This window comes from Stenotrophomonas maltophilia (assembly GCF_039555535.1).
GTDB classification, from domain to species: Bacteria; Pseudomonadota; Gammaproteobacteria; order Xanthomonadales; family Xanthomonadaceae; genus Stenotrophomonas; species Stenotrophomonas maltophilia_Q.
Genome location: NZ_CP154630.1, coordinates 4,058,519 through 4,286,702 on the forward strand (window position 1 = coordinate 4,058,519; position 228,184 = coordinate 4,286,702).

Below are 228,184 nucleotides of genomic sequence, written 5' to 3' on the forward strand. Positions count from 1 at the left end.
CACGCTGACCGCCAGGGAATCGGTGCTGCCGCAGGTAGGCCTGGGCTTCAAGCTCAACGCCAACAACGAGTTGTTCGCCTCGTACGCCGAGAACATCGCCGCCTTCGTCGGTGGCGGCAGCGGTGGCCCGCTGCAGGTGTCGCCGGAATCGTTCGCGGCCAGCGCCGGCCTGGAGCCGGAGAAGTCCAAGAGCCTTGAAGCCGGCTTCCGTACCTTTGGCGAGAAGTACCAGGCCTCGATCGCCGCCTACAACGTGAAGTTCGACAACCGCCTGCTGTCGCTGAATCCGTGTTCCAGCATCGAAGTCGGTACGCGTCCGGAGTGCGTGACGCGCTTCATCAACGTCGGTTCGGTGAAGAGCCACGGTGCGGAGCTGACCTTCATCCTCAAGCCGATCGACGGCCTGCAGTGGTACAACGCGCTGTCCTGGAACAAGACCACCTACGAGGATGACTACACCTCGGGCGGCGCCATCGTGCCGGTAGCCGGCAAGATCACGGTGGATACGCCGCAGCGCATGGCCTCCAGTGAAATCAGCTGGAACCGCGACGGCTTCTTCGCCAGCCTGCGTGCCAAGTACACCGGCAAGCGCTACTACACCTACACCAACGACCAGTCTGTGCCGGGCGTGACCACCTTCGACGCCGGTGCGGGCTACGACTTCGGCCCGGGCCTGGGCCTGCGCAACGTGCGGGTGTCGTTGAATGCGACCAACCTGACCAACAAGCGCTATGCGGGCCAGCTGAGTTCGTTCGCACCGACCGATCCGAAGGGCACGCGGTATGCGATCCATGCGAGCGCGCCGCGGCAGCTGTTCATGACGGTGGCGGCGGAGTTCTAAGTCAGAAGCGGGCGCTGCGGCGCATTGCGTATTTCTGCATGGCGCGGGTAGGCAGGCCCATGCAGGACACGCCGTAAACCCGTCCTTGGGGGCTCGATGGCGCCATCCATGGCGCCAACGGTCCTGCATGGGCCTGCCTACCCGCGCCCGACAATTTCCTGCGCCGGCGCGGAGGCAATGGAAAGCAAGAGCAAAAGCAAAAGCAGAGAGCCGGGCATTGCCCGGCTCTCTGCTTTTCAAGCTCTTCAAGCGCAATCCCTCTGGTGGACTGCTGGCCGTCTCGCGGGAAATTGTCTGGAGCGGGAGGCTTGCGCTGGCCAGGACCGTCCACGGCATGGATGCCGTGGCCGAGCCTACAGGGACGTACTTGCGGCGTGTCCTGGCCAGCGCAAGCCTCCCGCTCTCCCCGATATCAATCAAGACGCCACAATCCGCCAACGCATTTCATTCCGGCGCCAGCTGGTCCATCCGTATCCGGTTGGCAAACAGCGAAAACGCCAGCATCCCGGCCAGGCCGTTCGCCCGGCTCACCCAGTGCGGCAGCCAGCGCGGCGGCTTCAGCACACCCGCTTCGAACAGTGGCGCGAAGGCAATCGCATCGGCCAGGCTCATCTTGCCGGCAAACAACCAGCGGCAGACCTGCAGGCGGTCCTCGGCCAGCATGTGGCGGAAGAAGGTGTGCACCGACACCAGGCCGCGCAGGTACACCGTGTCCTTGGTGAAGGCCAGGCCGCCATTCGGCGGCACCCCACGGAACACGCGCTGTGCCGACGCAAAGCTCTCTTCGGCGTTCTGCCCGGCATTGCAGAAGTAGCGGAACACCTCGATGAAATCGGCACCTTCGCGCGCCATTGCAATCGCTTCGGTACGCAGGCTGATGCGCTTGAGGCGCTCGATGTCGATGCTGCCGGTGATCTGTTCGGCGAAAGTAGCCAGTCCTTCCTGGGTTGCCGTCACCCGTGGCGACGACAGCGCCAGGCTGGGCAGCACCGGCTGCTCGCGGCCGTTCAAAGCGGTCAGCGAATGCACCAGTGCTTCGTGGTGGAACAGCTGCGCACGGTCGTAGGCACTGAAGCGCGCACTGGTGCGCAGGCGGATACGGGTCGGACCGGCGGCGGCCTTGGAGACCAGTTCCGGGTCCAGCTGCACCTGGATGATGCGCGATTCAAAGAACGCATCGAGGTCGTTCTGCAGTTGCAGTTGCAGGGCGATGGCCGAGACCGGCACCTGCTCTTCCGGCGCCAGCAGTTCGTGGTCCAGTTCGGCGGCGATCTGGATGAAGTGCCGCGCCGCTTCGCGCGTACTCGGGCCATTGCCTGGCAGCGGCTGCTCGGGCGCACCAAACAGCTGCACCGAACAGGTATCGACGACGGCGGTGCCCAGCCCTTCCAAGAGCTGCGCGGCCAGGTCCCAGCTCTGCGCCGACTGCTGCACGTAGTGGCCCAGCGGGTGGCTGTCGTCGCAGTCGGCAGAGATCGCCGCCAGCGCGCGGCGCTCCTCGCTGAAATCCAGCCTCGGGTAGTCCACCTTCGGCAGCACCGGTTGCCCACGAGCCACGCTTTCCAGGAACGGCGCCTGCAGCGTTGCCGGCCAGCTGGTCAGGCCCAGCAGGCGGATGCCTCCCACGGCCTCGACCAGGCGCGCATCGAGCGCTGCATGGTGGGCCACGTCACGGTCCAGCGTCGCGGTCGGTTCCATGGGCGGACTATAGCGCCCTGCCGTATCCGGCGCTGTGCGCCGCCGCCCGAGCATCGGCTCGGGCGCTACAGGGTGTCCCAGGATGCAACCGTTGTAGAGCCGAGCCCATGCTCGGCTGCCTTGCTACCGCCTACGCGGCTTTCCGGCCGGGCGGAACTGCTGGCCCTTGCCCTTCCTGCCACCGCGCTCCTGCGCGGTCTCGGCCTGTCGAACGGCCAGCTTGGCGGCGGCGGCGGCCACTTCTTCCTTCAGCTTGAAGTAGTTCAGCAGCCGGCTCTCTTCGATCTCACCGGCCTCGATCGCCGCACGCACCGCGCAGCCCGGTTCCTGCTGGTGCTTGCAGTCGTTGAAGCGGCACTGTGCCGCCAGCGCTTCGATATCGGCGAAGCCACCTTCGGACAGTGTTTCTTCGCCGGTCGGCTTCAACTCGCGCATGCCAGGGGTATCGATCAGGCAGGCGCCCATCGGCAGCGGCATCAGCGCACGATGGGTGGTGGTGTGGCGGCCGCGCGAATCGTTGGCGCGCACCGCGTTGGTCTTCATCCGCTGCTCGCCGAGCAGCGTGTTTGTCAACGTGGACTTGCCGGCACCGGAGGAACCGACCAGCACCACGGTGCGGCCCGGGCCCAGCCACGGTTGCAGCACGGCAACGCTTCCGGCATCCAGGCCGTTGATCGCATGCAGGGCAATGCCCTGCATCTCCAGCTCTTCCAGCACCGCCAGTGCGTCCTCGCTGTACTCGGTCTGGTCGGCCTTGGTCAGCACCACCACCGGTTCGGCACCACCACCACCGACCAGCAGCAGGTAGCGCTCGATGCGGCGCGGATTGAAGTCGGCATCCAGCCCGCAGACGATGAACACCGTATCGATGTTGGCCGCGATCACCTGCTGGTGGTAATGCTCGCCGGCCGCGCCGCGCTTGATCGCGGTACGCCGCGGCAGCAGGGCGACGATGCGGATGCCGTCGAGCAGCACCCAGTCGCCCACCGCCGGCCGTTCATGGCTGGGGAAACGCGGGCGCTGCCATTCGGGCAGCGACTCGGCCTTGATCGAGGCGTACGGGCCATCGGCCACCACGTAGTGGGTGCGGTGCTGTTCGATCACCCGTGCCGGGCGGGCCTGCGGGTGCGCGGCCATCGCGGCCTGCCAGTCGGCCTGCTGCGCCGGGCCCGGCCAGGGCCAGCCGATGGTCTGCAGGGCGATGAAATCGGGGGTCTGGGTCATCGCCGCCATTCTACCTGTGCCGGCGCCCTGCCAGCCCAGCAGTGACGGGCCCGGAGCCCTTGCCATGCATTGCAGCAATTCCGGTAGGATGGAAGCCCCATGCCTTTTGACGGCCCATACCCCATGTCCACCTCCTCGCCCAAGCCCCTGGCCATCCGCGAGCGCCTTTCCGAAGTGCGCTACGAAATCCGCGGAGAACTGGCGCGGCGAGCCCGGGAGCTGGAGGCGCAGGGCCGCAAGCTGATCAAGCTCAACATCGGCAACCCGGGCAACTTCGGTTTCCGCGCGCCCGAGCACCTGCAGCGCGCGATCGCCGACGACATGGGCCGCACCGACCCGTACACCCACCAGCAGGGCCTGCCGGTGGCGCGCGAAGCGATCGCGTCGTACTACGCCCGCCGCGGTGCACCCGATGCGCACCCGGACCGCATGTTCGTCGGCAACGGCGTCAGCGAACTGATCGACCTGTCGCTGCGCGCACTGCTCAACCCGGGCGACGAAGTGCTGGTGCCCTCGCCGGACTACCCGCTGTGGTCGGCCTCGACCATCCTCAACGATGGCCGCCCGGTGTACTACCGCTGCGCCGCCGAAAACGGCTTCCAGCCGGACCCGAGCGAGATCGAGGCCCTGGTCTCTTCGCGCACGCGCGCCATCGTGCTGATCAACCCGAACAACCCCAGCGGCGCCAGCTACCCCCGCGAACTGCTGGAGCGCGTGGTGGAGATCGCGCGCCGCCACAACCTGCTGTTGCTGGTCGATGAGATCTACGACCAGATCCTGTACGACGATGCGGTGTTCCAGCCGGTCGCGCCGCTGGCCGGCGACCACCCGTGCCTGACCTTCAGCGGCCTGAGCAAGGTGCACCGCGCCTGCGGCTGGCGCGTGGGCTGGGCCCACCTCAGCGGCGGCGACGCGCGCCTGGGCGATTTCCGCGCCGCGCTGGACCTGCTCGGTGCGCTGCGCCTGTGCGCCAACGTGCCGGGGCAGTACGCCATCGAGGCGGCGGTGAATGGCCCGGACACCATTTCCGAGCTGTGCGCCCCCGGTGGCCGCCTGTATGAAACCCGCCGCGCGGTGATCGAAGCGTGCGAAGCCAGCGAGCACCTGTCACTGGTCGCGCCGGCTGGCGCGCTGTACGCGTTCCCGGCCGTGGTCGGCGCCGCCGCCAAGGGCTTCGACGACCATAATTTCGCACTGGACCTGATGAACAACGAAGGCGTGCTGGTGGTGCCGGGCTCGAGCTTCAACGTGCCCTACCGCCATCATTTCCGCGTGACCCTGCTGCCGGAAGCCTCAGTGATGCGCGATGTGTTCGCCCGCATCAACCGCGTGCTGGCGCGCCGTGCCGAGGACGCGACCAAGGTCGTGCCGATGAAGCCACGCCGCTCGGTGGCCTGAGCCGTGGCGTTGTCCTACCTGGCGCTGGGCGATTCGTACACCATCGGTGAAGCGGTTGCAGTCGAAGGCCGTTGGCCGCACCAGCTGGCCGCTGCGCTGCGTGCGCAGGGCATCGACTTGTCCAACCCGCAGACCATTGCGACCACCGGCTGGACGACCGACGAGCTCGACGCGGGTATCGACGCGACCGCACCGCAGGGTCCGTTCGATTTCGTCAGCCTGCTGATCGGCGTCAACAACCAGTATCGCGGGCGTCCGCTGGACGAGTACCGCAACCAGTTCCAGGCCTTGCTGCAGCGGGCGATCGGCTTCGCCGGCGGTGATACCGGCCGCGTGCTGGTGCTGTCCTTCCCCGATTGGGGTGCCACCCCGTTCGGTGCCGGCAGTGGCCGCGACCTGGCCGCGATCGAGATCGAAACCGACGAGTTCAATGCCGCCGCCGAAGTGATCAGCACCCGGCACGGCGTGGCCTTCGTCGACATCACCGACATCAGCCGCGCACAGGGCGACCAACCGACGATGATCGCCGAAGACGGGCTGCACCCCTCGGCGAGGATGTACGCGCTGTGGAGCGCGCGCGCGCTGCCGGTTGCCGCGCATCTGCTTGGCGGCACGGACTGAGGCGATGGACGGCACGCCACGGAACGGCCCGCCCCTGCCCTGTACTCCCCTGACGGCCCCGCAGGCCCGCTTGATCGCCGAAGCGTTCCGCCCGGCGCAGGCCTGGGGCAACCGCCGCGACTACTACTACACCCGCAGCAAGCTCGGCAGCGATCCGCTGTACGACGGCGTGCTGCAGCATCTGCCTGACGACGGGCAGCCGGTGCTGGACCTGGGCTGCGGGCTGGGCCTGTTCGCCCATGTACTGCGCCAGCGTGGCGGTACCCAGCCCTACCTGGGCGTGGACGTGGATGCCGGCAAGATCGCCCGCGCGCAACGTGCCGCCGCCGGGCTGCATGACGTGCACTTCGACTGCGTGGACGTGCAGGCGCCACTGCCGGCGCAGGCCGGGCACGTCCTGCTGCTGGACGTGCTGCAGTACCTGGACGCGGGCCCGCAACAGGCGCTGCTGCGCGCCGCCAGCGAGCAGGTGGCACCCGGCGGCCGCCTGCTGCTGCGCACACCGCTTGCCACCGGCGATGGCCGCGACCGCACCACGCGGATGGCGGACCGGCTGGCCTGGCTGGTCGGCTGGATGGGCACGCGCCCGCGCCACTACCCCGATCCACGGGTACTGCAGACGACGCTTGCCGAAGCGGGATTGCAGGTGACCGCCCCCCGGCCGCTGCATGGGCGTACGCCCTTCAACAGCTGGCTGCTGGTGGCCGAACGCCCTGAGGTGTAGAGCCGAGCCCACGCTCGGCTGTGCTGTTGCGGTAGATCCACGCCATGCGTGGATGGCATACATGGCGGAGTCGAGCATGGCTCGACTCTACAATGTGTTTCTCGCGACCATTCCTGTAGAGCCGAGCCCACGCTCGGCTGCTCCACGCGGCCAGAACCCGGTGCTACGAGTCAGGCAGCTGCACCTTCAAGCCGCGCTCTTCCAGCGCCTGCAGCACGCGCTCGATGATCACCAGATTGTGGCCGTGGGCGGCGCCCTCGTGCAGCAGCACGATGGCCCCTGGGCGCAGGTCCGGCAGCAACCGCGCCAGCACGCTGTCCGGGGTGCAGCCGACGCCGTCGTAACCGCGCGCGCTCCAGCCCACGCGCGTCAGGCCCAGCGCCTTCAGCACCGGCGCCACGAACGGGTTGGTCATGCCCACCACCGAGCGATACCAGCGCACCGGATGCCCGCTCAGCGCCTGCAGCGCATGCTGGCAGCCTTCGATCTCGGCACGCATCGCCGCTGGGCCCAACCGCCAGAAGCGGGCCTGCGGGTGGCTGAGACTGTGATTGCCCAGATCGTGGCCACGGCGCAGGATCTCGGCCACCAGTTCCGGCTGTGCCAGCGCACGGTCCCCCACCAGGAAGAAGGTCGCACGCGCCTGGTGGCGGTCCAGCAGATCGAGCACGGCACGGGTTTCCGGGCCGGGGCCGTCATCGATCGTCAGCCAGACACTGTTGCCAGCGTCCGGCACCCGGCTGAGTACCGGTGCGTAGAAACGGCTGTTGGGCAGGAACACCGGCACCATGAACAGCGCATGGCTGGCCACCATCAGCGGCAGCCCCCAGTGCCACCCAGCCTGTACCCAGACCAGGATCACGGCCAGCTGCGACGCCACCAGCCAGGGCAGCCAGCGCCAGGGGCGGGCCGGGATGCGATGCAATGTTCCTGCGTTGCTCATCCCCCATGATGCCATGGGGGTTAGAATTGATGATTCGAATTCCCGGAACCCCGACGTCCATGTCCCTCGATCCCGCCCTGCGTTCGCGCATCGAATCCATCCTCAACGCCAACCGCGTCGTGCTGTTCATGAAGGGCCAGCCGTCGATGCCGCAGTGTGGTTTCTCGGCCAAGGCCGTGGGCGCGCTGCAGGACCTCGGTGTCGAGTTCGCCCACGTCAACGTGCTGGCCGACCAGGAAATCCGTGAAGGCATCAAGGCCTACGGCGACTGGCCGACCATCCCGCAGCTGTACATCGACGGCGAACTGGTCGGCGGCAGCGACATCGTGCTGCAGATGGCCGCCAGCGGCGAGCTGAGCAGCGTGCTGGGCCTGGCCGCACCGGACCGCACCCCGCCGAGCATCACCGTCACCCCGGCCGCCGTGGAAATGCTCAAGGGCGCGCTGGCCGACGCTCCGGGCGCTGCCCTGCAGCTGAGCATCGACGCCGGCTTCCAGCCGAACTTCCAGCTGGCCCCGCATGACGAAGGCGCGATCGCTGCCGAGTCCAACGGCCTGCGCGTGCAGTTCGACCTGTCCAGCGCCCGTCGCGCCAACGGCATCACCATCGACTGGGTGGACGACATCCGCGGCAAGGGCCTGGCGATCGACAACCCGAACGCACCGAAGCCGGTACAGGAAATCAGCGTGCGTGATGCCGACGACCTGGTGCGTGCCGGCAACATCACCCTGGTGGACGTGCGTCCGGCCGACGAGCGCGCCATCGCCGCCGTCGGCGTGCCGTTCAGGAGCTTCGACGGCAACGGCCGTGCGGAGCTGGAAGCCCTGCCGAAGGACACCGCACTGGCCTTCCTGTGCCACCACGGTGGCCGCAGCGCGCAGGCCGCCGAGCAGTTCCGTGCACTGGGCTTCACCAAGGTGTTCAACGTCACCGGCGGCATCAATGCCTGGTCCGAAGACGTGGACAACGGCGTGCCGAAGTACTGACCGGTCCCGGCATGGGGTCGACTTGGGGTCGGATCCCTTTCCGCAGGAAAGGGCTCTGACCCCAGCACAGAAAACGCCGGCATTCGCCGGCGTTTTCTGCATCCACGCATGGCGTGGACCTACCCGGCAAACCCGCCTTCGGCCAGGTAATCCAGCTCTTCCGCCGTGGGCAAGCGACCGAGCACGGCATTGCGATGCGGGAAACGACCGAAGCGGCGGATGATGTCGCGGTGCAATTCGGCGTACTGCAGGTATTCCTTGTCACCCAGCACGTCGAACATCGCCACCGAACGGTCCTGGTCCAGCGGATCCTCGGAGTGCTCGAACGGCAGGTAGATGAAGGCGCGCAGCTTCGGGACCAGCTGCAGGTCCAGACCTTCCTCGATGGCGCGCATGGCGTAGTGCCGGGCCAGGCCATCGGTGGCGTAGGAATGGGCGGTTCCACGGAAGCAGTTGCGCGGGAACTGGTCCAGCAGCAGCATCAGCGCCAGCGCCCCTTCGGCGCTGCCCAGCCAATGCTCGCGCGCGCGCGCGGCCGCGGCGAAATGCTCATCCAGAAACAACTGGCGGAACTGCGCGTCGAACGCATCGTCGCGGGCGAACCACTTCGCAGGGCCCGCTTCTTTCCAGAATTCCACCACTTGCGCGGCAACGTCCATCACCTACTCCCCAGGGCCGGCGCGCCGCGCCAGGCCATCATCATCATTCGTCGAAGCGCAGGTGGCGGACCGACTTGCCGTTGCGCCGGATAAGCTTAAGCGCCTCGATACCGATCTGGATATGGTTTTCCACGAACTGGGAGCTGACCTTGGCATCGGACGCCTCGGTCTTGACCCCGTCGGGGATCATCGGCTGGTCCGAGACCAGCAGCAGCGCGCCGCTGGGGATGTGGTTGGCGAAGCCGGCGGCGAACACCGTGGCCGTTTCCATGTCGATGGCCATGCAGCGCATCGCCCGCAGCCGCTCCTTGAAGGCCTCGTCGTGCTCCCAGACCCGGCGATTGGTGGTGTAGACGGTACCCGTCCAGTAGTCGTGGCCGAGGTCGCGGATCATGGTCGAGACCGCACGCTGCAGCGCGAATGCCGGCAACGCCGGTACTTCCGGCGGCAGGTAATCGCCCGAGGTGCCCTCGCCACGGATCGCGGCGATCGGCAGCACCAGGTCACCCAGCTGGTTCTTGCGCTTGAGGCCACCGCACTTGCCCAGGAACAGCACCGCCTTGGGCATCACTGCCGACAGCAGGTCCATGATGATCGCGGCATTGGGGCTGCCCATGCCGAAGTTGATCATGGTGATGCCGTCGATCGTGGCGCTGGCCATCGGCCGGTCCAGGCCGATGACGGGCGCACCGGTCAGCTCGGAAAAGGTGTGCAGGTAGCCACCGAAGTTGGTCAGCAGGATGTGCTGGCCGAACTGGTCCAGGGGCACGCCGGTATACCGGGGCAGCCAGTTGTCGACGATTTCCTGCTTGCTCTTCATGGGCGGTCCGGTACGGCGGGGGACCTGGTATTTTCAGCCACCCGGCCGGTGCAGTCGAGCCGCCGTCGACCGCCCTGTGAAGAAGGTCACTTGGCAAGCCCGCCACCACCGGGCTAGCGTCGGCGGTTGGACCACGCTGCAAGGGGAACTGCATGGCATCGACGTTGTTGCGCGCCGGGGTGGCCCTGGCACTGCTTTCATCGAGTACGGCTCCGGCGATGGGCGCCTCGCGCTTCGTCGCCGATCCCTACCCCAGCACCTACCAGGCCCATCCTGATGCGCCGGTGCTGATCCAGAACGCCACGGTGCTGACCGGTACCGGCCAGCGCCTGGACAACGCCGACGTACTGCTGCGCGACGGCCGCATTGTCGCCGTTGGCCGCCAGCTGCAGGCCGATGCGGGCGTCACCCGCATTGATGCACAGGGCAAGTGGGTCACCCCCGGCCTGATCGACGTGCATTCGCACCTGGGTGTCTACCCCAGCCCGGGCGTTGGCGCGCACAGCGACGGCAACGAGATCACCGCGCCAGTCACCGCCAACGTCTGGGCCGAGCACTCTGTGTGGCCGCAGGATCCGGGCTTCGCCACGGCGCTGGCCGGCGGCGTGACCAGCATGCAGGTGCTGCCCGGCTCGGCCAACCTGGTCGGCGGGCGCGGCGTGACCCTGAAGAACGTCCCGGCCATCACCTACCAGGCGATGAAGTTCCCCGGCGCACCGTGGGGCCTGAAGATGGCCTGCGGCGAGAACCCCAAGCGGGTCTACGGCGAAGGCAAGGGCGTAGCCCCGGCCACGCGCATGGGCAACGTGGCCAGCTACCGTGCTGCCTTCATCGATGCCGCCGACTACATCGCCAAGAACAAGCCCAAGCCGGCCAAGCGCAAGGGCTGGTTCGGCAGCGACAAGGGCGACAGCGCCGGTGATGCCGGCGGCAAGCGCGATCTCAAGCTGGACACGCTGGCCGGCGCCATCGAAGGCGACATCCGCGTGCACATCCACTGCTACCGCGCCGACGAAATGGCCACCATGCTCGACCTGGCCAAGGAATTCGGCTTCAAGGTGGCCGCCTTCCACCACGGCGTGGAGGCCTACAAGCTGGCCGACCGGCTGGCCGCCGACGGCGTCTGCGGCGCACTATGGGCCGACTGGTGGGGCTTCAAGATGGAAGCCTTCGACGGCATCCAGGAGAACATCGCGCTGGTCGACCGCCCGAAGAACAGCTGCGCCATCGTCCATTCCGATTCTCCCGAGGGCATCCAGCGCCTGAACCAGGAAGCGGCCAAGGTGATGGCGTCCGCGCGCCGCGCGCGCATGCCGGAGATCACGCCCGAACACGCCATCACCTGGATGACCGCCAACGCCGCCAAGGCACTGGGCATCGAAGGCCAGACCGGCACCCTGGAGGCCGGCAAGATGGCCGACGTGGTGGTGTGGAACGGCAACCCCTTCAGTTCCTACGCGCTGGCCGAGCAGGTCTTCATTGATGGCCGCCGGCTGTACGACCGTGGCGCGCCAGCGAGCACGCCGCGTTCCGATTTCCAGCTTGGCCAGGAGGTGCGCTGATGGGCGCGTTGAACAAGCGTCGTCGGGCATGGCCCGGCGCGACCGTGGTGGCATTGCTGTTGCTGGCAACCACGGCATCGGCACAGGACCTGCTGGTGCGCAACGCAACGGTGCACACGGCCAGCGCACGCGGCAGCCTGCAGAACACCGATGTGCTGGTCCAGGGTGGCATCATCCGTGCGGTCGGCCCCGGCCTGTCCGCGCCGGCCGGGGCGATCGTTGTCGAAGCCAATGAGCGGCCGCTGACCCCCGCCCTGTTCGGTGGCATCACCGAGACCGGCATCGAAGAGGTCTCGGGTGAATCGAGCACGGTGGACAGTTCGCTGAAGCTCGGCGAGCAGCCGCTGCGCCCGGAATTCGACGTCACCCTGGCCTACAACCCGGCCTCGGTGTTGATCCCGGTGACGCGGCTGGAGGGCTTCGGCTTCACCGCACTCGGCGCCGCCACCGGTGGCGGCTTCGTGGCCGGCCAGGGCGGCGTGATGCGGCTGGATGGCAGCGTCGACCCGATCGGTCCGCGCGCGCTGTTCCTGCGCCTGGGCTCGGCGGCATCGGAGCTGACCGGGCATTCGCGCGCCGCGCAATGGATGCTGCTGCAGCAGATGGTCGACGAAGCACGCGGCCAGGTGGCTGCGGATTCGCCGCACGCGCTGTTGACCCCGGCCGGCCGCCGCACGCTCAGCCGCTACCTGGCCGGCCAGGGCCGCATCGTGGTGGAGGTCGATCGTGCCTCGGACATCCGCCAGCTGCTGCGCTGGGCCGCGCGCGAGAAGGTGAAGATCGCGATCGCCGGTGCCGGCGAAGCCTGGCAGGTCGCGCCGGAGCTGGCCGCCGCACAGGTGCCGGTGTTCGTTGACGTGCTGGCCAACCTGCCGGCCAGCTTCGACCAGATCGGCGCCACCCTGGAAAACGCCGCGCGCCTGCAACGTGCCGGCGTGCCGGTGTCGTTCGTGCAGCGCGGCGACGCCACCCACAACGCGCGCAAGATGCGCCAGCTGGCCGGCAATGCAGTGGCCAACGGCCTGCCCTGGGCCGACGGCCTGGCCGGGCTGACCCGGGTGCCGGCACAGGCGTTCGGCGTGGCCGATCAGATCGGCAGCATCGAGCCGGGCAAGCGCGCCGACCTGGTGCTGTGGGAGGGCGACCCGCTGGACGTGGCGCACTATGCCGAACAGGTCTGGCTGGGCGGCCGTGCAATGCCGATGCGCTCGCGCCAGACTGACCTGCGTGACCGCTACCTGCAGCGCAACGCGCAGCCCTGACCGCCTTCAAGGAAACCCTCATGGCCACGCTGCGCTGGTATTTCGACTTCGTCTCACCCTATTCCTACCTGCACTGGCAGAAGCTGAAGCGGCTGCCGCAGGTCGGCCAAATCCAGCCGGTGCCGATCGCCTTCGGTGCGGTGCTGCATCACCTGGGCAACCTGGGCCCGGCGGAAATCCCCGCCAAGCGCCGCTTCGCCTACCGCCACCTGCAGTGGACCGCGCAGGCCGAGGGCACCCCGATGCGCTTCCCGCCCGGCCATCCGTTCAATCCGTTGTCGGCGCTGCGCCTGTGCCTGGCCGTCGGAGCCAGCGCACAGGCGGTGGACGTGCTGTTCGACTGGATCTGGCGCGACGGCCATGCCGGTGACAGCGCCGAGGCCCTGCGCGAACCGGGTGCGCAGCTGGGCATCGAGGATGTCGCCAGCGCCATCACCGCCCCGGCGGTCAAGGAACAGTTGCGGCGCAACACGGAGGCCGCGATCGCGGCCGGCGTGTTCGGGGTACCCACCCTGGCCATCGGCGACGAACTGTTCTGGGGCAACGACGCACATCCGCTGATGGCCGCGGTGCTGGCCGATCCCACCCTGCTGCAGCAGCCTGAATGGCAACGCCTCGACAGCCTGCCGATGGCGGTACAACGCAATCGCTGAACAGGGGTGACGCCTTTCCCTCGGGCGCGGGCTCTGGTTTTGAGATAGATTTCACGTTTCCGAATCTACAACCGCCCTGGAGGGGGAGCCGCGGATGCGCATCGGAATCGTCGTCGACTCGGCCTGCGACCTGCCGCAGGACTTCATTGCCGAGCACAACATCGTGCTGCTGCCGATCACCGTCCGCATCGGCGAAGCCGTGCTGGCCGATCACCGCGATGAGCAGGCCACGCTGAGCTTCCTGCACGCGCACGTGGCCGAACACGGCGCCGAGGCGGAAACCATTCCCTTCAGTGTCAACCAGATCCGCGACCTGTTCCTGCAGCAGCTGGTGATCGATTACGACCACGTGTTCTGCATGACCATCACCAAGACCCGCAGCCCGATCCATGACAACGCGCTGCAGGCCAGCTTCGCCATCCTCAACGACTACAAGCCGGTGCGCCAGGCGGCAGGCTACAACTCACCGTTCGCGCTGCGCGTGCTCGATACCCAGAACCTGTTCGCTGCCCAGGCGGTGACCGCGGTGGAAGCGGTGCGCCTGCGCGAGAGCAACGCCAGCGTGCAGCAGATCCGCGAACGGCTGGAGGAACTGGCTGGCAACGTGCACGGCTACATGGTGACCCGTGACCTGTATTACATGCGTGCGCGTGCACGGCACAAGGGCGACCGCAGTGTCGGCCTGCTCAGCGCGGCGCTGGGCAGCGCACTGGACATCAAGCCGGTGCTGCACGGCTATCGCGGCGAAACCGGGCCGGTCGCCAAGATCAAGGGCTTCGACAACGCGGTGCAGAAGCTGTTCGCGGTGGTCGGCCAGCGCGTGCGTGCCGGGCTGATGACACCAACGGTGTGCGTCAGTTACGGCGGTGAGCTGGACGAGCTGCGTACCCTGCCCGGCTACGCCCAGTTGAAGGAGGTCTGCGCCACCCATGGCGTGGCCGTGTACGAATCGGTGATGAGCCTGACCGGCATGGTCAATGTCGGCAAGGGCGCGGTCACCGTGGGCTTTGCCGATGGGCCACATCGGTTTGAATGAAGGTCGACCGTGGCGGGAATCTGCACATCGATTCCACCGCGACTGTGCCAGCCTTGCCGCACTTCAAGGAGAACTCCATGCCTGCGCAGTACCACATCAGCCTGCCCGACCCGTCCAAGGCCCGTGGCAATGACCCTGACCTGTCCTTCCACTCGCAGGGCGCCGCCGGTTTCGCCGAAGAGCTGCAGGATGCCCTGCGCAGCGGCACGCTGTTCGAGCGCTGGAAGGCCAAGCAGCCCGACCCGGACGCGGTGGAACCGCAGTGGGGCGTGACCGATCCGGACGCCACCGTGACCGGCGAGCAGAAGGACCTGCGCATCAACCTGGTGGCCACCACCCGCATCGACAGCGATGTGTTCAAGCAGCGCCTGCGCCTGCTGGCCGGCAGCCACTGGGAACTACGCGACGTGCGTTGAGGCACCCGCCCGCCGGGCATGGCCCGGCGCTGACCATGCTCTGGTAGACGCCAACCTTGGTTGGCGCTTGCACAAACGGCTGCCAACCAAGGTTGGCCACTACTGACGCGCCGCCGAACATGGCCCGGCGCTTCCGAGGCATGCTCCGGTAGATGCCAACCTTGGTTGGCGCTTTCCAACGCGCCGCGCATGTGGCTGGCACACTGTGGGAATGAGAAACAGAGATGCGATCACCCGGCTGGGTACGCGCGGCGAGAAGAAGCTGCGCGATGCCCCACGCCGACTACGCGACCTGCAGCATTGGGCTGACTGCTTCAGTGGTGCGTTCCCCTCGTCAGAGGAGTTGGGCAGTCAAGCTCGCTACTGGAACTACAAGGTTCCAACCCGAGCCGGTCTGATCGAAGGCCCGGCCACCACCCTGAGAATCCAGCGTGCCTGCGCCCAATCGCTCATCAGCGCCTGCGCAAATCTGATCCAGTCGCGGCCCGCTTCACAGGCTACTGTGCGGGTAACCTGCTGCATCGCCCAGCCGGGGATGTTCTCCAGCGAGATTTGCCTTTACCTGGACGAAACGTACTTCCAGGGCCACGTCGCCTCGACAGCGGATGGTCAGGTCACCGCCATCACCTCGCGCAGCCTTTCCGCCGAATGGCAGCTCGTCCTACCCCAGGGCGTTGAGGAGCGAGGTGTGCAGGTCAGCATTCCTCCCACCGACCACGATGACGGTCTGGAACAGGAATACTGGTTCTACGGCGAGGTCGCCGACAGGCGTTGGTGAACGAGGACGCAAGCTCGGTCGGCGCTTCCGGGAAGCGCTGCCAACCAAGGTTGGCAACTACCGAACCGCCGGGTAGTGGCGGCCGCTACCCAGCGCGCGGTACAGCGCTATGCGCACGATCGCAGCCCCGGTCTGACTGTACAGCGCGATGTCCTTGGATGGCCGGAACCCCAAACAGGCTGGTTCTGTACGACCAGCGGCGAGCCGGATTGGCCTGGCCGAACAGGATGAGGCGGTTTGGCGGCAACGGGCAGCAGCGCGTGACGGGCTGGCCTGCTCAGCAATCCATGGTTCCGTGCGCGTTGCCCTCGTCATCCAGCACGTGCGCATGCAGGACCACCTGGTTGCGGCCGGCCCGCTTGGCGGCATACAGGCCGGCATCGGCATCGGCCAGCAGTTGGTCGGCGCTGGCCATCGCTGGCGGATGCAAATAGCCCACGCCGATGCTGATGCTGACCGACCCTTCCGGCAGCGGCAGCGCCGCCACCGCCTCGCGCAGGCGTTCGGCCAGTGCCAGCACGCCCGACAGCGCACTTCCGGGCACGATCACCGCGAATTCCTCGCCGCCGTAGCGCGCAACACGGTCACCGGCGCGGCCAGCACTCGCCTTCAGGACCGCTGCCACGGCCTGCAGGCAGCGGTCGCCGGCGGGATGGCCGTGGCGGTCGTTGAAGGCCTTGAAATGATCGATATCCAGCAGCAACAGGCCCAGTTCGGTGCCACTGCGCCGTGCGCGGTTCCACTCGGCCAGCAGCAGCGCGTCGAACTCGCGCCGGTTGGCCACGCCGGTCAGGCCATCCTGGCGCGCCAACTGATCCAGCGAGGCCTGCCGTTCCATCAGGTCCACCTGCAGCAGGATGCTGCGCAGGCCGAACCCCAGCGTCGCCACCACGAACCCGCTCACGGCCAGGGGCCGGGCGTGGTCGACCACCAGCGTGCCTACCACCAGCAGCAGCAGCGGCAGGATCATCGGACCCGCCGCCTGCACCGTGCGCGCCATCCGCGGATGCGGCGCCAGGACCCGCGCCGGTGCCTGGCTGAGCGCGAGCAGCGCCAGCAGCAGGAACGGCAGATCGATCAGCAGGTCGGCATAGGCACCGAACGCATCGCCGGAGGTGTAGTGGTTGATGTAGTACGCCACCAACAGGTAGGTCACCGCATACATCGCCAGCGCGCGGAAAAAGGTGCGCCGCTCGGGAACGTCGCCGGCCAGCCAGCGCACCACCGCGAACACAGCGATGCACAGGTTCTGGATATCGAACATGCGTTGCATGTTGGACAGCGCGTGGTCGTCGATGTCAACGCGGGCGGCAAACGACTGCGCGTGCACGAAGAACAGCACGCCCAGCAGCGCCGCCATCGCCGCATCGATCAGGCTGATGCTGACCCGTTCCCGGCGCGCCCGGGCCAGGATGAACACCAGGGGCACACCGTAAAGCACGTAAAGGAACAGGCTTGCGCGCGGGGTGAAATCGGCACGCCCGGCGCCCAGGGCGTCGATCATGTTGAAGGCCATGCCGCCGGCCCACAGCAGCAGCGCCGCTGCCGTGGCGCGCCAGCCGAGCGCCGCCTTGTCGCGGCGCGCCCGCCACAGGCAGGCGGCGGCTGCCAGCAGCGGGGCGGCGGTCAGGAACACGAAGGAACCCGCACCGACCGGCCCCGGCCACATGGCCAGGACCAGGCCATGGCACAGCACATACAGCAGCGCCAGCACTACCGGCATGCATCCCCCGATCGGCAAGGCCGTATGGGTGCACGATAGCCCGGGGCGGCGCCACGATGGTGTGATCCACCACCGGAAAAGCGGCGCGCAACCGTAGAGCCGAGCCCATGCTCGGCTGCCATCCGGTCGGAGGCCCAAGGTAGAGCCGAGCGTGGGCTCGGCTCTACAGGGGGTCAGCACTTCAGCGCGCGGGCGTGGTGGGCGATGTGCTCCCCAATGAAGCTGGCAATGAAGTAGTAACTGTGGTCGTAGCCCGGCTGCAGGCGCAGGGTCAGCGGATGGCCGGCGGCCGCGCAGGCCTCCTGCAGGCGCTGCGGCTGCAGCTGGGCCTGCAGGAACTCGTCCGCCTCGCCCTGGTCGACCAGCAACGGCAGGCGCTCGCAGGCCGTCGCCAGCAGCGCACACGCGTCCCACTGCGCCCAGTCGGCCGGGTTGTCGCCCAGGTAGGCGGTGAACGCCTTCTGCCCCCACGGCACGTGGCTGGGCGCGACGATCGGCGAGAACGCCGACACACTGCGGTAGCGCCCCGGGTTGCGCAGCGCGGTCACCAGCGCACCATGGCCACCCATCGAGTGGCCGCTGATGCCACGCGCATCGGTGGCCGGGAAGTTCGCCTCGATAAGCGCCGGCAGCTCCTGAGCCACATAGTCGTGCATGCGGTAGTGCTTCGCCCACGGTGCACGGGTGGCGTTGAGGTAGAACCCCGCCCCCTTGCCCAGGTCATAGCCCTCGGCATCGGCCACGTCATCACCGCGCGGGCTGGTATCCGGCGCGACGATGATTACGCCGTGCTCGGCTGCATAGTTCTGCGCGCCGGCCTTGGTGATGAAATTCTGCTCGGTGCAGGTCAGCCCGCTCAGCCAGTACAGCACCGGCAGCTTCTGAGTGGCCGCCTGCGGCGGCAGGTACACGGCGAACTGCATGTCGCAGCCCAGCGTGGACGAACGATGGCGGTAGACGTCCTGCCAGCCGCCGAAACAGGCGCGATGTTCAATGCGTTCCATGGAACCCTCCTGCGTGCCGGCTTCAGCCGCCACGTGTGTTGATCAATTCATCCAGCTGCGACAGCAGGCGCAGCAGCGGTTCGACACCAGGCTGGCCGCCCAGGTTGCGGTACGCCGCGACCGCTACGTCACTGCGCGGTGGCCATTGGCCATCGGCGCGGGCTTCGTGCAGGCGCGGCAGGAACACCTGCGCCAGCCAGTGCTCGAACGACATGCCATCGTCGCTGCCGAAGGCCGAAGTCACCGCACGCGGTGGCCCCACGACGCCTTCGACCCAACCCAGCGCGCGCAGCGCCTGCTCGATCGGATCAACCAGGGCCGCGCGCGGGTCTTCCGCACGCGGCCGGCGCAGGGCATCCAGCCAGCCCACGCCGCGGCTCAGTAGTGGACCACCGAACGGATCGACTTGCCTTCATGCATCAGGTCGAAGGCGTCGTTGATCTTGTCCAGGTCCATGGTGTGGGTGACGAACGGGGCCAGTTCGATGTCGCCCTTCATCGCGTCCTCGACCATGCCCGGCAGCTGGCTGCGGCCCTTCACGCCACCGAAGGCGGTGCCCATCCACTTGCGGCCGGTCACCAGCTGGAACGGACGGGTGGAGATCTCCTGGCCCGAACCGGCCACGCCGATCACCACGCTCTGGCCCCAGCCACGGTGCGCGCATTCCAACGCCGCGCGCATCACGTTGACGTTGCCGATGCACTCGAAGCTGTGGTCCACGCCCCAGGTGGTCATTTCAACGATGACCTGCTGGATCGGCTTGTCGAAGTCCTTCGGGTTGATGCAGTCGGTGGCACCGAACTCGCGCGCCAGCTCGAACTTGGACGGGTTGGTGTCCACCGCGATGATGCGGCCGGCCTTGGCCTGGCGCGCGCCCTGGATCACCGCCAGGCCGATGCCACCGAGGCCGAACACCGCCACGCTGTCGCCTTCCTGCACCTTGGCGGTGTTGTGCACCGCGCCGATGCCGGTGGTGACACCGCAGCCAAGCAGGCACACGTGTTCCGGGTTGGCGTCCGGGTTGATCTTCGCCAGCGATACTTCAGCCACCACGGTGTACTCGCTGAAGGTCGAGCAGCCCATGTAGTGGTACAGCGGCTCACCGTTGTAGCTGAAGCGGCTGGTGCCATCGGGCATCACGCCCTTGCCCTGGGTCGCGCGCACCGACACGCAGAGGTTGGTCTTGCCGCTCTTGCAGAACAGGCACTCGCCGCACTCGGCGGTGTACAACGGAATCACGTGGTCGCCCGGCTTGACGCTGGTCACGCCCTCGCCCACGTCCACCACGATGCCGGCGCCTTCATGGCCCAATACCACCGGGAACAGGCCTTCCGGGTCATCGCCGGACAGGGTGAACGCATCGGTGTGGCAGACACCGGTGTGGGTGATCTTCACCAGCACTTCGCCCTTCTTCGGCGGGGCGACGTCGATCTCGACGATCTGCAGCGGCTGGCCGGGACCAAAGGCGACGGCGGCACGGGACTTCATGGTGGTTTCTCCAAAGACAGGCAATGACAGGATGGGCGGCGCCATGTTGCGCCGTCGTTTATTTCAAGTACGAGCGGATCAACGCGCTCATGTCGCGCACGCGTTCGGCGCGTTGTTCATCGGAGGCCGCGGGCTGGCCGAACTCCTCGCGCAGATGGGCCTCCATTACCTCGGACATCAGGCCGTTGACGGCGCCACGGATGGCAGCGATCTGCTGCAACACCGGCCCGCAGTCGGCGCCGGCTTCCAGCGCGCGGTCCAGCGCATCGCACTGGCCACGGATGCGGCGCACGCGGGCCAGGACCTTCTTCTTCTCTTCGGGGGAGTGCGGCATGGCCAGGCTACCCAGGAACTATACTGGGGGATAGTATACAAGCCGGAACCACGAACTCAATCCCGGCCTGCTCAATCGAACAACCCCTCACCCGCCAACCGGGTCAGCTCATCCACCACGTAGCGCACCTTTGGCCGCAGATGACGCGTCGGTGGCCACAGCGCGTGGATGTCGATATGCCGCTGCATGTGCGCATCCAGCACCGACTGCAGCGCGCCGGATTCCAGGTGGCGGCGCACCAGTGAAACCGGCATCTGGCAGATACCGAGACTGGCGATGGCCGCTTCAATCACCGCGTCGCCGTCATTGAGCTGATACGGCGCATTCGGGATGAACGTCCCTTCGTCATCCTCGCTGCCGATCCGCCACCAGACCGGCTGGCCATGACGGAAGCCAACGATGCTGCGATGCTGCGCCAGTTCCTCCACGGTCGCAGGCACGCCATGCGCCTGCAGGTACTCCGGCGATGCGCAGGTGACCAGGCGCTGGCGCCCGAGCCGTCGCGCCACGAGGCGCTCGGCATGGTGCAATCCACCGAAACGGATCAGCAGGTCGATGCCCTCTTCGACCGGATCGACGAAGTGATCGGTGAAGGTCACCGTCAGCTGCAGGTCCGGGTACTGCCGGCACAGGCGCAACAGCACCGGCAGCACCACCAGCCGCCCAAACGAGGACGGCATGTCGACGCGCAGCCGCCCGCTGGGCAGTCCGGCCGACCCCAGGCAGGCCTCGGCGGCAGAGATTTCTTCCAGCGCCGCCGCACACGATGCGTAGTACGCCTCACCGTCGGTCGTCAGCGCGATGCGCCGCGTGGTGCGGTGGAACAGGCGCACCCCCAGCCGCGTTTCCAGCCGGGCGATGGCCTTGCCCACCGCCGAACGCGAGATGCCCAGCGCGTCGGCGGCTTCGGTGAAGCTGCCCGAGCGGGCCGTGGTGACGAAGGTCACCAGGCCATTCAAGGATTCCAGTGGCAACATCCCTCACGCTCCATTGGGGACAATTAGTCCCGTTCAATGGGAAATCGAAGCGCTTTATGCACCTGCATGTCAACTCCATCCTGTGTGCATCGCGCCGCTGGCGCCTCCCCCACACCGAGATGACCGACATGACCGCCGCCCTCTTCCACCCCTTCGACCTGTCAGGTACCGCCCTGCGCAACCGCATCGCGATGGCCCCGATGACCCGTGCCCGCAACCCCGGTTCGGTCGCCAATGAGCTCACCGCGCAGTACTACCGGCAGCGTGCCAGCGCCGGCCTGATCATCAGCGAAGGCACCCCGGTCTCGCCACAGGGCCAGGGCTACATCGACGTGCCGGGTATCTGGTCAGCCGAGCAGGTGGCCGGTTGGACGCTGGTCACCGAGGCGGTGCATGCCGCTCAGGGCACGATCTTTGCCCAGCTCTGGCACGTCGGCCGCATGTCGCATTCCTCACTGCAGCCCAATGGTGGGCAACCGGTCAGCGCCGGCACGCGCCCGGTGGCCAGCGCACTGAAGAACACCTCGTTCGTCTATCTGGAAGACGGCAGCCGCGGCCATGCCGATCCCACCCCGGCACGTGCACTGGCCACCGACGAGATCCCCGGCATCATTGCCGACTTCGCACGGGGCGCCGACAACGCGATCGCCGCCGGCTTCGACGGCATCGAGCTGCATGCCGCCAATGGCTACCTGTTCGAACAGTTCCTCAACCCGCTCATCAACCAGCGCGACGACCGCTACGGCGGCTCGCTGCCCAACCGCGCGCGGTTGATCCTGGACACCGTCGATGCGATGGCTCAGCGCATCGGTGGTCACCGCATCGGCGTGCGCCTGGCACCGAACAACCTCACCTTCGACATGCCGTTCTACCCCGACAACGAGGCCACCTATCTGTACCTGGCCGAAGAACTGGGCAAGCGCGGGCTGGCCTACGTGCACCTCAACGACAACCTGCAGCAGGGTGAATCGGTGCTGGGCAGCGCGTTCCTGAAGCAGTTCAAACAGGCCTACGGCGGCACCCTGATCCTGGCCGGTGGCATGACACGCACGCGCGCCCTACAGCTGGTCGAGGACGGCACCATCGATCTGGCCGCGTTCGGCCAGCCGTTCATCGCCAACCCGGATCTGGTCGAACGCCTGCGCCACGACATCGCGCTGGCCACGCCCGACCGCAGCACCTATTACGGTGGCGGCGAGGCGGGCTACCTTGATTACCCACGCGCACAGTAGATCCACGCCATGCGTGGATGGGGGCATACACTGCCCACCCACATCCACTGGATCTGACCATGGATACGCCCACCGCAGCGTTCATCGTCAACCTCGACGTCCCCGACCTCGCCGCTGCCGAAGACTTCTACATGCGAGCCTTCGGCCTGCGCGTCGGCCGCCGTCTCGGGCCCGGTGCGGTGGAACTGCTGGGCGGCCCCACCCCGCTGTACCTACTGCAGAACGACCACGGCAGCCCTGCCACCGAGGACGGCGATGTGCGCGATTACGAGCGCCACTGGACGCCGCTGCACCTGGACTGGGTCGTGGATGACATCGAGGCCGCACTGACGCGTGCGGTTGCGGCCGGGGCGACACTCGAGCAGTCCGTGCGCGAGCGTCGCTGGGGCCGCATCGCCGTGCTGGCCGACCCGTTCGGCCACGGCTTCTGCCTCATCCAGTTCAGTGGCGAAGGCTACGACGCGCTGGTCGAATGACCGGCGCGTCGTTCACCATGGCAGTGGCACGGCCTCGCCATTGGCGCGTTCGCCGTAGTACAGCGATGGCAGCAGACGCGAAAGGAAGCTGAACTCCGTATAGCAGTGCTTGAGCAGGCCAAGGCCGACCGCATCGCTGGCATCGCGGTGCGGATCGGCGCTGTCCAGGCCGAGCACGAAGCGGCTGCGCAGCACGCAGCCAAACGGCGTATCGCGCGCCACGTGCAGCATCTGCCCATCGCAGGGATCACCGTTTGCATCCAGGCGCACGTGGTCACCGAAGCCGATGCGCGCGGCGATCAGCGCCGACACGTCACCTGCATCCTGCGCCGCCTGCAGGCGCTCGGGCACCAGCAGCGTGCGCGGGTCGTGGAACTTCAGGCGTGCCGCCACCGGCGGAATATCGGCCAGCGATTCCACCGCGTGGATGCTGGCACCGTGGTAGCTGCGCCCTCGCTGCCAGGCCTCGTCCCAGCCGCGGTGCTCGACATGATCGACCGGGTGCCACCAGCGGATGTGCTGGCTTGTTTCAAAGAAGGTAAACCACCAGTCCAGCATGCGGCCCTTGCAACCGTGCAGATCGGTGCGCACTGCGACCAGCAGAGTGCCGTCTTCGCGGCGCTGGACGCCGGTCTCAAGGTGCATCGGTGCCGGGTCAAGCAGATCGTGGTGGTCCAGCCAGGCGCGGGCGTTCACAGCGGTATCCATGGGGGTCTCCTGGGGTTGGGAGATCCGACAATACGGAAACGTTCATCGTTTCGCAATTACTCGGGTGCGGTAAGATGGGTGTAATGAACAGCACCGCCCTGCCCGATCCCGTCGCCCCCGCCCGCCGCCGTGGACGCCCCGCGCGACCGGAAGCCGAAGTCCGCCACGCCGTGCTGCAGGCTACGCTGGAGCTGCTGCTGGCACAGGGTTACGAGGCCACCACGATCGAAGCGGTGGCGGCGCATGCCGGGGTGGCAAAGAAGACCGTGTACCGCCATGCCAGCAACCGCGAGGAACTGGTCGGGTTGGCGGTGCGTGAGTGGACCGACGGCTTCGCGCCACAGTTGCAGCGCGATGCGCGCGATGCCGACGAGGTGGTGCCGTTGCTGCAGGACATCCTGCAGGCGGTGTGCGCGCAGGCGCTATCGGCGCAGGCGGTGCAGGTGTTCCGGCTGCTGGCCACCGATTTTCCCGGCAAAGACGCGCTGCTGCAGGCCTATCTGGACAACGGCATCGAGCGCGGCCGAGCGCTGCTGGCCGACTGGCTGGCGCGGCAGCAGCAGCGTGGGCTGCTGCGTGAGGGGGATTCGGCGCGCATGGCGCGGCTGATCCTGGCGATGACGGTGGCCGAACCGCTACGCGAACGCGTGATCGGGGTGGCGGCCGAGGATGCGCCGGTGGATGCGCACCTGCGTGAGTGCCTGGCGTTGTTGGCGCCGGTGTTGCAGGGGCCGTAGGGTTGCCCCATCCACGATTCACTCGCGCAGCATGTCCACGAACGCGCGCAGCGCGCCGGGCATCTGCCGCTGCTTCGGGTAGTACAACGCGAATCCCGCGAACGGTTCGCTCCAGTCTTCCAGCACCGCCACCATCTGCCCCGATTCGATGTAGGGCCGTGCGGTGTCTTCCAGCACATAGGCCAGGCCGATGCCATCGAGCACCGCGCCGACCACGGTGCCCTGCTCGCCCAGCGTCAACCGCCCCGGCACGTCGATTTCCAGCGCCTGCCCAGCGCGCTCGAACTGCCACTTGTACAGATGGCCACTGGCAAAGCGGAAACGGATGCACTCGTGTGCAGCCAGGTCACGCGGATGCTGCGGTGCCGGGTGCCGGCGCAGGTAGTCCGGCGCACCGACAATCAGCCCACGCAGCGGCGGCCCCATCGGCACCGCCACCATGTCCTCGGGCACGAACTCGTGCAGGCGCACGCCGGCGTCGTAGCCCTCGGCGACGATGTCGACCAGGCCATCGTTCTCGGTCAGTTCCACCCGCACGTCAGGATGGGCGTGCAGGAAGCGCGCCAGCCTCGGACCCAACTGGGTCGCCACGGCAGCGCGCGTCGCATTGATCCGCAGCAGGCCGGCCGGGGCGGCACGGAACTGGTTCATCTCCTCCAGCGCGTCATGCACCTGCCCCAGCGCCGGCTGCAACCGCTCCAGCAGGCGCTGCCCGGCCTCGGTCAGGGCCACGCTGCGGGTGGTGCGATGGAACAGGCCCACGCCCAACCGTTCCTCCAGCGCGCGGATCGCATAGCTCACCGCCGAGGTCGACAGAGCCAGTTCGGCACCGGCACGGCGGAAACTGCGATGACGGGCCACCGCGGCGAACGCGGCCAGATGGGTGAGGTTGTCAGTGGCCATGATTGTGCAGTTTCACTTGATGAATCATGCCGATATCCGCGCTTCTTGCCGCTGGGAACGGGGCGTATTGTAAAACGCCTTTCGACAAACCCTGCCAAGGATTCCCCATGTCCCTCGCCCGTGGTTACGCCGCCCATTCACATACCGACCCGCTGGTTCCGTACGAGTTCGAACGCCGCGCGGTCGGCCCGGACGATGTGCGCATCGAGATCCTCTACAGCGGCATCTGCCACTCCGACCTGCACCAGGCCCGCGACGACTGGGGTGGCTCGATCTACCCGATGGTGCCGGGCCACGAGATCATCGGCCGCGTGACCGAGGTCGGCAGCAACGTCACCCGCTTCAAGGTCGGCGACCACGCCGGCGTGGGCTGCATGGTCGACTCGTGCCGCCACTGCGACGCCTGCGAGCACGACCTGGAGCAGTACTGCGCCGAAGGCGCGACCTGGACCTACAACGGCCGTGAACGCGAAAGCGGCGCACCGACCTACGGCGGCTATTCCGACCACGTGGTGGTCGAGCAGCGCTTCGTGGTGAAGGTATCCGACACCCTCGACCTGAAGGCGGCCGCCCCGCTGCTGTGCGCCGGCATCACCACCTGGTCGCCGCTGCGCCACTGGAAGGTCGGCCCGGGCCAGAAGGTTGGCGTGATCGGCCTCGGTGGCCTCGGCCACATGGGCGTGAAGTTCGCCAAGGCACTCGGCGCGCACGTGGTGATGATCACCACCACCCCGGAAAAGGGTGCCGACGCCAAGCGCCTGGGCGCCGATGAGGTGCTGGTCTCGCGCGATGCCGCGCAGATGAAGGCGCACGCCGGCAGCTTCGACTTCCTGCTCAACACCATCCCGGTTGGCCATGACACCAACCCGTACATGGGCCTGCTCAAGCGCGAGGCCACCATGTGCCTGGTCGGCGTGCTGACCGAACTGGACCCGCCGCTGACCGGCGGCAGTGTGATCTTCGGCCGCAAGCACCTGACCGGCTCGGCGATCGGCGGCATGGCCGAGACCCAGGAAATGATGGACTTCTGTGCCGAGCACGGCATCGTCAGCGACGTCGAGATGATCGACATCAAGAACGTCAACGAAGCCTGGGAACGCATGGCGAAGAACGATGTGCGCTACCGCTTCGTGATCGACATGGCGACGATGAAGAACGCAGCCTGATCCAAGGCAGATGTGAAAAAGAAAAACCCCGGCAATGCCGGGGTTTTTCTTCTGGCAGTGCCAGCCGCTGGCCGGTAACCCCGCATGGTGGTCAGTACGCGAACTCGCGGAACACCGGATCCACATCGCCGTGCCAGCGGCCATGGAACAGCGCCAGCTTGCGCTCGGCCGGGGTCAGCCCCGATTCGACGATCTCCTGCAGCACGTCCAGGAACTTGCTCTCGTCCTGGCCATCGGCATTGCGCGCTGCCCGGCGCTTGAGGCCTTCCACCGAAATCTTCACCGCCTCGCGGGCCAAGTCGCGCACCGTGCCGTTGCGGAACGGCAGGTTCATCGCATGCTTCGGTACACCGTCGCGCAGCGCATGGCGCTCGGCCAGGGTGAAGTCGCGCACCAGGTCCCAGGCGGCATCCAGCGCGGTGTCGTCGTACAGCAGGCCCACCCAGAACGCCGGCAGCGCACACAGGCGGCTCCACGGGCCACCATCGGCGCCGCGCATTTCCAGGTATTTCTTCAGGCGCACTTCCGGGAACGCGGTGGTCATGTGGTCCGACCAGTCGCGCAGCGTCGGCAGCGCACCCGGCAGCACCGGCAGCTTGCCCTGCATGAAATCGCGGAAGCTCTGCCCGCTGGCGTCGTGGTAGATGCCATCGCGGTAGGAGAAGTACATCGGCACGTCGAGCAGGTAATCGACATAGCGCTCGTAACCGAAGCCCTCCTCGAACACGAAGTCGAGCATGCCGGTGCGATCGGCGTCGGTGTCGGTCCAGATGTGCGAGCGATAGCTCAGGTAGCCGTTCGGCTTGCCTTCGGTGAACGGCGAATCGGCAAACAGCGCGGTGGCGATCGGCTGCAGCGCCAGCGACACGCGGAACTTCTTCACCATGTCCGCTTCGGTGGCGTAGTCCAGGTTCACCTGTACCGTGCAGGTGCGGGTCATCATGTCCAGGCCGAGCGAGCCGACCTTGGGCATGTACGAGCGCATGATCTTGTAGCGGCCCTTCGGCATCCACGGCATCTCGTCGCGCTTCCACTTCGGCTGGAAACCCATGCCGAGGAAACCCAGCTGCAATTCGCCTGCCACCTGCGCCACTTCATTGAGGTGGGTGCCGGTCTCCACGCAGGTCTGGTGGATGGTCTCCAGCGCTGCGCCGGACAGTTCCAGCTGACCGGCCGGTTCCAGCGTCACCGACGCACCATCGCGCAGCAGGGCGATGGTGTTGCCGTTCTCCTGCACCGGCTCCCAGCCGAAGCGGACCAGGCCATTGAGCAGCGCTTCGATGCCACGCTCGCCCTCGAAGGTCGGCGGCCGCAGGTCGTCCAGGCGGAATCCGAACTTCTCGTGCTCGGTACCAATGCGCCACTGCGCACGGGGCTTCTCGCCGGAGGCGATCACCTCCACCAGCTGCGAGCGGTCGGTAATGGGGGTATCGGCGACGTGGCTGGGGCTCGACAAGGGGAAGGCTCGCTGGACAGTGGCAGGGGATGTGGGGCCCGGGGCCTTCCATCGCAAGGGCGCACTATAGCGTGGCACCCCGTTGCGTCATGCGACGGTGACGGGTTTCAGCATCCTACCGACGCCCTCTTGACCCTCGTACACTCAGGGTCATGAGCCGCCATTCACGACACCCCGAACTGCACCGCTCCGAGCGCGTCGGCTGGCTGCGTGCCGCCGTGCTGGGGGCCAACGATGGCATTGTCTCGGTGGCTGGCCTGGTGGTTGGTGTGGCCGCCAGCGGCGCTTCGGCCAGCACGATCCTGGCCACCGGTGTGGCCGGCACCGTGGCCGGCGCGATGTCGATGGCCGCCGGCGAATACGTCTCGGTGCAGACCCAGGCCGACACCGAAGACGCCGACCTGGCGATGGAAAAGCGCGAGCTGCACGAAGACCCGCACAGCGAACTGGAAGAGCTGGCCGGAATCTACCGCCACCGCGGCCTGGACCCGGCGCTGGCACGGCAGGTGGCTGAGCAGCTCACCGCACACGATGCACTGGGGGCGCACGCCCGCGACGAACTGGGCATCACCGATACCCTGCGCGCGCGCCCGTTGCAGGCGGCGTTGGCTTCGGCTGGAGCCTTCACCTGCGGCGCCGCGCTGCCGGTGCTGACGTCCCTGCTCGCCCCGGTGGACAAGGTTGCGATGATCACCACCGGCAGCACCCTGCTGGGCCTGTGCCTGACCGGTGCGATGGCGGCCCGCGCCGGCGGCGCACCGCCTGTCCGCGGGGCGATCCGGGTGATGTTCTGGGGTGCACTGGCAATGGCCGCCGCTGCAGGCGTCGGACGCCTGTTCGGCGCCCACGTGGCATGACCGGCATGCTGCCGCCAGTTGCCGCGCTGCTGGCCGAGATGGCCAGCCTGGCCGGCTGCGAACGCGCCGAAGGCTATGCCTGCATCACCGCACGCCGCGAGCACGGCGCCAGTTCGGTGGAGATTCCGCAACCCCAGTTCGCGATCCTGCTGGAAGGCCGCAAGCAGGTACGCACCGCGCACCAGTCACTGGAGTTCGTGCCCGGCGACATCCTGCTGCTCACCCAGCGTTGCCGCATCGATGTGGTCAACACCCCCGACCCGCGCAGCGGCCGCTACCTCAGTGCCATCGTGCCGCTGTGTGCTGAAGTGCTGGCGGCGGCGCGCACGCTGTGGAGCGAAGCACTGCCCAGCGCAGGCACGGCGATGGCGCGCCTGCCGTTGATCGAACATGGCGTGGTGCTGCGGCAGTGGCGGCAATCGCTGCAGGACGGGCGTTACAGCGAAGCACGATTGGCGCTGGCGTCGTTGGTACTGACGCTGTGCCGGCAGGGGCATGGCAGCCTGCTGCTGCCGCAGGCCCCGAGCCTGGGCGAACAGATCCGCGACCGCATCGCTGCCGAACCCGCACGCGACTGGCAATCGCGCGATGTCGAGGAACAGTTCGCGCTGAGCGGTGCAACCCTGCGCCGCCGTCTTGCCGCCGAGGACACCAGCCTGCGCCAGCTGCTCACCGAGGCGCGGCTGGCGCATGGCATGCAGCTGCTCTACACCACCGACCTGCCGCTGAAGACCGTGGCAGCGCGCGCGGGCTACCGCTCTGCGGCCAGTTTCAGCAGGCGCTTCGCCGAGCAGTACGGGCTGGCTCCCACAGACATCTGAGGGGGTTCGGCAGGGCTTGCAGCCCTGCAGACACCCCCTTCCCTGAGCATTCCGCGCAGTGGTTTGAGCGCCGCGCACACGCCCGCCACGGCACTCTGGGCACAACGGAACCGCCCGTCATCCACCGAGAACCGCCATGACCCTGCGTCCCCTGCCGCTGCGCACCGCCCTGCTGCTGGCACTGTCCTCCCTGCCGCTGGCCGCGCTGGCCGAGGCCACCTCGCCCGCCCCCACCCAGCAGGTGCCCGGCGTCTACCACCAGCGCGTCGGTGCGCTGCAGGTCACCGCCCTGTTCGACGGCGTGGTCGCACTCGGCAGGCAGGAAGTGGTGGACGTGCCGCCGACGCTGGTCAGCCGCCTGCTGGAAGGCCGTTACGTGCCGGAAGACAAGAAGGGCCTGCAGACCGCGATCAATGCGTTCCTGATCCGCCAGGGCAACCACCTGACCCTGGTCGACACCGGCACCGCGCAGTGCTTTGGCCCCGGCCTGGGCCAGGTGCTGGGCAATCTGCGCGCCTCCGGCGTGGACCCGGCCGAGGTGGATGAGGTGCTGCTGACCCACGCCCATCCGGACCACCTGTGCGGCGTACTCGACGCGCAGGGCAAGCCGGCCTATCCCAATGCCACGGTGTGGCTGTCCAAGGCGGATGCCGATTACTGGCTCAACCCAGCCAGCGAGGCCACCGCGCCGAAGGGCGTGCGCTTCGCCTTCCCGCTGGCACGCAATGCGGTCGCGCCATACCAGGCCAGCGGCCACCTGCGCACCTTCAGCCCCGGCGACGCCCTGCCCGGCGGCGCGGTGGCGATGGACACCCATGGCCATACGCCCGGCCATGTCTCTTACCGGTTCGACAGCCAGGGCCAGTCACTGCTGGTATGGGGTGATGTGCTGCACTTCCATGCGGTGCAGTTCGCGCACCCGGAGGCGGCATTCGAGGCCGATTCGGACCGCACAGCGGCGATCGCCAGCCGTCGCGGGCTGCTGCAGCAGGCCACCGCCCACGGTTGGTGGGTGGCCGGCGCGCACCTGCCGTTCCCCGGCCTGGGCCACGTGCGCAGCGAAGGCCAGGCATATGCCTGGGTGCCGGCGGAGTATTCGCCGTTGAAATGAGCCAATGAGCCCTTGTAGAGCCGAGCCCATGCTCGGCTACCGGGGCCTGGCCGCGCTGCGCGCGGCAGCCGAGCGTGGGCTCGGCTCTACAGGAAAACCGGAAGCCTTACTCCAGCCCCAGCCAGCCGCCGATCACGCCACGGGCTTCGTCCACGCCGGTGCGGTCCTCGCCGGAGAACACCTGCACGCTGACGCTGTCGCCGTAGGCCGAGTGCAGTTCCTTGCGCACCTTCTGCAGGGTCTGCATCTGCTGGCTGCGGCTGAGCTTGTCGGCCTTGGTCAGCAGGGCGTGCGCCGGCAGGCCGCGCTGCACGGCGTAGGACAGCATCTGCCGGTCGTAGTCCTTCAGCGGATGGCGGATGTCCATCACCACCACCAGCCCCTTCAGGGCTTCGCGGGTGCGGAAATACCTGTCGATGAAGGCCTGCCAGTGCGCCTGCAGGTCCAGCGGCACCTTTGCATAGCCATAACCTGGCAGGTCGACCAGATGCGCTTCCGGGGTGACCTGGAAGAACACCAGCTGCTGGGTACGGCCAGGGGTCTTGGAGACACGGGCCAGGGCGTTCTGGCGGGTCAGCGCGTTGAGCGCACTGGACTTGCCGGCGTTGGAGCGGCCGGCGAAGGCCACTTCGGCCCCTTCGTCGGGCGGCAGCTGCCGCACGTTGTGGGCCGAAAGGTGGTAACGGGCGCGTTCGATGAGCAATGACATGTGCCTAGGATCGCATGTTGCGGCGCCGCGCGCCCGTGCCGGCGGCCCCTGCGGGCATTTTGCTGCACTGCTGCGTTGACCGTGCGCGGAAACGGCGTTGATAATCCGGGCGATGCCGGCGGCCACCGCCCGGCCCGGTCCATACGGAGCTTCAGCATGCGCCACGCTCGCGTTCTTGCCGTATCCGCCCTTGCCACTGCTGTAGTCGTTGCCGCTGCTGCGTTCGCGCAGACCACGTTGACCCCGCTGCCCGACAACGGGCCGATCAACACCGCCTCGCTGGAGGTGGACTTCAGCAAGACCCACTGGGGCGATGCCAAGGCTGGCCAGACCAAGGCTTCGGCCTGTGCGGCCTGTCATGGCGCCGACGGAAATGCCACGGTCGAGATGTATCCGTCCATCGCCGGCCAGAGCGAACGCTACGTGGCCCAGCAGATGGCCCTGATCGCCAACGGCCAGCGCAGTTCCGGCGCGGCGGTGGCGATGGTCCCGTTCGTGCAGAACCTCACGCCGCAGGACATGCGCGACATCGGCGCGTTCTTCGCCACGCAGAAGGCCACCGCCGGTATCGCCGACGACACGGCGGTCACCGACGGCCCGTACAAGGGCATGAAGTTCTACGAGATCGGCCAGCAGCTGTACCGCGGCGGAGACGCCAAGCGCGGCCTGCCGGCCTGCATGGCGTGCCACGGCCCCAGCGGTGCCGGTAATCCAGGTCCGGCCTATCCGCACATCGGTGGTCAGCACGCCAGCTATGTCGCGCGCCGCCTGCAGGAATACCAGGCCGGCCAGACCAACGAGACCGACAAGGCCCACTTCCAGATCATGGCGACAGTCGCGCAGAAGCTGAGCGAGCAGGAGGTGCAGGCGCTGTCGAGCTACCTGCAGGGTCTGCACAACAAGGCCGACGATGTGGCCACTGCCCCCCCGTCGGCGCAACCGGCTGCCGCCCCCTGACCACCACTGGTCGGCCCGGGCCGCCACCACGGCCCGCGCCTGCGGTATGTTTCCTTCACGCCGGCGACTGCGCCGGCGTTGCTTTTTTCAACGGAGATGCGTGTCGATGAGGTTGATTTCCCGCCTGCTGTTGTCCGTGCTGGTGCTGCTGCCGCTGGCAGCCTGCGCCGCTACCCCCGCCAATGCCCCGCTGGTCGAGGGCAAAGACTACGAGCGCATCGCCCAGCCGGGCCCGTTCCAGCCGCTGGCCGGCAAGATCGAGGTGGTCGAGGTCTTCGGCTACACCTGCCCGCATTGCGCCCACTTCGAACCGCAGCTGGAAGCCTGGGCGGCCAAGCTGCCGGCCGACGTGCGCTTCACCCCGGTCCCGGCAGCCTTCGGTGGCGCCTGGGATGCCTGGGCACTGGCCTACTACGCCGCCGACGAGGTCGGCGTGGCCAAGCGCAGCCACGCTGCCGTGTTCAAGGCCCTGCACGAGCAGGGATCGCTGCCGATGCAGAACGTCTCGGCCGATGAGCTCGCCACCTTCTACAAGGCGTATGGCGTGACCCCGGACCGTTACCTGCAGGCCCTGCGCGGCGACGCCGTACAGAAGAAGGTCGATGCCGCGCGCGCGTTCGCCCAGCGCACCAGGATCCCGGGGACCCCGGCGCTGATCATCAACGGCCAGTACCTGGTGCGTGGCAACAGCTTCGACGACCAGCTGCGCATCGCCTCGGCGCTGATCGCCCAGGCCCGCGCTGCCCGCGGCCGCTGAACCAACACCCACCACCGACACGGCGCTGTCGCCGCCGCATGTCATCATTTCCCTCTGGCCGGCGCCTGGCGCCGGCCCCACCATTCCAGATGCTGGAGACGTTTCCATGAAGATCCGTTACGCCCTCGCCCTCGCAGCGCTGCTGCCGATCCTGGCTGCCTGCAAGGCTGATGACGGCAGCACCAACACCACCGCGGCCCCGGCCGAACCGGCTGCAGCCCCGGCAGCCACCACCGAACCGGCTGCTGCGCCGGCGGCGGGCAGCGAAGGCGCCGCGCCGGCTGCCGCTGAAGGCGAGAAGGCCCCGGCCGAAGCGGCTCCGGCCACCGCACCGGCCCCGACCACCGCCGCACTGACCGGCCCGGCCCCGGTGGAAGGTGCCGACTACCAGGTGATCCCGAACGGCCAGCCGTTCCAGCCGGCCACCGGCAAGATCGAAGTGACCGAGATCTTCGGCTACGTCTGCCCGGCCTGCGCCGCATTCCAGCCGCTGGTCGGCCCGTGGAAGGCCGGCCTGCCGAGCGACGTGAACTTCGTCTACGTGCCGGCCATGTTCGGCGGCACCTGGGATGACTACGCCCGTGCCTTCTACGCCGCGCAGACCCTGGGCGTGCAGGAGAAGACCCACGAAGCGCTGTACGCCGCCATCCACTCGCAGAAGACCCTGAAGGGCGAGCGCGGCCGTGATTCGGTGGAAGACATCGCCAAGTTCTACGGTGCCTACGGCGTGGATCCGAAGCAGTTCGCCGCCACCATGGGCAGCTTCGCGGTGAATGCCAAGACCAACTCGGCCAAGCAGTTCGCGCAGCGCAGCCAGATCAGCGGCACCCCGTCGATCATCGTCAACGGCAAGTACCTGGTGAAGGGCAAGAGCTTCCCGGACATGCTGCGCATCGCCGACCACCTGATCGCCCGCGAACGCGGTGCGGCCCAGGCTCACTGATCCAAGAGAAGCATTTCCCGGCCGTGAATTCCCCCCGTACACGGACCCTGCGCTTGCTGACGGCCAACATCCAGGCCGGCTCAAGTACCCGCCGCTACAGCGACTATGTGACCCGCAGCTGGTCACATGCGCTGCCGGCGGGTCGCAAGCGCAGCAGCCTTGACGCGATCGCCACCCTGGCGCGCGAACATGACATCGTCGGCCTGCAGGAGGCCGATCCGGGCAGCCTGCGCTCGGGCTTCACCAACCAGACCCACTACCTGGCCCAGCGCGCCGGCTTCAATTACTGGAGCCACCAGCCCAACCGGCGCATGGGCGGGGTCGCCTCCAGCGCCAACGGCCTGTTGAGCAAGCTGGAACCGGTTGAAGTGCAGGATCACGCCCTGCCCGGCCGCATCGGCGGGCGCGGCGTGCTGCTGGCCAAGTTCGGCGACGGCGCCGACGGCCTGGCAGTCGCAGTGGCGCATCTGTCGCTGGGCGCGGGCTCGCGGATGTCGCAGCTGGGCTTCATCGCCGAGCTGCTGTCCGACCACCCGAACGCGGTGCTGATGGGCGACTTCAACTGCCTGGCCGAGCGCCCGGAAATGCAGGTGCTGTACCAGAAGACCCGGCTGCAGCCGCCAGGTTGCATCGTGCCGACCTTCCCCAGCTGGCGCCCGGACCGCGCCATCGACCACATCCTGGTCAGCAGCGGCCTGCAGACCCGCACCGTGGAAGCCGTACCGGCCGCGTTCTCCGATCACCTCGCCCTGGCGATGCAGATCGACGTCCCGGCCGACGCCCTGCGCTGACCGCACCCGGCAGGCGCCAACCTTGGTTGGCTTGTTGCCCAAGAGCTGCGGACAGCCGCTCTTGTGGGTGCGGACCGTTGGTCCGCACGCTCTCCGCCGGGCATGGCCCGGCGCTACCCGGCCTGCGCGATCGGCCCCTTCAAGCGCCTTGCCGTCATCGTGCTGCCCACCGAGGCGAGCACCGTGCAGCCGATCGCCAGCCACTGCAGCCCGTGCAGGTGCTCGTGCAGCAGCAGCATCGCCCACAGCGCGGCCACCGCCGGTTCCATGCTGATCAGGATGCCGAAGGTCTCCTTCGGCAGGCGCTTGAGCGCCATCATCTCCAGCGACATCGGGATCGCACTGGACACCAGTGCCACCAGCAGGCCCGTCGCGAGGATCTTCGGATCGAGCAGCGCGGCACCGGCATGCACCACGCCCACCGGCACCACCACCAGCGACGCGGCCAGCAGCCCCAGCGACACCGAATGCCCGGCATGCAGATGGCCGGCACGCTTGCCGAACACGATGTACAGGCCCCAGCAGGCCGCCGCGCCCATCGCGTACAGCACACCGGCCGGGTCCAGCGCCGGCCCGCCGCCGATCGGCAGCAGCAACAGCAGCCCCAGCGCCGCGCACCCCACCCAGAGGAAATCGATCGGACGTCGTGATGACAGCATCGCCACCGTCAACGGCCCGGTGAATTCGATGGCCACCGCGATGCCGAAGGGAATGGTGCGCAGGGCCATGTAGAACAGCAGGTTCATCAGGCCCAGAGTGAGCCCGTAGCGCAGGATGGTGACGGCATCCGGGCGGCTGGTCTTCCAGCGCCATGGTCGCCAGAACAGCAGCAGCAACAACGCGGAAAAGCCCACGCGCAGCGCGCTGGTGCCTTGCGCACCGATCAGCGGGAACAGGTGTTTTGCGTAGGAAGTGCCGATGGCCAGCGAGGTGACCGAGCCGAGCACCGCCAGCGCCGGCAACATCGGCGCGAGTCGTGAGGTCTGCATGCGCAAAGTCTATTGCGTCACCGCCGAGCACTTGGCTCAATTGACAGCCTGTTCGTGCAACTTCTGCTCGCCATGGCCACCGCTCCCGTGTTCGACAGTTTCGACCGCGCCATCCTCGACCTCCTGCAGCGGAACAACACCCTGCCGCAGCGCGAAATCGCCGAGGCCGTGCACCTGTCCACCCCGGCCGTGCAACGCCGCATCAAGCGCCTGCAGGACAGTGGCGTGATCGCCGCCAACGTGGCGGTGGTCGCCGCAGCCAAGGTCGGGCGGCCGCTGACCATCATCGTCGAGGTGCGCGTGGTCAGCGAGCAGCGCGAACGCGTGGCGCCGTTCAAGCGACGCGTGCAGAACGACCCGGCGGTACAGCAGTGCTATTCGATCACCGGCGACGGCGATTTCCTGCTGCTGCTTTCGGCCGCGTCGATGGAAGAATACGAGGCGATCACCGAGCGGTTGTTCGGCGGCGATGACAACATCGAGCGCTTCCGCACATCGGTAGCACTGGGCACGCTGAAGCGGAGTTTCGAGGTGCCGCTGCTGCGGGTGCCGTAGCGTCGAGCCATGCTCGACGGCTTTGGGGCCGCAAGGCAACAGCAGTCGAGCATGGCTCGACTCTACAATCGAAAACCATGAGCACAACGCCCTCCCCCGCCCGTCGCCTGCGCCGCTGGTTGCTGCGTGGCCTGTGGCTGGCCATTGCGCTCGTCGCCGCGATGACGCTGTGGAACAGCCCATGGGCGGTCGCACCGAAGATGCTGTGGGCGCTCTCGCGGATGCCGCCGGCCACGCAACTACCGGTGCCGGTGGACGGCGTGCGGCCACGCCAGATCGCCGATACCTTCGGCGCGCCACGTGGCCGTGACCGCTCCCACGCCGGCATCGACATCTTCGCCAAACGCGGCACCCCAGTGCGCAGCGCCACGGCCGGTGTCGTCGCGGATGTCAGCGAACGCGGGCTCGGCGGGCGTCAGGTCTGGGTGATCGGGCCCGGGCGCGAACGCTACTACTACGCGCATCTGGAGGACTGGGCCGACGGCCTGGCACGCGGCCAGGTGGTGCAACCCGGCGATCTGCTCGGCCATGTCGGCGACAGCGGCAACGCCAAGGGCACGCCGCCGCACCTGCACTGGGGCGTCTACGGCACCGACGGCGCGCGAAACCCGCTGCCATTGCTGCGCTGACTGCCACTGCACACCCGCAGATCGATCTGTTCATGATTTGTAAATAGGAATAGTTCGTATTACCATTTCTTTCGTTTCCGGTGGTGCCAGGACGGCCTGCCCGTCCGTTTCCCACCCGTAGCGCCTCGCCTCTGGATGCCGGCCGAGCGCGCGTGCTCGTCCAGGATCCCCATGACCCGTTCCGTCTTCCGTACGCCGCAGCCACAACGGCTGTCCGTTGCCGTGCTCGCCGTTCTCTGCGCCGTGGCCCCGGCCGCCTTCGCCGAAACCGCCGCCGATCCGACCAACCTCGACAAGGTGGTGGTGAAGGGTGAACGCGCCGAAGGCTATTCGGTGCGCCGCACCTCGGCCGGTACCCGCTTCGACCTGGCCCCGCGCGAGATCCCGCAGTCGATCAGCATCATCAGCCACCAGCGCATCGAAGATCAGAACCTGGACGACATCATCGACGTGCTGGCCAACACCACCGGCGTGACCAGCACCCAGTCCGACAGCGAACGCACCGAGTTCTACGCGCGCGGTTTCTACATCGATGCCTACCAGTTCGATGGCCTGCCGACGCAGATGGTGCAGAACTGGAGCTACGGTGATTCCGGCCTGGACCTGGCGCTGTACGACCGCGTGGAAGTGGTGCGTGGTGCCACCGGCCTGCTCAGTGGTGCCGGCAATCCGTCCGCGTCGGTGAACCTGATCCGCAAGCATGCCGACAGCGCCGAACTGAACGGCAGCGTCTCAGTGAACGTCGGCAGCTGGGGCCGCACCCGCACCACCGTGGACGTGGGCAGTGCGCTGAACGCCAGCGGCACCGTGCGCGGCCGCGTGATCGGCAGCTACCTGGACACCGACGGCCAGATGGATCGCTACAACCAGCGCAAGACGCTGGGCTATGCGGTCATCGACGCCGACCTGACCCCGGACACCCAGCTGAGCGTGGGCTACGACTACCAGCAGAAGCGCGCCAACGGCGCGACCTGGGGCGGCTTCCCGATGCTGTACTCCGATGGCTCGCGCACCGGCTATGATGAATCGTTCAACGCCAGCCCGAACTGGACCTACTGGGACACCACCAGCAAGCGCGCGTTCGCCACCCTGCAGCACGCCTTCAGCAATGGCTGGAAGTTCAAGGTCGGTGCCACGCACGATGAGACCAAGGCCGACGACAAGCTGTTCTACCCGGCATACAACGACTGGACCACGGGCGCATCGAACTTCGACAGAACCAACGGCACGGGCATCTCACCGTCCGCGGGCTTCTACAACACCGAGCGCAAGGTCACCGGCGTCGATGGCTACGTTGATGGTCCGTTCCAGCTGTTCGGCCGCGAGCACCAGTTCATGGCAGGCCTGAGTTACAACAAGCGCGAGTACGCCAACTACGGCGACTATCAGGTCGGCGGTGCCGGCCAGACCTGGGATCCGTTCGCAAGCTATCTGAACTGGACCGGCAACATCAGCGAGCCGAACTGGAACCCGCTGGCACTGGCCAGCGAGGGCACCATCACCCAGAAGGCCGGTTACGCGGCTGCACGCCTGTCGCTGGCCGATCCGCTGAAGCTGATCATCGGTGCCCGCTACACCGACTGGAGGAGCGAAGGCGAAGGCGCCGACCGCGCGCACAAGGTCACCACGCCGTATGCCGGCCTGGTGTTCGACATCAGCGACACCTACTCGACCTACGCCAGCTACACCGAGATCTTCCAGCCGCAGACGCTGAAGGATCGCAACGGCAGCTATCTCGATCCGGTCGATGGCAAGAGCTACGAAGTGGGCGTCAAGGGGGCATGGTTCGACAACCGCCTGAACGCCTCGCTGGCAGTGTTCCGCATCGAACAGGACAACGTCGGCCAGTCCACCGGTGAGCCGGTCATCGGCGGTACCGGCGGCGAAACCGCCTATCGCGCCGCACGTGGCACGGTCAGCCGTGGCTTCGAGTTCGAGCTGAACGGCGAACTGGCACCGGGCTGGAATGCCACCTTCGGCGCATCGCGCTACGTGGCCAAGGACATCAACGGCGCCGACATCAACACCAACCTGCCACAGACCGCTCTGAAGCTGTTCACCAGCTACACCCCGCAGTCGCTGCAGGCACTGACCGTCGGTGGCGGTGCCAACTGGCAGAACCGCATCTACTACCCGGTGCCGGCCTACGGCCGCATCGAGCAGAGTGGCTATGCACTGGTCAGCGCCTTCGTACGCTACCGCATCTCGCCGGAGTTCAGCGTGCAGGCCAACCTCAACAACCTGCTGGACAAGCAGTACCTGTCGCAGATCAACGGCTACGGCGCGTACGGCGATGGCCGCAACGGCTCGCTGACGTTCACCTGGTCGTTCTGAGCAGGCACGGGGCACGATCGCCCCGCACTTGTAGAGCCGAGCCCATGCTCGGCTCAGAGAATCAGCCGAGCGTGGGCTCGGCTCTGCACCAGCAAGGCAGCGCCGGAACTGGCCGGCGCTGCCACCGTCACATCAGAACCGCAGATCCGCGCGCAGGTACCAGTAACGACCACGCGGGATGTCATAGGTCGAAGCGTCGTAACCGTTCAACGAGCACGACAGGCAGATCGGCGGATCCTTGTCGAACACGTTGTTCAGGCCGGCCGTCAGCTGCAGCCCCTTCATCCAGTCGATCTTGTAGCCCACCTGCATGTCATGGAAGGTGGTGGCCGACAGCGTATTGGTGCCCGCAGCCTGGTTGCTGCAGACCGGGAACACGGAAGCGTCACCGCAGTTTTCGGTCAGTTCGGAGATGTGCCGCACCGTCCAGTTGGCGCTCCAGCGGTCCATCGTCCAGCCGATGCTGGCATTGCTGGTCCACTCCGGAATCGAGCTGTCGGCCACTTCCACGCCCGGCTTCTGCGGCTGCTTCTGCCCGGCCGCGCCGGTGGCCTCGTAACGGCCGACGAAGGTGTTCTTCCACGCCAGCTTGAACTGGCCGATGGAGGTCTGCGGCAGGGTCCAGAACAGATCCACGTCCCAGCCGTCGGTCTTGATCGAACCCAGGTTGGTCAGGCGGTTGTTGAAGCTGCTGACCGCACCGGTGCTGGCACGGGTGATGCCATCGCAGTAGACCGGGTCCAGCGTATCCACGCACAGGTCCAGCTGGGTCTGCGCGTTGATCGCCTGGATCGCACCATCGATGGCATGGCGGTAGAAGGTCACCTCCACGTCGAAGCGCTCCGACCACGACGCATTGTTGCCGAACCACGGGCTCCACACGAAGCCGGCGCTGAAGCTGCGCGAGCGTTCCGGCTCCAGCTCGCGGTTGCCGCCGGTGGTCACCGAGATCTGCGAGTTGGCCTGCTGGAAGCCGGCCGGCACGCCCAGCGCGGCACAGTTGGCGGCGCTGCCACGCGGCGGAGTGCCGCCCAGACCCACCGAGCACGGGTCGAACAGCTGCAGGTCGGCACGCGCCGCCGAGCCGTACAGTTCACCGATCGACGGTGCGCGGAAGCCCTCGGCGTAGGTGGTGCGCAGCACGAAGTCATCGGTCACCTGCCAGCGCAGGCCGTACTTGGGCGTGAACTCGCCACCGAAGGTGGAGTAGTCCGAATAGCGGCCGGCCAGGCTCAGGTCCAGTTTCTTGCCGAACGAGGAATCGGCGAAGATCGGCACGCTTAACTCCAGGTAGGCCTCGTTGACGTCGTAGGAACCGGAGGTCGGCTGCGACGGCACGCCGTTGTAGTGGCCGATCACCGTCAGCGGATCGGGCTGGTAGGAGCCCTTGTACTTGCGGTACTCGAAGCCGGTGGCGAAGGATACCGGACCGGCCGGCAGCGAGAACAGCTCGCTGGACAGGTTGGCGGTGAACAGGCTCAGTTCGTTCTGGCTGCGGTCGCGCACCACCGGCTGGATCCACTTCAGCATGTCCGGGGTGATCGAACCGACGCCGCCGAAGATGTTCAACGGCACGCAGCCCGGCGTGGCCGCACAGACGGACGGATCGCCCAGCGCCATGTTCACCTTGTAGATGTCATAGCTGCCGTAGTTGGTCTGTTCGGCCTTGTTCTTGCTGTACATGCCGTTGACGTCCCAGTACCAGCTGCGGTCGGCGGCATGGAAATCACCGACCAGGCCGGTGGCGAAGTAAGTGGTGTCCACTTTCTGCTTGAACACGCGCGCACCGCCTTCCACCGGGCGACGACCGATCAGGCTCATGTTGTCGCCGGAAACCAGATCGAAGCCGAACGGGTTGTACGGATTCAGGCGCGAGACCACGATGTTGTCGGCCAACGGATTGCCGGTGGCGCCATCGGGGCCGAAGAACAGCGGCTCCGGGCCGGCCTGGTTGGTCGACTCACGACGGTTGCCCAGTGCCTTGACGTACCACTGCACGTTGTCGGTGATGTCGAAGCGGAACTGACCGAACAGGCCTTTGCGCTCCGACGGCGTCAGCACCATGTTGTATTCGGCGAAGTTGAAGCGGTCGGCGGTGGTGAAGCAGTGGTAGTCATCCGTGCGGCTGCAGCCGGCGCTGCCGTCGTAGCGCGGATTGCTCACGCCGGTATTGGGCACGATGTTCTGCACCGCACCGGTGTTCGGGTCGGTGAACATGAAACGGCCCTGCGGAATGCCACCGCTGCCGAACGCCAGGCCGGTGCCGGGAATCGGGAAGCGCGACTGCTCGCGGTCCTTGGCGAATACCGGATCCTGCTTGGTCCAGCTGGCGCCCAGGAACAGGCTGAAGCGGTCGCCACTCTTGCCCCAGGCCAGGTCCACGCCCTTCTGCGTGCCGTCGCCCTTGCTGTACTCGCCGTAGTTCAGCGTCACCTGGCCGCCATCGAAATCGCGGCGGGTGATGATGTTGACCACGCCGGCGATGGCATCGGAGCCGTACAGCGACGACGCGCCGTCCTCCAGTACCTCGATGCGCTCGACGATGGCCAGCGGAATGGTGTTGAGGTCGGTGGCCGAGCCCACACCGGACGCCGACGATTCATTGACCCAGCGGATGCCATCGACCAGCACCAGCACGCGCTTGGCACCCAGGTGGCGCAGATCGACCTGCGCTGAGCCGGCACCCACGCCGCTGCCATCGGGCGGGAAACCAAAGTTGCCGGACGAGTTGAACTTGGCGTTGAGCGCGGAGCCGGAACCGGTGAGCTGCTGCAGCACCTCGCCGATCGAGGTCAGGCCGGTGCGTTCGATGTCACCGCGGGTCAACGTCTGGATCGGCACCTGGCCTTCGACTTCAGCGCGCTTGATGCGGGTACCGGTGACTTCCACCGCATCGAGGTTGGTGGTGGATTGTGCAGTGGCACCCAACGGTGCCAGGGCCGTCACGCACAGCGCGACGGCAACCGCCAACGGGCGGTGATGCAGGTGAATCATTCGCTCTCTCTCCAAAGGAATGTCGGGACATGGACTGCCGCGCTCCCCCCTGCATGGCGGCAGCGTCTCCTTTGTAAACAAGTGGTAAAAATCACGACGTGATGACCGGCACTCTTTCACGCGGAATTGACGCAATTACAGGCCGATTGCGTCAGATAGCTGCAGGTTATGACCGGACGATACTGTTCACAGCAGGCAGCCTTGATGCTGGCTGCGACAGCGGCTTCCCGGCTTTCCCGCAATTGGGCAAGTGCTCTTGCCGATCCGTCCAACGACAATGCACCGGTGCCATCGGCAGCATGATCATCGCCGTTGCCGTCGGTTGACGGCGTCGAACAGATCGCATTTGAGCTGGAACTCATACCAAGATGGCGAGTAATCCATAGGCAGGAGCCCTTGCAATGACGGACTGCAGATCGCCGGGATCACCGTGCGAACCTGAGGCACTCAATGGCTGCTCTTTTGGCTGCTGCCATCTCGATGACAGAGCCACATGCATCGACCAGCTTGAATCTACGAAGCAAATTCAGACAACACTTAGGAATAGTTTGAAAACTGCCCGTCAAACGAATTTCCGGGGCCAACCAAGGTGAGACTGAGAGCCCCAGTCATTCTCATGAGGCTCAATTGTGAAAACAATCACCGTCATGATCCATGTCGCGGTTGTCACGGCATTGCTTCTGTTCCCTACAAGCGAATCGAGAGCGGGGGGCCTGATTGAATGCAACAACTGTGCCTCTCCCAAAGATGCAGCCCTGATGTCAGGCTCCGGGTTGGCGGTTGTAATGGACTTCGAAAAAGCCCGACTGAGCGCCTTCGAAGTTGAATATGATCGCGAGATCAGAAAGTGGCGCGCACTTTCGACACCGGTTCCCGCACAGATTCAAATGGCCTTCCTACGGATTCTGGATGCGACGTCAGCCTTTCGAGGGCCACCTGAAGGGGCCCACGCGATGGCAGGAGGCGGATCAGTGGTCGTGCTGCATCCAGACAACCCCGGAAACTCCAATGGAGTGAGGTTCCCCGAGTCTTACAAGTCCTCCAATACCTTTGACATCGTCGCCTCAGCCACACTGCGAACCCGACTTGGCCAGTATCTAGCCACAGAACTGGCAGGAGCCAATACGGGAAGCCCAACCTGGAACAGCATCGCGCTCTCGATTCAACAAGCGGCCCTGAACTGGGCAGGCCTCAAAGGTGGCGGATCCATAACAATAATGATCACATGGCGTGACGGATCGAAGACGCTTTATCGAGTAACACCGGACAACGTTGCCGAAGCGAAGTATCAGAAGGGCGAAAGTCGCGACAGCATAGGCAACAAGGTTCCTGACGAATCCATCGCCGACCCGATCTCCGCCCCTTCGTACGCCGGACAATACTATTTCGGCCAGCATGGCGACCTGGACAACTGGGTCAGATCCGCACAGATGTATGGAGTCCCCGTCCAGCGCGGAAGCAGCAGCCGCATCTCGTGCAGTTGGGATGGTCGCACAGTCTACTGCCAGCAATACTGACACCCTCATCCGCCGCTCATGTCGCAATCTCCCCCTGAGCGGCGGTTTAGATACGCTATCGCACGAAAGCGATGCGCTCCATGCCGGTGGCTTCGGCCGCAGCCAATATCCGGGCCATGCCTTCGTACTCGGCCGACGGATCGGTGGCGATGCGCAGCTCCGGCGGGTTGCCCGCATGTTCGCCCGCCTGTGCCTGCAGGCGCGCCTGCAGATCGCCGATGGCCATCGGCTGGCCATTCCAGCTCAGCTGGTTCGATGCGTCCAGGCGCAGCTCGATCGGCGGCGGCGGTTCGGGGCGATCAATCGTGCGATCGGTGGCCTGTGGCAACTGCACGGCAATCGGCCGGGCCATGATCGGCGCGGTCACGATGAAGATGATCAACAGCACCAGCATCACATCCACCAGTGGCGTGACATTGATGTCCGCAAGCGGGCCGCTCCTTCCTGCGCTACTGAACGCCATGTGCCGCTCCCTGCAGCCGGGCCGTTCGCCCACGCCCGACACTACGTCGCCCGCTGGCCCGCGAGGCAGTGCCTGCAGCGTGAGCATTCAGCTGCCGTTGCCGAGCCAACGCGTGCACGCAATGCGAAACTGAATTCAGCCAGCCCCCGCTATGCTGATCGCCATGACCCGACGCACTCCCACTGCCCTGTCCTTGCTGCCCTTGGCCACCACGCTGCTGATCGGTTGCGCCAACGCCCAGTCCCTCGACGCCCAGAACGCGCAGCTGAAAGCCGCGATCGCTGCCGCCGAACGCGGCCAGTTCGATCCCGGCCAGGCCGGTGCGCTCAGTCGCCACCCGGCCTATGGCTGGCTGGAGTACGCGAACCTGCGTCGCAACATCGACACCGTCGATACCGCGCAGGCCCAGGCCTTCCTCAAGCGCTATGATGGCCAGGCCGTGGCGACTACCTTCCGCAGCGTGTGGCTGCCCTCGGTCGCACGCCGCCAGGACTGGCCGACGCTGCTGGCCAACTGGGCGCCCACGGACAACGTCGGGCTGCGCTGTGCGCAGCTGACCGCGCGCCAGGTGACGGGCAAGGTCGATCCGCAGTGGATCAGCGAAGCACAGGACCTGTGGCGCAAGAACGGCAAGTCGCTGCCGGACGGCTGCGACGCGGTATTCGCCGTGCTGCAGGCACAAGGCGGCCTGAGCGACGCCCTGCGCTGGGAGCGCATCGATGCCGCCGCCGACGCACAGCAGCCGGCCGTGATGCGCAGCGCCGCACGCGGCCTGCCCGCCGCGGACCTGGCGCAGGCCAACAGCTACGCCGCCTTCGTCGACAAGCCCAACGCCAGCGCGTTGAACTGGCCGCGCAACGAGCGCAGCCGGCGCATCGCCACCGACGGCCTGGCCAAGCTGGCCAAGACCGACCCGGGTGCCACCGAACAACAGCTGCCGCAGTACGCACAGGCCCTCGGCCTGAGCGCCGCCCAGCAGGGCCAGGTGCTGTACCAGATCGCCCTGTGGACCGTGGCCTCCTACCTGCCGGATTCGGCGCGCCGTCTCAATGCGGTACCCGAATCGGCCTATGACGAACGCCTGCACGAATGGCGTGTTCGCGAAGCAATGTCGCGCGGGGACTGGCCCGCAGCGCTGACCGCGATCCGCAAGATGGGCAGCAAGCAGCGCAGCGACCCGCGCTGGGCCTATTTCGAAGGCCGCATGCTGGAGAAGACCGGCCAGGCATCGCAGGCACAGCCGTTGTTCCGCGACGCCGCGCGTGCGCCCACCTTCCACGGCTTCCTGGCTGCCGACAAACTGCAGCAGGGCTACACGCTATGCCCGTGGAAGCCGAACGACAGTGCGCAGGCACAGGCGGTGATCGCGCGCGACCCGGCCATCCAGCGCGCGATGGCGCTTTACCAGATCGACCGCACCGGCTGGGCCGTGGCTGAGTGGAACAGCGCGCTGTCGCGCTTCGATGACACCCAGCGCCGCCTCGCCGTGCGCGTGGCGCAGGACAACGGCTGGTTTGATCGCGCCGTGTTCGCACTGGGCAAGCAACCGCAGGAGCAGCGCCTGTACGACCTGCGCTTCCCGCTGCACCACGACGCCACCATCCGCCGTGAATCAGCACGCAATGCGATCGACCCGGCCTGGGTGGCCGCGGAGATCCGCGCTGAAAGTACCTTTACCCCGCGCGCGCGCTCGCCTGCCAATGCCATGGGCCTGATGCAGGTGCTGCCGGCCACCGGTGCCAGCGTGGCCAAGTCCATCGGCCTGACCGGCTATGGCGGCGCCGACAGCCTGTACGACCCGGACACCAACATCGCCATCGGCACCGCCTACCTGCGCCAGTTGATGAACAAGTACGACGGCCTGCCGTACGTGACCATCGCCGCCTACAACGCCGGCCCGACCCCGACCGCGCGCTGGCAGGGGCAGCGCCCGGGCTTTGAGCCGGATCTGTGGATCGAGACGATCAGCTACAAGGAAACCCGCGAGTACGTGGCCCGCGTGCTGGCCTTCAGCGTGATCTACGACTGGCGCCTCAATGGTGATGCCCTCCCGTTGAGCGACCGCCTGATGGGCCGCCTGGTCGACAAGCGCAAGAGCTTCAGCTGCGCCGCAAACGCCGACCAGGGCGGCGATTGATCGCACTGCATCTGTAGAGCCGAGCCCATGCTCGGCTGCGGTTCTTTCCGGTCGCGTTGCCACACGATGAGCCGAGCATGGGCTCGGCTCTACACGATCGCCCCGGGGAGGGGAACGCAATGAGCCTGCTGGCCTGGATCGGGATATTCGCCGCCTGGAGCCTGTTCGCCACCTGGGTGCTGCGTTGGGGTGGCGCGGCCTGGATGGAAGGCTGGAAGTCGCTGGCCTTCGTCGACAGCTGGGGCAGCCTCTGGGACGAAGCGCAGATCAAGCTGTACTTCCTCTGCCTGTGGATCGTCTACGGCCTGTGGTTCCTGGCCGGCCTGTTCGTGCCGGAGTGGCGCGGCCTGCCGTGATGCCTCTGCATCGGTCGTGCCGGAACATCTGCGCCGGCCGTGCGATCATCCCCCCATGAAGATCTATCTTGTCGGCGGCGCCGTACGCGACCGCCTGCTGCAGCGCCCTGCCGGTGACCGCGACTGGGTCGTGGTCGGCGCCACGCCCGCGCAGATGGAAGCGCTGGGCTACACCGCCGTGGGCCGTGATTTTCCGGTATTCCTGCACCCGGAAACCGGCGAGGAATACGCGCTGGCGCGCACCGAGCGCAAATCCGGCCGTGGCTATCGCGGCTTCGTGGTCGATGCCGATCCGGCAGTAACGCTGGAAGACGACCTGCAGCGCCGCGACTTCACCATCAACGCCATTGCCTGCGACGAAGACACCGGCCATCTGGTGGACCCCTACGGCGGCGTGCGTGATCTTGAACAGCGTGTGCTGCGCCACGTCGGTCCCGCCTTCGTCGAAGACCCGCTGCGCGTGCTGCGCGCGGCCCGCTTCATGGCGCGCTTTGCGCCGCTGGGCTTCACCGTCGCGCCGGAAACCATGGACCTGATGCGCGAGATCGCCGCCAGTGGCGAACTGGATGCACTGGTGCCGGAGCGGGTGTGGCAGGAACTGCGCAAGGTACTGGTCAGTGCGCAGCCTTCGGCATTCCTGCGCACGCTGCATGATGCACAGGCACTGGGCCCGATCCTGCCCGAGCTGGAAGCGCTGTACGGCGTGCCGCAGCGCGCCGAGTTCCATCCGGAGATCGACACCGGCGTCCATCAGGAAATGGTCAGCGACATGGCCGCGAAACTGGCACCGGGCGATGACCTGGTCGGTTTCGCCGCGCTCACCCACGATCTCGGCAAGGGTCTGACGCCGCCGGAAGAATGGCCGCGCCACATCATGCACGAGCAGCGTGGCATCAAGCCCTTGAAGGCACTGTGCGCGCGGTTGAAGATTCCCACCGAGCACCAGCAGCTGGCCGAGGCGGTCTGCCGCGAGCACTTGAACGTGCACCGCATCGACGAACTGCGCGATGCCACGGTGCTGGAACTGCTTGGCCGCTGCGATGCGTTGCGCCGCCCCGAACGCGTGGCGCGTATCGCGCTCTGCTGCGAGGCTGACAAGCGTGGCCGCCTCGGTTTCGAGGACGCCGACTACCCGCAGGGCGAGACGCTCAAGCGCCTGCACCAGGCGGCACTGTCAGTGCAGGCGCGGGATCTGGATACCACCCATCTGAAGGGCCCGGCCATCGGCGAAGCCCTGGCCAAGGCACGGGTGAAGGCGATTGCCGCTGCCCGCTGAAGACCTGGTAGTGCCGGCCGCTGGCCGGCAACCAGACAATCGCTGGATCAGTGCGCCATGCCGCGGGTAATCGCCGCAGCACGCTGCTTCAGCTGCGCCACGGCATCGGGAATCATTTCCATGCCCACGTCCAGGCCCGGGTTCAGCACCAGGCCGACGCCGTCGCCGATCCCGGCCAGCAGCGCGTGCACCGCGATCGGCATGGCGTGGGCGAACTGCGGCAGCTGCTCATGCCACAGGCCGGCGCGCTCGGGCGCGGTGAACACCGCGAACATGGGCTCGCCGCTTTCGCTGGTCAGCACCAGCGGCGAGATGCTCTCGTCCCAGGCACCGTCTTCGCCGATGGCCTTGTCCAGCAACACGAACGCCGTCGAGGTCAGCAGGCCGTCGAGGAACTGCGACGCGGTCAGCGTGCCGTCCTGGGCCTGCAGCAGGCGCACCTCGAGGTCGTTGAGGGGGTCGAACGGGGTGTCGTGGTCCATGGTCGGTTCCAGTACGTGATTGCAGGGCAGACTTTAACAGGCCAGGTTCTCAACCGATGTATCCGTGCCGCCACATCCACCCGGCGCACGCCAGCGCGGCCACCCCCACCAGCATCAATGGCAGGCCGAAGCGGTGCCGCCACGGGATCGGCACCCCGCCCAGCTGCTGGTCCATGGTGTCGGTATCCAGCACCCAGCCGTGTTCGCAGCGGGTGCAGGCCAGCTCGTAGCGGCGCTGGTAGGTGAAGCCGAACAGCAGGTCGATGCGCGCCATCCTGTAGCGCAGCTGGGGGGCAAACTCGGTTTCCGTCCCGCAGCGCAGGCAGTGGTGGGCTTCGGTGGGGCCGACGATCAGCACCTGTTCCTGTTGGCCGATCAGGATCATGGATCAGCGACCCTGGCAGGCGGGCTGGGCCAGCAGCCATTGCTGGGCGGCGGCAAGGGTGGCCGCATCGCCGTCCGTGCGCTGGTCGGGCTCTATCTTGAGCCCGTCGCCGCGGCCGTTGCGGTCGTGCATTACGGTCATGGTCAACAACAGGCGACTGCCATCGGCAAGGGTGTGGACGACATTGCCGGTGGAGACACCCGCGGTCGGCTGGCCGAAGCTGCGCGTCTGCGCGCGACCACGGAACGCCAGCACCGAGGCCTCGCCCGAACTGCCGGTGCGCGGCCCGAACAGCACCGCCACCGGCGCGCCAGGCTGCCGCAGCACATGGCCGGACTGGCCAAAGTCCAGCACCGGCTTGCCTGCATGCTGCACGGCGGTCGCGGTCAACGTCCAGCGCTCCGGCCCCTGTGCGGTTTCGAAAGACCCCACATCTTCGTTATTCACCACCGAGGTGCGCAGCAACGGCGCCATGCCCAGCAGCATCGGCCACATGTTGCCACCGCTGTTGTCCCGCAGGTCGACGATCCAGCCACAGCGCATGCCGTCGTCCTTGCTGCGGATGATCTGCTGCCACCGCGCGGCGCGCTGGATGTTCTGGCGGAATGCTTCCTGCGGGGTCGCGCCGGGCGTAGGGGCATAGCCCTCGATGACCACCCAGCCGATGCGCGCATCCACCGCATCGGCGGCTTTGGCCCGGTCCACGGCGGCAGCGCCGGCCTGCTGCGCGCGCTCTGCAGCCTCGCGCATGCGTGCAACCGTCATCCAGACGCCATGCCCTCCGGTGCTCTCCACGATGATCTCACGCAGGGCGGTCTGCAGCGCACCGGGGTATGACTGCAACGAGGCCAGTCGTTTACGGGCGGCAGGCCAGTCCACCTTGTCCTGATACAGCGCCTCATGCTCGAGCATGTCGAGAATCTGCGCCTGTGCTTCCGGCGATGGCACCTCGGCGGCCGGCGTGGATGCCGCCATTGCATCGGCAGCCAGCATGGTCATCATCAGCGCGCCAATCCGGCGCGCGCCCCTGCGAAACTGCATGCGACATGTCCTTGTCGTTTGATCAGGGCTGCAGCATAACCGGGCGCCGATCGGCTTCGCCATCGCGTGGACGAAGTACTCGATCGGATGCAGGTCTGCTGTAGAGCCGAGCCGATGCTCGGCTGCTTCTCGGCCGGAGGGAAAGCCGAGCATGGGCTCGGCTCTACAGTCGCCCTCCTCCGGTGGGATCCGTGTCGACCAAGGTCGACACCCACTGGAGCCCGCAGCCGTCACCAGTCCGCGCGCAGGCCGATGTTGCCTTCGATGATGCGGCGCTTCTCGTTGCGGTCGCCGCCCAGTTCGCGAGTGTAGTCGGCCACCGCATAGGCGCTTATCGTGCGGTTGAAACGCCCGACCACGCCCACACCGGCTTCCAGCGCGCGCGAGCGCTGCGAATTGACGATCACGTCGTCGTCGAAGCGGATGCGGTCTTCGCCGGAGCGGCCATGCCAGTAATTGAGCTTGAAATACGGTTGCCAACCGTTGTCGGCCAGCTGGTAATCGCCGGCCAGGCGCAGGCCGATGCGGCCGGTCCAGGCGTTGTCGTTGTCGAAGCGCACGCTCGACACTTCATCGCGGCGGTCGTCCAGCGAGGTGCGTTGCAAGATCACCTGCACCTGCGGTTCCAGCCACCATGCGGACTGACCGAAGCGCAGCAGCGGCTTGCCGGCTTCCACCGACACGCTGGTGCCGTCGCCGCTCAGGCCGAAGCCGAGCCCGCGCGAGGAGCGCACGCGGCCGTCGTAGCGGCTCTGCATCGCCACAGCATCGATGTAGCCGCCACTGCTGTCGGTGAAGGTCCAGTACAAGCCCACGTGCTTGTCGTCCAGGCGGTTCTGGCCCACCTGCACGTTCTCCCAGCCCAGCGCCAGGCCGGTGGTCCTGCCCTGCGCGCGGGTGCGGCCGACGAACACGCCGATCTGGTTGCGATGGTTGTCGGAGGCAGCGGCCCACACGTCGAGACCAGCCTGCAGGCCCATCACATCGCCATCGAAGCCGGGCTGCGCATCGCCCTTCCAGTGGATCTCGCTGCTCTGCCCCACCAAGCGGCCCCAGGCGGTGCGGAATGCGCCCTGGTTGTACAGCAGGCGCTGCTCGCCCTGCCGCTCGTGGAAGGTGCCGAGGCTGGCCAGCGAGGTCTCGCGCAGGAGCGGCGGCACCACGGCATAGGTGGCAGTCTCCACGCGGTACAGCGGCACCACTGCGCCCTCGGCGGGGCGTGCACCCGGCGTCGGCGGGGCACCGGTTCCGGGCAGCGCACCGCCGGCCACTGGCACGTCCGGCACGGCCGGATCGCTGGGTGGCGCCACCGGCGCGGGTTCCGGTGGCGGTGGTGGCGGCGCGGTCTCGCCCGCGGTCAGGTCCGGATCGGTGGCGCCTTCGGGCGGCGGCGGCGGTGCCGGGGTGATCGGCGGCGGTGGGGCCACTGGAGGCGTCAGCGGTGGCGGTGTCGCGCTGCCGCCACCGTTGGGTGCTGGCGTCGGCCCGGTCACCAGCGTCGAACGCAGGTACCAGTTCTCGGCGGTACCGGCACTGACACCGCCCTTGAACAGGTAGTACTCGTAGGCACCGGCCGCAACCGGTGCGAACAGCGAAAACGCACCCGGCGCGGTGCGGCCGCCATTCAAGGCCTGCACCACCAGGATGCCATCGGCCAGCGTGGCGGCGCCGCTGCCGCCGGCATTGAGCACGCCGATGCCGGTGGTCCCGGTGGCAGTACCGCCGTCGATCACCAGGCGGTCGCTGGTGGAGTTGTCCGCGCCCAGCACGGTACGCAGGTACAGGCCACCGCCGTCACCACGATAGTTGCCACGCACGGTGAACACGTCGCCAGCGCCGGTACCGGTCAGGTCGATGCGCCCGGCATTGACCATCTCCACCAGTGCACCACTGTTGAATGGGCGGATGGCATGCCCCCCACTGCCCGCGTAGACGGTACTGGTGTCATCCACCGTGAGCGTGCCGGTGCCGCTACCGCTGTCGCCCAGCACCAGATCGCCATCGAAGGTCAGCTCGGTGCTGTTGGCCAGGCTGATCGCCTCCCAGTTCTGGAAGCGGCCCACGCCCGTGGTCTTGACGTTGCTCAGGTTGAGCTGGTCGATGCCACCGCCACCGTCGAACAGCGGCACCGCACCGAGGTTGCCCTGGTTGAGGTTGCTGAGGTTGGCCACGTCGTTGTCCGGGCCCATGTCGATCGCGCCGTAGACGATGCCACTACCCTTCCAGTTGAAGGTGTCATTGCCGGTACTGAGCAGTACCTGCCCGCGCACGGTGCCGTCGGTGATGGTCACGCTGTCGTTGCCGCCGCTGACGCTGATGTTGCCGCCGATGTAGGCGATACCCGAGATGATGATGGTATCGGTGTCGAAACCGGTCACCACATTGCCATCCACGGTGCCGCCGGACTGGTCCCACAGGTTCTTGTCCAGCTTCATGTTGACGCGGCCGATGCGGCCACCGGTCATCCAGGCCTGGTCGCCATCCTCGAACGCGCCGATGATGCGGCCACCGCTCATGCGGAAGGTATCGATGTTGTCGCCCTGCTGCAGCGCGCCGATCGTGCCGCCGCTCATGATGAAATCATCGCGACCACTGCCCTGTGCCACCAGGCCGGTAACGGTGCCGCCGGTGACGGTCATCTGGTCATCGCCGCTGCCCTGGTCGACGCTGTCGATGGTGCCATTGCCCAGCAGCAGCACGTCGTTGCCATCGCCCTGCAGGACACCGCCGCTGATGCTGCCGGCCTGCATGTCCAGGCGGTCGTTGCCGGCACCGAACTGCACGCCGGTGCGCCCGCTGATCGTTCCGCGGTTGACCAGCACGCTGTCGCCCGCGCCGACGAACTGCAGGGCGGTGTTGTTGCCGGTGCTGATGCTGCCGGCGTTTTCGACGCGGCTGCCACCACCAAGCTGGACCGCCACGCCACCCACCGAACTGATCGTGCCGAGGTTGGACAGCAGGTGCCCGCCGGCCCCGACCAGCGAAATCGCACTGCCACCACCGCTCTGTTGCAGTTGTGCCGTGCTGGCGACATTGACGGTGATACCGGCCGCGCCAGTGGCAGCGACGGGAACGGTCTGCGGATTCGGCGCGCTGGCATCGCAGGTGACCGTCTGGCTGGCAGTCGGGGTGGCATTGTCACAGCCGGCCCAAGCGACACTGGCGGTCAACAGCATGACGGACGGGACAGCCAGGGCCTGAACCACGGAAACAGTGAGGCGGCGCGGACGGAAAGCGCGCGGGACGGCACGGGACATACAGCACTCCTGGACAGGGGATCAGGAACTGCGGATATGCGGTACTGCGAGCGAAGTCTGCGCCATGGTGAACGGTTTCGACAGGTGAATTTGCGTGCCGATGATCACAGTTCAGATGCGAACTTGATGGGGCATCACCTCGCCTTTACGCGGCTGAAACCGTTCATCATGTGGGTGATCGCGCGCCACGCGGAGAGCATCCACGCATGGCGTGGATGTGGCGCGCCGCCGGGGGTCAGATCTTAAGATAGATCTTCCGCCGGTCCAGCCACCACGCCACACCCCACCACAATGCAACGAACGCCATCGCCTGCAACATCGACGCCAGCTCCAATGCGTGCGGCATGGCGGTCGCCAACTGCTGCCAGATCCAGCCCCAGTCACCGCTCGCCATCAGCACCACCGACATCACCGACGCCCCCAGGTAAGCGGTGATTGCATTGACACCGAAGCGCCTGCCCAGCGCCGGCCAGCCCTTCTGGTCGATCAGCACGTGGCCCAGCCACAGCGCCAGCGCGGCCAGGCCGCCGGTCCACAGCACGTAGCTGGGCGTCCACAGCTGCTTGTTCAGCGGAAGCACGATGGCCAGCAGCAGACCGAGCACGGTAGTCGCCACGCCCAGCCCGGCAAGCGCCGCAGCACGCCCGCTGCGCAGCAGGCCACCGGCCAACAGGCCGAGCACGGTACTGGCCAGTGCACCCAGCGTGCTCAGCAATCCTTCCGGGTCATGGCCCAGCCCGGTATCGGCATGCCATTGATAGATCCACGGCGCGAACAGCGCGGTATCCAGGCGGCTGGCCGGATTGGTCCACGGTGCCAGGTCGCCGATGCCGAGCAGCAGCACGGTGTAGCCCACCAGCAGCGCGACCAGCACGCCGGCCTGCACGCGCGGTCGTGCATACACCGCCAGCACGCCCACCAACGCCGCACACAGCGCGATGCGTTGCAGCACGCCCCAGATGCGGAAGTGGTGCGTATCCAGCGCCCACCAGATCAGCAGATGCAACAGCGCACCGGCCACCAGGATGCGCAGCGCGCGCTCCAGCACGCCGCGCGCCAGCGCAGGACGCGCAGCGGCATCCAGCGCGCGCGGTGCCACGCTGAAGGCCATCGACACGCCGACCAGGAACAGGAAGAACGGGAACACCAGATCGGTGGGCGTGCAGCCGTGCCATTCCGAGTGACGCAGCGGCGCGAACACCGCACTCCAGTCACCCGGATTGTTGACCAGCAGCATCGCCGCCACGGTGATGCCGCGCAGGGCATCGATCGAGCCCAGCCGGCGTGGCGGCGTTGCGCTCATCAGGCGGCCTCGTACTGTCCGGCAATCCAGGTGCCACGCACCTGCAGGGCGTCATCGAGCAGCACCAGGTCGGCCTGGTAGCCCTCGGCGATATGGCCCAGGCGATCATCGACGTTGAGGAACTGCGCTGGGTAGGTCGAGGCCATGCGTGCCGCTTCGGCCAGCGACTGGCCGAGCAGCTGCACGGTGTTACGCACGGCGGTGGCCATGTCCAGCGCCGAACCGGCCAGCGAGCCGGCGGCATTGCGCACCACGCCGTCGATGGCGGTGATGGTTTCGCCGTACAGCACGTAGCTGGGATCATCGGCACCGACCGGCGGCATTGCATCGGTGACCAGCAGCAGGCGACCGCGCGGCTTGGCAGCCAGTGCCACGCGCAGGCTGGCCGGATGCACGTGCACGCCATCGACGATGATGCCGATCCAGCTGTCGCGGTCCTCCAGCGCAGCGCCCACCGCGCCGGGCTCACGGCCCTGCAGCGGCGACATCGCGTTGTAAAGGTGGGTGAAGCCGCGCACGCCGGCATCCAGGCCGGCACGAATTTCCTCGTACGTGCCAGCAGTGTGGCCAGCAGCAACGATCACGCCGCGTTCGACCAGCGCGCGGATGGTCTCCAGCGGCACGCGTTCCGGCGCCAGCGTCAGCAGGGTCACGCCGTTGTCCAGCGACGCGGCCAGCGCGATCTCTTCTTCATCCGGCACGCGGAACTTGCTGGCATCGTGCGTGCCCTTGCGCGCCGGCGCGATGTACGGCCCTTCCAGATGGATACCGATCACGCCCGGCACCCCCTGCGCGATGGCCTCGCGCATCGCACCGATCGCCTGGCGCATCACGCCCACGTCATCGCTGATCAGCGTGGGCAGCATCGCGGTGGTGCCGAAGCGACGGTGCGCCTGCGCGATGGTGCGCAGCGAGGCGACATCGGGCGTGTTGTTGAACAGCGCGCCGCCGCCACCATTGACCTGCACGTCGATGAAGCCCGGCAGCAGCCAGCCGCCGCCCAGATCCACCTGCTCATCGGCCTGGCCCAGCTGCGGTGCGGCGTCGGGCAACAGGGCGCTGATCTGCCCGTTCTCGATCACCAGCGCCAGATCATCGCGGAAGTCGTCGCCCGCCAGGATGCGGGCATTGCGCAGCACGGTCACCATTACACGGTCTCCGTCACCTTGTTCAGGTGCGGCGGCAGATCCGGGTTGAAACCACGACGCAGCGCCAGCGCGTTGATCGCGCGGTAGAAACTCTGCACGGTGAGCAGCGGTGCGCAAAGCGGGTGCGGCGCGGCCGCCACCGGCAGGTTGCCACCGGCACCGGCCAGCCAGACCTGCGCGCCACGCGAGGTGAACTCATCGACCACGGCACGGGTTCCGGCGCCGGTCTCATCGGGCTGGGCAAAGGCCAGCACCGGGAACCCACGGTCAACCAGCGCCATCGGGCCGTGCTTCACTTCGGCCGAACTGTAGGCCTCTGCATGCAGACTGCAGGTTTCCTTGAACTTCAGCGCAGCTTCCTGCGCCGCGCCCAGGCCCAGGCCGCGGCCGAGCACGAACAGGTTGGTGGCCTCGACCAGGCCCTCGGTCACCGCGCCCCAGTCGCATTGCCACGCCTCGCGCATCGCGTCCGGCAGCAGGTCCAGCGCGTTGCGCAGGCTGCTGTCCTGCTTCCAGTACGCGGCCAGCTGCAGCAATGCGGCCAGCGAGGCCAGGTAGCTCTTGGTCGCGGCCACGCTCTTCTCGGCACCGGCATGCAGCGGGATGACCGTGTCGGCCAGCTGCGCAAGCGGCGAATCTTCGACGTTGACCAGCGCGACCACGCGTGCGCCGGCCGCCTTGGCGGCTTCGGCGTTGCGCAGCAGGTCCGGGCTCTTGCCCGACTGCGAAATGACGATGAACAGTGCACCGCGCAGCTGCAGCGGTGCGGCATAGACCGAGCCCACCGACGGCGACGCGGAGGCGACCACCAGGCCCAGCTGGGTTTCCAGCAGGTACTTGCCGTAGGTGGCGGCGTGGTCGGAACTGCCGCGTGCGCAGGTGACAACGAACGGCGGCGGTGCTGCGCGCAGGCTGGCGGCCAGGGTTTCCATGGTGGCGTGGTTGCGCGAGAACTGGCGGGCAACCACGTCGGCCGCTTCAGCGGCCTCGGCGAACATCAGGGTGGCGGTGGGGTCTGACAGCGACATGGCAGGCTCAGGCAGGATCGGGAGGAAGGGGGCGTGCGCCGGCCGGGCGCATAGGCGCGGTCGAACCGCGCACCACCAGCTGCGGCACGAAGCCCTGGTTGTGCAGCGGCGCCGGCGCGTCGTCGTAGGCGTCGCTGCGCAGCTGCGCGATCAGCAGGCGCGCGGCGTGGCGGGCAATGTCTTCGGTGGCCTGCTTGGCGGTGGTCAGCGGCGGCCACGACTGGCGCGAGAACGGGCTGTCCTCGAAACCGGCGATGGACAGGTCGTACGGCACGTTCATGCCGGCCGACTTGGCGGCTGCCAGTACGCCGGCCGCGATTTCGTCGTTGGAACCGAAGATGGCGGTGGGCGGTTCGCGCAGCGCCAGCAGGCGGCGCGCACCACGGAAACCATCATCGAAGGTGTAGTCGCCCTGCACTACCAGGTGCTTGTCCACGGTCATGCCGTAGTCCTTCAGCGCGGCTTCGTAACCGGCATAGCGTTCGCCCGACGAGCGGTGCGAGCTGCCGCCCCAGAGGAAGCCGATGCGCTGGTGGCCGAGCTGGATCAGATGCTCGGTGATCTCATATGCAGCCTCGCGGTCATCCACGAACACGCAGGCGCCGTCGGCCGGGTCTTCGGTGGCGGCGATGATGCGCACCAGCTTGATGCCGCGCGCGGTCAGCGCCTGGATCAGGTCGCGGCGCTCGGACATCGGCGCGGTCAGCACCAGCCCGGCCAGGCGCGAACGCTGCACCCAGTCGGCCAGTTCATCGGCCAGCAGCGGCGAGCTGGAATCGCAGGGATGGATCTGCAGCCCGAACCCGGTCTCGCGGCAGGCGGCGAGCACGCCGTTCTGCACGCCGATGATGTGGTACGGGTTCGGGTTGTCGTAGACCAGCCCGATCACGAAGGTTGTGCCGCTGCGCAGGTTGCGCGCGGACGGATCGGGTTCGTAGTCGAGCTCGGCAATGGCACGCAGCACCCGCGCACGGGTGGCCTGCATCACCGAAGGCTCGTTGTTGATCACCCGCGAGACTGTCTTCAGCGAGACCTTGGCCTTCTCCGCAACGTCCTTGATGGTCGCTCTGCGCATGGGTTTTCCCTGGGGTTGGCTGCCGTCCATCATCGCCGATCAGGCCTTGTCCTGCGGCAGGCCAGCGCGATGGCCGATCACCGAGTAGAAAAGGATGTACAGGTAGCACGGCACCATCAGCAGCACGAACACCAGCTGGAAGTCGATGTGCTGCTTGAGCACGGCGAACAGCTGCGGAATGATCGCGCCACCGGCGATGCCCATCACCAGCAGGGCCGAGCCGGTCTCGGTGAAGCGGCCCAGGCCGCGGATGGCCAGCGGGAAGATCGCCGGCCACATCATCGCGTTGGCAAAGCCCAGCAGGGCCACGAAGGCCACCGACACGTAGCCGTGGGTGGCCCAGGCGCCCAGGCAGAACACAACGCCCAGCACGGCAGAGAAGGTCAGGTAGCGCGACTGCGACACCACGTTGGGAATCACCAGCAGGCCGACCACGTAGCCGATGAGCATGGCGAACAACGTGAACGCCGTGAACATCTTGGTCTGGTCCAGCGGCAGGTCGAAGCCGTGGCCGTAGGTACCGATCGCATCGCCGGCCATCACCTCCACGCCCACGTAGACGAACAGGCACAGCACGCCAAGCCACAGGTGCGGGAACTGGAAGATGCTGCGACGTTCGGCGGCACCGGCCGCGACCGGCGTGGCATTGGCTTCGGACGACTTGATTTCCGGCAGCGGCGAGAACAGCACGCCCACCGCCAGCAGCACCAGCAGGCCGGCCATGGCCAGGTACGGCGCGTGGATCTTGGCGGCGAACTCGTTGAGCAGCTGTGCCTTGGTCGCCTCATCGGCGGCGGCGACCGTTGCCGAGAGATCACCGATGCCATGCAGCACCACGGTACCGATCACGATCGGCGCCAGGATGCCGGCGATCTTGTTGCAGATGCCCATCAGCGCGATGCGCCGCGCCGCCGTTTCAATCGGCCCCAGGATGGAGATGTAAGGGTTGATGGCCGTCTGCAGCAAGGCCAGGCCGCTGCCGATCACGAACAGGCCGCCGAGCGCGCCGGGGTACCAGCGCTGGGTGGCGAACTCGCCGAACAACGCGGCACCACCGGCCATCACCAGCAGGCTCAGGCTCAGGCCCTTCTTCATGCCGGTGCGGCGCAGGATCCATGACGACGGCAGCGCCAGGAAGAAGTAGGACAGGTAGAACACCATCAGCACCAGGAAGGCGCCGACCTCGCTGAGTTCGAAAGCGAGCTTGACGAAGGTGATCAGCGGGCCATTGAGCCAGGTGAAGAAGCCGATCAGGAAGAACAGCACGCCGACGATGGCGATGGAGGTGGCCACATTGGGGCGCACGCTTGCAGCGGAGACGGCGGACATCGGGAAGGGCTCCTGCGGCGACGGCCGCAGAACGCGGCGTCGGAGAGTGGCTGGGAACAACGTTGTCACATTCTTTCGATGGACAACCGCGGTTTGTCAACTTCCCTGCGTGGCCGCGTGAACCTCGTGCTGCACTGCGCAACCCGATCGCAACGGATCGTGCTGAATGCGCCACAGCCCTTGAGCCCCGTGCAGCAACGGTTCCAGCGTGAAACCCATGCTCACGCCATGTAAACGTTTACTGCACACCACATTCGTTGCGACGCAGCAACGAAAGTGTCACGAACTCGTTGACATCGTTGTCAGCGGGGTTACAGACTCCGCCCCAATCGCTGCCCCCGAACCCGGGGCCGGCCCCACCTGCAGCAGGAGCCCGCGTGACCGCCAGCCACCCCGCCCCGGCCCATGTCCTGTCCCGAGTCGCGCCCTCGTTCCTGGCTGCCGACGTTGGTGGCACCCATGTGCGCGTGGCCCGGGTCCAGGCCAGTGGCGACGCCTCCCATCCGGTGCAGGTGCTGGAGTACCGGAAGTACCGCAACGCCGACCATGGCGGCCTCAGCGCGATCCTGTCCGATTTCCTGGGTGAAGGCCCACGGCCCACGCACTGCGTGGTCGCCAGCGCCGGCTATGCCCGCGAGGACGGCACGGTGATCACCGCCAACCTGCCGTGGCCGCTGTCGGCCCGCCAGGTGGAGGCCGACGTCGGCCTGCAGCGGGTCTACATCGTCAATGACTTCGAAGCCGTGGCCTACGCCGCCGCGCAGGTGGACGCCAGTGGCGTGCTGCACCTGTGCGGGCCGGAGACCGCTGCGCGCGGCCCGACGCTGGTGGTCGGCCCCGGCACCGGCCTTGGTGCCGCGCTGTGGATCCCCACCGCGCACGGCCCGGTGGTACTGCCCACGGAAGCCGGCCAGCCGACCCTGGCAGCGAGCACCGGACTGGAAATGGCCATCGTCCGCCACATGCAGCGCGACCGCGCCCATGTGTCGATCGAGCATGCGATCTCCGGCCCCGGCCTGATGAACCTGTACCGCGCGGTGTGCGCGCTGCAGGGACAGGTGCCGACGCTGGCCAGCCCTGATGCGGTGACCGCCGCCGCCATGGCCGATACCGATGCGCATGCGCGCCAGGCGCTGGATGTGTTCTGCGGCCTGCTCGGCAGCACCATCGGCGACATGGCCCTGTTCTATGGCGCCCATGGTGGCGTCTACCTGGCCGGCGGCATCCTGCCGCAGATCCGCGAATACCTGCACGCCAGCACCTTCGTCGAACGCTACCTGCAGAAGGGGCCGATGGGCGAAGCACTGGCACGCATCCCGGTGAAGGTCGTCGAGCACGGCCAGCTGGGCGTGGTCGGCGCTGCCAGCTGGTACCTGCAGCAGTCGGCCGCCTGACACCGCAACAGGCTTCAACGCAATCGCAGCACGCAGTACGTGGCACGCCAACGCACGGGACTTCGCCGCCGCCCCGCGCATGTCTTCGCAACCGTAACCGAACACCGCCGCCGGCATCCAATCGAGTGATGAGGAGAGACATCATGAACACCCGCAAGACCCTGCTTTCGGCCGCCATCGTCAGCTGCATCGCCTTCAGTGCGCATGCGCAGCAGGCCGCCCAGACCGCCACCGACCTGGATACCGTGCAGGTCACCGGCATCCGTGGATCCATGGAAAAATCGCTGGACACCAAGCGCGAAGCCAATGCGCGCGTGGAAGTGGTCACCGCCGAAGACGTGGGCAAGCTGCCCGCGCACAACGTGGCCGACACCCTGCAGCGCCTGCCGGGCGTGAACATCAGCTCGTCCAGCGCCGACGAAGGCGGCTTCGACGAAGCCGACCGTGTCAGCCTGCGCGGCACCAGCCCGAGCCTGACCCAGACCCTGATCAACGGCCACACCGTCGGCACCGCCGACTGGTTCGTGCTCAGCCAGGGCAACAACGTCGGCCGCAGCGTCAGCTACTCGTTGCTGCCGTCGGAACTGGTGCGCTCGGTGGAGGTGAACAAGTCCTCGCAGGCCAAGCTGCAGGACGGTGGCACCACCGGTACCGTCAACATCCTCACCCGCAAGCCGCTGGAATTCTCCAAGCAGCTCACGGCGGAAGGCTCCATCGGCATGGTGCGTTCGGACCAAGCCAAGTCCAACGACCCGCAGCTGTCGGCACTGTTCAACTACAAGAACGACGAAGGCAACTTCGGTGTGATGGTGCAGGCCTTCAGCCAGAAGCGCGAACTGCGCCGCGAAGCGCAGGAAATCCCGGGCGGCTTCTTCCAGATCGATCCGAATGGCACCGTGGCCAAGTCCAACCCGGACCTGGCCGGCGTGTACGCGCCGGGCCTGCTCGGCTCGACCCTGTTCGAACAGACCCGCGAGCGCAAGGGCGGCCTGATCTCGCTGCAGTTCAAGCCGATGGACAACCTGACCCTGGGCCTGGAAGGCTTCAGCTCGGAACTGAAGGCGAACAACTACAACCGCAACTTCATGCTGTGGGGCGGCCGCATCCTCAACGACCGCACCGTTGAAGATGCCAATGGCAACAAGATCCTGATTCCGGGCCAGGCCCCGAATCCGGGTTACGTCGTCAAGGATGGCGTACTGTCCAACGCCACCTTCGCCGGCCAGGCCGACCGCGACTACGCGGTGTACGACATGATCTACCGCGAGTCGAAGGCCAAGACCAACTACATCACCTTCGATGCCGACTGGCAGATCAGCGACAACCTGGGCATGAAGTTCCAGGCCGGCAGCACCAAGGGCACCGGCGAAACGCCGCGCCAGTACATCGCCGAAGTCAACCTGGCCCGTGGTGGCGGCGCCACCTGGGCAACCCATGGCAACGGCTCGCCGATCGACTGGAACGTCGGTGGCAACATCGGCCCGAGCGGCGTGACCGACTTCGGCACCTGGGGCAACCAGCAGGTCACCGCGATCGACAAGGAAAAGTGGGCTACGCTCGATTTCAACCAGTACTTCGCCGACGCTGGCGTACTGAACTCGATCGATTTCGGCGCCCGCTTCGGCGACCACAAGCGCGAGGCCAAGTCGCCGGAAGGCGCAACCCCGGGCGCGATCTGGAATGCGCTGAAGAACGGCGCTACGGCCAACTTCCCCGGCGGCTTTGCCAACGGCATCGGTGGCAGCTTCCCGCGTGACCTGTGGTACTTCACCCCGGGTGCACTGAAGGAAGCGGTGACCAACAACTCCACCTGGCTGTCCGGCAATGACGGCCCGACCGGCCGCCACAACTACGGCGCCGAGTGGAAGGTGTCCGAGAAGAACTTTGCCGCATACGTACAGGGCAACTTCAGCGGCGACCGCTGGAGCGGCAACGTCGGCCTGCGCTACGTCAGCATCAAGCAGGATATCGATACCTACGCCGCCGCCACCGGCTCGACCGTGCCGGACGTGAGCAGCCTGTTCGGCGCGTGGACCCGCGAAGCTTTCGAGAACAAGCACAACCGCGTGCTGCCGAGCGCCAACTTCAAGTACGACCTGCGCGACGACCTGGTGCTGCGCGTGGCCGCCTCGCAGACCCAGACCCTACCGGACTTCTCGGCACTGGGTGCCTCGTCCTACGGTTCGGACCTGAACCGGACAGGCGGCGGCGGCAATCCGAAGCTGAAGCCGGTGGTGTCGACCAACTTCGATGCCAACCTGGAGTGGTACTTCATGCCGCGCGGCATGTTGTCGATCGGTGCCTACTCGATGCGCCTGAAGGACTACGTGGCCTTCAGCACCGAAAAGGAGATGCTGTTCAGCGAGCTGACCAACCGTCTCGAGGAATACAACATCTCCCGCCCGCGCAATGCCGACGGCAAGGTCCGCGGTATCGAAGTGGCCTATGAGCAGCCGATCGGCGAGTACTTCGGTGTCAATGCCAACTACACCTACGCCGATGGCAGCACCGACCACACCTGGGCCGACGGCAGCGACAACCTGCTGGGTACTTCGAAGAACACCTACAACATCGGTGCCTACTTCGAGAACGATACCTTCGGTGCACGCGTCAGCTACACCCGCCGTTCGTCGTTCCTGATCGGCCTGTCCGGTGCCAACCCGTACTACCAGGATGACTTCGGCACCCTGTCGGCGTCGCTGAGCTACAAGGCCACCGACTGGCTGAGCATCAGCTTCGATGCGCTCAACCTCAACAACCCGACCTACAAGTACTACCAGACCGCGGCCATCCCGACCTCGTTCTACAGCAACGGTCGCCAGTACTACCTCAACTTCCGCTTCAAGTACTGATCCAGCGGCGGCAATATCGCCGAGTCGTGCACGCACGCCGGGCCTGGGTCATTCCGGGCCCGGCGTTTTTCATGTATAGCGTTCATCGCACCGTTCCAAGGAGTCGTACCGATGGTCAAGCCTTCCCGCGCCCGGATGCGCAGCGCAGTGCTGCTGGGCAGCCTGCTCGCCCTGTTACCGGCGTTGCCGGCACTCGCCGCCGATCCCACGCCCGCCGCTGAAGCACCCGGCCCACAGCTGCGCGCCGGCAGCTTGATGCTGATTCCGGCCCCGGCCACCGTGCAGCGCAGCCAGGGCAACGGCATCACCGTCCGCGCCGACACCGTGCTGCAGGCCGAAGGCGAAGCCGCGCAACGCGTCGCCAACCAGTTCGCCGACCTGCTGGCCCGCAGCGGCGGCCCGCGCCTTGCGCCGGCCAAGGGCACGGCGGCAGCCAAGTCGGGCAGCATCCGCTTCGAGATCGTGCCCACCTTCCGCGACAGCGGCGAAAGCTACACGCTGGAAAGCACCGCGCAGGGCGTGATGATCCAGGCCGGCAACGAAACCGGTCTTTTCTATGGCGCGACTACCCTCGCCCAGCTCGCCACCGGCGGCAGCAACGGGGTGCTGCCCGCGGTGCAGATCCAGGACGCGCCGCGTTTCAGCTGGCGCGGCTTCATGCTCGATTCCGCCCGGCACTTCCAGAGCCTGGACGAGATCAAGCGCGTGCTCGACGCGATGGCCGCGCACAAGCTCAACACCTTCCACTGGCACCTGACCGATGACCAGGGCTGGCGCATGGAGATCAAGCGCTACCCGAAGCTGACCGACGTGGGCAGCTGCCGGCTGCCCGCCGGTGATGGCGGCATTGATCCGGTCAGCGGCCAGGAGCATCCCTACTGCGGCTTCTACACGCAGGACCAGATCCGCGAGGTGATCGCCTATGCGGCCAAGCTGCATATCCAGGTGATCCCGGAAATCGATGTGCCCGGCCATGCCACCGCGGCGATCGCCGCGTATCCGGAACTGGGCTCGATCAATACCCCGCTGAAGCCGATCAGCGAATGGGGCGTGTTCCCGAACCTGTTCAACACCGAAGACAGCACCGTCACCTTCCTCGAGAACGTGCTGGAAGAAGTAATCGCGCTGTTCCCGGCGAAGTACGTGCACGTCGGTGGCGACGAGGCAGTGAAAGACCAGTGGAAAGCCTCCAGGCAGGTGCAGCAGCGCATGCGTGCGCTGGGCATCAAGGATGAGATGGCCATGCAGAGCCACATCATCAAGCGACTGGAGACCTTCCTGGAGGAGCACGACCGGCGCCTGATCGGCTGGGATGAAATCCTCGAAGGCGGCCTGCCGCCGCAGGCCACGGTGATGTCGTGGCAGGGTACCGAAGGCGGCCTGGCCGCCGCCAGCGCCGGCCATGACGTGATCATGTCGCCGGTCGGATACCTCTATCTGGATTACCTGCAGACGGCCTCGCCGAACGAGCCGCCGGGCCGCCCGACCCAGGTCAACCTCGGCAAGCTGTACAACTTCGAACCGGTGCCGGCCGAGCTGGCCGCCGACAAGCGCGGGCACATCCTCGGCCTGCAGGCCAACATGTTCACCGAGCACACGCGCACCTACGCACGCCTGCAGCACAACCTGTTCCCGCGCCTGGCCGCCGTGGCCGAGACCGGCTGGAGTACACCGGAGCATCGCGACTTCCGCGATTTCCTCGCACGCCTGCCCTCCCAGCTGCAGCGCTACCGCGCCTGGGGCCTGGCCTACGCGCAGACGCCGTTTGAAGTGGGTGTGGACTACACCGACAACCGAGCTGGCAACACCGTGACCGTGTCGCTGGCAAATCCGCTGGGCTATGAGGTGCGTTACAGCACCGACGGCCAGGCGGTGAGCGCGCAGTCGCCGCTGTACCAGCAGCCATTGACCGCGACGCTGCCCGCCACCGTGCAGGCCGCCGCGTTCTACCAGGGACGGATGCTGGCGGCGAAGCCGACGGTGGCGGCATTCACCACGCAGTCGCTGCTCAGTCGCCGCAGCGATGAGCTGCTCAGCTGCGTGGGCACGAAGGGCCTGGTGCTGCGCCTGGAAGACGACGGCCCGCGCGAGGGAACGCGTGCGGTGTTCAATGTCGACATCTTCCAGCCGTGCTGGCGCTGGCCGCAGGCACAGCTGGACGGCATCGGCAGCGTGGAGGTCCGCGCGGGCCGCATTCCGTACTACTTCCAGCTGGCCCACGACGAACCCAAGCGTCGCTTCGAGAAAGCCAAGCGGGCGCATGGCGAAATGCTGGTGCGTCGCGGCGACTGCAGCGGCAAGGTGCTGGCTGAAGTACCGCTGCCGGCCAAGCCGGATGCCGATGGCTTCGTGACCCTGAAGGCCACGCTGCCGAAGGGCACGCAGGGCACCGGTGATCTGTGCATCAACTTCACCGGCGACACGCGCCCGGCGATGTGGGTGCTGGATGAGGTGACGCTCAGGTAGGTGCCAACCTTGGTTGGCGCTTTGCGGCCGGATCCACGCATGGCGTGGATCTACTGTAGAGCCGAGCCCATGCTCGGCTGCATTTCAACCGGAAAGCCGAGCATGGGCTCGGCTCTACAGGAACCTCACCCGCGCCAGCGCAGCAGCAGGTCGCGCAGCGGGGTCAGGGCCGTGGTCATGCCGACCAGCACGCCAATAGTGTTGGCAATCGCATCCATCGGGTCGGCGGTGCGGTTGGTGGTCAGCGCGCCCTGCGCGAACTCGATGCCGATCCCCATCAGCACCAAGCCCACGCCTACCCACAGCAGCGGACGCCCGCGACGGAACAGCTGTACCGCACTGCCGGCCAGGATGAAGTAGGCGAGGAAGTGCTCGCCCTTGTCGCTGTTTTCCGGCAGCGGAATCGGCGGTGGTGGAATCAGGCAAACCACGACCACCAGCAACACCGCCAGCACCCACAACACGGTCCACAGCCGCGGCCGCCGCAGCGGCTTGATCACCGGCAACGCACTGCTCACAAGCGCCAGCTCAGGTCACCCAGTTCGAAGGCCGGCTCGAAGTCGACGCCACGCTGCAGACCGATCGCCTGGAAGCGCTCGCCCATTTCGGTGGGCAGGGTCAGCTTCTTCACCTGGTCGCGCAGCTGGATGCGACCGACCTCATCCGTACGCTCTTCGGCCAGCAGCAGCACCTGGTCCAGGCCGTTGCCGAGCAGGAAACTGGCCTGGCTGCAGTAGCCGGCCAGCTCGAAACCACCGTGCATGCCCGCCTCGGCCATCGCGGTGAAATCCACCGATGCGGTGATGTCCTGCAGGCCCGGCCAGCGATGCACGTCGTTGTGCACGTGGTGGCGGTAGAAGGCACGCACGGTGCCGTCGTCGCGATCGTGCTGGTAGAACTCGCCGCGGTTGTAGCCGTAATCGACGAACAGCATCGCGCCACGCTGCAGGCCGCCGGCCACCGCCTGCAGCCAGTACGGCAGCTGCGGCAGTACTTCGGAACGGTAGCCCTCGGCGAAAGGCTTCTCCAGATAGCGCTCGATGTGGCGCACCGCGCCATTGAGCAGGATGTCGGCCGGCTGCGCGCCGCGGATGAAATTGCCGTCGCCATCCAGTTCAACGGTTTCCTCATAGACCTCGCCATCCCGGATCAGGAAGCGCGGGGTCGGCAGTGCGTCGATCACTTCATTGGCGAACACCACGCCTTCCCAGTCCTCTTCGAACGGGCGGTCGACCCAGTCCACACGCGCGGCCAGTTCGGCCGGCAGGTTCTGCTGCAGGCGCTGCTGCTGGCGCTCGCGCAGGTCGGCGCTGGGTTCAAGGATGGCGTAGCGCGACGGCAGCGCGTCCAGCTCGGCCAGGCGCAGCAGTACCGCCTCGGCGAAGGCGCCGGTGCCGCCGCCCAGCTCCAGCATCCGCGCCTGCGCACCCAGCTGGGCGAACACCGGGGCCAGCGCATTGGCCACGCTGCCGGCGAACAGGCTGCCGAGCTCGGGCGCGGTGGTGAAGTCGCCACTGCCACCGAACTTGCTGGCGCCGGCGCTGTAATAGCCCCAGCCGGGGGTGTACAGGCACAGCTCCATGAAGCGGGAGAACGGCATTGCCCCGCCCTGCGCAAGGATTTCGGCGCGCAGGGCGGCAGCCAGCTGGTCGCTGTGGGCCAGGGCATCGGATTCGGGCAGGGGGAAGGTGGGCTGCATGGCGTCTTCGAATGCGGTGACAATGGTGCACAGGATAGCCGAGCCTTGGAGGACCCTCGATGAGCGATACCCACCCCGTGGTCCTGATCACCGGCAGCGCGCGCCGGATCGGTGCGGCCATCGCCCGCCAGTTCCACGCCTGCGGCTGGTCGGTGGTGCTGCACGCCAACACCTCCAGCGCGGAACTGCAGCAGGCCGCGTTCGACTTCGACAACGTGCGCCCGGGCAGCGTGCTGGCGCTGCAGGCCGATCTGCGTGACGCCGACGCCCTGCCCGATCTGGTGGAACAGGCCGTCACCCACTTCGGCCGCCTGGACGCGCTGGTCAACAATGCCTCCAACTTCTATGCCACCCCGCTCGGCCAGGTGACCGCCGAGGCGATGGACGAGCTGTATGCGGTCAATGCGCGCGCGCCATTGCTGCTGTCACAGGCCGCCGCGCCCTACCTGCGCCGCCAGCAAGGCTGCATCGTCAACCTGACCGACCTGCACGGCACCGACCCGATGCGCGACCACATCGCCTACACCATGGCCAAGGCCGCGCTGGAAATGGCTACCCGTTCGCTGGCGCTGGAGCTGGCGCCGAAGGTGCGGGTCAATGCGGTGGCGCCCGGCGCGATCCTGTGGCCGGAACAGGGCAAGGACGATTTCGCCCGCGAGGCGCTGCTGGCGCGCACGCCTCTGGCGCGGATCGGTACAGTCGAGGAGATTGCCGAAGCGGTTTACTGGCTGGTGGCCGAAGCCGGCTTCGTCACCGGCCACACATTGCGCGTGGATGGTGGGCGCACGGTCAGTTGACACCGGGCAGGACGGACGACGGGGTCAGATCCCTTTTCACTGCGGGAAAAGGGATCTGACCCCAACGCAACCTGATCATTCCAGATCAACGATCTCAAACGCTTCGCCATGCTGCCGGTGCGCGCGCCACAGCGTGGCCAGATCCTGCCCACTGACCGGGTCGATGAAATCCGGCGCGATGTCTGCCAGCGGCTTCAGCACGAAGGCGTGTTTCAGCTCCGGGCGCGGGATGCGCAGATGGCCGGGGCCTTCCACCACCAGGTCACCGTAGAACACCACGTCGATGTCCAGGGTCCGGTCCGAGAAGCGTGGCCCGCTGCGGTCGCGGCCGTGCGCGTCTTCCAGCGCATGCAGCCAGTCGTCCAGTTCCTGCAGCGGCAGGTCGGTGTCGATCGCCACGGCGTTGTTGAGGAAGGCCGGGCCGTCGAAGCCGACCGCGGCGGTACGGTAGGCGGGCGACACCTGCAGTGCGCCGAAGCGCTCGCGCAGGGCCGTCACCGCGGCGTGGAGGTAGCGGCGGGGCTGGACGTTGCTGCCCAGGCTCAGGAGCACGGTGGTCATGCGGTTCAGGTGACGGCACTTGGGGGGCGTGGACATGCCGTCGTCACGGCGGCCTGCCTACAATCCGGGACGCACATGATAGGGCACCGACATGACCTATTGCGTTGGAATCGAGGTGGACGAGGGCCTGGTCTTCGCTGCCGACACCCGGACCAATGCCTCGCTGGACGATGTGCGCGTGCACCGCAAGCTGCACGTGTTCGAGTACCCCGGCCAGGCAGCCTACGTACTGATGGCGGCCGGCAACCTGGCCACCACCCAGCTGCTGGTGTCGCGCCTGGGGCGCGACGCCGACGAGAGACGCACGCCCAACCTGCGCGACATGACCCACCTGTTCGAGGCTGCCGAGTATGTCGGCCAGCTGCTGGTCGACAGCCAGGTGCACAGCAGCCACAGCGAGCACGGCCATGACGGGGTCAACACCCAGGCCACGCTGATCTTCGGTGGCCAGATCGCCGGCGAGCGGCCGGGGCTGTACATGGTCTATCCACTCGGCAACGCCATCGCTGCTTCGCCGGAGACGCCCTATCTGCAGATCGGTGAGTCCAAGTACGGCAAGCCGATCCTCGACCGCATCCTCAGCCCGGCCACCCGCCTGGAGGACGCGGCGCGCACGGCGATCGTCTCGTTGGACTCGACCATCCGTTCCAACCTGTCGGTGGGCCTGCCGATCGACCTGGCGCTGGTGCGCGGCGGTGAGCTGCGCATCGGCCAGCAACTGCGGCTGGGTGCGGATTCAGCGCTGTATGCCGATATCCACCAGAACTGGTCACGGCGCCTGGAACAGGCGGTGGACGCCCTGCCACGCTTCCCGTGGGAAACCGCCCTGTAGAGCCGAGCCCACGCTCGGCTGTCGAGGTCAATGCGAACAGCAGCCGAGCATGGGCTCGGCTCTACAGAACCCCAACGGCATCACCCCAGCGCTTCGGCGACCGCGCGGAACACCTGCTGCATCTGCAGCGGCTTGTGCAGCACATGCACCTCCACGCCATCCGGGAATGCATCGGCCGCGACGGGCACTGCAGGGTCCTCCAGTACCAGTGCCGGGCCGCGATAGCCCAGCGTGGCCATCTCGCCCAGCAGCTGGCTGGCCGGCAGCAGCTTGGAGCCTGCATCGGCGATCACCAGCGCAGGCATCGCCTCCTGCTGCATCCAGCGCAGCGCGGCGGGGCCGTCAGAGGCCAGCTGCAGCTGGTAACCCTGGCTGGACAGCGCATTGCCCAGCAGCGACAGGCGCGTGGCTTCCCCATCGACCACCAGGATCGACTGGCCGCTGCCCAAGGCCACCAGCTGCTCGATGGGCTCGCCGCCGTCGATGGCTTCGTGCATCGGCAGGCGCAGTTCGAAGCAGGTGCCCTGCCCCGGCTGGCTGCTGACATGAATGCTGCCGCCGGCACCTTCGACGATGCGCTTGCAGGAAATCAGCCCCAGCCCGGTGCCATCGGCCTTGGTGGTGAAGAACGGATTGAACAGGTGCGACAGCGTGTCCGCATCCATGCCGATGCCTTCGTCGGCCACGCGGATATGCATCCAGTCCACGCCATCGCGTTGGCCTGCATGGCTGGCGGTGAGGCTCAGGCGGCCGCCCTTGGGCATCGCCTGGATCGCATTGAGCGCCAGGTTCAGCATCACCTGCTGGAGTTCGGTGTAGTTGGCATCGACCACCAGGCCTTCGTCCTGCACCTGCAGCTCCAGGCGCACGGCGTCGGGCACGTTGCTGCGCAACAGCAGAGCCACCGCATCGAACAGGCCATCGATCTCGATGCGCTCGCTCGGCTTGCGCGAACCGCGCACGAACGACAGCATCGATTCGGCCATCTCATGGCCACGGCGACCGCACTCGGCGATGACATCGGCCAGGTGGTGCAGCTGCGGATCGTCGGTACGCGCCTTCAACAGGTCCGGCATGATCAGCAACGGCTGCAGGATGTTGCGCAGGTCGTGGCTGAGGCCAGCCGCGAGCAGCGACAGGCTTTCCAGGCGCTGTGCACGCATCAGCTCGGTTTCCACCCGTGCGCGCTCGATCGCACTGCGTGCATCGCGGATCGCACGCGCCACCGCCGAGGGCAGGCGCGCCGGCAGGTGCTTGATGATGTAGTCATTGGCACCCTTCTGCAGCGCCGCCACCGCGTTCTCCTCACCCATGGTGCCGGAGACGAAGATGAAGGGCACTTCCGGCGAGGTCTCGCGCACGATGCGCAGCGCATCGTCACCGGAGAACCCCGGCATGCTCAGGTCGGACAGCACGATGTCCGGCTGGAACGCGGCCAGCGCCTGGCGCAGCTCGGCCTCGCTCTCGACACGCTCGAAGCGGGCCTCCAGGCCCGCCTCGAGCATCTGTTCGGACATCAGCTCGGCATCTTCCGGTGAGTCCTCCACCAGCAGGATGCGCAGCGCCCCCAGGGCGGGACCGGTCAGGGGCATGGGCTCACTCGAGTTCCGGTGCCTGGTTGATCAACGCCCAGAACTTGCCCAGGGTCTGCACCGCACCAAAGAACTGGTCGACGTCCACCGGCTTGACCACGTAAGCATTCACGCCCATGTCCCAGCTCCGGGCCAGATCGCTTTCCTCGCGCGAGGACGACAGGATCACCACCGGCAGGCGCTTGAGCTCTTCGTGCTCGCGGATCTGCCGCAGCACTTCCAGGCCATCCATGCGCGGCATCTTGATATCCAGCAACAGCACCGCCGGCAGGCCTTCCTCACGGTTGGCGAAGGCGCCGCGGCGCAGCAGGTAGTCCATCACTTCCACGCCATCCTCGACGTGCACGATGGGGTTGGCCAGACGCGCCTCTTCCAGGGCATCGATCGCCATCTCGGCATCGGCCGGGCTGTCTTCGGCAAGAAGAATGGTGCGCAGAGTCGTCATGCAGAGGGACCTTGTTTGTCCGCGTCGATCGCGGGAGGCAGGTAGAAGTGGAAGGTGGCGCCGACGTCCGGTTCGGCCTCGGCCCAGATACGGCCGCCATGGCGGGTCAGCACGCGGCGCACGCTGGCCAGACCGATACCGGTACCGGGGTAGTCGCTGGCCTTGTGCAGGCGCTGGAACACGCCGAACAGTTTCCCGGCGTACGCCATGTCGAAGCCTGCACCATTGTCGCTGACCGTGAACTGATGACCGCCATCGGGCTGCGGCTGGTAGTCCACGCGGATCTTCGCCGGCTCGCGGTTGCCCGAATACTTCACTGCATTGCCGAGCAGGTTCAGCCAGACCTGGCGGATCATGTTCTCGTCGCCCACCACGATCGGCAGCGGCGCGATGCTCCACTCCACCTGGTGCGCATGGCCGCTGTTCTCGGCCTCGGCCTGCAGGTTGGCATCGAGCATGGCGCGGGTATCGGCCACCAGCGACTGCATGTCCACCGCCTGCTGGCGCATCGCCGCGCGGCCCAGCCGCGAGTAGACCAGAAGGTCGTCGATCAATGCCGCCATGCGCCGGGCCGAACTGGAGATCACGTCCAGGTAGTGGCGGCTCTTGTCATCGGCCTGGTCGCCGAGGTGGCGCGACAGCTTGTCGGAGAAACCGGCCACGTGGCGCAACGGTGCACGCAGGTCGTGCGACACCGAGTAGCTGAAGGCCTCCAGCTCACGATTGACCTCCGATACCTGAGCGACCTTGCCTTCCAGCTGGCGGTTGAGCTCTTCAACGCGCAGCTGGACTGCACGTTGCATGGTGACATCGCTGACCGTCATCAGCACCACTTCGTCATCGGTATCGGGCAACGGCATGCGGCGCGCGTTCAGCAGCATGTAGCGCGCCATGCCATCGGCAGTGCGCTGTTCGTGCTCGAAATCCCACAGTTCGCGACCGCGCAGCAGCACGTCGGACAGGCGCTGGCGCACTACGGCGTCCTTCCAGGCGCCGTCACCGACGGCTTCCAGCAACAGGCCATCGGCACGCTCGTCCTGAAGCCCGTACAACTCGGCGAAGGCCGGGTTATGCAGCTGCACGCGCAGGTCGCCGTCGAGCAGCACGATGGGTTCACGAACGGTCTGCAGCACCGAGGCGGCGCGTGCGGCCGAGCGCAGCGACTGCCGTTCGGCATGCAGGCGGCGGCCGATCTGCCGCTGCAGCAGCCACAGCACGAGACCAAGCAGCGCCAGCTGCACCACCAGCGAACTCCACGACACCAGCTCGGTCTGCTTGCGCTGGCGCGCGGCCTGCTCGGCACGCAATGTCAGCAGTTTCTGCTCGCTGTCCTGCAGTTCTTCAACCAGTCCACGAATCGGGTAGCGCGTGCTGAGATCCTGCACCAGTTCGCGCTGGTCGCTGTTGGGCTCGGATCTGGCGAGCTCACGGGCAAGTGCCATGCGCCCTTCCAGCATCGATTCGATGCGGCCGATCCGGATCAGCTGGTCGGGATTGTCGCGGGTCATCCGGCCCAGCTCCGCCAGGCGCCCGGGGATGTCGTTGGCCCTGGCCATACGCTCGCGCAGGCCCGGTGCGTCCACGCCCTTGGACAGGGTCAGCGCCGCCGACTCGACGTCACGCACATCGGCCTGCAGCTGCTGCAGGGCCACACTCACGGCCTGGGTATGGTTCACCCAAGCCATCGCCTGATCGTTGTCCTGCTGCAGTTTGCGCAGGGTCAACCACGGCACCGCGATGATCGCGGCAGCCGCCAGTGCCAAGGCCGGCAACCGCCAGCGGTCCCAGATGTCGTCACTGAAAACCAGCGCCATAGTTCCTCTTCAGCACGGCCGCGGAGCGTCGGCCGGGACCTGCCCAGCTGCGGCGGAACCGGCAATATAGCGCAGGCGGTCACAACACTGGGCTTTCCGGCCCGGTTGGCTGAACGGGTTGGCAATCACACCTGTAGAGCCGGGCCCACGCTCGGCTCGAACCCAAAGGCAGCCGAGCATGGGCTCGGCTCTACATGGCGGCGGGCGCCCCGCTTGGGGCGCCCGATAGGGCTCAGCGCTTGGCGGCAGCGCTGACCTTCAACGCGGCAGCATCAACGCGGGTCACGCCCTTGATGCCCTTGGCGGTGGTGACCGCCTTGTCCTTCTCTGCCTGGGTGGCCACGGCACCGCTCAGGCTGACCACGCCGTTCACCGTTTCCACCTTGATTTCGGTGCCCGGAACGTTGCTGCTGGCAAGCAGGTCGGCCTTCACCTTGGTGGTGATCCAAGTATCGGTCACCGGCTCGTTGGAATCGTGGCGATCAGCATGGGTCGCCGGATGCGCACTGGTCGGCGGGCTCTTTGCAGCCGGATCCTTGGCGAACGCGGCCGAGGAGGACAGCGCCAGGCCCAGCGTCAGGGCAGAAGCAATCAGCGTGCGGGTGGTATTGCTCATCGTGTCGTACTCCTTCGGAATGTGCTGCCAGTCTGGACAAGCAGACGTGGAGCAGGCGTGGCGTTGCGGTCATGCCGCCGTGAATCGGGGCATCGGCAACGACAACCGTTCAGCTTGGGCTCGTGACCCCGCGTCGTTTACCCTGCCCTTCCCACTCCCGAAGCTCTGTCATGCGCCCCGACCTGCAACTGGCCCTGATCGGCTACGGCCTCGCCGGCCGTGTCTTCCACGCACCGCTGATCCAGCACACACCGGGCCTGGCACTGCACAGCATCGTCAGTTCGCAACGCGACACGCTGCTGCGCGCGTTCAGCGACGTGCACGTGCGTGCCACGCCGCAGGAGGTGTTCGACGATCCGGCCGTGGATGCCGTAGTGATCGCCACGCCGAATGAACAGCATGCGCCGCTGGCAATCGCGGCACTGGCTGCGGGCAAGCATGTGCTGGTCGACAAGCCGTTCGCGCTGGACGTGGCCGAAGCGGAAACGGTATTGGCTGCGGCACGCGATGCCGGACGCATCGCCACCGTGTTCCAGAACCGGCGCTTCGATGCCGACTTCCTCACGCTGCAGGCGCTGCTTGCGGACGGGACGCTGGGCGACATTGCCGAGTGCCATGCGCACTTCGATCGCTACCGTCCACAGGTACGCGACCGCTGGCGCGAACAGGATGGTCCCGGCAGTGGCCTGTGGTACGACCTGGGCCCGCACCTGCTGGACCAGATGCTGGTGCTGTTCGGCTGGCCCGAAGCGATCGACGCGGACCTGGCCGTGCAGCGCGATGGCGGCAGCGGCATCGATTACTTCCACGCCGTGCTGCACTACCCACGGCATCGCGCGATCGTGCATTCCGGTTCTCTGGTGGCAGCGCCCACACCACGCTTCAACGTGCATGGCAGCAAGGCCAGTTGGATCAAACATGGCCTGGATGTGCAGGAAGCGCAACTGCGCCGTGGTGTTGCACCCGGTGCACCCGGCTGGGGCATCGACCCGCGGCATGGCGAGCTGGTGCGCTGCGACGCCGAAGACAACGTGCAGCGGACAACGATCGACAACCTCCCGGGTGACTACCGGCGGTTGTATGCACAGTTCGCCGCGGCGATGCACGGCGACGGCGAAGCGACGGTCAGCGCGGTGCAGGCATTGCAGCTGATGCGGCTGCTGCAGGCTGGCATGGACAGCGCGCGCGAGGGGCGGCGGATGCAGTTGGGATGATCGGCAGGGCTGCGCCCTGCACCTGCCGAATCAACGGCAACGGCAACGTCAAAAGCAAGCTATCCGTGAGATGGCGGGGTGGCTCAGGCCGCGGGGGACGGCGCAAGTACGTCCATGTAGCCTCGGTCGCGCCATCCCTGGCGCTCACGCCCCCGCAACCTGAGCCACCCCGCCTTCGACAGTTTCCTGCGGGCTATTGGAACCTGCTGCTGTGGGTGGGTACCGACCGTTGGTCGGCACTGGATCGGATCTGGTAGGTGTCGACCTTGGTCGACACAGTAATGGGTTGATGGGTTCGGAGCCCTTTCCTACGGAAAGGGCTCCGAACCCACCGCAGTGCCTACGACTTCTTGATCGCGTGGCCGCCGAATTCATTGCGCATCGCCGACAGCAGGCGATCGGTGAACGAATTGGATTCGCGCGAACGCAGGCGCTCCAGCAGTGACAGGGTGATTACCGGTGCCGGCACATCAAGTGCGATCGCTTCGGCCACGGTCCAGCGGCCTTCGCCGGAATCCTCCACGTATGGCGCGATGCCATCCAGCGAGGGATTGCGCTTGAGCGCTTCGGTGCTCAGGTCCAGCAGCCAGGAACGCACCACGCTGCCGTGGCGCCACACCTCGGCCACCTGCGCCAGGTCCAGCTCCATCTCCTGCTTGCGCTCCATCAGCGCGAAGCCTTCGGCATAGGCCTGCATCATTCCGTACTCGATGCCGTTGTGGACCATCTTGGTGAAGTGGCCGGCGCCAGACGGTCCGACACGTGCCCAGCCGCGATCTTCGGCCGGTGCCAGCGTGCGCAGCAGCGGTGTGATCTGCTCCACCACCGGCGCTTCGCCACCGACCATCAGGCTGTAGCCTTCCTGCAAGCCCCACACGCCACCGCTGGTGCCGCAGTCCACGTAGCCCAGGTCATCCTCGGCCAGCGCCTTGGCGCGGCGGATCGAGTCCTGGTAGTTGGAGTTGCCGCCGTCGATGACGATGTCACCCTCGGCCAGGTGCGGGGTCAGTTGGCCCAGGGTCTGGTCGACGGTTTCGCCGGCCGGCACCATCAGCCACACCACGCGTGGCACCGGCAGCGCGGCAACCGCGGCGGCCAGCGAATCAACCACCTCCAGGCCAGCCTCGGCGGCGCGCTGGCGGGCGCCTTCGCCCGGGTCGTAGCCGACCACGCGGTGGCCGCCGCGATGCAGGCGCTGGGCCATGTTGGCGCCCATGCGGCCGAGGCCGATCATTGCAATATCCATTGTTTCACCTTCAGTTGGGGTCTAGGGTCAGGCTGCCTGGCCTGCCGGTAGCCGCGCAGTGACGCAGCTGCGCCTCGCGCCAACGCCGGTAGAGCGTGGTATGCAGATTGTGCACTGCCAGGTCGATCGAAAACGGAGTTCTCGGGTTGCGGTCGAGCAGGCGGGCGATGTGGTAGCCGATGGGACGTATACCGCGTGGGTGCACATAGATCACGAACTGCTGGTAGAACGGATCGTCCAGCAGCTGGTCCATGCGTGCCAGCGTGGCGTGGTAGCGCGGTTCCAGCCGTGCACGAAGGTCCGGATCGCGCTCGAACAGCAGGCGCTCGAAGTAGCGCTGGCCGATACGCGGGATGTCCTGCGCGAGTTTCCATAGTTCGACATTGCGCTGGTCGTACCAGGCCAGGCCGCCGTGCGCAGCCAGGGCCTGCGCGGCCTCCTCGCCCACCGACACCACCACGAAGTTCTCGGCCTGGTTGCTCAGGTCGTCCAGCGTGCCCTTGTCGTACACATGTTCGATGAAACCAGGCACGCCGACGAAGGCCTGCCGGCCCATCGCCGATGTGCGTATCGCCTTGCCATCGGCGAAGAGATCACCCGCATGTGCGCCGAGCAGGATGCTGTCGGTCTCGTGCAATGCGAGGAAGGTGCCGATCGACAGTTCGTCTGCGGCGAATTCAGCATCGAATGCCGTGTCGCCATACAGTTCGCGCTGGGTGGCCAATTGAGCGACCTGGCGACCGACCCCGCATTCGGCGCGCACATTGCCGCTGTAGAACGCCTGCAGCGCCTGGCTGTTGCCCGCAGTGGGCGCGAAACCACGGCCGAAGCTTCGCGTGCGCTGCCAACCTTGCACCTGTGCGCCGTGCAGACCGAAGCCGATCCAACCGAGCTGCAGGCCAGAGAAACGGAATCCTGGATTGCCCTGCAGTGCACTAGCGGCACGTTGCGTGGCGGCGCCCAGTTGGAAGGCGTAGGCGCAAACCGTAGCTGGATCGTCCAGCACCTGCTGCAGCAACGCCTTGCGCGCTACAGCGGGCATGTCCACCGGCCATTGCACGCGCAGATCGCCCGCCGCCTGTGCCTCCGGCAGCGACGCGCGCGTGCACACAGGACCACCATGCACCTGCGGTGCACTGATCGCGCGTGCTTCGAAGTGCCAGCCCAGGCGCTGCAGCAGCCCTTGTGTACAGTCCAGCGGCGTGGCTGTCGCGCCCAGCGCAGGCAGCAGCAGGGCCACGGCCATCCATCTACCGCGCACAATCAACCCTGGTCCGTGCTGGCCGGTGGGGGTTCGGGAGTTGCAGACGCGGGAGGCGCAGGCGTGCCGGTGTCCGATGGCAGGTACTGTTGCAGGCGCTGGAAGAAGCGGCGATAGAACTCGGCATCGGTGACCGTGCTGCTGGCCACCTTCACCAGCGAGTCGTCGTTGCTGCCGAACGGCAGCGACACCGAACCCAACGCGCCAACACCGACGCTGGCCGAAGTCGGACTCTTCTTCAACGCATAGCGATCCTGCACGGCACTGACGAATACCAGCGTCTGGTTCCCCCGTGGTGCGCAGGAAATGCGCAGCACCAGCTGCTCATGGTCGTCCTCGCGCGGCTGGAAATTCTTGTTGCCTTCCACCTGCGCCGTGTCGGAACGGGCGATGGCATAGCCCTGGCTGAGCAGGGTGCGCCGCGCAGCCTCGCACTCATCCCCCGGGCGACCATTGACGGTGCGCGAGAAGGTATCGCTGGAATCAAAGGATTCGCGCAGCAGCGTGCTGTCTGCGGCACGACCACCACAGGCCGACAGGATCAGGGCGCCGGACAGCGCCACGGCAACGCTGGAAAGACGGGAGGCCCGCATGGGTACTCCTGCGAGGACGGTACCGCCAAGGGTAGTCCCGCCACCGTGTGCGGCAGGTCGACAACACCGCCCACGTTGTTCCCGGTTCATGCGCCGGTAGCGCCGGGCATGGCCCGGCGCTACCGGGATCAGGTCCCCATACGAAGAGGGGCCGGCAATGCCGGCCCCTCGGGTATACACGCGTCCTGCCGGCTCAGTCAGCCCAGCGGCCGGCACCGGTGGACTGCGGCAGCACCTGCGCCGACAGCGGGCGGTCGTTGGCCAGCAGGTTCACCGCGTCGGCCAGGATCGAGGCCGACTCGCGCAGCAGCGGGTCCGGGCGCTTCTCGGCAGCCTTCTCGCGCGCGGCATCCTTGACGATGTCGCGCTCGTTGCCGGTCAGGCCGTCGTCGTTGCTGTCATCGGCCAGCGGGTCCAGGGCCAGGCCCAGTTCCTTGCGCATCGCCTGGCGCTCCTTGCGCTGGGTGTCCTGGCGCTCACGCTCGGCGCGGCGGGTGGCCTCGTTGAGCGAGATGTACTTCTTCGCGGCCTCGGTGCGGAACTGCTGGACGTCCTCGTTCCACCACTGGAATTCCTTGTCGGCGGCAATGCGCGCGTCATGGCGGGTTTCCAGCTTCGGCAGCAGCGGCGCGAAATTGCCGTACTGGGTGTGCGGCACGGCAGCGATGCGGGTCCACGGCAGCGCGTTGTCGTAGGTGCTCTCGCCGAACTCGGTGGCATCGACGCTGGCCGGGAAGGCCAGATCCGGCACCACACCCTTGTGCTGGGTGCTGCTGCCGCTGATGCGGAAGAACTGGGCGATGGTCAGCTTGACCTGGCCGAAGCGCTGGGTCTCGCCACTCGGCCAGCGATCCAGGTCGACGATGTTCTGCACGGTGCCCTTGCCGAAGCTGGTCTCACCGATCACCAGGCCACGGCCGTAGTCCTGGATGGCACCGGCGAAGATCTCCGAGGCCGAGGCCGAACCGCGGTTGATCAGCACCGCCAGCGGGCCGTCCCACGCCACGCCCTGGTTGCGGTCGCTGTTGACGGTGACGCGGCCACCGGACTCACGCACCTGCACCACGGGGCCCTGCTCGATGAACAGGCCGGTCAGTTCGATCGCCTCATCCAGCGAACCACCACCGTTGTTGCGCAGGTCCAGCACCACGCCATCCAGCTTGTCGTTCTTGAAACCGGCCAGCAGCTTGGCCACGTCACGGGTCGCCGAGGCATAGTCGGCCGCATTGCGGCGACGGCCTTCGAAGTCCTGGTAGAAGGTCGGCAGCTTGATCACGCCGATCTTGCGCGCCGGTTCGCCATTGGCGGCCGGAATGGTCATGGTCTCGCCCTTGGCAGCCTGTTCGGCCAGGCGCACCTTCTGGCGGGTCAGCACCAGCGTGTGGTGCTTGCCGTCGGCACCCTCGGCGGCCGGGATGAACTCCAGCTTGACCTGGGTATCCTTGGCGCCGCGGATCTTGGCCACGACATCGTCGATGCGCCAGCCGATCACGTCCTCGACCAGGCCGGACTTGCCCTGGCCAACGCCGACGATACGGTCACCCGGTTTCAACGTGCCGTCTACCGCCGCCGGGCCACCGGCGATGATCTCGCGGATCACCACCACGTCGTCCTGGCGCTGCAGCTGCGCGCCAATGCCTTCCAGCGACAGCGACATCGCCTGGTTGAAGTTCTCGGCGGTGCGCGGGGTGAAGTAATCGGTGTGCGGATCGACCGCACTGGTGTACGAATTCATGAAGAACTGGAAGACGTCCTCGCCCTTCAGTTCATTGACCGACTTTTCCAGCGTGGCGTATCGCTTGTCCAGCGTCTTGCGGATGTCATCCGGCTTCTTGCCGGCCAGCTTCAGGCGCAGCCAGTCGTTCTTGACCGACTTGCGCCACAGCTCATCCAGCTCGGCACTGCTGGCCGCCCACGGCACCTTCTTGCGGTCGTACTCGAAGCGTTCGTCGGTGGTGAAGTCCGGCTCCTGCTTGAGCAGCTTGCGCGCATAGGCCACGCGCTCCCCGACGCGCTGCTTGTAGACGGCGAACACCTGGAACGCCGGCTCCAGCTCGCCACCACGGATGGCCGAGGAGATGTTGGCCTCGAACGGTGCGAAGCGCGCCACATCGGCCTGGGTGAAGTACTGCTTGCCGCCGTCCAGCGTTTCCAGATAGCGCTTGAACACGTCCTTGGAGGTGGCCTCGTCCAGCGCCCGAGGGCGGTAGGCGTAGCGGCTGTCGGACAGCAGGCCGTACACCAGCTTGGAGGTGGTCACCTGATCGGCGGTTGCCGCGGCGGGCAATGCCGGCGAGTCGGCCTTGGCCGCCAACGCCAGCGGCGCGACCAGCGCCAGGGCCATCAGGAATGCGGGGGCTTTGAATTTCATTGAAGTGCTCGAAGGCGCCTTGCCAAGGGGGAGACTGCGTGGTGTTCAGACACCACGACAGTGCCGAAAGTTGCCGGGTTTGTCACCCGCCCACATCCGGTGGAAAACCAGCCTAGCGGGGCCGGTGTAGCAAATTGTGAATGCAGGCGAAGGCTGGGCCGGCCCTGTAGAGCCAAGCCTGTGCTCGGCTGTGCGACCGAAAGCAGCCGAGCATGGGGCTCGGCTCTACGGCAGGCAGAGGCGTGCGAACCAAGGTTCGCACCCACAGGAAACAATCCCCCCACCGGCTGGGCGTCAGGAAACCCCTGCGCCCTTGGCCTGGACGTCGGCGTGGTACGACGAGCGCACCATCGGGCCGGAGGCCACGTGGCTGAAGCCCAGCGCGTAGCCGTAGTCTTCCAGCGCCTTGTAGTCTTCCGGGGTCCAGTACTTCAGCACCGGATGGTGGTGCGCGGTCGGCTGCAGGTACTGGCCGATGGTGATCATGTCCACGTCGTGCGCGCGCAGGTCGCGCATGGTGGCCTTGATCTGTTCGAAGTCTTCACCCAGGCCCAGCATGATGCCGCTCTTGGTCGGCACCTCCGGGTGCTGCGCCTTGAAGTTCTTCAGCAGGTTCAGCGACCACTGGTAGTCCGCACCCGGGCGCACGTTGCGGTACAGGTCCGGCACGGTTTCGATGTTGTGGTTGAACACGTCCGGCGGGTTCTGCGCCAGGATCTCCAGCGCGCGCTCCATGCGGCCCTTGCCGCGGAAGTCCGGGGTCAGCACTTCGATGCGGGTGCCCGGCGACTTCTCGCGGATGGCGGTGATGCAGTCGACGAAGTGCTGGGCACCACCGTCACGCAGGTCATCGCGGTCGACGCTGGTCACCACCACGTACTTCAGGCCCATGTCGGCCACGGTCTGGCCGAGGCTGGCCGGTTCGTTGGCATCCGGCGGCTTCGGGCGACCGTGGGCCACGTCGCAGAACGAGCAACGCCGGGTGCAGACCTCACCGAGGATCATGAAGGTGGCGGTGCCGTGGCCGAAGCACTCGTGGATGTTCGGGCAGCTGGCTTCCTCGCACACGGTCACCAGGCGGTTCTCGCGCAGCTTGGCCTTCAGGTTCTGCACGGCATTGCCCGAAGGAATGCGCACGCGGATCCAGGACGGCTTGCGCAGCACCGGCGCATCGGCGAACTGCACCGGCGAGCGGTTGATCTTGTCACCGCCCAGCTGCTTGACCCCGGCCTGCAAAGGCGCGGCGGACGGGGAGTCGCCCTGCACGATCTGCAGGGGAATGGAACGGGCGGTGGTTTCAGTCATGGCAGTTCCGGGGAGCGGTCAGGCGGCCGCAGAAAGATCGGGCAGTTCGGGGGTGTGCCGCAGCAGCAGGCCGAACTGGCGGGCCAGGTGGTCCAGCAGCACCGGCTTGACGGCCTCCATCCCGGAGGGGCCGCCCAAGTCTACCACCGAGGTCACCTGCAACCCCTGATAGCCACAGGGATTGATGCGGTGGAAGGGTTCCAGGTCCATGGCCACATTGAAGGCCAGGCCATGGAAGGTGCAGCCGCGACGCACGCGGATGCCGAGTGCAGCGATCTTGGCGCCACCGACATAGACACCCGGGGCGCCCTCGCGCCGTTCGGCACCGATGTTCCACTCGCCCAGCGTATCGATGATGGCCTGTTCGATGCGGCACACGTAGTCGCGCACGCCGATGCCCAGCCGCGGCAGGCGCAGCAACGGGTAGACCACGATCTGGCCGGGGCCGTGATAGGTCACCTGGCCGCCACGGTCCACATGCAGCACCGGGATGTCGCCCGGCGCCAGCACGTGCTCGTCCTTGCCGGCTTGGCCCAGGGTGAACACCGGGTCGTGCTCGACGACCCACAGTTCGTCGGCATCGGTGTCGCTGCGCTGGTCGGTGAAGCGCTGCATGGCACGCCACACCGGCTCGTACGCCTGGCGGCCGAGGTCACGGACCACCGCCGGACGCGGCGCACGGTCTTCCGGGGCGGCGTCGGCCGAGCAGCTGTCGGCTACAGCGTCCACTTCACTTCCGGGTGGTCGCGCAGCGCCTGGTGCGCCAGGTCGTACTGTTCGCGGCTCTCGGCCTTGAACACGATGCGGACGGACACGTACTTGCCGTTGGAAGAATGCTTCCAGCTGATGCGTTCATTGACGACATCGATGCCGGCAGCCAGCAGCAGGCGGGGGAGCTCATGTTCCAGGCCGCGGTTGGCCGGGCCCATGGCGCTGAGCTCGAACTGGCCGGGGAACTGGAAGCCGTGGTCGGGGTTGTCGGACTTGATTTCCATGGACCCATTATCGGGCCGCAGGGCAACAAACCCAAGAGTATTCATCAAAGTCAAAGGCGGCACGGGCGAGCCGCTGCGTTGCAGCGAGCGGCGGCGCCCCTGGTGGCCAAACGCCAGCTGACTGGAACCGGCGCGCTGCGGGCCGGATCCGGCCATGGCACCGATCGCACGCATGTAACGAATTGTGTCCGCCGGACAATGTTGTTTTCGGAACAGACAAGTGATCGGAAAGCGCTCGTTCCGCCACGTACTCACGCGTACCGTGTCGTTGCATAAATCGACAGACAACCGCCCCCTTCCCCATGAGCATTCCATCCATGCGTAGCGTCGCAGTCCTCGGGCTGTCCGGCCTGCTGGCCGCCCCCCTCCCCCTTGTCGCCCAGGCGGCCGAACAATGTGGCCCGGACGCGATGCGCGACCACCCGCCGCAGGTCAACTTCCGCGTCGACAACGACCTGTTTGGTGGCCGCCACCAGGACCAGGGCTATACCAACGGCGCGCAGCTGACCCTGGTCTCGCCCAACCTGGTCGACTACACCGACGACCCCTGCCTGCCGCGCATGGCGCGCTGGGTGAACCAGTACCTGGAAGGCCTGCACCCGGGCAGGTTCGAGCAGCAGAACATGATCTTCAGCATCGGCCAGGGCATCTTCACCCCGACCGACCCGACCCGCCGCGACCTGATCGAGGATGACCGCCCGTATGCCGGCGTGCTGCTGGTCAGCTTCGGTTTCAACGCACGCAGCGGCGACCGCCTGCAGACCACCCAGCTGGCCGTGGGCGTGGTCGGGCCGTGGGCACAGGGCAAGCAGGTGCAGGATGCCGTGCACAACATCCTGGGCGACAAGAAATTCGAAGGCTGGGACAACCAGCTGCACAACGAGCCGGTGTTCATGCTCACCCACGAGCGCATGCGCCGCTGGCCGGCCGATGCCAGCGTCAATGCCGGCGGCTGGGGCTGGGATGCGATCAGCCACTATGGTGGTGCGATCGGCAACCTGGAAACCAAGGCCAACGCCGGTGGCGAAGTGCGCTTCGGCTGGAAGCTGCCAGACGACTTCGGCAGCACGCCGCTGCGCCCGGCCGGCGAGAACACCGCGCCGACCCGTGGCGGCCGCCCCAGCGGCTGGTCCTGGCACCTGTTCGCGACCACCGATGCGGCATGGGTGATCCGCGACATCACCCTGGACGGCAACACCTTCCGCAACAGCCACAGCGTGGACAAGCGCCACGTGGTGGCCCAGGGTGGCTACGGCGTCGCAGTGATGCGCGGGCGCTGGAAGTTCGCAGTGGCGCGCTACCACAGCACCCGCGAGTTCAATGGCCAGCGCCAGTCGCCGGTGTTCGGCAGCTTCACCATCAGCCGCTCGCTGTAAGCGAGGGGCTGATGGTGAAGCGGGTGGGTGCCGACCGTTGGTCGGCACACCGGTTTGCGCCGCTCGCTGCATAAGGCACATCGTCCGCCGGGCATGACCCGGCGGCATTGCCCAGGCAAAGGCCGAAACAGGTGACCTCCAGGCCGCGTTGAGCCTCGAAAGGGTCCACCCGATCACAGGCCATCGACGAAGTGGGCTGAAAGTACAACTTGTCTCATGGCACTACCGCTGGCGCCACGCTATCTCTGTTAGCACTCCGAGCAGAGGGCCTGTCATGCACCAACACCGACATGCGTTTCGCATGGCATCGGGTATAGCAATCACCGCATGCGCCACATTCCCGACCACTGCGTCGGCTGGCGATCTGGTTGAACACTGGATGGAGACCTCCCAGGAAGAGATCCTCGCCTACTGGACGAACGAAAGACTGGCTGCTGTGCCCGACAAGGGAGACGCTCCCATCAAGCCGCCGGGGCAGGATCCTCTGCAGACCGACGGTGACCCGTGGCGGGGCACAGGACCACACCCTGTGGGTGTCGGGCGGCTTTTCCTGACACGCCCGGATGGCAAGGACGCTTCGTGCACCGCCACCGTGGTCGACAGCCTTGGTGGCGACATCCTGGTGACAGCGTGGCATTGCCTTGCGCAGCTGGACGAGCAAGGTGCGGTCCACTGGAGCCACCACCTTCTCTTCGCACCATATTTCGAGAATGGCACTGCCCCGCTGGGAAGGTACCCAATACGGCGGATCGTCGCACCGCAGGCCTCGATTTCCGGCGCACTCGACACCAGTTTCCTGCAGACCCACACCGGTGCATCCGGCGAAGGACCGGCGCGCCACGCTGGCAGCCAGGCCATCCGCTTCGATGAGCGACCCGCAGCCGGTCCCCGCGTTACGTTCGGCTACCCCGTTTCAGCCAATGGCATCGGCCTCATCCCCCCGACGCCCTGGTACGAATTCGGAAATCCCGAATACACCGGCCAGCAACTGGCCTATTGCGCCACTGCACGTGTTGAACTTTCGGCGTGTCGACCCTTCGGTTCGGAGAAAATTCTTCAGTGGGGCCTTGCCTGCGTGCAGGGCCCGGGCTCCAGCGGAGGACCGGTACTGGAAGACTTCGATTTCGACAGCGGCCATGGAGTCGTCGTGGGGGTAAACAGCATGGGCGTGGTCAACGACGGCCGCGCCCACCTGTGTTCGGCCGAGACCGAGGCACTGGCTGAGCGTGCCTACCGGTACATCCAGCAGCAGACCCCCTGAAGCTTCAAGGTTCTCCATTCAAGCCTGCATCGCGATTCCAAAGGAGAGAAGAAAAAAGGCCGGCATTTGCCGGCCTTTTCCTTCACCACACCGGGGCGTGGATCATTCCGATTCCCACCACATCCAGAAGCTGTCCCACAGGCGCTTGAAGAAGCCGGCCTGCTCGACGGCAGCCACGGCCACCAGCGGTGCCTCGGCGATGACCTTGCCATCCAGGCTGACCTTCACGGTGCCGACCTGCTGGCCAGCGGTGAACGGTGCTTCCAGGGTCTTGGGCACGTCGATGCTCGGCTTCAGGTCGTTGTAGCGGCCGCGCGGCACGCTGACCAGCATCGGCTGGGCCACGCCCAGCTGCACCTTGTCGGTGGTGCCCTTCCAGACCTTGTGCTCGGCCACGGCCTTGCCCGGCTCGTACAGGCGATGGGTCTCGAAGAAGCGGAAGCCCCAGTTCAGCAGGGCCAGGCTGTCATCGGCACGCTGCTTCTCAGACGCACCACCCAGCACCACCGCGATCAGGCGCTGGTCGCCACGCTGGGCCGAGCTCATCAGGCAGTAGCCCGCCTCGGAGGTGTGGCCGGTCTTGATGCCGTCCACGCTGCCATCGCGCCACAGCAGCAGGTTGCGGTTCGGCTGCTTGATGTTGCCGACCTGGAATTCCTTGATCTTGTTGTACGCGTAGGTTTCCGGGTAATCGCGCACCATCGCGCGGCCCAGCAGTGCCAGGTCGTACGCGGTGCTGTGGTGGCCCTGCGCGGTCAGGCCGTGCGCGTTGACGAAGTGCGAGTCCTTCATGCCGATCTTGGCGGCGTAGCTGTTCATCAGCGAGGCAAAGGCTTCTTCGCTGCCGGCCACGTGTTCGGCCAGGGCGATCGCGGCGTCATTGCCGGACTGGATCGCCATGCCCTTTTCCATGTCTTCCAGGCGTGCAGTCTGGTTGACAGGGAAGCCGCTGTAGCTGCCGTCGGTACCGGCGCCACCTTCGCGCCAGGCGCGCTCGCTCATCATCACCTGGTCATCTGCACGGACCTTGCCGTTCTTGACCTCGGCGGCGATCACGTAGGACGTCATCACCTTGGTGATGCTGGCCGGGGCCAGCTGCTCGTGGACGTTTTCACCGGCCAGCACCTGGCCGGTGGCGTAATCCATCAGCACCCAGGCCTTGGACACGCTCGGCGCCGGGGCCGGCGGAGTGGCGACGGTGGCCGGGGCGGCAGCGGCAGCGGCGGGCGCCGGCGTGGCCGGAGTCGGCAGCGGCGTCTGGGCGGAAGCCAGGCCCACCACCAGGGTGGCGGCCAGGGCGGTGGCGGCGGAACGGAAATTCATTGGACAGCAGGCTCCAGGGGACGGCCGGGAATGGAGGGTGGAACGTAACGGCCATTGTAAGGCCGGGGGAGCATGGGCCGGCAGCACCGGCCCGGGCGGATCAATCCTTGACGATCTGCGGCGAACCCAGGCCAAGACCGGCGATGCGACCGACAAGTTCCGCAGCACTGGCATGGTCGCTGGCAGGAACGCGCAGGCGGAACAGGGTACGGCCACCGGCGGCGATGTCGCTGATGGTCGCGCCCACGATGCCGGCGGCACTGAGCTGGCCCATCGCGCGGTTGGCGTTGTCGCGGTTGGAGAAGCTGGCGACCTGCACCATCACCGCGCCGACCACCTGCTGCGACAGGCTGGGTGCGGCCGGGGTGGCACGCACCGGTGCCGGTACCACCGCGCGCGGGGCAGCACTGGCCACCACGGCCGATGCCGGTGCCGTACTGCGCACCGGCGGCGCGCTCGGCGGCAGGCTGCTGACCGCCACGTCCGGCACGGTGCTGGCCACGCCCTGGGTGGTGGCCGGCTGGCCACGCGCCGGGGCGCCATCGGTGGGCAGGCGGTTGACCAGGCGATCGATGTCGCTGTCGGTGGAAGCACGCGGAGCCGGCACCGGGCGCGCACTGGCCACGGCGGCGGCGGCTTCAGCAGCGCGACGCTCGCGACGCGACGGCTTCTGCGCCATCAGGTTGCTCTCACCCGGCTGCAGCGCGCGCACCTCGACGTTGCCGGTACCGCGCTGGGTGATGCCCAGCCGCACAGCGGCGGCGTAGCTGAGATCGACCACGCGGCCATCATGGAACGGGCCACGATCATTGACGCGCACGATCACCGACTCGCCGTTGTCCAGATTGGTCACGCGGGCGAAGCTGGGCAGCGGCAGCGTCTTGTGCGCGGCGGTGAACTGGTACATGTCGTAGACCTCGCGGTTGGAGGTCAGGCGGCCATGGAACTTGGCGCCGTAGTACGACGCGGTGCCGCGCTCGACGTAGTTGCGGGTGTCGTCAAGCACGTTGTACGACTTGCCCAGCACCACGTAGGGCGACTTGTTGCCGATCGCCGAACGTTCCTCAGCGGTCACTTCCGGCTCGGGAATGCAGGCCACGTTGGGAATGTAGGTGGGCGTGCTGTCCTTCACCCCGGGCTTGTACAGGCCACCGGCAGTGTAGTTGCCGCGGGTGCTCAGGTCTTCCTTGGCTGCCGCATAGGGCGAACCTTCCGGGCAGTGCGCCGGTCGCGAACCGCGGCCCTGCACCAGCGTGCCGCTGGACTTGCCACCATGACCGGCCGTGGCCGGCTTCTTCGGCGCGCTGCTGCAGGCCGCCAGCGCGAGGACGATCAAGCTCGGGACCAGCCATCTGATGTTCATGCCGGGGGCAGCTCCTGTCCGGCGATGGCCTGGGACAGCTGGAACACGGCCATCGCGTACATCTTCGAGAGGTTGTAGCGGGTGATCGCGTAGTAGTTCTGGAAGCCCAGCCAGTACTGCTTGCCGGTGCTGCCTTCAAGCGTGATCGGAGTGGCGGTGGCGCCCGGCTGCACCGGCGCGCTGGGCTGGTAGCCACGCTGCGCCAGGTCGGCCAGCGACCAGGTGGGCATCCACTCGGTCGGGTTGAACTCATCGCGGCCCGGCGCCAGCGTGGCCGGCACGGCCACCTGGCCGCCACGCACCCAGCCGCCCTTTTTGACGAAGTAGTTGGCGATCGACGAGAACACGTCGTCGTAGCTGTTGAACAGGTCGCGACGGCCATCGCCGTTGCCGTCCACCGCGTAATCAAGGTAACTGGACGGCATGAACTGGCCCATGCCCATCGCACCGGCATAGCTGCCCTTGAGCGTGGTGATGTCGAGCTTTTCTTCGCGCCCCAGTTCGAACAGCTTGGCCAGCTCATCGCGGAAGAACAGCTCGCGGCGCACTTCGCGTTCCAGCTTGGCCGGATCGCCGCTGCGCGGGTAATAGAAGGCCAGCGTGTACAGCGCATCGAGCACACGATGGCTGCCGGCGTTCTTGCCGTAGCTGGTTTCCACGCCGATGATCGCCACGATCACTTCGGCCGGCACGCCGGTGCGCTGCTGCACGCGATCCAGTTCAGCGCGGTGTTCGGCCAGGAACGCGCGGCCACCATCAATGCGTGCCTTGCTGATGAACATCGGCCGGTATTCGTTCCACGGCTTGACCCGCTCGGCCGGGCGCGACATCGCGGCGATGATCGCCTGGCGCACCTGCGCCTGGTCGAGCACGCTGCTGATCTGCTCCGGCTTCAGGCCATAACGCTTGGCGGTATCGGCAATGAAGCGCGCCCGCGCGGTCTCGAACGGCACCGGGGTGAGATCGACCGGCGGCGCGGTGGCTGCGGTAGCTTCAGGTGCTGCCTCGGCCGGGCCATGGGCCTTGGTGGCGGGCTGGCGCGGCGTACTGCTGGCCTGGGGCGAAGACGGTGGGGACTTCGGCTGGGTCGCGCAGGCGACCAGGCCGAGGGTGAGCATGCAGGCCAGAGTGCGTCGAATCATCGTCGCAGGTTAGCAGGTCATGGATGAATTAAAACCCCTAACACCATGAATCACAACGATTTGCCCGCGTTCAGCGGGAAATGTGAAGACGTCGTGATCGTGCTTCCCCATTCAGAGAGAGGTGGCCGGTTGCGTCCCCATCCCCGCAGACGCAACCGGCGACCGGATCCGGTCGATACCTGCGCGGCTGCCGCTCCCCAGTGGCAGTACCCCGCGCTCCTTGTATCCGTTGGATCAGTACTGCTCCCGCCCGACGCCCCCCTCGCGCTGCAACGATTGACGGCGCGCCGTGCCGAACGGGCCGCCATTGTGCAGGCCGATTACGACAAGTCCATTGATCAGGATCAACGCGGCGTAAAAGTGTGAACTCCTTAACAATTTTTCTGGACTTTGGTCGGTGGGCGGGCGTCCGCGCGTTGTTGTGAGAACGCTTCCACAACAGGCGTTGCGCAGAGTCAGGAAGGTTTCATCCAAGGGGCCGGGTAGATGGGCTGCGCAGGGGGCGCTGCAAGTACGTCCATGTAAGCTCGGTCGCCGCTTGCTCGTGTGCGCTGTCCTGCGCACACGGCAAGACCCGGGTTGGGCGTCCTGCCCAACCCGCCCGAGGCATGCCTAGGGCCCATGCGGCTCACGCCCCTGCGCAGCCCATCTACCCGGCCACGGACAGGCTCCCGTGCGCGTCCACCCACGGAAAAGAAGAGAAGATCAAAAGCAAAAGCAGCCTGGCAGGCCGCTATTTGTAGAGCCGAGCCCATGCTCGGCTTCGCGGACCCGGCGGAAAGGAGCCGAGCGTGGGCTCGGCTCTACACGAGCAAGCGCAGCGCTGCGATCGGCTGTTGATTTTCTCTTTCTTCTCCGTGGGTGGCAGACCGCCAAAATCTGTCTGAGGCCGGTCGGGTTGGGTACGCGGGGGTGTCAGCCGCATGGATGCGGCTGCCAAGCCTCCAGGGACGGATTCACGGCGTCCCCCGCGTACCCAACCCGACCGGCCCACCCGCGGCTTCTGCTTTCCGAGACCCCCCAGACACCACCCACGAGGGGCTGCGCCGTTGGCTGGAAACCCTATCCCCCGTGCACGGGCCGGTGCCCGCGCACCGCCATCACCAGCCCGATACCCGCCAGCAGCGACACCGCCGAGGTACCGCCATAACTGATCAACGGCATCGGAATGCCCACCACCGGCAGCAGGCCGGAGATCATCCCGCCGTTCACCAGTACGTACACGAAGAACGCCAAGCCCAGGCTGCCGGCCAGCAACCGTGCGTGCGTGTCGCGGGCGTGCACCGCGATCCACAGGCAGCGGCCGACCACGAACAGGTACAGCGCGAACACGGTGGCCACGCCGATCCAGCCGAACTCTTCGGCCAGCACCGAGAACGCAAAGTCCGTGGTGTACTCGGGCAGGAAATCCAGCGTGGCCTGCGTGCCCTGCCCCCAGCCGCGGCCGTCCCAACCACCGGAGCCGATCGCGATGCGCGACTGCAGGATGTTCCAACCGGTGCCGAGCGGATCCGCCGCAGGGTCGAGGAAGGTCAGTACGCGATCCTTCTGGTACTGCCGCAACAGGCCGAACCAGGCCAGCGGCGCAGCCACCGCCAGACCCGTCGCACCGGTCGCCACCCAGCCCCAGTGCAACCCGGCCAACAGCAGTGCGAACACGCCGCTGGCGGTGACCAGCGTGGCGGTACCGAGGTTGGGCTGCATCAGGATCAACACGGCGGGTACGCCGATCAACACTGCGGCCGTCAGCACCGTGCGTGGCGAGGGCGGCAACGGCTGCCGGTGCAGGTACCAGGCCATCATCAGCGGCAGGCTGAGCTTGAGCAGCTCGGACGGCTGCAGGTAGAACACGCCGAGATTGAGCCAGCGTTGCCCGTACTTGCCGGTACCGATCACATACACCGCCATCAGCGGCAGCATCGACAGCGCGTAGATCGCAGGGGTCCACGCGCGCAGTCGCAGCAGCGAAACGCGCGACAGCAGCCACATCGCGGCCAGGCCACCGGCAAAACGCGCCGCCTGCCCGGCCACCGGGCCGGACACGCTTTGCAGCACCGCCAGGCCAGCCGCCATCAGGATCAACAGCGCGACGAGCAACGGCAGATCAATCGTGCGCACTGCCTCACGGCAGCCGCCAAGCAGTCGTTTCCATTCCACGCGGGCACGGTAGCAATGCGTGCTTGCGTGAAGCTGTCATGGCCGATCCGTGCTTATGTAGCGCCGAGTCATTCGCGGCTCGGGACCCGTGCGCATTGCACGGAGGGCAGCCGAGCATGGCTCGGCTCTACAAAGAGCAGGAGCAGGAAGCGCGGCGGCTAGCCGTAGCCGCCGTGCACCGGGTTGTGGCTGCGCACCGCCATCACCAGTCCGAAGCCGGCCAGCAGCGATACGGCCGAAGTGCCGCCGTAGCTGATCAGCGGCATCGGCACGCCCACCACCGGCAACAAGCCGGAAATCATCCCGCCGTTCACCAGTACGTAGACGAAGAACGCCAGGCCGGTGGCACCGGCCAGCAGGCGCGAATACGAATCGCGCGACTGGCTGGCGATCCACAGGCAACGCCCGATCACCACCAGGTACAGGGTCAGCACCAGGGCCACACCCATCCAGCCAAATTCCTCGCTCAGCACCGAGAACGCGAAGTCAGTGGTCTGCTCGGGAATGAAGTTCAGGTGCGACTGCGAGCCTTCGCCCCAGCCTTTGCCATCGAAGCCGCCGGAGCCAATCGCGATCTTCGACTGGATGATGTTCCAGCCGGCCCCCAGTGCATCCATCTCCGGGTCCAGGAACATCATGATGCGGTCCTTCTGGTATGGCCGCAGCAGCCAGAACCAGGCCACCGGCGCAACCGCGGCCACGCCGCCCACGCCCAGGCCGACCCACCACCACGGCAGGCCCGCCAGCAGCAGCACGAACACGCCGCTGGCGGCGATCAGCACGCCGGTACCGAAGTCCGGCTGCAGCATCACCAGGCCGGTCGGCACCCCGATGATGATCAAGGCCACCAGCACGGTGTTGAAGCGCGGCGGCAGCGGCATCTTGTGCAGGTACCAGGCCACCATCATCGGCAGGCTGACCTTCAGCAGCTCGGCCGGCTGCAGGTAGAAGAACTTCAGGTCCAGCCACTGCCGGCCGTACTTGCCGGTGCCGAGCACGAATACCGCCAGCAGCGGAATCATCGAGATCGCATAGATCATCGGCGTGGCCGAGCGGATGCGCAGGATCGGCACCCGCGAGATACCCCACAGCGCGGCCATGCCCACCGCGAAACGCGCGCCCTGGGCCATCACCAGGCCGTCGCCACCGGCACTCTTCAACGTGGCCAGGCCAATCACCATCAGCGCGCCCAGGGCCAGGCACAGCACCCAGTCCAGCGTGCTGAAGAAGCGGCGCAGCATGTCGCCGGCCCAGCGCAGGAACACTTTCATCGTGCGGGCTCCGCAACTGTCGCGCGTGGCGTGGCTGGCAGTGCAGCCGCGGCCGGCGTACCGGGCTGCGGCGCAGGGGCCGGTTCGGGCGTGGGTGCCCCCACCTGCACCGGGTGTTCGCCCAGCTGCGCGGCCGCCAGATCACCGGCCTTGCGTGCGCCGGCGTCTTCGTTGTCGAACGCGGTGGCGCCGATGGCGGTGGTGCCACGCTCGCTGTCCAGCGGCTGCATGCCTTCGGGCATCTTGCCCAGCAGGTAGGCGTCGAACACCTTGCGTGCGATAGGCGCAGCGGCCGAACCGCCGTAACCGCCACCTTCCACTGCCACCGCGATCGCGATCACCGGGTTTTCGACCGGCGCGAAGCCGACGAACAGCGCGCGGTGGCGCAGGTGCATCGGCAGGCTCTTCGGGTTCACCGCGGCGGTGCCCTTGCGGCTGATGACCTGCGCGGTACCAGTCTTGCCAGCCATCACGTACGGCGCACCGACCGCCACGCGCCAGCCGCTGCCGCCGGGCCGCATGGTCGCCATCATGCCCTCGCGCACCGCCTGCACGTTGCTGGGGTTGGGGCTGACCGGCTTGCTCGCGCCGGGCGGCGTCGCCGTCCAGTCGCTGTCGAAACCGTCGCGTTGCTGGATCACCAGGTGCGGGGTGCGCAGCTGGCCGTCGGCCAGGCCGCTGACCCCGCGCGCCAGCTGCAGCGGGGTGACCTTCCAGTCGCCCTGGCCGATGCTGATGTTGACCGTATCACCGGGGTACCAGGCTTCCTTGCGGCTCTTCCGCTTGTAGGCCGGCGACGGCAGGATGCCACCGATCTCGCCGGTGAGGTCGATGCCGGTCGGCTGGCCGAAGCCGTAGTACTCCATGTAATGGTCGAAGCGCTCGATGCCCAGGTCCAGCGCCAGCTTGTAGTAGTAGGTGTTGACCGACTCGGCGATGGACTTGCGCAGGTCGGTCCAGCCGTGGCCGCCACGATGCGCATCACCCCAGCCACGGCTGGTGCCGGGCAGGTAGAACATGCCGGTGGACAGCACCTTGTCTTCCGGGCGGCGCACGCCCGAGTCCAGGCCGGCCAGGCCGATCAGCGGCTTCAGCGTGGAACCGGGGGCAACGCCACCGAGCACCAGGCGGTTGAACTGCGGCCGCGACGGGTTCTCGTTCAGCGCCTTGAAGTCGGCATGGGAAATGCCGTTGACGAACAGGTTGGGGTCGTAGGACGGCAGGCTGACCATCGCCAGCACCTCGCCGGTACGCGGGTCCATCGCCACCGCCGAGCCTTCCTGGTCACCGAACGCGGCCACCATGGCGCGCTGCAGGTCGGCGTCGATCGACAGCCGAAGGTCGGCGCCGGACTGCGCGGCCACCCGGCCGATGGTGCGGATCGCACGGCCCTGCACGTTGGTCTCGACCTGCTCGTAGCCGACCTTGCCGCGCAGCTGCTGCTCGTAATAGCGCTCCAGGCCGGACTTGCCGATGTGGGTCAGCGCGGCATTGCCCTCGCCGAGGATCTCCAGATCCTTGTCGTCGACACGGCCGACGTAGCCGATGATGTGCGCGAACAGGTCGCCGTACGGGTAGCGCCGGGTCAGGTAAGGCTCCAGCTCGACGCCGGGGAAGCGCCAGCGGTCGACGGCGAAGCGCGCCATCTCCTCGTCGCTCATGCGCAGCTTCAGCGTGACCGGCAGGAACTTGCGGCGCGCCTTGCGCGACTTGTTGAACGCTTCCAGCTCTTCCGGGCTGATGTTGATGATCTTCGCCAACCCTTGCAGGGTGGCGTCCATGTCCTTGACCTTGTCCGGGGTCACGTCCAGGCGGAACGCTGGCACGTTCTCGGCCAGCAGGCGACCGTTGCGGTCGTAGATCATGCCGCGCCCGGGCACTACCGGCCGCGGCTTGATGCGGTTGGCCTCAGAGCGCGTGGCGTAGACGTCGTGGTCCAACACCTGCAGCTTGAAGTACCAGCCCCCCAGGCCCAGCAGGCACACCAGCACGCCCAGGAAACCCAGCGCCGCACGGCGGCGGAACTGTTCGGCTTCGGCGTGCGGATTCTTGACCTGGCGGCGCGGGATCATGGCTCAGCGCCCGCGCTTGCCGAAGCGCACCGCGTCCAGCAGCACGAACACCAGCGGCCACAGGCCCATGCCCAGCAGCGGGGCCCACCAGTACGACCACGGCAGGGTCGGCTCGCCCACCAGGATGTGGACCAGCGCGCTGACGATGCGATCGTTGAACAGCAGGCCACCGATGGCCAGCATCTGCTGCGACATCGGGAAGAAGCGGATGCGGGCGCGGAAACGCTGCAGGATGAAGGCCAGCATCACCAGCCGCAGTGCCTGTTCACCGAGCACGCCGCCGTACAGCAGGTCGGCCACCACGCCGCTGGCGAAGGCGATGCCCAGGCCGACGCGCTCGGGCGTCTCGATCACCCAGTACGCCAGCACCAGCGCCAGCCAATACGGGCGCAGCGGCTGCAGCAGCGCCGGCAGCGGCAGCAGGCCCAGCAGCAGGGCCACCACCACGCTGGCCGGCAGCACCCACGGGTTGTCGCGCAGGCGGCTCATCGCTGGGTCTCCGGCGTGGTCGGTTGCCGGCCAGCGGCCGGCACTACCGTGGATCCGGCTGGGGCAGAGCCCCCCTCTTGTTGAGGGGGGCGCGCCGAAGGCGCGGGGGTAAGGGAGGATGCGGGGGCAACCGTCCTCGTCTGCGACGAGGGCTGTTGCTGGCCAGCGGCCGGCACTACCGGAGCGCTGGCCGGAGCCGGCGTCGTCGGAGCCGGCGCGGTGACGCCGGTAGCCGGGCCACCCGGGGCGGTCTCTTCCAGCTGCAGGCGCAACTCCGGCGGAATGCGGATCGCTGCACCCGGGCGCAGCAGCAGCACATCGCGGCCGCGGTCGAGCTGGGCGGCAGGCTTCAGTTCACCGACCAGAAAGGCATGGGTGTCATCCGGGCGCAGGCCGGTGATGGTGCCGACCGGGAAGCCGGCCGGGAAGCGGCCACCGAGGCCGGAGGTGACAATCTCATCACCCACTTCCACGCCGGCGCTGAGCGGGATGTCGCGCAGCTCCAGCGTGTCGCCGCGCCCGTAGACGATCAGGCGTACGCCGTTGCGGGCCACGGTGACCGGCACCGCGTGGTCGGGGTCGGTGAGCAGCAGCACGGTGGAGGTACCGCCGGTGACGCTGATCACCTGCCCCATCAAGCCGCCCGCGTCGATCACCGCCTGGCCGACATGCACGCCTTCCCGGCTGCCGGCGTCGAGCACCAGGCGCTGCTTCACCGGATCCAGGTCGATATCCAGGATCGGCGCCAGCTGCACGTCCAGGCCACTGCGCTCGGCCACGTTCAGCAGTTCGCGCAGCTGGGCGTTGTCCAGCGCAGCGGTCTGCAGACGGGTCAGGCGCGCGTTGGCCAGCAGCAGCTGGTTGCGCAGCTCACGGTTCTCGGTGACCAGCTGGGTATGGCTGGCCGCGGAATCCTTGACCTGGTTGCCGAGCTTGCCGGGCAGGCCGGCCAGCGCCCACACAGGCTGCACCAGGCTGTTGGCCTGCTCGCGCAGGCGCGCCAGCCAGCCGGCCTGGTCGTCAAGGACGATCAGGGTGATGGCCAATGCGAGGTAGGCCAGCAACCGCAGGGGGCTGGCGGCATCACCGGATCGGGAGGCAACGGGAGGACCGGCGTAGGGCGGCACGGCAACGATTCAACTGGCAGAAGGCGGAAGGGAAACACGCGGACGCCCCGCCGGTGCCGGCCCGCCATCGCGGCGGGCCGCACCCCGGAAGGGCGCGGCGGGCAGGAACGGCCTGGACGGCTTATTCCGGCGCAAAGAACTCGTTGCCGTGCATGTCCACCAGCTCCAGCGCACGACCACCACCGCGGGCCACGCAGGTCAGCGGATCGTCGGCCACCTGCACGTGCAGGCCGGTTTCCTCGGAGATCAGGCGGTCCAGGTCGCGCAGCAGGGCGCCGCCACCGGTCAGCACGATGCCGCGCTCGGCAACGTCGGCACACAGTTCCGGCGGGGTCTGCTCCAGCGCCAGCTTGACCGCGCTGACGATGCCCGACAGCGGTTCGTGCAGGGCTTCGAGCACCTCGTTGGAGCTGATCTTGATCATCTTCGGCACGCCCTCGGCGAGGTTGCGGCCGGAGATCTCCAGCTCCTGCACCTCGGCCTGCGGGTAGGCACAGCCCAGCTCGACCTTGATGCGCTCGGCGGTGGCTTCACCGATCAGCATGCCGTGGTTGCGGCGCACGTAGTTGGTGATGGATTCGTCGAAGCGGTCGCCGCCGATGCGGACCGAGGCCGAATAGACGATGCCGTTGAGCGAGATCACCGCCACTTCGGTGGTGCCGCCACCGATGTCGATGACCATCGAGCCACGGGCTTCGGTGACCGGCATGCCGGCGCCGATCGCGGCAGCCATCGGCTCTTCGATCAGGTACACGTCACGGGCACCGGCTTCCTCGGCCGATTCCTTGATCGCGCGGCGCTCGACCTGGGTCGAACCTGCCGGCACGCACACCAGCACGCGCGGGCTCGGGCGCAGCACGCGCGACTTGTGCACCTTCTTGATGAAGTGCTTGAGCATCGCCTCTGTGTAGGTGAAGTCGGCGATGACGCCGTCCTTCATCGGGCGGATGGTGGTGATGTGGCCCGGGGTACGGCCGAGCATCTGCTTGGCCTCGGCGCCAACGGCTGCCACCGAGCGGGTGCCACCGATGGCACGGTCCTGGCGCACGGCCACGACCGACGGCTCGTTCAGCACGATCCCCTGCCCGCGCACGTAGATGAGGGTGTTGGCCGTGCCCAGGTCGATGGACAGGTCGTTGGAGAACATGCCACGGAGTTTCTTGAACATCTGAGGAAGGAGTCCTGAGGGGTGTCGTGCCCGCCGCGGGATGGCGAAAAAATGGGCAGAAATCGAGGCCGACAAGCCTAGCAACCCGCCTGCCGCCGAGCAAGGAAAAAACTAGCTGAACCCGCGTCTTCACAGGCTTTCGGCCTGATCGGGCATCACCCGGTTCTGGCCCTGAGCGGCACCAGCGGGTAACCTTTGCGCCGTCGGGCGCCCAAGGGCGCCGTTTGCTTGCCCGCCGAACCGGGCCGGCCCATCCCAAAATTCACCGCATAGGCTTACATCGATGTCCGCTCTGATCTGTGGTTCTCTTGCCTTCGACACCATCATGGTGTTCCCGGACCAGTTCAAGAATCACATCCTGCCGGACAAGGTGCACATCCTGAACGTGTCGTTCCTGGTCCCGCGCATGCGCCGCGAGTTCGGCGGCTGCGCCGGCAACATCGCCTACAACCTGCACCTGCTGGGCGGCCAGCCGATCCCGATGGGCACCGTGGGTTCGGACTTCGGCCCGTACCGCGAATACTTCGAAGGCCTGGGCATCGACCTGTCGCGCGTGCGCGTGATCGACGAGCTGTTCACCCCGCAGGCGTTCATCACCACCGACCACGACAACAACCAGATCACCGCCTTCCACCCGGGCGCGATGATGCGTTCCTACGAGAACCACGTGCGTGGCGTGCCGGGCGTGACCCTGGGCCTGGTCGGCCCTGACGGCCGCGAGGGCATGATCCAGAACGCGCAGGAATTCCACGAAGACGGCATTCCGTTCATCTTCGATCCGGGCCAGGCCATGCCGCTGTTCAACGGCCCGGAACTTCGCGCCTTCATCGAGCAGGCCGACTATGTGGTGGTCAACGACTACGAGTCGAACCTGCTGCAGGAGCGCACCGGCTGGGACGAACAGGAAATCGTCAGCCGGGTGAAGGCCTACATCACCACCCGTGGCCCGAAGGGCGCGGTCATCCACACCCCGGAAAAGAGCTACGACATCCCGCCGGCACACGAGCGCCGCGTGGTCGACCCGACCGGCTGTGGCGACGCCTTCCGCGCCGGCCTGATCTACGGCATCCAGAAGGGCTACGACTGGCTGACCATCGGCCGCATGGGCAACCTGATGGGCGCACTGAAGGTCGAGCACCCGGGCACCCAGAACCAGCGCTTTACCTTTGATGAGTTCAACGAGCAGTTCAAGCAGCAGTTCGGTTACGCGCTGAGCGCGTAACCGAACTGCCCGCGCATTCCACCTTATCCCCGCGCCTTCGGCGCGCCCCCTTGAACAACAAGGGGGCTTTCCACCCGACGCGCTGCTGGGAATGCTGTTGGCAGGTGTCGACCTTGGTCGACACGCTGTTTGATTCCTGTAGAGCCGAGCCATGCTCGGCTTGCGCGCGCCAGCGCGATCTGACCGGACAGCAGCCGAGCGTGGGCTCGGCTCTACATCATCAGGCGCCCTGCCAGGCAGCCAGCAAGGCGCGGCAATCGGCGAAATGCCAATCGGCGCGGCCCGGCCACGGGTTCTCCGGCAGGTTGACCAGCACGGTATGCGTGCCGGCCGCGCGGCCACACTCCAGGTCGTAGGCGTGGTCACCGACCATCACCGCCTCGGCGGGCCCGATGCCCCAACGCTGCAAGTGCTGCTGCAGGCCCTCCGGTGAGGGCTTGGGCACCGCTTCATCGCGGCCGATGATGTCGGCATCGTCGAACAGCTCACCGACCCCGATCGCCTCCAGCGTCAGCTTCGCCAGCGCGTGGTCGTTGCGGGTCAGGATGCCCAGCCGGCAGCCCGCAGCTGCCAGCGTACGCAGCAGCTTCACCGCACCCGGCGCCGGCAGCGCGTCCTCGGCCAGCGCGCGCTCGTGATCCAGCAACCACTCACGCTTGGCCTGCGCCGATGCATCCGGCAACGCCGCGATATGGTCGAGGATGTCTTCCTCCGCGGCGATCTGCAGCGTACGGCGGATCGCCGCGAAGTCATGCACAGCCACGGTCAGCGTGCCATCCATGTCAAACACCCAGTGCCGGATCGCGGACAACGCCTGCACGGCACTGCCCGCCACCGCCATCACTGCCACCACTGCGGCATGCGGCTGGCGTCGACGCCCCCGGTCTCGAACACGGCCGTACGCGTGCCGCCAGCCTTGACCGGGAACTCGATGCTGATCGACTTGCCCTTGCGCGCCAGCTTCCAGAGCGCCTTCTGGTCGGTGATGAACATCGCGATGGCTTCATCGGTCTTCGGGCGCCATGCCGCCATCGACACCGGCTTGCCGTCGTCCACGGTCACTTTCACCGTGCATTGCGGGCAGCGGAAGTCACCGGCCTGCAGCACCAGGTAAGCATGCCGCTTCCACTCCGGGTGATCGCGGAACACCAGCTGCACCGGCTTGGCACCACTGCCGTCCACATCCACCCGTTCCTTGCTGTAGATCGACGCCGAGACCTGGTTGCCCTTGCTGGCGACCGGAATCTGGTTGTACTGCCACAGCCCCTGCATGCGGCGCAGGTCGCGCGCAGCGTCACCCTTGGCCTTTACGTCATCGAAACCGGCGGCGATGCGCTCGGCGGCGGCGGTGTCCTTGTACTGGTCCAGCAGCGAGGCGCCATGCAGGCGCGCGCGCTCCCAGTCCTGCGCGGCCACGGCCATGTCGTACTGCTTGGCCACGTCCTCGGCCTTGGCCTCCTTCTGCGCCTGCACGGCCGCCGCGGCGGCTTCCTGCGCCTTGCGCTCTTCTTCGGGATTGCTGCAGGCAGCCAGGGCCAGGGCACAGGCGGTGAGCAGGATCAGTCGTTTCATGGCGGAGGTCCTTCGTGTTTTCGCGATTCTGTAGAGTCGAGCCATGCTCGACTGGCCGTCCAACAGCAGTCGAGCATGGCTCGACTCTACAAAAAAAAGCGCCGGGGGATGCCCGGCGCTTTTTCTTACTTGGCTTCAGCCTTGGCCAGCATGTCCTGCACCGAGGCCGTGGTGATCGGGTGGTAGCCCGGCTTGGCCTTTTCGAAGGCCTGCTTGGCCAGCTCCAGACCCTTCGGGGTCTTCACCAGTTCGGCGTAGATCGGCATGATCAGCTTGCGACGGCCGACGCGCTCGATGAATGCAGCCGCGCCTTCATTGGCCTGCTCGTAGCCGCTGCGGATCGCCAGCGGGTACCAGCGCATGGCGATCTCGCCATTCGGGGTGCCGGTGAAGTGGAAGGCCTTGTCCAGCGTGGCCAGCTTGTCCAGCGGCTGGGTGGCGCCCAGGCCGTCGATGAAACGCACCCATTCCTGCGTGCTCCAGTCGGCGATGACCTGGCTGCTCGGCACGGTGCCGGCGCTGGCAAACGCGATGCGCGCGGTGTCGACGCTGCTGAAGTTGCGCGACTGCGCCTTGGTGGCGAAGGCCGGAATGCCCGGCTCGTCCAGCCACGCCTTCAGCTCGGCCTCGGTCACTGCCGACGGATTCTTCGGCAGCAGGTTCTTCTTCATGTAGTCGACGAACTGGTCGGTGTTCGCGCTCTGGAAGGCATGGTCATCGAACCAGCCGCGCAGGAACGGGTCGAAGGTCTCCCGGCCGAAGCGCTGTTCCAGGAACTCCAGGAACCACGAACCCTTGACGTAGGCGACCTGGCTGAGGGCTTCGTCGGGGTCACGCTCGTTCAGCGGCGGCAGCGCCAGCGCCTGGTCGGCCGGGCTCATGTCCTTCACTTCGGCCAGCAGGTCGGTCTGGTCGATCTGCTTTTCCATCTCGGCCATCTCCTTGCCGTACAGGGCTTCGGTGATGCGGCCCTGGACGTAGGTGGTGAAGCCTTCATTGAGCCAGATATCCTTCCAGCTGGCGTTGGTCACCAGGTTGCCCGACCAGCTGTGCGCCAGTTCGTGGGCGACCAGCGAGACCAGCGACTTGTCGCCGACGATCACGGTCGGGGTGGCGAAGGTCAGGCGCGGGTTTTCCATGCCGCCGAACGGGAACGACGGCGGCAGCACCAGCATGTCGTAGCGGCCCCAGCGGTACTCGCCGTACAGCTTCTCGGCGGCGCCGATCATCTTTTCGGTGTCTTCGAATTCCTTGGCGGCCTTGTTGACCATGGTCGGCTCGGCCCAGACGCCGGAGCGGCCGGAGATCGGCTCGAACACCAGGTCACCGGCGGCGATGGCCAGCAGGTAAGACGGGATCGGCTGCGGCATCTTGAAGGTGTAATCACCGTCACGCGCGGCCTTCGGATCGTTGTCGGCGCTCATCAGCACCATCACGTCCGGGCGCGAGACCACGTGCGCACTGTAGGTGAAACGCACGCTCGGGGTGTCCTGCAGCGGCACCCACGAACGGGCGTGGATGGCCTGCGACTGGCTGAACATGAAGGGCAGCTTCTTGCCCTCGGTCATCGACGGTGCCAGCCACTGCAGGCCTGAGGCGGTCGGGGCGGTGTGGTAGGTCACTTCGATCTTGGCCGGCTGTTCCGGCGCTTCGATGGTCAGCTTGCTGCCGAACACCTTGTCAGCGGCGGCCAGCTCGAACTTCAGCGGGCTGCGCGCGCCATCGGCGGCAACGGCCTCGACCTTGGACACGGTCAGCTCGCGGGTGTCGAGCACCAGCTGCTTGGCGTCCTTCTGCTTCCATTCCAGGGTGTAGGTGGCGGTGCCGCCGATCTGCTTCTGGTCGAAGTCCAGCTTCAGATCCAGCGCGATGTCCTTGATGGCGACCTTGTCCGGCTCGGCGTACGAGCTTTCGTCGTGGCTGCGGTTCTCGGCGTTCACGGGGGCGGCGGGGGCCTTTTCGGCAGTCGGTGCGGCGGCGGGCGCGGCCGCCTCCTGGGAGCAGCCGGCGGCCAGGGCCACGGCCAGCGGAAGGAGCATCAGCGGATTACGCATGAATCGGGACCGTTACGGGGATCAAACCCCAATGGTACCTCCCTCCGGCCCCGCAGGCGTTGCGCGGTGCGGGGTAATGGCGGCGGGAGCGCAGGCGCCGCGCCTTGATGGGTGCCAACCTTGGTTGGCACGGATCCATCAACGCTCGCGGCAGCTTCTGTGCCGACCAAGGTCGGCACCCACCAGAGCAGATGCCGGCAGCAGCTGTGCCAACCAAGGTTGGCACCTACCAGAGCAGATACCGGGGTTTCCCCCGTCCAGGGCTTACAGCTTGTAGCCGGAGTGGATCGAGACGATGCCGCCGGTCAGGTTCTTGTAGTGGCAGCGCTCGAAACCGGCCTGCCCCATCATCGCCTTCAGCTCTTCCTGCGGCGGGTGCTTGCGGATGCTCTCGGCCAGGTACTGGTAGCTGTCCGAATCGTTGGCGAACAGCTTGCCCAGCTTCGGCAGGATCCTGAACGAGTGGAAGTCGTAGATCGGCTTGAACCAGTCAGCGGTGACTTCGGAGAACTCCAGCACGCGGGCCTGGCCGCCCACCTTCAGTACGCGGTACATCTCGCGCAGGCCGGCGTCCTTGTCGGTCACGTTGCGCAGGCCGAAGGCGATCGTCACCAGGTCGAAGCTGTTGTCCGGGAACGGCAGGGCTTCAGCGTTGCACTGCACGTAGTCCAGGCCGAGCACCAGGCCACGGTTGGTCAGGCGGTCACGGCCGACCGACAGCATGCCGGCGTTGATGTCGCCCAGCACCACCGAGCCCTCGGCGCCAACGCGCTCCTTCAGCAGGGCGGCGATGTCACCGGTGCCGCCGGCCAGGTCGAGCACGCGGTCACCCGGCTTCACCTGCGCGGTGGCCACGTAGTAACGCTTCCACGCCCGGTGCACGCCCAGGCTCATCAGGTCGTTCATCAGGTCGTAGTTGCGCGCGACCGAGGTGAACACCTGGCCGACCAGCTTCTGCTTGTCCTTGGCGGCGACGTCGCGGAACCCGAAATGGGTGGTACCGGCTTTGTAGGGGGATTCGCTCATGGCCCCGATTATCGCACCGCCGGGGGCCAGCGGCACCCCCTGCCCGTATCATGGCGTGCCACGACTTACCGGAGCCCCGCATGATCACCACGCCCGACTACCAGGCCCTGCTGAAGACCGCCATTGCCGAAGCCCGCCAGGGCCTGGCCGAGGGCGGCGTGCCGATCGGCGCGGCGCTGTACCACAACGACGGCCGCCTGCTCGGCTGCGGCCACAACCGCCGCGTGCAGGAAGGCGACCCGTCCGTGCACGGCGAGACCGACGCGTTTCGCAAGGCCGGCCGCCAGCGCCGTTACCAGGACACCATCATGGTCACCACCCTGGCACCGTGCTGGTACTGCTCGGGCCTGGTGCGCCAGTTCAACATCGGCACCGTGGTGGTGGGCGAATCGCGCACCTTCCAGGGCGGCATCGACTGGTTGCGGGAAAACGGCGTCAACGTGATCGACCTGGACAGCCAGGAATGCGTGGACCTGCTGGGCGGCTTCATTGCGCAGCACCCGGAGATCTGGAATGAAGACATCGGTGAATGATCACCACGCAGTGGCCTGTTGAATCCGTTTAATGAACGCTTCAGTGCCGGCACGCCCTAGTGCCGGCAGCGTTTGCGGCCATTGCCGTGAACCCGTGCACAGTCAGCTGCGCAACGCGCACACGCTGCGATAACACCCTGCCCGGCTGCCGCGCCTAGGGTGGGGGTTACCGGGACTTTCTTTCCCCGGCGGAGCCAGCCATGTGCGCGCACGCCGTACGACCTGCACCAGACTCGATCCTCGACCCGATCCGCGAACGCCTGCAGCGGCAATATGCACTGCACCGGCGCGGCGCCCTGTTCTGGACCGCTTACCAGCGCATGCAACTGGAGCTGGTCCGTCGCCATCCGCACGACCACCAGCGCCTGTGCAACGCGATGGCCACCCTGGCCGAAGATCTCGGTGCCGTCGAGCATGCGCAGTTGATCGGACATGCCAACGCCAGCTCCACATCGCGCTGACGCGGCATGCACCGCCATATACGCCACACTCCGATGAACCCCCACTCCCTTTCCACTCAACCGAACTGGATTGTCATGCACGCTGAAGTCCCCACCATTCCTCCGGTCATCAACGTAGACGCCGAGCTTGACCACTGGCGCCGCCAACATGCCGAAGGCGCACTGCCGCACAACTCGTTCGGCTCGTACGTGCCGTGGATCAAGTTTGCCTGCGATTCGCTGATCACCCAGCCGCGCGCCAGCGAGGCCGAACGTGACGAGATGTTCCAGACCCAGTACGCCCTGCAGATCATGCCGCGACTGAGTGAAGCCCAGGCCCGCGAGTTCGTCGACCGTTGCTGGCAGCACGTCTACCAGAGCAGTCCCGTGCGCAGCCTGCAGGCACCGCGGCTGCAGCGCATGCGCGCCTGACCGCCGCTGCACGGCGCCTGCACGGGCCACTGCCGATCATCCTCGTCACCTGAGTGGGACGACGACGATGAAAGTACGAAATCTGTTCAATACGATCGCCAAGAAGGCCGCGGCCGCCACCGGCTCGCCGTGGACCTTCCTGGCTGCAGTAGCGATCGTGGTGATCTGGGGCATCAGTGGCCCGGTGTTCGGTTTCAACGACACCTGGCAGCTGGTGATCAACACCGGCACCACCATCATCACCTTCCTGATGGTGTTCCTGATCCAGCACACGCAGAACGCAGATACGGCCGCGATGCAGATCAAGCTGGACGAGCTGATCCGGGCGACGGCCGAGGCCAACAACGAACTGTTGGATCTGGAAGAACTGGACGAGGAGCGGCTGGAGGAGATCCGCGCCGAATACGAGCGCATGGCCCGCGAGGCCGGTGACGCGCTGCTGCGCGTGCGTGCCTGCCGCGCGGCTCCGCGCGATGATGAAGCGGTGTAGCGCGACGCTGCATGGCATGGTAATTCCCGATCAGGCCATCTATCCACGCTTGAACGCGCGCTGCACTACCACGAAGAAGAGCGGTACGAAGAGCAGGCCCAGGCTTGTGCCCGCGACCATTCCGCCGAGCACCCCGATACCAATGGCCTGCTTGGCGCCTGAACCCGCCCCCGAGGACACGGCCAGCGGAATCACTCCCATGCCAAAAGCCAGCGAGGTCATGACGATCGGGCGCAAGCGGTCGCGCACGGCGTGCATGATCGCGTTGATCAGGCCTGCCCCGTGCTCCATGTGCTCCTTGGCAAACTCGATGATCAGGATCGCGTTCTTGCTGGTCAGGCCCACCGTGGTCAGCATCGCCACCTGGAAGTAGATGTCGCGTTCCAGGCCATTGACGGTATTGGCCAGCACCGCACCAAGGATGCCCAACGGAGCCGCCAGCAGCACTGCAACCGGTACGATCCAGCTCTCATACATGGCCGCCAGGCAGAGAAACACCATCAACAATGAAAGAACGTAGAGCAGCGGCAACTGGGAGCGGGAATCCCGCTCTTGGCTGGCCGCACCCGTCCATTCAATGCTGAAGCCCGGGTGAAGCAGTGCGACGAGACGCTCGATCTCCCTCATCGCTTCGCCTGACGACGTACCGGGCGCAGGCTGGCCATGGATTTCCATGGCCGCCGTGCCGTTGAAGCGCTCCAAGCGCGGTGACGACTGGATCCAGTGGGTACTGCCCAGCGTATCGAAGGGCACCATGCGGGCCTGGTCATTGCGGACCGCCCACTGGCTGAAATCCTGCGGAAGCCCGCGGCTGGACGCATCGGCCTGCATGATGATCCGCTTGACCCGCCCCCTGTCCAGGAAGTCGGCGACATAGCGGCCGCCCCAACCAGCCCCCAGTTCGTTCCCGATCCGCTCGGCGGTGAGGCCATGCGCCCTGGCCTTCGCATCATCGATGCGCACCTGCAGAGCAGCCACATCCTCCATGCCGTTGGCGCGCATCTGCTGAAGCAATGGGCTCTGTGACGCAGCGGCAAGAAGCGTATCGCGCGCCTGGGCCAGGTGCGAATGTCCCTGCCCGGCATCATCCTTGAGGAAGAAGCCGAACCCGGATGCATTGCCCAGCGCGGGAATCGGGGGCGGCGCCAGCACGTGGAAATCGGCCATTCCCTGCGTTGCCAGGGCCCGGGTTGCGCGCAGTGCGATGGCTTCAGCATTGTCGGCTGAGCCGCGTCGCGCCCAGTCCTTCAGCCGGATGAAGGCAAGGCCCGCATTCTGGCCCATCCCCGAGTAGCTGTAGCCGGCGACCGTGAACATCGCCTCGGCCATGGGATCGCTCTCCAGGAAGTAGTGCTCGACCGCCTGCAATGCATGCGTGGTCTGTTGCAGTGTCGATCCCGCCACTCCGTTCACCAGCACTACCAGCGTTCCTTGATCTTCATTGGGCAGGAATGCGCTGGGCAGGCGCACGAACAGCACGCCCATCAGCACGAACAGCGCCGCAACCATGCCCATGAAGCGCCACGGACGGTGGATGATGCCGCGCACGCCACGCTGGTAGCTTTCGCTGGTGCGGTCGAAACCGCGGTTGAAGCCGTTGAAGAAGCGACCGGCCAGGCCGCGATGGGCAACATGGTGCTCGCCCTTCTTCAGCGGCTTGAGCATGGTCGCGCACAGCGCCGGGGTCAGCACGATCGCGACCAGCACCGACAATGCCATCGCCGAGACGATCGTGGCCGAGAACTGGCGGTAGATCATGCCGGTGGAACCGCTCATGAAGGCCATCGGCACGAACACCGCCGACAGCACCAGGCCGATGCCCACCAGCGCGCCAGTGATCTGGCCCATCGACTTGCGGGTAGCCTCGAGCGGAGACAGCCCTTCCTCGGACATGATGCGTTCGACGTTCTCCACCACCACGATGGCATCGTCCACCAGCAGGCCGATCGCCAGCACCATCGCGAACATGGTCAGCATGTTCACCGAGAAGCCCAGCATGGCCAGCACGCCGAAGGTACCCAGCAGCACCACCGGCACGGCGATGGCCGGGATCAGGGTGGCGCGGAAGTTCTGCAGGAACAGGTACATCACCACGAACACCAGCACGATCGCTTCGATCAGGGTCTGCACCACGCCCTTGATCGACATGCGTACGAACGGTGTGGCGTCATACGGTACTACCACCTCCACGCCTGCAGGCAAGGACGCAGACAGGCCTTCCAGCGCTTGATCCACCGCTGCACGGGTCTGCAGCGCATTGGCGCCCGGCGCGAGCGTGATGCCGACGCCAGCGGCAGGCCGACCATTCAGGCGATTGCTGAACTCATAGCTTTCAGCTCCCAGTTCCACCCGTGCCACATCGCGCAGACGCAGTTCGCTGCCATCGGTGCTCGCACGGATGACAATGCCGCCCACGTCCTCTGCCGTGCGTGCCGAAGGCTCACCTTCGATATAGGCCGAGATCGGTTGTCCATCCACAGCCGGCCCCCCTCCAAGCTCGCCAAACGCAGGCTGGAGGGTCCGGCCACGCACGGCCTGGGCGATATCTTCGGCACTGACGGCATACGCCTGCAGTTTCGCTGGATCCAACCAGATGCGCAGAGCGTACTTGCCGGCGAATTCGCGCACATGTCCCACCCCAGGTACGCGGTTCAGCGTGTCCACCACCGATGATCCGACGAAATCGGCGACATCGGCGGCATCCAGGGCACCATCGGTTGATACGAATGCCACGATCTGCAGGAAGCCACTGCTGGCCTTGGCGGCGCTCACCCCGCGCATGCGGACCTGTTCGGGCAATGCCGGCATGGCCTGCTGTACGCGGTTCTGGACCTGCACCAGGGCCGCATCCAAGTCCGTGCCTGTGTGGAACACGAGAGTGACGTTGGAGTAGCCCGCATAGGAGTAGCTCTGCGAGGTGAAGTACTGCAGGCCATCAATGCCAACCAGCTTCGTCTCGATGATCTGGGTCACCGTTTCCTCGATGGTGCGCGCGGAAGCCCCGGGATGGATGGCGGTCAACGTAATCGTGGGAGGCGCAACGTCGGGGTACATCTCCACCGGCAGCTTGAACAGGGCCAGGCCGCCGGCGAGCATGATGATGATGGCGATGACCCATGCAAAGATGGGTCGATCGATGAAAAAGCGTGCCATGGGGTTCTCCGCTTACTTCGCGCCGCCGGCCGGGGCCGCAGGCTGGGCGGCCGCCGCCGGCTTGGCCGGCGCAGCGCCCTTCTCGGTGGCTTTGACCGGCATGCCGGGGCCGATCTTCTGCAGGCCTTCGACGATGACCTTGTCGCCGGCCTTCAGACCGTCCTCGACCAGCCACTTGTCACCGACCGTGCGGCTGACCTTGACCGGGCGCACCTCAACCTTGTTGTCCTTGCCGACCACCATCGCGGTGGTGTCGCCCTTCGGATCGCGGGCGATGCCCTGCATCGGCACCAGCACTGCATCGCTGCGCACGCCGCCGCCGATCACTGCGCGCACATAGGTGCCCGGCATCAGCAGGCCGTCCGGGTTGTCCACCTTCACGCGCAGGCCGAAGCTGCCGGTAGCCGGATCGACGCTGACTTCGGAGAACTCCAGCGTGCCCTTGTGCTCGAAGGTGCTGCCGTCTTCCATCAGGATGCTGACCGGCAGCGACTGATTGTCCTGCAGGCGGCCGGCGGCCAGTTCGCGGCGCAGCTGCAGCAGCTCGGCCGAGGACTGGGTCAGGTCGACGTAGATCGGGTCCAGCTGCTGCACGGTGGCCAGTGCATTGGCCTGGCCGGCGCTGACCAGCGCACCCTGGGTGACGCTGGACTTGCCGATGCGACCGCTGATCGGCGCGACGATGCGGGCATAGCCCAGGGTGACGTTGGCCGCATCCAGCGACGCCTTGGCGGCACCGACATCAGCCTCGGCCTGCTTCTGCGCAGCCACGGCGTTTTCCAGATCCTGCTGGCTGACCGCGTCGACCTTGGCCAGCTCGGTGATGCGCTTGGCGCTGAGGCGGGCAGCGTTGGCGGTGGCTTCGGCACGGGCCAGCTGGGCGCGGGCGCTGTTGGCCTGGGCGCGGTAGCTGGCGTCCTCGATCTGGTACAGCGGCTCGCCGGCCTTGACCATGCCGCCCTCGGTGAACAGGCGCTTGGCGACGATGCCGTTCACCTGCGGGCGCACTTCGGCGACCAGGAAGGCATTGGTACGGCCCGGCAGTTCGCGGGTCAGGCCCACGGTCTCGGGCTTCAGCGTGACCATCTGCACTGCCATCGGTCCGGGATCGTGGCCCATCGCGGAAGGCTGGCAGGCAACCAGCAGGATGCTGCTGACGAAAATCAGCCAGCGGCGGGAACTGCACAACAGGGAATGGGACAAGCACATCGCTCCACGCGTCAGGTGCGGAGCCCCCGTCGCCTCCCGTGGCGATCGATGCAGCGTTCCGCCACGCGATGAGACGGCGAGACAGCTGCAATAGGTATGAGGAAAGTTGTATCTAGCCCTGAAAGCAAGCCAGGCCTTCAGCCGCAGGAAAGCTTTCCTGCTGGAACGTGATCGACAGGGGATGAGATCCCCTCGAAACGGACAATGCCGGCCAGTGGCCGGCATTGCCGTCGATCACCCAGGTAGAGCCGGCCGTTGGCCGGCTCTACCTCAGCTGCGCTCGTGCCAGCCGCCGCCCAGTACCTTGTACAGGGTGATGCGGTTGGACTGCTGGGCCAGTTCGGCCTGCAGGCGGGTCTGCTGCGCGGTATAGGCGGTGCGCCGTGCATCGAGCAGGGTGACGAAGCTGTCCAGGCCGGCGTCGTAGCGTGCCTGCGACAGGCGATTGGCCTGTTCGGCGGCTTCCACCAGGCGCTGCTGCGCGCTCACCTGCTCATCCAGGCTGACATTCAGCGCGAGTGCGTCCGCGGTTTCGCGGAAACCCACCTGGATCGACTTCTCGTACTGCGCCAGCGCGATATCGCGATCCGCATTGGCGATGGAAAGGTTCGCGCGCAGCTTGCCACCCTGGAAGATCGGCAGGGTGATCTTCGGCAGGAAGCTCCACACGCGGGTGCCGCTGTCGAACAGGTTGGACAGTTCATTCGAGCCACTGCCGATGCTGCCGGTCAGCGAGATGCTCGGGAAGAACGCTGCACGTGCCGCACCGATGTTGGCGTTGGCGGCCAGCAGCTGGTGTTCTGCAGCCATGATGTCCGGGCGCTGCAGCAGCACGTCGCTGGGCAGGTCGGCCGGCGGCGGGGCCAACGCCAGCAGCTGCGGTTCGATGCTGTCCGGCAGCAGCGCCGGATCCAGCTGGCCTCCGGCCAGCAGCGCCAGCGCGTTGCGGTCCTGGGCCAGCTGGCCGCGCAGACGTGCGGCATCCGTGCGCGCGGTTTCCACCAGCGTACGGGTCTGGGTCAGTTCCAGCGCCGAACTACCGCCACGTTCATGGCGGGCTTCGGCCAGACGCAGCGAATCCTCGTAGGTCTTCAGCGTCGCTTCGGCGATCTTCAGCCGCTGCGCGTCGGCCCCGTAGGTCAGCCACGCGGTGGCGGTCTCGGCCACCAGGCTCAGCTGCGCGTTGCGGCGGTTGGCGGCCACGGCGAAGTACTGTTGCAGTGCCGCTTCGCTGAGGTTGCGCACGCGGCCGAACAGGTCCAGCTCGAACTCGGCCACGCCGACGCCGGCAGTGAACTGCTCCGTGACGCCGGCATCGGTACCGCGACGCTCCATCTGGCCGGTGACGGCCACGCCGGGCACGCGATCGGCGCGCTGCACGCGGTACTGGCCGCGCGCGCGTTCAACATTGAGCACGGCCACGCGCAGGTCGCGGTTGTTCTGCAGCGACTGCTCGATAACCTGCTGCAGGCGTGGATCGGTGAAGAAGTCCCGCCAGCCGACGGCGGCGACATCGGCCACCTGGCCCTGTGCAGCTTCGGCCGGCCACTGCGCTGGGATGGCAGGTGCAACGGCGGTGTTTTTAGGCGCCAGGGTGGAGCAACCGGCCAGCGCAAGCGCGGCGGCCAGGGATACAGCAAGAGAAGAGAATTTCATGGCGACACCTTGGGGGTCACGGTGGTAGCGCCGGGCCATGCCCGGCGGCTACGCGGTGAGGCATCCGCCGGGCACGGCCCGGCGCTACCGGATTTCATCACGTCGTGGATTTGCGCTTGAACACGCGCTGCACCACCACGAAGAACAGCGGCACGAAGAACACGCCCAGTACCGTGCCGACGATCATGCCGCCGAGCACGCCGGTGCCGATCGCCTGCTTGGCGCCTGAGCCGGCACCGGTGGAGATCGCCAGCGGTACCACGCCCATGCCGAAGGCCAGCGACGTCATCACGATCGGGCGCAAGCGGTCGCGCACCGCGTGCATGATCGACTCGATCAGGCCTGCGCCCTTCTCCAGGTTCTCCTTGGCGAACTCCACGATCAGGATCGCGTTCTTGCTGGTCAGGCCCACCGTGGTCAGCATCGCCACTTGGAAGTAGATGTCGCGTTCCAGGCCCTTGAAGGTGTTGGCCAGCACCGCGCCGAGAATACCCAGCGGGGCCGCCAGCAGCACCGCCGTCGGCACGCTCCAGCTCTCATACATCGCGGCCAGGCACAGGAACACGATCATCAGCGACAGCGTGTACAGCAGCGGCGTCTGCGAGCCGGCCTGACGCTCCTGGTAGGACATCGCCGTCCACTCGATGCCGAAGCCCGCCGGCAGCTGCTTGGCCAGCTGCTCGATCTCGGCCATGGCATCACCGGAGGCGACACCCGGGGCCGGTTCGCCCTGGATTTCCATCGCCGACACACCGTTGTAGCGCTCCAGGCGCGGCGAACCGTAATCCCAGTGCTTGGTGGCGAACGCACTGAACGGCACCATCTCACCCTTGTCGTTCTTCACGGACCAGAGGTCGAAGTCCTCCGGGACCATGCGGAACGGCTGGTCGGCCTGCACGAACACGCGCTTGACGCGGCCGCGATCGACGAAGTCATCGATGTACGAGCTGCCCCATGCGGCAGCCAGGGTGCCGTTGATCTGGTCGATCGACAGCCCCAGCGAGGTCGCCTTGGCCGCGTCGATGTCGATGCGGAACTGCGGCGTGTCCTCCTGGCCGTTCGGGCGCACGTTGGCCAGCTTCTTGCTGCCCGCAGCGAGGCCCAGCAGCTGGTTGCGTGCGGCCACCAGTGCCTCGTGGCCCTGGCCGCTGTTGTCCTTCAGGAAGAAGGTGTAACCCGAAGCGGTACCCAGTTCCGGAATGGCCGGCGGCGGGAAGGCGAAGATGAAGGCATCCTTGATCTGGCCCAGTGCCGCCATTGCGCGACCGGTGATCGGCATCACGCCATTGTTGGCGTCACGCTCGCTCCAGTCCTTCAGCTTGACGAACGCCATGCCCGCGTTCTGGCCCATGCCGGCGAAGCTGAAGCCCTGCACCGAGAACACCGAGTCCACCGCATCCTTTTCGTTCTGCAGGAAGTGGTTTTCCAGCGCCGCGATCGATTCCAGCGTGCGTTCCTGGGTGGCACCCACCGGCGCCTGCACCAGCGCCATCAGCACGCCCTGGTCTTCGTTGGGCAGGAACGAGCTTGGCAGGCGCACGAACAGCACGCCCATCAGCACGAACAGCGCCGCAACGATGCCCATGAAGCGCCACGGACGATGGATGATGCCGCGCACGCCACGCTGGTAGCTTTCGCTGGTGCGGTCGAAACCGCGGTTGAAGCCGTTGAAGAAACGACCGGCCAGGCCGCGATGGGCAACATGGTGCTCGCCCTTCTTCAGCGGCTTGAGCATGGTCGCGCACAGCGCCGGGGTCAGCACGATCGCGACCAGCACCGACAATGCCATCGCCGAGACGATCGTGGCCGAGAACTGGCGGTAGATCACGCCGGTGGAACCGCTCATGAAGGCCATCGGCACGAACACCGCCGACAGCACCAGGCCGATGCCCACCAGCGCGCCAGTGATCTGGCCCATCGACTTGCGGGTAGCCTCGAGCGGAGACAGCCCTTCCTCGGACATGATGCGTTCGACGTTCTCCACCACCACGATGGCATCGTCCACCAGCAGGCCGATCGCCAGCACCATCGCGAACATGGTCAGCATGTTCACCGAGAAGCCCAGCATCGCCAGCACGCCGAAGGTACCCAGCAGCACCACCGGCACGGCGATGGTCGGGATCAGGGTGGCGCGGAAGTTCTGCAGGAACAGGTACATCACCACGAACACCAGCACGATCGCTTCGATCAGGGTCTGCACCACGCCCTTGATCGACACGCGCACGAACGGGGTGGTGTCGTACGGGATCTCGGCCTTCAGCCCGGCCGGGAAGAAGCCCTTCATGTCTTCCAGCGCCGCATCCACGCCGGCGGCGGTATCCAGCGCGTTGGCGCCGGTGGCCAGGGTGACCGCCAGGCCGCTGGCCGGCTGGCCGTTGTAGCGGGTGACGAAGTCGTAGGACTCGGCACCCAGTTCGACGCGGGCGACATCGCCGAGGCGCAGTTCGGCACCGTCCTGCGCGCCGCGCACGATGATGTTGCGGAACTGCTCCGGGGTCTGCAGGCGCGACTGCGCGTTGATGGTGGCGTTGAGCTGCTGGCCCTTCACCGACGGCGCACCGCCGAGCTGGCCGATGGCCACCTGGGCATTCTGTGCCTTCACCGCCGCGGTCACTTCGGCAACCGACAGGCCGTAGGTGTGCAGCTTGTTCGGGTCCAGCCAGATGCGCATCGCGTACTTGCCGCCGAACACCTGGATGTTGCCCACGCCCGGCACGCGGCTCAGGCGATCAACGACATTCGAACCGACATAGTCGGCGATGTCGTTGGCGTCCATGCTGCCGTTCTCGGACACGAACGCGATGACGTTCAGGAAGCCCGAGCTGGACTTGGCCACGTTGATGCCCTGCCGCTGCACTTCCTGCGGCAGCAGCGGCATGGCCAGCTGCAACTTGTTCTGCACCTGCACCTGGGCGATGTCCGGGTTGGTGCCGCTCTCGAAGGTCAGGGTAATGGTGGCCTGGCCGTTGGACGAGCTGTTGGAGGAGAAGTAGATCAGGCCATCAAGGCCCTTCATGTTCTGCTCGATGATCTGCGTCACCGAGTCCTCGACCACCTTGGCCGATGCACCCGGGTAAGTTGCGCTGATTTCCACCGCCGGCGGCGCGACGTTGGGGTACATCGAGACCGGCAGCTTGAACAGGGCCAGGCCGCCGGCGAGCATGATGATGATGGCGATGACCCATGCAAAGATGGGTCGATCGATGAAAAAGCGTGCCATGGGGTTCTCCGCTTACTTCGCGCCGCCGGCCGGGGCCGCAGGCTGGGCGGCCGCCGCCGGCTTGGCCGGCGCAGCGCCCTTCTCGGTGGCTTTGACCGGCATGCCGGGGCCGATCTTCTGCAGGCCTTCGACGATGACCTTGTCGCCGGCCTTCAGACCGTCCTCGACCAGCCACTTGTCACCGACCGTGCGGCTGACCTTGACCGGGCGCACCTCAACCTTGTTGTCCTTGCCGACCACCATCGCGGTGGTGTCGCCCTTCGGATCGCGGGCGATGCCCTGCATCGGCACCAGCACTGCATCGCTGCGCACGCCGCCGCCGATCACTGCGCGCACATAGGTGCCCGGCATCAGCAGGCCGTCCGGGTTGTCCACCTTCACGCGCAGGCCGAAGCTGCCGGTAGCCGGATCGACGCTGACTTCGGAGAACTCCAGCGTGCCCTTGTGCTCGAAGGTGCTGCCGTCTTCCATCAGGATGCTGACCGGCAGCGACTGATTGTCCTGCAGGCGGCCGGCGGCCAGTTCGCGGCGCAGCTGCAGCAGCTCGGCCGAGGACTGGGTCAGGTCGACGTAGATCGGGTCCAGCTGCTGCACGGTGGCCAGTGCATTGGCCTGGCCGGCGCTGACCAGCGCACCCTGGGTGACGCTGGACTTGCCGATGCGACCGCTGATCGGCGCGACGATGCGGGCATAGCCCAGGGTGACGTTGGCCGCATCCAGCGACGCCTTGGCGGCACCGACATCAGCCTCGGCCTGCTTCTGCGCAGCCACGGCGTTTTCCAGATCCTGCTGGCTGACCGCGTCGACCTTGGCCAGCTCGGTGATGCGCTTGGCGCTGAGGCGGGCAGCGTTGGCGGTGGCTTCGGCACGGGCCAGCTGGGCGCGGGCGCTGTTGGCCTGGGCGCGGTAGCTGGCGTCCTCGATCTGGTACAGCGGCTCGCCGGCCTTGACCATGCCGCCCTCGGTGAACAGGCGCTTGGCGACGATGCCGTTCACCTGCGGGCGCACTTCGGCGACCAGGAAGGCATTGGTACGGCCCGGCAGTTCGCGGGTCAGGCCCACGGTCTCGGACTTCAGCGTGACCACAGTGACGTCACCCGGTCCCTGCTCGGGGGCCTGGGGTTGGCCGCCGCAGGCAGCCACGGTCGCGGCGATCGCCAGCGACAGTGCAAAGGGTCGGATTCGGCTCAGCAACATGACGGAAAGGCTCTTGGAGGAAGGAATCTCAGAAGACGCTGATACAACGGCTTTCCCCTGTTCCGGTGAAACCCCGCAGATCGCGCCCACCCGGGTGGCGCGGGAGCCGGACAGGCCTGCCACGCACACGACGGGAATGATGGGAACGAAATATACATACATGCTTGTTTGTTTGTAAACCGGTACAATTCAGCCACGTTTCACCCGCACTCGTACCCATCCATGGCCCGCAAGACCAAAGAGGACACCCAGGCAACCCGGGAAGGCATCCTTGACGCCGCCGAAGCCTGCTTCCATGAACACGGCGTGGCCCGTACCACGCTGGAGATGATCGGTGCCCGCGCCGGCTACACCCGCGGCGCGGTCTACTGGCACTTCAAGAACAAGAGCGAGGTGCTGGCCGCGATCGTCGAGCGCGTGCACCTGCCCTTCATGCAGGAACTGGAGCGCACCTCGACCGACCAGCGCGACACCCCGGTGCACGACCTGCGCGCGGTGATGATCCACTCGTTCATCGAACTGTCCGAGGACGAGCGCCTGCGCAAGACCATGGAGATCATGCTGCGCAGCGATGCCTCGGCCGACACCAAGGTGCTGACCGAGCTGCAGCAGGCCGGCTTCCGCGACGGACTGGAACGGATGGAGCGCGCCCTGCGCCGCGCCCGCGATCTGGGCCAGCTGCGCGAAGGCGCCGATCCGAAGATCGCCGCACGCATGCTGCACGCCACCGTGCTGGGCGTGCTGCACGGCGCGATGGTCGAACCGGAACTGATGGACCTCAAGCGCGATGGCATGCTCGCACTGGACATGACCCTGGCCGCCTACGTGAAGGACGGCGTGTTCGTGCCCGGCACCGTGCCCGAGCCGCTGCCCGAAGCGTGAGCAGCGCTGCTGCCGCCACCGCCGCGCCCATCTGAGGACAGCCCCATGATCCTGGACAACGTGGTGTGGGGCTTCGTCGGGTGCGGCAGCGTCACCGAGAAAAAGAGTGGCCCGGCCCTGGCCAGCACGCCGGGCTCACGGGTAGCGGCAGTGATGCGCCGCAATGCGGCACTGGCTGAAGACTACGCGCGACGCCACGGGGTTCCCCGCTGGTACGCGGATGCCGATGCGCTCATCGCCGATCCGGAAGTGAACGCGATCTACGTTGCAACGCCCCCCTCCACGCACATGCACTATGCGCTTCAGGCGATTGCAGTGAGCAAGCCGGTCTACATCGAAAAGCCGATGGCCATGGACCATGGCGAGTGCCAGCGCATCATCGCGGCCAGTGCCCGCAGCGGCGTGCCGGTGTTCGTGGCCTACTACCGCCGTGCCCTGCCCCGCTTCGCGAAGGTGAAACAGCTGCTGGACAGCGGCGCGATCGGCACACCGCGCAGCGTGCGCGCCAGCCTGCACCGGCCACACTCGATGCAGGCAGCGTCACCGGACTTCTGGCGGACCAATCCCGCGATCTCCGGTGGCGGCCTGTTCGTCGATCTGGGCTCGCACACGCTGGATCTGCTCGACCATCTGCTGGGGCCTTTGATCGATGTCCATGGCCTGGCCAGTTCGCTGACCGGTGCCTACGCCGCCGAGGACAGTGTCTCGGTGTGCTTCCGTACCGGCAACGGCGCGCACGGCATCGCGCAATGGAGCTTCTGCGCCTTCCGCCGCCAGGATGAGGTGGAGATCACCGGCGACCGCGGGCAGCTGCGCTTTGCCACCTTCGAAGACGTTCCGGTCGTGCTGGACACCGATGCCGGCGTGCAGGCGTTCGATATCCCGAACCCGCCGTCGGTCCAGCAGCCTTTGATCGCTTCCATCGTGGACGAGCTGCGTGGCAACGGGCGCTCACCGTCGACCGGCATCAGCGCCGCGCGCACCAGCGCAGTGATCGATCAGGTGCTACAGGCCTACCGCGTCAGGCACCCGCACTGACCAACAACAAAAAGGCCGCCTTTCGGCGGCCTTTTCTGTTGCAGTGGGTGGGGTCGGAGCCCCTCGCAACGGAGAGGGATCCGACCCCGTCGGACGTTACAGGATGTAGCGGCTCAGGTCCGGATCCTGCACCAGCTCACCCAGGTGCGCATCGACGTAGGCGCTGTCGATGGCCAGGGTCTCGCCGTCGCGGTCCGGTGCCTCGTAGCTGAGCGAATCCAACAGGCGTTCCAGCACGGTGTGAAGGCGACGGGCACCGATGTTCTCCTGGCGCTCGTTCACCTGGAAGGCGATCTCGGCCAGGCGCTCAATGGCGTCGGCGGTGAAGCTGACCTTGACACCTTCGGTAGCCAGCAGTGCTTCGTACTGCTTGGTCAACGCGGCCTTCGGCTCGGTCAGGATGCGCACGAAGTCACCCTTGCTCAGCGCGCCCAGCTCGACGCGGATCGGGAAGCGGCCCTGCAGCTCCGGAATCAGATCGCTGGGCTTGGCCAGGTGGAACGCACCGGAGGCGATGAACAGGATGTGGTCGGTCTTGATCGTGCCGTACTTGGTGGACACGTTGGAGCCTTCCACCAGCGGCAGCAGATCGCGCTGCACACCTTCGCGCGACACATCGCCACCACCCACGTTGTCACCACGCTTGGCAACCTTGTCGATCTCGTCGATGAACACGATGCCGTGCTGCTCGCAGGCCTCGATCGCCGCGGTGCGGATGTCGTCTTCGTTGACCAGCTTGCCGGCCTCTTCCTCGATCAGCAGCGGACGCGCGGCCTTGATGGTCAGCGTGCGCTTGTGCGCCTTGGCGCCACCGCCGAGGTTGGCGAACATCGACTTCAGCTGCTGGCCCATTTCCTCCATGCCCGGCGGGGTCATGATGTCCATGCTGACATTGGCGGTCAGGTCGAGTTCGATCTCGCGCTCGTCCAGCTCACCGTTGCGCAGCATCTTGCGGAACTTGATGCGGGTCTCGTTGTCCTGCGCCGACGGTTCGTTGCGGGCGACTTCCGGATCGAAGCCGATGCCACCGCTGCGGCGCGGCAGCAGCGCATCGAGGATGCGGTCTTCGGCGCGTTCTTCGGCCTGGGTACGCACGCGCACCTTGGCCTGTTCGCGGTACAGCTTCACTGCGGTATCGGCCAGGTCACGGATGATCTGCTCGACATCCTTGCCGACGTAGCCGACTTCGGTGAAGCGGGTCGCTTCGACCTTCACGAACGGCGCGTTGGCCAGCGTGGCCAGGCGACGCGCGATCTCGGTCTTGCCGACGCCGGTGGGGCCGATCATCAGGATGTTCTTCGGCATCACTTCATTGCGCAGCTCCGGCACCAGCTGCATGCGACGCCAGCGGTTGCGCAGGGCAATGGCCACCGCGCGCTTGGCGTCGTGCTGGCCCACGATGTGCCGGTCCAGTTCCTGCACGATCTCGCGCGGGGTCATGGTGGCGGAGGAAACTTCGATCTTCGGCATGGTTGTGCTCACGAATTCAGATGCATGTAGAGCCGAGCCATGCTCGGCTGACGGGCAGCCCTGCCGAGCATGGCTCGGCACTACAGAAGAGCGGTCAAAGCTCCTCGACCACCACGTTGCGGTTGGTGTAGATGCAGATGTCACCGGCGATGCCGATCGCCTCGCTGGCGATGGTGCGTGCATCCAGCTCGGTGTGTGCCATCAGCGCACGCGCAGCCGAAAGGGCATACGAACCGCCGGAACCGATGGCGATGATGCCGTCCTCCGGCTCGATCACATCGCCGGTGCCGCTGATGATCAGCGAGGTTTCCTTGTCAGCCACTGCCAGCAGGGCTTCGAGCTTGCCCAGGCGGCGCTCGGTGCGCCAATCCTTGGCCAGCTCGACCGCTGCACGCTGCAGCTGGCCGTGCTTTTCCAGCTTGGCCTCGAACAGCTCGAACAGGGTGAAGGCGTCGGCGGCGGCACCGGCAAAGCCGGCCAGCACCTGGCCATCACGGCCGAGGCGGCGCACCTTGCGCGCATTGCCCTTCATCACGGTGTGGCCCAGCGTGACCTGGCCGTCGCCGGCAATGGCCACGTGCTCGCCGCGACGGACGCAGACGATGGTGGTGGCGTGGAAAACGTTGGGGTTCTGACTGGGGTCCATGATGCCTCCGGGGTGACAGAACCAGAGGTGGGGACTGCGCTGCGCCCTTCAAGCCACCCGCGACCGCCTGCCGCAGGGGCAACGTTCAGCTTTCTCCGCTGCCCTCGTTGCTGCGTCGACGCTTCGCGCGCGGATGCGCGGCGTCGTAGACCTTGGCCAGGTGCTGGAAGTCGAGGTGGGTATAGATCTGCGTGGTGGCGATGTCCGCATGGCCAAGCAGTTCCTGCACGCCACGCAGGTCACCGGACGATTCCAGGATATGGCTGGCGAAACTGTGCCGCAGCATGTGCGGGTGCACGTGCTTGAACAGGCCCTGGCGTTGCGCCAGCTGGCGGATGCGGATCTGCACCGCGCGTTGGCTGATCGGCCCGTTGCGGCCGGGAAACACCGGCGAGGCCGGGCCACCACCACTCTCCGTGCGCCACGCCTGCAGCGCTTCGCGCGCCGGCCGGCCGAACGGCACGCGGCGTTGGCGATTGCCCTTGCCCAGCACGTTGACCAGGCCACTGGCGAAATCCAGGTCGCGCCAGGTCAGCGCGCAGACTTCGCTCAGGCGCAGGCCGGAGGAGTAGAACAGTTCCAGCAGCGCGCGGTCGCGGCGGCCGAGCTCGCCTTCCGGCTCCAGCTCGACCAGCTGCACGGCTTCGTCGGCGTCGAGGACCTGTGGCAACCGGCGCGGTGCGCGCGGTGCCTTCAGCGTCGCCGCCGGGCTGACCTCGATGCGCCCGTGCTTGAGCAGCCAGGCATAGAAGCTCCGGCACGCCGACAACCGGCGCTGCAGGCTCTTCGCGGACAGGCCACGGCGATGCTCATCGGCAACAAACTGGCGCAGCGCGTCGGCATCGAGTGCCTCCACCGCCACGCCACGCGGCTCGGCCCAGACCGAGAGCGCATCCAGGTCGCGGCGGTAGGCGTCGAGCGTATGCGCCGACATCCGCCGCTCCACCTGCAGGTGCTGCAGGAAGGCCTGTACCGCGCTCATCGTCGTGATGTCCTGCTCAGCCCGCGAAGCGCTTCAGGCCGGCGACCAGGGCATCGCCCATCATGCGCAGGAACAGCGTGCCCATGCCCGGATAGAAGCGGTTCGGATCGTGGCTGCCGACCGCAATCAGGCCCACGCCCGGCAGCGGCAGCAGCGCCGTGGTCTGCACTTCCTCGCTGCGCACGCCATACAGCACGGCATTCTTTTCCGGCTGCAGGCGCCCGCAGATCGGCTCGCCGTCCTTCAGGCAGTCGCGGAACGGGCCCAGCTGCGGATCATCGGCGGCGATCACCTGCAGCCAGTCGGCCTGCTCCAGCCCGGCCACCGGCGTGTGCACCACCAGCCGTACCAGGTCCCCGGCGAAATCTTCCTGCAGCGAGGCGGCCATCGCACGCAGGGTATCGGCGGCGTTGTCCTGCTTCATCAGTGCCAGGGTCAGCTGATGCGTGCGCACTGCCAGGCGTTCATTGATCTGGGCGGTGGCGCCCAGATCGGCCAACCGTCGTGCCAGCTCGCGGTTCTTCTCGCGCAGCACTTCCAGCTGGTAGCTGGCCAGCGACGCGGTCGGACCGTCGTCACGCGGCACCACCAGGGTCAGGGCCAGGTCCGGGAACTGCTTGAGGAAGCCCGGATGACGCCGCAACCAGGCAGCGACTTCATGGGCTCCGAGCTTGTCGACGGTTTCGGTCATGCGATCCACTCCCCTTCGAAGACGAATGCGGTCGGGCCGGCCATCACTACCGGCTGGCCATCGCCCGGCCACTGGATGCGCAGGTCACCACCGGGCAGGCTGATGCGCGCGTCACGCTGCAGGCGGCCACGCTGCATCAGGGTCACCGCAGCGGCACAGGCACCGCTGCCACAAGCCAGGGTTTCACCGACGCCGCGCTCATTCACACGCAGACGCGCATGCGCCGGGCCCATCACCTGGGCGAAACCCACGTTCACCGAGCGCGGGAACGATGCATGCTGCTGCAGCAGCGCACCGACGCGCTCGACCGGCGCAGCATCGATCAGGCCCACTTCGATCACCGCATGCGGGTTGCCCATCGACACCGCGGCAAATCGCACGCTTTCCCCCTGCAACGGCAGCAGGTATTCCTCACGCGCGTGGGCGAAGCCCATCAGCGGCACGTTGGCCGGCTCGAAGGCAGGCACGCCCATGGTTACCGCGAACTGGCCCTCGCCCAGCACCTTCACTTCGTGGCTGGCCAACGGGCTGTCGATGACGAATGCATCGCCCTGCGCACTGCCCTCGCGCACCAGCCAGGCCGCGATGCAGCGCGCGCCGTTGCCGCACTGCTCGGAGTTGGAACCGTCGGCATTCCAGATGCGGTAGGACGCCACCGAGCCTTCCGCGCGCGGTGCTTCGATGGTCAGGATCTGATCGCAGCCGACGCCAGTGTGGCGGTCGGCCAGGCGCGCGGCCAGTTCAGGCGTGGGCGGCGCAGTGCCGCCACGCAGGTCGATCACTACGAAATCATTGCCCGCGCCATGCATCTTGCTGAAGCGCAGCGCCTTGGAACCGGCCTTACTCATTCCCGCCGCCCACCTTCTTCGCAGGCGCAGGCGCCGGTTGGGTGGTCGGTGCAGCCGGGTCCACGGTCGTGGCCGGCGTGCCGCTGCCCTGGGTCTCCGCCGGGGTCGCTTCGGTCGCGGGCTCGGCAACGGGTTCAACGGTCTCTTCCACCGGCACCGGCTTCTGCGGCAGTACCAGCGGGCCCTTGTTGCCGCAGGCGGCGAGGAACAGCAGCGAGGCCGCTGCCAGCGGAATCAGGATGGCGTTTGGATGGGGGATCTTCATGCCCCGAGTATAGCCATTGGCGGCTGAGCGGTAGGTAGAGTCGACTGTTAGTCGACTGCTCTTCGATCAGATAGCGAAAACCCCGCGCTGCGCGCGATAGTCGACTAACAGTCGACTCTACCCCTTGCCGCCCCCATGGGGGCCGCTGGCGGGCCATGTTCAGCCCTCCGACGGTGGCAACGGCCGGGTCCACAGCCAGATCGCCACCACGGTCATGCTGCCGATCGAGAACCACTTCACCCAGGCGATCGGCACGCACCACAGCATGATGCCGGCACATACCGCCATCGTGATCGTGGCCATCCACTTGCCGTAGCGGCTGACCGCCCCGTGCGCCTGCCAGTTGGCGATGGCCGGACCGAAGCGCGGATGCTGCAGCAGCCAAGTGTGCAGGCGCTCGGAGCCGCGCGAAGCGGCCCAGGCCGAAATCAGGATGAATACGGTGGTCGGCAGGCCCGGCACGAAGATGCCGACGATGCCGGTGCCAAGGCTGACGTAGGCCAGCAGCCACCACGCCCAGCGGAAACGCACCACGCGCGGTGGCGTGGTGGCGTCGCGTGGGGCGGAAGGATCTGGCGCGCTCATGGCCGCAAGGATACCGGTTCAGGGTGCCCGGCAGTGCCCGGCACCCTGTCGCGATCACGGCTGGGCGATGCCCAGCTGCTGCAGCACGAACGCGTACGACTCGGACAGCTCGCGGTAACGCTGGAAGCGCCCCGACTTGCCGCCGTGGCCGGCTTCCATGTTGGTGCGGAACAGGATCGGGTAATGGCCGGTGTTGTCGTCACGCAGCTTGGCCACCCACTTGGCCGGTTCCCAGTACTGCACCTGCGAATCCCACAGGCCGGTGCCCACGAACAGCGCCGGATAGGCCTGCTTCTTCACGTTGTCGTAGGGCGAGTAGGACAGCATGTAGTCGTAGTACGGCTTCTGCTCCGGGTTGCCCCACTCGTCGTACTCGTTGGTGGTCAGCGGAATGGTCGGGTCGAGCATGGTGGTGACCACGTCGACGAACGGCACCTGCGCCACCATCACGCGGTAGTCCTGCGGCGCCTGGTTGGCTACCGCGCCCATCAGCAGGCCACCGGCACTGCCTCCGGATGCCGCCACGCGATCCTTCGCCGCCCAGCCCTGCGCCACCAGGGCACGGGTGACGTCGATGAAGTCGTTGAAGGTGTTCTGCTTGTGCAGCAGCTTGCCGTTCTCGTACCAGTCGCGGCCCATTTCCTGGCCACCACGGATGTGGGCAATGGCATACACCACGCCACGGTCGAGCAGGCTCACCGCGGTCTGGTTGAAGTACGGGTCCATCGACATGCCGTAGCTGCCATAGGCGTACTGGAACAGCGCGCCCTTGCCGTCCTTCTTGTAGCCCTTGCGGTAGACCAGCGACACCGGCACCTTCACGCCATCGCGCGCGGTGATCCAGACGCGGTCGGTTTCGTACTTCGACGCGTCATAGCCGATCACCGGCTGCACCTTCAGCTGGCGACGCTCACCGGTGGCGGTATTCAGTTCGAACACCGTGGTCGGGGTGGTCATCGAGGTGTAGATGTAACGCAGCCACGGCGTGTCGGCTTCGGTATTGTCGCCCAGGCCCATCGAATACGCCGGCTCATCGGCCTTCACGTAGTCGCTGCGGCCGTCCTTGAAAAGCAGGCGGATGCGCTCCAGGCCTTCGGAACGTTCGGCGATGGCGGTGTAGCTGTCGAACAGTTCGAAGCCCTCGATGAACACGGCATCGTCATGCGCGATCCAGTCCTTCCACTGCGCGCGCGAGGTGGCATCGGTGGGTGCGGTGACCAGCTTGAAGTTCTTCGCACCGTCGTTGGTGCGGATCACCCAGCGGCCATCGTAGTGGTCGGCGTCGTACTCGACGTCGCGCTGGCGCGGCGCCAGCACGGTGAAGGTGGTCGGGTCGCTGGCGGGTGCATATCGCTCTTCCGAGGACACCGTGCTGTGCACGCCGATGGTGATGAAGCGATCGTCGCGGGTGCGGCCGATGCCCATGTAGAAGCTGTCGTCCTTCTCCTCGTAGACGACGGTGTCGGCGCTGGCCGGGGTGCCCAGCACGTGCTTCTTCACGCGCACGGTCAGCAACGTTTCCGGATCGTTCTCGACGTACAGCACGGTGCGGTTGTCGTCGGCCCAGACCAGGTCGCCGGAGCTGCCGGTGATCACGTCGGGCAGCACCTTGCCGGTGGCCAGGTCCTTGAAGCGGATCGTGTACTGGCGGCGACCGACGTCATCATCGGCCCAGGCCAGCAGCTGGTTGTCCTGACTCACTTCCATCGAGCCGACGCTGAAGTAGCCCTTGCCGGCAGCCATCGCATTGACGTCCAGCAGGACTTCTTCGGCCGCGTCCATGCTGCCCTTGCGGCGCGCATGGATCGGGTAGTCCTGGCCGGTCTCGAAGCGGCTGTAGTACCAGTAGCCGCGCTCACGCGCCGGCACGCTGGAATCGTCCTGCTTGATGCGGCCGACGATCTCCTTGTACAGGGTGTCTTCCAGTGGCTTCAGCGGTGCCAGCAGCTGGTCGGCATAGGCATTCTCGGCCTGCAGGTAGGCCAGCATGTCCTTGTTCTCGCGCTTGTCGTCGCGCAGCCAGTAGTAGTCATCGCTGCGGGTCGCGCCGAACGGCGCCTTGACCACATGCGGGTGCTTGGCGGCATCCGGCGGAACAGGCAGGGGGGCGGCGTTGGCAGTGGTGGTCATCAGGCTGGCAAGCAACAGGCAGAGGGTAGGTTTCATGAAATAAGGCTCCAGGCGCATCAATGCAATGGTCTTCGACGGGGTCAGATCCCTTTTCCCGAAAAGGGATCTGACCCCAATCGCGGCGATGCGGCAACCCTGCGGATCGTCATGGTGCGGCTCCTGCTGGGGTCAGAGCCCTTTTGCGTGCAAAAGGGATCCGACCCCAGCGCGCGGCGTACCATGGGCGCATGAGCACCCTGCCCCACACGCCGGGCTACAGCCGGCGCAGCCATGAAATCGCCCCGTTCCACGTGATGTCCCTGCTGGCCCGCGCCCAGGCGCTGGAACAGGCGGGCCACGATGTGATCCACCTGGAGATCGGCGAACCGGACTTCACCACCGCCGAACCGATCGTGCGTGCCGGACAGGCCGCACTGGCCGCCGGCCATACACGCTACACCGCCGCACGTGGCCTGCCGGCCCTGCGCCAGGCAATCAGCGGCTTCTATCGCAGCCACTACGGGCTGGACATCGACCCCGAGCGCATCCTGGTCACCCCTGGCGGCTCCGGGGCGCTGCTGCTGGCCAGCAGCCTGCTGGTCGACCCCGGCCGCCACTGGCTGCTGGCCGACCCCGGCTATCCGTGCAACCGCCACTTCCTGCGCCTGGTGGAAGGCGGCGCGCAGCTGGTGCCGGTCGGGCCGGAGACCGCCTATCAACTCACTCCGTCGCTGGTCGAACAGCACTGGAATGCCGACAGCGTCGGCGCGCTGGTCGCCTCGCCGGCCAACCCCACCGGCACCGTGCTCTCCGCCGACGAACTGGCAGCCCTGTCGCAGACCCTGCACGCGCGCGGCGGCCACCTGGTGGTGGACGAGATCTACCACGGCCTGACCTACGGCCTGGATGCACCCAGCGTGCTGCAGGTGGACGACAGCGCATTCGTACTGAACAGTTTTTCCAAGTACTTCGGCATGACCGGCTGGCGGCTGGGCTGGCTGGTGGCACCGCCGGCGGCGGTGCCGGACCTGGAGAAGCTGGCGCAGAACCTGTACATCAGCGCCTCGAGCATCGCCCAGCATGCCGCACTGGCGTGTTTCAGCGAGGAAGCGATGGCGATCTTCGAGCAGCGTCGCGAAGCCTTCCGCCAGCGCCGCGATTTCCTCCTGCCGGCATTGCGTGAACTGGGCTTCCGCATCGAAGTCGAGCCGCAGGGTGCGTTCTACCTGTACGCCGATGTCAGCGCATTCACCGGTGACGCGCAGGCGTTCTGCGCCCATTTCCTGGAAACCGAGCACGTGGCATTCACGCCGGGGCTGGATTTCGGCTTCCACCGTGCGAACCAGCACGTGCGGTTGGCCTACACGCAGGAAGTGCCGCGGTTGCAGGAGGCGGTGGAGCGGATCGCGCGCGGGTTGAAGCATTTCCGGTAGCGCCGGGCCATGCCCGGCGGCATCCTGCCGCGCTACGCGCGCGCCGGGCATGGCCCGGCGCTACCCGATAACGGAAAACGCCGCCCTGGGGCGGCGTTTTCCGTTCTGCTTACTTACCGCCGAGGCGTTCCCACAGGAAGCTGTAGGCCAGCGCCGACATGTGTGCGGCCTGCGCGTTGTTGGCTGCGCCGCCGTGGCCACCTTCGATGTTCTCGTAGTAGGTCACGTCCTTGCCGGCGTCGATCATCTTCGCCGCCATCTTGCGGGCATGGCCCGGGTGCACGCGGTCATCGCGGGTGGAGGTGGTGAACAGCACCGGCGGGTAGTTCTTCTTCGCGTCGAACAGGTGGTACGGCGAGAAGGTCTTGATGAACTCCCAGTCGCTGGTATCCGGGTTGCCGTACTCGGCCATCCACGACGCACCGGCCAGCAGGTGGCTGTAGCGCTTCATGTCCAGCAGCGGCACCTGCACCACCACCGCACCGAACAGCTCCGGGTACTGGGTCAGCATGTTCCCGGTCAGCAGGCCACCATTGCTGCCGCCCTGCACACCCAGGTGCTTGGCGGTGGTGATCTTGCGCTTGACCAGATCGCGTGCCACGGCGGCCATGTCTTCATAGGCCTTGTGGCGGTTCTGCTTCAGCGCCGCCTGGTGCCAGCGCGGGCCGTACTCGCCGCCGCCACGGATGTTGGCAACCACGTACACGCCGCCCTTCTCCAGCCAGGCGCGGCCCATGCCACCGGAGTAGCCCGGGGTCAGCGAGATTTCGAAACCACCGTAGCCATACAGCAGGGTCGGGTTGGAGCCGTCCAGCTTCATCGCCTTGTCGTGCACCACGAAGTACGGCACGCGGGTTCCGTCCTTGCTGGTGGCGAAGTGTTGCTCGATCACCTTGCCCTTGGCATCGAAGAAGGCCGGCATGGTCTTCAGCGTTTCCGGGGCCTGTCCGATCTCGGCCAGCGCCAGGGTGGTCGGGGTCAGGTAGTCGGTGGCGGTCAGCCACACCGCGTCGCTGTCGTTGCTGTCGACCGCGGACACGCCCAGCGTGCCGAAGGCCGGCGCGCCGACGAAGCGGCTGGTCTGCCAGCCATTGGCGCCCGGGGTCAGCACCGACAGGCGGTTCTTGACGTCATCCAGCACGTTCAGCACCAGATGGCTCTTGGTCCAGGTGGCGCCGGCCAGCGAGGTGGTCGCAGTCGGGGTGAACAACACGTCGAACTCGCGCTTGCCGGCCAGGAAGTCATCCAGCCTGGTCGCCAGCAGCGAACCGGACGCATAGGTCTTGCCACCCACGGTCCACGGATCACGCAGCTCCAGGGTCAGCCACTGCTTGTGCAGGCCCTTCTCGGCCGAGTTCGGCGCGTCGATCTTGGTCAGCGTGCCATCGTCGCCGCGCAGGTAGATCTCGTTGTTGTAGAACGCCAGCGTGCGGCTGACCAGGTTGCGTTCGAAGCCCGGAGTGTCATCGTGCATCGCCGCGATGTACATGTCTTCCGGCTTGCCTTCATACACCACGCTGGCGGAGGCCATCGGCGTACCACGCTTCCACAGCTTGGCCACGCGCGGGTAGCCGGAGGTGGTCATCGAGCCGGCACCGAAGTCGGTGTAGACGAACACGGTGTCGCGATCGATCCAGTTCAGGCCACCCTTCGACTCGGGACGGAAGAAGCCGTCCTTGATCCAGCTCTTGCTGGATAGATCGAATTCGCGGGTGACGTCGGCATCGGCACCACCGCGCGACAGCGCGATCAGGCAGCGGCTGTAGTCCGGGCGCAGGCAGTCGGCGCCGTGCCAGACCCAGTTCTCGCCCTCGGCCTTGTTCAGCGCATCCAGGTCGAGCACGGTTTCCCACTGCGGCGAGGCCTTGCGGTACTCGGCCAGCGTGGTGCGCCGCCACAGGCCGCGCTCGTGCTGCTGGTCCTTCCAGAAGTTGTAGTAGTAGTCGCCGATCTTCTGCACGGCGGGAATCTTGGCGTCGGAGTCGAGCACCTCGCGGATGCTGGTCTCCATCTGCTTGAAAGCCGGGGTCTGCGCCAGGCGCGCTTCGGACTTGGCGTTCTGTTCCTTGACCCAGGACAGCGGCTTGTCGCCGGTGACGTCCTCCAGCCAGGCGTAGCGATCGGTGTCTTCAGCGGCCACGGCGGTCCCCACCGAGGCAGCGGTCATCATGCCGGCCAACAGGCAGGCGGAAGCGAGTCGAGACATTGCAGCTCCAGGCAGTCATAAGCCGTGGAACGCTAGCATGGATCGCTGCAGCCGCCCCCGTGTCGAAGGTCAGGCCGCGGCGGTCGAGCTACGGCGGCCACCACGGACGGCGCCACGGCCGCGGCGTCGCGCCTGTCCACCGGTGCGACGGGCCAGCCGCAACCACGACAGGCGCGGCGCAGGGAAGCGCAGCAGCGCCCACCAGGCCACCAGCGGCATGCCCACCAGCCACATCGGCAGCCAGCCCAGCCAGGCGTTGCTGCCACGCGCGGCTGGCCAGACCAGTACCAGCGCCAGGCCGGCCAGAGCGACCTGACGCACGCTGCGCAGCAGGCGCGGATGGGCGCGTTCAATGATGACGCGTTCAGTTGCAGGGCGACGAACGGAACGAGCGTTCATGGGGCTTCTCCGGTGGACAATGCAACACAGCTTGGGCAAGGCCCTTCTCACAGGTTGCGACACCATTGACGGATCGCGTGCACACAGTCGACCATGCGCGTGCAAGCCCACTGGAGCCCGCTCCCGCATGACTTCGATCCGCCCGCTCTGCGCCGCGCTGCTGGCCCTTTCCCTGGCCGGCCCCGCCGTGGCCGCCAGTGAGCCGCCGTCGCCCCGTACCAGCGCCTCTGGTGCGGCTGCCCTGGACGCACCGATCGACCTGAAGCGCTTCATGGGCACCTGGTACGTGATCGGCCGCGTGCCGAACTTCATCGAACGTGGCCATGTCGCCAGCGTCAACGAGTACGAACTGCGCGACGCACACAAGGTCGGCATCACCTACCGCTACCGTGATGGCTTCGGCGAACCGCTGCAGGAAGTGCGTGCCCGCGCCAGCGTCGACCCGGACAGCGGCAACCACGGCTGGCGTACCTGGTTCTACCGCGTCGTGCCGACCCATTCGCGGGTGCTGGAAGTGGCACCGGATTATTCCTGGGCGCTGATCGGCTACCCCGGCCGTGAGATGGCCTGGATCTTCTCGCGCACCCCGGACATGGACAAAGGCCTCTACAAGGAGCTGGCCGAGCGCCTGCGCGACGAGTACGGCGTGAACACCGACAAGCTCAAGCGCGTGCCGCAGCACCCCGAGCAGGTCGGCAAGCTGGGCTACGAAGTGCCGAACGTGCGTTGACCGCATGTGGAATAGCCGGCCAGCGGCCGGCACTACCGTTTCCAGACAATGGGTTAGAGCCGGCCGCTGGCCGGCTGCCGCGATGCACCGGGCGACGCCGGGGCAGCACGGGGCGCCGCGTCATTTGCGGCTGTAATGCGCGACCAGGCGGTCGCCGAGCATCTGCAGCAGCTGCACCAGGATCAGCAGCAGGACCACCGTGACCAGGGCCACGTCGGTGTGCGAGCGCTGGTAGCCATCGCGGAACGCCAGGTCGCCGAGGCCACCGGAACCGATCGCGCCGCCCATCGCCGTGAAACCAATCAGCGCCACGGTGGTGACCGTCGCACCGGCAATCAGGCCGGGGCGCGCTTCGGGCAGCAGCACGCGGGTGACCAGCTGCCAGGTGGTGGCGCCCATCGCCTGGGTCGCCTCGATCACGCCCCGGTCGACTTCACGCAGCGCGGTCTCGACCAAGCGCGCATAGAATGGTGCCGCGCCGATCACCAGCGGCACGATCGCACCGCGCACGCCCAGCGAGGTTCCCATCAGGAGCAGGGTGACCGGGATCAGCACGATCATCAGGATGATGAAGGGCACCGAACGCAGCAGGTTCACCACCAGCGCCAGCACGCCATAGGCGAACGGCCGGCGCTTCATCTGCGGTGCGCCGAACAGGTACAGCAGCACACCCAGCGGCAGGCCGATGGCCAGGGTCAGCGGCAGCGAACCGAGCAGCATCAGCAACGTGTCGATGGTGGCCTGGCCGATGTCGGCCCACTTGCCCGCATCCAGGTGGCGGAAGAAGCCGCCGGCAGTAGCGATGATCATCGACGCAGCTCCTCAACATGCACGCCGGCGGCCACGAACGCGGCCTGCGCGGCGGACTGGTCGCCGCCCACCAGGGCGACCACCAGCTGGCCATACGGGGTGTCCTTGATCCGGTCGATACGGCCGGACAGGATGTTGTAGTCGACCCCGGTCTGCCGCGCGACGCTGCCGAGCAGGGGTTCGTAGGTGTCGCCGCCGAGGAAGGTCAGGCGCACGATGCGGCCCCCGACCACGTCGAAATCGCGGTGCAGCGCGCCCTCGTCCACATGCTCCGATTCGCTGACGAACCGGCGCGTGGTCGGGTGCTGCGGGTGCAGGAACACGCGGGTGACCGGCCCGGTCTCGACCATCTGGCCGGCGTCGAGCACGGCCACGCGGTCGCAGACGCGGCGGATCACATCCATCTCATGGGTGATCAGCACGATGGTCAGGCCCAGCTCGCGATTGATCTTCGACAGCAGCGACAGCACAGACGCGGTGGTCTGCGGGTCAAGCGCACTGGTCGCCTCGTCGCACAGCAGGATCTGCGGACGGGTCGCCAGCGCACGCGCAATGCCCACGCGCTGCTTCTGTCCGCCGGACAGCTGTGCCGGGTACTTCTGCGCATGCGCTTCCAGGCCAACGGTCTGCAGCAGCTCGGCCACACGCGCGTCGATTTCCGCTTTCGGCGTGCCGGCCAGCTCCAGCGGGAAGGCCACATTGCCGGCCACGGTGCGCGAGGACAGCAGGTTGAAGTGCTGGAAGATCATGCCGATGCGCCGGCGCAGCGCGCGCAGGCCGTCCGCGTCCAGCGCGGTGACATCCTCGCCGCCGATCAGCAGACGGCCACCGCTGGGCTCTTCCAGGCGGTTGATCATGCGGATCAACGTCGACTTGCCGGCGCCGGAATGGCCGATGATGCCGAATACCTCACCAGCTTCGATGGTCAGGTCCAGCGGTTGCAGCGCGCTGACTTCGCGGCCGGCAACGGCATAGGATTTGTGCAGGCGCTGGAACTCGATCACGGGCGTGGCTCACCGGCTGGGTGACGGAAGGGGGCGTGCAGCCTACCAGCGCCGGCGCTCGCGCGCCCGCGCCATGGGCCAGAATGTTATTCCTTTTGGTTCTAAGGCGCCCGTGACGGTGATTGAGCCGAGGTCAGAGCCCCTGCGGGGATCCGGCCCCGGGGTCGGATCCCCGCAGGGGCTCTGACCCCATTCCCCGGCCGACCCAGCTCAGGGATGATCAAGCGGCTTCGGCGGTTCCTGCCGGTTCACCCGCTCGCGGTGCAGCAGGTACAGCCCGGACGCCACGATGATCGCCGCACCCACCCAGGTATAGCCGTCCGGCAGCTGGCCCCAGAAGGCCAGGTCCCAACCGATCACCCAGACCAGGCCGCTGTACTCCAACGGCGCGATCATCGACGCCTCGCCCAGCTGGAAGGCCTTGGTCAGGGCGATCTGGCCCAGTGCCCCGGCCAGGCCCATGCCGGCGATGAGCGGCGCATGTGCCAGCTGCAGCGGTACCCAGCCGGGAAGGGCCAGCAGGCCCGCGCCGATCGCCATGATCACCAGGAACCAGACCACCATCGACTGCGAAGTATCGGTGCGGGTCAGCAGGCTGACCGTGATCGCAGCCACGGCATAGGCGGTGGCCGCGGCGAGCACCATCAGCCCCGGCACCGAGATGAAGCCATCCACGCCCGGCCGCAGCACCACCAGCACGCCAACCAGGCCGATGCCGATGGCCACCCAGCGCCGCGGCCCGACCCGTTCACCGAGCAGCGGTACCGAGAGTGCAGCGATCAGCAGCGGCGCAACGAAATAGATGGTGTAGGCGGTGGACAGCGGCAGGTCGCGCAGGGCGAACACGAAGCACCCGATCATCGCCATGCCCAGCGCGCCACGCAGCAGGTGCAGGCCCCAGCGCCGCGGCACCAGCGAGCGCGGGCCGGCACTGACCAGCACCCACACCAGCACGAACGGCAACGAGGCCGCGCCGCGCAGGAAGGTCACTTCCAGGGTGGGGTAGCTGGCCGACAGCTGCTTCATGCCAGCGTCCATCAGCGAAAAACAGGCGACCGCAGCGACCATCCAGGCCACCGCACGCGAGGGGGAGCGTTGCACGTTCATGCCCCATTATCGCCGACCGCGCGCCCCGCCGGGCGCCGGGCATGGGCGCCGCGATAGAATGGCCGCCACTGAATTCCGCGGAGCCACGCCCATGCCTTCCTTCGACGTCGTGTCCGAAGTCGACACCCACGAGCTGACCAACGCCATCGACCAAGCCAACCGCGAACTGGCCACCCGCTTCGACTTCAAGGGCGTGGATGCCAAGTTCGAACGCGATGGCGACGTGATCAATCAGTTCGCGCCGACCGAATTCCAGCTCAAGCAGATGAACGACATCCTGCGTGCACGCCTGGCCGCGCGCGGCATCGATGTGCTCAGCCTGGAGTTCGGCGACATCGAGACCAACCTGGCCCAGGCCCGGCAGAAGATCACCGTCAAGCAGGGCATCGAGCAGAAGATCGCCAAGAAGATCGCCGCCGCGCTGAAGGAAGCGAAGCTGAAGGTGGAGAGCCAGATCAACGGCGACAAGCTGCGCGTGCAGGGCAAGAAGCGCGATGACCTGCAGGATGCCATCGCCGTGCTCAAGGCCGGCAAGTTCGAGCTGCCGCTGCAGTTCAACAATTTCCGCGATTGATCTGCCCGCCGGGCATGGCCCGGCGGACTGCAACGTCAACCGCGCAGCAGCTTGTACAGCGTGGTGCGCGAGATACCCAGCTGGCGCGCGGCCAGGCTCAGATTGCCATCCGCCGCCTGCGCGGCACGGCGCGCCGCTTCACGCTGCTGATCACGCAACAGCGGTGCATCCATCGTCGCCGCTGAAGGCCGTTGCGCGCTGCGGCCAGCGACCTTGCGCGGCGCCTGCAGGTGCTGCAGGTAAACCGCACTGCCCTCGCCCACCCGCACCCGATGCGGCGCCCCGGGTTGCAGCAGGCGCCGCCGCTGCGCGGCACTGGCGCCGGCAAACACGCTTTCCAGGTTCAACAACGGCAACGGTCCCCGACGCGGCAGGCCCAGCAGGCGCCGCGCAACACGGTTGGCCGCGCGCAGCTGGCCATCCTCCTGCACCGCCAGCAACCCCTGCAATGGTGACGCCAACCAGCGCGGATCGTGCTGCAGCGCCAACAGATGCACGTCGGCAAGCGCGTGGAACAGCCGGTTCTCGCTGGCCAGCGCGGCCTGCCGAAAATAGCCCTGCAACAACGATGGATCACGCTCACCCAGGCCGGTGATGTCGATCACCCCGCATACCTGCCCATCGAGATCGTGCAGTGGCTCGCTGAGGCAGAACACCGGGGCGAAGCGCTGCAGGTAGTGTTCATTGCCCCGTACCAGCGCAGGCAGGTCGTCGGCCAGGCTGACCGCCGGCGCCGTGGTGCCGATCTCGCCCTCGCCCAGCCTCCGCCCAACCTGGATCGGACGCAGCAGCGGTGCATCTTCCAGGCCATGGGCCTGCTGCGCGATCACCATGCCCTCACGGTTGGCACAGAACATCGTCCAGCCACGCCCGCCAAAGGCAGCCCACAGCTGTTCCAGCTCCGGCCGCACGCAGCGCGCGAGCCGACGGTCGCCGGAATCGGAAAGATGCCGGCCGTCACCCAGCAACGGACGATAGTCCGGCTCCTGCCCGGGCAGCAGGCCCGCCGCGCGCGAACGCAGCCATGACTGCTGCAGCGGCAGCGGCAACACGCCCAATGAACGCGCATCGCCCTCGGCGAAGGCGGCGCGTGCCGCCACCAACTGCTGTTGCCCGACTGTCGTGGCCATCATGAAGGCAGCGTACACCCGTCGGCGGCAACGCCACGTTACGTTCCGACAACGGAATGTTTCCGCCAGCGGGTCAAACAAGGGGTCAGAGCCGTTTTCCTTTGGAAAACGGATCCGACCCCGTGCCGACCAACAGCAGCGGGAACCTGTCGAAGGCGGGGTGGGCCCGGTTGCGGGGCGTGAGCGCCATGGATGGCGCGACCGAGCTTACATGGACGTACTTGCAGCGCCCCCCGCAACCGGAGCCACCCCGCCATCCCACGGAATGCCCGCTTTTGCCATTGCCGTGGACGTTGCTTCGGCGGGTGCAGGGCGCAGCCCTGCAACCCCACCCTCTGCTCAGGCCGCGATGCGCAGGATCGGCTTGAGCGTGATTCCCTTCGTACTGTCCTCCGCCGCCTGGTTGATCTGTTCCAGCGGGTAGAACCTCACAAGCTTGTCGAACGGGAAGCGGCCCTGCTGGAACAGCGTCACCAGCTGTGGAATGAACACCTGCGGCACGCTGTCGCCTTCCACGATGCCGCGGATGCTGCGGCCACCGAGCAGCAGGTTGTTCACATCGAAGCTGGCGGTGGTACCCAGCTTCGGTGCCCCCACCACGCCCATCATCCCCAAGCCACCCAGTGCCTCGATACCGGCCGACAGCACTTCCGGGCGACCGGTCGATTCCAGTGCGAAATCAGCACCACCGCCAGTGATCGCGCGCACGGCCTCGACCACATCGGTCTCGCGGCTGTTGACCACGTGGGTGGCACCCAGTTCCAGCGCCAGCTCAAGACGCGAGGGCACCACGTCGATGGCGATGATGGTGGTGGCGCCGGCCACCTTGGCCGCCATCACCGCGCTCAGGCCCACAGCACCGGCGCCGTAGCTGGCGAAGCTGCTGCCCGAACGCACCTGCAGCGAATTGAGGACCGCACCGGCACCGGTCTGGATGCCGCAGCCCAGCGGGCCCAGCAGTTCCAGCGGCGCGTCGTCGGGCACCTTGATCGCGTTGATCTCGCGCGCGATGGCGAAGGTGGCAAACGAAGACTGCGCGAAGAAATGGTCGTGCAGCGGCTGGCCCTGCGCATCGGTGATCGCGGTATGGCCGTGGCCATCATCGCCACCGAAGTTCAGCGCAAAGAAGTCCTTGCAGTAGGCACCATGACCGCCCCGGCACGGGTTGCAGTGGCCGCAGGCGCCGTAGGTCAGCACCACGTGGTCGCCCACCTTGAGGTCGCGCACGTTGGGGCCAACCGCTTCCACGATGCCGGCACCTTCGTGGCCGAGCACCGCAGGCAAAGGCACCGGGTAGTACTGATCGCGCACGATCAGATCGGTGTGGCACAGGCCGGTCGCCACCACCTTCACCAATACCTCGTCGTCCTGCGGGCCGCGCAGCCGGGCCTGCTCGATGACGAAGGGCTGTTCCTTGCCGCGTACCACGGCCGCAGTTATCTCGCGTGTTGTCGTGTTGCTGCTCATCGCAATGCTCCTTCGATCAGATCGGGTAGGCGGGCGCTTCGCCCTTGACGGTCAACCACTGCCACTGGGTGAACTCTTCTCCGTTGGCGGGGCCACCGATACTGGTGCCGTTGCCGGATGCACCGACGCCGCCGAAGGGATTGATCACGTCGTCGTTCACGGTCTGGTCGTTGATATGCAGCAGGCCGGTGCGCAGGCGCTCGCCGAGCTTCAACGCGCGCCCGACGTTGCTGGAGACGATGGCCATCGACAGGCCGTACTCGCTGTCGTTGGCCAGGCGCACGGCATCGTCGTCATCGTCGAACGGCACCACCACCGCCACTGGCGCGAAGATCTCTTCGTTGAAGGCTGGATTGTCGGCAGAGACGTTGCCAAGCACGGTCGGCGCGAAGAACAGATCGCGGTGCGTACCGCCGGCCTCCAGCGAGGCACCGGCCTGCAGCGCCTGCTCGACCACGCGCGCGGCGTGATCACGCTGGCCAGCATTGATCAGCGGACCGATGGCCACCTCTTCGCGTGCCGGATCTCCCACCTTCAGCGAATTGGCCTTGGCCACCAGCTTCTGCAGGAACGCATCATGGATCTTCCGATGCACCAGCACGCGGCCGGTCGCCATGCAGATCTGTCCCTGATGCAGGTAGACGCCCCACGCGGTGTTGGCCACCGCCAGGTCGAGGTCGGCATCATCGAGAATGATCAGCGAGTTCTTGCCGCCCAGCTCCAGCGACACCTTTTTCAGGTGCCTGCCCGCCGCTTCACCGACCTTGCGCCCGGCAGCGGTGGAACCGGTGAACTGGATCATCGCCACGTGCGGATCGCTGGTCAGCGCGGCACCGGCCGCGCCATCACCGGGCAGCATGTGCAGCACACCTGCCGGCAGCCCGGCCTGCTCGAACAGGCGTGCGATCACCGCGCCGCCGCACACCGCCGTGCGCGGGTCCGGCTTGAGCACCACCGCGTTGCCCAGCGCGATGGCCGGCGCCACCGCGCGCATGGCCAGGTACAGCGGGAAATTGAAGGGTGAGATGACGCCGACCACGCCCAGTGGCCGACGCCGCGCCAGGTTCAGCCGGCCCGGCTCGGACGGCAGGATCTCGCCGACGCTACGCGAAGGCAGCGCCGCGGCTTCGTGCAATGCTTTGATAGTGACCTTCGCCTCAAAGCCGGCCTTCAGGCGAGTGGAGCCGCTTTCGCGCACCAGCCACTCGACCAGGGTGTCAATGTTCTCTTCGGCCAGGCGTGCCGCTTTGCGCATGACCTCAGCGCGCTGCTCGTAAGGCGCTGACGCCCACGCCTGTTGCGCCTGGGCAGCGGCTGCCGCCGAGCGCGCCACCTGCGCCGGGTCGGCCAGGCCGATCTCGCCGAGGGTGTTGCCGGTGGCCGGCTCGATCACCAGCTGCCGTTGCTCGGCCGCCTGCCAGCGACCATCGAAGAAGGCGCCGGCCCAAAGGGCATCCGGCAGCCACGGGGAAGATGCAGTCATGGGTGTCCTCCTGTGTCGTGCGCCCATTCCACGCCCGCCGTCCGCGGCAGGCAATCGGCCATCCAGCGGCCGCCCGCAAGGGCTTGAACCGGCGGGGATTTCCAGCATGACGACTGTCCAGTTCCTGCACAGTGAACAGCGCGGCGGCGGCACACTGCCTACAATGTCCGCCCCGCCAGCCGACGTGCCCGCCATGACCGACACCCACCTGCCCACCGATGACCCGATCGCCGCCACCCGCCTGTGGCTGGAGCGCATCGTCATCGGCCTGAACCTGTGCCCGTTCGCCAAGGCGGTATACGTGAAGGACCAGGTCCGTTTCGTGCTCAGCGATGCGACCACGCCGGAAGCGCTGGTCGAACAGCTGGCCGAGGAGCTGGTGCTGCTGCGCGATACGCCGGCCGAGCAGATCGATACCACGCTGATCGTGCATCCGCAGGTGCTGACCGACTTCCTCGACTACAACGACTTCCTCGACAACGCCGACGCCGCGATCGAGGCACTGGACCTGCAGGGCATCCTGCAGGTAGCCAGCTTCCATCCGGATTACCAGTTCGAGGGCGTGGCCGCCGACGACGCCAGCAACTACACCAACCGTGCGCCCTTCCCCACCCTGCACCTGCTGCGCGAGGACAGCGTGGCGCGCGCGGTGGACGTCTATCCGGACCCGGACGTGATCGTCGAGCGCAACATCCAGACCCTGGACCGCATCGGCGTGGACGGCTGGCATCGCCGCCTGCGTGGCGACGACCTGTCATGAGCCGCGTTCCGCCGATTGCCGCATGGCCGGCCGCGCCGCTGTCGGGCAAGGTGGTGCTGATCACCGGGGGTGCCAACGGCATCGGCCGCGGCATCGCCCAGGCCGTGCTCGGTGCCGGTGGCCGCGTGCTGATCGGCGACCTGGACGTGGAGGCCGGCGAAGCGTGTCTGGTGGAATGGCAGCGCGGTGATGACGCTGCGTTCCAGCGCCTGGACATCACCGACGAAGGCAGCGTGCGCGCGTTCGTCGCCGAGGCGCTGCGTCGCTTCGGACACATCGACGGGTTGGTCAACAATGCCGGCATCGCGGGGCCGCACGGCACGCGGCTGCAGGACATGGAGTGGGACGAATGGCAACGCCGCCTATCGTCGCTGCATGGCGCCTTCCTGTGCAGCAAGCACGCGCTGTCGGCGCTGTCGGCCAGCGCTGCCGGGGCAATCATCAACATCGCCTCAACCCGCGCCTGGCAATCCGAGGCGCACAGTGAGGCCTATGCGGCCGCCAAGGGTGGGTTGGTCGCCTTCACCCATGCGCTGGCGATCAGCGCCGGCCCGGCGGTGCGGGTGAACAGCATCAGCCCCGGCTGGATCGGCACCACGGCCTGGCAGGCGCCCTCGCGCCGCCACGAGCCCGACTACTCGGCCATCGACCACGCCCAGCATCCGGTCGGCCGGGTCGGCCGCCCTGAAGATATCGGTGCACTGGCGGTGTATCTGCTGTCCTCGCTGTCCGGCTTCAGCACCGGACAGGACTTCGTCGTCGACGGCGGCATGACCCGGAAGATGATCTACGCCGAATGACCCGCCTCATCCACGCATGGCGTGGATCTACTGAAGATCATTGGTAGATCCACGCCATGCGTGGATGGCGGTGAAGTGCCAACCAGGGTTGGCACCTACCAGAGCGGCTTACGCCATGCCCGAATGGCGCAGCAGCGCGTCGATCTGCGGTGCGCGGCCGCGGAAGGCCTTGAAGTTCTCCGCCGCCGGGCGGCTGCCACCCCGCGACAGGATCTCATCGCGGAAGCGTGCACCGGTTTCCGCCAGCGCCTGCGGCGCTTCCTCGAACGCGGCGTAGGCATCGGCACTCAGCACCTCGGCCCACTTGTAGCTGTAGTAGCCCGCCGCATAGCCACCGGCGAAGATATGGTTGAACTGGTGCGGGAAGCGGTTCCAGACCGGCGGATGGTTCACCGCCACTTCCGCGCGCACGCGATCCAGCAATGCCAGCACGCTGTCCTGCGCCGGTTCGAACTGGCTGTGCAGCAGCATGTCGAACAGGCCAAATTCCAGCTGGCGCACGGTGGCCATGCCGCTGTGGAAGTTGCGCGCGGCCAGCATGCGCTCGTACAGCGCGCGCGGCAGCGGCTCGCCACTGTCCACGTGCGCGGTCATCGCCTGCAGGTGATCCCACTCCCAGCAGAAGTTCTCCATGAACTGGCTGGGCAGCTCCACTGCATCCCATTCCACGCCATTGATACCGGCCACGCCCAGTTCGCCGATGCGGGTCAGCAGCTGGTGCAACCCATGGCCCATCTCATGGAACAGCGTGGTCACTTCGTTGTGGCTGAAGGTAGCCGGCTTGCCATTGGCACCACGGCCGAAGTTGCACACCAGGTAGACCAGCGGCGTCTGCACGCTGCCATCGGCGCGCACGCGGCGGTTGCGGCAATCATCCATCCACGCACCACCGCGCTTGCCCTCGCGCGCATAAAGATCCAGATAGAACTGGCCGACCAGCGCGCCCTGCGCATCGACCAGGCGGAAGAAGCGCACGTCCTCGTGCCACACCGGGGCGCTGTCCTCCTGCACACGCAGGCCGTACAGCTGCTCGATCACCGAGAACAGGCCGCCCAGTACCTTCGGTTCGGTGAAGTACTGCTTCACGTCCTGCTCGGAATAGCTGTAGCGCGCCTGCTTCAGGCGATCGGCGGCGAAGGCCAGGTCCCAGGCCTGCAACGGCTCGATGCCCAGCTGCTCGCGCGCGAACTGCTCCAGCTCGGCGCGATCCTTGGCCGCGAACGGCTTGGCACGTGCAGCGAGGTCACGCAGGAAGCCGAGTACTTCGGCCGGGTCCTGCGCCATCTTGGTCGCCACCGAATACTCGCCGTATGAACCGAAGCCGAGCAGCGCCGCCAGTTCCGCGCGCAGGGCGAGAATGCGGTCGATATTGCCGCTGTTGTCCAGCGCGTCGTCGCCGAATTCGGAGGCGCGCTGCGCACTGGCGCGATACAGGATCTCGCGCAGGTCACGGTCCTCGCCCCAGGTCTGCACCGGCAGGTAGCACGGCATCTGCAGGGTCAGTTTCCAACCTGCTTTCCCCTCCTTTTCTGCCGCAGCGTGCGCGGCGGCCTTCACGTCATCGGGCAGGCCGGCCAGGCGCGCTTCGTCCTCGATGATCAGCGACCACGCATCGGTAGCGTCCAGCACGTTCTGCGAGAACTTCGCCGACAGCGCCGACAGTTCCTCCTTGATCGCGGCGAAGCGCTGCTGGGCCTCCGGCGCCAGTTCGGCGCCCCCCAGGCGGAAATCGCGCAGGGTGTTGTCCAGCACCTTGTGCTGGGCCTCATCGAAGGTCGCCGCCTCGGGGCTGCCGGCCAGCGCCTGGTACTGGCGATACAGCGCCAGGTTCTGGCCCAGTGCACTGGCAAAGCGGGTCACCCGCGGCAGGTTGCTGTTGTAGGCCTCGCGCAGTTCCGGCGTGTTGACCACGCCCTGCAGGTGGCCGACCAGGCCCCAGGCACGCCACAGACGCTCGGTGGCATCGTCCAGCGGGGCCACGAAGGTCTGCCAGGTGACCGGCTGCACCTGCTCGGCGACGCCGACAGCGGCTTCCGCCTCGGCCAGCAGCACGTCCAGCGCCGGCGCCACGTGCTCCGGACGGACCGCCTCGAAACGCGGCAGGCCGGAAAAATCGAGCAGGGGGTTGGCAACGGTCACGGCAGGTCTCCAGGGTACGGGCCCGGCGGGCGGGCAGTTCTGTAGATATGGCGCTGGCAGGCGTGGCTGACAAGGGGGCACGGCCCGGCATTCACATCGGCCTTACGGCCACGCACCGAAGCTCTGAGTGCGGGGGAGTCCGCAGCGGTACGCACCGAACGAGGCCCCACATGGAAGGTCTGGCTGCAGTTGCATCCGCCTCACCGGCCCGGTCACTGGCATTGTCCGCCAGCCCGGCCGAACTGACCTGGATCGCCGCATTGTGCGATGCCGGCGACGACGCCCCGCGCCACCTGCAGCAATTGCAGACGGTGCTGCAGCAGGGCGGCACGTTCAGCGATGCCCAGGAGTGGTACCCGTTCGAAGTGATCGAACGCGGCGCCAGCCAGCTGCGGCTGGGCCATGAGCGCGAGTTCGTGATCTGCGTGCTGCTGTGGCTGCAGGCGTTGGCGCAGGGCCGCGCCAGCACGCTGGACCCGAGCCTGCATCTTGATGACCGCGCGATGGACATCGAGGCGCTGCCCGATGCCCTGCGTGATGCGGTGCTGGATGCGTTCACCGCAGCGGGGTATTGAGACGCCATCGTGATCGCCGGGCGTGGCCCGGCGACAACATCGACCGTCCTACAGCGCTTCCAGGCTGCACCACGGCAACGCCGGCAGTCCCTGCCCGGCCACCGCCGCCGCCAGCTGCGCGTCGGCGCCGTCGACATCGATGCCCTGGCGCGCGTACCACGACGGGTCGTAATAGCTCTGCGCGTAGCGCTCGCCGCTGTCGCACAGGATGCTGACGATACTGCCCTGATGGCCCGCCTCGCGCATCCATTGTGCGGCCTGCAGCACGCCGATGAAGTTGGTGCCGGTGGAGCCACCGACGCGGCGGCCCAGCTGGCGGCTGACATGGCGCATCGCGGCCAGGCTCAGCGCATCGGGCACCTTCACCATCGCATCGACGCTGGTCGGGATGAAGCTCGGCTCCACCCGCGGCCGGCCAATGCCTTCCACGCGCGAGCCACCGCTGCAGGTCAGGCCACGCCAATCCTGCTCACCGGCCACGGCGGCCTGGTAACCGTCGAAGAACACCGACACTTCCGGGTCCGCGCACAGGATGCGGGTGTCATGCCGGCGGTAGCTGACATAGCGGCCCAGCGTGGCGGCGGTACCGCCGGTGCCGGGGCTGCACACGATCCATTCCGGAACCGGGCTGGGCTCTTCGGCCATCTGCTTGAAGATGGATTCGGCAATGTTGTTGTTGGCGCGCCAGTCGGTCGCACGTTCGGCGTAGGTGAACTGGTCCATGAAGTGGCCGCCGGTTTCACGGGCCAGCTTTTCCGAATCGCAGTTGAGATCGCAGGCACGCTCGACCAGATGGCAGCGGCCACCGTGGAATTCGATTGCCGCGATCTTCTCCGGCGAGGTCGTGGCCGGGATCACCGCAATGAACGGCAAACCAAGCAGGCGCGCGAAATAGGCCTCGGAGACCGCGGTCGAGCCGCTGGATGCTTCGATCACCGGGCGCCCTTCGCGTAACCAGCCATTGGTCAACGCATACAGGAACAGCGAGCGCGCCAGCCGGTGCTTCAGGCTGCCGGTGGGATGGCTCGATTCATCCTTCAGGTACAGGTCGATGCCCTCGAACCCGGGCAGCGCCAACGGGATCAGGTGGGTATCGGCGGAACGGTTGAAATCGGCTTCGATCTTGCGGATGGCGGCGGCCACCCATTCACGCTGCGACATGGCGGGCAATCGTTGTCAGGACGGAACGGTGCGATCCGGCCATTGTACGTCGCAGTGCCGTCAGGTGCTGGCCGGTAGAATGGCCCCATCCGGCCGGCAACGGCCCTGCCTGAAGGACCTCCCCCATGACCATTCCCGCCCTGCGCGATGTTCCCGGCGTCGCCGCCCAGGCCCCGGCCGAAACCACCGGCTTCGTGTTCAACCACACCATGCTGCGGGTGAAGGACATTACCGCCTCGCTGGACTTCTACACCCGCGTGCTCGGCTACCAGCTGATCGACAAGCGCGACTTCCCGGAGGCCCAGTTCAGCCTGTACTTCCTGGCCTACGTGCCCGCCGGCGTCATGGTGCCGGAAGATGACAACGCCCGCCGCCTGTGGATGGCCGGCCTGCCGGGCGTGCTGGAACTGACCCACAACCACGGCACTGAGAGCCAGGACGGCGCGGTCTACCACGACGGCAACAGCGACCCGCGCGGCTTCGGCCACATCTGCGTGTCGGTGCCGGACATCGAGGCCGCCTGCCAGCGCTTCGAGGATCTGGGCGTGACCTTCCAGAAGCGCCTGACCGACGGCCGCATGAAGAACCTGGCCTTCATCAAGGACCCGGACGGCTACTGGGTCGAGATCATCGCCAACGCCTGACCCGGAAAGGGGCACAATTCCGGTAGCGCCAGGCCATGCCCGGCGCTACCGACTCCGTCCCCTTTTTTGCGAGGTTCGTATGGAAACGATGGAACTTCACCGTGGCCGCCTGATCGACCACATCCAGCTGGTAGTGCGCGACCTGGCGGCCAGCCGCCGCTTCTACCAGGCGGTGTTCGACACCATCGGCATCCCGGTGGCCGGTGAAGGCGAGGACTACTTCTGGGCCGACGAGCTGTTCGTTTCCAGCGCCAGCAGCGAGGCCGCCGCTGGCCAGCTGACCGGACGCCACCACCTGGCATTCCAGGCCCGCGACACCGCCACTGTCGATGCCTTCCACAGCGCCGCCATTGCCGCCGGCGGTACCGACAACGGCGCGCCCGGCGAACGCCCCTACCACCCGGGCTATTACGGTGCGTTCGTGCTCGATCCCGATGGCAACAACATTGAAGTGGTCTACCACGGCCCGGCCAACTACAGCGCCGACTCGGTGAAGGTCACTTTCTGATTTCACCGATGCCGTAAACGAAGAAGCCGGGCAATGCCCGGCTTCTCTGCTTCCGACGGTGTGGCCCTCAGTGGGCGGCCATGTAGATGTCCTGCAGCACGGCCTTTTCAAGCTCCAGCTCGCCCAGCAGGTTCTTCACGATGTCGCCCAGGCTGAGGATGCCAACCAGGCGGGTGCCTTCGGTGACCATCAGATGACGGCGCCGCGAGTACGTCATCAACGACATGGCCTGCTTCAGGGTGGCCTCCGGGGCGATGCCTTCCAGGCCGGTGGACGGCAGGCTGGAAATCACCCGGCGGCCGGCCTGCGGGCCGTCGTCGGCCAGGGTGCGCACGATGTCCTTTTCGGAAATGATGCCGACCGGGGCATCGTCCTTCATCACCACCAGCGCAGCGATCCTGTTCGCGCTCATCTTGTGGGCGGCGGCACCGATGGTGTCTTCGGCGTCGATGGTGATGACAGCTTCTTTCTTGGATTGCAGGAGTTCGCGGACGTTCATTCTTGTTTCCTGGTGCAGGTCACTGAAGTCAAAAAAGTGTGCTCTTCCGATACGCCCCCTCCCCGGGAACAGACCTTACAGCGCACGTCTGGCGCACCCGGCTGCCGGTGGAATGCATCGACAGGCGACGTGCTGCAACGCGAACGAGGCGGGTTCAACAGCACAGCCCGTATCTCGGTCAAATCGATTCTACGACTGCGTCCCTCGGTCACTATCGGCATCGATGGGACAGTTCGTCGTGGGAACCAACCGACGATCCAGAGAATGGCACCGTGGCTGAAACCGCCGCTGAATACTGGCGATGCCGCGCGTTAAAGATTGATTGATGGCTGCCGACGGCGGACAGAACACCCTGAGGCTGTCCCACTTCGCACGGACGCCGGCACAAACGAAAGGGGCCACTGGGGCCCCTTTCGCTTGCAGCATCCAACCGAGCCGACGGGTTTACTCCACTGTCACGCTCTTGGCCAGGTTGCGCGGCTTGTCCACGTCGGTGCCACGTGCCAGCGCGGTGTGGTACGCCAGCAACTGCACCGGAATGGTATGCACGATCGGGCTGAGCACGCCGGCATGGCGCGGCGTACGAATCACGTGCACGCCTTCGGACGCGTTGAAGTTGCTGTCCTGGTCGGCGAACACGAACAGTTCACCGCCACGCGCACGCACTTCCTGCATGTTCGACTTCACCTTTTCCAGCAGGCTGTCGTTCGGCGCGATCACCACCACCGGCATGTCCTCGTCCACCAGCGCCAGCGGACCATGCTTCAGCTCGCCCGCCGGGTAGGCCTCGGCGTGGATGTAGGAGATTTCCTTGAGCTTGAGCGCGCCTTCCAGCGCGATCGGGTAGTGCAGGCCGCGGCCCAGGAACAGCGCGCTGCTCTTGCGCGCGAAGCGCTCGGCCCACGCAGCAATCTGCGGCTCCATGTTCAACGCGTGCTGCACGCTGCCCGGCAGGAAGCGCAGCTGCTCCAGGTAGTCCGCTTCCTGTGCCGCGTCGATGCGGCCATGCAGCTTGCCCAGCACCACGGTCAGCTGGAACAGTGCCGCCAGCTGGGTGGTGAAGGCCTTGGTCGATGCCACGCCGATCTCGGCACCGGCACGGGTGTAACAGACCAGTTCGCTGGCACGCGGGATCGCGCTTTCCGGCACGTTGCAGATCGACAGCGTGTGCTTGTGGCCCAGCGACTTGGCGTACTTCAGCGCTTCCATCGTATCCAGCGTTTCGCCGGACTGGGAAATGGTCACGATCAGGTGCTTCGGATTCGCGTAGGCGGCGCGGTAGCGGTACTCGCTGGCGATCTCCACGCTGCACGGCAGGCCGGCGATGGCCTCGACCCAGTAGCGTGCAGTCAGGCCGGCGTAGTAGCTGGTACCGCAGGCGATGATCTGCACGCCCTCGATGCCCGACAACACGGCTTCGGCGTTCTTGCCGAACAGCTCGGCCGGGAAACCACCGGCATCGATCGCCGCCTCGATGGTGTCGCCCAGGGCGCGCGGCTGCTCGTGGATTTCCTTCTGCATGAAGTGGCGGTACGGGCCCAGCTCCAGCGATGCCAGCGATACGTCGGACAGATGCACGTCGCGCTCGACCGGCTGGTCGTGCTCGTCGAAGATGCGCACGCCATCGCGGCGGATTTCGGCGGTATCGCCTTCCTCCAGGAAAATCACCTTGCGGGTGGCCGAGATCACCGCCGAGACATCCGAAGCGACGAAGTTCTCGCCCTCGCCCAGGCCGATCAGCAGCGGGCAGCCCATGCGCGCACAGACGAAGCGCTCCGGCTCGGCGCGGCTGACCACGGCCAGCGCGTAGGCACCGGTCAGTTCCTTCACCGTGTGCTGCAGCGCCACCAGCAGGTCGTCGCCGCTCTTCAGGTGATGGTGGATCAGGTGCGCGATGACTTCGGTATCGGTCTGCGACTCGAACGTGTAGCCCAGGGCGCGCAGCTTCTCGCGTTGCTCTTCATGGTTCTCGATGATGCCGTTGTGCACCAGCGCCACGCCCTGGCTGATGTGCGGATGCGCATTGGCCTCGGTGACACCGCCGTGGGTGGCCCAGCGGGTGTGACCGATGCCCAGCACCGCGTTGAAGCCCTCGGCCTCGGCCGCGGTGGCCATTTCCGACACGCGACCGGTACGACGCACGCGACGCACCTCCGACCGCTCGGCATGGTCGATCACCGCGATACCCGAGGAATCGTAACCACGGTACTCAAGGCGCTTCAGACCCTCGATCAGCACCGGCACTACGTCGCGATCAGCGATCGCACCCACGATTCCACACATGTCACGCGTTTCCTTGAAGACGATCGTCGCATTCTAGCCTGCGTGTCCGGCTTCCCCCTCCTGTCCGCTTAATGAAAGTGTCCGGAAAGGTGTCCGCGGACACCCGGACACTTCAGACACCCACCCAACTCATTGATGGAGAAGGAAATAAAGTTGGCACGCTACGTGCTTGGTACTGGCTACCACCGTCAGGCACGCACCCGATGATCCGCGACACTTCCGCCCAGGACCAGATCGTTTCCTCCGCCCCGGCCAGCGCCCCGCGCGCCAACTGGCACCGTTACCGTTGGCCGGCGCTGGGCACGATCGCCCTGCTCGCCGGCATCGGCTGGGCCGTGCACGCCTGGTCCAACGCCAGCCGCTCCTTCGACAGCAGCCGCGTGCGCATCGCCGAAGTGAAACGTGGCGACCTGGTGCGCGACATCGCCGCCGACGGCCGCGTGATCGCCGCCAACAGCCCGATCCTGTATGCCATCTCGGCCGGCACCGTGGACCTGAAGGTGGTCGCCGGCGATGTGGTGAAGAAGGGGCAGGAGCTGGCGATCATCGACAGCCCCGAACTGCGCAGCAAGCTGGCCCAGGAACAGGCCACCCTGGCCGGCCTGGAAGCCGAGGCCAGCCGTGCCGCGCTGGACGCCACCCTGGCCCGCGCCAAGTCGCGCAAGGAAACCGACCAGGCCACCATCGAACGGCAGGCCGCCGACCGCGACCTGCAGCGCTACCAGCGCGGCTACGACGGCGGTGCGGTGCCGCAGATCGACCTGGCCAAGGCCAAGGACTCGCTGAAGAAGGCCGACATCACCCTGGCCAACGCCACCACCGATGCACGCCTGCAGAGCCAGGGCGCCGACCTGGATGCCCGCAACAAGCGTCTGCTGGCCGATCGCCAGAAGGCGGTGGTGGCCGAAGTGCAGCGCCAGGTCGACGCGCTGACGCTGCGTGCCCCCTTCGATGGCCAGGTCGGCCAGGTGCAGGCGGTGCAGTCCACCAACCTGGCCGCCAACGCACCGGTGCTGGGCGTGGTCGACCTGTCCAAGTTCGAAGTCGAGATCAAGGTGCCGGAGAGTTTCGCCCGCGACCTGGCGATCGGCATGCCGGCGCAGCTGACCGGTGGCAACGGCCAGCCGTTCCCGGGCGAAATCAGCGCAGTGTCGCCGGAAGTGGTCAACGGTGAGGTAAACGCCCGCGTGCGCTTTGCCAGCGCGCAGCCGGAAGGCCTGCGCCAGAGCCAGCGGATGTCGGTGCGCGTGCTGCTCGATACCCGCAGGAACGTGCTGAAGGTCGAGCGCGGCCCGTTCGTCGAACAGGGCAATGGCATGGCCTACGTGATGGATGGCCGCACCGCCGTGCGCCGTCCGGTGGAACTGGGCGTCAGCAGCCTGGGCGAAGTGGAAATCAAGTCGGGTGTGCAACCGGGCGACCGCATCGTGGTCTCCGGCAGCGACCTGTTCAAGGACGCCGAGCGCGTCTCCGTCAACTGATACCTGATACCTGAATCCTGGAGAGAGGACACCCCATGTACATGCTCGAAATGCGCTCGGTCGCCAAGGTCTTCCGCACCGAACAGGTGGAAACCCACGCACTGCGCTCGCTGGAACTGCAGGTCAAGGAAGGCGAATTCGTTGCCGTCACCGGCCCGTCCGGTTCCGGCAAGACCACCTTCCTCAACATCGCCGGCCTGCTGGAAACCTTCACCAGTGGCACCTACATGCTGGACGGCCAGGACGTGAGCACGCTGGGTGATGATGCGCGCAGCCGCCTGCGCAACCAGAAGATCGGCTTCATCTTCCAGGGCTTCAACCTGATCCCGGACCTCAACCTGTTCGACAACGTCGACGTGCCGCTGCGCTATCGCAAGATGAGCGCCAACGAGCGCCGCGAACGCATCGAGAAGGCGCTGACCCAGGTCGGCCTCGGCTCGCGCATGAAGCACTACCCGAACGAGCTGTCCGGCGGCCAGCAGCAGCGCGCGGCGATCGCACGTGCCCTGGCCGGCAGCCCGCGCCTGCTGCTGGCCGACGAACCGACCGGCAACCTGGATACGCAGATGGCCCGTGGCGTGATGGAACTGCTGGAAGAGATCAATGCCGCCGGCACCACCATCGTGATGGTCACCCACGACCCGGAACTGGCCGCACGCGCGCAGCGCAACGTGCACATCGTCGATGGCCAGGTGACCGACCTGGTGCGTGAGCCGGTGCTGGCCACGCCGGTGCGCCACATCGTCGCCGTCAACGAGTGAGGGCCCGACCATGTTCGCCTACTACGCCCGATTGGCGGCGCGCAGCTTCCGCCGCAACAAGGTCCTGACCGCGCTGATGGTGGTTGCCATCGCGCTCGGCATCGGCGCCTCGATGACCACGTTGACCGTGTTCCACGTGTTGTCCGGCGACCCGATCCCCGGCAAGAGCGACCGCCTGTTCTACGTGCAGCTCGATGCCGCGACCGGCGCCTATGTCGCCGGCGAAGAGCCGGAAACCCAACTCACCCGCTTCGACGGTGAAGCGCTGCTGCGCGAAGCCAAGGGTGAACGCCAGGCGCTGATGAGCGGCGGTGGCGGCACCATCGAACCGGACAACAGCACCCTCAAACCCTTCAGCATCGACACCCGCTGGACCTCGGCCGACTTCTTCCCGATGTTCGAGGTGCCCATGCAGTACGGCCGGCCCTGGACGCGCGAGGACGATGAAGGCCGCGCACGCGTGGTGGTCATCTCCAAGGCGCTCAACGACAAGCTGTACCAGGGTGCCAACAGCGTGGGCCGCGACCTGCGCATGGAAGGACAGAGTTACCGCATCGTCGGCGTGATGAAGGAATGGAGCCCGGAGCCGCACTTCTACGACCTGACCACCGGCAGCTACGGCAAGAACGAAGACCTGCTGCTGCCGATCTCCACCTCGTTCGACCTGAAGCTCGGCAACAACGGCAACATGAACTGCTTCGGCGAAAACCCCGACGGCAACAGCTACTCGCTCAATGCACCGTGCGCATGGCTGCAGTACTGGGTGGAGATGGATCCGGCCAAGGCCGGCGACTACCGCCGCTACCTGGAGAACTATTCGACCCAGCAGCGCGAGGCCGGCCGCTTCAAGCATCCGCCGAACGTGCGCCTGCGCACCGTGATGGAATGGCTGGACTTCAATGGTGCAGTCCCCAGCGACGTGCGCCTGCAGCTGTGGCTGGCGCTGGGCTTCCTCGGTGTCTGCCTGGTCAACACGGTAGGCCTGCTGCTGGCCAAGTTCCTGCGCCGCAGCGGTGAGATCGGCGTGCGCCGTGCACTCGGTGCCAGCCGCGGCCAGATCTTCCTGCAGTGCCTGGTGGAAGCCGGCGCGGTCGGCGTGGTCGGTGGCGTGCTGGGCATCGGTCTGGCCCTGCTCGGTCTGTTCGCGGTGCGCCAGCAACCGGTGGAGTACGCCAAGCTGGCCCACCTTGACGGCAACATGCTGCTGCTCGCACTGGGCCTGACCCTGTTCGCCAGCCTCGCCGCCGGTTTCCTGCCCGCCTGGCGCGCCATGCAGGTCACCCCGGCCATCCAGCTCAAGTCGCAGTAAGCACCCGAACGAGGACTCCCATGGACATCCGCCCCATCCTCAGCACGCTGCGCCGGCACAAGACCGCCGCTGCCCTGATCGTGCTGGAAGTCGCACTGACCTGCGCCATCGTCTGCAACGCGCTGTTCCTGGTCAGCCAGCGCGTGGAAAAGATCAGCATGCCCAGCGGCATCGCCGAGAGCGAACTGGTAATGCTGCGCGTCAGTGGCATCGGCAAGCAGACCGACGCCATGGCCCGCACCCGCGAGGACCTGGCATCGCTGCGTGCGATTCCCGGCGTCAGCAACGTCACGATCATCAACCAGATCCCCTTCCGCAACGGTTCCTCCAGCAGCAGCATCTCGCGCGTGATCGACCAGGAACGGCCGACCACCAACGCCTCGATGTACACCCTGTCCGAGAACGGGCTGGCGACGATGGGCATCAATCTGATCGCCGGCCGCGATTTCCTGCCCGACGAGTACCAGAACTTCGAAGACGTCAGCAAGGGCGGCGCCAAGGAAAAGGCCATCCCGGTCATCCTCACCCAGGCCACCGCCGCCAAGATGGAGCCCAATGGCAGTGCGCTGGGCAAGACCTATTACATGGGCAAGCAGTCGCTGCACGTGGTCGGCATCGTCGACACGCTCAGCACGCCCAATGGCTGGAATGACAACTGGACCAACTCGATGCTGCTGCCGATCCGCCGCACCTTCGACGACGGTGGCACCTACATCCTGCGCACCTCGCCCGAACGCCGCCAGGACGTGCTCGACGCCGGTGCCGCCGCGCTGGAACGCAACGACCCGAACCGGCTGATGCGCGACAAGCTGACCTATGAAGACCAGCGCAAGGACTTCTTCAAGAACGACCGCGCGATGGTCGGCCTGCTGATCACCGTCAGCATCTCGCTGCTGGTGGTCACCGCGCTGGGCATCATCGGCCTGGCCAGCTTCTGGGTGCAGCAGCGCAGCAAGCAGATCGGCATCCGCCGTGCGCTGGGCGCCACTCGCGGGCAGATCCTGCGCTACTTCCAGACCGAGAACTTCCTGCTGGCCACGCTGGGCATCGTGCTGGGCATGCTGGCGGCGTACGCGATCAACCTGGCGTTGATGAACCTGTACGAGCTGCCGCGCATGCCGCTGTACTACCTGCCGCTGGGTGCGCTGCTGCTGTGGGTGCTGGGCCAGATCGCGGTGTTCGGTCCGGCCCGGCGTGCGGCGGCGGTACCGCCTGCGGTCGCCACGCGGGGCGCGTGAGATGCGTGCCTGCGCGATGTGCCTGATCCTGCTTCTGCCACTGCCGGCGCTGGCCGGTGGTGGCAGCGCACAGACGCTGGAATGGCGCCAGGATGGAGCGCGGCTGTCGCTGCGCTCGACCGAAGGGCAAGTGCATGTGGAGGCCGCCAGCCCGGAAGCACGCTTCGGCGTGCGCAGCGGTGATCGCATCCTCCGCGTGGACGACACGGCGGTGCGCCGGGTCGAACACCTTGCCGTGGCCCTGCGCCATTCCAACGCAGCCACCGCCTACCTGTTGCTGCGCCGCGACAGACGCGAACTGACGGTGGCGGTCGACGCGGCGGCCTGGCGCCAGGCGCTGGACGCGCCACCGCCACCAGCGCCGCCAGCGCCCCCGGCCCGGCCCCAGCGCTGAGCGAGGGTCGCTCCTGCACAGCCACGGGTTTGGCTATGCTTGATGGGTGGCGCCGGGCTCTCCCGGTGCGTGGACACGAACGGCTCCATCGGCGCCGCCCATCCCTTTCTGCAGAACCGCTTGATGCCCGCGATCCTGATCATCGACGACAACGCCAGCGTGGGCACCGCGCTGGACGTGCTGTTCTCCCTGCACGACATCGACACCCTGCAGGCGCAGACGCCCGCAGACGGGTTGGCTCTGCTCGAATCACAGCCGGTCGACCTGGTCATCCAGGACATGAATTTCAGCGAGGACACCACTTCCGGTGAGGAGGGCGAGGCCCTGTTCGCACAGATCCGTGCGCGCCACCCTGACCTGCCGGTGATCCTGCTGACCGCCTGGACCCACCTGAGCAGTGCGGTGGACCTGGTCAAGGCCGGTGCCGCCGACTACCTGGCCAAGCCCTGGGACGACCGCAAGCTGATGACCACGGTCAACAACCTGCTGGAACTGTCCGAGGCACGCCGCGAGCTGGACCGCCGGCGCACGCGTGAACTGCGCCAGCGCAATGCGCTGGAAGCGAAGTACGACCTGTGCGGTGCAGTGGTCGCCGATCCGGCCAGCGAGCGTGTGGTCACCCTGGCCTGTCAGGTTGCACGCTCGGAACTGCCGGTGCTGATCACCGGCCCCAACGGCGCCGGCAAGGAAAAGATCGCGCAGATCATCCAGGCCAATTCACTGGTGGCCAAGGGTCCGTTCGTGGCGGTCAACTGCGGCGCGCTGCCCTCGGAACTGATCGAAGCCGAGCTGTTCGGTGCCGAAGCCGGTGCATATACCGGCGCCAACAAGGCACGCGAAGGCAAATTCGAAGCCGCCGATGGTGGCACCCTCTTCCTGGATGAGATCGGAAACCTGTCGCTGGGCGGGCAGATGAAACTGCTGCGTGTGCTGGAAACCGGCCGCTTCGAGCGCCTGGGCTCCAACCGCGAACGCCAGGTCAAGGTCCGCGTGGTCAGCGCGACCAATGCCGACCTGCCGGCGATGATCCGCGACGGCACCTTCCGCGAAGACCTCTATTACCGCCTCAATACGGTGGAACTGGTGCTGCCGCCGCTGGCCGAACGACCGGGCGACATCGTGCCGCTGGCCGAGCGCTTCCTGGCCGCCGGCAAACCGCTGTCCAGCGCGGCCACCGCAGCGCTGCAGCGGCATCCGTGGCCGGGCAACGTGCGCGAACTGCGCAACGTGATCCAGCGTGCCGAACTGCTGGCCACCGGCAACCGTATCGAAGTGGGCGATCTCAACCTGCCGCGCGCAGCCGTCGCACCGCGACCCGCACCCAGCGCAGGCAATGATCCCGACCGCGCACGCATCGAGGATGTACTGGCGCGCAACCATGGCGTCATCGCCCAGGCCGCCGCCGAGCTTGGCCTGAGCCGCCAGGCGCTGTACCGGCGCATGGACCGCCACGGTATTCCACGCGAATGAAACGACGCTCGTTCACTTTCCGCCTGTTCCTGCGCCTGCTGCCGGTGTTGGCACTGGCGGCGGCACTGCCGTGGCTGCTGGCCTACTGGATGGACCATGGTTGGGTGGTGACCACGGTATCGGCGCTGATCCTGCTGTCGCTGATGTGGTGGACCCTGCGCCGCGCGACGGCGCCGGTACGCTCGCTGATGCGTGCGCTGGCGGGTACCACCAGCAGTTATCGCGACGGCGAATACAACTTCGGCGTGCACTGGCCTGGGAACGACGAGCTGGGCGATCTGGTGCAGGCCCACCGCGAGCTGGGCGACGTACTGCGCGCGCAGCGACAGGGACTGGTGCAACGCGAGCTGCTGCTGGACACCATGGTGCAGAACACACCGGTGGCGATGCTGCTGATCGCCTCCGGCGGTGATGGCGTGGCCCGCGTGGTGTTCTCAAACCTGGCGGCGCGCAAGCTGCTGCACGGCGGCTGGAAGCTGGAAGGCCAGCGCCTGGAAGACGTTCTGGAACAGGTGCCGGTGGAACTGCGCGATGCCATCGCCCGTGGCGGTGACAGCCTGTTCGCGGTACATGCCGATGGCGAAGACGGCGACGAGGACGATGAGCAGGTCTACCACCTCTCGCGCCGCGCGTTCCAGCTCAACGGCCGCCCGCACGACCTGTTGCTGGTGCGGCTGCTGACGGCTGAACTGCGCCGCCAGGAAGTGCAGACCTGGAAGAAGGTGATCCGGGTGATCAGCCACGAGCTCAACAACTCCCTTGCGCCGATCGCTTCGCTCGCCCATTCCGGCGGCGTGCTGGTGCAGCGCGAGCGCTTCGACCGGCTGCCCGAGATCTTCACCACCATCGAGGACCGCGCGCGCCATCTGGAAGGCTTCATCCGCGGCTATGCACGCTTTGCCAAGCTGCCGCAGCCGCAGCTGCAGACCGTGCACTGGGCACCGTTCCTGTCCAGCCTGCGCCAGCAGATTCCGTTCGGCATGGATCGCGAGCCGGACGAGGCGCTGAGCAGCCGCATCGACATCGCGCAGTTCGGGCAGGCGTTGTTGAACCTGCTCAAGAACGCACATGAAGCGTGCGCCGAAGCCGATCCACCCAACGATGACGTGCAGGTGCAGCTGACGCGGCTGCCGCAGTGGCTGCGCCTGGACGTGCTGGATCGTGGCAAAGGCATGAACGAACAGGTGCTGCAGAACGCACTGATGCCGTTCTATTCGACCAAGCGCAACGGCACCGGGCTGGGGCTGGCGCTGACGCGCGAGATCGTGGAGGCACACGGCGGGCGCGTGTCACTGCAGAATCGCGGCGATGGTGGATTGTGCGTGTCGATCCTGCTGCCGGTGGGTTGAGCGGGTCGATCGGGGCTGCCGGTAGTCGCCCCCTGGTCGGCCAGTCAGTAGATCCACGCCATGCGTGGATATGTCGACCAAGGTCGGCAGCTACCAGGCGCGCCGCATCGCGACCCGCAGATGCATCGGAAACCCGAGCGCGGCCTCTTCGGCCATCACCGACTGCAGTCCGGCTCCCCACTCCGCCTCCGGCACGGCGGCGAACCCTTCGCTGGCATAGAAGCCCGCATTCCACGGCACGTCGGACAACGTGGACAGCACCGCCGAGCGATAGCCTTCCACCCGGGCCTGCACCAATGCGTGGCGCAACAACGCGCGCCCAAGACCTTGCCGCGCATGCGCAGGATCCACATCCATCTGCAACACGTGGAACTCACCCGCCAGTTCGCCGGCAAGCAGATAGCCGGCGATGCCACCGTCAGCCGCGTCCACCACCCACAGCTGCCGGCGCTCGAGGCCCTCCTGTAATGTCGCCAGGTCCAGGCCATGCCCGGCGAACACCGGATAGGCCTCATGGCCCTTCAACAGCTCGCCGGCGCGCTGCTCGATGCTGGGCAGCACACCGAGTTCTTCGGCGCGAGGAAGGCGGGGCTCAGGACTTCTTGAGCGGGCGCTTCCAGCCATCGATGGTTTCCTGTCGTGCACGCGCCAGTGTCAGCTTGCCATCCGGCGCGTTGCGGGTGATGACCGAACCGGCGGCAATGGTCGCCCCGTCGCCAATGGTCACCGGCGCTACCAGCGAACTGTTGGAGCCGATGAACGCGTTGTCGCCGATGGTGGTGGTCGACTTGTTCACGCCATCGTAGTTGCAGGTGATGGTGCCGGCGCCGATGTTCACCTTGCTGCCGATCACCGCATCGCCCAGGTAGGTGAGGTGATTGGCCTTGCTGCCCACACCCAGCGTGACCTTCTTGGTCTCGACGAAGTTGCCGACGTGCACGCCATCGGCCAGCACGGTGCCCGGGCGCAGCCGCGCGAACGGGCCGATCTGCGCAGCGCCTTCGGTGACCACGCCTTCCAGATCGCAATGCGCGCGCACCTCGGTGCCCGGCCCGAGGTTGACGTCCTTCAGGCGGTTGAACGGGCCGACGGTGACGCCGTCACCGAGCACGATGTTGCCTTCCAGCACCACGTCGACATCGATCAGCACGTCGCTGCCGACGGTGACGGTGCCGCGGATGTCCAGCCGTGCCGGGTCGCGCACGCGCGCGCCCTGCGCGCACAGCGCACGCACCGCGCGACGCTGCCAGGCACGCTCCAGCTGCGACAGCTGCCAGGGGTCGTTTGCACCTTCGGCCTCCTGCGCATCGGCCACCAGCGCCATTTCGGCCGGTGTGTACTCGTGCGCGGCAAAAGCAAAGAGATCGGTGAGGTAGTACTCGCCCTGTGCGTTGCTGTTCGACAGCTGCGACAGCCAGCGGCGCAGCGCGGTCGATTCCGCGGCGATGATGCCGGTGTTGATCGTACGCACGCGCAGCTGGTCATCGGTGGCGTCCTTCTGCTCGATGATCGCGCCGACCTTACCCTCGGCATCGCGCAGCACGCGGCCATAGCCGGTCGGGTCATCCACCTCGGCCACAAGTACCGCCAGCCGGCCCGGCTGCGCCAGAAGGTCGCGCAGGGTCTGCGCACGGATCAGCGGCACATCGCCGTACAGGACCAGCACCTGCGCCAGGTCGGGAACCTGGGGCATCGCCTGCGCCACCGCGTGGCCGGTGCCGAGCTGTTGCGCCTGCTCGGCCCATTGCAGGTCGGGCTGTCCGGCGAAGTACTGACGCACCGCCTCACCGCCATGGCCATGGACCACGTGTATCGCCGTCGGCTGGAGCTCACGGGCCGCATCGATCACGTGCGCCAGCATCGGCTTGCCCGCGATCGGCTGCAGCACCTTCGGCAGCACCGACTTCATGCGCTTGCCAGCGCCGGCGGCGAGGATGATGACGTGCAGGGGTTGGGTCATGGGAACGGCAGTCCGTGGTTCGTTGCCGATGATTCTAGAGCGTGCGCCGTTAACATGGGCATCCCTCCCCCTTCGCCATGCCGATGAGCCTCATCCGCCAGGGAAGCGCCTACCTCGTCATCGGGCTCGTGCAGCTGCTGCTCGACTGGCTCGTGTTCGTGGCCGCCACCGCGCTGGGCATGCCAGTGGCGCCGGCCAACGTCGCCGGGCGCCTGGCCGGCATGCTGCTGGGCTTCTGGCTCAACGGCCGCTACACCTTCGCCGAGGCGGGCGCACACAGGCTGGGCTGGAAGCGCTTTGCCCGCTTCTTCGGGCTGTGGCTGCTGATGACCGCGGCAAGCACGCTGCTGGTGAGCCTGGTCGATCACGCGCTCGGCCTGCAGTACACCTGGCTGGCCAAGCCGCTGGTGGAAGGTGCGCTGGCCTTCGTGTCGTTCCTGCTGATGCGCTACGTGGTGTATCGCTGAGACCGCGCCAGGATCTGGAAGCGGAACCGGAACGGTAGAGTCGACTGTTGGTCGACTGCTCTTCCGTGAGGTCGCGAAAGTCCCGCGCTGCGCGCGGTAGTCGACTGACAGTCGACTCTACCCGGCAACCCAAACAAAAACGCCGGCACAAGGCCGGCGTTTTCGTGGATGCAGCGCGTGAACCTCAGTGCTTGAGCGTCTTGCGCAGGCGTTCCAGGGCCTGCAGCTGGACAACGGCTTCGGCCAGCTTCTGCTGGGCTTCGGCCACTTCCATGGCTTCACCGCGGTTGGCCAGGATGCGCTCGGCTTCTTCCTTGGCCTTGCGGACCGAGGCTTCGTCGATGTCCTGCGCGCGGATCGCGGTGTCGGCCAGCACGGTCACCACCTGCGGCTGAACTTCCAGGATGCCGCCGGAAATGGCGAAATCCAGCTGCTCGCCGTTCGGCGTGGTCACCACCACCTTGCCCGGCTTCAGGCGGGTGATCAGCGGCGCGTGCTTGGGCGCGATGCCCAGTTCGCCCAGCTCACCGGTGGCCACGACCAGGGTCGCTTCGCCACGGAAGATTTCCTGCTCGGCGCTGACGATGTCGCAACGGATCGTGCTCATGCAAATCTCTTCGCTGTTCGCGGCGGCGCAATGCCACCGTGGGAGTCCACCGGCGCGGGCGGTTGCCCGGCGCCGGCGTCAGGTCGGGCAGGATCGCTCCCGCCCGCCCCGGATCAGGCCTTCTCGGCCATCTTCTTGGCCTTCTCGACCGCTTCTTCGATGCCGCCGACCATGTAGAACGCCTGCTCCGGCAGGTGGTCGTACTCGCCATCGACGATGGCCTTGAAGCCACGGATGGTGTCCTTCAGAGGCACGTACTTGCCCGGCGAACCGGTGAACACTTCGGCCACGTGGAACGGCTGGCTGAAGAAGCGCTCGATCTTACGGGCGCGCGACACGGCCTGCTTGTCCTCTTCGGACAGTTCGTCCATGCCCAGGATCGCGATGATGTCCTTCAGTTCCTTGTACTTCTGCAGGGTCTGCTGGACGCGCTGGGCGGTGTCGTAGTGCTCGTGGCCGATGACCAGCGGATCCATCTGGCGGCTGGTGGAGTCCAGCGGATCGACGGCCGGGTAGATACCCAGCGAGGCGATCGAACGCGACAGGGTGACGGTCGAGTCCAGGTGGGCGAAGGTGGTCGCCGGCGACGGGTCGGTCAGGTCGTCCGCGGGAACGTAGACGGCCTGGATCGAGGTGATCGAGCCATTCTTGGTCGAGGTGATGCGCTCCTGCAGGACGCCCATTTCCTCGGCCAGGGTCGGCTGGTAACCCACGGCGGACGGCATGCGGCCCAGCAGTGCCGACACTTCGGTACCGGCCAGGGTGTAGCGGTAGATGTTGTCGACGAACAGCAGGACGTCCTTGCCCTTGCCGTTTTCGTCCTTCTCGTCGCGGAAGTACTCGGCCATGGTCAGGCCGGTCAGGGCGACGCGCAGACGGTTGCCCGGCGGCTCGTTCATCTGGCCGTACACCATCGCCACCTTGTCGAGGACGTTGGAGTCCTTCATTTCGTGGTAGAAGTCGTTGCCCTCACGGGTACGCTCACCCACGCCGGCGAACACGGACAGACCGCTGTGCGCCTTGGCGATGTTGTTGATCAGCTCCATCATGTTGACGGTCTTGCCGACGCCGGCGCCGCCGAACAGGCCGACCTTGCCGCCCTTGGCGAACGGGCACATCAGGTCGATGACCTTGATGCCGGTTTCCAGCAGCTCGGTGGCCGGGGACTGGTCTTCGTACGACGGCGCCGCACGGTGGATTTCCCAGTTGTCGCTGGCAGCCACCGGGCCGGCTTCGTCGATCGGACGGCCGAGCACGTCCATGATGCGGCCCAGGGTGCCGGCGCCGACCGGCACCGAGATGCCACGACCGGTGTTGGTGGCGACCAGGTTGCGCTTCAGGCCGTCGGTGGAACCGAGGGCGATGGTACGCACCACGCCGTCGCCCAGCTGCTGCTGGACTTCAAGGGTGATTTCGGTGTTGTCGACCTTCAGCGCGTCGTACACCTTCGGCACCGACTCACGCGGGAATTCGACGTCGACGACCGCGCCGATGATCTGAACGATCTTGCCCTGACTCATTGCTGCATCCTCTAAATGTGTGCTTTGAACGAACGCGGTCAGACTGCTGCCGCGCCGCCGACGATTTCGGAGATTTCCTGGGTGATCGCTGCCTGGCGCGCCTTGTTGTAGACGAGCTGCAGGGTGCCGATCAGCTTGTTGGCGTTGTCGCTCGCCGCCTTCATCGCAACCATGCGTGCTGCATGCTCGGAGGCGACGTTTTCCAGCAGTGCCTGGTACACCAGCGACTCGATGTAACGCGTCATCACGTGCTCCAGCACGGTCGCGGCATCGGGTTCGTACAGGTAATCCCAGTCGTGGTGAGCGACCTGCTTCTCAGCCGGCGGCAGCGGCAGCAGCTGATCGAAGCTGGCCTTCTGCGTCATGGTGTTCACGAAGCGGTTGTAGACCAGGTACACGCGGTCGACCTTGCCTTCGGTGAAGGCGTCGAGCATGACCTTGATCACACCGATCAGCGATTCCAGCTTCGGCACGTCGCCGATGTGGGTCACGCTGCCGACCATGTTGACCTTCACGCGTCGGAAGAAGGTCGATGCCTTCTGGCCGATGGTCACCAGGTCCACTTCAGCACCCTTGTCCTGCCATGCCTTGGCTTCGCCCAGCATCTTGCGGAACAGGTTGTTGTTCAGGCCGCCGGCCAGGCCGCGATCGGAGGAGATCACGATGAAACCGACCCGCTTGACCTGCTCGCGCTCGACCAGGAACGGATGCTGGTAGTCGGTGCTGGCCTGGGCCAGATGACCGATCACCTGCTTCATCGCCTGCGCGTACGGACGCGAGGTCTTCATCCGATCCTGCGCCTTGCGGATCTTGGAGGCCGAGACCATTTCCAGGGCGCGCGTCACCTTGCGGGTGTTCTGCACGCTCTTGATCTTGGTTTTGATTTCGCGTCCGCTTGCCATCTCTTGTTTCCCGTGGCGCGGGGCTGATGCCCCGCGTTGTTCAACCGTTTGTCATCTGGTCCAGCGGAGCCAGCGGCTCCGCTCTACAGGACCGCGATTACCAGCTGCCGGTGGTCTTGAACTCGGCGATGCCCTTCTTGAAGGCACCTTCGATGTCGTTGTCCCAACCGCCGGTGGCGTTGACCTTGCTGATCAGCTCGCCCTGGGTGTTGGCGAAGTGGGCGTGCAGGCCTTCTTCGAACGCCAGCAGCTTGTTGACCGGCACGTCGTCGAGGTAACCCTCGTTGACGGCGTAGATCGACAGCGCCTGGTTGGCGATCGACATCGGCGCGTACTGCTTCTGCTTCATCAGCTCGGTGACGCGCTGGCCACGCTCCAGCTGCTTGCGGGTCGCTTCGTCCAGGTCCGAGGCGAACTGCGCGAACGCAGCCAGCTCGCGGTACTGGGCCAGCGAGATACGGATGCCGCCCGACAGCTTCTTGATGATCTTGGTCTGGGCCGAGCCACCGACGCGCGACACCGAGATACCCGCGTTCACGGCCGGGCGGATGCCGGCGTTGAACAGGTCGGTTTCCAGGAAGATCTGGCCGTCGGTGATCGAGATCACGTTGGTCGGAACGAAGGCGGACACGTCGCCGGCCTGGGTTTCGATGATCGGCAGCGCGGTCAGCGAACCGGTCTTGCCGGTGACCTTGCCTTCGGTGAACTTCTCGACGTACTCCTCGGACACGCGGGCTGCGCGCTCAAGCAGACGGGAGTGCAGGTAGAACACGTCACCCGGGTAGGCTTCACGACCCGGCGGGCGCTTCAGCAGCAGCGAGATCTGGCGGTAGGCGACGGCCTGCTTGGACAGATCGTCGTACACGATCAGCGCGTCTTCGCCGCGGTCCATGAAGTACTCACCCATGGTGCAGCCCGAGTAGGCGCTGATGTACTGCATGGCAGCCGATTCGGAAGCGGTCGCGGCCACCACGATGGTGTGGGCCAGCGCGCCGTTCTCTTCCAGCTTGCGCACGATGTTGGCGATGGTCGAAGCCTTCTGGCCGATCGCAACGTACACGCACTTGATGCCGGTGCCCTTCTGGTTGATCACCGCATCGATCGCCATCGCGGTCTTGCCGGTCTGGCGGTCGCCGATGATCAGCTCGCGCTGGCCACGGCCGATCGGGATCATCGAGTCGACCGACTTGTAACCCGTCTGCACCGGCTGGTCGACCGACTTGCGCCAGATCACGCCCGGAGCAACGCGCTCCACCGGAGCGGTCAGGTCGGTGCCCAGCGGGCCCTTGCCGTCGATCGGCTCGCCCAGCGCGTTCACGACGCGGCCCAGCAGTTCCGGACCGACCGGCACTTCCAGGATGCGGCCGGTGGTCTTGGCGACGTCACCTTCGCGCAGGTGCTCGTAGTCACCCAGGACCACGGCGCCGACCGAGTCGCGCTCCAGGTTCAGGGCCAGTGCGAAGGTGTTGTTCGGCAGTTCGATCATTTCGCCCTGCATCACGTCGGCCAGACCGAAGATGCGCACGATGCCGTCGGACACGCTGGTCACGGTGCCTTCGTTGCGCGATTCCGCGGCCAGCTTGACCTTCTCGATGCGGTTCTTGATCAGTTCGCTGATTTCGGAGGGGTTGAGCGTGGTTGCCATCGTCAAGTCCTAGTGCCGGCAGCGGGGCCGGACGTTAAATGAATTCAGTTAGCGAGCGCGGTCTGCAGACGGGCCAGCTTGCCCTTCAGCGAACCATCGATGACCACGTCGCCGGCGTCGATCACGGCGCCGCCGATCAGCGAGGCATCGACCGCGGTGGTCACGTCGACCTCGCGGTTGAAGCGCTTGCGCAGCGCGACCTTGATCGCGTCCAGTTCACCGGCCGACAGTTCGGCGGCCGAGGTGACGGTGGCCTTGACCACGTGCTCGGCTTCGGCGCGCAGGGCGTCGAACATGCCGGAGATTTCCGGCAGCAGCGGCAGACGATGCGATTCGGCCAGAATGGCCAGGAAGCGCGAGTAGGTCTCGCCGTGCGACACCGGCGCCAGCAGGGCGACGGCGTCGTCACGACCCAGCTCCGGGTTGGCGAGCAGGGCCGCCACGCGCGGGTCGGCGGCGACGTGGGCGGAGAACGCCAGGGCGTCCGACCACGGCGCGAACGCGCCTTCGTCGCGCGCGGTCGCGAACGCGGCGCGGGCGTACGGGCGGGCAAGCGTGAGGGCCTGGCTCATCCTTAGATCTCCGAGGCCAGCTCGTCGAGCAGCGCCTTGTGGGCGTTGGCGTCGATTTCGCGCTTGAGCAGCTTTTCGGCACCGGTCACGGCCAGCGCTGACACCTGCTTGCGCAGATCTTCACGGGCACGGTTGGCGGCGGCGTCGATTTCAGCCTGGGCCAGTTCCTTCTGACGGGTGGCTTCGGTGATCGCTTCGTTGCGGGCAGCATCGACGATCTGGTTGGCACGTGCGTGGGCCTGATCGATGATCTCGTTGGCCTTGGTGCGTGCTTCCTTCAGCGCTTCGTTGACCTTCTCCTGCGCCTGGGCCAGATCTTTCTGGCTGCGGTCGGCAGCAGCGAGGCCTTCAGCAATCTTCTGCTGGCGCTCTTCGATCGCGTTCATCAGCGGCGGCCAGATCTTGGTCGCGATGATCCAGATCAGACCAGCGAAGGCCAGCGCCTGCGCAAGAAGGGTGAAATTGATATTCATGGTTAGCTCGATCGCTGGTTTCGGGGTGGACGCGCCGCCGTAGCGGCGCATCCGGCCTTCATCCGAAACCGGGTGCATCAGCACCCGGTCGTCTCAAACCGCTGTATCAGCCGGCCAGAGCCTTGGTGACGGCGCCAGCGAAGGCAGCCGACAGCGGGTTGGCGAAGGCCAGCAGCAGGCCGACGGCGACCGAGATGATGAACGCGGCGTCGATCAGGCCGGCGGTGATGAACATGCGGACCTGCAGGACCGGGATCAGTTCCGGCTGGCGGGCGGCCGACTCCAGGAACTTACCAGCCATGATGGCCAGACCCAGACCGGCGCCCAGCGCGGCCAGGCCGATCATGATGCCGACGGCAAGGGCGGTGGAGCTCTGAATCTGCGCGAAGTTGGTCAGGACGGCGAAGTACATGGTTATCTCCAGGAACTTAAGTTGCTAAGGGTGATGAAACGGATGAAGGTTGAAACGCGTTGAAGCTTGAAACTCAGTGAGCGTCTTCCGACAGGCTCAGGTACACGATCGACAGCATCATGAAGATGAAGGCCTGCAGCGGGATTACCAGCAGGTGGAACAGCATCCAGCCGAGGCCGAACACACCACCGGCAATGGCACCGAAGAAACCGGCACCACCCAGCACCCAGATCAGCAGGAACACGATTTCGCCGCCGAACATGTTGCCGAACAGTCGCATCGCCAGCGAGATCGGCTTGCTCAGCCACTCGACGATGTTGAGGATCAGGTTGAACGGCATCATCCACTTGCCGAACGGCGCCGTCAGGAATTCCTTGATGAAGCCGCCAAGGCCCTTCGACTTCAGTGCGAAGAACAGCATCAGGAAGAACACGCTGATGGCCATGCCCAGGGTGGCATTGACGTCAGCGGTCGGGACCGGCTTCCAGTAGTGCACGCCCACCCATTCCAGCGGCTTGGCGATGAAATCGGCCGGGATCATCTTCAGCAGATTCATCAGCAGAATCCAGAAGAAGATGGTGATGGCGATCGGCGTGACCAGCTTGCTCTTGCCGTGGTAGGTGTCCTTGGCCTGGCGGTCGACGAACTCCAGGCAGATTTCCACGAAGGCCTGCCACTTGCCCGGCACACCGGCGGTGGCCTTGCGGGTGCCCAGCCAGAACGCGACAACGATCACCAGGCCCATCAGGACCGCGGTGAGGAAGGTATCGACGTGGATATGCCAGAACATACCCTCACCCTTGCCGACCGGCGCGGTCAGGTTGTGCAGGTGATGCTGGATGTAGCTGGTAGGGGTTAGAGCCTCGCCCGCCATGTGTCCGGAACCTTCAGTTAATTGAATTCTGTCAACGCCTGGCCATCGCCAGGACCTGGAACATCAAGCCGACGGCGATACCGGCCAACAGCGCCAATGCAGGCAGCTTGAAGACCAGGAACCCCACCAGCAGGACGCCGAAAACCACGACCCACTTGGCTACGATCGCAATGATCAGGCGAGCCATCGCCGATCCTGCTGCCACCGCTCCCCCGCCCAGTGCCATCCGCGCCGCCACCCAGCCACCGGCCGAAATGGCCACACCGGACGCCAGCGCGCCGAGGGCGTATTTCGGACCCACCAGCAGGAAGGCCAGGGCCAGGACAGCGACCGCGGCCAGCGGGTAGACCGCGGCGCGCAGCATCAGTCGCCGACCCGCATCAACGGAGTTCAGCACAGGACGTCCCGCGTGGTTGCAAGTGGAGGGCTGAGGCGGCTACAGCAGGGGGGCCTCATCGAGCCGCCAAATTATAGCAATGGGACAATTTGCGAGACAACCGCTGCCTGTTCATCCCGGGAAGCCGCAAGTTGCGGTAACGGTTACATTTTTGCGTGCCACCCGGGGGACAATGACGTCCGTATGATGCTGCGGCGCAATATTGAACTTTGGTCGCATCCGGCGGAACTTTCGCCCAACGCACCGGTCCGAACTTTCGACCTGCCTGCAGCAACCTCGTCGACGCTCCGCCCCGCAGGTCCCACGATGGCCCCGAAGCCCGGCTCCGGGGCCATCTTTTTGCATCGTGGCGACAGCGCTGAACCATGCACATCGCGTGGACCATACGTTCACGGATGGTGGACGCGCCTGTCCGGCACAGTGGATTTCATTCTGATGAACCACTGCAAGGACTCTTCGATGCGCTCCGTTCCCACCCTGCTCGCCCTCTCCCTGCTTGCCGCCGGCGCTTCGTTCGCCACTGCCGCCCACGCCGCCGAAGGCGATGATCGCTTCGCCCTGCGCCTGGGTGCGATGAACATCGACTCGGACAACACCCTGCGTGGCAAGACCAACGTCGCCGGCCAGGACATCGGCTTCTCGGAGGACTTCAAGCTGGGGGGCAAGGAATGGGAGCCGCGCATCGACGGCATGTTCCGCATCAGCAACCGCCAGCGCCTGCTGTTCAACTACTTCAAGTACGACAAGGACCGTCGCGAGACCCTCGGCCAGGACATTTCCTTCGGTGACGTCAACGTGCCGTCCGGCAGCTTCGTCAAGGGCGAGCTGAAGTACCAGGTGGCCAGCCTGGTCTATGACTACTCGGTGGTGGACACCGACACCTTCGATCTCGGCCTGCAGCTGGGTGCCGAGTACGCCAAGGTCAGCACCAAGGCATACGCGGATCTGGGCACCGTCTACGAAGGCCAGTTCCTCAACGAAAAGACCGACGGCGTAGCACCGGTGGTCGGCGCACGACTGAGCTTCACTCCGTCGGAGAAGTGGATGATCACGCTGCAGGGCCAGTACCTCAACACGCGCTGGGGCAGCTTCGACGACTACAAGGGCGACCTGAGTCGCGCCAACGCCATCGTCGACTACCGCTTCACTAAGAACTTCGGCGTGTTCGCCGGCTACGACTGGTTCAAGCTCGATGCGGACAAGAAGGGCAGCGACGGCACCATCGGCCTGAAGCAGGAATTCAAGGGCCCGGTGGCAGGCGTCAGCTTCGTGTTCTGATCCCCCGCTCCTTCCACACGCTCTCTCCTGGCGCGGCCTCCTGAACATCGGGGCCGCGCTTTTTTGTTTGCGACGCGGAGCTATGGGTAGAGTCGACTGTTAGTCGACTGCTTTCAGTCGTGATGCGGAAGAACCCGCGCTGCGCGCGCAAGTCGACTAACAGTCGACTCTACCGAAGCTGGGCATCACGGCGGCTGTTGCAGTGGCTCTGCGGCTAGACCGTCCGCAAGCCGAGCCGCTGCGCGGGTGGCAGGCGTTTGGACAAAGTAAAGGAGGAGGCGACCGCCGCAGGCGGGCGACGGGGGACATTTGTCGAAATGCCTGCCACCCGCGCAGTGGCCCGGACCCTCGCGATGACAACAGCCGAAGATATTCCTGCAGCCAACAAAAAAACCCCGGCAGGAACCGGGGCTTTTCGTTTGGAACGGCGCGGGCGCCCTACTTCTTCTTCGGCATGTACAGATCGGTGATCGTGCCGTCGTAGATTTCCGAGGCCATCGCCACCGATTCGCTCAGCGTCGGGTGCGCGTGGATGGTGTGGCCGATGTCTTCGGCTTCCGCACCCATCTCGATGGCCAGGCCGATCTCGGCCAGCAGGTCGCCGGCATGCACGCCAACGATCGCGCCACCGATGATGCGGTGGGTCTCTTCGTCGAAGATCAGCTTGGTGAAGCCTTCGGTACGGCCGATGCCGATCGCGCGGCCGCTGGCGGCCCACGGGAACTTGGCCACGCCCACCTTCAGGCCCTTGGCCTTGGCTTCGGTCTCGGTCACGCCGACCCAGGCGATTTCCGGGTTGGTATAGGCCACCGACGGAATCACGCGCGCCACCCACTCCTTCTTGTGGCCGGCAGCCACTTCAGCGGCCAGCTTGCCCTCGTGCGTGGCCTTGTGCGCCAGCATCGGGTTGCCGACGATGTCGCCGATGGCAAAGATGTGCGGCACGTTGGTGCGCATCTGACGGTCAACCGGAATGAAGCCACGGTCGGTGACCTGCACGCCGGCCTTCTCGGCATCGATCTTCTTGCCGTTCGGCGAGCGGCCCACGGCCACCAGCACACGGTCGAAGGTGCCCTGCGCCAACGCAGGCGCCTGGCCTTCCTCGGCGGCTTCGAAGGTGACGGTGATGCCCTTGGCATCGGCGGTGACGCCCGAGGCCTTGGTCTTCAGGTGCACGTCGATGCCCTGCTTCTTCAGGCGGTCGGCCAGCGGCTTGACCAGGTCCTTGTCGGCGCCCGGCATCAGCTGGTCCATGAACTCGACCACGGTGACCTTGCTGCCCAGCGCGCCATACACGGTGGCCATTTCCAGGCCGATGATGCCGCCGCCGACGACCAGCAGCGAGGCCGGCACGTCGGCCAGCTCCAGCGCGTCGGTGGAATCCATCACGCGCTTGTCGTCCCACGGGAAGTTCGGCAGCTTCACCGCCTGCGAACCGGCGGCGATGATGCACTTCTGGAAGCGCAGCAGCTGGGTGCTGCCGTCAGCGGCGGTGATTTCCAGCTCGTTGGCGGAAACGAACCTGCCGACGCCCTGCACACTGCGGACCTTGCGCTGCTTGGCCATGCCGGCCAGGCCCTTGGTCAGCTGGTTGACGACCTTTTCCTTGTACTGGCGCAGCTTGTCCAGGGTGATGGTCGGCTTGCCGAACTCGACGCCGAAATCACCGGCGTGGGCGACTTCGTCGATCACCGCGGCGGCATGCAGCAGCGCCTTTGACGGGATGCAGCCGACATTGAGGCAGACGCCGCCGAGGCTGGCGTAGCGCTCGACGAGCACCGTATCCAGGCCGACGTCGGCGGCGCGGAAGGCGGCGGTGTAGCCGCCCGGGCCCGAGCCCAGCACGACCATTTCGCATTCGATGTCGGCCGGCTTGCCGCTGGACAGCGCCGGCTTCGGTGCCGCCGGCTCGGCCGGGGCGCGGTGCGACGGAGTCACCGGCGGCTTGCTGGCCGGGGCGGCTGCAGCCGGGGCCGGCGCGGCGGCCTTGGCCGGGGCTTCGGCGGCGCCTTCGGCATCCAGCAGCACGACCACGGCGCCTTCGGACAGGGTGTCGCCCAGCTTGACCTTGATTTCCTTGACCACGCCGGCGGCCGAGGACGGCACTTCCAGGGTGGCCTTGTCCGACTCCAGGGTCACCAGGCCCTGGTCCTTCTTCACCGTGTCGCCGACGGCGACCAACACTTCAATCACCGGCACATCGCTGTAATCGCCGATGTCGGGAACCTTGACTTCAATCGTGGCCATGGTGGGTTTTCCTCGTGCCCGGCCGGCATGGCCGGCGGGCTGTCACTGCATCTGTTCACGCGGCCGCGCCAGGGGCAGCGGCCGCACGGTGGGGGCGAAGCGGTGCCTTACAGCAGCACGCGGCGCATGTCGGCCAGTACCTGCGACAGGTACGTGGTGAAGCGTGCGGCCAGGGCGCCGTCGATGACGCGGTGGTCGTAGCTCAGCGACAGCGGCAGCATCAGCTTCGGTGCGAATTCCTTGCCGTTCCAGACCGGCTGGATGGACGACTTGGAGACGCCGAGGATGGCCACTTCCGGTGCATTGACGATCGGGGTGAACGCGGTGCCACCGATGCCACCCAGCGAGCTGATCGAGAAGCAGCCGCCGCTCATGTCGGCCGGGCCAAGCTTGCCATCGCGCGCCTTCTTGGCCAGTTCGCCGGTTTCCTGCGCGATCTGCACCACGCCCTTCTTGTCCACGTCGCGGATGACCGGCACGACCAGGCCGTTCGGCGTATCGGCGGCGAAGCCGATGTGGAAGTACTTCTTCAGGGTCAGGTTTTCACCGCTGGCATCGAGCGAGGCGTTGAATTCCGGGAACTTCTTCAGCGCAGCGGCGCTGGCCTTGATCAGGAAGGCAAGCATGGTCAGCTTGATGCCGGCCTTCTCGTTTTCCTTGTTCAGCGCCACGCGCAGGCCTTCCAGATCGGTGATGTCGGCCTGTTCGAACTGGGTGACGTGCGGGATCATCGCCCAGTTGCGGGCCAGGTTGGCGCCCGAGATCTTCTTGATGCGCGACAGCGGCTGCACTTCGGTCTCGCCGAACTTGCTGAAGTCGACCTTCGGCCACGGCAGCAGGTTCAGGCCACCACCACCAGCAACGGCGCCACCGGCAGCCGCCGGCACGCCACCGCTGAGGGCGGCCTTGACGAACTTCTGCACGTCACCCTTGGTGATGCGGCCGCCCTTCTCGGTGCCGCTGATCTGCAGCAGGTCCACGCCCAGCTCGCGGGCGAACACGCGCACGGCCGGGGTGGCGTACGGCACCTTTGCCGGCAGCACGCCATCGGCGTTGAACTGCACCGGCGGGCTGGACGGAGCACCGGCCGAGGCGATCTCGCGGGCGGCCAGCTTGTCCGGCTGGGCCGGAACGGCGACCGGCTCAACCTTGGTAGCAGTCTCGGCAGCGGCCGGAGCGGCGGCCGCAGCGGCCTTGCTCGGGGCCGGCGCGGCAGCGCCTTCGGCTTCGATGATGGCGACCACATTGCCCTGCGACAGAGTGTCGCCAACCTTGACCTTGATCTCCTTGACCACACCGGCCACCGAAGACGGCACTTCCATGGTGGCCTTGTCGCTTTCCAGGGTGACCAGGCCCTGGTCCTTCTTGACCGTGTCGCCCACGGCCACCAGCACTTCGATGACCGGAATGCCGGAGTAATCGCCGATATCCGGCACCAGCGCTTCCACCGCACCGCCGCTGGCGGCCGGAGCGGCCGGCGCAGCTGCGGCCGGGGCCGGCGCACTCTGGGTAGCAGCAGCCGGGGCAGCGGCCTTGGCCGGTGCCGGCGCAGCCGCCGCCGGCTTGGCGGCTTCGCCTTCGGCCACTTCGATCAGGGCCACGACCTTGCCTTCGGACAGGCTGTCGCCGACCTTGACCTTCAGTTCCTTGACCACGCCGGCCACCGAGGACGGCACTTCCATGGTCGCCTTGTCGCTTTCCAGCGTCACCAGGCCCTGGTCCTTCTTGACCGTGTCGCCGACGGCGACAAGCACCTCGATTACCGGGATATCGCTGTAGTCACCGATATCGGGGACAAGTGCTTCCTTGATTTCGGCCATGGGGATAACTCCGGCAATCTGGTGTAGGGAAACGTCTATTGTGCGGCCAGCGGGGGCCAGCGCCAACCGTTACAGGTGTTTTCAGTACGCACGCAGCCGGGACAGGCTGTTGCCCATGGGGTGCGGCCACGACCAGTCGGTAGCGTATTGTCCGGACGATGTCCGCTTCATGTCGCCAGTGCGTCGGCCACCGGCTGCCAGGCCACACGCAGGCGCGGCAACGACCAGGCCGCATTGGCCGGGCTGGTGGAAGGCAGCGCCAGCAGCCGGGGCGGGGCCTCCAGCCGTGGCAGCACCCAGCGCTGGAACGCCAGCATCGATGCACCGCCGTTGCAACCGATCAGCTCCAGCTCAGGAAGGGAGGCGATCAATGCCGGCAGCGCATTGGGCACTTCCGTGCCGCGCACGATGTGCGCATCCAGGCTGCCGCGACGTTCGCATTGGCCGATGACATCCCACAGGCCGACACCTGCCGCCTGCACTGCCTGCAACCGCTGCGCATACGGCAGGCCCGCATCAAACCCGCAGATATCAGCCATCAGCGACCAGAAACGATTGCGTGGATGGGCGTAGTAGCGCTGCTCCTGCAATGACGCCGCGCCCGGCATCGAGCCCAGCAACAGCACCCGGCACTCCACGTTCACCTGCGCTTGCAGGCCGATGCACAACGTTGCTTCGCTCACATCTTCTCCAACTGCATGAATGTCGGCGCGCGCGGAAAACCCCATGGAAACAGGCTTTTCGCACTGATCGCTGAACAAGGAAAACTATTTTTTAACGCGCGTCGGATTCGATTCATGTTGAGGCGACTACGGTGTGCTCGCCCCGCAACCGGGGGCCCAAAACAAGAAACACTAGGAGATACCCCCATGCGCTCCATCCGTATCCTGAGTCTCGCCCTGCTGACCTCCGCCGCCTTCGCGCCGGCCGCTTTCGCCCAGGACAGCAGCTCCACCGATACCGCTTCGGGCAAGCATTTTGCCGTGGTTGGCGGCGTCGCGCTGCTGCAGCCGAAGAATGATCCGATCGACGGCATCAAGAAGGTCGATGGCGGTCCGGCGCCGACCGTCAGCTTCAGCTACTACATCAACGACAACTGGGCCGTTGAACTGTGGGGCGCCGCCGACAAGTTCGACCACAAGGTGAAGGGCCCGAACAATGCCCGTCTGGGCAACGTCGAGCAGCAGCCGGTCGCGCTGAGCGGCCAGTACCACTTCGGCCAGGCTGACAACGTGTTCCGTCCGTTCGTGGGCGTGGGCTACTACCAGTCCAGCTTCAGCAATGAAACGCTGGCTGACGGCAGCAGCTCCGACATCCGCCTCAAGGATGCCAAGGGTGTGATCGGCACCGTCGGCGTGGACATGAACATCAACTCCACCTGGTTCGCCCGTGCCGATGCCCGCTACATGCGTTCGCGTCCGGACGTGAAGGTCGGCGGCGAGAAGATCGGCGAAGCGAAGATGGATCCGTGGACCGTCGGCTTCGGCATCGGCGCCCGCTTCTGATCCAGGCAGTACCGGCTTCATTGATGTAACGCGACGGGCCCTGCGGGGCCCGTCGTCGTTTCCGTCACCTGCGTTCCGCCTGTAGAGCCGAGCCCATGCTCGGCTGCTTTTTTGTAGAGTCGAGCTTGCCCGGCCACCCAGAAAGCAGCCGAGCATGGGCTCGGCTCTACATGAACAGGACACGGAGGCACGATGCACGAAGTCGACCTGCTGGTGATCGGTGGCGGCATCAACGGCGCTGGCATCGCCCGTGATGCGGCCGGCCGCGGCCTGCGGGTGCTGTTGTGCGAGCAGGATGACCTGGCCGCGCACACCTCCAGCGCCAGCAGCAAGCTGATCCACGGCGGCCTGCGCTACCTGGAACAGGGCGAGTTCGGACTGGTGCGCAAGGCACTGGGTGAACGCGAAGTGGTACGCCGGCAGGCCCCTCATCTGGTCCGTCCGTTGCGCTTCGTACTGCCATGGGAACCCCACCTGCGACCGCGCTGGATGCTGCGCACGGGCCTGTGGCTGTATGACCATCTCGGCCGGCGCAGCCCGGCGTTCCCCGCCTCGCGCGCACTGGACCTGCAACGCGACCCGCTCGGCCCCTGGCTCTCCCCGGATCTGCGGCAGGCCTTCAGCTACGCCGATGCGCAGGTCGACGACGCGCGGCTGGTGCTGCTCAATGCGTTGGACGCCGCCCAGCGTGGCGCACGGGTGCATGTGCGCAGCCGCTGCGTCGAACTGCGCCCTGTGCAGGGCCGTTGGCAGGCCACGCTGGAAGCCACCGACGGCCGGCAGCAAACGGTGATCGCCCACGCCGTTGCCAATGCGGCCGGTCCCTGGGCAGGAGGCCTGCTGGAACGGATGCAGGCGCGCGATGGCGGCCCTGCCCTGCGCCTGGTACAGGGCAGCCACATCGTGCTGCGCCGGCCCTGGCCCGACGACAGTGCCTGCCTGCTTCAGCAACCCGATGGCCGCGTGGTGTTCCTGCTGCCCTTCGCCCACGACCACCTGCTGGTCGGCACCACCGACACCGACTACCGCGGCAACCCGGCCCGATGCAGCGTGCTGCCTTCCGAAGTGGACTATCTGTGCGAGGCCGCCAATCGCTACCTGCGCGAACCCATCACCCCGGAAGACGTGGTCTGGCAGTTCGCAGGGGTTCGCCCGTTGCTGGCCGATCCGGACCCGCGTGCAGCGAAGCTGAGCCGTGACTACCGCCTGCAACTGCAGTCCGGCCCGGCGCCTGCACTGCACGTGCTGGGCGGCAAGCTGACCACGTACCGGGTGCTGGCCGAAGAAGCGCTGGAGCTGCTGCGCCCTGCCCTGCTGCAGATGGGACCGGCATGGACAGCAGCGGGCCACCCGCTGCCGGGCAGCGACTGGGGCGACGCCGCGCAGGCGCACTCCCGCCTGCAGGCATTGGCACCGTGGCTGCCCTCCTGTACGGCGCAGCGTTGGGCCGAGGCCTACGGCAGCCGCAGTGCTGCGCTGCTGCAGGGCGCGCACGGCCTGGAAGATCTTGGCGAGGACCTTGGTGCGGGCCTGCACGCGCGCGAGGTCACCTTCCTGCGTGACCACGAATGGGCGCGTAGCGCTGAAGACGTGCTGTGGCGAAGGAGCAAGCTGGGATTGCGGCTGGACGCCGCCCAGGTGGCCCGGCTGCAGGCGTGGATGGGGCAACCCACCCTGTAGAGCCGAGCCATGCTCGGCTGCGTTGTGCAAATGCGGCCGAGCATGGCTCGGCTCTACAGAGAGAAGGGTAAGTTACCCTGACCGTTCTACCGGAGACGCTGCATGACGCCCCGCTACGTGCTGGCCATCGACCAGGGCACCACCAGTTCGCGCGCGATCCTGTTCGACCGTGCTGGCGACGTCGTCGGCAGTGCGCAGCGCGAGTTCGCGCAGATCTTCCCGCAACCGGGCTGGGTCGAGCATGACCCGCGCGAGATCCTCACCAGCGTCTATGCCACGCTGACCGAACTGCTCACCCGCGAACAGATCGAACCGCGCCATATCGCCGCGCTGGGCATCACCAACCAGCGCGAGACCACCGTGGTCTGGGACCGCGCCACCGGCCAGCCGATCCACAATGCCATCGTCTGGCAGTCGCGGCAGAGCCACGCCATCTGCGAGCGGCTGAAGTCCGACGGGCATGAGGCACTGGTCCGCGAACGCACCGGCCTGCTGATCGACGCCTATTTCTCCGCTACCAAGGTGCGCTGGATCCTCGACCACGTGGAAGGTGCGCAGCAACGCGCCGAGCGTGGCGAGCTGCTGTTCGGCACCATCGACAGCTGGCTTGTGTGGAACCTCAGTGGCGGCCAGGCGCATGTGACCGACTACAGCAATGCCGCGCGCACCCTGCTGTTCAACATCCACACGCTGGACTGGGATGACGACCTGCTGGCGCTGCTGGACATACCCCGCGCGATGCTGCCGCAGGTACGCGATTCCAGCGCGGTGTATGCGCACACCCGGCCGCAGTTCTTCTTCGACCACCCGATTCCGATCGCCGGCATCGCCGGAGACCAGCAAGCGGCGCTGTTCGGCCAGGCCTGCTTCCAGCCGGGCATGGTCAAGAACACCTATGGCACCGGCTGCTTCATGCTGATGCACACCGGCACGCAGGCGGTACGATCCCGTAACGGCCTGCTGACCACCATTGCCTGGGGCCTGGATGGCCGTGTGGAATATGCGCTGGAAGGCTCGATCTTCATCGCCGGCTCGGTGGTGCAGTGGCTGCGCGACGGCCTGCGCATGATCGACCGTGCCAGTGACAGCCAGGCATTGGCCGCGCAGGTGCCCGACAGTGGTGGCGCCTACCTGGTGCCGGCGTTCGTCGGCCTGGGCGCCCCCTATTGGCGCAGTGATGTGCGCGGCGCGATGTTCGGCCTGACCCGCGGCACCCGCAAGGCGCACTTCGTGCGCGCAGCGCTGGAGGCGATGGCGTACCAGACCCGCGATGTGCTCGACGCGATGCAGTCCGATGCGGGCATCGCGCTGACCGAACTGCGCGCCGACGGCGGTGCAATCGGTAATGACTTCCTGGCCGGCTTCCAGGCCGACATCCTCGGCGTGCCGCTGCTGCGGCCACGGTTGACCGAGACCACTGCACTGGGCGCGGCCTACCTGGCCGGTCTGGCGGTGGGGTTCTGGACCAGCCGCGAACAGATCGCAGCGCAGTGGGGCCTGGACCGGCGCTTCGCGCCACAGATGGACGTGGCCCGGCGCGAGAAGCTGTATGCCGGGTGGCAGCAGGCCGTGGCGGCCACCCTCGCCTTCCACGTCGATTGAAACTGCAATGCCGTGCCGTGCCGTGCCCGGCTACAGTACGTGGGTTGCCCCTGTAGAGCCGAGCCATGCTCGGCTGCCGTTGGTGGGGCGCCGCAAAAAAGCAGAGCCGAGCGTGGGCTCGGCTCTACAGGGAAGGCAGTGTCGACCAAGGTCGACACCCAACATTTCAAATCAACAGGTCAGCCGCAATCAGAACGCCGGCAGCACCGCGCCCTTGTACTTGGTCTCGATGAAAGCCTTCACCTGCGGGCTGGTCAGGGCCTTGGCCAGCTTCTGCACGCGGGCGTCGTCCTTGTTGTCCGGCCGCGCGACCAGGAAGTTCACGTACGGCGAATCCTTGCTCTCGATCGCCAGTGCGTCCTGGGTCGGGTTGAGGCCGGCGTCCAGCGCGTAGTTGGTGTTTATCAGGGCCAGGTCGACCTGGTCCAGCACGCGCGGCAGCATCGCCGAGTCCAGCTCGCGGAACTTCAGGTTCTTCGGGTTGGCGATGATGTCGCGCTGGGTCGACAGGGCGTTGGTCGGGTCCTTCAGCGCGATCACGCCGGCCTTGTGCAGCAGGATCAGCGCGCGGCTGTTGTTGCTCGGGTCGTTCGGGATCACTACGTCGGCGCCTTCGCGCAGCTCGGCCAGCGACTTGATCTTGCGTGAGTACGCACCGAACGGTTCGATGTGCACGCCGATCACCTTCACCAGGTCGGTCTTGCGGTCGCGGTTGTAGGCATCCAGGTACGGTTCGGTCTGGAAGTAGTTGGCGTCCACCTGCTTCTGCACCAGCTGGTCGTTGGGCTGCACGTAGTCGTTGAACACGCGCACGTCCAGGTCCACGCCTTCCTGCTTGAGGATCGGCTTGACCACCTCGAGGATCTCGGCGTGCGGCACGGCCGTGGCAGCCACCACCAGCTTCTGCGAGGGTTCGCCGGACTTGCCACAGGCGGTCAGGGCCAGCGCAGCGGCAAGCAGGGGCAGCAACAGGGTCTTCTTCATGGGCGGAGGGGTTCTCGGGGGGAGTGTCAGGATTTTTCGTAGTTGCTCAGGGCCAGCTCGAGCAGCGCCTTGGCCTGCTCGCGCAGCATCACCGGCTCGACGATCTCGGCATCCGAGCCGTAGTGCAGCACGTCCATCAGCAGCTCGCGGGAGACGCTGTACGGCACCTTCAGTTCATAGCGGCCATCGGCCAGGAAGCGGCCCTGCTGCTTGGAGTGCCAGTGCTCGTCGGCCACCCAGCGCGCGGCCTTGGCACTGAACAGGATGGTCGCCCAGCCCTTCGGTGCGCCGGAGAAGATGCCGTAGCTGGCACCCAGCTGCTCGTCCAGCTCGCTGTCGGCCACGTCGCGGGCAGTACTGTCGACCACCCGCGCCTTGTGGATGCGGTCCACGGCGAAGCTGCGCAGGGCTTCGCGGTCATGGTCCCAGGCATCCAGGTACCAGTTGTCGCGGTAATGGGTCAGGCGCTGCGGCGAGACGGTGCGCTTGGTCGGCTCGTCGGTGGAACGGGCACGGTACTCGAACGCCAGCTGGCGGCGCTCCAGCACCGCCGAGGCCACGCTGCGGAAGCTGCCTTCATCGAACTTGCGTCCGCGGTGCGGGATTACCCGCACACGGTCCACCGGCCAGTTGGAGACACCGGCCTGGGCTGCCAGCAGGCTCTCGATACGCTGCTGCAGCGGCGCCAGCACCGAGGACAGCACGCCGCCGCCGGTCCGCGCCAGCAGGTGCTGCGAGGCCAGCAGGGCATGCAGCTCCTCCGAGCTGAGCCACAGGCCGGGCAGCTCGAAGCGGTCGCTCTCGTCGGCCTGGTAGCGGAAGCCGGCCTCGCCGTCGCCCTCGATCGGTGCCATCAGCGCATCGCGCAGGAAGGCCAGGTCGCGGTAGACGGTGGCACGGGAACAACCGAGCTTGTCCTGCAGGGTCGCCACCGTCACCGGATAGCGCGCGGACTTGAGCAGACGATGCAGGGCGGTGATGCGTTCGTATCGGTCCATACCCCCGATTATGTCCGAGTCGCGGGTCTTGTGTGGGACGTTTGGGCTATCGTGGTCGCCCCCACCCCCATGGAACGCCCGATGCGCCGGTTGCCCGCCCTGTCCCTGCTGGCCTGCCTGCTGCTGGCTGCCTGCGATCGCGCGCCGGCGCCGGCCAGCACCGGAGCCCCCGTGCCCGCAGCAGATCCGGCGCAGGCCGTATTGGGCGCCAGCCAGCGCTTTGCGGCCCTGAATAGTTTCCATGCCGAGCTGGAGGTGCTGGGCGCACCGCAGCCGGTACGCAGCGCCATGGACTTCGTCGCCCCCGACCGCTTCCGGGTGCAGACCCCGGGCGGGCCGCAGACGATCATTGGCGACACCATGTTCCTGCAGGCCGACGGCGCGATCCGCCAGGTTCCCACCCCGCCGGGCCTGCTGGAGCAGTGGCGCAATCCATTGCCGGCCGACGCCCTGCCTGCCGACCTGCAGGCCGAGGATCTGGGCAGCCAATCGCTGGATGGGATCCAGACCCGTCACTACCGCCTGCGCGGCGCGCAGCCCGGCGAACGCCTGGAGTACTGGGTGGACGCCCAGGGCCTGCCGAGGCAGATCGTGCGCAGCGGCGACAGCAATGGCCGCAGTTTCCAGCTGCGCCTGCGCTATTCGCGCTTCAACGACCCGGCATTGCGTATCGATCTGCCCTGAATGGGCGTTCGCGGCAACGTCTGCTGAAGCGCGCCTTGGATCGATTCGGACCGCCATCACGCTTCCAGTATCATCACCGGCTGTCAACCGCTTCGGAGAAGCCCCGATGTCCCTGCGCGTGTCCCTGCTGATCCCCCTGCTGCTGTGCGCGCCGCTCGCGTATGCACAGGATGCCTCCGAACTGGCGGCGATGTCTTCGCCGTGGAGCGGCAGTGGCGGCGAGCTCGGCTTCGCCTCGGCACGCGGCAACAGCAGCACCGAGAGCTTCAACGGCCGCCTGCGCCTGCGCTACACCGACGGCGACTGGGTGCACAGCATGGACCTGGCCGGCCTGCGTTCCAGCTCCAAGGTGACCGAGACCCGCGACGACGGCACCACCACCCGCCGCAACAACACCACCGCCAACCGCTACACCGGCAGTGCCGGCAGCGCGCTGCAGCTGGGCGAGCACCGCCAGCTGACCGCGACGGTACGTACCGAGCGCGACGATTTCGCCACCTACGACCGCCAGAGCTCGTTCGGCCTGGGTTACGGCACCCGCCTGTGGAACACCGAGCGCTTCTCGTTCGACGCGCAGATCGGCCCCGGTGTGCGCCGCACCCACAGCACCGAGGACGACCGCACCCGCACCGGCATGATCGGCCGCGGCCTGTTCGACATGAAGTACTCGCTGACCGACAACACCGACCTGGTCAACACCCTGCTGGTCGAATCCGGTTCGTACAACACCTTCGGCCAGAACGACTTCGGCGTGTCGGTGAGCATGAACGAGCATCTGGCGCTGAAGGCCGGCTGGCAGGCGCGTTACAACAGTGACGTGGCCGAGGACAAGCGCAAGACCGATACGCTGACCACGATGAACGTGGTCTACAAGTTCAAGTAAGCAGAACGGGCGCCAAGGCGCCCGTTTCTCTTTCCCGGTAGGCGCCCACCTTGGTGGGCACGATCCAGCGACCTCAGACGTTCAACAGCTCGCCGGCGCCATCGTCCAGCAGCAGCTTCGCCAAGCGCTGGCCCAGGCCTTCCGGGTCGCTGGCCGGACCCACGGCCTCGGCGCGCACCGCACGGCCGTCACTGGCGCTGCCGACCAGGCCCTGCAGGTGCAGGTCATCCCCCTGCCACTGCGCGATGGCCGCCACCGGCACGTGGCAACTGCCATGCAACGCACGATTCATCGCCCGCTCGGCTTCCACGCAGGCACGCGTAGCCGCATCGTCCAGGCCGGCGAACAGCGCCATCAGGCGCGCATTGCCTCCATCACACTCCACCGCCACCGCGCCCTGCGCCGGGGCCGGCAGCCACTGCGGCGGCTGCAGGCGCGCGACGATGCGTTCGCCCAGGCCCAGCCGTTCCAGCCCGGCCACCGCCAGCACGATGGCGTCGTAACCACCGTTGTCGAGCTTGGCCAGGCGGGTGTTGACGTTGCCGCGCAGGTCCAGCAGTTCCAGGTCCGGGCGCAGCGCGCGCAGCTGGGCCTGGCGGCGCAGCGACGAGGTTCCGACCCGCGCACCGATCGGCAACGCGTCCAGCGAGGCATACAGGTTGGAAACAAAGCCATCGGCCGGATCGTGGCGGGTCAGCATCGCCGGCAGCGCGAATGGCGCGTCCAGTTCCATCGGCACGTCCTTCAACGAATGCACCGCGCAGTCGGCCTCGCCACGCAGCATGGCCAGCTCCAGTTCCTTCAGGAACAGGCCCTTGCCACCGATGGCGGCCAGCGAGCGGTCGAGCACTTCGTCACCGCGGGTGCTCATCGGCACCAGTTCCACATGCAGGCCGGGGTGGGCCTGGCGCAGGCGGTCGGCGACGTGTTCGCTCTGCCAGAGGGCGAGCGGGCTCTTGCGGGTGGCGATGCGGACGGTTTCCATCCGGTCATTATCGCGCCTTCGGCGCGGATACGGCCAACGGCGGAGCCCCTCGTGGCTGGGGCTATCAAAGCAAAAGCCGTGCTTGGCCGGGGCGGCGGGGTCATGCGGGGACGCCGTGAACCCATCCGTGGGGGCTTGGCCGCGGCATCCATGCCGCGGACACCCCCGCGAACCCACCCCGCCCGACCCCTGACAGTTTCCCTGCGTGTCAGCCACGGAAGATCAAAAGAAAAAAGCAGAAGCAAAGGCAACAGCTGGCGGCTTCCGGGGTCAGATCCCTTTTCCGCAGGAAAAGGGATCTGACCCCTCTTTCCCACCCGACAACACCAACGCCTTTGCCGTCCGACGCAGGAGACAACGAGAGGGTTGGGCCGGGGTGGGGTGGCGGGATCGTTGGCGCCATGGATGGCGCCATCGAGCTTACAGGGATGTACTTGCAGCGTGTCCCGCCACCCCACCCCGGCCCGACCCAGCACGTAGCAACACCGAGCCATGAAACGCTGTTGCTGTTGCTGTTGCTGTTGCTGTTGCTGTTGCTGTTGCTGTTGCTTTCGATGTTGCTCGCAAGCAGTCGCGGCCGCAGGCCGCGCGGAACACTCACAGATGCCGCAGTTCCTGCTTCAGCGTCGCCACGCAGCGGCGGCTGACTTCCAGCGGCTGCTTGCCATGCCGCAGCACCGCCTGCACCTGCCCGCCCGTACCACGGCGCAGCTCCACCAGCTCGTGACGCGCCACCAGGCAGTTGCGATGGATGCGGATGAAACGGCTGGCGAACTCCTCCTCCAGCGATTTCAGCGACTCCTCGATCAGGTCTTCACCGCGCGCATGGTGCACCACCACGTACTTCTCTTCGGCCTGCAGGTAATGAATGTCGTCCAGCGGGATCAGCCGCAGGCTGCCACGCAGGCGTGCGCACAGCATGCTGCGGGCCTGCTGCCCGCCGCTGTCCTGGGGCTGGCCATCGCGGCCGGCCAGGAACGTGCGTGCGCGAGCGATCGCCGCGGCCAGGCGCTCGGCGCGGACCGGCTTCATCAGGTAATCGATCGCCGCCGCTTCAAAGGCCGACAGCGCGTGCGCGTCGTAAGCGGTGCAGAACACCACCGCCGGCCGTGGCTCGAAGCTGGCCAGGTGGCGCGCCGCCTCCAGGCCGTCCAGCCCGGGCATCGCGATGTCCAGCAGGACCAGGTCCGGCTGCAGCTCCGCGCACGCGTGCAGGGCCTGCTCGCCGTTGCCGGCCTCGGCCACCACGTCCACCCCGTCCTGCGCCGCCAGCAGGCTGCGCAGGCGCTCGCGCGCCAGCGGTTCGTCATCGGCGATGACTACCCTCACGATCGTCCCCTCACTGGATCGGCACTGTCACCTGGCAGGCATAGTAGCCCTCGCTCCAGCCAGCCGTCATCCGCGCGGCGCTGCCGAAGCGCCAGGCCAGCCGATGACCGATGCTGTGCTGGGCATGCCCGGCACCACGCGCCAGTGCCAGCCCCGGTGCCTGCGGATCCGGCGCGGGATTGCGCACCTGGATCTGCAGTTCATTGCCGTCGCGGTGCAGCTGCAGCTCGATGGTGCCGCCCTCGGGCAAGCGTGAAATGCCATGCAGCACCGCGTTTTCCACCAGTGGCTGCAGTACCAGCCTCGGCAGTGGCAGGTCCCACGGCAGCGGCTCGTCGCGTTGCCAGCGCACCTGCAGGCGTTCGCCCAGCCGCAGCGATTCAATCGACAGATAGCGCTCGGCCAGCTCGCATTCGTCGCGCAGGGTGGAGTCGCCCTCGCCCGCGCCCAGCGCGGCACGGAACAGGTCGGACAGGTCCAGCACCGCGCGTTCGGCCACCGCCGGATCGCGATGCAGCAGGCTGGCGATCAGGTTCATGCTGTTGAACAGGAAATGCGGGCGGATGCGCGCCTGCAGCGCGTCAGCCTGCGCGCGCGCGTTGGCCTGCACCTGCGCGGCCCAGCGATCGCTGACATAGAAGTAGCGCAGGGCCAGCGCGGCGATCAGTGCCGTGGTTGCCGCACTGCCGAGGGTGAAGCGCCAGAAGCTGATGCCGCGGGCGAAGTTGTCACCCAGTACCGCGTACAGCGCATGCACGATGCCAGCACAGATCACCGCGATCAGGGTCGCCAGCACGATCGCCGCGACAGCGCCCAGCATCTGCGGCAGCCTCGACAAAGCCTGCCGCAGCAGGCACAGGCTGGCGGTCACCGCCAGCGCCAGCCACAGCGCGAAGCCGCTGGCCGACAACAGCTCGCCGAAGGTCCAGTGGCGGCTGCCATCGGGCGCCAACGCCAGCACCACCACCACCAGCTCGGCCAGGCCGAGCATCGCCGCCAGCCGCGGCAGGCGGCACAGTTCCGGCATCCACGGCGGTGTGCTGGCGGGGGGCATGGCTCAGGCGGCGCCCAGCCGTTCCTGCAACCAGTTACCCAGCGCCTGGATCTCTTCGGCGCAGACCTGATGGGCCATCGGGTAGCTGTGCCATTCCACCTCCAGGCCCAACGCCTGCAGGGCCTGCGCGCTGTGTACGGCCACCGCCTGCGGAATCACCGGGTCGCTGCTGCCATGGGCCATGAACACCGGCACCTGCACCGCACCGTCAACGCGCTTGGCGCTCTGGGCTTCCGGCAGATAGGTGGACAGTGCGATCAGGCCAGCCAGTGGCGCGGTGCGCGACAGTGCGGCGGTGAGGATGATCGCGCCGCCCTGCGAGAAGCCGGCCAGGAAGATCTTCTCCGGCGCGATGCCGCGCTCGATCTCGCGTGCGATCAGCGCATCCAGCTGCTGCACCGATTCCTGTACGCCGGCCATGTCTGCACGCGAGCGGAAATCCATGCCGACGATGTCGTACCAGCCGCGCATCGGCACGCCGTTGTTGATCGTGATCGGCCGCACCGGTGCGTGCGGGAACACAAAGCGCAGCGCCGGCCAGTGCGGGCGCACCAGTTCCGGCACGATCGGCGCGAAGTCGTGGCCGTCGGCGCCAAGCCCGTGCAGCCAGATCACCGACCACTGCGGCGACGCGCCGGTCTCCTGTTCCACCGTTTGCAGCATGATGCGGCTCCTTCAAGTTCGAGCCGCATTATGCCGCTGGCGCAGGGCCATCAGTACAGCGGCGGTTGCTCGGCTGCTTCCCGGCGCAGCTGGGCGGCACGTACCAGCACCGGCGGCGGAATGTTCTCTTCGGGAATGTCGAGCAGGCCCAGGCGATGCAGGAAGGCCCCCGGTCCGCGCGAGGACGTCAGTGCCACTACCGGTACCGCCAGCACCATGCCGATCACCACCGGCGCCATCCACGCCGCCAGCGAGGGCGATACCACCCAGGCCAGCAGGCCCATGAAGGCACCGAACACGCCCAGCCCGCCGTAGCCGCGGATCAGGGCCATCCACGAGATGCCGCCATCGTCGCGCTGCTGTGCATCCCAGCCGGAATCACGGCCGGACAGCACTTCGGCCACGCCGCGCGACTGCACGTACATCACCACCGGCGCCATCAGCGCGGCCAGCACGGTCTCCACCAGCATCGACACGAAGGCACGGATCGCACCGCCGCAGCCGCGGCGGTCGACCGGGTCCAGCAACATCGCCAGGTAGCCCAGCACCTTGGGCAGCAGCAGCACCGCCATGGTCGCGGCGAACAGGCGTACCACCTGCTCCTCGTCCTGGGCACGCCAGTACACGCTGGGGGACAGGTGCAGCAGGGCGTTGAAGTCGATGCCTTCCTGGAACAGCGGAATGGCGATGCCGATCAGCATCAGCATCGCCCACATCGGCGCGGTGAAATAGTGGCCAATGCCGATCAGCATGTGCGTGCGGCTGATCCAGTGCAGGCCGCGGCTGCCGACCACCTTGCCGTGCTGCAGGTTGCCCTGGCACCAGCGGCGGTCGCGCACCAGCAGGTCGGTCAGCGTCGGCGGACCTTCTTCATAGCTGCCGCCCAGGTACGGCACCATGTGCGCAGCCCAGCCGCCACGCCGCATCAGCGCCGCTTCGACGAAATCGTGGCTGAGCACGTGGCCGCCGAACGGCTTGCGCCCCGGCAGCGCCGGCAGGCCGGCGTGGTCGGCGAAGGCACGGGTGCGGATGATCGCGTTGTGGCCCCAGTAGTTGCTCTCGGCGCCATGCCACCAGGCCACGCCACGGGCGATCACCGGGCCGTACACGCGCCCGCCGAACTGCTGCATGCGGGCGAACAGGGTGCGGCCGCCGATCACCGACGGCAGGGTCTGGATCAGGCCGACATCGGCGTTGTGTTCCATGCCGGCCACCAGGCGCACGATGCTGTCGCCGGTCATCAGGCTGTCGGCGTCCAGGATCAGCATCTGCGGGTAGGCGCCACCGAAGCGGCGCACCCAGTCGGCGATGTTGCCGGCCTTGCGCCCGCTGTTGTCGCCACGGCGGCGGTAGAACAGCCGCGTCTGGCCGTCCGGCACGCGGTCGCGCAGTTCGGCGAATACCTGCTCCTCGGCGCGTGCGATGTCCTCGCGCCGGGTATCGCTGAGCACGAAGAAGTCGAAGCGTTCGAGCTGGCCGGTGGCGGCCACCGACTCGTAGATCGCCTGCAGGCCCGCCAGCAGTCGACGCGGATCCTCGTTGTAGGTCGGCATCAGCAGCGCGGTGCGGCTGTGCACGGTCGGCAGCGGTTTGTCCGGGTCGATGCCGAGGCGATAGCCACGGTCGAACACGGCGGTCAGGAAGCCGGCCACGGCGCTGGCGAAGGACAGCGCGATCCAGGCGAACAGGCCGACGAACAGCACCAGCAGGCAGGCTTCCAGCACGCTGATGCCATTGGCCGACAGCACCCGCCACATCATGCGGGTGGCGATGGCGGTCATGGCCAGGGTGCCGCCGAAGATGTAGAACCGGCGCAGGCCGATCAGGCGTGGCGAGGTACGGTGCCGACGGACCTTCAGCGCGCCTTCGCGCAGGGTCTGTTCGGGCATCGGCAGCGGTGATTCGGCGGGCAGCAGCGCCCAGCCGGCGTCGAGCCGGGGCGCATCCGCGTCCGCGTGGATGGTTTGACCCCCCATCACCGCTTACTCCCCACGGTCGGCATGGCCGGCCGTCCCGGCCGGGCTGCATGCACGAAGGTTCCCGGCGCGCCTTCCCGGCGCCCGCACTTGTCCTGGCTGTGCCGGCCCTTGGCCGCACAGTCGCTGTCTGTCACTACCGGAACCCACACGATCTCCAACGGGGCGGAATCGAAAATGCGGCCCAGTCTAGGGCGCCGGATGTAAGCCGGGTGCGAAGGCCTACGCCGGGATTTATCCCCATTCAGCAAACAGCAGGCGATGGCGCGCCGAGCAGCGGGATGTCACTGCGTCACACCGGGTACTGGATCGTAACAAACGCGAACGGTTATCATTTCATTAACCAGGCAGGTCACCGTCTTCCGTACGGCCGAGACCCACCCAGCGGCGACGGTTCGAACCGCGCGCCCAACGACCCATGGAAGGGAGCTGCCTGCTGTGTGCGTGCGCCTGCTGCTTCCACCGGGTCTCCCTCCTCCGATGGAAGCCGTCATGTCCCAGCTGTTCCGTTCCCGTTCCGCGCGCCTGCCGCGCACCCGCCTGGCCAGTGCCCTGGCCACCGCCTGCCTGCTGGGCCTGCCCGGCCTTGCCGCCGCAGAGGCCAGCGCCAATGCCTCCACCAAGGATCTGGACACCGTGGTGGTCACCGCTTCGGGCAACCAGCAATGGATCAAGGATGCCCCGGCCAGCATCAGCGTGATCAGCCGCGAGGACATCGAGCGCCAGCCGGTGCACGACCTGGCCACCCTGCTCAGCCGCGTGCCCGGCGTGACCGGCGGCCTCAGCGCTGTCGGCGAGCAATCCAAGATCAAGCTGCGCGGCATGCCGTCCAACTACACGCTGGTGCTGGTGGACGGCAAGCGCATGGGCAGCTCGGCGTCGACCAACTACCGGCCGGACCTGGGCCGCCAGGATCTGAACTGGATTTCGCCCGACCAGATCGAGCGCATCGAAGTGGTGCGCGGGCCGATGTCATCGCTGTATGGCTCCGACGCCATGGGCGGTGTGATCAACATCATCACCCGGCGCATCGGCGATGAATGGAACGGCAGCGCGACGCACAGCTATACCCGCCCCGGCGACGGCAAGCGCGGTGACACCCAGCAGATCGGCGCCACCTTCTCCGGTCCGCTCGGCGAACGCTTCGGCCTGCGCATCGGTGCCAACAGCATGCGCCGCGACTCGGACCAGTCCAACGGGGGTGTCTACGGCAACGCCTATGCCGGCGAGAAGGACCGCAATGTCGACGCACTGCTGCAGTGGAAGCTCAGCGACGCGCAGGAACTGTCGCTGGAAGCCGGCCATGGCGTGCAGCAGGCCTTCATCGACGCCTCGCTGGAAAAGCAGGACGAAGGCGCCTGGGGGGCCAGCGAACTCAAGCGCAGTTCGCTGGCGCTCAACCACGATGGCAAGTGGAGCTTCGGCAATTCGAAGATCAGTGCGTACTGGACCGAGTACAAGAACGACATCGGTGCTACCGGCCGTTCCGAAGCAACCGATACGATCATCGAGGGCAGCCTGACCACGCCGTTCACCCTCGGCGTTGAACACCAGTTCGCCGTGGGCGGCCAGTGGAAGCGCCAGGAGCTGACCAACACCGACACCATCGGCCGCGCGCCGATCGACTATGCCGGCAATGCGGTCAGCGGCTCCGATCTGGAAGTGGATACCTGGGCCCTGTTCGTCGAAGACGAACTGAAGCTGCACCGCACCCTGGCGCTGACCCTGGGCGCGCGCCTGGACCACCATGAGAAGTTTGGTGGCCACGTCAGCCCGCGCGCCTACCTGGTCTGGCACCCGGCCGAACAATGGACGATCCGTGGTGGCATTTCCAAGGGCTTCCGCGCGCCCAGCCTGACCGAGAACTCCGCCACCGCCGCCACCCAGTCCGGTGGCCGTGGCTGCACCTCGCTGATCCCGCTGGGCTACACGCGCGGCGGCTGCTACATGGCCGGCAACCCGGACTTGGACCCGGAAACCAGTACCAACCGCGAGATCGGCATCAGCTTCGACAACGACCTGGTCGATGCCGGCCTGACCTACTTCCATACCGACTTCAGGAACAAGATCGAGTACGCCCCGCTGGGCAGGTTCAACGGCATCTGGTGGACGCGCATGAGCAACGTGCAGCGCGCGCGCACCAGCGGCATGGAGGGCAACCTCAATTTCCGCCTCGGCGAGCACTGGCGCTGGCGCACCTCGGCCACCTGGATGAAGGAAGCCAAGAACCTGACCACCGGCCGCAACCTGATCGACACCCCGGAATTCTCTGGCTATTCGTCGCTGGACTGGACGCCCGGCACGGTGTTTTCCAGCAGCCTGTCGGCGCAGTACACCGGCAAGCAGGCCGGCACGGCGACGACCTTCCTCAAGGCCTACACGCTGTATGACCTGACCGCGGCCTGGAACCTCAACGAGGTGCTGACCCTGCGTGGCGGTGTCAGCAACCTGGCCGACAAGAAGCTGTATGCGGAAGGCTCCACCGACTACTTCGTGGCCGGGCGCAGCTACTTCCTCAGCATGACCGCGCGGTTCTGAGCAGGAGCGGGAGCGTCCGCCGCGATCGCGCTGGCGACGGGCCAGCGCGATCGGCGGTGTTGCGGATTACTCGCTTTCCAGTGCGGCGGCGGGCGCCGCGCTCTGCGCAGCCGCCGTGCGTGCACGGTCCATCGCTACCGCCAGTTGCTGGCGTGCGAGCAGCTGTTGCGCCTGCACCACTTCAGGTGTCGGCAGGAGCACCGGTCCCGGTGCGTTTTCCGGTGTAGCAGGTGTGGTCATGCAACCTCCATGGACATCCCGCCACCGCACGGATTCAGCCGGTGCGGCAGCGGAACTGCGCACCCTATCCTAAAAACAAGGCGGATGGGTGACGGCGCGGCGCTTGGCCGCAGCAGCCGGAACAAGGCAGGCGTCACATTTTTGACGGTGGCGCTTGGATCCTGAATAGGACTTGTCCTATCATGAAAACGTTTTCTCACAGGGATGTTTTCCCCAATGAATACCACTGACCTGTCCCAGTTCAGCCCGAAGTGGCAGTTCCGCTTCGACTTCTTCCGCCAGCACGGCGCCCCCAAGAACCCCGGCTTCAAGCAGGCCTGGAAGGCGCTGTCCTTCGGTGACCGCCTGAAGATCAACCTGAACTTCTTCGCGTTGTTCTTCGGTGCCATCTACCTGCTGATTCTCGGCATGTGGCGCAAGGCGCTGGTGGTGATCGGCATCAACATCGCGCTGGCCATCGTCACCATGTTCCTTCCGGACGTCGTGGGGCGCATGCTGTTCATCGCCATGAACCTGCTCGTCGCCTCCAGCACCAACTACAGCTACTACCTGGAGAAGGTGGAAGGACGCACCAGCTGGAACCCGTTTGAAGGCATGTTCTGAGCCCTCAGAACTGCGCAGGGATGCGCGGCAAGGCTGCAACCGACGCCCGGCCCCCGCCGGGCGTCTTCGTTTCCGGGATCAGGCCGCGCGGCGGGCCATGACCTCCGGTTCGGCCTGCAGGCGGAAGCGCGAGACCGCCACCGCCAGCTGCTCGGCCTGCTCTTCCATCGCGCGTGCCGCAGCACTGGCTTCCTCCACCAGCGCGGCGTTCTGCTGGGTGGTCTCATCCATCTGCACCACGGTCTGGTTGACCTGCTCGATGCCGGCCGACTGTTCGCGCGAGGCGGCCGAGATCTCGGCCATGATCTCGTTGACCCGCCCGACCTGGCCGACGATCTCCTGCATCGTGCGGCCGGCGCCGTGCACCAGCTGCGCTCCGGCACCGACCTGGGCCACCGAAGCATCGATCAGCTCCTTGATCTCCTTCGCGGCACCCGCCGAGCGCTGCGCCAGCGCACGCACTTCGCTGGCGACCACGGCGAAGCCGCGGCCCTGCTCACCGGCCCGCGCGGCTTCCACCGCCGCGTTCAACGCCAGGATGTTGGTCTGGAACGCGATACCGTCGATCACCGAGATGATCTCGGCGATGCGCTGCGACGACGCTTCGATCTGCTCCATCGTCTGCACCACCTGGCTGACCACCTGGCCACCTTCGCTGGCAACGCCCGCTGCGGAGCCGGCCAGGGTGTTGGCCTGCAGCGCGTGGTCGGCGTTCTGGCGTACGGTGGAGGTCAACTCCTCCATCGACGCGGCCGTTTCTTCCAGGTTGGCCGCCTGCTGTTCGGTGCGGCGCGACAGGTCGCTGTTACCGGCAGCAATCTCACCCGCCGCCAGGCGGATGCTGGCCGCCGACTGCTGGATCTGCCCGACGATCCGGGTCAGCTGCTGCACGGTGCTGTTGGCATCATCGCGCATCACCGCGAACACACCGTGGAAGTCGCCCTGCATGCGCGCGCTCAGGTCGCCTGCGGCAATCGCGCGCAGCAGCGTCGACAGCTCGGCCAGGTTGTGGTCGCTCACCTCCATCATGGTGTTGAGGGTCTCCACCATGCGGCGGAAATCGTGATCGAAACGCTGGGCGTCGCCGCGTACAGCGAAGTCGCCGGCCGCTGCCGCGGCAGCCAGCTGCTGGATCTGCTCGTTGATCGCGGCCAAGTTGTGCTTGGTGGTGGCCATGGCGGCGGTGAACACCGCCTTCTCGCCCGGCAGTGCTTCCATGTCCACGCTGAGGTCACCTACGGCGTAGCGCTGCATCACCTCGACCAGGCGCTGGGTGACCGCATTGCTGGAGGCCACCAGCTGGTTGCTGTCGGCCACCATGCGGCCGTACTCGCCCGGGAACGCCGAGGCGTCCATGCGGTAGCTGAGCTCGCCGGCATCGTGGCGGCGCGCCATTTCCGCCTGCGCGGCCATCACCGCCTGCAGCTGGCCACGCATGCCCTGCATCGCCTCCAGCAAGCGGCCCACTTCATCGTTGCTGCGTGCCGGCAGCGTGCTGTCCAGCTTGCCGGCGGCCACGTCGCCCGCCACGCGCACGGCTTCGGCCAGCGGGCGTATCGCCAGGCGGCGCAGCAGCACGTAGACACCGGCGCTGAGGGTCAGCGCGGCCACCACGCCAACCAGCAGCGTCAGCCACAGCAGCTGACGGGCCTCGGCAACGATCACCGCATGCGGCATCACCACGCCCAGCGCGAAGCGCTGCGGGGCGTCGCCCACGCGCAGCGGCACGTACACGCGTACGTTGCCGGCCGCGTCCGGGGTGAAGGCTTCAAACCTGCGGTCGGCGGCAATGTCGGCCAGCATGCTGCGGGTCAATGCGTCGCTGCGCGGCTTGCCGATCTCGGCCGCATTGGCCGATGCCAGCACTACGCCCTTGGGCGAAAGCAGTTCGACGCGGCCGGCGCCCATCGGCGTCAGCGTCGCCAGATGCTTCTGCAGCGCCGCCAGCGAGAAGTCCACGGTGAACACACCGAGGAACCTGCCGTTTTCCACGATCGGCGTGCTCAACGTGCTCATCAGCACCTGCTGGCCGGCGATGTCGTAGGCGTAGGGCTCGCTGACCTTGGGCAGCTTGTCGCGGCTGGGCACCACGTACCAGTCGGCCGAACCGTCGGCGGCTTCGGTGTAGTCGGTCATGGTCGACTGCTGCGGCTTGCCGTCATGCCAGGCCCAGTAGCTCATGTAGCGGCCGCTGGCATCGTGCATCTCGGTATTGGCGAACTCGGCATCCTTGCCATCGAAGGCATCGGCCTCCCACATGGTGCTCTTGCCCAGCCATTCCGGATGGGTACGCAGCTGCTCACCGAGCACGGCCGCCAGGCTGGCGCGATCAGGCACGTCACCCCGCGCACGCTGGGCCAGCACGGCTTCAACCATCGCATCGTTGCTGGCGAACGCCGTGCCCAGGTCGGCGGCGACCTGGCGCGCTTCGGCATTGGCCTCGCTGGTCATGGTCTGGCGCGAGGCATCGATCAGGCTGGCGCTGGCCTGGCGATAGATCAGGAACGCCGTCAGGCCGAAGCACAGCAGCGCGATGGTAGCGGTGCCCAGCATCAGCTTGTGGGCGATGCTGCCCGGACGGCGGGCAGCGGCGGAACGGGAAGAAGGCATGGAGGGGTCCGCAAGGCAGTTCAGGACGACCGGCACCGCGAGGGCACCGCGCAGGTGCGCGATCCGTCGCGCAGGCCACCGGCCGCCGGGACCCGCCCGGCGCTGGAAGCGCACCGGGTTAGCGGCCGCCTGCCAACGAGGTTGAGGCGACCGCCCTACACATTCCTGAATGCACTCAGGGACGGGACAGGAACCCGCCCCGGCGTCCCCTATTCGGCCACCCGATCCTTGATCCACTCCGCGCGTGGCAACACCTCGATGCTGCCTGCGGCGTACTGCTGCAGCACGGCGTCCGGCCCGAAACGCGGCTGCCACCCCAGCTCCCTGCGGATGCGGGCGCTGTCGTAGACGCGGTCAACGCTCAGCGGCAACGGCCAGCCGCGGCGCTCGAACTCGGCCAGCAGCTGCGGCACGCGCCGGGCCAGTACGTTGCGCGGCTGGGTGGCAAGTTCCAGGCAATCCTCGCGCCGGAACGGGGTTGCCGCGCAGGCGATGTAGCGGGCGAAGGCTGGCCCCTCGTCCAGCAGCAGCGCGGCATGGGCACTGGCCACGTCACGGGCGTCGATCCCACGATGCAACCGGAACATCGCCATCCGTTCCGGCGGTTCCGGGAAGCAGCGCCCCATCCGCAGCACGCGCACGCCGAAGTCCGGTGCGGCCGCAGCTTCAGCCAGGGCCTCGGCCTGCAGCTTGCTGCGGTGGTAGATCGTTCGCGGCAACGGCTCGGTATCCTCATCGATCCAGCGGCATCCTCCTGCCACCACTGCGTGGCCGTACAGCGCAGTGGTACTGGTCAGCACGAACCGCCGTGCACCTGCCTCTCGCGCCGCCTGCAGCAGGTGCGCAGTGGCGTCCACGTTGATCTGCTGGAACACCGCATCCGGTACCAGGCCAACGTGCGGGGCATGCAGGGCCGCGGTATGGATGACCGCGTCGACACCCTGCACCGCGCGCACGACGGCTTGATGATCGGTGACATCGGCAATGATGCGCGTGGTGGCAAACGGGCTGCGATCCAGGCCCACCACTTCATGGGCAGCCGCCAACGCACCGAAGATCGCGCGCCCGATCCGCCCGGAACTGCCGGTCAACAGAATCTTCATTGAGTCCATTCACTCGAAGCGCCCGGGAACTACCGGGATGCCTCGATTCTAGGCATGCGACAACGCATCTGCGATAGCGCGAACGTACAACTGTGCGTTCATCTTGACGACTTCGGCGGCGCCAGCAGTTGACGCGCGATGAACAGCGGGTCGTCACCGCCTGCAACGTCAGGCACGACACCGGTCCGTTCCCAGTTGCCGCCCGTGCGCAGATTGATCGGTTGCCGGTCCGGAATGCTGATCTGATAGCCATCGGGCAGCAGCACAGGATCATCGAACATATGTGCGGCGCCACCACTGCGACCGCCGACGATGCGCGCACGTCCCTGGGCCTGCAGCGAATACGCCACGAACTCGGCCGCCGAGCCCGTGCGGCGGTCGACCAGTATCACCAGCGGCTTCAGGTACAGCGGAAGGCTTGCTGGCGGCAGTGGTACCGGAGTACGCCGGCCACGTTGCTCCAGCACCTGCACCGCGGTGACACCCGACTCCAAGAGGGTACGCACCAGCAGGTCCGCGCTGCCATCATCTCCGCCCCCGTTCTGGCGCAGATCCAGCACCAGGCCCTGGGTATCGGCCAGCAGGGTGAACGCTGCCACCAGCCTGGGCCGTGCCAGATCGAGCGGATAGAAGGTGCTCAGCCGCAGGTAACCGATGTTGCCTTCCAGCACCCGCACCTCGCGCACGCCCGCACCATTGCTGCGTGCATCCGCACGCCAGGCCATCAGCCAGTCGTCCTGGCCGGCGCTGGCATCCACCCGCTCGACATGGAAGTGGCCGTCGAACACGTCCAGATCCTGGTTCAGGCGCGCACTGAAGCCCTTGGGGTCCGTGCAGCTGTCCACATAGCGCTGCTGCCTCGACCAGTCACGCAGTGCATCGGCGATGCGCGCGCCTTCGGCCACGTCCAGGTAGTGCGCCTCTATTGCCGTAGCCGCCGCCTGCAGCACTGTGTCCTGGGCCGGGCAGGACGCCGCCAGCAGCGCGCCCAGCATCCACGAAACCGCCATGACCGCCCCCGCGTTGATGATATATAAGCACTTATATATCATTACGGCCATGGATCTCCAACATGCCAGCCTGGGCACCCTGTTGCGCGCCCTGCTCGATCAGCTCGACCCGGCGGTCGAGCAGGCCTATCGCGACCTGCAACTGGACTACCGGCCGCGCTACACCCCGGTGCTGCGCACGCTGATGGCGCAGGGCCCCTGCCGCATCAAGGACCTGGCGCTGGCCTGCGGGCTCAGCCATTCGGCGCTCAGCCAGACGGTAGCTGCGATGGTGCGCGATGGCTGGCTGCACGCCGTCATCGGCGAAGACAGCCGTGAGCGCATCCTGCAGCTGAGCCCGCACGCACTGCAGGCACTGCCGGCGCTGCAGGCGCAATGGCAGGCCACCGCACGCGCCGCACGCAGCCTCGATGCGGATCTCGGCCAGTCGTTGGAGCAGGTGCTGCGCGAGGCACTGCAGGTTCTGGAGCAGCGGCCATTCGCGCAACGCCTGCGCGACGCCCGCCGGCGCTGACACTGCGCCGGTGCCTCACCTCTTCGCCGACGGCATCTCCCGCTGCGTTCGCCGGTAAGGCCACGCCATCAACCGCGTGCGCACGTGGCGTGAAGGCCATGGCGAGGATGGCGACCTGGACTTAGCACATGATGGCCAAGCATGGGCGCTGCCGTTGACGACGGCGCCGACCCTGCAGCAGGAGAGTCCCATGACCGACCAGAATCACCGCTCCAACCGGGGCTTCGCCTCGATGGACCAGGACAAACAGCGCGCGATCGCCGCCAAGGGCGGGCGCGCGGCGCACGCCTCCGGCAACGCGCACGAGTTCAGCCCCGACGAAGCGCGTGCTGCAGGCCGCAAGGGCGGCGAAGCGATCAGCCGCGACCGGCAGCACATGGCCGCAATCGGACGCGAAGGCGGGCACGCACGCCACGCCAATGCACGCCAGCAACAGCAGCAGATCGAGCACGGTGCAGAGGATCCACACCCCCAGCAGCGGTGAACCCCGCACGATCAGGCCGGGGCACGCTGCCGATACAGCCCAAGCGCCACAAGCAGGGCCAGCGCACCCGCAGCCGCCATCGCCCAACCGAACCCGCTGGCCATCGCACTGCGGTACCAGGCCAGCACCTGCGGCGTGGTGTGCATCGAGCCGGGGTGCAGGATCAGTTCACGCGCCTGCGCAACAAGCCGCTGCTGACCTGCGGCCTGCGCGGAAGCGGTGAACTGCTGTACGGCACGCTGGCCCATCAGGCTGCCCAGCAACGCGATGCCCAGGCTCATGCCTGCCTGGCGCAGCGCGTTCATCGTGGCTGAGGCAATACCCGCGCGTTCGGCCGGTGCGTTGTTCATGATTGCCATGCCGGTCGCTGGCACTGCCAGCCCCATTCCGATGCCAAGCAGCATCAGCACGGCACCGGCATAAGCGCGCGACGTAGCCGGTTCGAACGTGGCCATCACGCACAGCGCCCCCCCGGCCAGGGCGTAGCCCATCACCAGCGCGGCGTGCAGGCCGAGGTGGGCGACCAGACGACCGAACAGCAGCGAGACGACACCCATCAACAGGAACTGAGGAGCCAGCTGTGCGCCCGCCGCCGCGGCGCTGTGGCCCTGTGCCTGCTGGAAGAACAGCGACAGGAAGAACAGGCTCGCATAGGCGGTGAAGCCCAGTACGAAAGAGGCCAGGTTGAGCATGCCGAAGCGGCGGTCGGCAAACAGGTCCAGCGGCAGCAGTGGGCGTGCTACCCGCCGTTCGACGATGCCGAACAGGATCAGCCCGGCAGTTGCGGCGCCCAGCGCCAGAAGCGTCACCCGGGACAGCAGGCCATGCTCGCCGATCGCGATCAGGCCATAGCACAGCGCGCCCAGCGCGACGATGCTGAGCAGCTGCCCGGCCGGATCCAGCGCGGCGTGCTGCGGGTGGCGTCGCTCGGCAATGCCCCAGGCGCCAAGCACAAGCGCCAGCAGCCCCAAGGGCAGGTTGATCAGAAAAATGCTGGGCCAACCGGCGCGCTGCACCAGTGCACCGCCCAGCAACGGGCCGAGCACCAGTGCCAACGCGCTGAAGGCGGACCAGCCACCGATAACGCGCGCACGCTGGCCTGGATCGGGAAATGCGTGACTCAGGATCGGCATCGCACTGGGAATCAACAGCGCGCCTGCCACGCCCTGCACCGCGCGGCCGGCGACCAGGGTCGAAAGGTCCTTGGCGCAGGCGCACAGCAGCGAGCCCAGGGTGAAGGTGGCGACGCTCAGCAGCCACATCCGCCGATGACCATAGCGATCCCCCAACGGACCGGCTGACAGCATCAGCGCCGACAGTGCGATCGCATAGGCGTTGATCACCCACTGCAGGCCTGCCATGTCGGTCCGTAGCGCCTGCTGCAGGGTTGGCAGAGCCACGTTGACGATGCTGATGTCCAGCGAAGCGAGGAACGTACCGAGGTAGGCCGCCATCACCAGGGCGGGCCGTTGGAGGCGTTTCATGCGTGGATCCCGGGGGAGGATGTGCGCGCATCCTAGCGACTGACTGACCGACGGTCAGTCAATACGAAGAGGCCGCTAGAATGGCGGCCGTCACACCCTCATATCGCCCACCATGCAGACCCCAGCTGTCGCCAGGCCTCGCACCAAGCCCGCCGAAACCCGCCGGGAGGAACTGATGGACGCCGCGCAGGCGTTGTTCCTGTCGAAGGGTGTGGACGCCACCACCATCAGCGACATCGTCGCCGCGGCCGACGTGGCCAAGGGCACCTTCTATACCTATTTCGCCTCCCGCACCGAGATCCTGCAGGCGCTGGCGCAGCGCTACACGCAGCAGTTCATTGGCGAGGTCGAGCGGGCCGTGCAGCAGCACCCTGCCGGTGATGGCGCAGCGCGCCTCCGCGCCTGGATCCGCGCCAACGTCGAGATCTACGTGCGCACCCACGCGTTGCATGACGTGGTGTACGCCAACCATCACCACCACCAGCGCGGCAACGCCGAGCGCAATGCGATCCAGCAGCAACTGCTGGGCATCCTCGAAACGGGCAACGCAGCCGGACTGTGGCAACTGCCTGCTCCACAGGTCACCGCCTCGTTGATCTATGCCGGCGTGCATGGCGCCACCGACGACCTGATCGCCACACCGGCACAGGATGCCAATGCCTTCATTGCCGCCGTGGAAGTAGATTGCCTGCGCATGGTCGGCGTTCCGGCAGCTCCGACGCGCGGCGGCAGTCGCCGCTGAAGCAGCGCTCCCCGCTCAGGTGTGGGCGAGAATGTTCAACAGCCGCCCGAACGGGTCGCGGACGAAGAAGCGACGCACGCCCCAGGGCTCGTCGGCCGGGCCATACTCCAGCGGGATGCCGGCCGCGTGCATGCGCTCCAGCACCTGCTGCAGGTCGTCCACTTCGATCGACAGGTCGGGCACCGCAGTACCGGAACCCCCTTCGCTGGCAAAGCTCACCTGCGCCAGCGCACTGCCCTGCCCGCCATGGGTGACGATCCACCCATGATCCATCACCACCGGCATGCCCAGCAGCCCGCCATAGAACGCTGCGGCACGCGCCGGGTCAGGCGTGGCGATGTTGGCGACAATACGTTTGACGGCCATGCGCAGCGGCTCCGATGCGATTCCCCATCCTCGCCGCTGCGTGCATGGCCCGCAAGCGGGCTCAGGCCAGACGCCCGCATCGCCAACCGAGGCGATCGCTGAAACAGAAGAGCCCCGTCGATGACGGGGCTCCACGTACGGCTCAAACGGCGCGACTCACACGCCCATGCACAGATCGACCACGCAGGTGTTGTACGCCTGCTGGCATTCACCGGCATCGGCACCACTGGCCAGGCACATCTGATACGCCCGCCAGCAGGGCTGGTCGCAGGGCTCGACCGGCCCAGCCACTGCCACCGAACCGGTACACGCCAACGCGAGTACCGCCACTGCGATCACCTTCCTGATAACACGCATCGCCATCACTCCTTGATAAGCCTGGTGAGCCCAGGCCGGACCACGTTAGCGAGGACATGGGGAGGCGGAGTGAAGCCCTCTGTCACGCATACTTAACCCGTTCACAATTTTCCTTTCACATTCATGGGGGATATCGCCACAGATTGGCGTTAACGGCCTTGTTGTCCGTCCATCAAGGAAGTTGCCCGATGAATCACCCGCTGCACGGCCGTTCGTCCCACTCCCGCTCCCCGCTGCACAGCCGCCTCGCCCTGGCGGTGTCCAGCGCTCTGTTGCTTGCAGCCGCATCGCCCGTCATGGCCAGCGAAGCGCTCGACGCATGGCAGCAGCAGCGCCAGCTGCAGGCGGCCTGGGCACAGCCCGCCGTCAGCGCGCCTGCAGCACCGACGGCCACCACGCCAGCCGCAACCGGCACCGCCCTGCTCGGCAATCCGGGCGATGCCGCCAGCTGGCGCAGCGATGAGTTCAACGCCGACTGGGGACTGGGTGCGATGGGCGCCGACTACGCGTATGCCCGCGGCCTGACCGGCAAGGGCGTGCGCCTGGCGCTGTTCGACACCGGCTCGGCACTGGCTCACCCCGAATTCGCCGGCCGCAACACCTCCAGCATCACCATCGGCCCGAACTGTGCGTCACCGGGAACCGTCGGCGGTACCGGCGCGTGCAGCCAGACACAGGGGGATCAACCGGGTATCAACTACTACACGCTCGGCGCGGGCGTGCCTGCTTCCCTGCAGGCCAACATCATTGCCGCAGGCCGTGAATGGGGTTTCCGCTATGCCGATCACGGCACGCATGTCCTCGGAACCATTGGCGCCAATCGCAATGGCACGGGGATGCACGGCGTCGCCTTCGGTGCCGATCTGACGACCGCCCGTGTATTTGGTGACACTTACTACGAGTGGAGGCGCCAGGCGAGCGGAGGCTACCTGCCTGAAGCCGTGGAACGGACGGACCCCGACGACGCAGCCACGCTGGACATGTACGCACAGCTGCAGGCACAGGGCGTGCGTGCCATCAATCACAGCTGGGGCATCTCCACCCGGAACATGACCGTTGCCGCGCTGGATGCCCAGTACGCACGCATCGGCGCCGGCTACGACGTATACGGAAGCATCTACAAGGACAGTGCGAACGCCGCTGCTTCGCAGTTGATCCAGGTCTGGTCGGCCGGCAATGGCAGCGGCGCCGTTGCCGGCATCACCGCGGCGTTGCCGCGCTGGAAGCCGGAGATCGAGCCCTACTGGCTGGCCGTCGCCAACGTTCGCCAGCCCAATGCAGCCAATGGCGAAACCGACTACGTGATCAACGCAGGCTCGAGCATCTGCGGCGCTGCAGCCAACTGGTGCATTTCCGCGCCCGGCACGGCAATCCTGAGCACCATCGTTTCCGGTGACATCCGGGGACGTCTGGAGAAGACCGCAGACTACGTCCGTCTTCTCATCGACAGCCAGAATCCCACGTACGACTACGGCCAGAAGACCGGTACTTCCATGGCCGCCCCCCATATCACCGGTGCACTCGGCCTGTTGATCGAGCGCTTCCCCTACCTGAACAACGCCCAGGTGCGCGACGTCCTGCTGACCACCGCGCGCGATCTGGGTGCCGCAGGCGTCGACCCGATCTATGGCTGGGGCATGGTTGACCTGCGCAGGGCCATCGAGGGCTATGGCTCGCTGCGCGTGGATACCAGCGTGGTGATGAACCAGAAGGCCGGTGGCCTGAAGGTGTGGGAAGGCGATGCCTGGGACGACTGGACCAATGACATCGGCGGCCCCGGCAGGCTGACCAAATCCGGTATCGGTTGGCTGCGCCTGAGCGGCAACAACAGCTTCAACGGCACGTTGCTGCGCGAGGGTACGCTGGAGCTGAACGGCACCAACACCCTCACCTCCGCGGTCGAGGTGCAGGCCGGGCAATTCCTGCTCAACGGCAGCCTGGTCGCCACCGCACTCATCACCACGGGTGGCGTCAGCACAGTCAGCGCCGGCGGCGTGCTGAAGGACGGCAACCTGACCGTCAACGGCGGCGTGGTGTCCTTCAACGGCATGCAGACCGGCGGCACCACCACGGTCGGCAGCAACGGCCTGCTGAAGGGTATCGGCACGTTGGGCAGCACCCGGGTGGACGGCACCATCGCCCCCGGCAATTCGATCGGCACGCTGACCGTCAACGGCAACTACGTGCAGGGCCCGACCGGCGTCTACGCCGCCGAACTCGCGCCTGGCGGGCGCAGCGACAAGTTGCATGTGACCGGTACCGCCACCCTCGGCGGCACCCTGGTCGCGTTGCCGGAACCGGGCATCTACTATCTCGGCGAGCAGTTCAACTTCATCCGCGCCGACGGTGGCATCAACGGCCAGTTCGCGAAAACCGACTTCAGCGCGTTCTCGCCGTTCCTGAAGTTCAGCCTCGCCTACGGTACCAATGGCACCCGCATCGACGTGGCGCGTGGCGCCACGCTGGCCAGTGCAGCCACCACGCCGAACCAGCGCGCGGTAGCGACGGCCGCCGATCTTCTGGCAATCAGCCAGGGCCTGCCCAAGCCGCTGACCCAGCTGTTCCCGCAGCAGGTTGGCGGCGTGCTCGACGGCCTCAGCGGCGAACTGCACGCAGCTACGCCGCTCGCACTGGTGGAAGGCAGCCGCTACGTACGCGATGCTGCGCTGTCGCGCGGTGCAGGGGCAGTCGCGCCGGGCGCCGATGCGGGCGACGCCACCGGCGCCTGGGTGCAGGCTCTGGGCGGCAACAGCAAGCTGGACGGCAACAGCAACACCGCCCGCACCGAAGCCAACAGCAACGGCCTGCTGGTCGGTATCGACCGCGAGTTCTCCGGCTGGCAGGTCGGCGTGCTGGCTGGCACCGGCCGCACCGACGTCAAGCAGCAGGCCCGTCGTGCCAAGTCGAAGATCGACAACACCCACTTCGGTGCATATGCCAGTCACAACTGGGGCGGCTTCGGCCTGCGTGGCGGCGTCGCCTGGAGCAAGCACAAGGTGAAGAGCACCCGCGATGTCGACTTCGCAGGGTTCAGCGACAGCCTGAGCGCACGCTACAACGCGCATACCCGCCAGGCCTTCATCGAAGCCGGCTACCGCTTTGGTGACCCGGAGGCCGGGCTGGAACCTTACCTGCAGGTCGCCCGCGTGGAGGTGGACCTGAAGCAGATCAACGAGCGCGGTGGTGCAGCCGCCCTGCACGGCAAGGTGGACGACACCAGCACCACGATCGCCACCGCTGGCCTGCGCTTCGACAAGGGCCTGAAGGCATCGTTCCAGAAGGACAGCTGGCTGCACCTGCGTGGTGGCGTGGGCTATCGCCGCGCCTCGGGCGACCGCAGCCAGCTGGGCAACCTTGCCTTCGCCAACAACAGCACCGCGTTCGCGGTCGAAGGCGCGCCGATTGCCGACAGCGCCGTGGTGGCCGAGCTGGGGTTGTCGGCGTGGCTGACCCCGCGCCAGCAGCTGGAGCTGGGTTACAGCGGCCAGTACGGCAGTGAAAGCCGCGACCACAGCGCCAACATGCGCTGGTCGGTTCGCTTCTAGACGCGTGTTCTCTTGACGGTTTGGGGCGGCCTTGCGGCCGCCCCTTTTTTTTCAGGTTCCGCCCTGATCGATCAAGCGGCCTTCATCGCATGCTTGCGTGCCCGCATGACGTTGTGGCACTCCTGCACATCCGGCATCAGCTGGGTCACTTCCTGGCGTACCGCCGGCGGCAGATCGTTGTCCTGCAGCACATCCTTGAACGCGCCCAGCAGGCGGTCTTCGGACTCTTCCAGTTCGGCCACGTAGCCATAGTTGGTATCACCAAACGCGGCGCGCACCTTGCCGTAGAACTGCTGCATCGAACCGACCATGGTGCCATGTTCGGCCGGCTTGCCACCGCTGGCGGCCACCGAACCACTCAGTGCCGCGACGATGCGGCCCTTGACGCCGGCGATGCGGGTGAACAAGGCCGACAGCTCGGCATCCTTCACCTTGGTGGCCGCTTCTTCATAGAACGACTTGCCGTCACGAGCGATCTCGATCAGGTCGTTGAGGCGATGTTCGATGGTGGACTGGGTGCTCATGGCGTTGCTCCTGTGTGATCGATGTGCGGGGGAGAAAAGCAGCATCACGACGCTGCCTGTGGGAACACTGTGGACACCTCGGCGTGGTTCGCAGGTGAGTACCGGTTGATGCGCACGTCACTTCACCCAACCCGCACTGACTGCCTCACGCCGCAGCGTTTGGCCGTTCACATCGAACAGCCTTCGCCTGCATCACCACGGCACGAAGAGGATGATCAGCACGATCACCAGTACAGCGGCGAGCACTCCCATCAGTACGTTTCGCTGGCGCCAGCTGGGCGTGGGTTTGCCTGGAGTATTCATGTCTGCCTACCTCTCTGCACGGATGACCCCGGCAGCCTGATGGATGTGCGACAGCGAGTACGTGCAGAGTCCGTGCAGGCGACGTATACATCGATATCGACGATGTCGATTCTGGGACCGTCATTCGTCGAATCAGGACGAGGCAGGCCCGTCGGCCTGCAGGAGCGCCCCGATCTCCCCCATCCTCACCGCCTTCGCCACCTCCCCCGACCGCGGCCAGGGCCTGCCCCGTGACATGCGCGTGCGCTGGGCACTGGAGGAGCTGGGCGTGCCCTACGACGTGCAGCTGCTCACCTTCGCCGAAATGAAGCAACCTGCCCACCTGGCGCGGAATCCATTCGGGCAGATTCCTACCTGGCAGGACGGCGACCAGGTCCTGTTCGAGTCCGGCGCAATCGCCGTGCACCTGGCCGAGCTACACCCTGGCCTGCTGCCGCGCGATCCGGATGCTCGCATGCGCGCGATCATGTGGGTGTTCGCTGCGTTGAACACAGTCGAGCCGCCCATCGTCGAGCGCTCGATGGCCTGGGTTCTGGAGCGCGAACAGCCCTGGTATGCGCAGCGATTGGTGATGCTGGACGAGCGCGTGCGGATGCGTCTCTCACAGCTGTCCGCATGGTTGGGCGCGGCGGCGTGGGTTGACGGCGAGTTCGGCGTGGGCGACCTGATGATGGTCTCGGTGCTGTTGCGCCTGAAGAGCAGTGGTCTGCTCGATGAGTACCCGCTGCTGGTTGCCTATGTGGCACGGGCGACGCAGCGTCCCGCCTATCAGCGCGCGTTCGCGGCGCAGTTGGCGGTATTCCAGAACGGGTAGCTCCACGCCACGCGTGGAAACACTCAGGGCAACCTGCGCCGGCAGGCGGCCTGTACCAGCATCAGCTGCGCCACCAGGATCAGCATCGCGCAGCCTGACAGCAGCCACGGATCGATGTACCACTGCGCGTTGAAGCTGAAATCACCAGCGGAAATGCGCTTCCAGCCGTTGAAGTGCTGCATTGCCGCGACCACGAACGCGAAGCCACCACTGGCGAATGCAAGCCAGGGCACGACGATGCCGCCCGGCCGCGCGAACAATGTCAGCACGCCCAGCACACCGATGACAGTGCGTTGTACGCGGCAGTACGGGCAGACATAGGCCATCCCGCTCCATTCCACCGCCCAGGCCAACAGGCTGACCAGCACGGCCGCGCCTGCGGCGGTGTACAGGACTTTCGGCGTGATCGTCATGCCACCCTCGTTTGCCATCCCGCACTCCTTCGTTCAAAGACCCGGGCAGCGTAGCAGCGCCGCAGCCTCATCCCTTCTTGATGACGGTCCGCTTGCCGAGGGTGCTGGTCTTGCCAGCAGTCGGCCTGGCCAAGCCAGGAATCAGGAAATCGGTGGCCTTGTGGCCCATCGACACCTTGGACGCCAACCAGCGCGGCATGCGCCCGCGACCGGTCCAGGTCAGGCGCTTGTATTCCGGGTCGCGATACTTGGGCGCGACTTTGCCGGATTTGCGGCGGGCGGGCTTGCGCGCGGGCGCAGGTGTTTCCGAGGCTTCACCACCGAAGAGTTCTTCGAGGGTGTAACCAGCTTCGGCCGCAGCGGACTTCAACATCCGCCGCACCGCGCTGGCCGGGCGGCGGCTGGAAATGAGCTGTTTCCGCTGTTCAGCGGCAACCACCAAGGCGCCCAGCTCCCGAAGGCTGAGCGATTCAATATCGATCGTCATGGTGGAAAGGTCTCCTGCGGGCGGCCAGCTGTCAAGGCGCCTTGCCCGCTACGTAGACACGGGCTTCACTGCCGGTGGGCTCCGATCGCCTTCGCCAGCCATCTCCGAGGAAACCGACGTGAGCCACTCATCGCATTCGCTCGCCTACCTGCTTGCGCGCATCCTGCTGATGGCGCTGTTCCTGGTATCCGGCATCGGCAAGCTCGGCGACCTCAACGGTACCCAGGGCTACATGGAAGCCATGGGGGTACCCGGCATCCTGCTGTGGCCCACCATCGCCTTCGAGATCGGCAGCGGCCTGTGCATCCTGCTGGGCTTCCAGACCCGGCTGGTGTCGGTCGTGCTGGCAGGTTTCAGCGTGGTCACCGCTTTCATCTTCCACCACAACTTCGCCGATCAGACCCAGCAGATCATGTTCCTGAAGAATCTGGGGTTGGCCGGTGGGTTCCTGCTGCTGGCCTGCACCGGGGCCGGGCGCTACAGCATCGATGGGCGCGGGCGGCGCGGATGAGCACGCGGCATGCCGCCATCACCCCTGGCTCACGGGCTGGACGCGCTGCAGACGCAGGTTGCGCCATGTCGGCGGGGAGCTGCGGAAATCCACCGCTTCGCCATCGCTGGTGAACAGCAGGCCTGGCTCCACTTCAGTGACCAGGCGGATGCCATCGATGTACAGCCAGCCCTGTCGCTGCTCCAGCACCACGGACATCGACGGTTTCCCCCATTGGTCGATGCGATAGCGCCCCAGCCAGGGTTGCCAATGGGGCGCGTGCGGCCCGGTGGACCCATCGATGGGATCGTTCTGGTCCAGGCCATCCTCGCCGTTCGTACATTCCAGGTGCGCCGGCAGCATCTCCGTCGCCGCATGGTAACGGTACGTCGCAACCTCTCCGTCGGTGTCCACGGTGAACAGCTGATCGCCGTCGAGGGCCGCAAAACGGCTGCCCAGAGCTTGCGCCCCACGATGCAGTTGCAGTTCACCGCTTCCGGCAATCACGATCTTCGCCTTGCCGCTGCGCCCGATCCAGTTTCCCGCCATCTGCTGCATCTGGTCCTGGTTCAACCTGATCGGCGCCAGGCTTGACAGGGGCACACGCGGCTGACGGGGCCCGAAACGCGCCGACAACAGCTGATCGAGCAGATGCTCGCCGATGCCGTACCCCGCAGACGTCGCGCGATTGAACATCGCGGCAAATCCAGCGTTTGCCTGCCTGCAGTAGGTGAACACGCACCCGAATCCGAAGCCCCCGCCGCGGTGGTGCAGCAGCCGCACCGGTGTACTGCCGTAGAGGCGTTCGCTGCGCATGACACCGAGCCCGTAGTCACCGCCCAGGCCGAAACCATGCATCTCGTCCCAGAAACGGGGCTCAAGCAGCTGCTGCGCACCGGCTTGGCCGCCACCGAGCAGGAAGCCAAGATACTTCGCCATGTCGGCGGCACTGGTCCAGACGCCTCCCGACACCACCAGCGGCGTCACCGGCGGTACCTGCGCATGGCCTTCCTGGGTTCCCAGTGCCCGCCCCTTGCTTGCCAGGTAGATCGAGGCATCGGCCGTACTGTCGTGCATTCCCAGCGGCTCGAAGATCCGGCGCTGCAGCCAGGCCGGATAGCTGATGCCCGCAACCTGCTCAAGGACATGACCGGCAAGGTCGAAGCCCAGGTTGGAGTAGCGATAGCGCGTACCCACCGGAAAGCGCAGCCATGTCTGCGAGATGCTGCGGACGTGCGCATCAAAGCCCGGCGACGCCGGTTCGTAGTTGTTGCCCAGGGGCGCCTCGTGCGTGAATCCCGCGCGATTGGCAAGCAGCAGGCGCAGGCTGATGCGCTCCTGTGGACCATGCTCGAAGCGGCTGCTCACCGTGAACGACGGCAGATAGCGGGTAATGGGCGCGTCCAGATCAAGGATGCCGTCCTGCACGGCCAACAGCACCGCCACCGCCGCGAAATTCTTCGAGGTGGACTGGATGCTGAACATCGTGCTGGCGTCTACGGGCACGCTGCCCTGGCCTGATGCGTGACCGAAGCCTTCAGTCCAGCGCACCTGCCCGCCTTCGACCAGGCAGACGGCAGCGGCACCGATGCCGCTGCCTTGCATGGCGGAGCGGATCACGCCGCGCTCCGCGTCGATCAGGCTCGCGGTGGTGACGCTTGGCCGCGCCAGGGTAGCAACACCGGTAGGCATGAGCGCGGCCGCAGGAACAGCCGCGGCATTGGCCAGGAAGGTGCGACGGCTGAGCGTACCAGGCATCAGATCACTCCACTTCAGGATGCCGCCATCTTCCCGCCAGCAGAAATAGCAGGGCATGTGTCATTCGGCATAGAGTGCGGTGATCGATGGTGCTGCACCTTCGCCGGCTGCGCAGGCCTCAGCCCGGAGGGTCCGGCAAGCGGATTCCCTGCGCCAAAACAAAGGCGCGGGACTCGCTCCAATAGGCCTGTGGCGGTTCCCGCAGCTCTGGTCGCGCCCAGTAGTCGTTGCCATGCAATGCGCTCATCACATGGCACCAGCCGTCACGCGGATCGTGAACCTGAAATCGCCCGCGATGATGGCGCGGATGATACGCGTAGTAGCCAAGCGCCTCCTGGCGCGCTTCATCCGGCCAACGACCCGCCTGATGGACCAGCGTCCATGCACGCATGTGGCGCGCATGCGCGAGCGCGCCAAGGTACTCGTCCTCATCCAGCAGTGGGACCCGCTCACTGCGGGCCAGGCACAGTGCGTCCGATTCGGCTTCGTAGCCCAGCGACGGCTCCGCCAGTTCCGGGTGCTGCTGCCAATACCCTTCGCCCTTCACGTGCAGCATCGCCCAGTGCCAGGGCTCGTCGTGGAAGATCAGCGCGTGTTCGTATTCGCGGCCGGGGCTATGGTCGGGATAGCGCTTCCGTGCCTGTTCGAGCGCCTGCGCCTCGGGCACCTGGCCATAGTGGACCAAGCACCAGGCAAACAGGTGCCGGCAGTCTTCGATTTCGGTGGTGAAGTCTTCCACCGGGGTATCGTTGCTGGCCATGGTCGATCCCTGTGTGCGGATCAGATGGTACCGACGCTGCAGGTCGCGGGGGTGAGCGATGAGGCCTGCGTGTTCGCACCAGCATGAGTTGTCCGCCCATGCCAACCATAAGCTGTCCGCTACTCAGGTGAAGCAGAGGGTCTCAATGCGCTTTCGAGCCAGGTAGCCACGTCGTCCCGCCCAGCAAACCAAGCGTGCCGTCCTTCCAGAATGAACATTTCGATTGAATCCTTCGCTTATTTCCGGCTGGTACACGCCCTTGGAATTGCTCCGTCCAGATCTTGCATGATCACAATAATGTTATAACGTCACTTCGCGGTTTGCAACGGATCCATCGCTGAGCCGCAGCGCTAAAGCCTCTTGTACACATGTACCATCACCGTCAACCTGAACATGGATGTATGTGAATGAGTGGGAATAAGTTTGATGCTGAACCTCAAAGCATGAGCGAAGCACGGAAGTCGGTCGAGCGAGAGCGGGCCAAACTCCACAGTGCACTCAATCGGCAAAACAGGACTCATCGGCTGTACCAAGCTGTCACCTTAACCGCGTTTGCAGCGGTGGTCGTGAGTACTTTGGTCGCTACGTATTCCGAAATCATCAAAGAGAACATCGGATTTCTCGACTGGCTTCGATCTGCTTCGCCAGCCAGCCTGGCCGCAGCAATTACTGCCTCGGCCACCGCGCTTGTTGGCGCCGTGTTCGCCGCTTACACGCGCCTAGACGCCTCCTCGCAGGAACAGACTCAGCGAGCCGTCTTGAGTAGAGTTTCGCTCTCTCGTTACGAGGATGATTCATTCGGCTCACCTGATGCTGCAGGTCAGGATTCATTTGCTACTCCAGGGCGGAATTCGCCTTCTACCGTTGCAAGCCGGGGTCCGACTCATGATGAGATTTCTGAAATAGCGAGTCGAGTGACAACGGAGTTGGCATCTCGTTCTACCGAAGCGGACTCGCTTAAAAAAATACGTACGCTCTATGAAACGGCGCAAGAACGGCTGAATGCAGCAATCACTGCTCTCAATGAGCGCGCGCTCCTTAACCTGCTCATTGGCAGTGTCGTCACCGTCGCTGCGGCATTCACGCTGATCTATATCGTAGTGTCTGACCCTTTAAGAGAGGTAATACTTGTCACAGGGGCCGCTCGAACCCTGAGCTGGACTTCGTTAGCAGCTCATTACGTTCCCCGCCTAAGCATCGTGATTTTTCTAGAGGTCTTCGCATTCTTTTTCCTGCGGCTCTACCGGAACACTTTGGCCGAGGTACGCCTTTATCAAATCGACTTAACCAGGGTAAGTACACAAGCTGTGGCCGTCGAGCTTGTGTTTACGTCTGGTGAAGGCGCCCAACGAGCCGCCACGGCAGCCGCGTTGATCAACGCCCAATGGTCTGGTGCGGGCGCAACAGACAGCACAGGACAAGGCATAGATCCGAAGCTCGTGGGGGAGCTGGCGAGCATTGCGGCCAAAATGGCCAACAAGACGGCTTAGCTCGCCATTTCACGTAACGCGAACGCTGCCGAAGAACTCAGGCTTATCGCCAACTAATGGGACAGACCTCTTAAGTCCACCGGGCCGGTCGTAAGATCGCTCAGTAAGAAGATCAAAATTCGTCGTGACCAATCCCGCCCAAGGGATGGATGGAATTCGGAGATGGAATGGCGCTGGTTGAAATGGCTCTAGTTGGTCATGACCTAAATCGGCCTCCTTGCAAGTATCCGTGAAAACGGGAGGTGAATCCCTACTTCCGCATATAGCGTTGCATTGAATCCCCCAGGCGCAGTATTACCTCAGGATCGGAGTGGGCAAGCATACTATGTACTTCCATATTGATGAGTCCGGCAATACCGGCAACGACCTTTTCAATGCTGACCAACCGAGACTGAGCTACGGGGTAATATCCAGCAGGACAAACGTTGAAGCGCGCGGAGTGGATATCCACCAGCGGATGCTTAGAAAGGTAGGAAAGACTGAACTGCACGCCAAGAATCTCAGAGAAGATGGCATCATCGCCATTTCAGAGGACCTTTTGGCCCTCCAAAAAAAAATGGAGTTCGACTTCGACTTCTACTTTATAGAGAAGAAGACGCTAGCAGTTGTCGTACTCTTTGATGCCATTTTCGACGCAGGCATCAACCCTGCCGTTAGATGGGAGAGCTACTGGACCCCTCTACGCTTTATGGTAGTACATAAGCTTGCGTACATTTTGGACGAAGAACTTTTGCGCACAGCATGGAACCTGTGCATCGATAGGAATGCCAAGAAGAGGCAAAGCGAAATCGTCGCCCTTCTGACAACAATTCGAGACCGTGCTCTTGCATCCGACTGGGATTATCGCAGCAAAGAGACGATCGTCGACGCTGTGACGTTCGGCATTGCCAACCCTGAGGCCCTGGATTTTGGCCACCCCGATAGAAAGCTCATGTCACCGAACGCCGTTGGCTTCCAGTTCGTGGGGAGCTGCATGGCTCGAAGGCTACGGTCTAAGAAGATCAGAGATGCAGCCTCAATCGTCGTGGACAGGCAGACCGAGTTCAACCAGGCGCAACTTGAGACGAGTCGCGTGCAAAGGCTTATGGCCGAGGGTTGGAAGAAGGCGACACCGCGGGAGCGAGCGCTCTTCTTCAACCACCCACTCTACGCTCACATGGACGAGGATGAGCTTTTCAACTCCGGCCTGCCTACGCGCGAGGCCTGCATCGCCGATAGCAGCACCTCGATCGGCCTTCAGATAGTGGACATCTATCTTTGGATTGCGCAACGAATGATGAGCGGCAGCCTCCCCCGGGGGTTGACTGGGCTCGCGAGAAAAATCTTCCGGCGCTCCCTCATAGATGGGATTAGTATGCGCGGCATGGAGAAGCGGTTTGAGCACTTCCTGTCCACCCTGCCACCAATTGAACAACTGACCGATGAAGATCTCAGATCTGCGGCGGCATCCATTGAAAGGCATCGCAAATCGGTAAAAGAGATGAACGCAGTGCTCCAAGATCAGGAGATATAGAGACCGGGCGACTCCTGCGCGAAACCACTACAGATCGACATTTATTCCTCTCTGCGTGCAGGTCCGAATTGCTTCCAGCAGGCATGAATTTTTAGCCTGCCGCAACCACAGAATACCCGAAGTAGTACGGTCCAAAGGCATTCTTTCCCTTATGGCTCGGTCGAGCACTGCAGAAGCTACCTGAGGTCGACAGAGCTTGCGCGCCCACTGCCAATCAGCCTTCTACAACCTCATCAGCTACAGGCTCGAACTCGGCAACAGCCTCAGACAGCGCAGCCTCGTCGTCCCACTCCAAAACGCCGGCCGGACAGACATCCGAGCTCCTTACAAGGAACTCGAGCAGATCAAGCACTCTTTTCCTGGCCAGTGCATCCTCCCGAACTCTTAGCCACGACGCGTAAGGTTTCTCTCCTGATACGAGTTCACCAAACATTGCTACCTCGAATGTGTGCAGAGAGGCAACAAGACGAACATCGGACGGAGAGTTCTTCACCTCTTCGAGAATTCTTCCATTGGCTACCCAAGCACTGTTTGCGACCAGCTGGCCTTTCCTATTCTTTGCTCTTTGCAAATCAGCATCGTGAAGCACGGAATAGGAACACTTGAACTGATTCAAGATCTTACAGAGCGCAACAATGGTGTACTTCCCGCGCGCCCGCACGATGTGCACATCGTGGAATTTCACCGGATCGTCAGCGATAACCTCCCGAAATGCCGCGTACTCAGTATCCCCCTCCACGATCACCGTCCGACCACCGAAGAAGAACTCGGCAACATAGGGGTCATACATATTCAGGAGCTTCAGCCGCTCCTTGTCTTCATCGCCTAGCCTGGCCCGATCAGGACGGAAGATTGTTGTGCCTGAGACGGTTCCAGCCTGAGATCGCTCCACTCTTACAATGGAAGTATTGTTACGCGAGAGATCGATGAAAGCGGGTGAGTGAGTAGTCACCATCACCTGCCATGTTTTTCCGCCGGGAAGCGAGTAGAGCACGTTGCAAGCATCACGCACTGCGGCAGGGTGCAGGCACAGCTCCGGCTCATCCAGTAGCAGCACATGGGGCCTTTCCGTTCCTTTCGCTCCCGCTTTGTGGTCCGCGATGATCCTGAGCGCGTTCCACATAAGTGTTCGCCTGGCTCCACTGCCCTGTCGCTCCAGATCCGATTGGTGCCCATCCGCAGGCCCCATTCTGAGAGCTGGCGGCGCCTTGAAGAAGGATATGCTCCTGCTTAGATCGTCCTCTGGACGAGCATCCAACGTAATACTGTAGCCTGGGAAAACATCAGCCATGGCCCTCACCAGTTCTAGACGCACCTCGTCGATCGCCTCCATTGCCTCGGTTGCAACTGCCTTTTGGAGTTCCGCGACTCCTGCAAGGAGCTTTGCGTAAGCACCTTCCTTGCCCTCTTCTTCGATAAGCGCCTTGACCCGCTGCTTCGTCGCCTCCTCCAGAAGGGAAATGATGCTGTCGGCTTGCCTCTTGGGATCGTCGAAGGCTTCAATTCTATGCATCTCGGGCCTATTGGACTGAGCAACGGATGCGGTTCCCCAAGGGCCATGGTTAGCATCCCAAGCGTTGAGCTCGACGTTGAAGCCCCTTTTCTCAGGCTTACCAGGGCAACGCCAAGTCCATCGCTCCCTTACATGTCGATCTCCATTGGGTCGAACATCAATCCACTTATCAGCCGGCGGCTTACTATCAGCGAAGAGGACGGTCTCAAGCTCGATACTCGGCATGTCCTCGTCTTTCAACTCTGCACCCGTGACGTAGCCACCAGGAAAATCCTCGGCCAGCAGGTCCCCCCTCGCACCCGACTCCATCACAAGCTGGTACGCGCGAAGGATGGAGCTCTTCCCGGTGTTATTCGCACCTACCAGGACGACAATGTCGTCTAGCTCGATTTCAACAGCCTGCCTGCCTATTGCCCGAAAATTCTTAATTACTAGCTTGTGCATTCGAGCCCGCGGTGCCACCTGATCCTCGGCCACAAGCTTTTTCTCTCCGACCTTCTTCTTTGCAGTTGCCATTGCGCCCCCCCCTGTTTTTTCAACCGCCATATTGCAGCCACACCAATACTCGACCCGATAGATGCATCCTGTCTGTCAGATTATCCCTATGCGGATAGCTTCCTTATGCGGAGGTTCCTGCAATTGAGGCGTTCACCGTCGTCAACTAGGCCAAGCAAAGAGCGGCGGTGAGTGGGGTGAAGCGTCCTTCTTCGGCCACGGCATGGCTTGGGCGCTGAATCCACAGGCGCTCAACCGAGGCGTGTCGCAAGCTATCCTTGCCACTAGTGGCAAGGAATTCTGGGGCAAAGAGACAGTGACGTGACATAGGTGCTCGATAGCGGGACGGAAGTTGCGAACGCGGATTAGCCCAAGCCGCTGAGGCAGCAGCCAACCCCGAAATCGAGTTCGATATATTTATATCTTACTTTTCAACAACTTGCGTCTTCGCAGCAATAGGTCTATACAGGTTCAATCAGACCGGACAGAGCGCGACTAAGCATGCCAGGCTCTCAGATCCCTCCCCCACCGCCCCCTTCCAGCTCCTTCTGGGCGGCACCGTTGCTTGGCGTAACCGTCCCCGACAGCCCCATCTTCTCAGCGGCGGACACAGCCAGGCTGTTGGGCTTCCCCACAAGGGAGGCCCTCGCAAAAGCACGCCGAACCGGACGGCTCTCTATAAAGATGTTCCAGATTCCTGGACGGAGAGGCTGGTTCGCTCGTCGCGAAGAGGTATGCGCCTGGCTACACCAATCCCTGAACAGCGAGGAGGAAGCCCGATGAGCTAGCGAAAGCACGGGCCCTCAATAGAAAAGGCCGCACATTTGCCGTGTGCGGCCCTTGATACGGCAAACGGCTTCTCGATCCGTTGCCCGATATTGAGCTCCGCCCTCCATGCAAGTCAAGCCCCGTGGCATAGCGCCGCGCGGCCGCCCTTTGCCCGTCTGCGCTGGATCCAGCGCGGATTAGGAGGTCTCATGCCTTTATCTGCCCCAGAGTTCCAGTCGTACGTAGAGCGATTGTCTCTTTCGGCCGCTGCAATCAGCTACATAGCCGACACCCGTTCTAGTGAGCCGGCGCGATCCGTCAGATCTGTCGGATACCACAACACGGTCTGGCGCTACCCAAGCGCGAAGATGGGGTTCTCAGTGGCGCTTGAGAGTACGGAGGAGCACACATGCGCCGCTCAGCTTGAGTACGACGCAAGCGTCATCGAGTACTGGGACCAGCCGCCCGCTGTAAGTCTAGATGTGTTGGATTTCCACGGGAGGAGGAGAAAGGCGAACTACGTTGCTGACTTCCTCACATTGAAGGAATCCAGCGTCGAGGTGGTCCAGGTCAAGACTGCCTCCGAGTGTGAACGCTTGGCCAGTTCCAACCCCAACAGATGGACGTGGGACGGAGCCAAGGCAGCTGACCTTGCAGCCGACGCGCACTTCCAAGAAATCGGCTTAGTACACCGCGTGGTCTCTGACGGATGCTCACGAAGAATTTTCGCTGAGAACTGCTTGCTTCTGTTGCGTCTTCGGCAAGCATCTACGCGAAGCATCGATGCTCGTCAGCTTGCCAAAGCCTGCTCCACGCTCAGGCAGCGAAAGGTCTTCACCCTGGGCCAGTTAATGCGTGCAGTGAACACTTCCTCAGCGAATGAAGTCGTGCGGTTGATAGACCTAGGTGCTCTCTTCACCGATCTCAATCGATGCCGCCTGTCGGTACCTGATGAGTGCCTGGTCTCCTTTGAACCTGACATCGTGACCAGTCATCTTCATCGCCTAGACATGCTGGGCACTGCAGCCGAACATCTATTCCAGCTGACACAAGCGGAGGCAATAGAGGTCCACGGCCGATTGCTCGTCATACGTGGCCTGGTGCCTGCGATGAAGTCTGATCGAACAACGAGGCGCTGGCGCGCGCGATTTCTCCAAGCAGGGGGCGACCCATCGGCTCTCCGCCCAAGACATCGATCAAAGGGTAATAGAACGCCCAGGCAGACACCTGAAGAATTCGCAGTGATGGATCGCGCCATCAGCACCTACTTCCTCAGCGCAGATGCCCTAAGTGTTCAGGCGGCATACTCGCAGTACCTACTTGATCATCAGCTTTCTATTGCCGAGGGCAAGCTACTAGGCAACTCAGTCGCCGCATCCAAGGAGACCTTCCGTCTTCGGTGCAAACGGCTGCCAAAGGAAATCGCTGAAGGGGCCCGGAGCGGGACAAGAGCTGCTGCAGCTTCCGCCCCCCCGGTGGACCCGGCGCTGACACACCTATCTCCGGCACGGGCATTTGAGCGGGCGCATACCGACCACTACCAGTGCGATCTGCACGTAGTCGTGATTGACACCAAGCCACCAATCACCAGCAAGCCTTGGATAACTGCACTTCGAGATCATGCCACCGGTCAAGTGTTAGCGACGTCCTTGAGCTTCAGCAGTCCAAGCAATCACAGCGTGCTGGGAGTTCTCCGCGACTGTGCACGGCGCTGGGGACGGCTCCCTGAGTCGATCGTCGTGGACAACGGAGCCGAGTTCAACTCCGTGTACTTTGAAACCACCCTGGCCAGCTTGGGCGTTTCAAAGCAGAGCAGGCCCCCGGGAGAACCACGCTCTGGCGGGCAGATCGAAGGGTGGTTCCGTTCGCTCAAGTCCTACCTCAGCCAGCAGCCAGGGAACACGACAAACGACGCTAGGGGACGATCAGCTACAGCAAAGTTCAAAGGACAAAGTCAAACAAGCTGGACACTTGCGACGGCTTATCAGACCATGGATGAGTTCATCTTCAGCATCTACAACAACAACATTTCTGATGGCTGCCTTCACAGCCGATCACACGCCTCAGAGTCACTTCTAACTGCATTCCCCGAAAGTGGAGTACCGACACCCTTCACCCGCGAGCTGCTTGCCAGAACGGCAATTCCGCTCCGGAGACCACTAAGGCTTGATCGAGCGCGGGGAATTCGTCATTGCGCGAGATGGTACAGACATCCCAAATTGTTTGAGTCAAGATCCGGTCCGGGGCCCTTCGAAGCCTATGTCGAGCCCTGGGACGCCAACACACTCTATGTGCTGATAGACGGGCAACGTATCCCCTGCCGGCATGGCTCTCAGCATGCAATTGACCTTACGACGGACTTTACGCCGGCTCTGGACTCGATCCGGTTCCTGGGCAGCACCAGAGGCCGTGCGCTCCTCGCTAAAGCCGCGTCGATCGAGACAGCCAAGCTGACAAGGCGCTTCGCTGAGGCTGACAAGGCCAGACAAAGGGCGATTAGCGTATCCAAGGCACAGAAGCCAGCTGCGCCCCGCAAGAGGTTACCAGCGCGACGCGCCCTGATACTGCCTTATGGTCCCGGTGACGCATCATGAATGAGCATCTCCGAGAGGCCGTGAATGGGGCTCGATTTCCGCATCCTCGCTACGTTGAGGCAGTGAGGTCTGCAGCAGCATTGATGACATTCAGTGGGGATGGATCTGTGATTGCAATGGTGGGCCCACCCAGAGCGGGGAAAAGCACTGCCGGAAGGGCCGCCGCGAGAGAGGTGTACCCACACTCCACCCCTGATTCCATTCCTTACGTAGTTGTGGATTGCAGTCGAACCGACGCCGGCTACATGTCCATGCGTTACCTAACCCTAGACCTCCTCGCCCAACTCGGCCATCCGTTCTATGGCGATCTCGAGCACTCTTTAAGGCTGAAGCTTACGGAGACCAACGCGCGCCTACAGCTCCGTCGCGCAATTGAGTACAGGCGCACCAAGCTACTCATCATCGACGAGGCCCATCATCTTCTACGCGTTAAGGACAGGTCCGGACGCGAAGCCGCATTGGAATCGCTGAAGTGCCTTGGAAATGAAACTGGTGCCTTGATATTTCTCATCGGCGGGTACGAACTTCTCAGGGAATGTTTCTGTTCTGCTCACATGAACGGGAGGCTGTCTATCCTTCATTTTCCGCGCTACGGAACTAGCATCTCTGATGCGGGATGCTTCGACAGGATTCTCGCATCCTATGATGTTCTACTCCCTTGGGCAAAGGGGCACTCACTCCTCGAGATGAGAGATCTCCTATACGAGGGATCGCTCGGGTCGTGTGGACTTGTCGGCAACTGGATTCTTCTTGCGCTAGCGCGGATGACTTCGTTGCGATCGCAGCGACTTCGCATGGAGCACTTCAGATCAGCCAGGTATAAGCAGCAGCTGGCGGAGATCGCAGAGGACATCACGTTTGGCGAGTCCGCTCTCCAGCCGATTGAGAAAGATCACACAAGCATCTTTGAACTCACCTCCATCACGGACGTCTCTGAAAGGAAAGCAGCTCGCAGGCCAGGCAAGCGGATTCCAACGCGAGATCCAGTTGGCAACGTTGAGCGTCGGCGATGAACGCATACTTCCATGTTGCACCTATCGCCCTTGGCACATTGGAGGTTGAGTGCTTGTCCTCGCTGCTCCACCGCATTTCATACGCCCACGGCGTTTCGCGGTTTCAGTTCATATCGCATCTGCAGTCTCGCTGGTGGACCGAAACTGGAAACCATCTCCCTCGATGTGAAGAGCTGAGATGGGACGGCTACAGTCCGAAAGTCTCTATTGCGCTAACCGCACTCAATTATGCGTTTGGCTATGACTTGGAGGGAACGACCCTCGTCGCCTTACAGGGCATTTGCGCAGGAAATTGCATCGGATCCATAAAGCATGAAAGATGCTGGTGCCCTGCTTGTCTCAGGGGTGATCGTGAAGTCGGCAGGCCACCATATGATCGTCTACTGTGGCGAATCCAAGGCGTTGAACGCTGCAGTCTTCATAAGCTTCGGCTTCGACGCAACTGCCCTCACTGCGGGTCAGGGCAAACCAAAGACAGCAGCAAAGTCGAGCTAGACCAATGCAGTACCTGCGGTCAAAGCCTATCCAACCTAACGTCTATCGGGGACTATGCGCCGCGACCGCCATTCGGTGAGGAGCAGACAGAGCAACTGATCCTCCGACTGGGAGAGGTCCGTGGAGCAGCCTCGGGTTCGCTGCAGGTGTTCCTTAGCAACGTCAGTAGCCCTACCAAGGATTGGGGAAAGCATCTTGGCGACATCTTCCACACGAGGCACTGCCCGATTCTTCCGCAGCTGACGTCGTTGATTGCAGTGGCTACCCACTTTGGTGTGGACATCGTGCAACTGATAACTTCGCCAGCTTCGGCAGCCGCCCAATCTGGATTAGAGATTGGCAATGCGTCACCGCGAAAGGTGCGCAGACCAAGTTCCCACTTGCGAGCGAACCGTACCGCGTGGTTTCGGAAGGAACTGGAGACTGCCCTCGCCGCAGGCCCGCCCTACCCTTCTACAGCTCAGTTCTGCCGCAGCCGAGACTACAGCGCCACTGCTGCCAGAAACAGTTTTCCATGGCTTACCGGACAACTCAGTGCCCTGCATCGTGAGTGCAGCAGAGCTAACCTGGAACGGCAAATTCTGGCTGCGGCAAAGGCGATTCGATCCTTGCCGCAAGGCACGAAGCGCCTTCCAGCTAAGGTCCGAGCGCGCCTGATTGCCGAGCAATCAGGCGCTCCCATGCATGTGGTACGGAGAATTCTGTCGGCCGATCGTTAGTGGCCGAGGAGAGATGTTCACTATCGACCAGCAGCCGCCATCCGCGCGGCGCAATCGTATCCAGCGCACACCTCAATCGCCTTGTTACTTCACCGTTGCACGCCACGCGGGCCACGCCTCGCCGATCACACCCAGCGCGGATTTCAGGAACAGAAGCGCGATCACCGCGCCTGCTGCGATGTCCGGCCAGCCGCTTCCGCTCAGCGCTACACCACCGGCAGCCACCAACACACCGATGTTGGCGGCGACATCATTGCGGGAACACTCAAAGGTGCTTTTCATGTTGATGTTGAACGCGCGGAACCGCCACAGCAGTGCCAGGCACACCAGATTGGCCACCAGCGCGATGGCTCCGAACCCCAGCATCAAGCCGCTGGAAGGCGGCACGCCGTGGATCAGCTTGCTGACCACCTCCACCACGATGAAGACAAAGAAGGCCAGGATCAGCAGCCCCTTGGCGAGGGCCGCACCGGCCTCCCAGCGCGCCCCCCGGTTCACTGCCCACAGGCTCAGGCCGTACACGATCGCGTCGCCCAGCATGTCCACTGCATCGGCCTGCAGGGCACTGGAGCCCGCCACGATGCCTGCGGCGAACTCGATGAAGAACATCGCCAGGTTGATGATGAGTACTGCCACCAGTACGCGGCGCTGCGCACTGTGGAGGGCCAAGGCTTCCAGTTCCTGGCGCTTGTGGCCGCAGCAGTGGTCCATGGGTGACTCCCGCCAGGCTGTGCCCGGGCTTGAAAAAGGATGGGGCAGCCGTTATAAACCCTGTAGCCCCTACAAGGTCAAGCCCATGCCCACCCACCTCACCATCGGCCAGCTGGCCCGCCAGACCGGCACCAAGGCCGAAACCATCCGCTATTACGAGAAGATCGGCCTGCTGCAGCCGCCACTGCGCTCGGAGGGCAACTACCGCTACTACGGCGCGCAGGACCAGAGGCGTCTGTCGTTCGTGCGCCGCGCCCGCGAGCTTGGCTTCCCCATCGAACAGATCCGCGAGCTGATTGCTTTTGGTGAACAGCGGGAGCACGAGTGCAGTTCGGTGGACGATGTGGTGAAAGCGCACATCGCAGACATCACGCGCCGGATCCTGGACCTGCAGGCGTTGCAGGGCGAGCTGGAGAGGATGATCGGCAATTGCCCGGGCGGCCGCGTAGCCGATTGCAGGGTGCTGGAAGCCCTTCAGCCGCAGCCTGCTGCTTGACCTTGTAGCCGCATCAAGGTTTACAACGCCGGGCTACTTCGCCACCGCGCGGCCCTGCCGCCCTGACGACCCATGACCCTGTTGCCCCATCCGCTTGCCCTGGCGCTGAGCGCCGCCCTGCTGTCCGCCGTTGCCCCGGCCAATGCACATGAACCGCCCGCCGCGCACGACGACCACCACGATGAGGCCGTGGAGCTGGATGCGGTGGTGGTGCAGTCAACCCGATCAGGGCGCCGCGTTTCCGACGAACCGATCCGGGTAGACGTCGTGTCGCAGGAAGAGATCGAAGAGAAGCTGCTGATGTCGCCGGGCAACGTCTCCATGCTTGTGGCCGAGACGGCGGGCGTGCGGGTGCAGAACACCTCGCCGGGCATGGGCGCATCCAACATCCGCATCCAAGGCCTGCGCGGCCGGTATACCCAGCTGCTGGCCGATGGTCTGCCGCTGTACGGCGGCCAGTCATCGTCCATCGGCCTGCTGCAGATTCCCCCGACCGACCTTGGCAGTGTCGAGATCATCAAGGGCAGCGCGTCGGCGTTGTACGGTCCGGCAGCGTTGGGCGGCGTGGTGAACCTGATATCGCGCCGGCCCAAGGAAACCGCCGAGGCCGAAATGCTGCTCAATGCCACCAGCCGTGGCGGGCAGGACGTAACCGGCTACGCAGCCGGGCCGCTGGCCGAGCACTGGGGCCTCTCTGTGGTGGGTGGCTACCATCGGCGGGACCGCCAGGACCTGGAGGGAGACGGCTGGGCCGACATCCCGGGCTACGAGCGTGCCACGGTCCGGCCGCGGCTGTTCTGGGAATCGGAAAACGGAGCGCGCGCACTGCTGACGGCAGGCGCTATGCGTGAGAGTCGGCTGGGCGGAACACTGCCCGGTCAACGGGCACCCGACGGGCAGCCCTTCGCTCTCACGCAGCGCACGGAGCGCATTGATGCCGGCGCGGTTGTCGATGTTCCGGTGCGCGAGAGCAACCGCCTGCAACTGCGCGCATCGGCCATGTCCACCGATCACGACCACGGGTACGGCCCTGAGCAGGACAACGACACCCACCAGACCGGATTTGCGGAAATCAGCTATGCGTCCGGCGTAGGCGCCACCAGCTGGCTGGCGGGCATTGCCGCGCAGCAGGACCGGTTCCGTTCCGCCCGATACCCGCAGTTTGATTACCGCTACACCGTGCCTGCCCTGTTCGTGCAGGCCGAGCAGGCGCTGCGCGATGACCTCACGCTTTCCGGCAGTGCGCGCTGGGATGACCACAGCGTCTATGGCGGGCACTTCAGCCCCCGCGTGTCACTGTTGTTCCGCCCTGACGAGTGGACCCTGCGCGCGTCGATCGGCAGAGGCTTCTATGCTCCTACGCCCTTCGTCGAGCAGATCGAGGCCGCTGGCCTGTCACGGCTGGAGCCGCTCACCGGCCTTCGCGCGGAAATCGCTACGACCGGGTCCATCGACGCAGGCTATGTGCATGGCCCTTGGGAGCTCAACCTCAGCGTGTTCGCATCCGACATCGACCATGCGGTACGCCTGGTGGAATCTGCGACCTCCTCGGGTGAACGTGTGCAACTGGTCAATGTAGACGGCGTCACCCGCACCCGTGGTAGTGAGCTGCTGCTGCGCTATCGCTGGCAGGACATCTCAGTGACCGGCAGTTATGTCTACACCGATGCGCGCGAACCTGGTGAGGAGGGCGCCGGCCGCCGTCTAGTTTCACTCACACCCCGGCACAGCGCAGGCCTGGTTGCCATGTGGGAACAGCATGACCGTGGCCGTATAGGCCTGGAAGCCTACTACACCGGCATCCAAGCGCTTGATGACAATCCCTGGCGTCGACGCAGCCGACCGTATCTGGAAGTCGGTGCACTGGGAGAAATCGTGCTGGGAAGAGTCAGCCTGTTCCTCAACCTGGAAAACATACTCAACGTCCGCCAGAGCGGCTACAACCCGATGTTGCGGCCCCGCCGTGCCGACGATGGCCAGTGGACCGTGGATGCATGGGCACCGCTGGAAGGGTTTGTGGTGAATGGTGGTATTAGGATGAAGTTCTAGGGTTGGGCTAATGCGGGAGGCGACGACCGCTTTAGGCCAAAAGCAGACGCCGACGAGATCGGGAAGCAGCCGGCCTTGCACTAGTTCGGCATATTGGCCTTTGGGCCAGGGCTGAACTTGGAATCTAAGCCTTGGCGCACGTTTGCTACATCGGGAAAGGCTTCCACCATCCTGTCGGTGGCCACCTTTAGTATTTCAGCGCAGATGAGCATCGCGGTAATCAAGTAGCTGCGATCCGCGGCATTGTCTAAGCCTGAGCCACGTCCGTTGGCCTCCATTCGGTAGAACGACATAGGGTGGATGTGGGAGTGCTGTGACCACAGATCCCAGATTACGTCGAATTGCGCCTTCTTCATTCCAACCATTTCCACCAGCTGGGCCCGGTCCAAGAACCAAGCCTTCTTGCCAGACAGACACTGTGACTGAACTTGTTGGGCCAGATGTTGAAAGAAGGGAATGGTTTTCAAGCGCGCGATTAATTCATCCCTCTGCCGCTCAAACCCTTGTAGTTGCTCCGGATCGTCCGCGAACATCTTGACGCGACTGCAGCAGTCGTTGAGTTGTAGCAGCGTGATCCGCGCACGGCCTTCTTCAAGATCTTCATTGGTCGGAGATATGAGGTAGTGGAAGAAGAGGTTTCCTTCCAAGATCGCACGAGCATGGCATGCAATCGCATGAAATCCCCAATGAGCATGGTCACTTTCAACCCACCGGGACAGCGGCGCGGCACGTACAGCGGCCGTACCGTGGGCACACATGCGGGCAAAGACATAGGTCGCGTATCCCATGCAGGGTCCCGCCATCTTCCCGGCTTGGGCCTGTCCGACGGCTACCGCCTCGCACACGGCCTCATCTAAACATCCGAGAGCCTCCTCATAATCCTGTCGCCCCGGTTCCTCTTTTTCGCTCAATCGTTGAACGAACGCCTCAGCTTTACTCATCTCGTCTCCACACCTCGGCCGTTCAGCTAAAGTCACGCCCCCGCCTAGGGCGCTGTCGAAAACACCCTACAACGACCACAGCGCAAGGCTATCAGATGGTCTGCGGTATAATTGAACCTCGGCAGGAGGTACCCATGATCAGCAAGGCTCAGCGCCAACAGGCACTGATTGAGGCTACAGCCTCGCTCCGCCTGGAAGGCCTGCCCATTTCATACCGGGATGACGACCTTTATGCAGCGGCCGTTGATGGACGCCGCGTTGGGGAGTTGCGCGATGCCGTATTGGCTCGTGTCCGCTCCGAGTTGGCGTCAATTACGACATCCTCGACCCCGTAGGAACGGCGGGGCCGTAAACGCGCCATCTTGATCTTGCTGCTTTGAGCCGCTCGCCGGCTTCTCGGGCTGTCTCGGCCGTGTCCGAGCAGCAGTTGGCCTGAGTCGTATCACCACCTCATCCCGGCTCAGTGAGTCCGAGCTCCGCGATCACCCAGCGAGAGGGGCGTCTTATGGTCGTTTCACCATCATAAGTTGTCCAAAACGGCCAACTTATGGCTGCAGGAACACTGCGACCGGTCATGCGAGGTCGGTTGGTGGGCCCACCAGGATTCGAACCTGGAACCAAGGGATTATGAGTCCCCTGCTCTAACCGTTGAGCTATAGGCCCTGCGCAGCCCCACAGTGTAGTGGAGGCCGCGCTCGATAGGCTACCCGGCAGCAGCAAGAGCCTCAGCAGCACGTCCCAACCGCTTCTCCGCCACGTCCGCAAACCACACCTGCCGCCGCAGGTGTGCGTGGAACAGCGCCACCGTCCTCCCGGCCTCTTCCAGCCCCTTCTGCTTGTCGCCTCCGAAGCTCGCAAGCAACCCAGCACCCGACTGCGTCAGCAACGCCAATGTTGCTCTTCGGGCGAATCCCAGTGAATCCTCGCGCTCGTCGCGCATCACATCTTCCCAATCCAGTAGCGGCGCAAACGCGCAGTCATGCGCGTCCGATTCACGCCTACCGTGCCCGGCAGCAATTTCCTTCAGCTCCATACTCACTCTCCTACGATTCGTCGAACCTCTTCCGCCTCCTGTTGAGAGAGGCGACCGGGCGCTTCAACACGGTCGTAGGACCGCCCGCAGCTTTCCCCCTTGCAGGGTCTTGTATGACTGCGCGCCACCCGGCCAGAAACCCTTGGCTCACCGCAATGGCGAGAGTTGCGGTTTGACCTTGGATTGCCTGCTGTTGCAGCAGACAGTCCGCCTACGACGGTGTGTTGATCACCTGCGGAGGACTGTGTGGAAGGAAGGCTAGAGGCTTCAATTGGTGAATGCGACATTGCGTGCGCTTATCACTCACATCCGGCTACTCATTTCATTGAGGCACTTGGGGTTTCGGCTGAATGACCACTTCCCACGGCAGCGAATCGCAGCGAAGGCCTCAACAATTCTCAGGCCAGTTGCGTCACAAGGTGCGGCAAGCAGCCGACGCCCGTTAAGAAGACCCGCCGGATACGTCATCGCGAACAGCAGCCGAGCATGGCTCGGCTCTACAGAAAGCGCAGGCACCCCAAAAAGAAAAACCCCGCACCAGGCGGGGTTTCTCTCAACGCTTCAACAACCGCCCGATATCAATCGATATCCAGGAAGCTGCGCAGCTGCTCCGAGCGGCTCGGGTGACGCAGCTTGCGCAGGGCCTTCGCTTCGATCTGGCGGATGCGCTCGCGGGTCACGTCGAACTGCTTGCCGACCTCTTCCAGCGTGTGGTCGGTGTTCATGTCGATGCCGAAGCGCATGCGCAGCACCTTGGCTTCCCTCGGGGTGAGGCCGGCCAGCACGTCGCGCACGGTTTCAGACAGATTGATGTTGGTGGTGTTCTCGATCGGGGACTCCACGTTGGTGTCCTCGATGAAGTCGCCCAGATGGGAATCCTCGTCGTCGCCGATCGGGGTTTCCATCGAGATCGGCTCCTTGGCGATCTTCATCACCTTGCGGATCTTGTCTTCCGGCATGTCCATTTCCTTGGCCAGCTCCTCCGGCGTAGCCTCGCGGCCGTACTGCTGGAGCATCTGGCGGGAAATGCGGTTCAACTTGTTGATCGTCTCGATCATGTGCACCGGGATACGGATGGTGCGCGCCTGGTCGGCGATCGAGCGGGTGATCGCCTGGCGAATCCACCAGGTGGCGTAGGTCGAGAACTTGTAGCCGCGACGGTATTCGAACTTGTCCACCGCCTTCATCAGGCCGATGTTGCCTTCCTGGATCAGGTCGAGGAACTGCAGGCCGCGGTTGGTGTACTTCTTGGCGATCGAGATCACCAGACGCAGGTTCGCCTCGACCATTTCCTTCTTGGCCTTGCGCGCCTTGGCTTCACCGTAGGCCATGGCACGGCTGATTTCCTTCAGCTCTTCCAGGTCCAGCTGGGTCAGCGTCTCGATGTCGATCGTCGCCTGCTGTTCGGCGATGATCTGGTCCTTCACTTCGCGCAGGGCCGACGACCACTTCTGCTTGCGCTTCAGTGCGTCTTCCACCCACTCCAGGTTGGTCTGGTTGCCTTCCCAGGAACGGATGAAGTCCTTGCGCGGCATGCGCGCGGTGACGGTCGCCAGGTTCAGCACGCGGCGCTCATGGGCCTTGATCGACGCCATGGTGTCGCGCAGCTGCTTGGTCAGCACATCGGTCAGCGGCAGCGGCAGCTTCAGGGTGACGAACACCGCCGACATCTCTTCGCGCAGGCGCGGCAGGTTCTTCTTGTCGCCCTTGGTCGCGGCCTTCTTGAAGGCGTTGAAGGCATCGCTCAACGCCTGCATGCGTGCAGCGACTTCCTCCGGGTCCGGACCGGTCGGTGCGGCTTCTTCCTCGCCACCCTCGACATCATCGTCCTCGTCCTCGTCGCCCTCGGCGTCCGCATCGCTGCTGTCATCGGCAGCGGCGGCCGGCGGTGCCGGCTCTTCGTCGGACAGGTCGTTGAAGCCGACGATCACTTCGGCCAGGCGCTTCTTGCCTTCCTTGTGGGCTTCGTAATCGGTCAGCAGCGACTCGACCGAGACCGGGAACTGGCCCAGGGCAGCCTGGACCTGCGAAAGGCCTTCCTCGATGCGCTTGGCGATGGCGATTTCGCCTTCGCGGGTCAGCAGCTCGACGGTGCCCATTTCGCGCATGTACATGCGCACCGGGTCGGTGGTACGGCCACCTTCGGTGTCGAGCGCGCTCAGCGCGGCGGCAGCTTCTTCGGCCGCGGTGTCATCGACTTCGCGGTTGCCGGTGTTGCCATCGTTGAGAAGCAGGGTTTCCACATCCGGCGCAACTTCATGGACATCGATGCCCATGCCGTTGATCATGCCGATGATGTCTTCGATCTGTTCCGGGTCGACCATGTCGTCCGGCAGATGGTCATTGACTTCGGCGTAGGTCAGGTAGCCCTGTTCCAGGCCCTTGCTGATCAGTTGCTTGATTTCGGATTGGGCAGGACGTTCGTTGGCCATGTAGTGCTCGCGCCACCGGCTAGGGAGAAATAGGGAACGTAGCATTATACCAGCCCGGGGCCCCGCCTGCCGGGCGGTGGTCCCGCAGGCTCAGGGCCTGAGAAGGAAGGTCACGGGACCGTCATTGACCAGGCTGACGACCATATGGGCACCAAATCGGCCCGTTTCCACCCCTGGCGCGTGATTTTCACGACAGATCTCGACAAAACGATTGAACCCGCGTTCAGCCTCGTCCGGCGGCGCGGCCGTGGTGAAGCTCGGCCGCATGCCCGATCGGGTGTCGGCGGCCAGGGTGAACTGGCTGACCAGCAGCAGGCCGCCGCCGGTATCGCGCAGCGAGCGGTTCATCTTCCCGGCCTCGTCGGCAAATACCCGGTAGCCCAGCAGGCGCTCGGCCATCCGCCGCAGCTGGGCCTCGGTATCGCCCGGCTCCATGCCGACCAGGGCCAGCAGGCCGGGCCCGATCTGCCCCACGGCCTCATCGTCGACATGGACGGCGGCCTGGCTGACACGCTGGATCAGGACGAGCATCGTGGGCTTCCAATGAACAGGGCCGGCCACGATAGCAGCGCCCTTGGCTAAACTGGCGCCGATGAATCCGCAACGCAAAGCCCGGCTGGTCTACCGCGCCACCACCCTGTTCGCCCGCCTGCCCTGGCCGCTGCTGCGGGCGTTCGCGCGCGCCCTGGCGTGGGCGTGGATCGCCCTCAATGCCCGCGAGAGCCGTGTCACCCGGCGCAACCTGGAGCTGGCCTACCCCGAGCTGGACGGCGCTGCCCGCGATCGCCTGCACCGGGAACTGCTGCGCTCCACCGCCCTGCAGGCCATCGAAACGCTGCGGCTGTGGAGCCAGACGCCGGCCGACAACCTGCGCCTGCACCTGAAGCAGCGCCATGGCGAGGCCCTGTACGACGCGGCGCTGGCCAGCGGCAAGGGCGTGATCGTGGCCGCCCCGCACTACGGCAACTGGGAGCTGCTGAACCAGTGGCTGGCCTCGCGCGGGCAGATCGCCATCGTCTACAAGCCGCCGGAGGACGAAGCCAGCGATGCCTTCCTGCAGCTGGTGCGCGGCGGGCAGAACGTGCAGCAGGTGCGCGCCGAAGGCCCGGCCGTGCGCCAACTGTTCAAGGTGCTCAAGGACGGCGGTGCCACGGGCATCCTGCCCGACCAGCAGCCCAAGGCCGGCGATGGCGTGTTCGTGCCGTTCTTCGGCGTGCAGGCGCTGACCATGACCCTGGTCAACCGGCTGGCCGAACGCACCGGCGCCACCGTGCTCTATGGCTGGTGCGAACGCATCGGGCCGGACATGGAATTCGCCCTGCACATCGAGCCGACCGACCCGGCCGTGGCCGATCCGGACCCGCTGGTGGCGGCCACCGCCCTCAACGCCGGCATCGAACGCATCGCCCGCCGCGACCCGGCGCAGTACCAGTGGACCTACAAGCGCTATACGCTGCGGCCACCGGGCAGCGATGAGGAAGATCCCTACGCGACCGAAGAGCATCCCCACTGACGGCCTCGCGCCCCGGGCCGCGCGGTCCCTGCTACCCGCGGCCGCACCACGTTGAATACGACGCCGTCGCCCCCATAGAGACTGCGATGTCCGCCTCCCCCGGTCCTGCCATGTCTGCTGCTTCTTCCCTGTTCGGCGATCCGGCCGCGATCCGCTGCGAGCGCGCGGTTGCCGAACTGCGTGCCGGTCGCCCGGTGCTGCTCCACGATAGCCAGGGCCAGCGCCTGGCGGTGATCGCGCTGGACAGCGCCACGGCCAGCAGCTTCGCCGCCTTCGCCACTGCCGCCCGCGAGCGCCATTATCTGTTCCTGACCGCCACCCGTGCCCGCGTGCTCGGCGTGGAGGCACCGCAGGGCGCGCGCCTGCCGCTGAGCGGTGTGGCCTTCGATGCCCTGCCCTCGCTGGGCTACCTGCGCGAACCCGGTCCGATGCCGGAAGGCTGGAGTGCCGGCGACGCCTTCGATGCCGGCGCGGTGGAACTGGCCCGCCTGGGCCTGCTGCTGCCAGCGATGGTCGCGGTGCGTCTGGACGTCGATGACCATACTTTCGACGGTGCGGCCGAGGTGGCCCTGTGCGACCTGGCCGAAGGCGCAGCACATGCGGCCCACGACTACGAACTGGTGGCGCGTTCGCCAGTGCCGCTGCGCGACGTCGGCATGACCACCTTCGCAGTCTTCCGCGGCGGCGTGGCGCAGCGAGACCAGGTCGCGATCATCGTCGGCGAGCCGGATCTGTCGGCCGTGGTGCCGGTGCGCGTGCATTCTTCGTGCCTGACCGGCGACCTGTTCGGTTCACTCAAGTGCGACTGCGGCGACCAGCTGCGGCGCGGCCTGCGCAAACTGAAGGATCTGGGCGGTGGCGTGCTGCTGTACCTGGACCAGGAAGGCCGCGGCACCGGCATCGCCGCCAAGATGCGCGCCTATGGCTACCAGCACGACGGCCTGGACACCATCGACGCCGATGCGCAGTTGGGCTTCGGTGCCGACGAACGCCGCTATGGCAGCGCGGTGGCGATGCTGCGCGGCCTGGGCATCACCCGCGTGGCCCTGCTCAGCAACAACCCGACCAAGGCGCAGCGCCTGCGCAACGCCGGCATCGAGGTGCTGGACTGCATTCCGGTCACCGGCGAGATCACCGCCGAGAACGAGCACTACCTGCGCACCAAGGCCGACCGCGCCGGCCACCTGCTGGATGTCGATGCGCTGATCCAGGCTGCCCAGTAACGCAGCCGACCTGCTACCGTCTGCGCGGTGCGGCCATGGCCGCTACCGCCCGCCCTGCTGCCTGACGGAGCCCGCGTGACCGACGCCTCGATTCCTGCACCACCCGACACCGATTGGCAGTCACTGCCGCAACGTGCGGCCCGCCTGGCCGCACTGGAAGGTGCCTTTGGCGGCCTGTTCATCCCGGGCCTGCCACTGGCGGCGGCGGCGTGGTTCTTCGATCTGCCCGGTGGCCTGTGGACCGCTGCAGCCGGACTGCTCATGGGAATCGCCTTTGGCGCATGGCTGGGCCGTCGACGCCTGGTCCGCACCCGTTGGCGGCTGGACGCACAGGGCCTGGGCCTGCGCCGCGACCTCATGTGGCAGCTGGAAACACGTATCCCGCTCTCGCGAGTGCAGCATCTCGATCTGCGCCGGGGCCCGCTGGAGCGCCGTGCCGGCCTGGCCACGCTGATCGTGCACACCGCCGGCACCCGCATGAGTGCGGTGACCGTGAGCGGCCTGGACGAAGCCGACGCCGAACGCCTGCGCGACACCCTGTCCCACCAGCTCGACCAGGACGCCGACGCCCTGTGAGCCTGCCGCCCCCCCTGCCTGCACCGCTGCCCGCCGGCACCGAGGACCACCGGCTGCACCCGTGGTCGTGGCTGTTCGTGCTGCTGATGCAGCTGCGCCACTATTTGCTGCCGCTGGTCGCGCTGCTGGTGTTCGGCCAGCGCGGCGACCGCGATCCGATGTGGGCGCAGCTGATTCCGCTGACGGCAATTGCCGCGCTGGTCCTGGTGTCGGTGCTGCAGTACCTCAGCTACCGCTACCGCATCGGCAGCGACGCGATCACCGTGCGCAGTGGCCTGTTGGCGCGCAACCGCCGCGAGATCCCGTTCGCCCGCATCCACAACGTGGAAGTGCGGCAGAACCCGCTGCACCGCCTGTTCGGCGTGGCCGAGCTGCGCCTGGAATCGGCCGGCGGTGTGCGCCCGGAAGCGGAGATGCGGGTACTGAAGCTGGACCAGGCACTGGCGCTGGAACGGCTGGTCCGCCAGCGCGGGCAGGCGCCGCAGGCCGACGACGCCGTGGATGCGCCGCCCATTGCCGACGTCGACAGCGAACACGTGCTGCTGCGACTGTCCAGCTGGGACGTGGTGCGCATGGGACTGCTCTCCAACCGCGGCTGGGCACTGGCGGTGGCCGCGTTCGGCGTGCTGTTCCAGACGGTGCC

At 66.1% G+C, this 228,184-nt stretch carries 204 protein-coding genes and 1 tRNA gene (2 of these 205 cut by a window edge); 86 read left to right on the plus strand and 119 right to left on the minus strand.

Annotation, left to right across the window (positions count from 1 at the left end; all coding sequences use genetic code 11):
- Window positions 1-841: the 3' end of a TonB-dependent receptor gene (locus AASM09_RS18680; protein ID WP_049426906.1), read on the plus strand. 1,454 nt of this gene lie to the left of the window's left edge; only the last 841 of its 2,295 coding nucleotides appear in the window; its start codon lies beyond the left edge, outside the window; it ends in the stop codon at window positions 839-841.
- 444 nt (window positions 842-1,285) lie between these two features.
- Here AASM09_RS18680 and AASM09_RS18685 read toward each other — a convergent pair whose 3' ends face one another.
- A complete protein-coding gene (locus AASM09_RS18685; RefSeq protein WP_049426656.1) occupies window positions 1,286-2,539 on the minus strand; it encodes a flavohemoglobin expression-modulating QEGLA motif protein in 1,254 nt (417 codons plus the stop codon).
- A 123-nt stretch (window positions 2,540-2,662) separates the two neighbouring features.
- A complete protein-coding gene (gene rsgA, locus AASM09_RS18690; RefSeq protein ID WP_049426657.1) occupies window positions 2,663-3,772 on the minus strand; it encodes a ribosome small subunit-dependent GTPase A in 1,110 nt (369 codons plus the stop codon).
- A 114-nt stretch (window positions 3,773-3,886) separates the two neighbouring features.
- Here rsgA and AASM09_RS18695 point away from each other — a divergent pair, with 114 nt between their 5' ends.
- Genes AASM09_RS18695 through AASM09_RS18705 form a run of 3 tightly spaced genes read left to right on the plus strand, consistent with a single transcriptional unit; the run spans window position 3,887 to window position 6,506 of the window.
- Window positions 3,887-5,161, plus strand: coding sequence for a pyridoxal phosphate-dependent aminotransferase (locus tag AASM09_RS18695; protein WP_049426658.1), 1,275 nt, complete (start codon window positions 3,887-3,889; stop codon window positions 5,159-5,161).
- A 3-nt stretch (window positions 5,162-5,164) separates the two neighbouring features.
- A complete protein-coding gene (locus AASM09_RS18700; RefSeq protein ID WP_049426659.1) occupies window positions 5,165-5,782 on the plus strand; it encodes an SGNH/GDSL hydrolase family protein in 618 nt (205 codons plus the stop codon).
- A gap of 4 nt (window positions 5,783-5,786) precedes the next feature.
- Window positions 5,787-6,506, plus strand: a complete 720-nt coding sequence (locus tag AASM09_RS18705) for a class I SAM-dependent methyltransferase (RefSeq protein ID WP_049426660.1) — start codon at window positions 5,787-5,789, stop codon at window positions 6,504-6,506.
- 163 nt (window positions 6,507-6,669) lie between these two features.
- Here AASM09_RS18705 and AASM09_RS18710 read toward each other — a convergent pair whose 3' ends face one another.
- Entirely contained in the window at window positions 6,670-7,449 is a 780-nt protein-coding gene (locus tag AASM09_RS18710; protein WP_049426661.1) for a polysaccharide deacetylase family protein, read from the minus strand.
- 59 nt (window positions 7,450-7,508) lie between these two features.
- On the opposite strand from AASM09_RS18710, the gene grxD reads away from it, so the two are divergent.
- Window positions 7,509-8,435 carry a Grx4 family monothiol glutaredoxin gene (gene grxD, locus AASM09_RS18715; RefSeq protein ID WP_049426662.1) on the plus strand — a complete coding sequence of 309 codons (927 nt, stop codon included), beginning with the start codon at window positions 7,509-7,511 and terminating at the stop codon, window positions 8,433-8,435.
- Between the two features lie 119 nt (window positions 8,436-8,554).
- Here the strand turns inward: grxD and AASM09_RS18720 are convergent, their stop codons facing one another.
- A complete protein-coding gene (locus tag AASM09_RS18720) occupies window positions 8,555-9,094 on the minus strand; it encodes a DUF924 family protein (protein WP_049428215.1) in 540 nt (179 codons plus the stop codon).
- 43 nt (window positions 9,095-9,137) lie between these two features.
- Window positions 9,138-9,914 carry an AMP nucleosidase gene (locus AASM09_RS18725; protein WP_005414446.1) on the minus strand — a complete coding sequence of 259 codons (777 nt, stop codon included), beginning with the start codon at window positions 9,912-9,914 and terminating at the stop codon, window positions 9,138-9,140.
- 218 nt (window positions 9,915-10,132) lie between these two features.
- Here AASM09_RS18725 and AASM09_RS18730 point away from each other — a divergent pair, with 218 nt between their 5' ends.
- The 6 genes from AASM09_RS18730 (at window position 10,133) to AASM09_RS18755 (ending at window position 15,621) form a co-directional block, all read left to right on the plus strand.
- Window positions 10,133-11,476, plus strand: coding sequence for an amidohydrolase (locus AASM09_RS18730; protein ID WP_238378643.1), 1,344 nt, complete (start codon window positions 10,133-10,135; stop codon window positions 11,474-11,476).
- The gene (locus AASM09_RS18735; protein ID WP_049428222.1) at window positions 11,476-12,738 is read left to right on the plus strand and encodes an amidohydrolase family protein; all 1,263 of its coding nucleotides are present in this window, start codon (window positions 11,476-11,478) and stop codon (window positions 12,736-12,738) included. Before AASM09_RS18730 ends, AASM09_RS18735 begins: the two co-directional genes overlap by 1 nt.
- 20 nt (window positions 12,739-12,758) lie before the next feature.
- Window positions 12,759-13,391 (plus strand): 2-hydroxychromene-2-carboxylate isomerase, encoded by a 633-nt coding sequence (locus AASM09_RS18740; protein WP_049428225.1) that lies wholly within the window; start codon window positions 12,759-12,761, stop codon window positions 13,389-13,391.
- A 94-nt stretch (window positions 13,392-13,485) separates the two neighbouring features.
- A complete protein-coding gene (locus AASM09_RS18745; protein WP_049428227.1) occupies window positions 13,486-14,427 on the plus strand; it encodes a DegV family protein in 942 nt (313 codons plus the stop codon).
- 77 nt (window positions 14,428-14,504) lie between these two features.
- Entirely contained in the window at window positions 14,505-14,843 is a 339-nt protein-coding gene (locus AASM09_RS18750) for a hypothetical protein (RefSeq protein ID WP_005414449.1), read from the plus strand.
- 211 nt (window positions 14,844-15,054) lie between these two features.
- Entirely contained in the window at window positions 15,055-15,621 is a 567-nt protein-coding gene (locus AASM09_RS18755) for a DUF3916 domain-containing protein (RefSeq protein WP_049428232.1), read from the plus strand.
- 277 nt (window positions 15,622-15,898) lie between these two features.
- On the opposite strand, the gene AASM09_RS18760 is transcribed toward AASM09_RS18755, so the two are convergent.
- From AASM09_RS18760 to AASM09_RS18785, 6 genes are all read right to left on the minus strand, one after another.
- Window positions 15,899-17,344: a GGDEF domain-containing protein gene (locus AASM09_RS18760; RefSeq protein ID WP_100443678.1), complete on the minus strand. Its 1,446-nt coding sequence runs from the start codon at window positions 17,342-17,344 to the stop codon at window positions 15,899-15,901.
- Window positions 17,345-17,517: 173 nt separating this feature from the next.
- Window positions 17,518-18,348: an S-formylglutathione hydrolase gene (gene fghA / locus AASM09_RS18765; RefSeq protein ID WP_049428271.1), complete on the minus strand. Its 831-nt coding sequence runs from the start codon at window positions 18,346-18,348 to the stop codon at window positions 17,518-17,520.
- Window positions 18,349-18,370: 22 nt separating this feature from the next.
- On the minus strand, window positions 18,371-18,718 hold the full coding sequence (locus AASM09_RS18770; RefSeq protein WP_049428235.1) for a YqcC family protein: 348 nt from the start codon (window positions 18,716-18,718) through the stop codon (window positions 18,371-18,373).
- A gap of 8 nt (window positions 18,719-18,726) precedes the next feature.
- Window positions 18,727-19,836 carry an S-(hydroxymethyl)glutathione dehydrogenase/class III alcohol dehydrogenase gene (locus AASM09_RS18775; protein ID WP_049428237.1) on the minus strand — a complete coding sequence of 370 codons (1,110 nt, stop codon included), beginning with the start codon at window positions 19,834-19,836 and terminating at the stop codon, window positions 18,727-18,729.
- A gap of 58 nt (window positions 19,837-19,894) precedes the next feature.
- Window positions 19,895-20,170 carry a formaldehyde-responsive transcriptional repressor FrmR gene (gene frmR, locus AASM09_RS18780; RefSeq protein ID WP_005411009.1) on the minus strand — a complete coding sequence of 92 codons (276 nt, stop codon included), beginning with the start codon at window positions 20,168-20,170 and terminating at the stop codon, window positions 19,895-19,897.
- A gap of 71 nt (window positions 20,171-20,241) precedes the next feature.
- Complete coding sequence (locus AASM09_RS18785) at window positions 20,242-21,147, minus strand: LysR family transcriptional regulator (protein WP_049428240.1); 906 nt, start codon at window positions 21,145-21,147, stop codon at window positions 20,242-20,244.
- A gap of 128 nt (window positions 21,148-21,275) precedes the next feature.
- On the opposite strand from AASM09_RS18785, the gene AASM09_RS18790 reads away from it, so the two are divergent.
- Together AASM09_RS18790 and AASM09_RS18795 are read left to right on the plus strand one after the other, a co-directional pair.
- A complete protein-coding gene (locus AASM09_RS18790; protein ID WP_049428274.1) occupies window positions 21,276-22,379 on the plus strand; it encodes an alkene reductase in 1,104 nt (367 codons plus the stop codon).
- Between the two features lie 59 nt (window positions 22,380-22,438).
- Window positions 22,439-22,855, plus strand: coding sequence for a VOC family protein (locus AASM09_RS18795; protein WP_049428243.1), 417 nt, complete (start codon window positions 22,439-22,441; stop codon window positions 22,853-22,855).
- A gap of 12 nt (window positions 22,856-22,867) precedes the next feature.
- On the opposite strand, the gene AASM09_RS18800 is transcribed toward AASM09_RS18795, so the two are convergent.
- Complete coding sequence (locus tag AASM09_RS18800; protein WP_049428248.1) at window positions 22,868-23,563, minus strand: DAPG hydrolase family protein; 696 nt, start codon at window positions 23,561-23,563, stop codon at window positions 22,868-22,870.
- A 74-nt stretch (window positions 23,564-23,637) separates the two neighbouring features.
- Between AASM09_RS18800 and AASM09_RS18805 the strand changes: the two genes are divergently transcribed.
- On the plus strand, window positions 23,638-24,300 hold the full coding sequence (locus AASM09_RS18805) for a TetR/AcrR family transcriptional regulator (RefSeq protein ID WP_049428251.1): 663 nt from the start codon (window positions 23,638-23,640) through the stop codon (window positions 24,298-24,300).
- A gap of 18 nt (window positions 24,301-24,318) precedes the next feature.
- On the opposite strand, the gene AASM09_RS18810 is transcribed toward AASM09_RS18805, so the two are convergent.
- A complete protein-coding gene (locus AASM09_RS18810; protein WP_049428253.1) occupies window positions 24,319-25,203 on the minus strand; it encodes a LysR family transcriptional regulator in 885 nt (294 codons plus the stop codon).
- Between the two features lie 107 nt (window positions 25,204-25,310).
- On the opposite strand from AASM09_RS18810, the gene AASM09_RS18815 reads away from it, so the two are divergent.
- Window positions 25,311-26,369, plus strand: a complete 1,059-nt coding sequence (locus AASM09_RS18815) for an NAD(P)-dependent alcohol dehydrogenase (RefSeq protein ID WP_049428257.1) — start codon at window positions 25,311-25,313, stop codon at window positions 26,367-26,369.
- 91 nt (window positions 26,370-26,460) lie between these two features.
- Here the strand turns inward: AASM09_RS18815 and AASM09_RS18820 are convergent, their stop codons facing one another.
- Window positions 26,461-27,825 carry a glutamate--cysteine ligase gene (locus AASM09_RS18820; protein WP_049428260.1) on the minus strand — a complete coding sequence of 455 codons (1,365 nt, stop codon included), beginning with the start codon at window positions 27,823-27,825 and terminating at the stop codon, window positions 26,461-26,463.
- 152 nt (window positions 27,826-27,977) lie between these two features.
- On the opposite strand from AASM09_RS18820, the gene AASM09_RS18825 reads away from it, so the two are divergent.
- The 3 genes from AASM09_RS18825 (at window position 27,978) to AASM09_RS18835 (ending at window position 30,614) form a co-directional block, all read left to right on the plus strand.
- Entirely contained in the window at window positions 27,978-28,682 is a 705-nt protein-coding gene (locus AASM09_RS18825; protein WP_049428264.1) for a VIT1/CCC1 transporter family protein, read from the plus strand.
- Window positions 28,679-29,503 (plus strand): helix-turn-helix transcriptional regulator, encoded by an 825-nt coding sequence (locus AASM09_RS18830; protein ID WP_049428266.1) that lies wholly within the window; start codon window positions 28,679-28,681, stop codon window positions 29,501-29,503. The genes AASM09_RS18825 and AASM09_RS18830 overlap by 4 nt, the downstream gene beginning before the upstream one ends.
- 136 nt (window positions 29,504-29,639) lie before the next feature.
- Entirely contained in the window at window positions 29,640-30,614 is a 975-nt protein-coding gene (locus tag AASM09_RS18835) for an MBL fold metallo-hydrolase (protein WP_049428269.1), read from the plus strand.
- 106 nt (window positions 30,615-30,720) lie between these two features.
- Here the strand turns inward: AASM09_RS18835 and yihA are convergent, their stop codons facing one another.
- Window positions 30,721-31,323: a ribosome biogenesis GTP-binding protein YihA/YsxC gene (gene yihA, locus AASM09_RS18840; RefSeq protein ID WP_049426754.1), complete on the minus strand. Its 603-nt coding sequence runs from the start codon at window positions 31,321-31,323 to the stop codon at window positions 30,721-30,723.
- A gap of 156 nt (window positions 31,324-31,479) precedes the next feature.
- Here yihA and AASM09_RS18845 point away from each other — a divergent pair, with 156 nt between their 5' ends.
- The 4 genes from AASM09_RS18845 (at window position 31,480) to AASM09_RS18860 (ending at window position 34,771) form a co-directional block, all read left to right on the plus strand.
- Window positions 31,480-32,280: a c-type cytochrome gene (locus AASM09_RS18845; RefSeq protein WP_049426753.1), complete on the plus strand. Its 801-nt coding sequence runs from the start codon at window positions 31,480-31,482 to the stop codon at window positions 32,278-32,280.
- 106 nt (window positions 32,281-32,386) lie between these two features.
- A complete protein-coding gene (locus AASM09_RS18850) occupies window positions 32,387-33,037 on the plus strand; it encodes a thiol:disulfide interchange protein DsbA/DsbL (protein WP_005411024.1) in 651 nt (216 codons plus the stop codon).
- 106 nt (window positions 33,038-33,143) lie between these two features.
- The gene (locus AASM09_RS18855; protein WP_005414471.1) at window positions 33,144-33,980 is read left to right on the plus strand and encodes a thiol:disulfide interchange protein DsbA/DsbL; all 837 of its coding nucleotides are present in this window, start codon (window positions 33,144-33,146) and stop codon (window positions 33,978-33,980) included.
- Between the two features lie 53 nt (window positions 33,981-34,033).
- Window positions 34,034-34,771, plus strand: coding sequence for an endonuclease/exonuclease/phosphatase family protein (locus tag AASM09_RS18860; protein WP_005419292.1), 738 nt, complete (start codon window positions 34,034-34,036; stop codon window positions 34,769-34,771).
- A gap of 113 nt (window positions 34,772-34,884) precedes the next feature.
- Here the strand turns inward: AASM09_RS18860 and AASM09_RS18865 are convergent, their stop codons facing one another.
- Window positions 34,885-35,760, minus strand: a complete 876-nt coding sequence (locus AASM09_RS18865) for an EamA family transporter (protein ID WP_049429103.1) — start codon at window positions 35,758-35,760, stop codon at window positions 34,885-34,887.
- 72 nt (window positions 35,761-35,832) lie between these two features.
- Here AASM09_RS18865 and AASM09_RS18870 point away from each other — a divergent pair, with 72 nt between their 5' ends.
- The 3 genes from AASM09_RS18870 (at window position 35,833) to fhuE (ending at window position 39,278) form a co-directional block, all read left to right on the plus strand.
- Window positions 35,833-36,315, plus strand: coding sequence for an Lrp/AsnC family transcriptional regulator (locus AASM09_RS18870; protein ID WP_100443679.1), 483 nt, complete (start codon window positions 35,833-35,835; stop codon window positions 36,313-36,315).
- A 77-nt stretch (window positions 36,316-36,392) separates the two neighbouring features.
- The gene (locus AASM09_RS18875) at window positions 36,393-36,944 is read left to right on the plus strand and encodes a M23 family metallopeptidase (protein ID WP_049429406.1); all 552 of its coding nucleotides are present in this window, start codon (window positions 36,393-36,395) and stop codon (window positions 36,942-36,944) included.
- A 171-nt stretch (window positions 36,945-37,115) separates the two neighbouring features.
- Window positions 37,116-39,278 (plus strand): ferric-rhodotorulic acid/ferric-coprogen receptor FhuE, encoded by a 2,163-nt coding sequence (fhuE, locus tag AASM09_RS18880; protein WP_049429405.1) that lies wholly within the window; start codon window positions 37,116-37,118, stop codon window positions 39,276-39,278.
- Window positions 39,279-39,410: 132 nt separating this feature from the next.
- On the opposite strand, the gene AASM09_RS18885 is transcribed toward fhuE, so the two are convergent.
- Window positions 39,411-42,272: a TonB-dependent receptor plug domain-containing protein gene (locus AASM09_RS18885; RefSeq protein ID WP_049429404.1), complete on the minus strand. Its 2,862-nt coding sequence runs from the start codon at window positions 42,270-42,272 to the stop codon at window positions 39,411-39,413.
- Between the two features lie 629 nt (window positions 42,273-42,901).
- Between AASM09_RS18885 and AASM09_RS18890 the strand changes: the two genes are divergently transcribed.
- On the plus strand, window positions 42,902-43,789 hold the full coding sequence (locus tag AASM09_RS18890) for a hypothetical protein (protein ID WP_152906579.1): 888 nt from the start codon (window positions 42,902-42,904) through the stop codon (window positions 43,787-43,789).
- A 55-nt stretch (window positions 43,790-43,844) separates the two neighbouring features.
- Here AASM09_RS18890 and AASM09_RS18895 read toward each other — a convergent pair whose 3' ends face one another.
- On the minus strand, window positions 43,845-44,252 hold the full coding sequence (locus AASM09_RS18895) for an ExbD/TolR family protein (protein WP_049429403.1): 408 nt from the start codon (window positions 44,250-44,252) through the stop codon (window positions 43,845-43,847).
- Window positions 44,253-44,403: 151 nt separating this feature from the next.
- On the opposite strand from AASM09_RS18895, the gene AASM09_RS18900 reads away from it, so the two are divergent.
- From AASM09_RS18900 to AASM09_RS18910, 3 genes are all read left to right on the plus strand, one after another.
- On the plus strand, window positions 44,404-46,389 hold the full coding sequence (locus tag AASM09_RS18900; protein ID WP_049429402.1) for a transglycosylase SLT domain-containing protein: 1,986 nt from the start codon (window positions 44,404-44,406) through the stop codon (window positions 46,387-46,389).
- Between the two features lie 119 nt (window positions 46,390-46,508).
- Entirely contained in the window at window positions 46,509-46,745 is a 237-nt protein-coding gene (locus AASM09_RS18905) for a hypothetical protein (protein ID WP_049429401.1), read from the plus strand.
- Between the two features lie 55 nt (window positions 46,746-46,800).
- Complete coding sequence (locus AASM09_RS18910; RefSeq protein ID WP_049429400.1) at window positions 46,801-48,021, plus strand: multifunctional CCA addition/repair protein; 1,221 nt, start codon at window positions 46,801-46,803, stop codon at window positions 48,019-48,021.
- Window positions 48,022-48,068: 47 nt separating this feature from the next.
- Here AASM09_RS18910 and AASM09_RS18915 read toward each other — a convergent pair whose 3' ends face one another.
- The 9 genes from AASM09_RS18915 to AASM09_RS18955 form a co-directional block, all read right to left on the minus strand.
- A complete protein-coding gene (locus AASM09_RS18915; RefSeq protein ID WP_049429399.1) occupies window positions 48,069-48,503 on the minus strand; it encodes an SseB family protein in 435 nt (144 codons plus the stop codon).
- Between the two features lie 49 nt (window positions 48,504-48,552).
- A complete protein-coding gene (locus tag AASM09_RS18920; protein WP_049429398.1) occupies window positions 48,553-48,888 on the minus strand; it encodes a hypothetical protein in 336 nt (111 codons plus the stop codon).
- 3 nt (window positions 48,889-48,891) lie between these two features.
- Entirely contained in the window at window positions 48,892-49,929 is a 1,038-nt protein-coding gene (locus AASM09_RS18925; RefSeq protein ID WP_049429397.1) for a S41 family peptidase, read from the minus strand.
- A gap of 230 nt (window positions 49,930-50,159) precedes the next feature.
- Window positions 50,160-53,186: an autotransporter outer membrane beta-barrel domain-containing protein gene (locus AASM09_RS18930; protein WP_049429396.1), complete on the minus strand. Its 3,027-nt coding sequence runs from the start codon at window positions 53,184-53,186 to the stop codon at window positions 50,160-50,162.
- Between the two features lie 235 nt (window positions 53,187-53,421).
- Complete coding sequence (locus AASM09_RS18935; RefSeq protein ID WP_049429395.1) at window positions 53,422-54,489, minus strand: acyltransferase family protein; 1,068 nt, start codon at window positions 54,487-54,489, stop codon at window positions 53,422-53,424.
- The gene (gene nagA, locus AASM09_RS18940) at window positions 54,489-55,637 is read right to left on the minus strand and encodes an N-acetylglucosamine-6-phosphate deacetylase (protein WP_049429394.1); all 1,149 of its coding nucleotides are present in this window, start codon (window positions 55,635-55,637) and stop codon (window positions 54,489-54,491) included. Before nagA ends, AASM09_RS18935 begins: the two co-directional genes overlap by 1 nt.
- Window positions 55,637-56,665, minus strand: a complete 1,029-nt coding sequence (locus AASM09_RS18945) for an SIS domain-containing protein (RefSeq protein WP_049429393.1) — start codon at window positions 56,663-56,665, stop codon at window positions 55,637-55,639. The genes nagA and AASM09_RS18945 overlap by 1 nt, the downstream gene beginning before the upstream one ends.
- Before the next feature lie 7 nt (window positions 56,666-56,672).
- Window positions 56,673-57,740: a LacI family DNA-binding transcriptional regulator gene (locus AASM09_RS18950; protein WP_049429392.1), complete on the minus strand. Its 1,068-nt coding sequence runs from the start codon at window positions 57,738-57,740 to the stop codon at window positions 56,673-56,675.
- Between the two features lie 39 nt (window positions 57,741-57,779).
- Entirely contained in the window at window positions 57,780-59,069 is a 1,290-nt protein-coding gene (locus AASM09_RS18955; protein WP_049429391.1) for a sugar MFS transporter, read from the minus strand.
- A gap of 377 nt (window positions 59,070-59,446) precedes the next feature.
- Between AASM09_RS18955 and AASM09_RS18960 the strand changes: the two genes are divergently transcribed.
- The 3 genes from AASM09_RS18960 (at window position 59,447) to AASM09_RS18970 (ending at window position 65,781) form a co-directional block, all read left to right on the plus strand.
- Window positions 59,447-60,463, plus strand: coding sequence for a glucokinase family protein (locus AASM09_RS18960; protein WP_049429390.1), 1,017 nt, complete (start codon window positions 59,447-59,449; stop codon window positions 60,461-60,463).
- A 143-nt stretch (window positions 60,464-60,606) separates the two neighbouring features.
- Window positions 60,607-63,315: a TonB-dependent receptor gene (locus AASM09_RS18965; protein ID WP_049429389.1), complete on the plus strand. Its 2,709-nt coding sequence runs from the start codon at window positions 60,607-60,609 to the stop codon at window positions 63,313-63,315.
- A gap of 111 nt (window positions 63,316-63,426) precedes the next feature.
- Window positions 63,427-65,781 (plus strand): beta-N-acetylhexosaminidase, encoded by a 2,355-nt coding sequence (locus AASM09_RS18970; protein WP_049429388.1) that lies wholly within the window; start codon window positions 63,427-63,429, stop codon window positions 65,779-65,781.
- Between the two features lie 125 nt (window positions 65,782-65,906).
- On the opposite strand, the gene AASM09_RS18975 is transcribed toward AASM09_RS18970, so the two are convergent.
- Window positions 65,907-66,299 (minus strand): VanZ family protein, encoded by a 393-nt coding sequence (locus tag AASM09_RS18975; RefSeq protein ID WP_049429387.1) that lies wholly within the window; start codon window positions 66,297-66,299, stop codon window positions 65,907-65,909.
- Window positions 66,296-67,480 (minus strand): class I SAM-dependent methyltransferase, encoded by a 1,185-nt coding sequence (locus AASM09_RS18980; RefSeq protein ID WP_049429386.1) that lies wholly within the window; start codon window positions 67,478-67,480, stop codon window positions 66,296-66,298. The genes AASM09_RS18975 and AASM09_RS18980 overlap by 4 nt, the downstream gene beginning before the upstream one ends.
- Before the next feature lie 59 nt (window positions 67,481-67,539).
- On the opposite strand from AASM09_RS18980, the gene AASM09_RS18985 reads away from it, so the two are divergent.
- Window positions 67,540-68,277, plus strand: coding sequence for a pteridine reductase (locus AASM09_RS18985; protein ID WP_049429385.1), 738 nt, complete (start codon window positions 67,540-67,542; stop codon window positions 68,275-68,277).
- A 75-nt stretch (window positions 68,278-68,352) separates the two neighbouring features.
- Here the strand turns inward: AASM09_RS18985 and folK are convergent, their stop codons facing one another.
- Window positions 68,353-68,838: a 2-amino-4-hydroxy-6-hydroxymethyldihydropteridine diphosphokinase gene (gene folK, locus AASM09_RS18990; protein WP_100443680.1), complete on the minus strand. Its 486-nt coding sequence runs from the start codon at window positions 68,836-68,838 to the stop codon at window positions 68,353-68,355.
- A 91-nt stretch (window positions 68,839-68,929) separates the two neighbouring features.
- Between folK and AASM09_RS18995 the strand changes: the two genes are divergently transcribed.
- Window positions 68,930-69,670, plus strand: a complete 741-nt coding sequence (locus AASM09_RS18995) for a 20S proteasome subunits A/B (protein ID WP_049429383.1) — start codon at window positions 68,930-68,932, stop codon at window positions 69,668-69,670.
- A gap of 80 nt (window positions 69,671-69,750) precedes the next feature.
- Here AASM09_RS18995 and AASM09_RS19000 read toward each other — a convergent pair whose 3' ends face one another.
- From AASM09_RS19000 to AASM09_RS19015, 4 genes are all read right to left on the minus strand, one after another.
- A complete protein-coding gene (locus tag AASM09_RS19000; RefSeq protein ID WP_049429382.1) occupies window positions 69,751-71,262 on the minus strand; it encodes an ATP-binding protein in 1,512 nt (503 codons plus the stop codon).
- 4 nt (window positions 71,263-71,266) lie between these two features.
- Window positions 71,267-71,707 carry a response regulator gene (locus AASM09_RS19005; protein ID WP_005411057.1) on the minus strand — a complete coding sequence of 147 codons (441 nt, stop codon included), beginning with the start codon at window positions 71,705-71,707 and terminating at the stop codon, window positions 71,267-71,269.
- A complete protein-coding gene (locus AASM09_RS19010) occupies window positions 71,704-73,521 on the minus strand; it encodes a sensor histidine kinase (RefSeq protein WP_049429381.1) in 1,818 nt (605 codons plus the stop codon). Before AASM09_RS19010 ends, AASM09_RS19005 begins: the two co-directional genes overlap by 4 nt.
- A 232-nt stretch (window positions 73,522-73,753) precedes the next feature.
- Window positions 73,754-74,137: a BON domain-containing protein gene (locus tag AASM09_RS19015; protein ID WP_049429380.1), complete on the minus strand. Its 384-nt coding sequence runs from the start codon at window positions 74,135-74,137 to the stop codon at window positions 73,754-73,756.
- Window positions 74,138-74,307: 170 nt separating this feature from the next.
- Between AASM09_RS19015 and AASM09_RS19020 the strand changes: the two genes are divergently transcribed.
- The gene (locus tag AASM09_RS19020) at window positions 74,308-75,351 is read left to right on the plus strand and encodes an oxidoreductase (RefSeq protein ID WP_049429379.1); all 1,044 of its coding nucleotides are present in this window, start codon (window positions 74,308-74,310) and stop codon (window positions 75,349-75,351) included.
- 340 nt (window positions 75,352-75,691) lie between these two features.
- Here the strand turns inward: AASM09_RS19020 and gnd are convergent, their stop codons facing one another.
- The 7 genes from gnd to AASM09_RS19055 form a co-directional block, all read right to left on the minus strand.
- Window positions 75,692-76,597, minus strand: a complete 906-nt coding sequence (gnd, locus tag AASM09_RS19025) for a phosphogluconate dehydrogenase (NAD(+)-dependent, decarboxylating) (protein WP_049429378.1) — start codon at window positions 76,595-76,597, stop codon at window positions 75,692-75,694.
- A 10-nt stretch (window positions 76,598-76,607) separates the two neighbouring features.
- A complete protein-coding gene (locus AASM09_RS19030) occupies window positions 76,608-77,843 on the minus strand; it encodes a hypothetical protein (protein ID WP_100443682.1) in 1,236 nt (411 codons plus the stop codon).
- 17 nt (window positions 77,844-77,860) lie between these two features.
- Window positions 77,861-78,451: a DUF2242 domain-containing protein gene (locus tag AASM09_RS19035; protein WP_049429376.1), complete on the minus strand. Its 591-nt coding sequence runs from the start codon at window positions 78,449-78,451 to the stop codon at window positions 77,861-77,863.
- Between the two features lie 193 nt (window positions 78,452-78,644).
- On the minus strand, window positions 78,645-80,822 hold the full coding sequence (locus AASM09_RS19040) for a carboxy terminal-processing peptidase (protein WP_049429375.1): 2,178 nt from the start codon (window positions 80,820-80,822) through the stop codon (window positions 78,645-78,647).
- Between the two features lie 294 nt (window positions 80,823-81,116).
- Window positions 81,117-82,127, minus strand: a complete 1,011-nt coding sequence (lipA, locus tag AASM09_RS19045) for a lipoyl synthase (RefSeq protein WP_049429374.1) — start codon at window positions 82,125-82,127, stop codon at window positions 81,117-81,119.
- 18 nt (window positions 82,128-82,145) lie between these two features.
- On the minus strand, window positions 82,146-82,856 hold the full coding sequence (gene lipB / locus AASM09_RS19050) for a lipoyl(octanoyl) transferase LipB (RefSeq protein WP_100443683.1): 711 nt from the start codon (window positions 82,854-82,856) through the stop codon (window positions 82,146-82,148).
- Window positions 82,844-83,122, minus strand: a complete 279-nt coding sequence (locus AASM09_RS19055; RefSeq protein WP_005411067.1) for a YbeD family protein — start codon at window positions 83,120-83,122, stop codon at window positions 82,844-82,846. The genes lipB and AASM09_RS19055 overlap by 13 nt, the downstream gene beginning before the upstream one ends.
- Window positions 83,123-83,424: 302 nt before the next feature.
- Here AASM09_RS19055 and AASM09_RS19060 point away from each other — a divergent pair, with 302 nt between their 5' ends.
- Together AASM09_RS19060 and AASM09_RS19065 are read left to right on the plus strand one after the other, a co-directional pair.
- Window positions 83,425-84,498, plus strand: coding sequence for a lipid A deacylase LpxR family protein (locus tag AASM09_RS19060; protein ID WP_100443684.1), 1,074 nt, complete (start codon window positions 83,425-83,427; stop codon window positions 84,496-84,498).
- Between the two features lie 379 nt (window positions 84,499-84,877).
- Entirely contained in the window at window positions 84,878-85,759 is an 882-nt protein-coding gene (locus AASM09_RS19065; protein ID WP_049432837.1) for a trypsin-like serine peptidase, read from the plus strand.
- 102 nt (window positions 85,760-85,861) lie between these two features.
- Here AASM09_RS19065 and AASM09_RS19070 read toward each other — a convergent pair whose 3' ends face one another.
- The 9 genes from AASM09_RS19070 to AASM09_RS19110 all read right to left on the minus strand — a co-directional run bounded on the left by AASM09_RS19070 (window position 85,862) and on the right by AASM09_RS19110 (window position 97,871).
- A complete protein-coding gene (locus AASM09_RS19070; RefSeq protein ID WP_049432839.1) occupies window positions 85,862-87,082 on the minus strand; it encodes a D-alanyl-D-alanine carboxypeptidase family protein in 1,221 nt (406 codons plus the stop codon).
- Between the two features lie 100 nt (window positions 87,083-87,182).
- Window positions 87,183-88,445 (minus strand): septal ring lytic transglycosylase RlpA family protein, encoded by a 1,263-nt coding sequence (locus AASM09_RS19075; protein WP_049432842.1) that lies wholly within the window; start codon window positions 88,443-88,445, stop codon window positions 87,183-87,185.
- Window positions 88,442-89,587 (minus strand): lytic murein transglycosylase B, encoded by a 1,146-nt coding sequence (mltB, locus tag AASM09_RS19080; protein WP_049432845.1) that lies wholly within the window; start codon window positions 89,585-89,587, stop codon window positions 88,442-88,444. Before mltB ends, AASM09_RS19075 begins: the two co-directional genes overlap by 4 nt.
- Before the next feature lie 1,062 nt (window positions 89,588-90,649).
- On the minus strand, window positions 90,650-91,744 hold the full coding sequence (gene rodA / locus AASM09_RS19085; protein ID WP_049431831.1) for a rod shape-determining protein RodA: 1,095 nt from the start codon (window positions 91,742-91,744) through the stop codon (window positions 90,650-90,652).
- A 158-nt stretch (window positions 91,745-91,902) separates the two neighbouring features.
- Window positions 91,903-93,015, minus strand: coding sequence for a rod shape-determining protein RodA (gene rodA / locus AASM09_RS19090; protein ID WP_005411073.1), 1,113 nt, complete (start codon window positions 93,013-93,015; stop codon window positions 91,903-91,905).
- Window positions 93,012-95,087, minus strand: coding sequence for a penicillin-binding protein 2 (mrdA, locus tag AASM09_RS19095; protein WP_049431827.1), 2,076 nt, complete (start codon window positions 95,085-95,087; stop codon window positions 93,012-93,014). Before mrdA ends, rodA (AASM09_RS19090) begins: the two co-directional genes overlap by 4 nt.
- A gap of 3 nt (window positions 95,088-95,090) precedes the next feature.
- On the minus strand, window positions 95,091-95,576 hold the full coding sequence (gene mreD, locus AASM09_RS19100; RefSeq protein ID WP_049431823.1) for a rod shape-determining protein MreD: 486 nt from the start codon (window positions 95,574-95,576) through the stop codon (window positions 95,091-95,093).
- Complete coding sequence (mreC, locus tag AASM09_RS19105; RefSeq protein ID WP_049431821.1) at window positions 95,573-96,703, minus strand: rod shape-determining protein MreC; 1,131 nt, start codon at window positions 96,701-96,703, stop codon at window positions 95,573-95,575. Before mreC ends, mreD begins: the two co-directional genes overlap by 4 nt.
- Window positions 96,704-96,824: 121 nt before the next feature.
- On the minus strand, window positions 96,825-97,871 hold the full coding sequence (locus AASM09_RS19110; RefSeq protein ID WP_005411077.1) for a rod shape-determining protein: 1,047 nt from the start codon (window positions 97,869-97,871) through the stop codon (window positions 96,825-96,827).
- Window positions 97,872-98,154: 283 nt separating this feature from the next.
- Between AASM09_RS19110 and AASM09_RS19115 the strand changes: the two genes are divergently transcribed.
- Window positions 98,155-99,093: a carbohydrate kinase family protein gene (locus AASM09_RS19115; protein ID WP_049431820.1), complete on the plus strand. Its 939-nt coding sequence runs from the start codon at window positions 98,155-98,157 to the stop codon at window positions 99,091-99,093.
- Between the two features lie 220 nt (window positions 99,094-99,313).
- Here the strand turns inward: AASM09_RS19115 and AASM09_RS19120 are convergent, their stop codons facing one another.
- The 4 genes from AASM09_RS19120 to ubiE form a co-directional block, all read right to left on the minus strand.
- The gene (locus AASM09_RS19120; protein WP_049431834.1) at window positions 99,314-99,934 is read right to left on the minus strand and encodes an HAD family hydrolase; all 621 of its coding nucleotides are present in this window, start codon (window positions 99,932-99,934) and stop codon (window positions 99,314-99,316) included.
- Window positions 99,934-100,665, minus strand: coding sequence for a hypothetical protein (locus tag AASM09_RS19125; protein ID WP_049431815.1), 732 nt, complete (start codon window positions 100,663-100,665; stop codon window positions 99,934-99,936). The genes AASM09_RS19120 and AASM09_RS19125 overlap by 1 nt, the downstream gene beginning before the upstream one ends.
- A gap of 125 nt (window positions 100,666-100,790) precedes the next feature.
- Window positions 100,791-102,719 carry a M1 family metallopeptidase gene (locus AASM09_RS19130; RefSeq protein WP_049431813.1) on the minus strand — a complete coding sequence of 643 codons (1,929 nt, stop codon included), beginning with the start codon at window positions 102,717-102,719 and terminating at the stop codon, window positions 100,791-100,793.
- A 264-nt stretch (window positions 102,720-102,983) separates the two neighbouring features.
- Complete coding sequence (gene ubiE, locus AASM09_RS19135) at window positions 102,984-103,745, minus strand: bifunctional demethylmenaquinone methyltransferase/2-methoxy-6-polyprenyl-1,4-benzoquinol methylase UbiE (protein WP_008267586.1); 762 nt, start codon at window positions 103,743-103,745, stop codon at window positions 102,984-102,986.
- An 80-nt stretch (window positions 103,746-103,825) separates the two neighbouring features.
- Here ubiE and AASM09_RS19140 point away from each other — a divergent pair, with 80 nt between their 5' ends.
- The 4 genes from AASM09_RS19140 (at window position 103,826) to AASM09_RS19155 (ending at window position 105,640) form a co-directional block, all read left to right on the plus strand.
- The gene (locus tag AASM09_RS19140) at window positions 103,826-104,278 is read left to right on the plus strand and encodes a nucleoside deaminase (protein WP_049431809.1); all 453 of its coding nucleotides are present in this window, start codon (window positions 103,826-103,828) and stop codon (window positions 104,276-104,278) included.
- A 200-nt stretch (window positions 104,279-104,478) separates the two neighbouring features.
- Window positions 104,479-104,739 (plus strand): hypothetical protein, encoded by a 261-nt coding sequence (locus tag AASM09_RS19145; protein ID WP_049431806.1) that lies wholly within the window; start codon window positions 104,479-104,481, stop codon window positions 104,737-104,739.
- A 75-nt stretch (window positions 104,740-104,814) separates the two neighbouring features.
- Window positions 104,815-105,150, plus strand: a complete 336-nt coding sequence (locus AASM09_RS19150) for a hypothetical protein (protein WP_005411085.1) — start codon at window positions 104,815-104,817, stop codon at window positions 105,148-105,150.
- Between the two features lie 67 nt (window positions 105,151-105,217).
- Window positions 105,218-105,640, plus strand: a complete 423-nt coding sequence (locus AASM09_RS19155) for a low affinity iron permease family protein (protein WP_049431804.1) — start codon at window positions 105,218-105,220, stop codon at window positions 105,638-105,640.
- 39 nt (window positions 105,641-105,679) lie between these two features.
- Here the strand turns inward: AASM09_RS19155 and AASM09_RS19160 are convergent, their stop codons facing one another.
- From AASM09_RS19160 to smeD (AASM09_RS19180), 5 genes are all read right to left on the minus strand, one after another.
- A complete protein-coding gene (locus tag AASM09_RS19160) occupies window positions 105,680-108,793 on the minus strand; it encodes an efflux RND transporter permease subunit (RefSeq protein WP_100443685.1) in 3,114 nt (1,037 codons plus the stop codon).
- 12 nt (window positions 108,794-108,805) lie between these two features.
- Window positions 108,806-109,957, minus strand: coding sequence for a multidrug efflux RND transporter periplasmic adaptor subunit SmeD (gene smeD / locus AASM09_RS19165; protein WP_049431844.1), 1,152 nt, complete (start codon window positions 109,955-109,957; stop codon window positions 108,806-108,808).
- A gap of 315 nt (window positions 109,958-110,272) precedes the next feature.
- Window positions 110,273-111,658, minus strand: coding sequence for a multidrug efflux RND transporter outer membrane subunit SmeF (smeF, locus tag AASM09_RS19170; RefSeq protein ID WP_049431838.1), 1,386 nt, complete (start codon window positions 111,656-111,658; stop codon window positions 110,273-110,275).
- 97 nt (window positions 111,659-111,755) lie between these two features.
- Window positions 111,756-114,878, minus strand: coding sequence for a multidrug efflux RND transporter permease subunit SmeE (gene smeE, locus AASM09_RS19175; protein ID WP_100443693.1), 3,123 nt, complete (start codon window positions 114,876-114,878; stop codon window positions 111,756-111,758).
- 12 nt (window positions 114,879-114,890) lie between these two features.
- Entirely contained in the window at window positions 114,891-116,075 is a 1,185-nt protein-coding gene (gene smeD / locus AASM09_RS19180; protein ID WP_197651189.1) for a multidrug efflux RND transporter periplasmic adaptor subunit SmeD, read from the minus strand.
- A gap of 222 nt (window positions 116,076-116,297) precedes the next feature.
- Between smeD (AASM09_RS19180) and smeT the strand changes: the two genes are divergently transcribed.
- Together smeT and AASM09_RS19190 are read left to right on the plus strand one after the other, a co-directional pair.
- Window positions 116,298-116,957, plus strand: a complete 660-nt coding sequence (gene smeT / locus AASM09_RS19185; RefSeq protein ID WP_049429262.1) for an efflux transporter SmeDEF transcriptional repressor SmeT — start codon at window positions 116,298-116,300, stop codon at window positions 116,955-116,957.
- A gap of 45 nt (window positions 116,958-117,002) precedes the next feature.
- Window positions 117,003-117,995: a Gfo/Idh/MocA family protein gene (locus AASM09_RS19190; RefSeq protein ID WP_049429261.1), complete on the plus strand. Its 993-nt coding sequence runs from the start codon at window positions 117,003-117,005 to the stop codon at window positions 117,993-117,995.
- Window positions 117,996-118,091: 96 nt separating this feature from the next.
- Here AASM09_RS19190 and hslU read toward each other — a convergent pair whose 3' ends face one another.
- From hslU to AASM09_RS19230, 8 genes are all read right to left on the minus strand, one after another.
- The gene (gene hslU, locus AASM09_RS19195) at window positions 118,092-119,465 is read right to left on the minus strand and encodes an ATP-dependent protease ATPase subunit HslU (RefSeq protein ID WP_049429260.1); all 1,374 of its coding nucleotides are present in this window, start codon (window positions 119,463-119,465) and stop codon (window positions 118,092-118,094) included.
- A gap of 94 nt (window positions 119,466-119,559) precedes the next feature.
- Complete coding sequence (hslV, locus tag AASM09_RS19200; RefSeq protein WP_005411093.1) at window positions 119,560-120,111, minus strand: ATP-dependent protease subunit HslV; 552 nt, start codon at window positions 120,109-120,111, stop codon at window positions 119,560-119,562.
- Window positions 120,112-120,196: 85 nt separating this feature from the next.
- Window positions 120,197-121,093, minus strand: coding sequence for a tyrosine recombinase XerC (xerC, locus tag AASM09_RS19205; protein WP_049429259.1), 897 nt, complete (start codon window positions 121,091-121,093; stop codon window positions 120,197-120,199).
- 16 nt (window positions 121,094-121,109) lie between these two features.
- A complete protein-coding gene (locus tag AASM09_RS19210) occupies window positions 121,110-121,784 on the minus strand; it encodes a DUF484 family protein (protein ID WP_049429258.1) in 675 nt (224 codons plus the stop codon).
- Window positions 121,781-122,632, minus strand: a complete 852-nt coding sequence (dapF, locus tag AASM09_RS19215; protein ID WP_010481382.1) for a diaminopimelate epimerase — start codon at window positions 122,630-122,632, stop codon at window positions 121,781-121,783. Before dapF ends, AASM09_RS19210 begins: the two co-directional genes overlap by 4 nt.
- Window positions 122,625-122,897: an LPS translocon maturation chaperone LptM gene (lptM, locus tag AASM09_RS19220; RefSeq protein ID WP_049429257.1), complete on the minus strand. Its 273-nt coding sequence runs from the start codon at window positions 122,895-122,897 to the stop codon at window positions 122,625-122,627. The genes dapF and lptM overlap by 8 nt, the downstream gene beginning before the upstream one ends.
- Before the next feature lie 159 nt (window positions 122,898-123,056).
- Window positions 123,057-123,482, minus strand: a complete 426-nt coding sequence (locus AASM09_RS19225) for a YbaN family protein (protein ID WP_049429256.1) — start codon at window positions 123,480-123,482, stop codon at window positions 123,057-123,059.
- 54 nt (window positions 123,483-123,536) lie between these two features.
- Complete coding sequence (locus tag AASM09_RS19230; RefSeq protein WP_049429255.1) at window positions 123,537-125,648, minus strand: S9 family peptidase; 2,112 nt, start codon at window positions 125,646-125,648, stop codon at window positions 123,537-123,539.
- A gap of 191 nt (window positions 125,649-125,839) precedes the next feature.
- Between AASM09_RS19230 and AASM09_RS19235 the strand changes: the two genes are divergently transcribed.
- Entirely contained in the window at window positions 125,840-127,024 is a 1,185-nt protein-coding gene (locus AASM09_RS19235; protein WP_049429254.1) for a pyridoxal phosphate-dependent aminotransferase, read from the plus strand.
- Window positions 127,025-127,133: 109 nt separating this feature from the next.
- Here the strand turns inward: AASM09_RS19235 and AASM09_RS19240 are convergent, their stop codons facing one another.
- A complete protein-coding gene (locus AASM09_RS19240) occupies window positions 127,134-129,230 on the minus strand; it encodes a prolyl oligopeptidase family serine peptidase (RefSeq protein ID WP_049429253.1) in 2,097 nt (698 codons plus the stop codon).
- Between the two features lie 69 nt (window positions 129,231-129,299).
- Window positions 129,300-129,629, minus strand: coding sequence for a hypothetical protein (locus tag AASM09_RS19245; RefSeq protein ID WP_049429252.1), 330 nt, complete (start codon window positions 129,627-129,629; stop codon window positions 129,300-129,302).
- Between the two features lie 127 nt (window positions 129,630-129,756).
- Here AASM09_RS19245 and AASM09_RS19250 point away from each other — a divergent pair, with 127 nt between their 5' ends.
- Window positions 129,757-130,359: a lipocalin family protein gene (locus AASM09_RS19250; protein WP_049411005.1), complete on the plus strand. Its 603-nt coding sequence runs from the start codon at window positions 129,757-129,759 to the stop codon at window positions 130,357-130,359.
- 120 nt (window positions 130,360-130,479) lie between these two features.
- On the opposite strand, the gene AASM09_RS19255 is transcribed toward AASM09_RS19250, so the two are convergent.
- The 3 genes from AASM09_RS19255 to AASM09_RS19265 form a co-directional block, all read right to left on the minus strand.
- Window positions 130,480-131,169, minus strand: a complete 690-nt coding sequence (locus tag AASM09_RS19255) for a methionine ABC transporter permease (RefSeq protein ID WP_049429251.1) — start codon at window positions 131,167-131,169, stop codon at window positions 130,480-130,482.
- Window positions 131,166-132,173, minus strand: coding sequence for a methionine ABC transporter ATP-binding protein (locus AASM09_RS19260; RefSeq protein ID WP_010481369.1), 1,008 nt, complete (start codon window positions 132,171-132,173; stop codon window positions 131,166-131,168). The genes AASM09_RS19255 and AASM09_RS19260 overlap by 4 nt, the downstream gene beginning before the upstream one ends.
- A 210-nt stretch (window positions 132,174-132,383) precedes the next feature.
- A complete protein-coding gene (locus AASM09_RS19265; protein ID WP_008268196.1) occupies window positions 132,384-133,280 on the minus strand; it encodes a DMT family transporter in 897 nt (298 codons plus the stop codon).
- Between the two features lie 91 nt (window positions 133,281-133,371).
- Here AASM09_RS19265 and AASM09_RS19270 point away from each other — a divergent pair, with 91 nt between their 5' ends.
- Window positions 133,372-133,854: a YajQ family cyclic di-GMP-binding protein gene (locus AASM09_RS19270; RefSeq protein WP_005419468.1), complete on the plus strand. Its 483-nt coding sequence runs from the start codon at window positions 133,372-133,374 to the stop codon at window positions 133,852-133,854.
- Window positions 133,855-133,889: 35 nt separating this feature from the next.
- On the opposite strand, the gene AASM09_RS19275 is transcribed toward AASM09_RS19270, so the two are convergent.
- From AASM09_RS19275 to AASM09_RS19285, 3 genes are all read right to left on the minus strand, one after another.
- Window positions 133,890-134,984 (minus strand): helix-turn-helix domain-containing protein, encoded by a 1,095-nt coding sequence (locus AASM09_RS19275; protein ID WP_238378644.1) that lies wholly within the window; start codon window positions 134,982-134,984, stop codon window positions 133,890-133,892.
- A gap of 339 nt (window positions 134,985-135,323) precedes the next feature.
- The gene (locus AASM09_RS19280; protein WP_049429250.1) at window positions 135,324-136,451 is read right to left on the minus strand and encodes an NAD(P)-dependent alcohol dehydrogenase; all 1,128 of its coding nucleotides are present in this window, start codon (window positions 136,449-136,451) and stop codon (window positions 135,324-135,326) included.
- A 16-nt stretch (window positions 136,452-136,467) separates the two neighbouring features.
- Complete coding sequence (locus AASM09_RS19285; protein WP_049429249.1) at window positions 136,468-137,934, minus strand: benzaldehyde dehydrogenase; 1,467 nt, start codon at window positions 137,932-137,934, stop codon at window positions 136,468-136,470.
- Between the two features lie 193 nt (window positions 137,935-138,127).
- Between AASM09_RS19285 and AASM09_RS19290 the strand changes: the two genes are divergently transcribed.
- Together AASM09_RS19290 and AASM09_RS19295 are read left to right on the plus strand one after the other, a co-directional pair.
- Window positions 138,128-138,694 (plus strand): DUF1415 domain-containing protein, encoded by a 567-nt coding sequence (locus AASM09_RS19290; RefSeq protein ID WP_049429265.1) that lies wholly within the window; start codon window positions 138,128-138,130, stop codon window positions 138,692-138,694.
- A complete protein-coding gene (locus AASM09_RS19295) occupies window positions 138,691-139,494 on the plus strand; it encodes an SDR family oxidoreductase (RefSeq protein WP_049429248.1) in 804 nt (267 codons plus the stop codon). The genes AASM09_RS19290 and AASM09_RS19295 overlap by 4 nt, the downstream gene beginning before the upstream one ends.
- Before the next feature lie 108 nt (window positions 139,495-139,602).
- Here the strand turns inward: AASM09_RS19295 and AASM09_RS19300 are convergent, their stop codons facing one another.
- Window positions 139,603-141,633, minus strand: a complete 2,031-nt coding sequence (locus AASM09_RS19300; protein WP_049429247.1) for a M3 family metallopeptidase — start codon at window positions 141,631-141,633, stop codon at window positions 139,603-139,605.
- 170 nt (window positions 141,634-141,803) lie between these two features.
- Between AASM09_RS19300 and AASM09_RS19305 the strand changes: the two genes are divergently transcribed.
- On the plus strand, window positions 141,804-142,208 hold the full coding sequence (locus AASM09_RS19305) for a hypothetical protein (protein WP_049429246.1): 405 nt from the start codon (window positions 141,804-141,806) through the stop codon (window positions 142,206-142,208).
- A 48-nt stretch (window positions 142,209-142,256) separates the two neighbouring features.
- Here the strand turns inward: AASM09_RS19305 and AASM09_RS19310 are convergent, their stop codons facing one another.
- Window positions 142,257-143,369 carry a PLP-dependent cysteine synthase family protein gene (locus tag AASM09_RS19310; protein ID WP_049429245.1) on the minus strand — a complete coding sequence of 371 codons (1,113 nt, stop codon included), beginning with the start codon at window positions 143,367-143,369 and terminating at the stop codon, window positions 142,257-142,259.
- A 125-nt stretch (window positions 143,370-143,494) separates the two neighbouring features.
- Between AASM09_RS19310 and gloA the strand changes: the two genes are divergently transcribed.
- Together gloA and AASM09_RS19320 are read left to right on the plus strand one after the other, a co-directional pair.
- Complete coding sequence (gloA, locus tag AASM09_RS19315) at window positions 143,495-144,013, plus strand: lactoylglutathione lyase (RefSeq protein ID WP_049429244.1); 519 nt, start codon at window positions 143,495-143,497, stop codon at window positions 144,011-144,013.
- Window positions 144,014-144,092: 79 nt separating this feature from the next.
- Complete coding sequence (locus AASM09_RS19320) at window positions 144,093-144,521, plus strand: VOC family protein (protein ID WP_049429243.1); 429 nt, start codon at window positions 144,093-144,095, stop codon at window positions 144,519-144,521.
- 67 nt (window positions 144,522-144,588) lie between these two features.
- Here the strand turns inward: AASM09_RS19320 and AASM09_RS19325 are convergent, their stop codons facing one another.
- Together AASM09_RS19325 and glmS are read right to left on the minus strand one after the other, a co-directional pair.
- Window positions 144,589-145,020, minus strand: coding sequence for a CBS domain-containing protein (locus tag AASM09_RS19325; RefSeq protein WP_005411115.1), 432 nt, complete (start codon window positions 145,018-145,020; stop codon window positions 144,589-144,591).
- A 444-nt stretch (window positions 145,021-145,464) separates the two neighbouring features.
- Entirely contained in the window at window positions 145,465-147,303 is a 1,839-nt protein-coding gene (glmS, locus tag AASM09_RS19330; protein WP_049429242.1) for a glutamine--fructose-6-phosphate transaminase (isomerizing), read from the minus strand.
- Window positions 147,304-147,506: 203 nt separating this feature from the next.
- Here glmS and AASM09_RS19335 point away from each other — a divergent pair, with 203 nt between their 5' ends.
- The 7 genes from AASM09_RS19335 to AASM09_RS19365 all read left to right on the plus strand — a co-directional run bounded on the left by AASM09_RS19335 (window position 147,507) and on the right by AASM09_RS19365 (window position 155,305).
- On the plus strand, window positions 147,507-148,784 hold the full coding sequence (locus tag AASM09_RS19335) for an efflux RND transporter periplasmic adaptor subunit (protein ID WP_049429241.1): 1,278 nt from the start codon (window positions 147,507-147,509) through the stop codon (window positions 148,782-148,784).
- A 35-nt stretch (window positions 148,785-148,819) separates the two neighbouring features.
- Entirely contained in the window at window positions 148,820-149,545 is a 726-nt protein-coding gene (locus AASM09_RS19340) for an ABC transporter ATP-binding protein (RefSeq protein WP_049429240.1), read from the plus strand.
- Window positions 149,546-149,555: 10 nt separating this feature from the next.
- Complete coding sequence (locus AASM09_RS19345; RefSeq protein WP_005414537.1) at window positions 149,556-150,854, plus strand: ABC transporter permease; 1,299 nt, start codon at window positions 149,556-149,558, stop codon at window positions 150,852-150,854.
- A gap of 20 nt (window positions 150,855-150,874) precedes the next feature.
- Window positions 150,875-152,092 (plus strand): ABC transporter permease, encoded by a 1,218-nt coding sequence (locus AASM09_RS19350; protein ID WP_049429239.1) that lies wholly within the window; start codon window positions 150,875-150,877, stop codon window positions 152,090-152,092.
- A 1-nt stretch (window position 152,093) separates the two neighbouring features.
- On the plus strand, window positions 152,094-152,486 hold the full coding sequence (locus AASM09_RS19355) for a PDZ domain-containing protein (protein WP_049429238.1): 393 nt from the start codon (window positions 152,094-152,096) through the stop codon (window positions 152,484-152,486).
- 123 nt (window positions 152,487-152,609) lie between these two features.
- A complete protein-coding gene (locus AASM09_RS19360) occupies window positions 152,610-153,956 on the plus strand; it encodes a sigma-54-dependent transcriptional regulator (RefSeq protein WP_049429264.1) in 1,347 nt (448 codons plus the stop codon).
- Window positions 153,953-155,305 (plus strand): sensor histidine kinase, encoded by a 1,353-nt coding sequence (locus tag AASM09_RS19365; RefSeq protein WP_049429237.1) that lies wholly within the window; start codon window positions 153,953-153,955, stop codon window positions 155,303-155,305. Before AASM09_RS19360 ends, AASM09_RS19365 begins: the two co-directional genes overlap by 4 nt.
- 90 nt (window positions 155,306-155,395) lie before the next feature.
- Here AASM09_RS19365 and AASM09_RS19370 read toward each other — a convergent pair whose 3' ends face one another.
- On the minus strand, window positions 155,396-155,929 hold the full coding sequence (locus AASM09_RS19370; RefSeq protein ID WP_049429236.1) for a GNAT family N-acetyltransferase: 534 nt from the start codon (window positions 155,927-155,929) through the stop codon (window positions 155,396-155,398).
- The gene (gene glmU, locus AASM09_RS19375; RefSeq protein ID WP_343368558.1) at window positions 155,898-157,265 is read right to left on the minus strand and encodes a bifunctional UDP-N-acetylglucosamine diphosphorylase/glucosamine-1-phosphate N-acetyltransferase GlmU; all 1,368 of its coding nucleotides are present in this window, start codon (window positions 157,263-157,265) and stop codon (window positions 155,898-155,900) included. The genes AASM09_RS19370 and glmU overlap by 32 nt, the downstream gene beginning before the upstream one ends.
- Window positions 157,266-157,348: 83 nt before the next feature.
- Here glmU and AASM09_RS19380 point away from each other — a divergent pair, with 83 nt between their 5' ends.
- Entirely contained in the window at window positions 157,349-157,732 is a 384-nt protein-coding gene (locus AASM09_RS19380) for a GtrA family protein (RefSeq protein ID WP_049429234.1), read from the plus strand.
- A gap of 184 nt (window positions 157,733-157,916) precedes the next feature.
- Here the strand turns inward: AASM09_RS19380 and AASM09_RS19385 are convergent, their stop codons facing one another.
- The 9 genes from AASM09_RS19385 to AASM09_RS19425 all read right to left on the minus strand — a co-directional run bounded on the left by AASM09_RS19385 (window position 157,917) and on the right by AASM09_RS19425 (window position 165,134).
- Window positions 157,917-158,339, minus strand: a complete 423-nt coding sequence (locus tag AASM09_RS19385) for a F0F1 ATP synthase subunit epsilon (protein WP_005411127.1) — start codon at window positions 158,337-158,339, stop codon at window positions 157,917-157,919.
- A 113-nt stretch (window positions 158,340-158,452) separates the two neighbouring features.
- Complete coding sequence (atpD, locus tag AASM09_RS19390) at window positions 158,453-159,859, minus strand: F0F1 ATP synthase subunit beta (protein ID WP_049429233.1); 1,407 nt, start codon at window positions 159,857-159,859, stop codon at window positions 158,453-158,455.
- Between the two features lie 38 nt (window positions 159,860-159,897).
- Window positions 159,898-160,761: a F0F1 ATP synthase subunit gamma gene (gene atpG, locus AASM09_RS19395; RefSeq protein WP_006471334.1), complete on the minus strand. Its 864-nt coding sequence runs from the start codon at window positions 160,759-160,761 to the stop codon at window positions 159,898-159,900.
- Between the two features lie 97 nt (window positions 160,762-160,858).
- The gene (gene atpA / locus AASM09_RS19400; RefSeq protein WP_005419511.1) at window positions 160,859-162,406 is read right to left on the minus strand and encodes a F0F1 ATP synthase subunit alpha; all 1,548 of its coding nucleotides are present in this window, start codon (window positions 162,404-162,406) and stop codon (window positions 160,859-160,861) included.
- A gap of 44 nt (window positions 162,407-162,450) precedes the next feature.
- Window positions 162,451-162,978, minus strand: coding sequence for a F0F1 ATP synthase subunit delta (locus tag AASM09_RS19405; protein ID WP_005411131.1), 528 nt, complete (start codon window positions 162,976-162,978; stop codon window positions 162,451-162,453).
- Window positions 162,979-162,980: 2 nt separating this feature from the next.
- The gene (locus AASM09_RS19410; RefSeq protein WP_005419512.1) at window positions 162,981-163,451 is read right to left on the minus strand and encodes a F0F1 ATP synthase subunit B; all 471 of its coding nucleotides are present in this window, start codon (window positions 163,449-163,451) and stop codon (window positions 162,981-162,983) included.
- Window positions 163,452-163,557: 106 nt separating this feature from the next.
- Window positions 163,558-163,863, minus strand: coding sequence for a F0F1 ATP synthase subunit C (gene atpE, locus AASM09_RS19415; RefSeq protein WP_005411133.1), 306 nt, complete (start codon window positions 163,861-163,863; stop codon window positions 163,558-163,560).
- Between the two features lie 73 nt (window positions 163,864-163,936).
- On the minus strand, window positions 163,937-164,737 hold the full coding sequence (atpB, locus tag AASM09_RS19420) for a F0F1 ATP synthase subunit A (protein ID WP_010481316.1): 801 nt from the start codon (window positions 164,735-164,737) through the stop codon (window positions 163,937-163,939).
- A gap of 31 nt (window positions 164,738-164,768) precedes the next feature.
- On the minus strand, window positions 164,769-165,134 hold the full coding sequence (locus tag AASM09_RS19425; protein ID WP_014648497.1) for a hypothetical protein: 366 nt from the start codon (window positions 165,132-165,134) through the stop codon (window positions 164,769-164,771).
- Window positions 165,135-165,593: 459 nt separating this feature from the next.
- On the opposite strand from AASM09_RS19425, the gene AASM09_RS19430 reads away from it, so the two are divergent.
- Window positions 165,594-166,412: a hypothetical protein gene (locus AASM09_RS19430; RefSeq protein ID WP_049429263.1), complete on the plus strand. Its 819-nt coding sequence runs from the start codon at window positions 165,594-165,596 to the stop codon at window positions 166,410-166,412.
- Window positions 166,413-166,850: 438 nt separating this feature from the next.
- Here the strand turns inward: AASM09_RS19430 and lpdA are convergent, their stop codons facing one another.
- The 3 genes from lpdA to AASM09_RS19445 form a co-directional block, all read right to left on the minus strand.
- Window positions 166,851-168,659 carry a dihydrolipoyl dehydrogenase gene (gene lpdA / locus AASM09_RS19435; RefSeq protein WP_049426680.1) on the minus strand — a complete coding sequence of 603 codons (1,809 nt, stop codon included), beginning with the start codon at window positions 168,657-168,659 and terminating at the stop codon, window positions 166,851-166,853.
- Between the two features lie 107 nt (window positions 168,660-168,766).
- The gene (gene aceF, locus AASM09_RS19440) at window positions 168,767-170,479 is read right to left on the minus strand and encodes a dihydrolipoyllysine-residue acetyltransferase (RefSeq protein ID WP_100443694.1); all 1,713 of its coding nucleotides are present in this window, start codon (window positions 170,477-170,479) and stop codon (window positions 168,767-168,769) included.
- Between the two features lie 167 nt (window positions 170,480-170,646).
- Window positions 170,647-171,162 (minus strand): DNA-deoxyinosine glycosylase, encoded by a 516-nt coding sequence (locus AASM09_RS19445; RefSeq protein ID WP_049429100.1) that lies wholly within the window; start codon window positions 171,160-171,162, stop codon window positions 170,647-170,649.
- Between the two features lie 186 nt (window positions 171,163-171,348).
- Here AASM09_RS19445 and AASM09_RS19450 point away from each other — a divergent pair, with 186 nt between their 5' ends.
- The 3 genes from AASM09_RS19450 to glpK all read left to right on the plus strand — a co-directional run bounded on the left by AASM09_RS19450 (window position 171,349) and on the right by glpK (window position 175,266).
- Complete coding sequence (locus AASM09_RS19450) at window positions 171,349-171,984, plus strand: OmpW/AlkL family protein (protein ID WP_005411140.1); 636 nt, start codon at window positions 171,349-171,351, stop codon at window positions 171,982-171,984.
- A gap of 192 nt (window positions 171,985-172,176) precedes the next feature.
- Window positions 172,177-173,664, plus strand: coding sequence for a glycerol-3-phosphate dehydrogenase (gene glpD / locus AASM09_RS19455; protein WP_049429099.1), 1,488 nt, complete (start codon window positions 172,177-172,179; stop codon window positions 173,662-173,664).
- 102 nt (window positions 173,665-173,766) lie between these two features.
- On the plus strand, window positions 173,767-175,266 hold the full coding sequence (glpK, locus tag AASM09_RS19460) for a glycerol kinase GlpK (protein WP_049429098.1): 1,500 nt from the start codon (window positions 173,767-173,769) through the stop codon (window positions 175,264-175,266).
- Window positions 175,267-175,455: 189 nt separating this feature from the next.
- Here the strand turns inward: glpK and AASM09_RS19465 are convergent, their stop codons facing one another.
- Window positions 175,456-176,250 (minus strand): MetQ/NlpA family ABC transporter substrate-binding protein, encoded by a 795-nt coding sequence (locus AASM09_RS19465; protein ID WP_049429097.1) that lies wholly within the window; start codon window positions 176,248-176,250, stop codon window positions 175,456-175,458.
- A 26-nt stretch (window positions 176,251-176,276) separates the two neighbouring features.
- The gene (locus tag AASM09_RS19470) at window positions 176,277-177,248 is read right to left on the minus strand and encodes a helix-turn-helix transcriptional regulator (RefSeq protein ID WP_005411144.1); all 972 of its coding nucleotides are present in this window, start codon (window positions 177,246-177,248) and stop codon (window positions 176,277-176,279) included.
- A gap of 81 nt (window positions 177,249-177,329) precedes the next feature.
- Between AASM09_RS19470 and AASM09_RS19475 the strand changes: the two genes are divergently transcribed.
- Window positions 177,330-177,932, plus strand: a complete 603-nt coding sequence (locus tag AASM09_RS19475) for a LolA family protein (protein WP_049429096.1) — start codon at window positions 177,330-177,332, stop codon at window positions 177,930-177,932.
- Window positions 177,933-178,038: 106 nt separating this feature from the next.
- Window positions 178,039-178,815 (plus strand): DUF481 domain-containing protein, encoded by a 777-nt coding sequence (locus AASM09_RS19480; protein WP_005411146.1) that lies wholly within the window; start codon window positions 178,039-178,041, stop codon window positions 178,813-178,815.
- Between the two features lie 73 nt (window positions 178,816-178,888).
- Here the strand turns inward: AASM09_RS19480 and hemC are convergent, their stop codons facing one another.
- The 5 genes from hemC to mdoH form a co-directional block, all read right to left on the minus strand.
- A complete protein-coding gene (gene hemC, locus AASM09_RS19485; RefSeq protein ID WP_049429095.1) occupies window positions 178,889-179,800 on the minus strand; it encodes a hydroxymethylbilane synthase in 912 nt (303 codons plus the stop codon).
- Window positions 179,801-180,397: 597 nt separating this feature from the next.
- A complete protein-coding gene (locus tag AASM09_RS19490) occupies window positions 180,398-181,129 on the minus strand; it encodes a LytR/AlgR family response regulator transcription factor (RefSeq protein WP_012481330.1) in 732 nt (243 codons plus the stop codon).
- 10 nt (window positions 181,130-181,139) lie between these two features.
- Window positions 181,140-182,183, minus strand: coding sequence for a sensor histidine kinase (locus tag AASM09_RS19495; protein ID WP_180849008.1), 1,044 nt, complete (start codon window positions 182,181-182,183; stop codon window positions 181,140-181,142).
- 3 nt (window positions 182,184-182,186) lie between these two features.
- Complete coding sequence (locus AASM09_RS19500; protein WP_080355019.1) at window positions 182,187-182,846, minus strand: alpha/beta hydrolase; 660 nt, start codon at window positions 182,844-182,846, stop codon at window positions 182,187-182,189.
- A 50-nt stretch (window positions 182,847-182,896) separates the two neighbouring features.
- Window positions 182,897-184,822 carry a glucans biosynthesis glucosyltransferase MdoH gene (gene mdoH / locus AASM09_RS19505; protein ID WP_049429463.1) on the minus strand — a complete coding sequence of 642 codons (1,926 nt, stop codon included), beginning with the start codon at window positions 184,820-184,822 and terminating at the stop codon, window positions 182,897-182,899.
- Window positions 184,823-185,314: 492 nt separating this feature from the next.
- On the opposite strand from mdoH, the gene AASM09_RS19510 reads away from it, so the two are divergent.
- Window positions 185,315-187,360, plus strand: a complete 2,046-nt coding sequence (locus AASM09_RS19510) for a TonB-dependent receptor domain-containing protein (protein ID WP_049429462.1) — start codon at window positions 185,315-185,317, stop codon at window positions 187,358-187,360.
- A gap of 66 nt (window positions 187,361-187,426) precedes the next feature.
- Here AASM09_RS19510 and AASM09_RS19515 read toward each other — a convergent pair whose 3' ends face one another.
- On the minus strand, window positions 187,427-187,600 hold the full coding sequence (locus tag AASM09_RS19515) for a hypothetical protein (RefSeq protein WP_180849012.1): 174 nt from the start codon (window positions 187,598-187,600) through the stop codon (window positions 187,427-187,429).
- 216 nt (window positions 187,601-187,816) lie between these two features.
- Between AASM09_RS19515 and AASM09_RS19520 the strand changes: the two genes are divergently transcribed.
- Window positions 187,817-188,203 (plus strand): DUF2628 domain-containing protein, encoded by a 387-nt coding sequence (locus AASM09_RS19520; RefSeq protein WP_049429461.1) that lies wholly within the window; start codon window positions 187,817-187,819, stop codon window positions 188,201-188,203.
- Window positions 188,204-188,281: 78 nt separating this feature from the next.
- Here AASM09_RS19520 and AASM09_RS19525 read toward each other — a convergent pair whose 3' ends face one another.
- From AASM09_RS19525 to AASM09_RS19535, 3 genes are all read right to left on the minus strand, one after another.
- Window positions 188,282-190,813 carry a methyl-accepting chemotaxis protein gene (locus tag AASM09_RS19525; RefSeq protein WP_049429460.1) on the minus strand — a complete coding sequence of 844 codons (2,532 nt, stop codon included), beginning with the start codon at window positions 190,811-190,813 and terminating at the stop codon, window positions 188,282-188,284.
- A 209-nt stretch (window positions 190,814-191,022) separates the two neighbouring features.
- Window positions 191,023-191,916, minus strand: coding sequence for an NAD-dependent epimerase/dehydratase family protein (locus tag AASM09_RS19530; protein WP_005414561.1), 894 nt, complete (start codon window positions 191,914-191,916; stop codon window positions 191,023-191,025).
- A 98-nt stretch (window positions 191,917-192,014) separates the two neighbouring features.
- Window positions 192,015-192,926 (minus strand): S41 family peptidase, encoded by a 912-nt coding sequence (locus AASM09_RS19535; protein ID WP_049429459.1) that lies wholly within the window; start codon window positions 192,924-192,926, stop codon window positions 192,015-192,017.
- 49 nt (window positions 192,927-192,975) lie between these two features.
- Between AASM09_RS19535 and AASM09_RS19540 the strand changes: the two genes are divergently transcribed.
- Window positions 192,976-193,440: a MarR family winged helix-turn-helix transcriptional regulator gene (locus AASM09_RS19540; protein WP_049429458.1), complete on the plus strand. Its 465-nt coding sequence runs from the start codon at window positions 192,976-192,978 to the stop codon at window positions 193,438-193,440.
- A gap of 190 nt (window positions 193,441-193,630) precedes the next feature.
- Window positions 193,631-193,924 carry a KGG domain-containing protein gene (locus AASM09_RS19545; RefSeq protein ID WP_049429457.1) on the plus strand — a complete coding sequence of 98 codons (294 nt, stop codon included), beginning with the start codon at window positions 193,631-193,633 and terminating at the stop codon, window positions 193,922-193,924.
- 11 nt (window positions 193,925-193,935) lie between these two features.
- Here AASM09_RS19545 and AASM09_RS19550 read toward each other — a convergent pair whose 3' ends face one another.
- Window positions 193,936-195,408 (minus strand): MFS transporter, encoded by a 1,473-nt coding sequence (locus tag AASM09_RS19550; protein WP_049429456.1) that lies wholly within the window; start codon window positions 195,406-195,408, stop codon window positions 193,936-193,938.
- A 112-nt stretch (window positions 195,409-195,520) separates the two neighbouring features.
- Here AASM09_RS19550 and AASM09_RS19555 point away from each other — a divergent pair, with 112 nt between their 5' ends.
- Window positions 195,521-196,150: a TetR/AcrR family transcriptional regulator gene (locus AASM09_RS19555; RefSeq protein ID WP_049429455.1), complete on the plus strand. Its 630-nt coding sequence runs from the start codon at window positions 195,521-195,523 to the stop codon at window positions 196,148-196,150.
- Between the two features lie 15 nt (window positions 196,151-196,165).
- On the opposite strand, the gene AASM09_RS19560 is transcribed toward AASM09_RS19555, so the two are convergent.
- Together AASM09_RS19560 and AASM09_RS19565 are read right to left on the minus strand one after the other, a co-directional pair.
- Window positions 196,166-196,516: a VOC family protein gene (locus AASM09_RS19560; RefSeq protein ID WP_005411161.1), complete on the minus strand. Its 351-nt coding sequence runs from the start codon at window positions 196,514-196,516 to the stop codon at window positions 196,166-196,168.
- A gap of 156 nt (window positions 196,517-196,672) precedes the next feature.
- Window positions 196,673-196,873 (minus strand): hypothetical protein, encoded by a 201-nt coding sequence (locus AASM09_RS19565; RefSeq protein WP_049429454.1) that lies wholly within the window; start codon window positions 196,871-196,873, stop codon window positions 196,673-196,675.
- A gap of 188 nt (window positions 196,874-197,061) precedes the next feature.
- Here AASM09_RS19565 and AASM09_RS19570 point away from each other — a divergent pair, with 188 nt between their 5' ends.
- The gene (locus AASM09_RS19570; RefSeq protein ID WP_100443695.1) at window positions 197,062-200,418 is read left to right on the plus strand and encodes an autotransporter domain-containing protein; all 3,357 of its coding nucleotides are present in this window, start codon (window positions 197,062-197,064) and stop codon (window positions 200,416-200,418) included.
- Window positions 200,419-200,489: 71 nt separating this feature from the next.
- Here the strand turns inward: AASM09_RS19570 and AASM09_RS19575 are convergent, their stop codons facing one another.
- A complete protein-coding gene (locus AASM09_RS19575) occupies window positions 200,490-200,942 on the minus strand; it encodes a PA2169 family four-helix-bundle protein (protein ID WP_049429452.1) in 453 nt (150 codons plus the stop codon).
- 475 nt (window positions 200,943-201,417) lie between these two features.
- On the opposite strand from AASM09_RS19575, the gene AASM09_RS19580 reads away from it, so the two are divergent.
- Window positions 201,418-202,059: a glutathione S-transferase family protein gene (locus AASM09_RS19580; RefSeq protein WP_049429466.1), complete on the plus strand. Its 642-nt coding sequence runs from the start codon at window positions 201,418-201,420 to the stop codon at window positions 202,057-202,059.
- Between the two features lie 23 nt (window positions 202,060-202,082).
- On the opposite strand, the gene AASM09_RS19585 is transcribed toward AASM09_RS19580, so the two are convergent.
- Together AASM09_RS19585 and AASM09_RS19590 are read right to left on the minus strand one after the other, a co-directional pair.
- Entirely contained in the window at window positions 202,083-202,490 is a 408-nt protein-coding gene (locus AASM09_RS19585) for a hypothetical protein (protein WP_049429451.1), read from the minus strand.
- 49 nt (window positions 202,491-202,539) lie between these two features.
- Window positions 202,540-202,959, minus strand: a complete 420-nt coding sequence (locus AASM09_RS19590; RefSeq protein WP_049429450.1) for an H-NS family nucleoid-associated regulatory protein — start codon at window positions 202,957-202,959, stop codon at window positions 202,540-202,542.
- A 118-nt stretch (window positions 202,960-203,077) separates the two neighbouring features.
- On the opposite strand from AASM09_RS19590, the gene AASM09_RS19595 reads away from it, so the two are divergent.
- Window positions 203,078-203,470 (plus strand): DoxX family protein, encoded by a 393-nt coding sequence (locus AASM09_RS19595; RefSeq protein WP_100443696.1) that lies wholly within the window; start codon window positions 203,078-203,080, stop codon window positions 203,468-203,470.
- An 18-nt stretch (window positions 203,471-203,488) separates the two neighbouring features.
- Here the strand turns inward: AASM09_RS19595 and AASM09_RS19600 are convergent, their stop codons facing one another.
- Together AASM09_RS19600 and AASM09_RS19605 are read right to left on the minus strand one after the other, a co-directional pair.
- Window positions 203,489-205,264, minus strand: a complete 1,776-nt coding sequence (locus AASM09_RS19600; protein WP_238378645.1) for a serine hydrolase domain-containing protein — start codon at window positions 205,262-205,264, stop codon at window positions 203,489-203,491.
- A gap of 61 nt (window positions 205,265-205,325) precedes the next feature.
- A complete protein-coding gene (locus tag AASM09_RS19605; RefSeq protein ID WP_049429448.1) occupies window positions 205,326-205,967 on the minus strand; it encodes a hypothetical protein in 642 nt (213 codons plus the stop codon).
- Between the two features lie 407 nt (window positions 205,968-206,374).
- Between AASM09_RS19605 and AASM09_RS19610 the strand changes: the two genes are divergently transcribed.
- Window positions 206,375-207,457: a hypothetical protein gene (locus tag AASM09_RS19610; RefSeq protein ID WP_152906580.1), complete on the plus strand. Its 1,083-nt coding sequence runs from the start codon at window positions 206,375-206,377 to the stop codon at window positions 207,455-207,457.
- 310 nt (window positions 207,458-207,767) lie between these two features.
- The gene (locus AASM09_RS19615; RefSeq protein ID WP_238378646.1) at window positions 207,768-208,970 is read left to right on the plus strand and encodes a DUF3800 domain-containing protein; all 1,203 of its coding nucleotides are present in this window, start codon (window positions 207,768-207,770) and stop codon (window positions 208,968-208,970) included.
- Window positions 208,971-209,184: 214 nt separating this feature from the next.
- On the opposite strand, the gene AASM09_RS19620 is transcribed toward AASM09_RS19615, so the two are convergent.
- Window positions 209,185-210,999 carry an ATP-dependent nuclease gene (locus AASM09_RS19620; protein WP_049429445.1) on the minus strand — a complete coding sequence of 605 codons (1,815 nt, stop codon included), beginning with the start codon at window positions 210,997-210,999 and terminating at the stop codon, window positions 209,185-209,187.
- 956 nt (window positions 211,000-211,955) lie between these two features.
- Between AASM09_RS19620 and AASM09_RS19625 the strand changes: the two genes are divergently transcribed.
- Genes AASM09_RS19625 through AASM09_RS22245 form a run of 3 tightly spaced genes read left to right on the plus strand, consistent with a single transcriptional unit; the run spans window position 211,956 to window position 216,567 of the window.
- A complete protein-coding gene (locus AASM09_RS19625; protein ID WP_080355017.1) occupies window positions 211,956-214,340 on the plus strand; it encodes a DDE-type integrase/transposase/recombinase in 2,385 nt (794 codons plus the stop codon).
- Window positions 214,337-215,353 (plus strand): ATP-binding protein, encoded by a 1,017-nt coding sequence (locus tag AASM09_RS19630; protein WP_080355016.1) that lies wholly within the window; start codon window positions 214,337-214,339, stop codon window positions 215,351-215,353. The genes AASM09_RS19625 and AASM09_RS19630 overlap by 4 nt, the downstream gene beginning before the upstream one ends.
- Entirely contained in the window at window positions 215,350-216,567 is a 1,218-nt protein-coding gene (locus AASM09_RS22245; RefSeq protein ID WP_080355015.1) for a TniQ family protein, read from the plus strand. Before AASM09_RS19630 ends, AASM09_RS22245 begins: the two co-directional genes overlap by 4 nt.
- A gap of 84 nt (window positions 216,568-216,651) precedes the next feature.
- On the opposite strand, the gene AASM09_RS19640 is transcribed toward AASM09_RS22245, so the two are convergent.
- A complete protein-coding gene (locus AASM09_RS19640) occupies window positions 216,652-217,278 on the minus strand; it encodes a cation transporter (protein ID WP_049429442.1) in 627 nt (208 codons plus the stop codon).
- Between AASM09_RS19640 and AASM09_RS19645 the strand changes: the two genes are divergently transcribed.
- Entirely contained in the window at window positions 217,277-217,774 is a 498-nt protein-coding gene (locus tag AASM09_RS19645) for a MerR family transcriptional regulator (protein ID WP_238378647.1), read from the plus strand. The genes AASM09_RS19640 and AASM09_RS19645 overlap by 2 nt on opposite strands.
- Before the next feature lie 72 nt (window positions 217,775-217,846).
- A complete protein-coding gene (locus AASM09_RS19650; RefSeq protein WP_049429440.1) occupies window positions 217,847-219,823 on the plus strand; it encodes a TonB-dependent receptor plug domain-containing protein in 1,977 nt (658 codons plus the stop codon).
- Window positions 219,824-219,903: 80 nt separating this feature from the next.
- On the opposite strand, the gene AASM09_RS19655 is transcribed toward AASM09_RS19650, so the two are convergent.
- Complete coding sequence (locus tag AASM09_RS19655) at window positions 219,904-220,764, minus strand: hypothetical protein (RefSeq protein WP_100443697.1); 861 nt, start codon at window positions 220,762-220,764, stop codon at window positions 219,904-219,906.
- Between the two features lie 134 nt (window positions 220,765-220,898).
- Between AASM09_RS19655 and AASM09_RS19660 the strand changes: the two genes are divergently transcribed.
- A complete protein-coding gene (locus AASM09_RS19660) occupies window positions 220,899-221,099 on the plus strand; it encodes a hypothetical protein (protein ID WP_049429438.1) in 201 nt (66 codons plus the stop codon).
- A 252-nt stretch (window positions 221,100-221,351) separates the two neighbouring features.
- On the opposite strand, the gene AASM09_RS19665 is transcribed toward AASM09_RS19660, so the two are convergent.
- The 4 genes from AASM09_RS19665 to dtd all read right to left on the minus strand — a co-directional run bounded on the left by AASM09_RS19665 (window position 221,352) and on the right by dtd (window position 224,760).
- Window positions 221,352-221,427 (minus strand) — tRNA-Ile (locus tag AASM09_RS19665).
- Window positions 221,428-221,467: 40 nt separating this feature from the next.
- Window positions 221,468-221,797, minus strand: coding sequence for a hypothetical protein (locus AASM09_RS19670; protein WP_219632053.1), 330 nt, complete (start codon window positions 221,795-221,797; stop codon window positions 221,468-221,470).
- A 578-nt stretch (window positions 221,798-222,375) separates the two neighbouring features.
- Entirely contained in the window at window positions 222,376-224,229 is a 1,854-nt protein-coding gene (gene rpoD, locus AASM09_RS19675) for an RNA polymerase sigma factor RpoD (protein ID WP_049429436.1), read from the minus strand.
- 90 nt (window positions 224,230-224,319) lie between these two features.
- Entirely contained in the window at window positions 224,320-224,760 is a 441-nt protein-coding gene (gene dtd / locus AASM09_RS19680; RefSeq protein ID WP_043034581.1) for a D-aminoacyl-tRNA deacylase, read from the minus strand.
- A 61-nt stretch (window positions 224,761-224,821) separates the two neighbouring features.
- On the opposite strand from dtd, the gene AASM09_RS19685 reads away from it, so the two are divergent.
- From AASM09_RS19685 to AASM09_RS19700, 4 genes are all read left to right on the plus strand, one after another.
- Window positions 224,822-225,742: a lauroyl acyltransferase gene (locus AASM09_RS19685; RefSeq protein ID WP_049429435.1), complete on the plus strand. Its 921-nt coding sequence runs from the start codon at window positions 224,822-224,824 to the stop codon at window positions 225,740-225,742.
- 86 nt (window positions 225,743-225,828) lie between these two features.
- Window positions 225,829-226,965: a GTP cyclohydrolase II RibA gene (ribA, locus tag AASM09_RS19690; protein ID WP_100443698.1), complete on the plus strand. Its 1,137-nt coding sequence runs from the start codon at window positions 225,829-225,831 to the stop codon at window positions 226,963-226,965.
- A gap of 75 nt (window positions 226,966-227,040) precedes the next feature.
- On the plus strand, window positions 227,041-227,541 hold the full coding sequence (locus tag AASM09_RS19695; RefSeq protein WP_049428937.1) for a PH domain-containing protein: 501 nt from the start codon (window positions 227,041-227,043) through the stop codon (window positions 227,539-227,541).
- A protein-coding gene (locus AASM09_RS19700; protein WP_049428936.1) for a PH domain-containing protein crosses the window boundary here: on the plus strand, window positions 227,538-228,184 show its 5' portion. Its footprint extends 892 nt past the window's final position; the window shows 647 of its 1,539 coding nt (coding positions 1-647); the start codon lies at window positions 227,538-227,540; its stop codon lies beyond the right edge, outside the window. Before AASM09_RS19695 ends, AASM09_RS19700 begins: the two co-directional genes overlap by 4 nt.

Excerpts from the sequence above, each read along its gene's own strand:
- AASM09_RS18985 (WP_049429385.1), top strand. The coding sequence starts at position 67,540 with ATGAGCGATACCCACCCCGTGGTCCTGATCACCGGCAGCGCGCGCCGG.
- AASM09_RS18925 (WP_049429397.1), bottom strand. The coding sequence starts at position 49,929 with ATGCAGTTTCGCAGGGGCGCGCGCCGGATTGGCGCGCTGATGATGACC.
- AASM09_RS19660 (WP_049429438.1), top strand. The coding sequence starts at position 220,899 with ATGATCAGCAAGGCTCAGCGCCAACAGGCACTGATTGAGGCTACAGCC.
- AASM09_RS19645 (WP_238378647.1), top strand. The coding sequence starts at position 217,277 with ATGGGTGACTCCCGCCAGGCTGTGCCCGGGCTTGAAAAAGGATGGGGC.
- AASM09_RS19410 (WP_005419512.1), bottom strand. The coding sequence starts at position 163,451 with ATGAATATCAATTTCACCCTTCTTGCGCAGGCGCTGGCCTTCGCTGGT.
- AASM09_RS18785 (WP_049428240.1), bottom strand. The coding sequence starts at position 21,147 with ATGTTGCCACTGGAATCCTTGAATGGCCTGGTGACCTTCGTCACCACG.
- AASM09_RS18930 (WP_049429396.1), bottom strand. The coding sequence starts at position 53,186 with ATGTCCCGTGCCGTCCCGCGCGCTTTCCGTCCGCGCCGCCTCACTGTT.
- AASM09_RS19530 (WP_005414561.1), bottom strand. The coding sequence starts at position 191,916 with ATGAAGATTCTGTTGACCGGCAGTTCCGGGCGGATCGGGCGCGCGATC.
- AASM09_RS18875 (WP_049429406.1), top strand. The coding sequence starts at position 36,393 with ATGAGCACAACGCCCTCCCCCGCCCGTCGCCTGCGCCGCTGGTTGCTG.
- AASM09_RS18825 (WP_049428264.1), top strand. The coding sequence starts at position 27,978 with ATGAGCCGCCATTCACGACACCCCGAACTGCACCGCTCCGAGCGCGTC.
- gloA (WP_049429244.1), top strand. The coding sequence starts at position 143,495 with ATGACCATTCCCGCCCTGCGCGATGTTCCCGGCGTCGCCGCCCAGGCC.
- AASM09_RS19120 (WP_049431834.1), bottom strand. The coding sequence starts at position 99,934 with ATGGCGGTGGCGGGCAGTGCCGTGCAGGCGTTGTCCGCGATCCGGCAC.
- AASM09_RS19030 (WP_100443682.1), bottom strand. The coding sequence starts at position 77,843 with ATGGCCGTGGCCCTGCTGCTGCCTGCGCTGGGCGCGACAGCCACGCCG.
- glpK (WP_049429098.1), top strand. The coding sequence starts at position 173,767 with ATGACGCCCCGCTACGTGCTGGCCATCGACCAGGGCACCACCAGTTCG.
- AASM09_RS19385 (WP_005411127.1), bottom strand. The coding sequence starts at position 158,339 with ATGAGCACGATCCGTTGCGACATCGTCAGCGCCGAGCAGGAAATCTTC.
- frmR (WP_005411009.1), bottom strand. The coding sequence starts at position 20,170 with ATGCCGCACTCCCCCGAAGAGAAGAAGAAGGTCCTGGCCCGCGTGCGC.
- fhuE (WP_049429405.1), top strand. The coding sequence starts at position 37,116 with ATGACCCGTTCCGTCTTCCGTACGCCGCAGCCACAACGGCTGTCCGTT.
- ribA (WP_100443698.1), top strand. The coding sequence starts at position 225,829 with ATGTCCGCCTCCCCCGGTCCTGCCATGTCTGCTGCTTCTTCCCTGTTC.
- AASM09_RS18945 (WP_049429393.1), bottom strand. The coding sequence starts at position 56,665 with ATGTCGCTGTCAGACCCCACCGCCACCCTGATGTTCGCCGAGGCCGCT.
- AASM09_RS19585 (WP_049429451.1), bottom strand. The coding sequence starts at position 202,490 with ATGGCAAACGAGGGTGGCATGACGATCACGCCGAAAGTCCTGTACACC.
- AASM09_RS19285 (WP_049429249.1), bottom strand. The coding sequence starts at position 137,934 with ATGACTGCATCTTCCCCGTGGCTGCCGGATGCCCTTTGGGCCGGCGCC.
- AASM09_RS19310 (WP_049429245.1), bottom strand. The coding sequence starts at position 143,369 with ATGTCGCAGCGTGAATGGGTGGCCGCCGCCATCCGCAAGATCGAAGCC.
- glmS (WP_049429242.1), bottom strand. The coding sequence starts at position 147,303 with ATGTGTGGAATCGTGGGTGCGATCGCTGATCGCGACGTAGTGCCGGTG.
- AASM09_RS19150 (WP_005411085.1), top strand. The coding sequence starts at position 104,815 with ATGCACGCTGAAGTCCCCACCATTCCTCCGGTCATCAACGTAGACGCC.
- AASM09_RS19040 (WP_049429375.1), bottom strand. The coding sequence starts at position 80,822 with ATGAAATTCAAAGCCCCCGCATTCCTGATGGCCCTGGCGCTGGTCGCG.
- AASM09_RS18995 (WP_049429383.1), top strand. The coding sequence starts at position 68,930 with ATGACCTATTGCGTTGGAATCGAGGTGGACGAGGGCCTGGTCTTCGCT.
- AASM09_RS19620 (WP_049429445.1), bottom strand. The coding sequence starts at position 210,999 with ATGGCAACTGCAAAGAAGAAGGTCGGAGAGAAAAAGCTTGTGGCCGAG.
- atpA (WP_005419511.1), bottom strand. The coding sequence starts at position 162,406 with ATGGCAACCACGCTCAACCCCTCCGAAATCAGCGAACTGATCAAGAAC.
- AASM09_RS19480 (WP_005411146.1), top strand. The coding sequence starts at position 178,039 with ATGTCCCTGCGCGTGTCCCTGCTGATCCCCCTGCTGCTGTGCGCGCCG.
- AASM09_RS19630 (WP_080355016.1), top strand. The coding sequence starts at position 214,337 with ATGAATGAGCATCTCCGAGAGGCCGTGAATGGGGCTCGATTTCCGCAT.
- AASM09_RS19265 (WP_008268196.1), bottom strand. The coding sequence starts at position 133,280 with ATGAACGTGCAACGCTCCCCCTCGCGTGCGGTGGCCTGGATGGTCGCT.
- AASM09_RS19600 (WP_238378645.1), bottom strand. The coding sequence starts at position 205,264 with ATGCCCTGCTATTTCTGCTGGCGGGAAGATGGCGGCATCCTGAAGTGG.
- AASM09_RS19125 (WP_049431815.1), bottom strand. The coding sequence starts at position 100,665 with ATGAAACGACTGATCCTGCTCACCGCCTGTGCCCTGGCCCTGGCTGCC.
- AASM09_RS19230 (WP_049429255.1), bottom strand. The coding sequence starts at position 125,648 with ATGAAACCTACCCTCTGCCTGTTGCTTGCCAGCCTGATGACCACCACT.
- AASM09_RS19355 (WP_049429238.1), top strand. The coding sequence starts at position 152,094 with ATGCGTGCCTGCGCGATGTGCCTGATCCTGCTTCTGCCACTGCCGGCG.
- AASM09_RS18955 (WP_049429391.1), bottom strand. The coding sequence starts at position 59,069 with ATGTCCGCCGTCTCCGCTGCAAGCGTGCGCCCCAATGTGGCCACCTCC.
- AASM09_RS19525 (WP_049429460.1), bottom strand. The coding sequence starts at position 190,813 with ATGCCTTCTTCCCGTTCCGCCGCTGCCCGCCGTCCGGGCAGCATCGCC.
- hslV (WP_005411093.1), bottom strand. The coding sequence starts at position 120,111 with ATGGACCCCAGTCAGAACCCCAACGTTTTCCACGCCACCACCATCGTC.
- AASM09_RS19555 (WP_049429455.1), top strand. The coding sequence starts at position 195,521 with ATGCAGACCCCAGCTGTCGCCAGGCCTCGCACCAAGCCCGCCGAAACC.
- AASM09_RS19360 (WP_049429264.1), top strand. The coding sequence starts at position 152,610 with ATGCCCGCGATCCTGATCATCGACGACAACGCCAGCGTGGGCACCGCG.
- dapF (WP_010481382.1), bottom strand. The coding sequence starts at position 122,632 with ATGAGTAAGGCCGGTTCCAAGGCGCTGCGCTTCAGCAAGATGCATGGC.
- AASM09_RS19160 (WP_100443685.1), bottom strand. The coding sequence starts at position 108,793 with ATGGCACGCTTTTTCATCGATCGACCCATCTTTGCATGGGTCATCGCC.
- folK (WP_100443680.1), bottom strand. The coding sequence starts at position 68,838 with ATGACCACCGTGCTCCTGAGCCTGGGCAGCAACGTCCAGCCCCGCCGC.
- AASM09_RS19210 (WP_049429258.1), bottom strand. The coding sequence starts at position 121,784 with ATGACCGAAACCGTCGACAAGCTCGGAGCCCATGAAGTCGCTGCCTGG.
- AASM09_RS19305 (WP_049429246.1), top strand. The coding sequence starts at position 141,804 with ATGGAAGGTCTGGCTGCAGTTGCATCCGCCTCACCGGCCCGGTCACTG.
- AASM09_RS19275 (WP_238378644.1), bottom strand. The coding sequence starts at position 134,984 with ATGGCCACGACAGTCGGGCAACAGCAGTTGGTGGCGGCACGCGCCGCC.
- smeE (WP_100443693.1), bottom strand. The coding sequence starts at position 114,878 with ATGGCACGCTTTTTCATCGATCGACCCATCTTTGCATGGGTCATCGCC.
- AASM09_RS18855 (WP_005414471.1), top strand. The coding sequence starts at position 33,144 with ATGAAGATCCGTTACGCCCTCGCCCTCGCAGCGCTGCTGCCGATCCTG.
- AASM09_RS19000 (WP_049429382.1), bottom strand. The coding sequence starts at position 71,262 with ATGCCCCTGACCGGTCCCGCCCTGGGGGCGCTGCGCATCCTGCTGGTG.
- AASM09_RS18895 (WP_049429403.1), bottom strand. The coding sequence starts at position 44,252 with ATGGCGTTCAGTAGCGCAGGAAGGAGCGGCCCGCTTGCGGACATCAAT.
- AASM09_RS18740 (WP_049428225.1), top strand. The coding sequence starts at position 12,759 with ATGGCCACGCTGCGCTGGTATTTCGACTTCGTCTCACCCTATTCCTAC.
- AASM09_RS18870 (WP_100443679.1), top strand. The coding sequence starts at position 35,833 with ATGGCCACCGCTCCCGTGTTCGACAGTTTCGACCGCGCCATCCTCGAC.
- AASM09_RS19465 (WP_049429097.1), bottom strand. The coding sequence starts at position 176,250 with ATGAAGAAGACCCTGTTGCTGCCCCTGCTTGCCGCTGCGCTGGCCCTG.
- AASM09_RS19110 (WP_005411077.1), bottom strand. The coding sequence starts at position 97,871 with ATGTTCAAGAAACTCCGTGGCATGTTCTCCAACGACCTGTCCATCGAC.
- AASM09_RS19450 (WP_005411140.1), top strand. The coding sequence starts at position 171,349 with ATGCGCTCCATCCGTATCCTGAGTCTCGCCCTGCTGACCTCCGCCGCC.
- AASM09_RS19370 (WP_049429236.1), bottom strand. The coding sequence starts at position 155,929 with ATGGCTGGAAGCGCCCGCTCAAGAAGTCCTGAGCCCCGCCTTCCTCGC.
- AASM09_RS18735 (WP_049428222.1), top strand. The coding sequence starts at position 11,476 with ATGGGCGCGTTGAACAAGCGTCGTCGGGCATGGCCCGGCGCGACCGTG.
- AASM09_RS19670 (WP_219632053.1), bottom strand. The coding sequence starts at position 221,797 with ATGGAGCTGAAGGAAATTGCTGCCGGGCACGGTAGGCGTGAATCGGAC.
- AASM09_RS18760 (WP_100443678.1), bottom strand. The coding sequence starts at position 17,344 with ATGCCGGTAGTGCTGGCGCTGCTGTATGTGCTGTGCCATGGCCTGGTC.
- atpD (WP_049429233.1), bottom strand. The coding sequence starts at position 159,859 with ATGAGTCAGGGCAAGATCGTTCAGATCATCGGCGCGGTCGTCGACGTC.
- AASM09_RS19560 (WP_005411161.1), bottom strand. The coding sequence starts at position 196,516 with ATGGCCGTCAAACGTATTGTCGCCAACATCGCCACGCCTGACCCGGCG.
- hslU (WP_049429260.1), bottom strand. The coding sequence starts at position 119,465 with ATGCCGAAGATCGAAGTTTCCTCCGCCACCATGACCCCGCGCGAGATC.
- AASM09_RS18970 (WP_049429388.1), top strand. The coding sequence starts at position 63,427 with ATGGTCAAGCCTTCCCGCGCCCGGATGCGCAGCGCAGTGCTGCTGGGC.
- AASM09_RS19610 (WP_152906580.1), top strand. The coding sequence starts at position 206,375 with ATGAGTGGGAATAAGTTTGATGCTGAACCTCAAAGCATGAGCGAAGCA.
- AASM09_RS19250 (WP_049411005.1), top strand. The coding sequence starts at position 129,757 with ATGACTTCGATCCGCCCGCTCTGCGCCGCGCTGCTGGCCCTTTCCCTG.
- AASM09_RS19685 (WP_049429435.1), top strand. The coding sequence starts at position 224,822 with ATGAATCCGCAACGCAAAGCCCGGCTGGTCTACCGCGCCACCACCCTG.
- AASM09_RS19550 (WP_049429456.1), bottom strand. The coding sequence starts at position 195,408 with ATGAAACGCCTCCAACGGCCCGCCCTGGTGATGGCGGCCTACCTCGGT.
- AASM09_RS19500 (WP_080355019.1), bottom strand. The coding sequence starts at position 182,846 with ATGCTGCAAACGGTGGAACAGGAGACCGGCGCGTCGCCGCAGTGGTCG.
- AASM09_RS19495 (WP_180849008.1), bottom strand. The coding sequence starts at position 182,183 with ATGCCCCCCGCCAGCACACCGCCGTGGATGCCGGAACTGTGCCGCCTG.
- atpG (WP_006471334.1), bottom strand. The coding sequence starts at position 160,761 with ATGGCAAGCGGACGCGAAATCAAAACCAAGATCAAGAGCGTGCAGAAC.
- AASM09_RS19430 (WP_049429263.1), top strand. The coding sequence starts at position 165,594 with ATGCGCTCCGTTCCCACCCTGCTCGCCCTCTCCCTGCTTGCCGCCGGC.
- mltB (WP_049432845.1), bottom strand. The coding sequence starts at position 89,587 with ATGATTCGACGCACTCTGGCCTGCATGCTCACCCTCGGCCTGGTCGCC.
- AASM09_RS19545 (WP_049429457.1), top strand. The coding sequence starts at position 193,631 with ATGACCGACCAGAATCACCGCTCCAACCGGGGCTTCGCCTCGATGGAC.
- atpB (WP_010481316.1), bottom strand. The coding sequence starts at position 164,737 with ATGGCGGGCGAGGCTCTAACCCCTACCAGCTACATCCAGCATCACCTG.
- AASM09_RS19470 (WP_005411144.1), bottom strand. The coding sequence starts at position 177,248 with ATGGACCGATACGAACGCATCACCGCCCTGCATCGTCTGCTCAAGTCC.
- AASM09_RS18850 (WP_005411024.1), top strand. The coding sequence starts at position 32,387 with ATGAGGTTGATTTCCCGCCTGCTGTTGTCCGTGCTGGTGCTGCTGCCG.
- AASM09_RS19245 (WP_049429252.1), bottom strand. The coding sequence starts at position 129,629 with ATGAACGCTCGTTCCGTTCGTCGCCCTGCAACTGAACGCGTCATCATT.
- AASM09_RS19010 (WP_049429381.1), bottom strand. The coding sequence starts at position 73,521 with ATGGCGCTGGTTTTCAGTGACGACATCTGGGACCGCTGGCGGTTGCCG.
- AASM09_RS18835 (WP_049428269.1), top strand. The coding sequence starts at position 29,640 with ATGACCCTGCGTCCCCTGCCGCTGCGCACCGCCCTGCTGCTGGCACTG.
- AASM09_RS19625 (WP_080355017.1), top strand. The coding sequence starts at position 211,956 with ATGCCTTTATCTGCCCCAGAGTTCCAGTCGTACGTAGAGCGATTGTCT.
- AASM09_RS18685 (WP_049426656.1), bottom strand. The coding sequence starts at position 2,539 with ATGGAACCGACCGCGACGCTGGACCGTGACGTGGCCCACCATGCAGCG.
- mrdA (WP_049431827.1), bottom strand. The coding sequence starts at position 95,087 with ATGATCCCGCGCCGCCAGGTCAAGAATCCGCACGCCGAAGCCGAACAG.
- AASM09_RS18750 (WP_005414449.1), top strand. The coding sequence starts at position 14,505 with ATGCCTGCGCAGTACCACATCAGCCTGCCCGACCCGTCCAAGGCCCGT.
- AASM09_RS18790 (WP_049428274.1), top strand. The coding sequence starts at position 21,276 with ATGACCGCCGCCCTCTTCCACCCCTTCGACCTGTCAGGTACCGCCCTG.
- lipA (WP_049429374.1), bottom strand. The coding sequence starts at position 82,127 with ATGACTGAAACCACCGCCCGTTCCATTCCCCTGCAGATCGTGCAGGGC.
- AASM09_RS19325 (WP_005411115.1), bottom strand. The coding sequence starts at position 145,020 with ATGAACGTCCGCGAACTCCTGCAATCCAAGAAAGAAGCTGTCATCACC.
- AASM09_RS18845 (WP_049426753.1), top strand. The coding sequence starts at position 31,480 with ATGCGCCACGCTCGCGTTCTTGCCGTATCCGCCCTTGCCACTGCTGTA.
- AASM09_RS22245 (WP_080355015.1), top strand. The coding sequence starts at position 215,350 with ATGAACGCATACTTCCATGTTGCACCTATCGCCCTTGGCACATTGGAG.
- AASM09_RS18950 (WP_049429392.1), bottom strand. The coding sequence starts at position 57,740 with ATGCGCAGAGCGACCATCAAGGACGTTGCGGAGAAGGCCAAGGTCTCG.
- AASM09_RS19570 (WP_100443695.1), top strand. The coding sequence starts at position 197,062 with ATGAATCACCCGCTGCACGGCCGTTCGTCCCACTCCCGCTCCCCGCTG.
- mreD (WP_049431823.1), bottom strand. The coding sequence starts at position 95,576 with ATGAGCCGCCTGCGCGACAACCCGTGGGTGCTGCCGGCCAGCGTGGTG.
- AASM09_RS19280 (WP_049429250.1), bottom strand. The coding sequence starts at position 136,451 with ATGAGCAGCAACACGACAACACGCGAGATAACTGCGGCCGTGGTACGC.
- AASM09_RS19140 (WP_049431809.1), top strand. The coding sequence starts at position 103,826 with ATGATCACCACGCCCGACTACCAGGCCCTGCTGAAGACCGCCATTGCC.
- grxD (WP_049426662.1), top strand. The coding sequence starts at position 7,509 with ATGTCCCTCGATCCCGCCCTGCGTTCGCGCATCGAATCCATCCTCAAC.
- lptM (WP_049429257.1), bottom strand. The coding sequence starts at position 122,897 with ATGAAGATCCCCCATCCAAACGCCATCCTGATTCCGCTGGCAGCGGCC.
- AASM09_RS18805 (WP_049428251.1), top strand. The coding sequence starts at position 23,638 with ATGGGTGTAATGAACAGCACCGCCCTGCCCGATCCCGTCGCCCCCGCC.
- AASM09_RS19510 (WP_049429462.1), top strand. The coding sequence starts at position 185,315 with ATGTCCCAGCTGTTCCGTTCCCGTTCCGCGCGCCTGCCGCGCACCCGC.
- AASM09_RS18795 (WP_049428243.1), top strand. The coding sequence starts at position 22,439 with ATGGATACGCCCACCGCAGCGTTCATCGTCAACCTCGACGTCCCCGAC.
- AASM09_RS19650 (WP_049429440.1), top strand. The coding sequence starts at position 217,847 with ATGACCCTGTTGCCCCATCCGCTTGCCCTGGCGCTGAGCGCCGCCCTG.
- AASM09_RS19405 (WP_005411131.1), bottom strand. The coding sequence starts at position 162,978 with ATGAGCCAGGCCCTCACGCTTGCCCGCCCGTACGCCCGCGCCGCGTTC.
- AASM09_RS18905 (WP_049429401.1), top strand. The coding sequence starts at position 46,509 with ATGAGCCTGCTGGCCTGGATCGGGATATTCGCCGCCTGGAGCCTGTTC.
- AASM09_RS19345 (WP_005414537.1), top strand. The coding sequence starts at position 149,556 with ATGTTCGCCTACTACGCCCGATTGGCGGCGCGCAGCTTCCGCCGCAAC.
- atpE (WP_005411133.1), bottom strand. The coding sequence starts at position 163,863 with ATGTACTTCGCCGTCCTGACCAACTTCGCGCAGATTCAGAGCTCCACC.
- AASM09_RS18865 (WP_049429103.1), bottom strand. The coding sequence starts at position 35,760 with ATGCAGACCTCACGACTCGCGCCGATGTTGCCGGCGCTGGCGGTGCTC.
- AASM09_RS18915 (WP_049429399.1), bottom strand. The coding sequence starts at position 48,503 with ATGGACCACGACACCCCGTTCGACCCCCTCAACGACCTCGAGGTGCGC.
- AASM09_RS19225 (WP_049429256.1), bottom strand. The coding sequence starts at position 123,482 with ATGAGCGCGCCAGATCCTTCCGCCCCACGCGACGCCACCACGCCACCG.
- mdoH (WP_049429463.1), bottom strand. The coding sequence starts at position 184,822 with ATGGGGGGTCAAACCATCCACGCGGACGCGGATGCGCCCCGGCTCGAC.
- AASM09_RS19655 (WP_100443697.1), bottom strand. The coding sequence starts at position 220,764 with ATGAGTAAAGCTGAGGCGTTCGTTCAACGATTGAGCGAAAAAGAGGAA.
- gnd (WP_049429378.1), bottom strand. The coding sequence starts at position 76,597 with ATGGATATTGCAATGATCGGCCTCGGCCGCATGGGCGCCAACATGGCC.
- AASM09_RS19240 (WP_049429253.1), bottom strand. The coding sequence starts at position 129,230 with ATGTCTCGACTCGCTTCCGCCTGCCTGTTGGCCGGCATGATGACCGCT.
- AASM09_RS19475 (WP_049429096.1), top strand. The coding sequence starts at position 177,330 with ATGCGCCGGTTGCCCGCCCTGTCCCTGCTGGCCTGCCTGCTGCTGGCT.
- lpdA (WP_049426680.1), bottom strand. The coding sequence starts at position 168,659 with ATGGCCACGATTGAAGTCAAGGTTCCCGACATCGGCGATTACAGCGAT.
- AASM09_RS18800 (WP_049428248.1), bottom strand. The coding sequence starts at position 23,563 with ATGGATACCGCTGTGAACGCCCGCGCCTGGCTGGACCACCACGATCTG.
- AASM09_RS19130 (WP_049431813.1), bottom strand. The coding sequence starts at position 102,719 with ATGCGTAATCCGCTGATGCTCCTTCCGCTGGCCGTGGCCCTGGCCGCC.
- AASM09_RS19005 (WP_005411057.1), bottom strand. The coding sequence starts at position 71,707 with ATGACGACTCTGCGCACCATTCTTCTTGCCGAAGACAGCCCGGCCGAT.
- AASM09_RS19290 (WP_049429265.1), top strand. The coding sequence starts at position 138,128 with ATGACCGACACCCACCTGCCCACCGATGACCCGATCGCCGCCACCCGC.
- glpD (WP_049429099.1), top strand. The coding sequence starts at position 172,177 with ATGCACGAAGTCGACCTGCTGGTGATCGGTGGCGGCATCAACGGCGCT.
- AASM09_RS18720 (WP_049428215.1), bottom strand. The coding sequence starts at position 9,094 with ATGGACGTTGCCGCGCAAGTGGTGGAATTCTGGAAAGAAGCGGGCCCT.
- AASM09_RS18705 (WP_049426660.1), top strand. The coding sequence starts at position 5,787 with ATGGACGGCACGCCACGGAACGGCCCGCCCCTGCCCTGTACTCCCCTG.
- fghA (WP_049428271.1), bottom strand. The coding sequence starts at position 18,348 with ATGGAACGCATTGAACATCGCGCCTGTTTCGGCGGCTGGCAGGACGTC.
- AASM09_RS19605 (WP_049429448.1), bottom strand. The coding sequence starts at position 205,967 with ATGGCCAGCAACGATACCCCGGTGGAAGACTTCACCACCGAAATCGAA.
- yihA (WP_049426754.1), bottom strand. The coding sequence starts at position 31,323 with ATGTCATTGCTCATCGAACGCGCCCGTTACCACCTTTCGGCCCACAAC.
- smeF (WP_049431838.1), bottom strand. The coding sequence starts at position 111,658 with ATGAAATTCTCTTCTCTTGCTGTATCCCTGGCCGCCGCGCTTGCGCTG.
- AASM09_RS19590 (WP_049429450.1), bottom strand. The coding sequence starts at position 202,959 with ATGACGATCGATATTGAATCGCTCAGCCTTCGGGAGCTGGGCGCCTTG.
- hemC (WP_049429095.1), bottom strand. The coding sequence starts at position 179,800 with ATGGAAACCGTCCGCATCGCCACCCGCAAGAGCCCGCTCGCCCTCTGG.
- AASM09_RS19520 (WP_049429461.1), top strand. The coding sequence starts at position 187,817 with ATGAATACCACTGACCTGTCCCAGTTCAGCCCGAAGTGGCAGTTCCGC.
- AASM09_RS18810 (WP_049428253.1), bottom strand. The coding sequence starts at position 25,203 with ATGGCCACTGACAACCTCACCCATCTGGCCGCGTTCGCCGCGGTGGCC.
- AASM09_RS19565 (WP_049429454.1), bottom strand. The coding sequence starts at position 196,873 with ATGCGTGTTATCAGGAAGGTGATCGCAGTGGCGGTACTCGCGTTGGCG.
- AASM09_RS19640 (WP_049429442.1), bottom strand. The coding sequence starts at position 217,278 with ATGGACCACTGCTGCGGCCACAAGCGCCAGGAACTGGAAGCCTTGGCC.
- nagA (WP_049429394.1), bottom strand. The coding sequence starts at position 55,637 with ATGGTGACCGTGCTGCGCAATGCCCGCATCCTGGCGGGCGACGACTTC.
- AASM09_RS19065 (WP_049432837.1), top strand. The coding sequence starts at position 84,878 with ATGGAGACCTCCCAGGAAGAGATCCTCGCCTACTGGACGAACGAAAGA.
- AASM09_RS19255 (WP_049429251.1), bottom strand. The coding sequence starts at position 131,169 with ATGATCATCGCTACTGCCGGCGGCTTCTTCCGCCACCTGGATGCGGGC.
- AASM09_RS19055 (WP_005411067.1), bottom strand. The coding sequence starts at position 83,122 with ATGGAAATCAAGTCCGACAACCCCGACCACGGCTTCCAGTTCCCCGGC.
- AASM09_RS19295 (WP_049429248.1), top strand. The coding sequence starts at position 138,691 with ATGAGCCGCGTTCCGCCGATTGCCGCATGGCCGGCCGCGCCGCTGTCG.
- xerC (WP_049429259.1), bottom strand. The coding sequence starts at position 121,093 with ATGAGCGCGGTACAGGCCTTCCTGCAGCACCTGCAGGTGGAGCGGCGG.
- AASM09_RS19155 (WP_049431804.1), top strand. The coding sequence starts at position 105,218 with ATGAAAGTACGAAATCTGTTCAATACGATCGCCAAGAAGGCCGCGGCC.
- AASM09_RS18920 (WP_049429398.1), bottom strand. The coding sequence starts at position 48,888 with ATGATCCTGATCGGCCAACAGGAACAGGTGCTGATCGTCGGCCCCACC.
- AASM09_RS19320 (WP_049429243.1), top strand. The coding sequence starts at position 144,093 with ATGGAAACGATGGAACTTCACCGTGGCCGCCTGATCGACCACATCCAG.
- AASM09_RS19335 (WP_049429241.1), top strand. The coding sequence starts at position 147,507 with ATGATCCGCGACACTTCCGCCCAGGACCAGATCGTTTCCTCCGCCCCG.
- AASM09_RS18980 (WP_049429386.1), bottom strand. The coding sequence starts at position 67,480 with ATGCAGCCCACCTTCCCCCTGCCCGAATCCGATGCCCTGGCCCACAGC.
- glmU (WP_343368558.1), bottom strand. The coding sequence starts at position 157,265 with ATGACCCAACCCCTGCACGTCATCATCCTCGCCGCCGGCGCTGGCAAG.
- AASM09_RS19060 (WP_100443684.1), top strand. The coding sequence starts at position 83,425 with ATGAGCATTCCATCCATGCGTAGCGTCGCAGTCCTCGGGCTGTCCGGC.
- smeD (WP_197651189.1), bottom strand. The coding sequence starts at position 116,075 with ATGTTGCTGAGCCGAATCCGACCCTTTGCACTGTCGCTGGCGATCGCC.
- AASM09_RS19515 (WP_180849012.1), bottom strand. The coding sequence starts at position 187,600 with ATGACCACACCTGCTACACCGGAAAACGCACCGGGACCGGTGCTCCTG.
- AASM09_RS18695 (WP_049426658.1), top strand. The coding sequence starts at position 3,887 with ATGTCCACCTCCTCGCCCAAGCCCCTGGCCATCCGCGAGCGCCTTTCC.
- aceF (WP_100443694.1), bottom strand. The coding sequence starts at position 170,479 with ATGGCCGAAATCAAGGAAGCACTTGTCCCCGATATCGGTGACTACAGC.
- AASM09_RS18885 (WP_049429404.1), bottom strand. The coding sequence starts at position 42,272 with ATGATTCACCTGCATCACCGCCCGTTGGCGGTTGCCGTCGCGCTGTGC.
- smeT (WP_049429262.1), top strand. The coding sequence starts at position 116,298 with ATGGCCCGCAAGACCAAAGAGGACACCCAGGCAACCCGGGAAGGCATC.
- AASM09_RS19340 (WP_049429240.1), top strand. The coding sequence starts at position 148,820 with ATGTACATGCTCGAAATGCGCTCGGTCGCCAAGGTCTTCCGCACCGAA.
- AASM09_RS19575 (WP_049429452.1), bottom strand. The coding sequence starts at position 200,942 with ATGAGCACCCAGTCCACCATCGAACATCGCCTCAACGACCTGATCGAG.
- AASM09_RS19075 (WP_049432842.1), bottom strand. The coding sequence starts at position 88,445 with ATGAACATCAGATGGCTGGTCCCGAGCTTGATCGTCCTCGCGCTGGCG.
- AASM09_RS19380 (WP_049429234.1), top strand. The coding sequence starts at position 157,349 with ATGAGCCTCATCCGCCAGGGAAGCGCCTACCTCGTCATCGGGCTCGTG.
- AASM09_RS19535 (WP_049429459.1), bottom strand. The coding sequence starts at position 192,926 with ATGGCGGTTTCGTGGATGCTGGGCGCGCTGCTGGCGGCGTCCTGCCCG.
- AASM09_RS18935 (WP_049429395.1), bottom strand. The coding sequence starts at position 54,489 with ATGAGCGCAACGCCGCCACGCCGGCTGGGCTCGATCGATGCCCTGCGC.
- AASM09_RS18730 (WP_238378643.1), top strand. The coding sequence starts at position 10,133 with ATGGGCGCCTCGCGCTTCGTCGCCGATCCCTACCCCAGCACCTACCAG.
- AASM09_RS18745 (WP_049428227.1), top strand. The coding sequence starts at position 13,486 with ATGCGCATCGGAATCGTCGTCGACTCGGCCTGCGACCTGCCGCAGGAC.
- AASM09_RS18965 (WP_049429389.1), top strand. The coding sequence starts at position 60,607 with ATGAACACCCGCAAGACCCTGCTTTCGGCCGCCATCGTCAGCTGCATC.
- AASM09_RS18900 (WP_049429402.1), top strand. The coding sequence starts at position 44,404 with ATGCTGATCGCCATGACCCGACGCACTCCCACTGCCCTGTCCTTGCTG.
- rsgA (WP_049426657.1), bottom strand. The coding sequence starts at position 3,772 with ATGGCGGCGATGACCCAGACCCCCGATTTCATCGCCCTGCAGACCATC.
- rpoD (WP_049429436.1), bottom strand. The coding sequence starts at position 224,229 with ATGGCCAACGAACGTCCTGCCCAATCCGAAATCAAGCAACTGATCAGC.
- AASM09_RS18710 (WP_049426661.1), bottom strand. The coding sequence starts at position 7,449 with ATGAGCAACGCAGGAACATTGCATCGCATCCCGGCCCGCCCCTGGCGC.
- AASM09_RS18910 (WP_049429400.1), top strand. The coding sequence starts at position 46,801 with ATGAAGATCTATCTTGTCGGCGGCGCCGTACGCGACCGCCTGCTGCAG.
- AASM09_RS19270 (WP_005419468.1), top strand. The coding sequence starts at position 133,372 with ATGCCTTCCTTCGACGTCGTGTCCGAAGTCGACACCCACGAGCTGACC.
- AASM09_RS18775 (WP_049428237.1), bottom strand. The coding sequence starts at position 19,836 with ATGAAGTCCCGTGCCGCCGTCGCCTTTGGTCCCGGCCAGCCGCTGCAG.
- AASM09_RS19145 (WP_049431806.1), top strand. The coding sequence starts at position 104,479 with ATGTGCGCGCACGCCGTACGACCTGCACCAGACTCGATCCTCGACCCG.
- rodA (WP_005411073.1), bottom strand. The coding sequence starts at position 93,015 with ATGAAAGTGTTCCTGCGCTGGGCCGGCGACATGCTGCGCCGCTTCTTC.
- AASM09_RS18755 (WP_049428232.1), top strand. The coding sequence starts at position 15,055 with ATGAGAAACAGAGATGCGATCACCCGGCTGGGTACGCGCGGCGAGAAG.
- AASM09_RS19350 (WP_049429239.1), top strand. The coding sequence starts at position 150,875 with ATGGACATCCGCCCCATCCTCAGCACGCTGCGCCGGCACAAGACCGCC.
- AASM09_RS18815 (WP_049428257.1), top strand. The coding sequence starts at position 25,311 with ATGTCCCTCGCCCGTGGTTACGCCGCCCATTCACATACCGACCCGCTG.
- AASM09_RS19235 (WP_049429254.1), top strand. The coding sequence starts at position 125,840 with ATGAGCACCCTGCCCCACACGCCGGGCTACAGCCGGCGCAGCCATGAA.
- AASM09_RS19365 (WP_049429237.1), top strand. The coding sequence starts at position 153,953 with ATGAAACGACGCTCGTTCACTTTCCGCCTGTTCCTGCGCCTGCTGCCG.
- AASM09_RS19115 (WP_049431820.1), top strand. The coding sequence starts at position 98,155 with ATGTCCGCTCTGATCTGTGGTTCTCTTGCCTTCGACACCATCATGGTG.
- ubiE (WP_008267586.1), bottom strand. The coding sequence starts at position 103,745 with ATGAGCGAATCCCCCTACAAAGCCGGTACCACCCATTTCGGGTTCCGC.
- AASM09_RS19035 (WP_049429376.1), bottom strand. The coding sequence starts at position 78,451 with ATGCGGGCCTCCCGTCTTTCCAGCGTTGCCGTGGCGCTGTCCGGCGCC.
- AASM09_RS18725 (WP_005414446.1), bottom strand. The coding sequence starts at position 9,914 with ATGAAGAGCAAGCAGGAAATCGTCGACAACTGGCTGCCCCGGTATACC.
- dtd (WP_043034581.1), bottom strand. The coding sequence starts at position 224,760 with ATGCTCGTCCTGATCCAGCGTGTCAGCCAGGCCGCCGTCCATGTCGAC.
- AASM09_RS19015 (WP_049429380.1), bottom strand. The coding sequence starts at position 74,137 with ATGAGCAATACCACCCGCACGCTGATTGCTTCTGCCCTGACGCTGGGC.
- AASM09_RS19540 (WP_049429458.1), top strand. The coding sequence starts at position 192,976 with ATGGATCTCCAACATGCCAGCCTGGGCACCCTGTTGCGCGCCCTGCTC.
- AASM09_RS19190 (WP_049429261.1), top strand. The coding sequence starts at position 117,003 with ATGATCCTGGACAACGTGGTGTGGGGCTTCGTCGGGTGCGGCAGCGTC.
- AASM09_RS19070 (WP_049432839.1), bottom strand. The coding sequence starts at position 87,082 with ATGAATTTCCGTTCCGCCGCCACCGCCCTGGCCGCCACCCTGGTGGTG.
- AASM09_RS18830 (WP_049428266.1), top strand. The coding sequence starts at position 28,679 with ATGACCGGCATGCTGCCGCCAGTTGCCGCGCTGCTGGCCGAGATGGCC.
- AASM09_RS19020 (WP_049429379.1), top strand. The coding sequence starts at position 74,308 with ATGCGCCCCGACCTGCAACTGGCCCTGATCGGCTACGGCCTCGCCGGC.